We start from the raw sequence: 230,686 nt of genomic DNA on the forward strand, positions 1-230,686 counted from the left end.
AAGAAAAAAGTGTATAGAGAAGACACTATACACTTTCCCTTTATAATACAGCCCTTTTGGGTTCCATATAATCCAAACCAAAGTGCATGTGAAGAATTCTTGCGGCCTTTTCAACATCAAAGCGATCGACAAGGGCACTTAGACCAACCGATGATTCCCATACCGACACCTTTCCAATATGATAATCATGAAAAACATTCGTCACCTTTTCTTTTACTTCTCCCGAAGAAGGGATGCTTCCTATCACACATACTTTCGATAAGCCTTCCTTTATTTCAAAATGGGAGTAAGCTCCTTTATACCCACTGACGATTTTTTTCACTGAGTGAACAACCTGGTCTTTTATGATCAGGGCCAGGTCTTGATGATGCTTGATTCTTTCTGTTTCGATATGGTGAGAATCCAGATCGTATAGAATCAACGATTCCCCTCCTTCGCATCCATGGATGGTGAGGACCGAAATATCCTTCTGGAGCGCTACGCCGACTATATTTCCGTTCTTTTGGACTTTGTCACTGATGAGGGATCCCCGCCCCTCCTTTAAACTTGAACGAACAATCAAAGGTACATGGTGTTCCTTTGCGTGTTTAATCGCTCTTGGGTGCAGGACGTTTGCTCCCATCGTGGCAAACCGGAGCATGTCAGCATACGATAATCCCTCGATTTTGGCAGCACGGGGTACCACTCTTGGATCTGAGGTATACACTCCATCCACATCCGTGTAAATGTCACATCGATCTGCTTTCAAGGCGGAAGCGAGTGCTGCTGCCGTCGTATCTGAACCACCCCTCCCCAAGGTTGTGAGTTCACCATCTTCTGTAACTCCTTGAAAACCGGCAACCACTACGATCCGTCCTTCGGATAATTCTTTCTTAATCCTTCCGGTATCAATGGATGTAATTTTGGCATTTCCAAACACCGAGTCTGTTCGGATTCCCGCCTGCTTGCCGGTCAGGGACACTGCCTCCATCCCCTTATGTTGAAGGGCCATTGTCAGCAGAGAAATCGTGACCTGCTCTCCTGTTGCAAGCAGCATATCCATTTCCCTTTTTCGAGGAACATCCGATAGTTCACCCGCAAGCTTGACAAGGGTATCCGTCGTTCTAGCCATGGCCGATACGACAACCACAACGTCATTTCCCTTTTCCTTTTCTTTTATGACATAACCTGCCACCCGCTTAATTCGATCCGCAGAACCTACAGAGGTTCCACCAAATTTCTGAACGATGATACTCAAGTGATCCCCTACTTTCTTTCAGATCTATTTACTCCCAAAAGGTCTCAGTAAACGGCCACGCCTTCCTTCACTTCATTCTCAAGAGGAATTTCGTCCAGGATGGAAACCGCCTGAATCTGCTCCTGTGATTGAAGAAGCGCTTCTATGTCCTCTTTCTTTCCTTCCACAAATACGTACAGGTGACTGCCCAGCTGAATTCGGTCCTTTAATGTGAAGAGCGTAATCCAGCTTTGATATTCTTCATTTGCTCGGACACGCAAGACCCATTGCCCACTGCTACCTTCTCGAATCTCCTCATTGTGCACCGTGCTTTCAGGAGAATCCGTGTATTTCCCTTGTATCAACGAAAGAAAATCCTCCACCATGGCACTTCCCGTCGGACGTTTTCCCGCACCGGGCCCAAGCAGTGTGACTCTCCCCACCAGGCTTCCCTTCAGTGAAACCGCATTTTCCACATCCTCCACCCCGTAAAAAGGATGGGTGTCGTGGACCAGGATCGGCTTTACTTCACCCTTGATTCGATTGAATCCGTCGCGTTCCAAAGAACCTACATGTTTAAAGCGCAACCTGAAGGACTCGGCTGCCTGCAGCCATTCTGCCGTCAAGTGCGTGATCCCTTTACGCCTGACATCCTTCCACTCTGGCTGCCTGCCAAAAGCCGTCTGACTCAGAATGAGGAGTTTATAAAATGCATCGTACCCTTCAATATCGCTCGTTGGATCCGCCTCTGCATACCCCTTTTCTTGAGACTGCTTCAGGGCGGCTTCAAAGGAAAGTCCCTGCTTCCTCATTTGGGATAGAATAAAGTTGGATGTCCCGTTTAAGATTCCCTGGATACTTCTGATTTCATTTACCTTTAGAAGTTGACGGATGGTGCCGATGACCGGGATTCCTCCCGCTGTGGTCGCTTCGAAACCAACTGAAACCCCATGATTCAAAGCCTTTTCCAATAGATCAGGTCCATATTTGGCAAACATGGCTTTATTGGCCGTGACGATGTGGATCCCTTTCTCAATCGCTTCGGATAAATACGTATAACACGGCTCTTCTCCTACAATCGCTTCGAAAATCACATGAAGATCCGGGATCTCTAGTATGTCTTTAAACTCTGTGGTGACTTTAATTGAAGGGTTGATTTCCCTTTTCTTAGCGGGGTCCTTGATGAGGATCGCCCTCACTTTCACCTCTTTGCCGAGTGCTTCCTTCAATCTGTCCTGATGAGTTTCAATAGCCTCACAGACCCCTTGACCAACGGTCCCAAACCCCAGAATCGCCACATTTATCACTGACATCTTTCAGCCTCCTTATCCTTCTAAGATCATACATACAATTGATTCATTCCTGCCTGAAGATCCACTGGGCGTGGTGGAAAGAGGATATAAAGAAAAGCCCTCTTCTTGTAAGAAGAGGGCTTCATATACATGCTCCTCCCCTTATCTTCCAGATCCACATGGAATCTGTAGGAATTGGCACCTTTACAGACTAATCCTGCAGGTTGCCGGGCTTCATCGGGCCTATCCCTCCGCCGCTCTTGATAAGAGATATAACGTTATGTTTTCACTTGATATTTGAGTATGAATTGGATTATATAGGGGATTCATTCCATCGTCAATACCATTTTCATTATTTTTTAAAAATTCTTTCTACTGTCCCGAATGACATTATTTCCAATAGGTTTACTACGTTTTCATAAAAAACTACAGCCTCTATCAATCTATTTTTCATTAAGGAGGTTTTAACCGGTACAGGCAGGGAAAACTAACCCATATCCATTTACTAGAAAGGATTCGTTTTCATTATGTTAGAAAAAATACTCCCTTCATCCATCCGGAAATACTTGCTCATGTCAAAACGTCAGCGTATGCATGAGATTCGCCTGACCATTTGGTATATGCCTTTCTTGTACATATGTCTTTCCATACTGCTCGTCGTCATTACTCTTTATTTAGACCTTCAACTGGAAATCTCTCAGTATATGTCCGATTTTTTAAGTATGGATGCTTCTGTCACCAGAATTCTGGTGAGCACACTGATCGGCGGCGTTCTGACACTCAGTGCCTTCACACTTAACTCTCTGCTTGTCGTGTTGACGACGTTCAGCGGACAGTTTTCACCAAGAATGCTATTGAATTTTATATCGGACAAACAGACACAGCACGCCCTCGGTATTTTCAATGGCAGTTTTGTTTACGTGCTCCTTCTGTTTCTGTTTATCGGAAGTTCAAAGAAGGAAATGTTTGTCGCTGCACCCATGATCACGATTGGACTGGCCTTTCTATCAGCTATTACCTTCATCTTTTTTATTAACCATGTGTCTACATGGATGCAGGTCCATAATATTACGTACAATATGAAGCAGGTGTCTGAAGGGATGATCCACCAGACTCTGAAGAAAGATCTAGAAGCACATCGCACCACTGAAACTGGGGACATCATGGAAGAAGAAAAGAAAAACATCGTTCACGTGAAGGCTAAAAGTTCAGGATACATTCAATTAGTCGATTTTCAGGGAATGATCCAACTTGCACAGAGAGAGGATCTTGTCCTTCAACTTCATTACAAAGTGGGCGATTATGTTCTCGCCGGCAATGAGTTATTAAGCATATGGGGGCCTGAAACAGCCAACATCTCCATTGATTCTTATCTGCACTTTATTGAGATGGGGCATAAAGAAACAGAGATTCAAGACCTGCAGATGGGAATTCATAAACTCGCAGAGGTGGCGATTAAATCATTGGGAAATGATGATCCCAAAACGGCCTCCAACACCATTGACCAGATGGCCGATTTGATGCTAACGGTTGAGGATCAATTATCCTTCACTCCATATTTAATCGATCAACATGACAGGATCCGCGTCATTCTTCAATCAGAACCATTTAATTATTATTTATATCGTGGATTTGGATATATCCGTCACTATGCCAAAGACAACCACCTAATCATAACGGAAATTGTAAGGGCACTGGCCCTCTTGGCTGAATCCACTCAACCTTCAAAACATCATGACCTTTGGGAATTCGCCTGCAACACCATTGATCATATCGAAAGAGAAGTCATCTACGAATTAGACAAGACCTTTCTTCTCCAAGAAGTTCATAAGCTGGCACGGCTCACGGGCAATCTGAAGGAGTATAAAAAAATCGAAAGTAAATTCTATCCGAACGCGAATGAAAACACGTAAAAAGCTTCATTTCTCTTGTTGAGAAATGAAGCTTTTTATTAGGGATTATATCCACGTTTCGACAATGCTGGAATCTTCTCCTTGGGCTTTCGGTACACGTGAGAATCGATCTGGGATTTCACTTCTGACCGCTTCTAACGTAGGTCTCATCAAAATGGTGTGGGTCGGTTGATTCACTTCGAACAGTCTTGCGACATACATACCTTGATAATCTTTAGGACTACAGTAGATACAGATGATTGGCAGTTTGTAATTATTTAATTCCACCTCATCAAATGATGATATTAGACGATCTGGATTTTCCATCGACTCTCTCCTTTACTCGTTCTTTTGAATAATCAGCTTATGCACTCTTTTTTTCCATCCAGTTGATGATGGTTGTATAGCTTCTGGATATAGTAATTACACTGAGAATATTGTCTTTCTTCCTTCGACAGAGGAATAATAACATTCTCCATATATTGATAATACGCTTCCTCTCCCTCATGGACCCTGATACTAAGCATCGTAAATAGGTGCTCTTTGTAGGAAGCCTTCATGGTTCTCGAATAAAGAAGTCCTTCTTCTATTAAACTTTCAAATCTTTCATTATTTACAGGGCCGTCAACATTCAGGGAACTATCAATATAGCCAAAAAGAATACTGACATAGTCTTCGGTAGGAGACTCATGTTTCACTAAGCCAAAAGCTGATTGAAATGCTTCCTTTGCCTTTCCATCCTGCATGACCTCTCGATAGAGTCCTCCCAAATTCAAGTAAAGAATAGCTTTCCTTCTATGGTCATGTAGATTATCACAATGCTGTATCAGCTCATCATACTTCTCTACTAGTGTTTGGAGACTTCCCTCTACATTTTTGCCTTCCGCTGCCAACTGAATGGTAGCTGCGTCAATACATCTTGTAAAATTAAACGTTTCTTTGAAGTAATTCAGGGCAAGCTGACTATATCCCAGTGACTTGTCATACTGCCCTAACTTATGATAGCCCATCGACATATGGTAATAGGATTCAGGATTGGAGTAAATGTCCCGATCGATTTTCTCCAAATACGTAATGGCTTCTTGTGGATTACCTTTCTCAAGCTCGTACATCCCTTTAAAGTGATAGTATAATTGAAAGTCATAATCGTACATATGAAAAGAAAGACGCTTATTAGAAAATTGACCTAAATAGAATGCGGCTTCTTTCAGTTCACCTTTCATCATTAAGTACCTTGCTTTCAATAGCTTATAAGTACCATTCAACGTTTCGATTTTGATAAGGGGATTTTGTTCAATGGTTCCCTTCAATAACTCGATCTTTCCATTTACCTGCTTGATCATGACATCATGCCACAGTTCCAAATCCAGTCGTAATTTTTTAAAAACTTTTAACTCTTTCTCGATATTGATATGTAATCGTTGATTGAACAAATCAACTTTATCTTTCGTTACCTGTAAGTGCCCACTTTCAATTTTACTAATATGGCCTGGAGTACAAACCCCTGCCCCCATTTGTTTCTGAGTCATCCCTTTATAGATGCGAAAGTATTTAATAAATGCCCCAATATCCATTATCCAACCCCCATGATGACTTAGTAGAAATCTCGTTCCTCTCAAAAACAGGTTTACCGCTTTATCTTTTTTTATAGCGGAATACATTCTACTAATATTATACTAAGAAATAATCACGAAGAAATTGGGGTTTTCCACAGGCATAAGATTTCCCAAATAGAGACTTTATACCTATTTATTTTCTTTAGCATACTACTTCAATAAAAAGTTTTCATATCTTCTCCCTACTATTTCAACTATTTTTACAATCATTTGAAATCAAAAGAAAAACCAACTAGTCCTTTGTGCTTACTCCATTTTCCCAACTTGGGACACTCACGCTTACTATTTTGAGAAAATGTTTTTTATGGACTCCGTTTATACATATAGAAAGCCACACTTATGGTGGCTATTTTATTCCATTCGATTGGAAGGCTGGATTGGCGGTTCAAGCTGTAGTTCCTTATTTCGATAAATCTTGGAAATAACAGCAGATCCCATCAATCGCTTAATTTCATTCGCAGGCAATTCCATAGATACCCCGTTAAAAGCTGTTTTATAACGATGGAGGATGTGATACTCCACTTCATTTTTTTCTAAAAAGAGATAAAGTTCCTTCTCGAACTCCCTGTGACTTTTTTCAACTTCCTCTTTAGCTGATTCCAGTGTCAGCTCTACTCCTTGAGTTTTTGCTTCCAAGACGGCCACTTTTGCTGGTTTGGTCTTAAATTCTATGATGATAGATTTAGTCTCCCCACTCGACAGATCAAGTTCCGGATCCACTTTAATCGATGAATTCATTGTTTCTTCCACCACCTGTGTTTCTATTTTTTCACCCATGTCCCCTTCATTCATACAACCACTCACGAATATCAATGACAGTACGAATAAGGCCCTACAATACCACTTCTTCATGGATAATCAATCTCCTTTATCAAATAGTAAAAAAGACAATCCTTCGGAATGGGGATTGTCTTTTTAATCGTATGCGTATGTCCTGTGATCGTTCGTTTTGGAATCTGAACTCCCGCTTCTACTTGCAAAAAATATGTTTTCCGATTTGCTTGATCTGTGGACGACTCCAAATCCAGCTGCTTGTTGCTGTATCAGGATTGAAGTAATAAATCGCTCCATCACTTGGATCCCACCCATTGACTGCGTCAAGTACAGCTTTTTTCGCTGTTTCATTCGGAGTCAGGTTGATTTGTCCATCTGCCACAGCGGTAAATGCCCCCGGCTCATAGATCACTCCAGCAACGGTGTTAGGAAATGAGGAACTCCTCACTCGGTTAAGGATTACTGCAGCGACTGCTACTTGACCGGTGTATGATTCACCTCGTGATTCACCGTAAACGGCATTGGCCATTAATTGAATATCGTTTTGAGAGAATCCATTCGGAACATTTGAACTCCCCCCTGTTGATCCTCCCTTATCATAAACAGTGGCTTTGACTAATTTTTCTTTTGTTTTTGGGCCGACGACTCCATCAACCCGTAATCCGAATTCATCCTGGAAAATCCGCACAGCCCAATATGTATTGTATCCAAACACGCCATCCACTTTACTTGTGTAAAATCCGATGTACTTTAACCGTGATTGTAATTCTATGACATCTTCTCCCGTTGCTCCCCTTTGAAGAACTTGAGAGGAGAAAGCATTTACTTCTGCTTGTTGTCCGCTTCCGACAAAAAATAAGCCAGATATAAAGAGAATGGTTATGAAAAATTTGAGTTTTGACATAAGAACCTCCAAAGAAAGCTAGATGGGTTATATTGTCTTCTTTGAAGGACTAAATTATGTACGTAACTCGTTCAATCGGAAGAAAAGGTAGCCCGTATTGGACTACCCACTCTTCTGATTGATTATCATTTTATGCAAGCCAATAGGAACATGGACGGAGAGTGATTTTAGTAAACTTGTGCCACTTTCGGAGAAACTCGTGCCACTCTTACGAAAACTTGTGCCGGATTCCACTAAACTTGTGCCAAACTCTGAATATCAATTACGATTATCGCTACCACACTGACAAAAAGAAGGCAGCTACATCTCATCAGAACGGTTAAGGATTGATTCCCAATTCTTCTTTGATCGTATCAATCGTTTCACCATTCACTTCAGATTGAGGATCTGGAGTATTTACTACAAAATCATTTTCTGACAAGTAATACTTCACAAGGAGTGTAAAGTCTTTCTCGTCTGTCGTACCGTCGAAGTTAATATCTGTATTTCGATAGTCCGTTCCCCAATTATCTCGAAGCAATAATGCATCGTGAATATCAATCACATTGTCTTTATTGATATCCCCAGGCTTGGAAACGGCCATATAATACGTGACATATTCACCTATATCCACACCATTTTCCGTACGTCCCGCTTCAAGTGGTGTATACGTCGTGTAGTGTCCTGGTACATCCGTCACGACTGTGTACTTATGAACCGACGCCGGTAGTTGTTCGAAATTAATGACACCGTTTTTCGGTATGGTAACTGGATAGATGTTACCATCCTTATCCTCCAAGTGTATCGTGGCACCTATTTGTGTGTAATCACGGCTATAGTCAAAGCGGTTTGCATCTGTCAGGAGCCCTTCAGCGCCGATAAAGCCTGCATTGACCTTTGATACACTCGGATAAATTGGATGAGCTCCCAGTTTTGTTGGGATCCGTGGTCCGTTATTGATCTTCATCGTACTGACACTGCTGAACAATGGAGAATACGCATTGAAAAACTCCTTCTCATTCGTGTCCGCTACAATCTTAAATAATGCTACGTCCCCTGATACCCCTTCACCAGGAATTTTGATTTCAATATCATTCCTGACACTTGTAGTACCGGTTTTTGTCACATTTAATTCTGTTCCTTCCGGTAATCCATCAGCCAATTGGAATTCAACGGAATCCAAATACTTACTTGAGTTATAGTTATACATTGAAAAGTCATGAGCGTTCTCTAAATTTCTAGCGTAGAAAGTATACGTTACCTTGTCACCCATTTGGTAAGAATCTTTATCCGCTTTCGCAAAAATAAATTGAAATCCTTTTGGCACATAGTAGACCATTTTAGGAATGGCTGTGTTTCCAGCATAATCCGCTCCTAAGTACTGGATTTCTTTAATGTAAGATGTCTTCACGTTGATTTCTTGTGAAAACGTTCCATCTTCCTCTACTTGAAGTCGATAGTTTGGACCATTTGGACCGTACCATATATTATTACTGGCTTGAGTGAGTGGAATATCGGTCTTAGACGTCTCCTCTATTTCAGCATCCAATAAAGTTCCTGATAAAGTAACCGTTTCTTGACCTTCTTCCAGTTCTACAATCGGAAAATCACCGGTTGGGATTGCGTTCGTCTGATCGTACACAACGGTTGGCGCACCATTGTCTAAACTGATGGTTGACATTTTGGCGAACTGCTTTCCGTCTTTCGTCGTTCCGATCATCTTCACATCATAAATGCCATCTTCCACTCTCACTTTTGTATAGCTGAGTGGCTTTTTATCATTTCCTGTTAATGGATAATAATAACCATAGAACCCTTCTTCAATGTAATAGTCGACATCGATGGCTGCTCCTGCTGAATTCACCCCTGTAATCCACCCCAGGTCTGCCTTCGTATCATGATCAACCAATACCCAATCCAATCTTTCCATTGGAGAGTTCAATCTGAAATCAAGGTCCGTTTCTTTTCTGCTATAAGGATTATTGACACGATTCGTGGAAATGCTCTTCGTATACACATCAAAGTAGCCAATTCCTTCTTCCACGACTTTCGCTCCGAATGGGATGCGATAATGGTCTGCCGGGTCCTTTTCATTTTGAATCACGATATACCCTTCATAGGTTCCTTTTTGGGCCGTTTTCGGGATGGTGAGAACTGCGTTGAATGATTCCACTTCCCCTTTTTTCACTTTCAGGGAGCTTGGCACATCGAGCTTCACACCATTTTTCTCTGCATCCAGTGAATCAGAAGCTGCTGCACCTACATTGTATTCTATTGATATATCATATTTGTTATTTTTATGGCTATTATTTGTAATGGATAGATTCGTCGATCTTGTCAGTTGTTCTTCTCCCATTGGGATAAAACCGTAGCTTAAGCCACCGGTTTGTTCCGGGATGATGACTTCTTCCTGATTTTCAATAAATGGCGTTTCATCCAGAACCGAAATCATGGTCTCCGAATGGATGGCCTGCATCGGATCGACTCTTCCTGCTCCCACTTCAAATACGCTATATTGGTTTTTCAAAGGATCTGCCGTATTCATTAACACTGATTTAATGTCACTTGGCGTATAATCAGGATGTGCTTGAAGCAATAATGCAGCAATCCCGGCTACTTGAGGTGACGCCATTGATGTACCTGATAATCGTTGATAGGCATGTGAATAATCCGATGAATCTTCTTTATTTTGCATATAGGATGGAACAGTTGAGAGAATGTTGACACCAGGTGCTGTTACCTCCGGCTTGATATCATACAAGGTTCCTGAAGGTCCTTTTGAACTAAAGGATGCCAGCTCATCACCGCTAATAACAGATTCTCCTGCCTCTCCAAGGGTAATGGTAGGAGTTCCAGCTTTAAATAGTTCTTTCACGGATAGTCCATCTTGGTTGGTTAAAGAGAAGGTTGGAATATTGTTATCGCTTTCACCCAAATAGTGAGGAATATGCCCTTCATCTGGATTGATATTATAAATGATGACAGCTTTTGCTCCATGTTGTTTGGCGATTTCCATCTTTTCGATGAGTGCATAAGTGCCTCGTGCCACGAATGCCACTTTCCCGGTGACCTTTTTCCCGTTGTAATCGGCTTGTCCACCTTCACCTACATCGACCATTTCATAGTTTTGCCCTTCAAGCTTACTAAACTCATTTGTCCAGTTGTTGGTCATTAACTGTAGTTCTCCAGCAAGGTCCTTGTCTTCAACCGAGAATGCACCATCATACGTTGTAACATTGGATGGAGCCGAGCTTGCGCCTACTGTCAAAGCAAGTGCAGCGGCACCTGGAGATCCCAACGTATAATTTCCTTGGTCACCTGAATTTCCAGCGGCAACGACAGCCGTCACGCCACTTAATACGGCATGGTCAACGGCAATGCTTGTTGCATACAAAGGGTTATTCGTTGCTGCGCCAAGGGATAGATTGATAATATCCATTCCATCTGCCACGGCACGGTCAATCCCGGCAAGAATGTTACTGGTTGATCCGGATCCATAGGGCCCTAAAACACGGTATACATTCAATTCCGCATCGGGAGCTACCCCAATTACTTTATAATCGGAATCATTAGCCGCTTGACCTACGATGGTTCCTGAAACATGTGTGCCATGCTCTGTATAATAGTAGCTTCCTTGATTCGTTTCACGGTACCCAGAAGCTTTCCAGTCCTCATAAGTCGTTTCCATTGGATCGTCATCATTGTCTACAAAATCGTATCCACCTTTATAAGCAGCTTTTAAGTCTGGGTGATTATAATCAATTCCTGTATCGATAACCCCAACTTTTACCCCTTTACCTGTGAAACCTTCTTTATGTAGCTGGTCAATATTCATGAAAGGAATACTGTCCACTTTTGTTGTTGATCCTTCTTCTTCATCCGTTGCTTTAGGTGGAGGAGAGAGTTGGACTTCTTCCTCACTGTAAACAGCTTTTACTACTTCAGAATCTAATAGGCTTTCAACTTCATTGGCTGGTAGAGTCATCGCTACGCCGTTAAACGCATCTTTATACGTGTGCTTAATTTCGTAGGTGTCTTTGCCTGATTTCGCCTTTTTCACCTTTTCATTTAAGTCTTTCTTAAATGTTACGTGGGACTCTTCTACCTGTTTCTTTGCCTTTTCAAGAGAAACTTCCTTTCCCTTTAAAGATTGTTGAATTTGTTCTGACTTTGCAGGAAGCTGTTCAAATTCTACAATGACGGTCACTTCTTCTTCACTTTTCAAATCAATATCTCTCGATAATTGCAGGCCCCTCATTGAGCGATTGGCTTCTAGTTTGTCCAACGCCTCACGCTGCTCTGTCGACAAGCCTGCTAAGATTTTCATTGCATCCGACTGTGTTTCTGCATGTATCGCAGGTCCATGAGTTAATGGTGCAACTCCACCCATTAGAAGCCCTACACTTAATGCGATCTTTGGATATTTGCTGGCATTCATGACTTCAACCCCCTTTTTCTTTCTAATTCAATTATATTGTCGAAGGACCCATACGTCATTGGGGGGAATTTTATCAAATGAGGGGGAAGAAATATGGTGATTTTTGTGTAAACGAAAGGATAAAAGTCAGAAAAATCAACTATTTTAAACCGAAAGTGGAATTCTCACGCTTAAATTAGACTATTAGAACCATTTCTTTTGAACCGCTAAAATTGGGGGATAAAATAAATTTCACATAGAAAAGCCAAGAAAATCCTATTCAAAGGAAATTCTTGGCTTCGAATGTTAATGTTTCACTGTAATTTTCTTCTTCTCAGACGTCAACGATAATCCCGTTTCATCAGTACCTGTGACAGTCACATAATAGTCACCGTCCGGATATTCAGTACCAGCATACCATTTCAATCCATAAATCGAATGTTCATTTTCAATATCTGCATACTCGATCATTTCTCCTTCTGCATTTGAAATCTCAATATGCCAATCCAATCGTTTATATCCAAAAATTAAGATGGAAGCAGGCTTTGTTTCATTGACATTGGTTCCAGAAACGTTCAAATAATTGATAAATGGACCTGCATGAAGCAATTCTTCATTTCCAGTGTATCCAACACCGACATTCCGAAGACCATCTATTGCTGATATCATGACAATCTCAGGTTTCTCATCGCTAATATACTCATTTACATCCGCGCTTACTGACTTCTGATATCCATCATTGACCCAGATGAAATTTCCGATATGTTTCGTTCCTTCTTCCTGTACATCCCACGTGATCTTGTACTTCCCATCTGAAAGTTCCGCGATGTTGATATTTTTAACAACGGGAGCACCAGAATCAAGTTTAATCGGAATCTTCGTTTGTTGAGTCTTAGCTCCCTCATAATTCAGGGTACTTTCGTATATATACGTATAGTTGCCGTCAGGAAGTTTGTTCCCGTCATCATCTGTACCACTCCAGTACATCCCATCGAACTTATAGGAGTAATTTCCATAGCTCATGATGTTCTTCCTGAATGGATACGGACTACCATCTTCCGTGAACTCGCCAAAATTCGTAATATGTGCAACCGTTTTTCCATTCTCATCTTCCACCTTCAGAGACATTTCCTTCAGGTTACGAAATGCTGTGAAGGAAGGATACATACCTGTAGGGACTGCATTCTTGGAATAGCCGATCTCGTTCGGATCAAATGTTCCAGTAGAAGTGCTATATCCCATAGGTAAGGTCAGCATGTCATTCCAAAGAACAGTGTACCCTAAGAAAGGATCTCCATTAACCGGGCTCTCATCAATATTATCAATGGCATCCCAATCACCGTAGTATCCCATGAATGGCATTGTTAAAGTCGCTAAATCTTTGACAGAACTTCCCTTAGGAACAAAGCGAACAAACCCTTCAACAAAACGACATTCACTTAATTCTTCGGGTAGTGTGACAGAAATCTTCACTTCGCCATCACGACGTGGTTTGTATTGTATTTTCTCGTCACCCATCAGCTGTTTTCCGTTGATTTTCACAACTGCCCCATCAATCGGAACCGAATGTAAGGTTAGATAGTCTCTTTCTACTCCGTTATAGGTCTTCTTCTCTGTTTCATCCATTAGCACATCCACGACGATTTCATACTGATCATTCGCTTTTTCCAGCTTTTTTGAAAGCGGCTCGACATCCAACGTGAAATCGAATGTTCTGTCCACTTCTTTTAAGGCAACGGATGCAGCCTTTTCTAAAGGAGCCCCTACATGCTCTACAAGATAAGGAGATTTAATCGCTTGCTCAATCTTCATCAAGCCTGATCCTTGACGTCTTGGTGAGTAAAAGGAATTCTCATCATCCGGATTCGTTAACACCTCAGACGTATTCATTAAAGCATTCTTCGCTTTTAAGACTGTTTCTTCATTTTTTGGTAAACCTAACTCCTCATAATACTTCTCAAGTAGTAAAGCTGCTCCAGCTGCAACATGTGGAGTGGCCATGGACGTTCCACTCATCACTTCATATTCGTTGTTTAATACTGTTGAGCTGATCTTCCCCCCAGGAGCTGTGATTTCCGGTTTAAAGCTTAGATCTGTTGGAGAACCATAAGAAGAGAAATAGGACATTGGTTCCGTTGTCGGGTTTTGTACCCAAAGATTTTCATCTGACATTTGCACGGAGATCTTCTCACCGCTTTTTAATCGTTCGACCAATTGATCTCCTTCTGTATGTCCAGTCGTTACGGCTGGAATGGTGTATCTTGAGAAATTTAAATTTGCATACGATGGATAATGATCCGGTGGAATGACTATTAGTCCGACTGCCCCTTTTCTTGCTGAGTCATATTGAAGGGACGAATAAATAGAATACGACTTTGTAAGTTTTGCAACGACAATCTTCCCTTCTAAATCCAAGCCATCCAGATGGCTACCAAATCCCTCACCAGCGAAGATCAATTCGTATTCTTTACCGGCTTCGAGTTCATCACTGAACTTTTTAGAACTGTACTGTGTTTGGTACCCAAGCTTACTTCCATCATTCAAACTAAATGCATTGACACTCATCTGATCATTTTCAGACGATGCAACCTGGAGTGCGGATGGTGTTACACCAGGGTCGCCTACGAGACCGATATCTGGATTTTTAGCCAAAGGTAATTGAGATCTTTCCAGCAGGTTTTGTTTTGTACTATAGGAAGCATTACCTGCCGCGGCTACGACCAACACCCCATGCTCTGTTGCATATTGAATGGCACGTTGTACCGGATCATTGGAATCCACGCTTCCTGCGTCAGATCCCAAGCTTAAATTGATGACATCAGCCCCGAACTCCACCGCATGATAGATTCCCGCCGCAATATCATCATCATAGGCACCGCTTCTTTTATCAGAGAATACCTTTTCAGCTAAAAGCTGTACATCCGGTGCCACTCCCATCGCTTTTTTCTGGGATTCTTCGTATGCCCCGACAATGCCGGCTACATGGGTTCCATGGGCATTACTTGCCGGGATGACATTGGTATCATGGTCGGCCCAGTCATAGCCTGTTGGCACTTTGTCTGTGTACCACACATCATCTACTTCCGATTCGTCAAGCTTCTCTTGAATGTTATCTTCATTATACTTTGCTTTTTTCTTTCCTTTATCCGAAAGCGTCATGGCCTCATGGCGATAATCGATTCCAGAATCCACGATCGCTACGACCATCCCATCACCGCTATAATTATATTTCGTCCATACATTCATCGCTTCCACAAGTTCATTGCTCTTTACATCCATATGTTCATATGTCTTTGCGATACGAATATCCTTTACGCCTTTAATCTCTTTGATCTTCTCAGCGTCTTTCATCGTCGTTTCCATACTGAATCCATAGAAGCCTGTTGAATACGTATGTATGACTTTAGAAGAATCATCCCTCTTATTCATAAACGTGTTCTTGACCGCTTCCACCTGCTTTTCAGGTGTCGTTCTCAGTTTCTCATTTACGTCCACTTCTATGATCAATCGAACATTTTCATTTGGATTGAATGCTTTTAGGTCCTGTCCGTATAAAGGATCATCGGTCGCTTTCTTTTCCAAATCCAACATTGGAAGATTTACCTTTTGTGAAGCAGGTATCTGTCCCTCATTCGTCTGATAGAATGTTGCACTGGCTGGCGTAATCATACTGCTGCTTAGGAGAACGGACATTAAACCAATGGATAGCGTACTTTTCTTCGAAACCATCATGTATTCACCCTTTTTGATAGAATAGTATCTTTCTTTTTACGTATCTCATAGAAGAAACAGTACTCCCGTGTAATTATCCCCTTACACTTCTCCTCCTCCTTCAATCAATTTGAATACGGAGTACTATAATCTAACCATTTCTATTAAGTGATCTGGTATCCTGTTGGGGGAGTCCAAGTATGATAAGAAGGAAAGAATGGGTCGTTTCACCCTGAGATTGCCAACATTTTTTTGTATTCCTTTTGATATAGCCAAATCTGTTAGTATAAAAGAATGAATATTCAGTACATCTATTGGGGGAATGAGGTGGATTTCAGGAATATGAGGGTGGGAGGATTTCAAAAGAATTCATTTTATGAAAATAGACTCACCATCCTCTTTTAACCCTCCATTCGGAATAAGAAAAAGGGAAAGAAATGTCATGAACATTTCTTTCCCTTTTGTGGATTAATGCTACTTCTTATTCAGTTGGCTCCAATCCCATCATATTCAAATAATAGGCTAGATCTTTTTTACCGTTTGTTTCTTTAGGTGATTTCCCTTTAGGCGCATCCGGTCCTTTTGTTAAGAAGTTCTTTTCAATGAATCGAACGTCCGTCTCGTTTACTACTCCATCCTGATTCAGGTCATATGTTTGAATCTCAGGGTTTTCTTTACCGTAGTACTCAACGATATCCCGAACATCTTTGATGTCGATCAAGCTGTCACTATTCACATCTCCGGCAAGACTCATTTTGGTCCCTCCGGAAACGAACCTTCCATACTCTTCACCCTTCAATTCAAATCCAGGTACGAATTGAGTATAGGTCTTTAAATGTCCTGGGGTTTCCACTACGACATTGTATGTCTCAAGTGAAGCCGGAACACCATAGATGGTGTACTTCCCATTGGCAGCAATACTGCCTTCATATTTTTCACCATCCGGTGATAGGGCATATACCTCTGCTCCGATATTTTGAGCTACATTATTTGGTAATAGTAGATTGCCGCTATAACCTTTCTTTAAAAATGCTTCTGGTTTAATATTTCCTTCGATCCTTGAATGTTTGGACACGAAATCATAGGATGAAGTGCTGTAATATGGAAGAGTTACGGCAGCATCTTCACCGGCCTTTGTATAGCTTGACTTTGTGACATCCATTTTGTCAGCTCCATAAAACCAATCATCTTGAGTGACCTTGAACGTAACGTCCACAACAGGCATGTCACCACTCAAACCGGAATACCCTTCTCCATTCAATGCCGCTCCCAACGTAACGGTCTGGTAATATCCGGTACCGCTTACTACAGGATCCTGAAGGGATGCCTCAAGGCCATTTTCTTCTGCAAATGCTTTAAATTCATTATTTAGCTTTGCCGATTCGAATGAATACATTTCCCCTTTATACTGAATCGTGTACTCTCCGGAAATAAAATCTTTCACGTTATTCAAGCTCAGCGTCATGGTCACAGTATCGTCTAACCTGACTTCTTTCTTGTTGTAATCAGATGTTACATATTCAGTGCCCTCTTGTAAGAAGACATAATGTTGGTAATTGACATTCATTGCAATATCAGCACCGGCTAAACTTAATCTTAATGGTCCCTCTGCAATATCAGAAGGTTCGATTCCAAACTGAGTATCCCCTTCTGAATCCGCTGAAGGGAAACAACAATTGTAGTATGGACGGATGCCTGTTGCTATAAAGAATCTGTTTGATGATTGATCATAATTCATTCCTTTTGATTGCAAGACATCCACTGTTTCATCCTGCACATTTCCGTGGAGCCAGAATGCTGTCTTTCCAAACTCTTCTGTGTACATATCTTCACTGATTTCATACACATCTGGAGCTTTATCAAAAGTCACTTGTGGTTTTGAATTGTCGACGAAGACAGGAGTGTCGATCGTATACGTATTTCCTTCTTCATCATACCCAATGAACTCCATATCATAGTCCCCTTCAGGCAGATCAATGTATTGATCTGATATCGGGTTTTGTTCGTCATTTGTAAATGGATAAACGACTCCAGCAAAAACAGCAGGAATATAATACCTGAAGTCAGCCATTGCATTCGCTTGTCTGAGGGAAGCAATGAACCCAATAGCATCACCTGATTGTCCATCTTTTATTACTACATCTATCCTCGTCAGTGGATTTTTCATTTGAAATGCTGCTGAGATAAACGGATTGTAGTACTGCCACTTTGGTGTATTATTCGCAAGAGCAGGTCGGTCTGTTTCTAGATAGTCGAACCCTTTTCCGGTGACACGAATCGCAAATGGAACCTGATACGTTTCACCCGCATCACTTGCATTCGTCAGGTGAATATATCCTTCATATCGCCCTTCTTCTGCATCTTTCGGAACCGTGATCGTTGGTGAAATTCCTTTCGAACCGCTTGCGGCAACCGCTACACTCGTCGGAACATCTAACTGAATGCCATTTGCAGCTGAATCCTTGATTCCTGTGCGTTCATCATGATATTCGACTTCTACCGTGAAAGTCTTGTCTTCTTCACCATTATTCTCGAAAATCATGTTACTTTCTACTTTAATTCCATTATCATCTTTGTAGTGACTGCCGAATGAGATGGAAGCCGTCTCATCTTCAATCTCTACTTCTTCACCATTTCCGTCCAGATTTTTTGTTTTATCCATCACTTTGATGGATACATCGGCATGTACCGCATCATAGGCATCCACTCGTCCCGCTCCCTGCTCATATACGGATACGTCACCGTTCAAGTCTTCTGCTGTATTCATCAATGCTGCTTTTACATCAAATGGAGTATAATCAGGGTTTTCTGAAAGAATCAAGGCTGCTACACCTGCTACATGAGGGGTTGCCATGGATGTTCCCTGAAGGCGTGCATAGGCTGCAGAATAGTCTACCCCTTCTTCCGGGCTATTGATGTATTCAGGAATGGTTGAGAAAATCGCTACTCCAGGTGCCACAACATCCGGTTTAATATCATAGCTGCCACCTACAGGTCCTCTTGAACTGAAGCCAGCCAGATTGTCCCCTTCTGTTTTAACGCTTGCTAAATCCCCAAATGTGATGGAGACGTTATCTCCTAAACCTTTCAAACGCTCTCCATCTGCTTTTGTCATACGTAAGGTCGGGATAAATTCTGATCCCTCTCCTAAATAAGCAGGAATATTCCCGTCAACATTATTGTAGATGATGACAGCTTCTGCCCCTGCTTGTTTCGCGTGTTTCATTTTATCCACAAAGGTAATTTCACCACGTTGAATCAGGGCGATTTTGCCTGTTAAATCTTTTCCTTCGAAATCAGCTTCATAACCAAGTCCGGCAAAGACCACTGGTTTGGACTGATTTTCAAGAGAGGTTAAATCATCGGAAAAGTTCTTCCCCATTAATAAGACATTTTCAAATGTTTCTCCATTCACAGTCATGGATTGGAAGGTAGGGATATCCATGGCGAAATCACTTGCCCCAACCGTAATACCGAGGGCCGCTGCACCAGGGGATCCTAGTGTCCCTTCATCCGGACCGCTGTTTCCTGCCGCCACGACTGTCACCACTCCCGATAACATCGCGTTGTTCACTGCTACAGAGGTTGGATATAATGGATTGTTCGTAGACGCTCCTAATGAAAGATTGATGACATCCATTTCATCATCTATGGCTTTATCAATTCCTGCAAGGATCCCAGCTGTCGCTCCGGATCCATAGGGACCAAGAACACGATAGCCATAAAGGTCTACATTCGGTGCTACCCCTTTTACGGCGTAATCCACTGAATTTTGTTGGTCCCCGGCGATTGTTCCTGATACATGTGTTCCATGTTCCGTATAATAAGCAGAACCAGAATTTGGATTGATCTCAGGTAGACCGGAGTTCTTCCAATCTTCGTATGTGGTTTCCATCGGGTCATTATCGTTATCAACGAAATCATATCCACCTTGATATACATCTTTTAAATCAGGGTGATTATAATCAATTCCTGTGTCCAGTACTCCAACTTTAATTCCTTCACCCGTAATATGTTCATCATGAAGCTTGTCCACATTGATTTGAGGGATACTATCCATCATTTTAGATTCAGAAGCTCCAACTTCCGGAAGGTCAAGCTGAACGACTTCATCTTTCCATACCCGTTTCACGACACCAGAGTCCAGCAAACTCGCAATCTCATTTCCAGGAATGGACATCGCGACACCATTGATGGCTGAACGATATTCTTTTGTAATGTTCGCCTCTAGTAATCCAGGGCTTGCACTCTTTTTATTTTTCAAAGAGTTGAATGCTTGTTTAAAATCACTGTGAGATTTCTCTACTTTCAAAGCAGCTGCTTTCGTAGTCGTACGGACTCCTTTAGCCGCCTGCTTCATCACTTCCACTTTTGCAGGAGCCTGTTTGAATTCAACGATGACATCAACGAGCCCTTCACTTTCGGTATTGATATTCGGAGCGATTTCAAAATCCGGTTTCGCTTCGATCTGTTTGAGAGCATTTCTTTGCTCATCTGTTAGATTCATCAATGTTTTTTCTACATCTTTTACCTGTGTGAACTTAGATGTACCAGGCGCACTTTCTGCCATAACATTAAATGGAATTCCAGATGTTCCTAATAGACTTGTAGCCAGTGCAACCGTCAAGATCTTAGCTGAGCGCTTCTTATTCATACTCTTCCCCCTCTAATATTCATCCGTGGCACAGAAATGTTTACAACTTGTATTCTATCTCTCTCCCATTAGACTGTTAATTGGGAAAATTCTTTATATATTTCGACATTTCTCTCATGCTCTCAGCCACTTAAGGGATGAATTCTATTAACTTAAGACATCAGGACAGTTTGGATGTTGGGAAAGTTTTTCTTTAAGAAGTCATTGTGCCTATAAAGTTATATTCCTACTCCACTAAACAGGTATATCTTACTATTTATAGAGGGTGAATAATCCCAAATAAATTTCATGAAAACGTAAAAACAAGCAACCAATAACGGTTGCTTGTTTACATATTTCATTTATATTGGTTCATTGTGGTTAAAAATTAACTTTTTTAATAATTCATTGGATAATTGAAGATATTGATTGGAAGAAACTAAGTCTCCCTTTTCTTTAAAATATACTGCCAATCGTTCCGAGAAAGATGCGGACTTATATAGATCATATTGTTTCATAATTGGAAGACCACGGTCGATCAAGTAATCACTAAGACGTTTGTCATCCTTGATCGCATCTAAGTACAGCACCATCAATTCTATATATTTAACAGACTCTTGATCTTTAAAGTCTCTTAGATTCTCCTGTAAAAGAGTGATTGCGACCTCACTCTCTTCCAGGTCCAGCAATACTTGTACCATTTCTACCAATGTGCCGTAATAGCTCATTGTGTGTTTCTTTTTTAATTTTAGCGACTGGGAGAAATAGTCCAGCGATTCTTGTAGCCTTCCTTTCTTTCTGTTTAACAGACCGAAATTATGAAGAGCAGTAATTTTCGATTCGTTATCCTTTAACATCTCTGCATCGTTTAAGGCTGTATGTAGCAAATCTTCTGCACGTTCAAGATCGTTAATATAAATCAAGTTAGCCGATAACCCTATCTTTACATGAAGAATCCTTAATATGTTCCCTGTGTTCTGAAAGATTCTCAAAGCCTTATGCGAGTAATGAAGGGATAACGTGAAATGTTTCAATAACCCGTGATTGGCTGCTTTATAATAATGATAATCTGTCACTTTATCACTATATAGGTCGGCTTTATCCTCAATTTTATCAAAAATGGCAATCGCTTTGGAGTATTGTTGTTTTTGGCCATAATAGATTCCTTGAAAGAACTCCCATAAGTACTTTTCAAACGAAGAAAATTTGCTCATATTCTTTTTCAATCCAAGAGAGGCCTGTTCATATTCGGTTGGATTATGTGTGAATAATAAGTATCGAAGCATGTAAAGTTCATATAAGTAAACCATTTCCGTACATTGTATATAGTCTCTATGCCTTTCTAACTCCTGATACAGTCTTTCGGCATGATCTCGATGAAGTCTTTCAATCGCTTCAAAGAATTGAGCTAACTGACGTTTTAAATACAGTGTTTTAGCCGTTTCCTCTTCGATTGATACACCAAGTCGTTTACAAAGTAATTCTAACGTTTCCAGATTTCCTTCTTTCGAACTGTTCTCAATTTTACTTAAATGAGTGGTTGAACATATCCCCTTACAAAGCTGCTCTTGTGTTTTACTTTGTTTCTTTCGATGATAATAGATGATTCTGCCGATAGACATGGTTTCACTTCCCCCCTGTATATATCTATCATTATACATAGGAAATAGGTATCTTATAAGCTATTAACGATAAGTATTTATGCTTAAATAGGTGGATAAAAATATATAAATTATTAATAAATATACATTTTTACCTTATAAAGGTAAATACACTTAAGCATTGTTGCTCGTGGATATAGCGAGTGGTGGTTGATTTCCACTCCAATCAACTTTATAAGCGTAAGTGTTTCATTATAACCTTTCAAGAATACTTACACCAAATCTTTGCGAAAAGATACAACTAATAAGATAAATCCCTTCCAAAAATCGAAAGCTGACCAAGTATAGGAGCACGATTAGATTTCTCAAGTAAGGTTGATAAATAGAAAAAGAGAAACCCTCTTTAAAATAGAAAAGAAGGTTTCTCTACCTATCATCGATTTATTGTCGATCAAACAGCACACGACCAGCAATTCCCGGATTCGTCATTTCATAAGGATTCAGGATCAAATCAAGCTCTTCCTCTGTCAAAACATCATACTCAAGGCAAAGCTCTCTTACCGATTTCCCTTTTAAAATGGCTTCCCTTGCGATCCGGGAAACGACTTCATATCCTAAGTGGGGGTTCACCGCGGTGATGATTCCAACACTGTTTTCCACGTATTCTTTCATACGCGTTTCATTCGCTTCAATCCCGACAAGGCAGTTGTCCGTAAAGCTTCTGAACGCATTGTTCATAATGCTGATGGATTGAAGGAGATTGAATACGAGCACAGGCTCCATCACGTTTAACTCAAGCTGACCGGCTTCAGATGCCAAAGAGATGGTCTGATCATTCCCCATGACCTGGAAGGCTACTTGATTGATCAGTTCCGGCATGACCGGGTTCACTTTCCCAGGCATGATGGATGAACCCGGCTGTCTGGATGGAAGTGAAATTTCACCTAGCCCGGCACGCGGCCCAGAAGCCATCATCCGAAGGTCATTGGCAATCTTGGACATATTGACCATGCATACCTTCAATGCAGACGAAACTTCTGTGTAGGCATCTGTATTCTGAGTGGCATCGACGAGATGCTCAGCTCCAGTCAGTGGTAAGCCGCTGATTTCAGCCAGATGCTTCACAACACTCTTGATATATACAGGATCCGCGTTCAATCCGGTTCCTACCGCAGTGGCACCCATATTCACTTCATAAAGGTGATCCCGCGTTCGCGCGATGCGTTTGATATCACGTTCCACTACTCTGCTATACGCTTCAAACTCCTGTCCAAGCCGAATCGGAACAGCATCCTGCAGATGGGTACGGCCCATTTTAATGACGTGATCGAACTCCTGGGCCTTCTGCTTAAAGGCATTTAACATATGTTCCATGGTATCCAGAAGCTTCTCTAGTAATTTCAATGTGGAGATATGGATGACTGTCGGGAATACGTCATTGGTTGACTGTGACATATTGACATGACTGTTCGGGCTTACTTTCCCGTACTCCCCTTTGCGATGGGACATGAGCTCCAAAGCACGATTGGCAATGACCTCATTGGCATTCATATTGATAGATGTTCCTGCCCCACCTTGAATCGGGTCGACAATGAAGAATTCATGAAGCTTGCCTTCAAGAATCTCATCGGACGCCTGCACGATAGCTCTCCCGATTCCTTCGTATAAGCGTGTTGTTTCCATATTTGCAAGGGCAGCCGCTTTTTTTACGACCGCCAAGGCATCGATCATTTCTTTATGAATTTTATAACCAGTGATCGGGAAGTTCTCCACTGCCCTCAATGTTTGTATTCCATAGTATACATCTTCAGGTACTTCTTTTTCCCCGAGGAAATCTTTTTCTATTCTAAATCCACTCGCGACGTTTATCATTTCTCTACTCCCTGTATTCGGATTAGCTGTCTCTAATTGATGATTCTATCAATTAGAGACAGAGTAGGCAATGATTTAAGGGTAAAACCCATTAATTTCAAAGATTATGAAAAAAGCGCTTTCTCAGGATGGAAAGCGCTCTGTGTATTCAAAGTCAGTATGTTGATATGACCGCCCCATTTTTATGGATGAGAGTGACCAGTTGTCCGGATTTATTTTGATAATCCCCATATGTTCCATAGGGTACCTTTAAGACAAATTCTCCATTTTGATCTTTGAATTCAACAGAAAAGCTGTCGTCAGCACCTATGATTACAGCTTCTGTAACTTCGGCTTTCCCTGGGATGAAGAGATTCTGCCCTATCAGAACCATGTCCATTTTGAGCCCGTTTTCTCTTGATAATTCTTCAGCCTTTACACCATAGCGATGAGCTATTCCCCAAAGAGTGTCACCGGGAACAACGGTGTAATACTCACCGATTTGGGTTGAGCCTGCCGGTAAGGATAGCGTCTCACCCGTCTTGATCTCATATGAAGTCCTTTCATTGGTATGCATGATTTCTTCGACGGTTGTTTCATACTTCTTCGCCAAAGAGTATAGAGTATCTCCATTTTTAATCGTATATGGGTTATATTCTTTATGCTGTTTTCTATCAGGCACTAGAAGTTTTTGTCCTATGTAGATCTTATCCGATGATAGAATATTCGCTTCCATTAACTGCTCAACTGTCACCTCGTACTTCTTTGCAAGGCTATATAAAGTATCATTCTTCTTCACTGTATACTCAGTGCTGCATGCTCCTGCCTTCCCACCAGCCAATAGTAGTGCTGTTATCGTCCCTGCAGCAGTGGCAGCAGCAATCTTTTTATTTCTGGCTTTTGCCTTCTTTTTTCGTGCTTCAGCAATTCTTTGCTTTCTCTTGGTTGAAATCGTAGTCAATTTTACATCCCCCAATGTTCACTTTGTATGTAACCAACTCTATATCGTTCGAACAAATAGGGTATTTTTAAGGGTATAAAATAAAAATATTCCTATGTATCCATATATAACCAAACCTTTACTTAGTAAAGTCCCATCCCCATATTCCTAGAAGATGATCCCTTTATTTTATAGTTATTAGGATCTGACAGAACGTTCTACACAGGCCTAAATGCTCATATATTACCAGTGAAAAGGAGGAGGAATAAAATGGGTATCAAACTGATTAAAATTTCAGTCGTCTACTTTATGATCGGCGTCTGTATCGGACTATATATGTCCATGGTACATGACTACACCTTGGCCCCGGTTCATGTTCACATCAACTTATTAGGCTGGACCGCCCTGACGCTTGCAGGTCTTATTTATCACTTATTTCCGGCCGTATCTTCCACTAAATTGGCCAAAACTCATTTCTGGTTTCATAACGTTGGATTGCCCTTGATGATGATTGGATTATTCCTATTTGTACTTGGGAATGATGCTGTCGTCCCGGTCATTGCAACAGGCGGTGTATTGACAACAGTCGGTGTATTATTGTTTGGATATAATGTGTTAAAAGAATTAAAAGCCGCATAATCGGTTGGAGCAGACCCGAAGCCCCTACTTGAGGATTGGGGCTGCTCCATTATTTTTTAATTATTCTAAAATCACTCCTGCAGTATGTGTTGAAAGTGATACAATATAAGCGTATGACCATTTCAAATTTAGGAGTGATGTACATGTCGGTCAATGTTTATCTGAATTTTAATGGCAATTGCCGGGAAGCGGCTGAGTATTATGCAGAAGTGTTTGAAACGGAACCACCTCAAATCATGACGTTCGCTGAAGCACCACCACATCCTGACTATCCTCTCCCTGAAGAAGCCAAAAATCTGGTCCTACATACAAGACTCTCCATCGATGGCAGTAATGTGATGTTTTCAGATGTTTTTCCGAATATGCCTTTTGTGGAAGGTAACAACATCACGCTTGCCCTGGTAAGCGATGATACTGAAAAGCTGACGTCCCGCTTCCACAAGTTGAAAGAAGGCGGGAAGGTTGATATGGAGCTTCAAGAGACATTTTGGAGCAAGCTATACGGTCAAGTCACCGACAAGTTCGGTATACAGTGGCAATTCAATTATGAAGATAAAGAATAAACTGTAAGATTTATATGGGGGTTATAGAATTTTCCACGGAAAATGTCTATAACCTTCTTAATTTAGTAAATGTGTCGTTTAGCCTTTTTTCTCTTCCGTATGCATAAGATTATATAACCTTTCCGTTATCTCTTCTAACGCACATCTTGCTGACTCTACGGTACCAGCCATATTAACGAAACTATGGACCATATCTTCATAGTGTAGATGTTCAACATTTATCCCTGCCGTTCTTAATCTGTCGCCAAATACTATCGCTTCCTCCCTGAGGGGATCAAATTCAGCAGTAATTAGTAGTGTATCCGGCATTTTTTTCACGGATGGCGCTTTTAAAGGAGAAACATATACTTCCGACCCTTCACAAGGATCAGTCAAGTAATGCCCCCAGAACCATCTCATCTTTTCATTTGTGAGATTATATTGGTGATTCTCCCTGTAGGAGCGAGTATGAAAGTTATTGTCGAGTACTGGCGTAATAAGAAATTGCAGGTACAGATGATAGTCTTCACTATCCCTAAAATAAAGGGAAGCCGCTGCTGCCAGGTTCCCTCCCGAACTTTCTCCGCCAATCGCAATCCGCTTCAAATCCCCATTTAACCGTTCATGGTTCCGAAAGGTCCATTTTACGGATTCAATCACATCTTGAAAAGCTGAAGGATATTTATGTTCTGGTGCCAAGCGATAGCCGATCGATACGACAATGATAGAGGCATGCCGAGTGAAATACCTGCATAGATTGTCTGAGCTGTCCAAATCGCCAAAGACCCACCCACCCCCATGGCAATAAATAAGCACTGGAAAAGGTCCTTGACCACTTGGTGTATATACTCTTATTGGGATATCATGTCCTTCCCCTGAGAGAATGAAATCTTCTTCCACTTCACCCCCATCGACTGGAATCGAAATGAAAAATTCTCTTGCTATCTTATAATATTCCCTGGATTGTAAAGGGGTCAGTATATCCAACGGAGGGTGGCTAAGTTCCTTCATTTTCTCGCTGATTGTGTGTAGTAATTCTACTATTTGAGGATTGGGGGCTGCTGTCACTTTCATTTTATTAGTGCCCTCTTTACGTTCATAGACTTCAACCATTCCACCTGTACATCATCGGCCACTTTCTCCAAAACTGCTCCTCTTTCGCCCATTATTAATGAAGCTTTTTTATTATGTATATCAATCTCACCTACTACCTCTCCTCCCAATCTTTTTAGGATCGGAATAACAATTCGATTGCGTATATCAGGTTCTCCAATGATTCTGTTCATATCCTTATACTGATCAAATAAAAAAAGAATCATCGACCTGATAATCGAGAGGCCATCCTCTCTATTTAAATAATTTCTCGGCCCAATGAGTAAATGCATCCCAAGGTCCCCGATTTGATAATCATAAAGTTCTTTGACCGGATCCTTATCAACGGAATATGCAATCAAATAACAGACAGGTTCTCCATTCATCTCTCCAATAAATACTTCTTTATGCTCGGCATCAATAGACTTCCGGAGCCACTGTTCAAACTCGTGAAGTGGAAGATTCAGCTTCCAGAATGGAGCAATATGGGGTTGTTGCATCCACGTATACAATGTGGATAAATCTCGATCAAAATCAACATGACGATATAAAAAATTATCCGTTTTATTTCCCTTAATGATAAAAAATTCTGTTTCATCAACTTTCATCACTATCTACAACCCTTCTTCTACTAACTAAAACAACAATGATAGAGATAATTATAATGATAATGATTATCATTATCATTATAATATACAAGGATATTATATGGAAACTGCCATATACTTGTCAATCGATTCAACACCCTTCCAGATTCTTAATTTCATCATTAATTGGGTATTCCAACGCAAAAAAGAGGCTGCTGAACGATGTTCAACAGCCTCACATTATTAAATAAATATTTTAGTGCATATTGCTCAATACCCAGACAGATCCGGCGACGATGACGATCGCAATGAATGCCGCTGACATCATCTTCCCTACCTGCCATTTACCTTCACCTTCCGTTACGTGCATGAACATGAAGAGCTGGATAGCAGCCTGAATGAAGGCCAGAACGAATACAATCGATACAATAAGTCCATATGAAAGATTCGTATAAAGGCCAAACCATACGGCTAAGAACGTCAACGCAATCGATAAGATAAATCCAATGATCTGAGTCCAAGGAAGTCCACTATGATTCGTATTATGTGACATTATCCCACCATCCCTAATAAGTACACGCTTGTGAACACGAAGATCCAGACAAAGTCAAGAAAGTGCCAATACAAGCTTGATACAAATAGTTTTTTAGCGGTATCAGGATTCAATCCCCGTTTCTTCACTTGGAGCATCACAAGGATGATCCATAAGATCCCTACTGATACGTGTAGACCGTGCGTTCCTGTCAGTAAATAGAAGGATGACCAGAATGAGTTTGTCGTCATCGCTGCTCCTTCATGGATCAAATGGACGAATTCCGTGATTTCCATGTAGAGAAATCCTAATCCGAATAATAAAGTGATAATCAGCCAAACCATCATGGATTTGACGTTTCTTTTTCTTAATTCATTTATTGATAAACCAGACGTGAAACTACTGATCAACAGTAGTAATGTCATGATGATCGTATTCTTCATGTCAAACACTTCACTTGGAAGCGGGCCACCCATCGTACCGGTCTTCAGAGCAAAGAACGTTGCGAAAATAGTGGCGAATAATGCAATTTCCGCTCCAAGGAAAACCCAGAATCCGAAAATATTCAGTTTACCGATATCAGATTGATATTCAAGCGGCGCGTTTGGATCTATATTCGTACTATGTGCCATGCTCACGCCTCCCTCTTATACGGATTTTCCGTTTTTTCGATTTCTTCTACGCTGACATAATATCCTTCATCCTGCTTATGGGACATAAATGAACGGAATGCCATGCATCCGAAAATACCGACTAATGCCAGAATAGCCATCCAGAACAATTCGAACACTAAACCAAATCCTGCGACGAAGAAAAGCGCGGACATGATGAAAGGTGTCCCGGCATTGCTTGGCATATGGATCGGTTGGTATTCAAAGTTATCAGGAACCATCTTTCTTCCTTCTTGCTTCATATCATAAAATGCATCATGACTCTTCACTTCAGGAACATTTGCAAAGTTATAATGAGGCGGGATTGCTGAACTTGTTGCCCATTCAAGGGTACGTCCATCCCACGCGTCACCTGTTGTTTCTCTCTCAGCAAAACGGTAGCTGTAATAGATACCATAAACGAGTACCATGAATCCTACTCCCATTCCGAAAGCTCCGACAGAAGAGATTACATTCAATGCTGTCCAGCCATCTTCAGGACCGTACGTGTATACACGTCTTGGCATACCTGCAAATCCTAATACGAACTGAGGTAAGAAACAAAGATTGAATCCGATGGAGAATAACCAGAAAGCCCATCGTCCGATTCGTTCATTCATCTTATGACCAAACATTTTAGGATACCAGTAGGCAAGTCCCGCGAAGCAGGCAAATACAACACCGGCAATCAATGTGTAATGGAAGTGAGCAACCAGGAAGTAGTTATTGTGATATTGGAAGTCGGCCGCAGCCATCCCAAGCATAACCCCTGTCACCCCACCGATCAGAAATGTCGGGATGAACGCAACAGACCATAACATCGGTACAGTAAATTCGATCTTACCTTTAAATAGGGTACCTAACCAGTTGAATATCTTGATTCCCGTCGGAATGGCAATCGCCATCGTTGAAATCGAGAATACACTGTTCACTGCTGCACTTCCACCCATCGTAAAGAAGTGATGGACCCATACAACGAAGCTTAGTCCAGAAATGGCAACAAGTGAGATAATCATAGATTTATAGCCAAATAGTGTTTTTCTTGCAAATGTAGCAATGATCTCTGAGAAAATACCGAAGGCCGGCAATATAACAATATATACTTCCGGATGCCCCCATAGCCAGAAAAGGTTTGACCAAAGCATCGGGTTACCACCATCCGTCAGTGTGAAGAAGTGGGAACCGAAGATACGGTCAAATGTCATTAATGCTAATGTGACAGTCAAGATCGGGAATGCGAATACGATGATGAATGCCGTGATCAACGTTGTCCATGTGAACATAGGCATGCGAAGAAGCGTCATGCCAGGTGCACGCATCTTAATAATGGTAACGACAAAGTTAATACCGGTCAGTAACGTACCGATACCCGATATCTGTAATCCCAGAAGGTAATAGTTGATACCCGGTCCTGGGCTTCCTTCAATCGCAAGTGGTGCGTAGTTCGTCCAACCTGCATTCGGAGATCCACCGAATACGAAAGAAATATTGAAAAGGATTGCCCCGAACATGAATGACCAGAAACTCAAGTTATTCAAGTAAGGGAATGCTACGTCCCTTGCACCAATTTGCAAAGGAACGACAACGTTCATCAATCCAAGTAAGAACGGCATCGCCATGAATAAGATCATGATCGTACCGTGAGTCGTAAAGATTTCATTGTAGTGCTCAGATGTCAAAAATGAGTTATTCGGCACCGTCAATTGTGCCCTCATCAAGAGTGCATCGACTCCTCCACGGAAAAGCATGACAAGTGCTGCAAGGATATACATAATCCCGATTTTTTTATGATCAACGCTAGTGATCCAGTCGTTCCATAGCCATTTCCACTTTTTAAAGTAAGTGAGGACTGCAACGATTCCGATTACGGTGAAAACGATCGAAATGTTGGCTCCTATGATCAACGGATCGTTGAGGATAAGATTATCCTTTATAAAATCAAACATTTAAAGTCCTCCTTTCTTAGTGCTCATGACTGCCATGATCTTCATGGTCGTCTTCTTCTTTTTTCTTCATATCATCATGATCCATGTTTTCGTGATCTTCCATATCATCATGACCGTCCATATGCATATTACCGTGAACAGACATAGCATCCTTATCCGCTCCACCAACTGTGGTATCAAGTCCGAATTTCTGACGGATGGCCATGGCATACTCAGAGTTCTTCCCATGATCGACAAATGCCAAGTGAGTGGAAGAAAACGTCATCTTATCCACTGTTTCAGGAAGCATGAGTTTTTCATACGTTTCTTCCGTCAATTTCGGTTCATTCGATTGAGCATCTTTAACCCAATCTTCATATTTATCTTCTTTTAACGCAACGAAATCAAACGTTTGGTGCGTCATGCCTTCACCCGTGAAGTTTGAGTTTCTTCCATCGTACGTACCTGGTTCATCAGCCTGTAAATACAAGTCATTGACCATACCTGGCATTCCATAAATCTGTCCGCCTATTTGCGGTACCCAGAATGATGCCATGGAATCTGCTGCTGTTACTTTGAAGAGAATTGGATGATCCTCAGGAACGTTGACATAGTTCACCGTTTCGATTCCTTCTTCAGGGTAGCTGAAGATCCATTTCCAATCGACTGCCGTCGCATGAATCACAATCGGATCCTTATGGGCGGTCGCTTTCGGTGCCTCTCTTAATTCATAAAGGGCTTTTGTATTCGGAATGGATAATGCGATGACAATCAGGACGGGAATGAGTGTCCAAATGATCTCCAGGAATGTACTTCCGTGCATATCCGGCTTATAATCACTATTCTTTTTACTGCTTCGATACTTGAACAAGATGATCGTAAAGAAACCAAGAACAACAACCATAATCGCAATCATATAGTATATTGATAACATAATCAGATCTTTTTGGACGGCTCCAACCGGTCCTTTAGGATCTAGAAGGATTAATTCGCTATCCGTACTGAATATAATGATGAAAAATAACGAAATTAGACTTATTAAAACAATTAAATACGGTTTAAATTTATTAAACAAAAGAAATCACCTTCCTTTATGTAGAATTTACTCTCGTAGACCTATACTATCAAATTCTCTAAACAGGTACCCTTAATAACTGTACTTTTAAACAGATTTTCGAAATTTCGACGCATTTTATTCACAGAACGGTAACAATGTTGGAAAGAATTTCTCAAGGGACAAAAAAATAACTCTCAAAGTTATCTGAGAATAACGTTGAGAGCGTTTTATAGGTTGATTATTAAGAATATTACTAACCATTTTTCATGAAATGTGAACAGATATCGAAAAGCTTCCACCTTCATAGAACTATGTCAGAAAAACAAAATATGAATTTAATTCAACCTCAATAATTGATTGATTTCCTCTTTATTATTTTCAAATCCGATAAAATTCTTAACAAGCTTTTTCTTCCCGAACAGACCTTTCTCGTAAAAGGCAAAGGATGGGACGATCCTTGAACCCGAAATCTCTTTGAGTTCTCTTTCATACCCTTCCTCTTCCCCTACGTTCTTATGAACATAGTCGATCTTCTGTTCATTTAAATACTCTTTTGCCGCTTGGCAATCGGAACAGGTGGGCCGGGTATAAAGCTCTAATGTCAGATCATTACTCATCTTGTCGGTCAGCTCCTTTCGTAAAGAACTACACCCAAGAAGGTTTAAAACCTTTTAGGCGCAGGGCGTTCAAGAGGACGGATACGGAACTGAAGCTCATGGCGGCTCCGGCGATCATCGGGTTAAGCAACGGCCCGCCGAACAGGTGCAAGATTCCCATCGCAACGGGAATGCCAAGGATGTTATAACCAAACGCCCAGAAAAGGTTCTGTTTGATGTTCCGTATGGTTGCTTTGCTTAATTCGACGGCTGTCGGTACGTCCATAAGGTCACTTCTCATCAGGACGATGTCCGCCGACTCCATGGCCACATCCGTGCCGGAACCGATGGCAATCCCAATATCCGCTTGCGCAAGGGCCGGAGCGTCGTTGATTCCGTCTCCGACCATCGCCACTTTCCTGCCGCCTTCTTGAAGCTTCTTGACTTCATTTGCTTTATCTTCCGGCAGGACTTCACTGAGGACAGTGTCAATACCGACTTTTTTCGCGATGGCTTCTGCCGTCCGTTTATTATCTCCCGTGATCATGGCCACTTGGAGTCCCATTTTGTGAAGCTTTTCAATCGCTTGAAAACTTGTTTCTTTCACCGTATCGGCGACTGCAATGATGCCGGCGATTTTCTCTTCAATGGCGATGTACATCGGTGTTTTACCCTCGGCAGCCAACCGGTCCGATACTTCTGCCAATTCACCGATTTCGACGTCATTTTCATCCATCAACTTGCGGTTTCCAAGTAAAAGATCATCTCCATCGACCGTCACTTCGATTCCCTGGCCTGTAATGGCATCAAAGAAGTCCGTCTTACGGAGGGTGAGCCCTCTTTCCTCTGCTTCCCTGACAATCGCTTCTCCAAGGGGATGCTCTGATCCCTTTTCAGCTGAAGCGGCAAGTATCAGGAGTTCTTCTTCTGAAATGGATTCTGATGTTACGATATCCGTCACCACAGGCTTTCCTTCTGTGATGGTGCCTGTTTTATCAAACACGATGGTGTCTATTTTATGCGTTGTTTCAAGGGCGCCACCACTTTTTATGAGGACACCATTTTCTGCACCCTTCCCGGTACCGACCATGATGGCGGTAGGCGTCGCAAGCCCTAGCGCGCAAGGACAAGCAATGACGAGAATCGAAATGGCAATCGTAAAGGCAAAGAGCCCTGACTCCCCTGCAATATACCAGGCGACGCCAGATAGAATGGCAAGAACAATGACGATAGGAACAAAATACCCTGAAATGATATCCGCCATTTTGGCGATCGGGGCTTTTGAGCCTTGAGCCTCTTCCACCAACTTGATGATTTGCGATAATGCCGTATCCTTCCCAACTTTGGTTGCCTCGTATCGGATGGTACCATTTTTATTGATGCTTGCACCGATTACGTTCGACCCACTGGTTTTCTCAACCGGGATACTTTCCCCTGTCAGCATCGCCTCATCGACAGATGTCTTCCCTTCAGTCACCACACCGTCCACTGGGATTTTTTCACCAGGCTTTACGATGATGATGTCTCCGACTGCCACTTCTTCGACTGAAATCTCGACTTCTTCCCCATCTCTTACGACAGTCGCTGTTTTTGGGGCGAGCCCCATCAGCTTCTTGATGGCTTCAGACGTTTTCCCTTTCGAAAGAGCCTCAAAATATTTCCCCAAGGTAATAAGAGTGAGGATGACGGCTGCCGATTCGAAATAGAGGTTCTGCGCATACCCTTCACTGCCTGCTATGATCATGATGGTAGCGAATAAGCTGTAAAAAAAGGCCGCCCCGGTCCCCAATGCAACCAGTGAATCCATGTTGGGGTGGCGTTTGACAAGTGTCTTGAACCCTACGCTGAAGAAAGGTTTTCCCATCATCATGACAGGAATCGTAAGAACCAATTGAAGTAATGCAAATCCAGACGGGTTAATCATCGGATCGATGGCCTCTGGTAGAGGCATCCCGAACATATGCCCCATGGAAACCAGCAGCAGGGGCACTGTGAAGACTGCTGAAACCCAAAAGCGTTTCCACATCGTCTTGATGTGCAGCTCTTTCTTATCCCTGTCTTCATCCACTGTATCTTCTTCATCAGCGTCCTCGTGCGCTTCGTACCCGGCATCTGAGACCGCACCCTTGATATCGGACACGGTGACGACGGCAGGATCGTATTCAATCATCAGTTTCTCTGTTGCCATATTGACACTAGCTTCCTTGACTCCATCGAGCTTTCTTGTTGCCTTTTCCACCGATTGCACACAGGATGCACAGGTCATGCCCGTCACGCTGAATGTTTTCTTTTCCATTTCCGTGACTGCTTTATAGCCTGCGTCATCCACGGCTTTCTTGATCTCTTCAAGTGAGAGTTCATTTTCATCATAGGTAATATTCAGTTTCTCCGTTGCAAGGTTTACGCTTGCCTGCTGCACTCCATCCAACTTCTTTGTTGCTTTCTCTACAGCCTGAGAACATGACGCACAAGTCATCCCTTCAATACTTACTGTTTTTTCCGTCATTATGCTAACCACCTTTATTTCGCTGGTTCTGTTTCGTACCCCGCATCAGACACCGCTTTACTTAAGCTGTCTGGTGTTTGCTTCGTTTCGTCATACTTCACTTTTGCCGCTCCATTTTCCAAATCCACTTTCGCTTTTTCCACACCGTCCAGTTCATTCAATACGCCTTCTACCTTTTTCACACAGTTTCCACATGTCATTCCTGATACGTTCAATAATGTTTTTTCCATTGTTCAACACTCCTTGGTTTTTTTAATGTTGGCAGTTCATGTCGTGATCTTTTTTGCAGGTACACTGCCCGGGTACGCAATTGCATGCGATGTAGTCGACCGCATCCTGTTTCTTCTTCTTTAAAGCTGCTTCCAGCAATGTAATGTCATCATGACTCAGCGTTGCTTCTTCGATCAGATCGGCAATCGTCTTTCCGACTGCCCTGCTGCATAAATGAGTGAATAAACCTGACTTCAGTGTTTTTAGGCTTTCCTCCTCACTGACTCCTGCCCTGTAGATGAACCGGTTGCCGATTTTCTCGGTTGTCAGCATCCCTTTTTTGACCAGACGGCCAATAAAGGTTTTGGTTGTTGCAGGCTTCCACTCCCGCTTTTCCTGCAGCACGGAACTTATCTCCTTACTGGTCACTTCTTTAAGCGTCCAGACCACTCTCATGACTTCCCATTCAGAATCCGTGATTTCCGGTTTTTCTTCTTCAGGCAATGATATCCCTCCTTCCGTTTACAAATGTAATCGATTTATATTTATAGTTTACAACTGTAATCGATTTTGGTCAACTGATTGATTTGTACATATGTCTTAATGATTTTAGTCTGTACTACTTAGGATATGGTATAAATTTATTTCCCTTTTTAATGAATAAATGAAGAAAGAGATGGCCTTTGAAACAGGATCATCTCTTTCTTCATTTATTCAACATAATATCGTTCACTCAGGCGATTTTCTTACATTCTTCTGCACAATTGAAGCAAGCATCGGCACATTTCTGGCAGTGATCATGATCATGTTTCTTACATTCTTCCCCACATGTTTCACAAATCTTCGCACACACTTGGGCGAGTTCCGCTGCAAATGGTGTTCCCCTTACTAAAGATTGTTCTAAGTATGCACATATATCCGCACATTCGCGGTCCAAACGGATACACTCTTTCATCATATTGATGTCTTCTTCCTTTAGACAAGCATCATAACAGTGGTTACACGCTTCCATACATTCATGCAGTGCTTGGATGGCAGATTGGTACTTTTCATGTGACATATGATCTTCCTCCTTAAAATTGTTGGTTACTACAACATTACTATATCCAGTTCAAATGGCATTAAACGGAAAAATTACTATTTTTTCTTTTTTGTCAGGTTTATTTTGATTTGCATGGAATCTGCATAAACACAGGGATACATAGAGAATTTAACGTGAAGATAATGCTAGAGGAGGCTGTGACATTACTAATCACTCCTTGTATCACCGCTGTTGATTTCCGTGCAAGACTTCGCTTTCCTCGGGCGGAAGGCGAGCCTCCTCGTCGCTACCGCTCCTGCGGGGTCTCACCTATTCCGCTTTTCCCGCAGGAGTCTTCGTCTTGCACTCCAATAAACAGCTAGAACCTGCAAATTACCCTTTTGGTGTTTTTTGAAAAAAAAATAAAAAAATCCGAACGCATTCGTTTATCATCACAAATTTATGAATCATCGTTCGGATTTTGCATCGGCTAAAACACTTTTGTTCCAGCTTTTTTGTGGATTAATGTCCTATTAAAAAATGAATATGATGGTTCCTACTAGTAAATAGAGCATGCATATATACGTCACAATCGTCTTGAACTTCGAATCTCCCTCCATCATCATCATATGTGAGTGGGCATCGGATTCTTTGAATAATTTATTTAAGTAGATGGACACACCTGCCACCACCACAAAGACGATATTCAACCAGAACGTATAATCAATCTTAAACGGATCTTCGTTCATGACCTGCTTGGCATCTTCAGGAAGAAGTCCCATGGCTGTAAAGCCGTAGTGCATGCCAAGCGCTGTTAAAATAATGGATACGTAAAAAACTCCCGCAATATATAGGGCCGTTTTTAATCCGTAATATTTTTTATGAACCGCAATAATGGGTGGGACGACTAGATCTGAATAAATAAATGCCATGATTCCTGCGAAAGCTACCCCACTGGAAGCAAGTATCGTGGAAATCGGAATATTCCCCATCGATCCGATAAAGGTCAACATCGCTACCAACGGCCCTATGATGGCGTTCTCCAACACCTTTAAGAATGAGTCCGGCTGATCTGCCAGAAAGAAGCTTTTCCACGTGTCTTCCGATACAAAGGTTGCCATCATCCCGGCAATCGTAAAACCGATCGTGATTTCCTTCCACACCATCTTCCAGTTCATGACGAATTCATGACCCACCTGGAGCCAGCCTTCTTTAGACCTTATCTTCTCTTTCCAATCGAACTCCTCATTTTCATCATCTTCATCCTCAACACGTTCTCTCGCTTCTTCCACTAATTTTTCCGGGAAAGTGAGATTCACTAAAACCCACGTAACCAAAATCAGTGCAATACCTCCGACCATCTCGGCCACAACGAACTGCCAACCAAGGAAGATGTAAATAAGGATACCCAATTCAATCACCAGGTTGGTAGAAGCAAACAAAAAGGCAAGGGTCGGAATAAAATGAGCGCCCTTCTTAAATAAATTTCTCCCTGCCGCAAGTGCCGCAAACGAACAGGATGAACTAATCGCCCCAAACAGCGAGGATAAACCAACGGATTTCAAGCTGGCATTCCCCATATGCTTCACCATCTTATCCTTTTGGACAAATGCCTGGATCATGGAGCTGATCAAGTACCCCAGTACAAAGGCCCATCCTGATTTCCAAAAGTACCCCAGGGAGGTCTTGGCTGATTCGCCGATTAGATCTAACAAAGAATCATCTCCTTCAATTATGTATGTGTAAATACATTACCCGTTATATGTGCAAATATGATGCAAAAAGGAAATTTAAGAGGGTTAGAAATAAATTAAAAAGAGGAATAGTACAAATGGTATATAAATTATCATATAGGAGTTGTTTATTATGGAGGATTGGGAAGCAGCTTATTTAGCTGGGATTATTGACGGAGAGGGTTCTATTACACTAACACGCATGCATGACAAAGAACATAGACGACCCTGCATTACGGTCGCTTCTACTGATTATGAACTTTTAGAGTATCTTCAAATACTAACAAGCGGGCAAATCACTAAAAAGAAAAATTATCATCCCGATCGTCACCTTGATTCATACACACTTTCTGTTAAGGCAAAAAATCAAGTTCTATATATATTAAAATTAGTATTTCCTTTCCTAAGGGTTCAAAAAAAGAAGAAACGAGCCTCTTGGATTCTTGATCATTATGATCGAGTAACAGTTAGAAACGGAAAGTACACTCCGGGTAATTTAAAACAAAAGGTAACTTTTGAAGAGGAATTTTTCAAATTATAATTTTCATAAAGAATTCCTTTCCCACTATTGTTGAACTAAAAAAACCATGTTTATACTAAGTAGCATAAACATGGTTTCATTTGTATTACTAAGAGGATAACATTCAATTGTCCTCATATGATTGTATAAAATAAAAACCACCAAATATGTATTTGGTGGAGACGGTGGGACGTGCACTTCCATGCTTTCGACATGGCACTGACTATATCTTGAACCTTGTCGTTTCAGGTCCTTTGGCGTATTATGCGAAATATAAATTTATCTGTTGCCAGATAGAATTCCGCATCCTAGTACTACCGAACTTCGGCAGCCTATAAGTCGATACACGGCTGTTGGATTGCTCCACATACCGCTCGGCATTGCCTTATCACACGAATGTGACTTAGGTTTCACCGATAAAGCCAAATTTTCACTTATGTGTTACCACATAAGGCGACTATAAACTAATCGAACCCACGTCCAGAAACATCGCCACTTAAGCGTCTACGAGCGTAGTCGATATATTCGCAAGTTCGCTACAGCTTCTGCCTATCGACGGGCGTCCGTGCAGCTAGTCTGATTAGTCTCTTCCTTTGTCCTCAGACGGTGGACTCCGGCGTAGCCTACTAAGAGTGAGTCCCTTACCCTACCACATAGGCGATGGAGGGAGGAACAGCTAAAGTGCTATTACGCAGCTAAAGCTAGGTTATTGTTAGTTTTGCCAGTTATTATTGGCTTTGGCGTTTTAACGTAGACGACCCCTACGGCTCGCAACCCAAGCTCGAACTATCCCTGTCGAATCCGTAACGTCCCCATGATAAAAGGGAAGAACGGGAAAGAATAAGTTCAGCGTGTAAGTCACTTATTCAATTGTTCTTACTGCCGCTTGATTACCTCGCGACATCTATTAGTATAACAAATCCTGAAATAATTGCAAATGGCATATTCCGGAAAACTGTAGCGTTACATCCCTTTTTGGCGCTGAGCAAGCTCACGCTGGATGGAACGGTTTGCTTCTTTCCGTTTCAGATCTTCACGCTTATCATATTTCTTCTTACCACGGGCAAGTCCGATCAGAAGCTTTGCCACACCGTTTTTGATGTAAAGCTTCAATGGAACGATGGAATAACCTGCTTCTTTGGAATCTCCGATCAGTTTATTGATTTGCTTACGATGAAGAAGTAATTTACGCGTTCTGAGAGGTTCGTGATTAAATCGATTTCCCTGCTCATAAGGGCTGATATGCATATTGTGTATGAAAATTTCACCGTTTTGAACACGGGCAAACGAATCCTTTAGATTCACTCGGCCGCCACGAATCGATTTGATCTCTGTTCCCTGGAGTACTAGACCCGCCTCATATGTTTCTTCTACGGCATAGTCATGGCGTGCTTTTTTATTTTGGGCAATAAGCTTGCCTTCTCCCTTTGGCATTGGAATCCCCCTAGTCATTTCCGATAGTTTACTCATTATTATCTCATATTTTCGAGAAAAATTGTATCGATACACTTGGAAAAGAAAAGGAGCAAAGGGCGTCCCATTGCTCCTGATCCTGTTATTTCTTCTTTTTTCGTTTGCTTCTTGGTGCATTTTCAAAGTGCTTCTTATTTGTCTTTTTCTTTTTATTGTTTTTAGGTGGACGTGTTGACCATTCCCCGTCCTTTTTACGGGATGACGAACGATCGGATTTCCCACGGCTTGATTTCCCTTTATCCGACGAGAACGTGCGGACACTGCCATCGCGCTCCTTGCGCTTGCCTTTCATGCCGACGATTTCAAAGTCGATGGCGCGCTCATCTTTATTGACGCTCACGACACGGACGGTAATTTCGTCTCCGATACGGAATACATTCGCAGTCCTTTCACCAATCATGGCGAGGTGACGCTCATCAAACCGGTAGTAGTCATCTGTCATATAGCTCACATGGACAAGACCTTCAATGGTGTTCGGCAATTCGACGAACAAGCCGAAATTCGTCACGGAACTGATGATTCCGTCGTATTCCTCTCCTACCTTGTCTTCCATATACTCTGCTTTCTTCAGCTCATCGGTTTCACGCTCGGCATCCACTGCTCGTCGCTCGCGGCTTGATGTATGCTCAGCGATATGGCCCATTTGCGCGCCCCATTTTTCGCGGGTAGCCTGATCAAGTTTTCCTTCAATCAAATAGGTTCTGATCAATCGGTGAACGATCAAGTCAGGATAACGACGGATCGGTGACGTAAAGTGCGTATAGAACTCTGTCGCCAGTCCAAAGTGACCCAGGCTTTCAGGATCATATTTCGCCTGCTGCATGGAACGAAGCATCATCGTCGAAACGACCATCTCTTCCGGCTCTCCCTGTACGTCCTCTACAATTTCCTGAAGGGCACGAGGATGGATGCTGTTGGCCGTCCCTTTCACGATCAAGCCGAAATTGGTGATGAACTCGAAAAAGCGCTGCAACTTATCTTCTTTTGGATCTTCGTGGATTCGATAAATGAACGGGACGTCCATCCAATGGAAATGCTCGGCCACCGTTTCATTTGCTACCAGCATGAATTCTTCAATCAACTTCTCTGCAACAGAGCGCTCACGAAGGACGACATCCGTCGGTTCCCCTTCTTCATTCACAAGGACTTTTGCTTCTTTGAAATCGAAGTCAATGGCTCCTCGCTTCATCCGTTTCGTGCGAAGCACCTGCGCCAGGTCTTCCATCTCCTCGAACATAGGAACCAGTGGCTCATATTTCTTGCGAAGCTCTTCATCTTGATCAACAAGAATCTTATTTACATCCGAATATGTCATCCGTTCTGTTGTCTTAATGACACTTTGGAAAATTTCGTGTTTCACGACATCGCCTTCAGGAGAAATCTCCATATCACATGATAACGTTAAACGATCTACCTTAGGATTAAGGGAACAGATCCCGTTGGACAATCTATGAGGAATCATCGGGATGACCCGGTCTACAAGATAGACGGACGTTCCTCTATCAAAGGCTTCCTGATCGATGGGGGAACTTTCTTTCACATAGTATGTGACGTCTGCAATATGTACTCCGAGCTTGTAGTTCCCGTTGTCCAGCTTCGTTACCGTTACGGCGTCATCGAGATCCTTGGCGTCTGCCCCATCGATTGTGACGATCGTCTGATCACGAAGGTCTCTTCGGTTCGGGATTTCGGATTCATCGATTTCACTTGGCACTTTATTCGCCTGGTCCATGACCTCTTCTGGGAATTCAACATCAATTCCATGTTTATGGATAATGGAAAGGATATCGACTCCTGGATCATTTTTATGACCGAGGATTTCAACCACTTCTCCCTCGGCACTCTTTCTGCCTTCAGGATAGGAAGTCAATTTCACGACAACCTTATGTCCTTCGGTTGCTCCCATTTGAGCAGATTTCGGAATAAAGATATCACTGGCAAACTTCTTATCATCGGGAATAACGAACCCGAAATGCTTACTTTCCGTAAACGTTCCAACTATTTGGTCGACACCGCGTTCAACGATTCGAACGACGGTACCTTCTCTTCTAGAACCTGAAGATGACGTTGAAACCCTAACCAGTACAATATCACCATGCATGGCGTTATTCGTTTCGTTAGGAGGGATGAAGATATCGTCCATTCCGGATTCTTCCGGTATCACAAACGCAAACCCTTTTGCATGAGCGGATATTTTCCCTCTTACCAGATTCATTTTTTCAGGCAGACCGTAGCGGTTGCTTCTTGTACGTACGACAAGCCCTTTCTCTTCCATTACGACAAGAGCTTTGACAAAGTCCTTGAAGTTCGTGGACCCTTCAATTCCGAATGCTTCTTCAAGCTCCTGTACCGTCAATGGTTTGTAAGCTTCTTCCTTCATATAGGAAAGGAGCCTATCCACATGCTCTTTAATGTTTTCGTCCATGACAATCCCTCCTGATCATCGAATTCATCAAACCGTCCAGTCTAATTTCTCTAGGAAATGATAGACGTCTTCATGAAGCTGTTCTTTTTCTTTATCTAATGTAATGACATGACCGGACTCTTCATACCACTTGATTTCTTTCTCATCCGACTCCACGTTATCATAGATGATATTCGCAGAATCCGTATTGATCATATGGTCATGCCTTGCCTGTACCACAAACGTCGGCGAATAGATCATATCGACGTTTTCACGCACATCTGCAATCAAGTCCTGCAGGGCCTTCAATGTATTCATCGGCGTTTGCTTGAACTCTTCTATTTCTTTTTCAATTTGTTCTTCCGGTTTTCCTTCAAACTTTTTAAATTCCCGGGCGTAATCGACTACCCCCTGATACATGACTTCTTCACTTTTTATATACATTGGCGCACACATAGGGACAATACCCTTTACAGGTACAGTGTAACCTAATTTCAGAGAAAATACCCCTCCGAGCGATAGGCCGGCAACCGCTATCTCTTCGTATCCTTTGCTCTTTAAATGCTCATAGCCGTCCATGACATCCTTCCACCAATCTTCGGGGCCTGTATGAACTAATTCTTCCGGAGGAACACCGTGTCCTTTATAGTGAGGAGCGTGGGACGAATAGCCCTTCTTCTCTAAGTAGCGTCCTAGCATCCGGACATCAGCTGAATTCCCTGTGAATCCGTGAAGCAGTAATACAGCTCTCGGACCAGCTTCGAATGTAAACGGTTTTGGTAATACAGTTTTCATCTTTATGACTCCTTTATCTCATTTTAAACAAACGTTTGATTAAGGGGAAAAAACCTTGATATAACAGGCTTCATTCTATTAAACAGTTGTTTAAACGATTTTAGTATGTACGTTGATTTTCTGTGGATTTTTGTTAAACAAACGTTTGATTAGTCAGAGCGAAAGCTTGTTATTACAGGCTTCGTTAAGTTAAACGATCGTTTAATCCACTCTTCTTCTCTATTTTTAACAAACATTGTTCGGACAATCCAATATTTCGCTTGAAAATCTGTCTGTTTAAATAAAAAAACCTGACCTTAATGATCAGGTTTTTAGTCCGTATTAGATAGCTACGATAGCAATGGTTAGTACGAAGAATAGTACCGATAGTACGATCGTAATTCTGTGAAGTACTAAGTCAATACCACGTGCTTTTTGTTTTCCGAAAAGTTGTTCTGCACCACCAGAGATGGCCCCTGAAAGTCCAGCACTTTTACCTGACTGAAGTAATACAAGAGCAATAAGTGCAATTGATACGATAATAAGTAAAGTGACTAAAAAAGTGTGCATGAGTCCCACCTCCTGATACGAACATAACATTACTTTTAGTTTACCATAGGAAAGATGTAGGGGACAAGACAATATTGTTTGAATTGTGGAAAGAGTTGGGTTTGGGTTGTCGGTTATCGGTGTTTGGTGCTGGGATTAAATGTTAACCGGCTGGATTTCTGGAGATTTCGGCCGGATTGCACGCTGGATTGGCTCTATCTTCTCCTAAACCCGCTGGATTCTCCTCGAAAACGGACGGATTGCACCAAAACCGGAAGGTGACACCCTCCAAAAGCCCCCAAATCAACACCAAACGGCTGGACATCGATCACATTCCCCTCCTAAATACTCCACAAACCAAAAAAACAGCCCCGTCCAAAGACGGGGCCGCCTCTCCTCAACCACTATTAGCGATTAACGTTATAGAATGTTTTCGCTCCAAGATATTGAGCTGTGTGAGCCAATTGATCTTCGATACGAAGAAGTTGGTTGTATTTAGCAACGCGGTCTGTACGAGATGGAGCACCTGTTTTGATTTGACCAGCGTTTGTTGCTACAGCGATGTCAGCGATTGTGCTGTCTTCTGTTTCACCAGAACGGTGAGAGATAACCGCTGTGTAACCAGCGCGTTTCGCCATTTCGATCGCGTCGAATGTTTCAGTCAGTGTACCGATTTGGTTCACTTTGATTAGGATTGAGTTACCGATACCTTGTTCGATTCCTTGAGAAAGCTTAGTCGTGTTTGTAACGAATAAGTCATCCCCTACTAATTGAACTTTGTTACCGATGCGCTCAGTTAGAAGTTTGAAACCATCCCAGTCGTTTTCGTCAAGACCATCTTCGATCGAGATGATTGGGTATTTGTTGCACATTTCTTCGTACCAATCAACCATTTCAGCTGACGTACGAACCACGCCTTCACCAGAAAGATGGTATTTACCGTCTTCTTTGTTGTAGATTTCAGAAGCTGCTACGTCCATTGCAAGAAGAACTTCTTCACCTGGTTTGTAACCGGCTTTTTCGATAGCTTCGATGATTGTTGATAGTGCTTCTTCGTTAGACTTAAGGTTTGGAGCGAATCCACCTTCGTCACCTACTGCCGTGTTGTAGCCTTTAGATTTAAGAACTGATTTCAGGCTGTGGAAGATTTCAGCACCCATGCGAAGACCTTCTTTGAAAGTAGGAGCTCCTACAGGCATTACCATGAATTCTTGGATGTCTACGTTGTTATCAGCGTGCTCTCCACCGTTTACGATGTTCATCATTGGAACTGGAAGCTGCTTCGCGTTGAATCCGCCAAGGTATTGGTATAATTCCACTCCGAAGAAGTCAGCAGCTGCACGTGCAACAGCCATGGATACACCAAGGATTGCGTTGGCACCTAATTTACCTTTGTTTTCTGTACCGTCAAGTGCGATCATCGCTTGGTCGATCGCAACTTGTTCCGTTACGTCGTATCCGATGATTTCTTCAGCGATTTCGTTGTTTACGTTATCAACTGCTTTTTCTACCCCTTTACCAAGGTAGCGGCCTTTGTCACCGTCACGAAGTTCAACTGCTTCGTACTCACCAGTTGATGCTCCTGATGGAACAAGCGCGCGTCCGAAAGCACCTGATTGTGTGTAAACTTCTACTTCAATTGTTGGGTTACCGCGTGAGTCTAATACTTCGCGTGCGTATACGTCTGTAATGATTGGCATTTAGAATCTCTCCTTATTTTTTAATTAATGATGTTCCAGTCATTTCGTCTGGTTGTTTCACATTTAATAGGTCTAACATGGTCGGGGCAAGGTCTCCAAGAATCCCACCGTCACGAAGCTCCACGCCTTCTTTTGTCACGATGACAGGGACTGGGTTCGTCGTGTGGGCCGTCATTGGTTCGCCTTCTTCCGTGATCACTTCATCGGCATTCCCGTGGTCTGCCGTGATGATGGCGGTTCCGCCTTTTTCCGTGATAAGGTCGATGATCTTTCCAAGACACTCATCCACCGTTTCGATTGCTTTAATCGTCGGCTCAAGCATACCTGAGTGACCAACCATATCCGGGTTGGCAAAGTTCAGGATGATGGCATCCTGACGGTCTTCACGAATCTCTTCAAGTAAGGCATCCGTCACTTCGTAAGCACTCATTTCAGGCTTCAAGTCATACGTTGCCACTTTAGGGGAATCGATCAGAATCCGCTTTTCGCCCGGGAATTCCGCTTCACGCCCACCGCTCATAAAGAACGTGACATGAGGGTATTTCTCTGTTTCAGCGATACGCAATTGCTTTAATCCGTTTTGTGAAAGGACTTCACCAAGCGTGTTATCAAGGTTTGTCGGTTTGAATGCTACAAAACCATCAACCGTTTCACTGAATCGTGTCAGGCACACAAAGTGAAGATCTTTAGGGAACTTTTCCCCGCGATCGAACGAACGGAAATCTGCATTGGCAAATGTATTGGAAATCTGAATGGCACGATCCGGACGGAAATTGTAGAAGATGACGGCATCTTCATCTTTGATCGTCGCAACCGGCTCTCCATTTTCTTTTGTAATAACAGATGGAATGACGAATTCGTCGTAGATTCCATTTTCATACGAATCGTTCACCAATTCGATTGGATCCTGATAGCTTGGGCCTTCACCATATACCATGGCACGGTAGGATTTCTCAACCCGTTCCCAACGCTTATCGCGGTCCATCGAATAGTAACGACCTGAAATCGTCGCAAATTGACCCACGCCGATTTCTTTCATTTTCGCTTCTGCGTCTTCAATGTACTTTTTCGCCGTTTGAGGGCCGACGTCTCGACCGTCAAGGAAGGCATGGACATAGACATCTTTCATTCCTTCCTTGGCCGCTAAACCAAGAAGGGCATAAAGATGCTCGATATGGCTGTGCACTCCGCCATCCGAAAGCAGTCCGAAGATATGAAGATTCGTACCTTTTTCCTTCGCATGATTGATCGCATCAAGGAATGTGGTATTCTGTTCGAATTCCCCTTCACGGATCGCCAGGTTCACGCGTGTTAAGCTTTGGTACACGATACGTCCTGCACCGATATTCAAGTGACCTACTTCAGAATTCCCCATTTGACCTTCAGGGAGACCTACCGCTTCGCCACTTGCTGTCAGTTGATTGTGAGGGTACTGGTTCCACAGGCGATCAAAGTTCGGTTTGTTCGCTTGGGCAACAGCATTCCCTTCTTTCGTATTACGGCAAGCAAAACCATCTAGGATGATTAACGCTACTGGTGACTTACTCATTGTTACTTGCACCTTCTAACAATTGAAGGAAGTTTTGTGGTTCAAGGCTTGCTCCACCTACAAGGGCACCATCGATATCTGATTGAGCCATGTATTCTTTGATGTTAGCAGGCTTCACACTGCCGCCGTATTGGATGCGCACGGCATCTGCCGCAGATTGAGAAAATTCTCCTGCAACCACCTGGCGGATGTGGGCACATACTTCGTTCGCATCTTCCGCTGTAGAAGATTTTCCTGTTCCGATTGCCCAGATTGGCTCATAAGCAACGACCGTTTGTTTCACTTGATCTTCAGAAAGACCTGCAAGTGCTTGTTTCACTTGGTTTCCAACAAGATCTTTTGTTTCGTTGTTTTCGCGTTGCTCTAATGTCTCACCTACACATACGATCGGTGTTAATCCGTGTTTGAAAGCAGCAAGAGTCTTCTTGTTCACTGACTCGTCTGTTTCATTGAACATTTCACGACGCTCTGAATGTCCAAGGATGACATATTGAACGCCTAGGTCAGAAAGGGCTACAGGACTCACTTCTCCTGTGAATGCTCCGTTCTCTTCAAAGTGCATGTTTTGAGCACCAACAGCCACTTTTGAATCCTTTGTTAAGTTCACTAGGCTTTCTAAGAATAGGGCTGGTGAACAAATGACAGAATCAACGACTTCTTGATCCGGCACTAGTCCTTTTACTTCTTCAGTAAAGGATTTAGCTTCTCCAAGCGTTTTGTTCATTTTCCAGTTACCTGCAATAATCGGTTTACGCATTGTACTCATCCTTTCTGGTTTTCATATCGTTTCAGCAAAAATGTTGGTCTTTGAGAAGCGATTACTTATCGTTAAGAGCTACGACTCCCGGAAGTTCTTTTCCTTCCATGAACTCGAGTGATGCTCCACCACCTGTAGAAATATGACTCATCTTATCAGCATAGCCAAATTTTTCAACGGCTGCTGCAGAGTCTCCGCCACCGATAACAGAATATGTATCTGTTGCATCGGCTAACGCCTCCGCTACGGCTTTCGTTCCGTTTGCAAATGTTTCTAATTCGAATACACCCATCGGTCCGTTCCAAATCACAAGCTTAGAGCTTTTGATCGTATCTTGGAATAGAGCTCTCGTCTTCGGTCCGATATCAAGTGCTTCCCAATCAGAAGGAATCGAATCGATGTCCACTTCCTTGGTATTTGCATCATTTGAGAAGTCATCAGCAACGACTACATCAACAGGCATAAGGAATTTAACGCCTTTGTTTTCCGCTTTTTTCATGAATTGCTTAGCTAAATCAATTTTGTCTTCTTCAAGAAGGGATTTCCCAACTTCATGGCCTTGGGCTTTCACGAACGTGTAAGCAAGTCCTCCACCTATGATCAGGTTGTCCACTTTATCCAATAGGTTGTCAATGACACCGATTTTGTCTTTTACCTTGGCTCCACCAACGATGGCTGTGAATGGGCGTTCTGGGTTTGAAAGGGCTTTTCCTAATACATCAAGCTCCTTTTCCATCAGAAGGCCGGCTACAGCTGGAAGGTGCTTGGCAACTCCTTCGGTAGAAGCATGTGCACGGTGAGCCGCACCGAATGCATCATTCACATAAAGGTCTGCAAGCGCTGCAAATTCTTTCGCAAGTTCAGGATCATTTTTGGTTTCTCCAGGGTAGAATCGTACGTTTTCCAGTACAAGGACATCCCCTTCAGACATGTCACTGATCTTCGATTGAACAGCTTCACCATACGCTTCATCTGCTTTGGCTACATTTTTACCAAGAAGTTCAGAAAGTCTTTCAGCAACTGGTGTTAAACGCAGTTCTTCCACCACTTCACCTTTAGGACGGCCTAAGTGACTAGCGAGAATGACCTTCGCTCCGCCATCCACTAAATACTTAATAGTAGGAAGAGCAGCTTGAATACGGGTTTCGTCTGTAATCTTGCCTTCAGACATCGGTACGTTAAAGTCTACACGGCAAAATACGCGCTTCCCTCTTACATCGACATCTTTGATCGACTTTTTGTTCATCGTAAAGGCCTCCTTTGAATTTCAATTTCTACTCTTTTTTTCAAAAAAATAGAAACAACAATAAGAAAGGGGAGAGGGGAATCTTCCCCGCTCCCCTTCATCACATCTTCATTATAGATGGTGGGACAAAATTTATCCATCAATCACCATGCTAATGATGTCAATTTACAAAACTTTATCGATTAAAGTCCTTTAGAAGCGATATAACCAGCTAGGTCTACTACACGGTTAGAGTATCCGCTCTCGTTATCGTACCAAGAGATTACTTTCACCATGTTGTCTTCTAGAACCATTGTAGAAAGTGCATCGATTGTAGAAGAAGCCGGGCTACCGTTGTAGTCAGTTGATACTAAAGGCTCTTCGCTGTAAGCAAGGATTCCTTTAAGATCGCCTTCAGCAGCTTCTTTAAGAGCCGCATTCACATCTTCAGCTGTTACGTTCTTATCAAGTTCAGCAACTAAGTCTACTAGAGAAACGTTTGGAGTTGGAACACGAACCGCTCCACCGTTCAGTTTCCCTTTAAGCTCAGGAAGAACAAGAGATACAGCTTTCGCAGCACCTGTAGTTGTTGGAATCATGTTCTCAGCAGCTGCACGTGCACGACGGTAATCTTTATGTGGTAAGTCTAAGATTTGTTGGTCGTTTGTGTAAGAGTGGATCGTTGTCATCATTCCACGCTTGATTCCGAACTTATCGTTAAGAACTTTCGCGAAAGGCGCTAAGCAGTTTGTCGTACAAGATGCGTTAGAGATAACGTCGTGGCTAGCCGCGTCGTATTTATCTTCGTTAACACCCATAACCACTGTGATGTCTTCATCAGATGCAGGAGCAGAGATGATTACTTTCTTCGCACCAGCTTCGATGTGTTTCGCAGCGTCAGCACGCTTTGTGAAACGTCCAGTAGATTCAACAACGATATCTACACCAAGATCTCCCCAACCAAGTTGAGCTGGATCGCGCTCAGCCAATACTTTTACTTTCTTGCCGCCAACTACAAGGTAGTCACCGTCAACAGTTACTTTCTCTTGAAGAGTTCCGTGAACTGTATCATATTGTAAAAGGTGAGCAAGCATGTTTGCATCAGTTAAGTCATTAACCGCTACTACCTCTACGTCGTTATTTTTAAGTGCTGCACGGAATACATTACGTCCGATACGTCCAAATCCGTTAATACCAATTTTTGTTGCCATGAATAATTTCCTCCTTTAGATAGTTAAGGATGATTTTTTTATATTTCAAAAGGGCTTACCCTTTTAAAAGCTCTCTTGCCGCTCCTTCATCCGTGATGAGCACGGTTTTATGCGGAGCACTCTTCATATACGCCCGAATCGCTTTCGCCTTCGAGCTGCCGCCGGCGACGGCAATCACATGTTCGATGTGACTTAAATCCTCAAGTTGCAGGCCGATCGTTGGCACCTTATGTACCACTTCTCCCGCTTCGTCAAAATAATAACCAAATGCTTCACCGACGGCATGACCCTCGGTGATTCTCTCGAAATCTTCTTCCGTGGTCTTTCGTCTTTCAGCCATTGTGATAGCATCCCCAATTCCATGGAGAACCATGTTAGCCGATTTGATCAGGTTCAGGACTTCTTTGATCATCGGTTCTTTCAAGAAGGATTTGTATACTTCTTTACTAACCTGATCAGGCACATATAAAACACGATGACGTGTTCCCGTATGCTCTGCCATCTTGGCACAAATGGTGTTGGCCTGGTTCTTGACATCTTCCCCGATTCCACCTCGAGCAGGAACAAACAAGGTATCATCAGAGAAATCGGGTAGCCGTTCTGCTACGGCTGCCATCGTCGAACCTCCAGTCACAGCGATGATAGTATTTCCCTTAAGTCGGCGTTTCATACTAGAAGCTGTTGCACGCCCTAATTCTTCTTTTACCCAAGGTGACTCATCACTATTCCCCGGAACGATTACAATTTCATGAAGATTAAGTAACGATTCTAATTCCTGTTCCATAACGTTGATTCCTGAAATCTCTCTCATCATGCTTTCAAGGTTTTCTAAAAGCTGAATCCCTTCCTCCGTCATGATCATGCCAGAGGTTTTGATATCAATGAGATCTTGATTGTTCAGGAACTCCACTTCGCTTCTCAGTACACGTTCGGTCAGGCCCATATTCTGGGCAAGACTTCTGCGTCCGACAGGCTGCATGAACCGGATGGAACGAAGAATGTGATGCCTTTTTTGCATAACTTCAAGCAGGTCAGGTAATAATCGCTTTTGTATGTCAATTAATGTTTCCATAGTTAAAAGCCCCTTCAAATGGAGTATCCGAGTGAGTTGGACTATAAAAGTCCCACATAGACATATTGTGTCCCACTACCTCCAAAAAAAATTCATCCCTGCTTTCAAGACTTATTTTATCAGGGTATGAATTGTAATTCAACTAGAAACTATCGGGTTTTTTCATGTAAACGCTTGCTAAGCGTAAAATAATCAATCTGCCCATACTGAAGGATTTCCCCGTCCATTTCCACAACCGGGATCATCAGTCCGAAACGCTCTGTCAGATCATCGCTTTCCTCGATGTCCATTTCTATGATTTCAAATGCCAGCTCATCCTTGAGAAGCTTTAAGGTAATTTTTGCATCTTCACAAAGTCCGCATTGTGCACGTGTGTAGAAAATGACTTGTTTCATTTTGCTGCCTCGCTTTGTTTAGTCTTGGTTTGGTGGTCCGTCTGTAATTGTACCTGCTACATGAAAGTTTGATTGTACCAGGTACAAAACCTGCATCTTGTACCTGGTACAATCCACCATTCCCATCATCTATTCATACCTCTTCCTCATCGTTGAAGAAGTGATCCCTAATTGATCCCGGTATTTCGCAATCGTCCTTCTTGAAACATCGTACCCTTTATCCATAAGAAGATTGACTATTTTCTGATCCGATAACGGTTTTTTCTTATCTTCATCGTCAATCAGCTTTTGAAGTTCATTTTTCACCGTAGTGGCAGAAGCCGCTTCTGAATCTTCAAGCCTCACCGATTTAATCGCCGAGGTGAAGAAATACTTCAATTCGAAAATCCCAAACGGAGTTTGCATATACTTCCCCTTTACAGCGCGGCTGATGGTCGATTCATGAACATCGATTTCGTCTGCCACCTGCTTCAACGTGAGGGGCTGGATAGCGTATGGGCCTTTAAGAAAGAAGGCTTTCTGTTTTTCAGCAAGCATCTTCCCCACTTTCAGGATCGTTTGCTTCCGCTGCCGCAGGCTTTGTAGCAGCCACTGGAAGTCCTGCTCCTTCTCTTGAAGATAGGACTGAACCTCCTTATCCCCATGATGCTTCAGGAAATCTGTGTACTCTTCATTATAAGTGACATTGACGGTTGTACCATCATTTAAAGATACCGCTACCGTATGTCCGTCAATCACGTTCACAATCAGCTCGGGAATGATATACTCGGCGATTTGCTGGGAATATTTCGATCCGGGTCTTGGATTGCACTCACGGATAAAATCGGCAGCCTGCTGAAGGTCCTTCATTTCAACCGAAAGAATCTTCGCGATCGCCTTCCACTTCTTTTCGGCAAAAGCTTGAAAATGGTTGTCTACAATCATCGTAACCAAAGGAGGAACATCAAATCCCCTCTTAAGCTGAAGGGAAATGCACTCCTGCAAGGATCTCGCCCCGATGCCTGCCGGTTCTAATTCCTGAAGCCTATTAATATAGCTCTCTAGCTGATCCATTTCCAAACTATATTTATTTAGGAAGGATTCTTCCTCTATCCTTAAGTATCCATTGTCATCGAGGCTGTATATTAATTCTTCCATTACCTTTTTATCCACTGAAGTAAGCGATTTCAAATTCAGTTGAACAGATAACGCATCTGCAAGCGTTCTCTTCGGTACAGATACATATTCATACCAATCCACCGTATTTTCACTGCCGGCATTTCGTTTATTCGTATAAGGTTCTCGTTGATGGAGGGGGTCTTGTTTTGGTGGCTCTAATTGTATAAGAGGATTCTCTAATTGCTTAGCTTCTAAATAAGCATTCAGTTCCATCGTAGAATATTGGAGGATGGTGATGGCTTGAGAAAGCTGTTGAGTCATTTGAAGTTTCAATTGTTGATTTTGAAAAAGTCCTGCTTTCAAATTCATAATTACTAACCTCCCATTTATTTATTCTACAATAAAATTGGTTGTTCGTTAATGGGAATTCGTTGGTAGTTGGTGGGTTTGTGCAATATATATGATTCTAATCTCAAAAACTTTCATGGAGAGAGCGGTAGTTGATTTCCGCTGCAGGTGCTCGCTTTCCGCGGGGCGGGCGGTGAGCCTCCTCGGCTGCGCCTGTGGGGTCTCACCTGTCCCGCTATTCCCGCAGGAGTCGAGCACCTTCCGCTACAATCAACTAGAGTGGTGTGTGTTCTCCATCCATCACAACAACATTCTCTTAATATATTCAATAGATGAAAAAAACCTGAATGATGCCTCAATTGAACATCACTATAAGAGAGAACTTCTCGGAAAGTTGAGTTATTTAGCAGGTTTACTTACTAATGAAGAGCGATAGATGCCTTCGGATATTTCTCCAGGTTTAATTCGAGTTTTATTGTAGAGAGAATCAAAGTCCGTAATCTTGTACTCTTCTGCTAGCTTTAGCATTACTTGAGCGCATGCTTTAGCATCATCTGCAGCATGATGGTGATTATCTAATTGTATTCCAAAATATGTACAAAGAGGTGATAGCTGATAGGCAGGAAGACCCTTCACCATTTTTCTGGACATTTGATATGTGCAGAGAAATTGGTTGTATACGGGCTTCATTTCATAACGAGCTAAATTATCCCTCAAAGCGTATCCATCGAAGGAAAGATTATGAGCAATCATCAACTTATTATCTATTTTCCCCTTGATAGAATGATAGAAAGCATCGAACGTCATCGCGCCTTTAACATCTTGTGGTTGAATTCCATGTATTCTGATATTAAAATTATCAAATTTCTCTTCTGGATCGATTAATTGATAAATCGAATCGACAATTTCTCCATTTTCTACAAATACCATTCCGACTGAGCATATACTGTGTCTTGCACGATTAGCCGTTTCAAAATCAAAAGCTACAAAATCCTTCATACGAAGCCACCATCCCGGTTTAAGATTTGTTCTTCTTTGCTATATCAATTCCTCTTCTTTTCCTCATCTCTGACTATTCTTGTGCAGGGCGAAGTATCTTATTGCAAAACCATTAAATCTCAACAATTAAATCTTTTTTTGCGTGTCTTGTAACTTTCCTATGTATATTACTCAAAACTGATCCGGCACTTCTTCAAAATAGGAATAATATATAATTATACAATATAAAAAATTGCAAATAACTTTTTCTAGGGAATTTCTTCTGTATCTATATATAAGATAATCGTTTTTTACAAGGTTGAATTTTAAAGAGGAGAACTTTTATCCTCGAGATACCACATGAAAGTATTGAGAGTGTTTCCCGTGTATGTTGGAAACCTCCAATTACTATGAGAGCAAGGTGCTTTTAGTATACCAAGTATAACTCGAGGTATTTCCTTACCTAAAATACCCTTGATTCAGGCACAAAAAAAGTGCTCCCACAAATTTTAAAACTTGTAGAAACACCTTCATATCCGTATTACTGGTACGCCCTCGGAGGGAATCGAACCCCCATTTTAAGAACCGGAATCTTACGTGCTATCCGTTGCACCACGAGGGCATGTAATAATTAACCGTCACGAATATATATTATAAGGTAGAAATTGCTTGTTTGCAATAGATATTATGGTTTATGTCTTTTTTTGATTACCCATTAATATCTATTAAAAATTGAAATGGGAATTTGCAAAAAAGTTTTCTAGATCAGTATTCCTCACTCATATTCTATCCCTATTCAGAACTACAGAGTGGATTGAAGCGGAAGGCACTTGACTCCTGCGGGACTAGAGGAAAGCAAGTGCCTGCAGCGGAAAGAAACGGTCCATGATTCACTCTAAACTTTGTTAGGAGTAAATACCATTGAGCAAGACTCAACATCCTCGATTAAAAACAGTTATTCTTCAATCCAGTCTACCTACCTAAATAACAACAAACTTCCCAAAACACCCCGTTTAAAAAAGGAATGAATGGGTATCATGTAGAAAGGATTTATATACAGGGTCATAAAGGAATCGTTTAGTTTGACCTTTATTGACCATGGGTGTATGATAACAGTACAAAGTGAATAAGTAACTTAAAAAAATAAAAAAGGATTTCTAAGGAGGAACGAGGATGAATTTAATTCCTACAGTAATTGAACAAACAAACCGCGGTGAGCGTGCGTATGACATCTATTCACGTTTGTTAAAAGACCGTGTCATCATGCTTGGAAGCGGCATTGATGATAATGTGGCGAACTCCATCGTTGCACAGCTTCTTTTCCTTGAATCTGAAAACCCGGAGAAGGATATTTCCATCTACATAAACTCTCCTGGTGGAAGCATCACAGCGGGTATGGCCATCTATGATACGATCCAATACATCAAGCCTGATGTACAAACAATCTGTATCGGTATGGCGGCTTCAATGGGTGCGTTCCTTCTTGCAGCAGGCGCAAAAGGCAAGCGATTAGCCCTTCCAAATGCTGAAGTTATGATTCACCAACCACTTGGTGGAGCTCAAGGTCAGGCGACGGAAATTGAAATCGCTGCGAAGCGCATTCTATTCCTTCGTGAGAAATTAAATCAAATCCTGGCTGATCGTACTGGTCAACCACTTGAAGTAATTTCAAAAGATACGGATCGCGATAACTTCATGACAGCTGAAAGAGCGCTTGAATATGGATTGATCGATCGTATCATCACGCGTAACGAAATGAATAATAAGTAAAACATTCAAAGCCCTTCGCAACATTATGCGAAGGGCTTTTTATTTTATTCTTTTTTAGTCTTCTTATCACATACAGGCACCAGAATTTCACCGTTCATCCCTTTTTTCAATAAAAGGTGCAGGATGGTTTTAGATAACCTGCTGGGATGATAAGGTTTGACCAGATAGTCATTGGCTCCCAGTGTGAGTCCTTTTTCTTTCTCATCCAGTGCCGAAGATACGATGATCGGGACGTGAGAAAGGGCTTCATTCGATTTCATTTCTTCTAACACATCCCAACCCGACATACTTCCTTCAAGCATAATATCGAGGACGACGGCATCAGGCTTCTCCTCTTGCATTTTGGTTAAGGCTTCGCTTCCCGACGGGGTATGCTTCACTTTGAAGCCACTGTCGGATAGTTCGGCTTTGAGTAAAGATGCCAGATTGATATCATCTTCAATGACAATGATATTCATGCCATCCCCACCATGTTCATCCTCCTTAAAGGTTTCGATGGTGACAATCGGCAAGCGGATAGTGAACACACTGCCTTTCCCTTCTTGGGATGAAACCGTGATTTTCCCTTCATGGGTTTCGATGATTTCCTTCACGATGGTAAGCCCCAATCCGGTACCGCCAATTCTTCTCTGATCGGAATTATCGACCCGATAAAATTTGGTGAACAGGTTTGGAATTGCCTCCTGTGGTATGCCAAGTCCTTCATCCCGAATATCGATGATGATGCATTCTTCTCCTTCACGGAACATAACGGTAATGGTCCCACCATCAGGTGAATACTTGATGGCATTGCTGATCAGATTAGTGAACGCCTGGGACAACTTATCCCGATCTCCAAGGACGATCGTACAATCCGTCTCCCTTGCGATATTAAACGAATGCAGAGGTGCATTGACCTTTTGGGTATGGATCACATGTTGCATGATCGGGACAACATCCTCAAATTTACGCTCAAAGGTTTGGCGCCCCGACTCCATGCGCTGGACGTCAAGGAAGTCGTTGATGAGAGACGTCAATCTCTTCGCTTCTTGATAAATTGTCGTTAAATATTTCTTTGTTCTTTCCGGTTTTAACTCTTTTGTCAGCATCAATTCCGTAAAACCAAGCACGCTTGACAATGGAGTGCGAAGCTCATGACTGACCGTGCTCACGAACTCCGATTTCATTTGATCGACTTCGAATTCTTTCGTGATATTCCGATGGACGAATATGGTACCGATCTGCTCCTCCCCGCGATAGAGAGATTCCGAGTATACCTGGAAGACTTCTTTACTGTCCTCGAGGTGATAGGTTAAGAGATGTTTACCTGTCTTCCCTTGTTTCACGATCGATTCATAATACTCATCCAGTTTCTCTTTGTCTTCTACCCGATCAATCAGGGCCTGTTTCCAGGTTTGATAGCATGACTGTTTAAGAACATCAATTTCACTTTCGATTAGAGCTGACAATTTTTTATTCATCAATAAGTTGTTGCCATCTTTATCTATGAGTTGTATCCCCTCTTGAATATTGTCGAGAATATCCTGCGTTAATTGACGGTTCGCCTCAGTCTCTTCGAACAGGGTGATCTTCTGCAATGAAATAGAGATTTGCTTGGCAAGGCTCGTATACTCAGCCAATTCCTGCTTAGCGAAATCATGTCCAAAGCGACTGAATACCATGATCGCTTCCACTCGCTGGTCGGCTGACAGGACTGGTAAGAATAGGTCGTACGAGTAAAGCGTTTCTTCATGATACCCTTTCTCGGACGGCGTCATCTCCCGCTTGAGTGAGAAGGGTTCTTTCGAATCAAATAATCGTTGATGGATGCCGTTATAAATGTATGCCAAGAACTGTTCTGCACCTTTTTCGGAAATTCCAAACGACGCGTTGGACTTCTGATCATCCATAAGGACAATCATCCCCCGGGAAGCTCCCATCACTTGACTCATACTTTTCACAATGCTCACTAATACTTCTTGTTTATTCAGAGAACTCGAGATCCCATGGATGAACTCATTTCTCCGCTCCAGCTGCGATTCACGGTTCTTCGTCATATTCAATAAGTGCTCAAGCTCCGATTGCTGGGATTCCAGCTCATCCTGCTGAGCCTGCAATTCTTCATTCTGAGCCAGGAGATGCTCTTCCTTCTCCTGGATTTTATAAATCATCTTTTCAAATGCCCTGGACATTTTACCGATTTCATCTTTTCTTTTATTTTCAAAGTTCCATTGCTGGTATGCATCGTTTTCTGCAATTTGCTCTGCTGCTGAAGCTACTTGATTGAGAGGCTGACCAATTTGCTTCGCGATCATTCTCATCATCCTCATCAGAACAAGGAGCATCAGAAATATAAAGACAACAAAGGCTGTCTGACTTAAGGACTCTTTTCGTTTCAATTCGTCATAGGCGTGTCTCTTAGTTTGTTCAATGGAGTCTGCATACATATTGAGTTGGGTTTGAAAGGTTTCGATAGTGGCTGTTGCCCCACTGGCAGAAGCCTCTTTTACCGCTTCGAAATCCCCTTTTTCATAATTGCTGATAACAGGCGGAACCATATCCTTGAAATATAGATTAGAAAATTCCTCCGCATCTTTTACGAAGAGTTGATCATCAGGCTCTGTTTGAGATTCCTTTAACTTACTTAGCGTGTCAGCTACTTTTTTCTCCTGTATGAAAATACTTTCTTTAAACGTCTCTCTCCCAAATGCAAGATATCCCCTCGCATCAAAGAAAGCCCTTTGAAAGTCTCTGTCCAATTGCTCAGCCACATCTTCTTTTTGATTGAGCTGATCCCTTTTTACCTGATACGCATTTCCAATGGATTGATCGTACATGTACAAACACGCAGCTCCAATGAAGAAAATAATAATAAAACCGCTCATCAATCCAATAAATTGATTACGTAAACTTGTTTGAAATAAATCCCTAACTTTCTTCATTCAAGATATCCTCGATCCGCTGAACGAGCTCTGCCGGACTGTACGGTTTGGCAATGAAATAATCTGCTCCCGATTTCAATACGAGATCTTTATCGGTCTGTTGACTCTTGGCAGACACCATCATGATCTTCACCGTACTTTTTTCAGATGAGTTCCTCACCTTTTCGATCACTTCCAGGCCAGTCAACAGAGGCATCATATAGTCGAGGAGAATGAGGTCGTACTCATTCTCCATGATTTGATCAATCGCCTCCTGACCGTCAGCTGCTTCATCCAGCTCATGCCCTTCGTCTTCGAGTGTATCCACCATTAACATACGCAGGACTTCTTCATCTTCCGCTATTAGAATTCTTGCCATTTGTTATTCCCCTTCTTTCTCAAATGCCTTTTTCATTTCATAATAAGACTGTTTCAATCGTTCATGGGAAACTGGTTGGTCCCACGTATCCCAGGAGTATGGATAGAATTGTTGAGGGTCCATGAACCCGTCTTGATTTTGAGCAGGATAGGAGAATTCCTTTCCTCCACCTGTTTCATATACTCCGACCTTAATGGATTCCAGCGTGGTTGAACTTTGCAATCCTTTACCGGACCAGATATCCCCCACTGCTTCTTTCAAACTCGGATCCTTTATATTTAGTAACTGCCAAGGAATCCTGATCTCATATCGACCTTCAGAAGAATCGACACTGATGTCTGTTAAAGAATTATAGTCTTTATCCTGAGGGTTCGATGTTCCGAACTGAAGAACTCCTGTTTCATAGGACTGAAACGGGATTGTATCTCCTTCTACATCCAGAGATTTATTTAACGTCAATCGGATCGGATGATATGTCCCGTTATCTTTCACTTTCGCATAGGTCTCTTTTTTGATCATATTGAGGACATGACCATACTGATAGTGATGGGTATCATAATAGCTGTCGATCCATAAACGGGCTTTCTTTGTTCCTTTTATGTGAAGAGCAAAGTCCACTCCTTTGGTGGAAACAGCCGGCACATCCGGAATCGTGGATTGCCCCTGATCCCCAATCGTATCGAACAGAAGATAGGTGTCTTTCCCTTCAGAAATCTCTTCCGAATCGAGCCTTACATACACAAAGCGTTCATCGCTTGTCATATACATGCTGTGCCCTTCTTTGTTGTAAGCCGGTTTGATCCCATTATAGGTCCAGTCTTCCGATCTTCCATCCACATGGATCATATCGGTTTTACTTTGACCGGGGTCGAAGCTTAACATCCCGAACTGCTGCTCATTCGTTTGGGCATTCTGCCAGAACGGCCGCCTGTCCGGATTGTCATAGTCCATCGTATTCCATGTCCGTTTGAACCACTCATCCTGCCAGGCGAAGACCATTCCACCAGCCATTTTCTCTTCGACGATATCTTCGAATAATCGGCGATCGATTTCACCCTGCTCTTTTTCTGAATGATGTCCCTGATCCATACCGTAGACGTTTTTGTGAGTAAGTCCCCTTGATCCCGGGACACCGAACTCCGCCACTACCAACGGCATGGAATGGGCTTTTTTCATATCATTCAAATAGCCTGCATAGTTGTTCTTTTCTCCCCGTTGGTCGATATAGTCGATATACTTCGTCTCGTAATTCAGAAAATCCGGATAATATGGATAGATATGATAGGAAGCAAATAAACCGGTTCTCAATTTGTCGGTTCCCTTCATGACGTTCGGATTTACGGACACCATGTCTTCCTTCTCCAAAGGCTCACTCGGATGATCCAACAGATCAGTCGTGACCCAGTTAGTAAAACTTACAGGCCTTTGCCACTGATACGTATCGGTTTCATATTTAATTCCTTCGTTCATTCTTTCTGTCAGCCAGATTTCAAATGGCTGAGCCTTTTCCGTTTCAATGTACTCACCCTTGAAATCCTGGAGTCCTTGATGCTTATCATTTGTCGCAAGGACCACCTCGGGATCCCACTCCACCCCGAAAATCCAACCTAGGACGTAAGGGGAGATATCATAAGTGTAAGATCCGGACGCATGACCTTTCCGTTCGGGTATTTCTGCGTTCCCATGAACGAGATCGATGGTCTTTTTGATTTCCGATGCAAATTCGTCACTGTTCTCTTTTGCAAAGGCATCTTCAGACTTCAAGAAAATCTCTTCATTGACCCATACCCCGTGGAATAAATACAATGGCTTATCCGCCATCTGGTTATATTCATAAAAGGCTTCATAAAATTCGGGAGGGTGGATGGTGTAAATCCGGAGGGCATTTGCATTCATCGCTCCGATTTGCTTGAACCATCTCATGTATTCCTCTTTTGAGATCGCTGTTTCGCCTGGAAATGAACCCGGCCTTGCGATTCCCATATTCACCCCTTTAATAAGGAGGTCTTCCCATTTTCCGTCCTTCTTCACCTGAATGTAGTCAGTGCCTGTCTTTCCTGCAAGCTTCAGACCATTTTCATCCGTGATTTCGACGGTTTCCTTCTTCTTATTGCCACTTTCCTTTTGGATATCCTTAAGGATCGCCTTCATCATCGGAGTATAGGCCTTCCAGTAAAATTGGGATGTATCATCAGGTTTGGATGACCCCGTCCACTTTCTCCAAGAAGAGAATCCCACGGTTTGATAAAGGTCCGGCACATCTGCCTGATCCGCATAATCTCCGCTAAAGTAGTACGTGTCGTATTGACGGTTCTGTCCATGAACAACAGCTGGAAATGTCACCGGCAGATTCAAGGCTTTCATGGTGTCCTTCCCGCTCTTTGACAATGACAGCGTATAGTTTGCCATGACCTCATCCGAATTGATCGCTTCAACGATATCAAACCAGTAGGAATACGGGGTGCTGATTTCTTCGCCGATCAACTTCTCACCCTCTGAGGTAGTTGAAAATACAACACCCTTCTTTCCGATGTCTTTCTTGTCCAACACGACGAGACGATCATTTTCGTCCACCAGGACATACCCTGGACCATTGAAATTGTATGTCTCTTCATACTGCTTCTCGTAATTATCCCTAACCCATTGAGGCACTTCGCTATTTTCCAGTTCAGGAAAGTACCTGCCGATCCAGCCGGACCATTCCAAATTGAAAAGAGAGTAAAATTTATTCCTCGTTTCTTCTTCCGTAGGCTGTGCCATGGAATTGAACTCGGCGATCAAAGTCTTTCCATCCTTCATCGCCATGTCTTTTAATGCGTCCATATCCTGATCGGTCAATCCTCCGTAAAGTTTGGAGGACCGCTTACCGGAGACATTTTTATTATGGAACTCTTCTTCATACACGCCATACGTATCGGCTATGTAGACCGCATCATACCGGTCAGTGGATGAAGGGATATTTTTAATATCGAAGGTTTGGTCCTTTTTCGGAACAAATCCGATATAGTCTTTTTTTAAATCATATCGTTTCCCGTCTGTTTGAACATATTTCTGTTGATTCAGAAGCCACATAAGCCCTTTATGTTCCCTGTACGTGGTATCAGGCACCGTCTTATCAATGATCAACAGATCCAGATCCTTCTCACCCTTCACCTGCCATAGCCAAAAAGGGGCAGAAATCAGCAGCACGATGCCGACGATGAACAAGACAAATGAATAAGATTTCAGCTTTGTCATTTTGAAACTCCTTTTCTCGCCATTTCTCCCCAGCCTCTTTTTTTGCGTATCACGTCAAGGATTCCCTCACATCTCCAGAAAACGGTGAGAGGACGATACCATAACGTCTCGGTCAGTGAATAGGCAAATAGTCGGGCGATGTCAGATGCTTTCGGGAACTTTCTGACGGACCATTCTTCAAGGAGGACGGCTGCCATGGACAATACCGACCCATAAAGAATGGATAACAAGAATAATAGAATGGCAAACTCGAGATATACCCCGCCTAGAAAGATGGAGAGAATCATGATGATGTACCCCATCAATTCAACAACTGGTCCAAAGAATTCAATGATTAAAAAATAGGGCATGGACACCATCCCGATCGAACCGTACTTCGGATTGAACAGGAGCTTACGGTGTATCCAGAGGCTCTCAAATAATCCGCGATGCCATCTGCTCCGTTGACGCCTCAAGTATTTCAGGGATTCAGGCGCCTCCGTCCAGCTTACGGGGTCGGGAACATAAACGATTTTTTTATTTGCTTTTTGTTCCTTTACATATCGGTGAAGCCTGACAACTAGCTCCATGTCTTCCCCCACGGTATGGGAGTATCCACCGGCATCGACGACCCAACGCTTTGAGAAAACACCGAATGCCCCCGATACAATTAGGAGTAGATTGTGCCTACTTAAACCGATTCTACCCATCAGGAATGCTCTTAAATACTCAATCACCTGCATAACAACAAGCGGTGATCGGGAAAGCCCGACTTTGACGATTTCCCCGCTTTCAATTTCACATCCATTGGCAATACGGATGCTTCCACCGGATGCAATGACTTCCCCGTCGGATTCAACAATCGGTTTCATCACTTTCAGAAAAGCGGTCCTCTCAAGCACCGAGTCTCCATCGATAGAGCAGAAATAAGGAAAGTTTGATACGTTGATCCCGGCGTTCAAGGCATCAGCTTTCCCTCCATTTTCTTTGTCGATCACCAGGAGGTTTTTATATAGTTTCGATTGATAAACACCCCTCACCGGCTGTGTTTCCAATTGTTGACGGATGACCCACTTGATTTTCACCAATTGAAACGACTCTATGAGTTTTTCCAGAGAATCATCGGTGGAGCCGTCGTTAATGATGATGATTTCATATTCGGGGTACTCAATGCTTAGGAGAGATCTCACCGTTGCCATGATCCCCACTGATTCATTGTAAGCAGGTACGAGTATCGACACCGGCTTGGTCTGATGCAGATGCAGGAGCTCCTCGTACGGTTCCCATTCATCAAGACCATAGGTTTTCCTCAATTGAAAGAGGGATATCACGAGAAGAATCGTATAAAAAGAGATAACCAGTATCATATAAATCAAAACGAACCATCCGATGAACATCATGATATTTCCCCAGTCTGCAAAGATGTTCATGTAACCGCCCCCCTTTCAAGCCACTGTTCCGCCATATCCCTCGCATATTCATCTTCGGCATGGACAGCGATTTCCCCTAACACAACTTTACCGTCCGCAAGACGCAAGAGGGATTGAGCTGCCTGGGACCTAACATAAAATGACGGGTCGCTCATTAGTTCCTTCAAATAAGGAGTCAGTTTCGGAGAACGGATGTACTCACATGCTTTAAGGGCCATCAATCGTTCCTGCCAGGATTCAGCACGTAAATGAGAGGAAAGTTTCGGTACGTTCAGATAAAATTCCATACCCACCACTGCCTTTAATGCACGTACCCTCAATTCAGTAGAGTCCTCAGACAATAACCGCTCCAGGAAACCTACATGTTCCATTCGATTCATCACCCCGATCGAATCGATGAGGGCAAATTTCATCACTTCCGGTAATTCATCAAAAGCGTATACCAATGGTTGGAACTGATCTTTCCCGAAAGACTGAAACAGCAGACTGTACTCAAACTCCGTCAGCTCATGCTTCGTGTCCGTCAATCGCGGCAGCAGCTCCTGATCATCGAAGAGCACATCCAATTTCAATAATTGAATTTCTTCCGATTTGCTCATGTATCCAGATCCCCGGAGCTCCTTCAATGGTTCTTTCATACTTCTCATCTTGAAATCCTGAATCCAGTAAAGGGCATTCATCCGGATACTCCATCTTCTGTGCCGTAACTGAGACAAAATAAACGGTTGAAAATGGTTTTCTGCAAACCATTGCAACCGCTCCTGAATGCCGGGTGAAGAGATAACCTTTGAAAAGCCCGCCAATAATTCCACCAACGCCCTGGTTTGTAAGGGCGAGCTATTCTGGAAACCTTCGTCCCCAACACCCTCTTGTAAATATTGAAAAAGGGCTGATTGATACTCCTCTTTATATTTCTCAATCGTCACCCGCTTCTTATTATCCATCATCTTCTTTATTATTAAATACAGGCACAGTCCTGTTAACACCATCAGCAAACCGAGCAGTACTATTGAAAAATAAAAAAGTTCCTGAGAGTACACTTACCTCATCCTTTTCAGCATTTGACCCAAACGGGCTTCAAGCTCTAGTAGTTTAAACGGTTTCGTCATATAATCATCGGCTCCGAGCTGAAGGGATCTCGAAATGTCTTTTTCACTCTTCCGTGACGTCAGCATGAGCACCTTGTACCGGTCGGAATTACTTCTTGAACGAATGTTTTCTAATACTTCAAGACCATCCATCTTCGGCATCACCCCGTCTAAAATGACGAGGCAAGGATGTTTACCATGCCAGTCTGACCCCACAAAGGCCGCTCCATCTTGAAATGTCTGGATGTCATACTGAATATGAGGTTCACCCGGCAGCTTCGATACGATGTCCTTCATCACCGTCCGGATGATCGGATCATCATCGACGATGGCGATCTTCATCGTTTTGTGAGGAGAATGCTCGCTTGCCTTCCCATCCACCTTCACGACGTTTCTGCCACTGCTCTTCGCCTCATATAGAGCGTTATCGGCAAGCTTAAGCCAAGTATCGAAAGGCTTTGTCGGATCAGCAATCTCCGCCACCCCTGCAGAGAATGTGCAGGAGAAGTCCTCATCCCCTTGGAACACTACTTGACTGAACCCCTTACGAATAATATCGACAAACGTGTACGCTTCCTTTAACGAAGTATTAGGGAACAGGATAACAAATTCTTCTCCACCGAAGCGGAAGACGGTGTCCTGGATTCTCGTTTCCGTCTTCAGGTGTGAGGCAAACCCCTTTAAGACCCGATCCCCTACCAGATGTCCGTACCGGTCGTTCACTCCTTTAAAATGATCAATATCAAGGACGGCCACGCAATACGAATCACCGTTCCTTGCCGAGTTACTCTGCACCTGTGCGTACGCCTGTCCCAGATATTTACGGTTATACACCATGGTCAGCTCATCGATCAGCACAAGTTCTTCCATCTGTTTCTTTCGTTCCATCTGCCTTTTCACACGCACAATAAACTCTTCAAGGTCAAAGGGCTTGGCTATAAAATCGTCCGCCCCCATCTGATAGCTTTTGATACGGACTTCCTTACTGTTCTCCGCACTCACCATGACAGTGGGGATGAACTGCTGCTTCAATTTTTTCTTAAAAAAATCAAGCACTTCGAATCCATTCGTCCCATCCATATAAATATCGATGATGGCACAATCCGGCTTCACATCGTAGTAGGACATGATGGCCTTGTCAGGATTGGCAATGGGGACAACATACCATCCGATCTTTTCGAGCTCTTCCTTCATATACATGAGGAAAGACGTATCATCATCAATGATTAATACCACAGGCTCTTCCCCATCCCGACTCTGCTTGCCGGGGAATACTTCAATGGTTTCCTCTTCATAGTGATAACAGTACTGAATAATTTCGAACAGTTCTTCCTTTACTTCTGAAACCGTCCACATCCGCTCTTCCTTCTCATTATGCTGATCCAGCAATTCACGGGCCAGATCCCCGATTTTATGTAAGCCAAGTACCGAGGCGGATCCAGCCATGGAATGAATGAACCGGTATACCTCTTCATGAGGGACCGATCCCGCTGTTTCCCACTCTCCCAGTTTTTTTCGTACATTATTAAAGAAATGCTTTGTGTATTTTTCCATTCGGCATCGTCTTCCTTTATCGTAAACTTCATTTTAAATTGACCATAAGCAACGTAGTAATTGTATTCCAAACTTATTTCATTATACTCTCGGATTCGCTAGTTTAATAGGTTGGGGATGGAAATATTATGTGACTTTTTCTTCATTTATCCTGAAAAGTTCAATGTATCAAAAAAATGGGAAGACATCCATTCTGGATGTGAAATAATTGGGAAAAAGGTTCGAAAGGATTAGTTGGTTATTACTTTAAGTAAACTCTTTTCACCATGATTATCGGAGTCTTCACACGGACTATGATTTGCAATTGCTCTGTCATCTAGCATGTGCTGGAGGATGAGGGGAACTGCTTCGCTTCCCACGGACGTTCGGCCGAGCCTCCTCAGCAAAAAACGCTTCCGGGGTCTCGGCACGCCCGTTTTCCGTAGGAGTCTACGCATTTCCCCTCAACCTCTATACAGTTTTTGGTGACAGAGCTACATGATGTGGTGAAGAAAAAAACATTTTACTTTAGGTAATCATTTCAGCTATTAGAATGTGGTTAGAAGTGATGAAGACATAATGAAACCTTTCAGTCTGACTATAAAAAAACAACGCACTAAAAAAAAGCCGATGACCACTCCCTGGTCATCGGCTTTTTGTGAGGTTGATGTTATGCTTCTTTTTGGACGAATCCTTCTAGGGCGACCAAGGCTTCTTCTTCGTCGCTTCCGTCGGCCACAAGTTTGATATCTGAGCCTTTGGAGATGGCCAGGCTCATTAAGCCCATGATGCTTTTCGCATTAACTTTCTTCCCATCCTTTTCCAAGAAAATTTCAGATGAGAAACGGTTTGCCTCTTGTACGAATAATGCCGCCGGTCTTGCTTGAAGACCCGTCTTCAATTTCACTTCTACTTGTTTTTCCACCATAACTATTTCTCTCCCCTTTGTCCTTAATTAAGTATTCAGCTTTTCTCCCGCTCTTAACTTCTCTGCCAGCTGATCAATTTTCCGTAAGCGGTGATTGATTCCTGACTTACTGATGGTACCGCCTGACACCATTTCCCCAAGTTCCTTCAACGTGACATCTTGATAATTCACTCTAAGCTCGGCGATTTCTCTTAGTTTATCGGGTAAAACCTGTAATCCTACATGCTTTTCGATAAACTTGATGTTTTCAACCTGCCTTAAAGCTGCCCCGATGGTTTTATTTAAATTAGCCGTCTCGCAATTCACAAGACGATTAACGGAATTTCGCATATCACGGACAATCCGCACGTCTTCAAATCGAAGCAAGGCACTGTGAGCTCCTATTATATTCAGGAACTCCGTGATTTTTTCTGCTTCCTTCAAATACGTGATGAAGCCCTTTTTCCTTTCAAGGGTCTTACTGTTCAATCCGAAGGAATTCATCAGCTCGGACAACGCCTCGTTGTGTTCAGAATAAAGAGAAAAGATTTCTAAATGATACGATGACGTTTCCGGGTTATTCACTGAACCGCCTGCCAGAAACGCTCCCCGTAAATATGAACGTCTACAGCATTTCTTCTTGATCAGGTTTTCCGATATATTATGGATAAAGGTGAAATGTTCACCCAGTATATTCAAGTCTTCAAGGATCATCTTTGTATCTTCTTTGATTCGTACTATATAGACATTATTCTTCTTCAGCCGCATCTTCTTTCGCACCAGAAGCTCTACCGGGGTGTCGTACCCTTTTTTGATCAGTGTATAGATTCTTCTGGCAATGGCGGCGTTTTCGGTTTGAATATTGACGACGAGCATTTGATTCGAGAAGGATAATGAACCATTCATACGAATCAATGCGGACAGCTCTGCATTCGCACAGCAATCCTTCACTTCAATATTGGTCAGTTCTTTTTTTGTTTCGGACGCAAACGACATCCCCATCACCTCCTAGCAAACGCTTGCACAACCTTATACACAAGAAATTTTCGTTTGTGTATCAAGGGTTTGTATCTTTAAGATAAGAATAAATAATATCCGCGACTTTTTCTGTGTTATGACGAACGAGATGGTTGTCATAAGAGAGAATCTCTTCGGCAATCACTTCCAGCCCCATAGCCTTTAATTTATCCACATCAAAGTGAACGGGGCTCGCCTGTTCTTCATTATATCTTTCCTGCACCTCTTTGGGCACCTGCTTTTTGTTCACCAAGATATAATCGATGCTCGGCGTTTCCAAATGATCGTATAAAGCCTTCACGTGGTCGCTTGCTGAATAATCCAGGGTCTCCCCCGCCTGTGTCATGATGTTGCAAATATACATCTTCTTCGCTTCCGCCCTGCAGACGGCTTCGCCAATTCCAGGGACAAGAAGATTCGGTAAGATACTAGTATATAGGCTTCCCGGTCCCATCACAATTAAATCAGCTTCCTTGATGGCACGCAGGGTTTCCCCTAACGCCTTGATGCTGTCCGGCTTCAGGAAGACACGTTTGATTTTCTTCCCGGCTTTCGGGATAGCGGACTCTCCCGTCACAATCGTTCCATCTTCCATTTCAGCCTTCAAGATGACACTTTGATTCGCCGACGGCAGCACCTTGCCCTTCACATTCAACACCCTGCTCATTTCCTGGATCGCATGAACGAAGTCCCCAGTGATGGAGGCGAGTGCCGCAATGATCAGATTTCCCAGTGCATGGCCGGAAAGTTCATTCGTCGTTTCAAAACGATGCTGAAACATTTGTTCAACCAATGGCTCTACTTCTGAAAGAGCAGCAAGGACATTCCGTATATCCCCCGGTGGAGGTATATCCAAGCTGTCCCGCAAACGACCGGAACTGCCACCGTCATCAGCGACGGTGACGATGGCCGATATATCAATCGGGTGTCGTTTCAATCCCCTGAGAAGGACCGGTAAGCCCGTTCCTCCCCCGATTACGACGACCTTGGGTGTATGTGTCATGTTGTTAGACCCTTTCTCTTCTGAATGTCTCGATGAGAAATTTTCGTTTGATAGTCTTTTTCAAAATGATGTCCAAGATATTCTGCTAACGCAACCGAACGATGCTGCCCGCCTGTACAACCGATCGCAACGACAAGCTGACTCTTTCCTTCCCGCTTGTATTGGGGAAGCATGAACGATAGCAGGTCGGTTACTTTTTCAATGAATTTATTCGTTTCATTCCATTTCAGCACATACGTCGACACTTCTTCATCCAATCCCGTCTTCGGCCTCATATGATCGATGTAATGAGGATTCGGGAGGAATCGTACATCAAATACCAGGTCGGCATCGATGGGAATCCCGTGCTTAAATCCGAATGATACGACATTCACCGTGAAAATCGTCTTCTTATTCACCGAGAATTCCGTTAGAATTTTTTCCCGAAGCTCTCTTGGCTTCATAGTGGAAGTGGTATATATCAACTGCGCGCGCCCCTTCAACTCTTCAAGAAGCTCCCTTTCCTGACGGATCCCTTCAAGGGGCAGTCCCGAAGGAGCCAGCGGATGGGAACGGCGCGTTTCCTTGTATCGTCTGACAAGGGAAGAATCATCTGCATCGAGATAAAGGATCTGAGGGGATACCCATGAGGTTTCCGCCAGTTCGTCTAATGCTTTGAATAGATGATCGAAGAACTCTCTTCCTCTGAGGTCCATGACAAGGGCGACCTTATTCATTTTATTACCGGACTCTTTCATCAGTTCCAAGAATTTTGGAAGAAGAGTGGGTGGTAGATTGTCCACACAGAAGAATCCTAAATCCTCAAAGCTCTGAATGGCAACAGTCTTACCTGCCCCGGACATCCCCGTTATGATGACCAATTGAACGTCGTTTGTAGAACCTGTACTCATACTCTTCCCCACCTTAATCGTAATGATCTATATAAAAGTTCGTTGTTTAACTTGGATCCAGTCGATATGACAATAATTTAAAATCAGGAGTATAGGTAAACGTTCCATAAATCGTATTCTTTCCATGCAAGAGGTAGTCGAGAATATGATAATCTCCTTCAGCCATCGGCAAATTCTTGATCTCTTCGATTGGATGCCATTTGATCTTGCCTTCTTCTGATTCCTGCAGATTGACTCCATCTGCTTCTGTTGCAAAGAAGGAGAACATCATCCACTCCGATACGATTTGATCGCCATCTTTGATGATAAACGTAAAGACGCCTTTCAAATCAGGATTTTTCAAGTAAATACCCGTTTCCTCACGATATTCGCGAATCACGGCATCCCTGATCGATTCACCAGACTCCATCTTTCCACCAGGAGCGACCCACCAGTTCCTTCTTGGTTTTTGGAGAAGGAGCACCTTGTCCCCATCCAGATATAAACAATTTGTGACACGTTGCACTACCTTCACCTCAATCTTGATGATTCGGGAGTGATATATGCATCCATCCCATTTACAGTCAATCTCGTTGCTTACATTATACTATGATTGTAGACAAGCTACAATGTCTTGGCTTGCGGAGGAACATGTCGAATGGAATCGAAAGATAATAGGACAGGTTTTGACAGGATCAGTTGTTGTATATCATTGATACAGAGCACTGGAGTGACTATAACAGGTAAAAAAGAGCAAAAAAATAGACACAGGCGAGTCCTGTGTCGTCTACGGGATTTATTACTTAAAAGGGGGTCAATTTCTTATTTTCTATATTACCCGAAAATTGTTTCACTAGTGTTACAACAGATTTAAAACGGTATTACGGAATGTTAATGTTTCCAACGAGATTTTACAATTTCTCTCGAATCCTCGCGAATCCTGTCAAAACCAGGTTAAAAGTCATAGTTCTTCATAATCCGATCTGCAATTAATTCATACCCTTTCCCATTGGGATGCAGGGAGTCATGAAAATAGTTCTCTTTGGACTTCCCTTTAAACAATGGATTCGTAGAAACGTATTTCACATTTTCATGCTTTTTAACTTCTTTCATCATCGATTTATTCCAATCGTCCACGTATGCTTCGATCTTATCACTGTCCTTGTCCGGATATGGATTATATAAGCCCAAAACGATAATGTCCGCATCCTTATTCGCTGTCCCGACAATATTCAGGGTTTTATCCAGATGGTCGAGAAAATCCTTTTTTGCATCCATGATTTCGTCGTGATGTAAAGGAAACAGGTCTCCACCATTGTTTTTAATTAAATCATTGGTTCCGATATTGATGATAAATACATCCGCTTCACTTAAATCCTCGGCAACATCGGGCTTCACGATCTGAGCGAGTAACTGATCCGACTGCTGCCCGGGTATCCCAAGATTTTGAAAGTGATACGACCTCTTCGTATGTTGTTGATTTACTTTCTCTTCTAATCGGCCGATATAACCTTCTTCTTTCTTATCACCGTATCCATATGTGAGAGAATCGCCTAAAGCAATGACACGTTTCTTCGTAGATGACTCCGTCTCGTCGGCAAAAAAACTGAAATAGATGACGGGGATAAGGGCAAATAAGACAGCGATTGCTGCAAATTTCAGCACTTTCATAGTTGATCCAACCTTCCGCAATAAACTTTAGATGACGTTCATAATAGACGTTATTCCCTTTTGGAAGAGGTGTAATCTTGTTTATTTTTGGAAGTGTGGTGGTAGGATTGGTTATCATGTTTTTTCAGGTTAGAAATTGATATTTCTTTATGATTGTTGAGATGATTCTCGTTGAATTTTCGTGAGGAGCGGTATCTCCCACATGCTTAGCGGGGTATGATCGGGGAGGCGTTCAGAGAAATCCGGCCGATTCGGGCAAGAAACAAGCCGAAACGGACGAGAATTCAGCTGTTTTCGAGTTAGATCCAGCCGAAATCGGAAATAAACCAGCCGATTTACATTTTAGCAGCACATCCCCCCACGACCCCAGCCAGAGGTCCGTCCCTCTCATTCATTTCTTCTGTACCCCGAACCGCGCATTCAACTGTCCCTTGATCATTTTTTGCTTTGCTTCTTTTCTCTCTTTTCTCGTTAGTTCATATTTGATTTCCTTCGTCGTTACTCCTTCTTCACGCTGATCGGCGATATCCATCAATCGTTCCACATCAGAAAAGGAGTACTTCCGATAGCCCCTGTTGGAGCGATGTGGAAAGATCAGGTTTTTCTCTTCATAGTAGCGGATCTTCCTCTCGGTCAAACCGGTCAATTCGCTCACAACTCCGATGGATATCACTTTTTTATCCTTATAGGAAGGTTCATTGTCCACGTTGTCCTCATCCTCCTAAACAGGGAATATCTTGATTATACATGTCTCCTACTCCTCTTTGGACTATTATGTTAGAAAACTTGACAAAGAATTCTAAATTGGTAGAAAACTTTACAAGGTAGATGATTTATCATGAAAACCACCTTACACTACCAATAAGAATTCAAAAGGAGTGAACACGCATGCCCTTTTTACGTGAAGCCGTTGAACGACAGAGGCAGCAATTTATTCGTCGGTTAGTAGAAGCTGGTGTTTACAAGTCATGTGATAAAGGATTACAGAAGCTGACGCTTTCGGAGTTGGTGTATGTGTTTAATAAGCATAAGAAGAATTGACTTATAAAAAAAGCCTTACGAAAGGTGAATCCCTTTCGTAAGGCTTTTATAATTCATCCGTTTTTAACTTTTTCTTTCAGCTCTTCGATATAGTGCTGAGCTGTTTGAGCGGCAATACTGCCGTCACCTGTTGCTGTCACGATTTGACGGAGTTGTTTTTCACGGACATCACCGGCTGCAAAGATTCCAGGAACCTTTGTTTCCATTTGTTCGTTTGTTTCGATGTATCCTTCAGAGTTGATGATTCCAAGGTTGGCAAATGGCTTCGTCAACGGAAGCATTCCGATGTAAATGAAGACACCATCCGCTTGGAAGTCTTTTTCTTCTCCGTTTTCAGTGGACACAAGCGTCACACTTCCGACTTTTCCGTCTTTGTCATTGATTTCTTTCACGGTATGGTTCCAGATGAAATCAACTTTCTCGTTATCGAAGGCGCGCTGTTGCAGGATCTTTTGGGCACGCAGTTCGTCACGACGGTGAACGATCGTCACTTTGTTGGCGAATCTTGTCAGGTAAACTCCCTCTTCCACGGCAGAGTCCCCTCCACCGACTACGACAAGGTCTTTTCCTTTAAAGAATGCTCCGTCACATACGGCACAGTAAGATACTCCACGACCGCCCAGTTCTTTTTCACCAGGAACGCCGATTTTTTTGTACTCTGCACCTGTTGTGATGATCACGGCACGGGCCTTGAATTCCTTGGAACCGGTTTTAACGGTTTTAAAATCCTCGCCGTCCACGATTTCTTTGATGTCTCCGTAAGCGTATTCCGCACCGAATTTTTTCGCATGATCAAACATTTTATTAGAAAGATCAGGACCTAGAATATGGTCGAAGCCAGGATAGTTCTCCACTTCTTCCGTATTCGCCATTTGTCCGCCCGGTACTCCTCTTTCAAGCATAAGCGTTGAAAGGCTGGCACGTGACGTGTAAACAGCTGCAGTCATACCTGCAGGGCCTGCACCTACAATGATTACGTCATAAATTTTTTCTTCAGACATGATGACATTCTCCTTCCGAAACGTTCATAAACATATGCTTTATTTCAATCATATGGATAGGGCTCTTATGGTGCTTCAGGCTTCCATCCATAGTATTAACTTCCTACACCTATCCTATAAAAATTAGACACATATCGTCCAAAAATATGCTCAAGGAAGGTAACTTTCCACGACCTCTATATATTTTGTCAATGTACTTGTGGAGACATTGAACCGGTCGCAAATCTGTTTCTTCGTGACCTTCTCATTCCGCAGGCGATTCCAGACAAATTCCGTAGCCGCTGCGAAGGCTTTTGCATTCTTGAAGGTTTCCCGTTCTTTAATCCCCCGGTAAGCAATGGTGAACCACGTTAGGAATAAGCCGGATTCCACACTCGTAATCGGGCGATGATTACCATAAAGGTGCAGGGCGACCTCATGCATATTACGGATTTCCTGATTCACTTTGATCGAACTGTTCCCATGGCTATTTAACACCTGGGCTAAATAAACCTTTTCCACGATCGACAGGTCCTCCACTTCACAAAAGTCCGCATGAGTGAGGATGGCCCGTTGATTGTCAGAGATGGACGTCAGGAAAAGACCGAATAATTTCTCCTCGGTATAGTCACTTTGAAGCTTTTTTAAAATCGATGTTACATGATTTTCAAAGCCCTCCGCTTTCTTCTGATCGTTCCAGGGCTCGAGTCCTTCTTTTTCAGGATTGATTTCCAACACCTTTTTCCACGCTGTACGGGCAGTATCCCCGTGCCCCGTCTCATGCGCTGAATAAGACAACCAATAATAAAAGCTCGCATCCCCTTCAAATCCGATCTTCTGAAGATACTTCAACCATTCATAGGCCTTTTTCGAATGACCAATCAGGGCAAACGTGGCCCCGAGCTTATAACGGTGCTCATGAAGCAGGGGACGGACCTTCTCAAGACCTTGGATCAATTCATCCAGTTCATCATGGCGCTTTTGATAGAAATAAAAAACGGCCGTGTTGCACAGGGCATGAAGATTTCCAGGATTCTTTTCTAACACTTCTTCCAGGGTGGCAGACGCTTTATCCACTTCCCCTAAATAGAAATAAGCAAGTGCCAGATTGTTATAAGCCGACCAGAATTCCGGATAGTCCTTGATCACCTGCTGCAAGGTATCCACAGCTTTCTGGAAGTGACCGGATTCAAGGAGTTCCCTCGCTTTTTCCTGCTGCACGATGAGCTCATCATGCTCATAGAGATCATCCACGATCAAATCGGAATCAAGCTCTAAAAGCTCCAGCAGATCTTCGGCATCTTCGACAAATTCACCGTACTCTTCTTTTTCCAGATACGTGGAGACCTGTTCGTACGCCTCTTTAAATAAGCCTAAATGAGCATAATTGTTAGCCAGGAAATAGTGACATTCTGACATATGGGGATCAAGATCCTCTATTATGTTATGCAATAGGTCATTGGAACGCTTGTATTCACCAAGCTCTGTATACACAATCGATAATTGACAGGCAATCATCGGTTCGATCGGTTCTAATTGAAACGCTCTATTTAAATATTTTAACGATTTCTTAAGCTCTCGACGTTGATAAGCTTTCATCCCTTTGTTGTAGTAATACTCTCCAGTCGGGACAAAAGACAACACTTTCGCTTCTTCACTACTTAATTTTGACCCTTTTCTCATCAAAGTCCTCCGAAACGTTCATAGTATAACTACAGTAGTATATCATACAATACACCCGTACTAAACTACCATATTTTGAGGGACGGACCTTCGCGCATGCACGAAGGTCCGTCCCTCAAGGGTGTTATTTATTATGACGTTCCACTAGGACTCCCAGTACATCTTCGAGTGGAAGTTTTTGTTCTCTTAGAAGGACAAGTACGTGGTAAAAGAGGTCTGCGACTTCCCATTTCAGTTCCTCGCTGTCCCTGTTCTTCGCGGCAATGATCACTTCTGATGCTTCTTCGCCGACTTTTTTAAGGATCTTGTCTACCCCTTCTTCAAAAAGGTAGGTCGTGTAGGCTCCTTCCGGTCGCTCCATTTCACGATTTTCAATAAGTTTTTCAAGGGTGAGAAGGATATTTTCTGTTGATGACTTCTCTTCACCATACACATTTTCATGGAAGCAGCTTTCTTCCCCTTTATGGCAGGCAGGACCTTTCTTATCGACCAGGACAAGAAGGGCATCGCGATCACAATCCCACGTGATGTTCCTGACTCTTTGGGTATTCCCGCTCGTTTCGCCTTTATGCCACAACTCTTGTCGCGAACGGGAATAAAACCAAGTTTCTCCTGTCTCAACGGTTTTCTTTAGAGACGTTTCATTCATATATGCCAGTGTCAAAACATCCTTCGTATTGGCATCCTGAACGATGGCAGGCACCAATCCTTTATCATCGTACTTCACGGATGCAATCCAATCATTATTCGTCATCTTACGTGCACCTCCTGCTCTCTTAAGTAGCTTTTTACTTCTTCTACACTTGTTTCTTTATAGTGAAAAATGGAGGCTGCGAGGGCCGCATCCGCTTTGCCTTCAGTAAACACATCTTTGAAATGATCCGCATTCCCTGCTCCCCCTGAAGCGATCACAGGAATCGAGACGGCTTCGCTGACGGCCTTTGTAAGAGCCAGATTGAAGCCTTTTTTCTCCCCGTCACTGTCCATGCTCGTGAGTAAGATTTCCCCGGCACCGAGAGCTTCCACTTCTTTCGCCCATTCTACGGCATCAAGGTCCTTCAGCTTTCTTCCACCGTGGGTATACACCTTCCAACCCGTGCTATCTTCATCATACTTGGCATCAATCGCTACAACGATGCATTGAGATCCGAAATAATCGGCTCCTTCCCGTACAAGTTCCGGCCGAAGTACGGCAGCTGTGTTAAGGGAAACTTTATCTGCACCTGCCCGGAGGATTGCTTTCATATCTTCCACTGAATTGATTCCGCCGCCTACGGTGAAGGGAATCGCCAGCTCCGCAGCTACATGCTGAACGACTTCCACCATGGTTTTCCGCCCTTCGTGAGAAGCAGAGATATCAAGGAATACTAGCTCATCCGCCCCTTGCTCGTCATAGACCTTCGCAAGTTCAACGGGATCACCCGCATCGCGGAGTTCCACAAACTGAATTCCTTTTACCACTCTCCCGTCCTTCACATCCAGGCAGGGAACGATTCGTTTTGTTAACATGATTTCACCTCATTTACAGCCTCACTCACAGTGAATTTCCCTGTATAAATCGATTTCCCGCAAATAGCTCCTGATACGCCCCTGGATTCATTCTTTTTTAAATTCCTGAGGTCTTCCAATGAGCTTATGCCACCAGACGCAATCACTGATTTTCCCGTTTGTTCAGCCAGCTCCACAATCGCTACTACATTGGGACCAGATAGCATTCCGTCTGTAGCAATATCGGTGAAGATAAACGTTTCGGCTCCGGCATCGGCCAGTTCTTTTCCAAGATCGACTGCTTTAAGGCTCGACGTTTCAAGCCAACCATGGGTCGCCACATAGCCATCCTTCGCATCAAGCCCGATGGCGATACGATCACCATATTCAGACAGCCATTCCTTTACCAATTCTGTGTCCGAAACGGCGATACTGCCAATGATCACACGATCGACACCCCGGTTCAAATAATGCTCGATATCTTCTTTGGAACGGATGCCCCCACCGATCTGTACCTTAGCATCGAGTTTCTCTGCAACGGCAACCACGAATTCATCATTAATCCGGGAGCCTTCCTTCGCCCCATCAAGATCGACCATATGGATCCACTCTGCCCCTTCATCGGCGAATTTCTTCGCCATATCAAATGGAGAATCTCCATAAATCGTTTCCTGATTATAATCTCCCTGGACGAGACGAACACATTTCCCTCCCCGCATATCAATGGCTGGATAAATCGTAAAACTCATGAGACCGCCTCCTTCACCCGTTTTGTAAAGTTTTCTAACAGCTGCATGCCAAGTTCACCGCTTTTTTCAGGGTGAAACTGCATTCCGTATATATTGTCCCGACTCACGACGGCAGGGATCGTGACGCCCGCATAATCCGCGCTTGCCACAATGACGTCCTTTGATCCCTCATGCACATAATAAGAATGAACAAAGTACACATAGCCTTCTGTCAATCCTTCTAAAAGGGAAGAGTTTTTCTCATACCGAAGCAAATTCCACCCCATGTGAGGGACTTTGAAAGCATTCCCTGCACTGTCCTCCTTCGGAATGTGAATCACTTCTCCAGGAAGGAGAGCCAAACCCTTTGTCGCTCCATTTTCCTTACTTTCCTCAAACAACAGCTGCATGCCTAAACAAATGCCAAGGAGAGGCTTCCCGCTTTCGGCGAAGGTCAGGATCGTCTCTTTTAAATGGGTGGTTTCAAGAAGGTTCATGGCATCTTTAAATGCCCCTACCCCCGGTAAAATCAACCCATCCGCTTTTACTAATTCTTCTTGTACATCACTTATGAAGTAAGGGACGTTCAAGCGTTCAAGAGCCTTGCTGACGCTGAACAGATTCCCCATTCCATAATCCACAATTCCGATCATGAACTATAACATTCCCTTCGTAGACGGAACCCCTTTGACACGGGGATCGATCGTCGTAGCTTCATCGAGGGCACGGCCAAGCGCTTTAAAGATTGCTTCAATGATATGGTGCGTGTTGTGACCATAATGAACGATGACATGCAGATTCATCCGTGCTTCAAGTGCCAGCTTCCAAAGGAATTCATGAACGAGCTCCGTATCGAAGGTTCCGACTTTCTGACTTGGAAGTTCTGCGCGGAATTCCAGGTGCGGACGGTTACTCAGATCCACCACGACCTGTGCGAGCGCTTCATCCATTGGAACCATAGCAGATCCGTAACGTTTGATACCCTTTTTGTCTCCAAGGGATTCAAGTAGCGCCTGCCCCAAACAAATCCCGATATCCTCTGTCGTATGATGATCATCGACCTCAATATCACCATTAGCTTCTATCGTACAATTGAACTGTCCGTGCTTCGTGAACAAATCCAGCATATGACTCATAAACGGGACCCCCGTCTCGATCTTTGAGCTTCCTTCCCCATCGACCCCAAAACTCAACCGGATGTCAGTCTCATTGGTCTTACGCACAATCTCTGCACTTCTCACCATGTTGTCCTCCTTTTTGTAGGGACGGACCTTCCAAATGAAGGTCCGTCCCTCTTCCCTACTTTTTATCGAATCGAATTTCCACTGCCCTTGCATGGGCCTCGAGCCCTTCTAACCGGGCGAGCTTCGCGATTTTTTCATAGTTATTCTGCAGTGCTGTTTCACTGTAGGAAATGACACTTGTCTTTTTCATGAATTCATCCACGTTCAACGGGCTTGAGAAACGGGCTGTCCCGTTCGTCGGCAGGACGTGATTCGGTCCTGCGAAATAATCCCCGACAGGCTCCGAGCTGAAGCGTCCCAGGAAGATGGCTCCGGCGTGACGGATTTTGGCCATCGTTTCGAACGGCTTTTTCGTCAGGATTTCAACATGCTCTGCCGCAAGCTGGTTGACCAGCCCAATTCCTTCTTCCATATCTTCCGTTACATAGATGGCCCCGAAATCCACGATGGATTGACGCGCGATCTCTTCGCGGGGAAGAGTCGCTAGTTGGCGTTCAACCTGTGCTGATACTTCTTCGGCAAGGGTCGCTGAATTCGTCACCAGGACTGTAGACGCAAGCACATCATGCTCAGCCTGTGAAAGGAGATCCGCTGCAATTTCATCGGCCCGCTGATGTTCGTCTGCCAGGATGACGATTTCACTGGGGCCGGCGATCATATCGATATCCACATCACCGAATACTTCGCGTTTGGCCAGGGCAACGAAGATATTTCCTGGTCCCGTTATTTTATCCACAGGAGTGATCGATTCCGTTCCGTATGCCAGTGCCGCTACCGCTTGGGCACCACCGACCTTGAAGATTTCTTCCACTCCGGCGACTTTTGCTGCCACAAGTACTCCTGGAGACAGCTTTCCATCCTTCCCTGGAGGAGAAACCATGGTGATCCTTTTGACTCCGGCCACTTTTGCTGGAAGTACATTCATCAATACAGACGACGGATAGGCTGCTGTTCCACCCGGAACGTACACACCCACTGAATCAAGCGGTGTCAGCTTTTGACCTAGCATCGTTCCATTTTCATCTGTTGTGAACCATGACGACCTTTTTTGTTGTGAATGGAAATCACGAATATTATCCGCCGCTTCTTCAATGATCGAAATGAGTTCAGGATCGAGGGTTGAGAACGCTTCTTCTATCTCACTCTCAGAAACTTTGTAGTTTTCTAATTGGATACCATCAAATTTCTCAGTATAGTGACGGACCGCGTTATCTCCATCCTTCTGTACAGAAGAAATGATCCCCTGAACCGCTTTCCGCTGTTCCTCTGTGCCACTATCCACAGAGCGTTTAATCGACGCCACGCTGACATCCTTCATAATCTTCACAGAAATCACCAACCTTTTAGAGGGACGGACCTCCTATAAGGTACCGCCTTCTCTATGTATTCTCTATTCAGAGGGACGGACCTCGATATACACCGATTTACCGCCCCGAAATTTCCTCAAATGCTTGTCATTCCTCACTTTCGGACCCAATCGAGCAAGGTCCGTCCCTCTCACCCGATGATGCGGGTGAGGCGGGAGACGAGGTCTTCGATTTTTTCGTCTTTCATCCGGTAACTGACGGGATTCACGATTAGGCGTGAGGTGATGCCTACGATGGTTTCGTATTCGACGAGGCCGTTTTCTTTCAGGGTACGACCTGTAGAAACGATATCGACGATACGGTCAGCCAGCCCGATCAAGGGGGCAAGCTCGATGGAACCGTTAAGCTTGATGATCTCCACCTGTTCACCCTGCTCCCGGAAGTAGGATGAAGCGACATTCGGATATTTGGTTGCAATCTTCGGTGCCACATCACTCATTTTCGTATTGGGAAGTCCCGCAACAGCCAGGTAACATCCACTGATCCGCAGATCGAGAAGTTCATAGACGTCCCTCTCTTCTTCCAGCATGACGTCCTTTCCGGCAATCCCTAAATCTGCGACGCCATGCTCCACATATGTCGGAACATCCATCGGCTTTGCGAGGATGAACCGCAAGTCCTCCTCAGGCACTTCGATGATGAGCTTTCTTGAATCATCGAATTCGGGCGGCAGATTATAATCTGCCTTTCTTAGTAAATCCACCGCTTCCTCGAAGATCCTCCCTTTTGGCATCGCAATCGTTAACGCACTCATGATGTTTCACCACCTTTTCTATCCTGTCCGACTACGAAGTGAACATTGCTGAACCCCTTCGTAAACTCGTCCACATCTCCTACACCCTTCCAGTTCTGAAGGACGACCTCGACACCTTCATTCCTCAAGTCACGTGCCAGGCCGATGGCTTCTTTCCTGCGCTCATCGCTGAACAGTACACACTGTTGAAGGGAGGAAGATAGTTCAACCTGCATCGCTTCCAGTACGTAATCGAGGCGCAATCCGAAGCCTGTCGCCCCTGAGTTCTTTCCGAATTTTTCAAGAAGCTTATTGTAGCGTCCGCCATTTCCGATGGCAAACCCGACATTGTCACCGTACACTTCAAATAAAATGCCTGAGTAATAGCTCATGTGGCTGACAAGGCTCAAGTCGAACTTGACATACTGCTCTACTTCATAATCCTTCAGAATATTCCACAGATCCTTCAGCTGTTCCAATGCCCGGAGCCCTCTCTCACCTTCAAGAAGGCTATGGGCTTCACCGAGCACGTTTTCTGAACCCCGTAATTGCAGGAACCGGAAAAGACGCTCTTTATCAATAGATGACAGGGCAAGGTCATTAACATGCTGACGATACCCGACATAGTTCTTCTCATATAGATATCTTCTTAACGTATCCGCCCGTTCTTCCGTCCCCACGATCTGTGTGAACAACTCCTGGACAAACCCGATATGGCCGATGGAAATTTTGAAGTGTTCCAGTCCGGCTTCTTTCAATACGGATACCATCAGGGCGATCACTTCAGCATCGGCACTGACGGAATCGTCGCCGATGCACTCAATGCCCACCTGCTCAAATTCAGCAGGACGTCCACCTTCCCGCTGCTGTGCCCGGAATACGGAATTAGAATAGGCGAGTCTCAATGGTGCTTCATCTTTCAATAATTTTGACGCAGCGATCCTCGCGATTGGTGCAGTCATATCAGGTCTCAACACCAGAGTATGTCCCTGCTGATCCAATAGCTTGAAAAGCTGCTGATCGAGGATGGCTGACGCTTCCCCGACGGTTTCGTAATATTCAAGGCTCGGGGTTTCAATAAACTTGTATCCCCAAAGCTTCATAGTTTGTTCCATTTTCTTCTTTGTCTGGTCTTTGATTTCATATAAATCAGGAAATGTATCTCTCATTCCCAATGGCTTCTCGAACATAAACAACTTAGTCATAAGAACCACCTTTGAAGTATTAATTCATCTATTTTTCCCCGATAGAGGGATTGCTACTAATTCTCGATTATTCAGAAATCCTTTAATTCGCTAATGTGCTAATAAAATAAAGTTAAATGTAGTGTAGCGTTTCTTTTTTTATTCGTCAACCGTTTGACGGGATGATTTTCTGGGAGATTGCGGAAGCGTGCGGGGTAGTACTGTTGTGGGATATCTGCCATATTTTATTTTTATCTGCCGTTTTCATCATATATCTGCCGAAAATTGAATTTATCTACCGATTATCCGATATATCTGCCATTCGACAAATTCCGCCATCCACCCACCCTCCTCCATCTTTTACAAACAAAAAAAAGGCAAAGATAGAATTCAATCTATCTTTGCCTTTTCCCTTATTTTTCTCTATTCAATCCATAAATGGCATCTTCCCGCCATCGTTCTGCCAATTCATCTTTTGTATAAATGACTCTCATCGGATTTCCCCCGACGAACGCACCTTCGGGAACGTCTTTATGCACGAGGGTGCCGGCTGAGACGATGGCCCCGTCACCAATTTTCACTCCCGGCAACACCGTGGTGTTGGCACCGATCATCACTTCCGATCCAATTTCCACATCACCTAACCGGTATTCCTTAATCAAGTATTCATGGGCAAGGATTGTCGTGTTATAACCGATGACCGTGTTCCGCCCCACGGAAATCTTCTCAGGAAACATCACATCGAGCATCACCATCAAGGCGAATGAGGTGTGCTCACCGATTTTCATCCGAAGAAACGTCTTATACAGCCAATTCTTCATTCCCAGAAATGGTGTGTAGCGGGCGAGCTGGATGACGATGAAATTTTTGACGACCTTCCCGAATGGAACGGTTTTATACACATGCCAGAGGGAATTTGCTCCTTCTACAGGATAGCGGGTCGTCCGTCTCATGCAGTCGGGGCTCCCACGATGGATAATAAGTCCTTCATGTTATCAAGCATGAAATCCGGCTCATAGTGGGCCAGATGCTCTCTGCCTTTTGCACTCCAGGCAACTCCTGCCGACAGGACTCCTGCATTTTTCCCTGCTAAAATATCGTGGTGATTGTCACCGATCATGATCGCTTCATCCGGCGAAGATCCCAATGCGATCAACGCCTTCTCGATCGGTTCCGGATGGGGCTTCGCGTTTTCCACCTCATCCAGCGTGATGATGACTTCAAAGAACTGTCTTAGATTCATCAGGTCCAGTCCTTTTAACACCACGTCTCGTACCTTCGTCGATACGATGGCTAATTTGTATCCATGCTGGTGAAGCGTCTGAACGGTTTCATACACTCCCTCAAACTCCGTCACAAGGGAATCATGATGTTCATGATTGTATGCCCGGTAATGGGCACACATTTCTTCCATTTTCTCAGGGTTCAACTCCCCGAACGATTCTTCCAAAGGCGGACCCATGAATGGATGAACATCCTTTTCTTCATATTGTCCTGGATAATAGTGATTCAATGTATGCAAGAAGGATGAAATGATCAGATCATTCGTATTGATCAACGTTCCATCCAAGTCAAATAAGATTGTTGTAATCCTGCTCATAATGCAGCTCCTTTTCTTTCTTAGCATCGACTTTGTTCCAGAAATACGCAATGACCATCGTCAGCACGATCGCCGTCACCAGCCTGATCAATAGCAATGGAAGGACGGGTATGCCAAGCGGAAGGAAGATTAATGTATCCTCGACCACCGCGTGACACGCCACCAAAAAGATGAAGGCGATGGTGACATCTTTCCTGCTGACCCCGTCTTCCTTGACCGCCTGGATCATGACGCCAGCCCCGTAGGCAAGACCGATGACGAGTCCAGCCACCATTGTGGAAGACGTATTCTCATTCATCCCGAGTGCCCGTGTTGCAGGCGACATCCAGCGGGAAAACACGTCCATCCATTTCAAGTCTCTCATCACCTGAATGACCATCATAAGGGGGATGACGATCAGTGCCAATTGTAAGACCCCGAATCCCGCTTTCTCAAGTCCAAGCAGGAAGATCTCTCCCCATCCATTTGGTTCTGCTTGTTGAGGAGGCATCATCCCATATTTCGCAATCTCCGAGCCGCCGCTCCATACTAGATTAATGACAATAGCAGATAGGAGAGCAAGGCTGACCCTCACGGTAACAATCAGCCAGATTTTCACACCGACTTTTGAAGCAACTGTCGATTCAATGAAAAGATTATGGCAAAAAGAGAGCATCACCGCGATGATGAAAACTTCTTTCACCGTTAAATCCAGGGACAAAATCCCACCTATTCCCGCATAAAGATTTAGGGAATTTCCCAGAACAAGGGGAATAGCCGCATCACCTGACAGACCGAGAAGTTTCATGAGAGGTGAAATCTTTTCCATGATCCACGGAAGGACCGGTGTGTATTGCAGTAGAAAGACGATGAGTGTGATCGGAAAAATGACTTTCCCCAACGACCACGTTGTTTTCAATCCTGTGAGTCCGCCATTTTTCAAAGATGACATCCACATAGTTCTTACTCCCCTTTTGTTAAGCGTTCAAGCTATCTGACTTCTCTTCATAAGCCTTTTGGGCAAGACCTGTTTTTCTTCTATAAATAAACACAGCGATCGCGGCAATGATCAGGAAGATGGAAATCACTTGAGCGAACCGCAAGGACCCCAGCATCAGACTATCCGTCCTGAGCCCTTCAACAAAGAAACGACCAATGGAATACCAGATCACATATGTCAGGAACAATTCTCCCCTTCGCAGCCAGCCGGCCTTTCTTCTCAACACAAGAAGCAGGATCAGTCCGGCAAAGCTCCAAAGTGATTCGTATAGGAACGTAGGATGATAATACGCACCATCGATGTACATCTGGTTGATGATAAAATCAGGAAGCATCAGATTTTCAAGAAAGGCACGTGATACTTCCCCACCATGTGCCTCCTGGTTCACAAAGTTGCCCCAGCGACCGATTGCCTGGCCGAGGATGATGCTAGGCGCTGCGATATCCGTCAATTTCCAGAAGGACAATCCTTTCACTTTGGCAAAAACGACCGTTGTCAGGACCGAACCGATCAAGGCACCATGAATGGCGATTCCTCCATTCCATACTTTGATGATATCCCCCGGATGATCGGCATAATAATTATCCCATTCGAAAATGACGTAATAAGCACGGGCACAAATGATGGCGATGGGGATCGCCCACACGAGTAAATCAATGAATGTATCGGGATGAAGGCCTAAGCGTTTGCTTTCACGAATGACTAAATAAAGTCCCAGTGCAATCCCAAGTCCGATGATGACTCCATACCAGTGTACCTGGATTGGCCCGAGTGAAATGGCAATAGGATCGATTGGCGTAATGTTCTCGTTCATTTTGTCTCTCCTTTATGAATATGGGCTATTTGGTTTATGTAAAGCTTAAATATCCTCGTTTTCACCGTCTTCGATTACATCTGCCAAACGGTTCGTAAATTGTTCTGCAGCATTCACTCCCATGCGCTTAAGACGGAAGTTCATAGCAGCCACTTCGATGATGACGGCAAGATTTCGTCCCGGACGTACCGGTACAGTATATTTCGTAATATCCGTATCGATAATTCTCATTTTCTCTTCTTCCAGTCCAAGGCGATCATACTGTTTCGTTTTATCCCATAGCTCAAGATTGATGCAAAGGGTAATACGTTTATAGCTGCGGACCGCTCCGGCACCAAACAATGTCATCACATTGATGATTCCCAAGCCTCGGATTTCCAGAAGATGCTCAATTAACTCAGGGGAGCTACCAATCAGTGTATCCATATCTTCCTGGCGAATTTCCACACAATCATCGGCTACCAGACGATGCCCTCTCTTCACAAGTTCAAGGGCGGTTTCACTTTTCCCGACGCCGCTCTTACCCGTGATCAATACTCCAACTCCATAGATATCGACCAGAACACCATGGATTGCCGTTGTAGGAGCAAGCTTACTTTCTAAGTAATTCGTCAGCCTTGAAGAAAACCGTGTCGTTTTCATGGATGAGCGCATGACAGGAACATCATACCGATTCGCCGCTTCCACAAGCTCATCAGGGATCACCAGGTCTCTTGAGATAATGATACCTGGAGTGATATCTGTACAAAGTGCTTCCATTCTCCGTTTGCGTTCTGCTTCATCCAATAACTCCAGGAAGGAAAGCTCAGTTTTCCCCAGTAACTGGATGCGTTCTGCAGGATAGTAGTTGAAATACCCGGCCATCTCCAACCCCGGACGGGAAATATCGCTCGTTGTAATGGGTCTATGTAAACCTTCTTCTCCCCCGACAAGCTCCAAATTGAACTTCTCGACGATATCTTTAGTGCGAACTTTTGCCACAAGTAGCTCCTCCTTCACGTTACACTCGCTTTGTCATAATAAGCGTACTCTAACCTATTTTAGCAATTATGGAGAAAAGCGCAAGGAGACCTGCTCAACCGCCCAAATGATGAAAAGCGCAGCCACGGCTACGCTTCAATGAATGCTTTTATCACTGAGAGAATCTCTCTATGAGTGGAAATCGAATCAATGACCTGAAAATCATGCTCCAGGCTGTGATTGACATCCTTGACTACATGCACATGCATGCGCTTATTCCCTTTTAGTCGGTTGAATCGCTCCTCATCAAAATGTGGGTCACGGTCCCCTGCGATGCATATCCCTTCCTGCTCACTATCCATCACAGCTTGAAAGACCTCATCCTCTTTCAATAGAGGGGTTAACCAGACAAACTTAGAATCCTGTAGTCTTTCATTATGTATTTCATTGCCAAGGGCAAGTGTGCCAAGGGACTTGGCTACTACGTGTATATGAGAATAGCTTTTTTCAGTCAGAATCTGCTCCATTATCTTCTTCACATCATGCTTTAAAGCATCATCCTTTTCTTCTATAGAAAACCCCTTATAGTCTGATGAGGAATACTGATAATTGATATGGAGGACATCATATCCTTTATTCAAGTACAGCCCCGTTGAATAGTGCAGCAAAGGCGCCTGCACCGTGTAACCCATACCCGGCAGGAAAATAGCGATACCACCTGGTTCTTTTATTGGGGATAAAAGAGTATACGGGACCTCGATGTGACGATATCCTCTCATTACATCCGATGTGACTTTCATGAATTTCTCCTCCTTTTTCCATCTATTTCTATTTCGAAGGGGAAATCTCCTTTTTTGACCACAAAAAAACTCCGGATGAGCCCGGAGTCCTTCCTGTTTACTTTTCTTTCATTGGTTCGAGCACCGCTTTTTGAATCACCAAATTGGCAAGTGACAAAATGATGGATGCCAAAAATGCCATCCCGAAACCAGAAAGTTCGAAACTGCTTCCCATCAGTCCATCCGTCAATAACAGCGTAATGGCATTGATGACAAAAAGAAACAGTCCCAATGATAAAATCGTGACCGGCAGTGTCAGGATGATTAAAATCGGTTTTACGAGCACATTCAGGATCGACAGAATAAAGCTCGCTCCGATGGCCGCCCCGATCCCCGACACTTCAAATCCTTCAAAAAAACCGGCTAATGCAATAAAGATTACTGCATTGATTAAAATCCCAATAATCCATCTCATTATCTGATGGCTTCCTCCTCATGTGGCAGCACGAAGGCCAGTAAAGCATAAATGACACCCAGCGGGAAAAACCCCGTTGGAATGAGCAGGATGATGAAGATCACCCTTAGGATCGTGGAATCGATCCCTACATAACGGGACAATCCACCGATCACTCCAGCCAGCTTTCGGTCTGACCTTGATCGTGCTAATCGTTTTTTCATTATGATTCCTTCTTTCTCATCTTATGCGTTGTCCTTATTAACATTCTTCTGTTCATGCTTTTTTATGAGGACAGATCCTGCTTTTGTTTCCGCAAAAAGATGAAGCTTATCGGGTGAATCCGTTTTACGACTGAAACGGATCGATTTCTGCACCACTTCATTTTTTTCCTCTAGTACATCCATACCCTGCAATTCAACCTTGAAACTGCCGAAATTCGATTTGGCTTCTCCGGAAATATTGATGTTTTCAGGAACAAATAAATCAATATTCCCTGTCACCGTTTTGGCATGCACAGTGTCGGCTTTTTCGCCGGTTAGGTCACATATGATGTTTCCGTTCAAGGACTGCACATCAGAATATAAGATATCTCCTTCAACATGGACCTTTCCATTAATGGATTCTGCTTCGACATGATCCGCTTTGGCATTCAGGATAGAAATCGCACCGTTTGACGTCTCGACTTCCGTTTTCTTCGATGTCAGACGATCAATATGAATCTTCCCATTTGCCGCCTTTGCGCGAAGGTCCTCCACTTCTAAATTCTCGGCACTTAACCCGCCATTGAATAAACGGACCGAAATCCTTTTATATTGATGTTTCGGAATGTAGAGCTTAGCATCCACTTTCATCCACTTTAATTGTGTCGAGTAATAGAGTGTATCTCCATCAACGGCAAAAGACGTATTCTCCATAAACTGCTTTCGTGCTTCTTCCTGATCCTCCGTACGGTAAACCTTCGCTTCACATTCCACACGAACCTCTTCTCCATCCCATGGGATCAGTTCCACTTTCCCATTCGCCACATCTACGTCGATCTTCTCGAAATTGGTATTGGGCTGTTGGAAAACATGGGACAATTCAACCGATTGGTTCCATTGAAAATCAAAGTCGAAATTCTTGATTTTGGTTAAAGCCGAATTCATGAAATCGAGAAGCTTATCTTTCGGATTCCCTGTTTGAGTCGAATCATCCTTTGAACCCTTTTTGTCATCTTGAAAAATGGAAACAATATCATCAAGGAAATCCTTTTCTTTTTTCTTGGATGTGTGTGATTTTTTATCGAGTGCTTCCAGCAATGCCAGTGCTTCCTGTGCCGAAATCGTTCCATTTTCCAACATATCCAAAATGCGTTTGCGTTCTTCATTCATACTCTTTCATCCCCTTTATTGATTATAAAAGTACTTTGATTCCCTTATACACATTCCAAATGACCACAACAACACTGATTAATATAGATAAACCGATCATGATCAGAGTATAAATCGGCAGCCCCGCACCACTTGCAAAAACACCCATATCGAAAACCAAGCCAGCAAGTACGAGGGGAAGTGCAATGACCGGTAATAAGTGAGATAAAAAGGCCGATTTTGCATCCTTTTTCACAAATGGATCATTTGAAACAAAATAGACAATCAAAGGGAAAAGGAAGCCGGCAAAAAAGATACTAAAATAGCATAGGGCAGATAATACCTTATTGGTCTCCATCTTCATCATCTCCTCTACTACTATTTACGATACGCTGGGCAAAAAGTTTCAATGCATTTGTTACTAATCTTATTTTCACATAAGAAGATTGTGCTTCACTCCATCTGGAGGCTGAATTTGGGTAGGTATGGGGTTGTGGTTTACAGTGGTGAATGGAACACAAAATGGCTTTTTGAAAATAAAATCTTGATTTTAAAAATAAAGAGATGAGATTTGAAAATAAAAGCTGACTTTTTGAAAATAAGTTTAACGGAACGAACATCTAATCAAGAAAAAAGAGAGATGCCCCATGCACCTCCCTCCATTATCAATTCGTCACTTCTTCTTTTTCCCGAACCTTCTTTTTCATGCGCTCACGATCGCGTTCAAGTACAGGCTTCAAGTATTTACCCGTATAGGATCCTTGTACCTCGGCCACTTTTTCAGGTGTCCCGCTAGCGACGATCGTTCCGCCTTTGTCTCCGCCTTCCGGACCTAGATCCACCAGGTAGTCGGCTGCCTTGATGACGTCAAGGTTGTGTTCGATGACAAGAACCGTATCGCCATTTTCAACGAGTCGTTGAAGAACGACGAGGAGACGGGCGATGTCATCTACATGAAGTCCTGTCGTTGGCTCATCAAGGATATAGAGAGAGCGGCCAGTCGAACGGCGATGCAGTTCGGATGCCAGCTTAACCCGCTGGGCTTCCCCACCTGAAAGGGTAGTCGCCGGCTGTCCCAAAGTAATGTAGCCAAGTCCCACATCAAAAATAGTCTGAAGCTTACGCTTGATCTTAGGGATGTTTTCAAAGAATTTCACCGCATCTTCAACCGTCATCTCCAGAACGTCTGAAATATTTTTATCTTTGTATTTCACTTCAAGAGTTTCACGGTTGTATCGTTTCCCGTGACACACTTCACACGGAACGTATACATCCGGAAGGAAGTGCATTTCTATCTTGATGATTCCATCTCCGCGACATGCCTCACAGCGGCCGCCTTTCACGTTAAAGCTGAAACGGCCCTTTTTGTAGCCGCGAACTTTCGCCTCGTTGGTCGTGGCAAACACATCTCGGATATCATCGAATACCCCGGTATACGTAGCGGGATTCGACCTTGGCGTACGGCCGATCGGGGATTGATCGATATCAATGACTTTATCAAGATGCTCGATCCCCTTCACTTCTTTATGCTCACCAGGCTTCGATTTCGCATTATGAAGCTTTTGAGCCAGTGATTTATGGAGAATTTCGTTGATCAGGGTACTTTTACCCGATCCCGACACTCCAGTGACAGCAGTGAAGATTCCTAGAGGCAGCTTCACTTTGACGTTGTTCAGATTATTTTCCTTTGCACCTACAACCTCCAAGTAACGGCCGTCTGGTTTACGTCTTTCCTGAGGAAGGGGAATGAATTTCTTCCCAGACAGATACTGACCCGTCAACGAGTTCGGATCATCCATTACTTCCTGAGGTGTTCCTGCCGATACGACCTCACCTCCGTGGACACCCGCTCCCGGTCCGATATCGATCAGATAATCGGCAGCCACCATCGTATCTTCGTCATGCTCCACAACAATCAGCGTATTCCCGATTTCGCGCATATTCTTCAGCGTATCGATCAGACGGTCATTATCCCGCTGGTGCAATCCGATGGACGGTTCGTCGAGAATGTAAAGGACCCCAGTAAGACGGGAACCGATTTGAGTGGCGAGGCGAATTCGCTGAGCCTCTCCTCCAGAGAGCGTTCCTGCAGCACGGCTCAGAGTAAGATATTCCAACCCCACATTCACAAGGAAGCCGAGACGTTCACGGATCTCCCTCAGGATAAGATTAGCGATCTTCATATCTTTTTCAGAGAGTTCGAGTTTTTGGAAGAACTGCTCTGCCTCTTCAATCGAAAAGGCCGTTACTTCCCCTATATGAAGAGAATCCACCTTTACGGCAAGGCTCTCCTCTTTTAAGCGGTGACCATGACAGGTCGGGCAGTCCTGCTGAGCCATATACTTTTCCATCTGCTCGCGGATATAATCCGAGCTTGTTTCCCGGTAACGACGTTCCACATTCGGGATGACCCCTTCAAAACGAAGATAGTTTTCCCTCACCTGACCGAAATCGTTCTCGTAGCGGAAGTAGATTTCATCTTTTCCCGATCCATACAGAACTTTATCCATCTGGTGTTTCGGAAGGTCCTTTACGGGAATGTCCATGGGAATTTCATAATGGTCGCACACAGCCTTCAATAAAGAAGGATAGTATTGAGAACTTGTCGGTTCCCATGGAGCAATCGCATGCTCATCAAGGGTACGGTCCCAATTGGGGATGACAAGCTCCTTATCCACCTCAAGCTTCGTCCCCAAACCATCACAACTTACACATGCACCATATGGACTATTGAAAGAGAACATCCTAGGTTCAAGCTCACTGATGGAGAAACCACAATATGGACATGCATGATGCTCACTGAATAAAAGCTCGTCTTCTCCGATGACATCGATGATCACTTGTCCATCCGCCAGTCTAAGGGCCGTTTCAAGTGAGTCCGAGAGACGGGCAGCCACTCCTTCTTTCACGACAATCCGGTCGATGATCACTTCAATGGAGTGTTTCTTATTTTTTTCTAACGATATTTCTTCCCCAAGATCCTGCACTTCCCCATTAATTCTGACCCTCACAAATCCCTGTTTCTTGATGTCTTCAAGGGTCTTCACGTGGGTCCCTTTACGACCCGACACCACGGGTGCCAGGACTTGAAGCTTAGTTCTCTCAGGGTATTCAAGGATCCTGTCCACCATCTGTTCGATCGTTTGGGACGTGATCTCAATCCCATGATTCGGACAGATCGGTTTTCCTACCCTGGCAAACAGCAGTCGGAGGTAATCATAAATTTCCGTTACCGTCCCCACTGTTGAACGGGGATTACGGCTCGTCGTCTTTTGATCGATGGAAATCGCCGGGGATAGCCCTTCGATGGCGTCGACATCCGGCTTATCCATCTGTCCCAGGAATTGACGGGCATAAGCGGAAAGGGATTCCACATAACGTCTCTGGCCTTCCGCATAAATGGTATCGAAGGCAAGGGAAGATTTCCCCGACCCAGATAGTCCTGTTAATACAACCAGTTTATCCCGTGGGATTTTTATATCTATATTCTTTAAATTATGAGCTCTAGCTCCTTGTACGATTATTTGATCCTGCGCCATGATTCGTTCATCCTTCCGCCTTGAGCTCAAGAATGGTATCACGAAGCTGGGCGGCACGTTCGAAGTCGAGTGCCTTGGCCGCCTCCTTCATTTCCACTTCCAGGCTAGCAATAAGTTTTTGTCGCTCCGGTTTAGACATTTTCGAAACCTTTGTCTGTTCTCCTTCATAAACCCCTGCTTCTTCAGCGGCATGAGTAGCCCTGATGACATCCCGGATCTCTTTTTGTATCGTTGTCGGGGTCACGCCGTGTTTTGCATTATACTCTTGTTGTATCGTGCGGCGGCGCTCGGTTTCATCGAGTGCCTTCTGCATGGAATCCGTGATCTTATCTGCGTACATGATGACTCTTCCGTTACTGTTACGGGCTGCACGGCCGATCGTTTGGATCAGGGACCGTTCTGAACGCAGGAAGCCTTCCTTGTCAGCATCAAGTATGGTGACAAGTGACACTTCCGGTATATCCAGTCCTTCACGGAGCAGGTTGATTCCGACCAGTACATCGAATTTACCCAGTCGGAGATCCCTGATAATCTCAATACGCTCAAGTGTCTTGATTTCCGAGTGGAGGTATTGGACCTTGATTCCAATTTCCTTTAAGTAAGCAGATAGATCCTCCGACATTTTCTTCGTCAATGTCGTGACAAGGACCCGTTCATTTTTCTCGATCCGTTCATTGATTTCACCCAGGAGGTCATCGATTTGTCCTTCGATTGGACGTACCTCGATGATAGGATCCAGTAGTCCCGTCGGTCGAATGATCTGCTCGACCATTTCAGGGGTATGCTCCAGCTCATATGGTCCCGGGGTCGCCGAAACATAGAGAAACTGCTGGGTTTTCTTCTCGAACTCCTCAAAGCGCAGGGGACGATTGTCCATGGCTGAAGGCAGACGGAACCCGTGATCCACGAGCACTTTTTTACGTGCCTGGTCACCGTTGAACATCCCCCTGATTTGGGGCAGGGTCACATGGGACTCATCTACCACGATCAAGAAATCATCCGGAAAATAATCCAGAAGTGTATACGGAGTCGATCCCGAAGGACGTAATGTAAGGTGTCGGGAATAGTTCTCGATTCCTGAGCAAAAGCCCATTTCCCTCATCATTTCAAGGTCATAACGTGTCCTCTGCTCAAGACGCTGGGCCTCAAGCAGTTTATTTTCTTCTTTCATGATTGCCAGCTGTTCTTCCAGTTCTTTCTCAATGTTCTTGATGGCCACCTGCATTTTTTCCTCACGGGTTACGAAGTGGGAAGCCGGGAAGATGGCAATATGGTCACGATCTCCCATGATTTCCCCTGTTAGGGCATCCACTTCACGAATCCGGTCGATTTCATCTCCGAAGAATTCCACACGCATGCAGTGTTCATCACGGGATGCAGGGAAAATCTCCACGACGTCTCCCCGCACACGGAATGTCCCGCGCTGGAAGTCGATGTCATTACGCTCGTATTGGATATCCACAAGCTTCCGGAGCAATTGATTCCGTTCGATCTCCATCCCCGTTCTCAGGGAAAGGACTAGCTCACGATACTCTTCCGGATTACCCAAACCGTAAATACACGATACGCTGGCGATGATGATGACATCCTTCCTCTCGAACAATGACGATGTGGCGGAATGTCTTAATTTATCGATTTCATCATTGATGCTTGCATCCTTTTCAATGAAGGTATCGGTCTGTGGGACATATGCTTCTGGCTGATAGTAATCATAGTAACTTACAAAATATTCAACGGCATTATCAGGAAAGAACTCCTTAAACTCACTGTAGAGCTGTCCTGCCAATGTTTTATTATGAGCAATGATAAGGGTCGGCTTTTCAACCTTCTGGATCACATTGGAGACAGTGAAGGTCTTTCCGGTCCCTGTTGCTCCGAGTAGGGTTTGATGGCGCTTCCCTTCATTGATACCCTGCACAAGTTTCTCTATGGCCAGGGGCTGGTCACCCTCTGGTTTATATTTAGACTTGAGTTCAAATTGATCTTTCACCGTGAAACCTCCTATAATAAAGGACTGCTACCTTGTATTTATCTACTTATACCCATCTTTAGCACTGCAAATTCTTTTATACACATTCTACCACATTTCCTTCAGGATTAACCAACAATAAGCGAACAAAAGTTCGTTTATTTTTTTAGGATCGAACCTCTTATTCAACTTCCCCCAATTTTGTGGATAAGTTTTATGATCAGACTTTAGTACAGCGTGTATTAGATTTTTCGACACAACCGCGGTGGATAAACGGCCGCTTTCGACAAAATCCGAGCTTTTCTATACACAACCTGTGTATAAACATGTGTATAAGTCAATTCCCCTTGTGGAAAATCCTTGATTTTATTCACAATTCGTCAATTTTCTTGTGAACAATCCTTATGTATTCGATTTCAACCTGTGTATAACGTATTGGATATGGATGTTATTCACACTATTCACTCTTTATCCACAATTCAATCTTCTCTATTCTAGTTTCCTCCTAAATATTCATCTAGGCATATATCTAATAATTGATTGACTATTCAGTCTATTTTTCTATAAGCTTTTTTATGTGTTCTACTAAAATACTTCACAACAGGAGGAATGTATGAAAAAGTCGAAATGGATGAAAGTTGCAGGCAGTTTGAGTATGACAGGGTTCCTATTAGGATCTGCGATATCCCCGGTGTCTCCTTCGAGTTCTTCTCATGGAATCGCCAGGGCAGCTATGGTGGACAAGCTCGCGCTTGAGTCAGCCTTTCAAGAAGCCGCTCAGGAGTTTAATGTACCGGTCGAAATTCTGCTTTCAGTCGGTTATAACATGTCCTTATGGGAGCATCATGACGGCAAGCCAAGTGCTTCCGGCGGCTATGGACTGATGCATTTGACGGATGTCGACCTTGATACACTCGAAGAAGCGCACTCGGATGACCCCCTTCACATGTTTCTATCAGGGAAGGAAGATTCGCACGTGCAAGAAACCATGACGGCTGAAAGAGTATCAGATCTATCCATTACCGATCCCAATCTCCACACCTTAAATACGGCAGCAGACTTACTATCCCTACCAAAAGAAACGTTGAAAAAAGATAAAAAACAGAACATCCGTGGAGCTGCCGCACTACTTGCCAAATATGCAAAACAAACGGTGGGACAAACCCCTTCGGACCTCAATGAATGGTATGGGGCCGTGGCAAAATACAGTGGTACTTCTGATGAGACAGGGGCAAGGGATTTTGCCGATCGTGTGTACGAAACGATTAACAAAGGGGTAACAAAACAAACTGAAGACGGATATTCTTTGGAACTTACTTCGAAACAAACAGAACCTAATAAAGAAACCATCAACTCCTTACACTTAAAATCTGACGACGGAGAAGTGAAGGCAGATTGTCCGAACGGCCTTGCCTGCCACTACGTTCCGGCTGCCTACAAACAAATTGATCATGACGGGACAGTCTATGAATGGTCTTACGGCAACTACGATAAAGCCAACCGACCATATGATAATCAGGAGATCAAATACATCGTCCTTCACGACACGGAAATCAGCTATAATTTAACAAAAACGGTGTTTCAAAGGGAAACGACCCAGGCTTCCGCACACTATGTCATCCGCTCTTCAGATGGTGATATCACCCAGATGATCAACAACAAAGATGTTGCCTGGCATGCCGGTAACTGGTATTTCAACTCCAAAAGCATCGGGATCGAACATGAAGGAATCGCCATTGAAGGGGCTGCCTGGTATAACGAACAGCTCTATCATGCATCTGCGCGATTAGTAAAGCATCTGGCAAGGGAATATAATATCCCGCTGGACCGCGATCACATCATCGCCCATGATGAAGTGCCGGGAACATCAGCAGCACGACAGCCCGCCATGCACTGGGATCCAGGACCGTTCTGGGATTGGGCACATTATATGCAAATTTTAGGTGCTCCTCTTGAATCAGGTAAGAAACAAAAAGACGTTGTACAAATCCGTCCAAATTTCAATACCAACATGCCGGATCTACAGACACCGACTGGCGAACCTGTACCGAAACAATCGGCCAACTTTGTGTATTTATATACGGCTCCAAGCTTTGATGCTCCCCTTATCAAAGATGCAGCCCTACCGAATGCACATCCTTTAGACGCTTCTAACTGGGGAAATAAAGCCGTAACAGGTCAAACCTTTTATAAGGCAGAAGGAGAAGGAGACTGGACGGCGATTTGGTATGCAGGACAAAAAGCGTGGTTTTATAATCCGAAAGGAACGAATACCACGAAAGGTTCAGGAATTGTCGTTACGCCGAAAGAAGGAAAAACAGGCATTCCTGTCTACGGTGTGGCTTATCCCGAAGCAGATGCATTCCCGGAAGGCATTCCGGTGAGGGGAATGACTAAACTGCAATATACCCTTTCTTCCGGACAGAAATATGTCGCTTCTGAACAAGTGAAAGGAAGCTATTACAGTGCACCTGTCTACACGTATAATTCTGAAACGACCCATAAAATTGTGTGGGGAGATGATGAATTTTATCTCATTCATCTGAATCACCGCCTTGCGTTTGTGAGAGCGAGCGATGTAGATGTAGTGGCTGCCCCATAACCGAAGACATTAACAATGAAAAAAACCAGGTCCCTCTCTAAAGAGGGACCTGGTTTTTTGCTTTCTCATGCACTTCTTTTCGCTTTTTTCATCATCCGGTCACTATACCAGAATCCGGCGGTCAGCGATGCCGCGTCTATGACGATGAGTAACCAAGAATCCGTATATCCTTTTGACACCGAAGCTGCAATGAGGGCAACGGTCAGGGCCAAGCCGACATAATGATTATACGTCACCCTTGTGAACAGAACGACAAGCAATCCTGGTAAAAACAAGCCTAAAATTATTTTGGACACGTTCAACTCTCCTTGAAAGATAAGGGAATACAACATATTCTACCGAAGTTTCCCCTATCTGGAAAGGGAATTCTTACTTCTCACCATCCTGGATCAGTTTCCGGGTCCGTTCTTTCAGCTCACTGTGGGGAATGAATTTTTCCGACAGCATATCAGGAAGGACGTATTCCAGGAAATATTGAACGCAGTCCAGGTCCTTGAATTTCACGATGGTTGATAGTGCTTCCTGATAAATTTCAATGAACAACGGTTCTGGATTTCCTTTTTGGATTTCCCCAAAGGATTCGTAGAGCAAATCGATTTTATCCGCGACGGATAAAATCCTTCCTTCAAGGGACTCGTCCTTTCCTTCTTTGAATCGTTCCCGATACACTTCCTGGAATTGAGGTGGAAATTCCGTTGTGATGAATTTATTCACCATCTGGTCCTCCACCTGGCTGAAGAGCTCACGCAGCTTTCCTGAAGCATATTTCACTGGTGTTTTGATATCGCCGGTGAACAGTTCGGCATAGTCATGGTTCAGTGCTTTTTCATAGAGGGACTTCCAATCAAGTTCTTTTCCGTTTTGCTCCTCCACCGTTCCAAGGAATTGAGCGATTTTGGTCACTTTAAAGGAATGACTGGCTACATTATGCTCATGATATTTGAATCGACCCGGACAGCGGATGAGGGTCTCAAGATCTGATAAGCTTTTGAAATAGTGATGAATTCCCATTTTATTCTCCTCTCACTCATGTTCTTTGCTTTATGAAAATAGTATCAAGGAGAGTAAGCCGATGCAAAGATTCGTGGCTTTTCCCTTGGCTCTTCTATTGAACACTATTACTTTTAACGAAGCGAGTAGTGGTTGATAGTGTATTGCGATTTTTCATAAACCTTACAATCACCTTATTCTCTAGTGAAGGGAACTGCGTAGACTCCTACAGATAACGGGCAAGAGAAAACACGGGAAGCGAATTTTAAAAAAGGCTTGTCCGAACGTCCTTAGCAAGCAGAGCAGTTTACCTCACCCTCCAGTAAACACTCATTAAGTGCATTGATGAGATAAAGTCTGCTAAATAATCACAACAATCTTTATTAATATGGTATTTTACGAAGGAATGATGCGTGTTGCCTGTCCATATTTTTTCTGGATGGCAAGAAGGGATAAAAATAACCCCCTCACTGTACGAGGGAGTTTTGTTTCATCAAATGAGGCGCACGGAAACGACGCCGGTGATGTTTTTTAATTTTTGTTTGACATCGGCTTGTTCTTCTTCGTTTAATTTTTGATCAAGGTCAATCATAGTGTACGCCCACGTATGTTTACTTCGATTGATCATATCGGCGATGTTGACGGCGTATCCGGAAAGGACCGTGGCGATTTGGCCCACCATGTTCGGGATATTCTGATGCATGACGGTCACCCTCATTTTCCCGCTATAAGGGAGCTCCACGTCCGGCAGGTTGACGGCGTGCTTGATATTGCCCGTTTCAAGATAGGTTTTCAGCTGCTTGGTGGCCATGATGGCACAGTTCTCTTCCGATTCGACAGTGGAAGCGCCCAAATGAGGAACAGGCACGACATTTTTCATGGCGAGGACCTTTTTATTCGGAAAGTCCGTTACGTATTTTCTTACAACCCCTGAGTTCAACGCCACTTCCATGGCCCCTTCTTCCACAAGCTCACCTCTTGAAAAGTTCAGGATGGTCATTCCCTTCTTCATTTTCGCAAAGGCTTCCGGGCTCACGAAGCTTTCTGTTTTATCCGTCAGAGGGATGTGCAGTGTGACAAAATCACACTCTGTCCAAACTTCTTCAATTTGATGGGCACGCTTCACATCTTGTGATAAGCGCCACGCAGCATCCACGGAGATAAATGGATCATAGGCCACGACATCCATCCCGAGGGCAAGAGCATCGTTGGCAACGAGGACACCGATTGCTCCCAAACCGACAACCCCAAGCTTCTTCCCTTTGATTTCACTTCCTACGAATTCTTTTTTCTTCGCTTCCACGACACCAGGAACATCCTCTTCTGTCCCCTTTAACGAGTTTGTCCATCCAACGGCAGAGTACAGATTTCGGGATGAAGCAATTAGATTGGCGAGGACGAGCTCTTTGACTGCGTTCGCATTGGCACCGGGTGTATTGAAGACGACGATTCCCTTTTCCGTACAGAGATCGAGGGGAATATTATTCACCCCTGCTCCTGCACGTGCAATGGCTTTGACGGATGCAGGAAAATCATAATCGTGAAGGTTTTTCGATCTAACGAGAATTCCATCGGGATCGCCTTTTCCATTTAAATGATAGTTGATATCATCTTCGATCAGGGATAATCCGCTTTGGCTGATGGCGTTGTACGTATTGATTGAAATCATGTTCATTCTCCTCCTTGCTTCGCTTCAAATTTTTTCATGAAATCTACAAGTGCTTCTACTCCTTCACGGGGCATGGCATTGTATAAACTCGCCCTCATTCCTCCTACCGAACGATGTCCTTTTAGGAACTCGAATCCTTCCGCTTTGGCTTCTTTTAAAAACTGGGCGTTAAGATCTTCATTACCTGTCGAGAAAGGAATGTTCATCAGAGAACGATTTTTCTCTGGAACAGGGTTATGGAAAAGTGATGATTCATCGATACAGTTATATAGAAGCGCTGCCTTCTCCTCGTTATGAGTCTGCATCCCTTCCACTCCACCGTTCTCCTTCACCCATTCGAGTACAAGCTTTAGAACATAAATGGAAAAGGTAGGCGGCGTATTAAAGAGGGAATCATGTTTCACATACGTGTCGTAATTCAACATGGTCGGGCATGTGTCCGTTGCCCCTCCGATCATGCTGTCGTGGATAATGGCCACTGTCACGCCGGATGGGCCTAAATTCTTTTGGGCCCCGGCATAAATGAGACCGAAAGATGATACATCTATTTTCTCCGAAAGAATATGAGAAGACATATCTGCCACAAGGGGGATGCCTCCTGTATCAGGATACTCATGGAACCGGGTCCCCTCGATTGTGTTATTCGATGTGATATGTACATAGCTTGATTGAGGTGAGAAATCTTCTGGTGAATAAACAGGAATCTCAAAGGGCTCTGCTAGTGATAGTGTATGGACTTTTCCGACTTTCACCGCCTCTTTAATGGCTTTCTTCGACCAGCTTCCGGTCTCGATGTAATCCGCTTCCTGCCCCTTACCGAGCAGGTTCAAGGGGATCATGGAGAATTGCATGGAGGCTCCCCCCTGCATGAAAACAACCTGATAATCGTCCGGGATCGACAGCAATTCACGCAGTAAGTTTTGTGCTTCTTCTATTATATTTTGAAAAGGGGCCGACCGATGACTTAATTCCATGACCGACATCCCACTTTCACCATAATTCAATAACTCCTCCTGAACCTTCTTCAATACAGGCTCAGGCAACACAGCAGGACCAGCAGAAAAGTTATACACTCGCTTCAACAACAGCACCACCAAAGTCAGAATTTTTCAACAGTATAATCCCGTGCACCACTTTAGTCAATAACAAAAACACATGATGAAAACGCTTAACTGTGGTGTTTTTAGCCTCATGCGCAGACATGGATTGATTCTTGCTTGATTGATAAAAAAATCGGCCTTCCCACATGCCCTGGATAGGCAAAGGAGGAAAGCCGATGATCAACCCGTCAGGATATCTTCTTTCGGATAGCGGATCTTTTCTTTATCAGGACGTGACAATGAGAATGCCAGGGTGAGGGGACCGAGTTTCCCGACGAACATCACGATGATAATGATCCATTTTCCAGCAACGGAAAGGGAGCCCGTAATCCCCATGGACAACCCTACCGTCCCAAATGCAGACACCACTTCAAACACAATGGACAGGAACGAGACATGTTTTTCCGTCATTTCAAGGAAAAACAGCGCGGTGAAAACCAGGAGTACGCTGATCATCGATAAGGCCAATGCTTTAAAAATGTGCATTTGATCAATTGTACGTCTGAAAATACGAATCTCTTTCTTCTCTCTTAAGAAGGCAAACACACTTAACGAGATAACAACAAAGGTTGTTAACTTAATCCCTCCGCCAGTGGAAGCACTACCAGCACCGATAAACATCAGTAAAATGGTAAAAAGCAGAGTGGATCGCTCCATGCTTCCATAATCGAGTGAGTTGAACCCAGCTGTGCGGGGAGTGACTGCTTGAAAATAAGAAGCAAAAATCTTATCCGAAAACGACAGATGGGCCAGTGTATTCGGATTATTATATTCCAGTACGAAGATCAACAAAAAGGCGATGACGTTGATTGCGAAGGTACCCAATACCATGATCTTCGTATGCAGGGATAGTTGACGAATCGTCTTAGATTTCCACATATCCACAAGAACCGTGAAACCGATCCCCCCTACTATGAACAGGAATGAAATCGTTAAGTTGATGACAGGACTTCCCACGTATCCCATCAAACTGTCAGACCACAGGGAAAAGCCTGCATTGTTAAACGCGGAGATGGAATGAAAGACACTCACATATAAGCCCCTTTTCCATCCAAACTCCGGTACCCATTCCGTCGCTAATAAAAGGACTGCCAAACCCTCTACTATAAAAGAAAAGATAAATAAGTATTTTACAAGCTTGATGACACCTCCCACAGACGTTTGATTCAGTGCCTGCTGCAGGAGCAATCGTTCTTTAAATCCGATTTTCTTCCCAAGCATCATAAAGATTAAAACGGCAAAGGACATGATCCCGAGTCCTCCGATTTGGATCAGGCTCATGACGACAACTTCCCCGAATAAGGTGTAGACGCTACCCGTATCTACCACAGCGAGACCCGTCACGGTCATGGCAGACGTCGTCGTGAACAGGGCCTCCAACCACGTAATCGGTTCAGTGGTGGCGAATGGAAGCTTTAAGAGCACCATTCCCAATAGGATAAAAAATAGAAAGGTCACCACAAGTAGTTGCGGCGGACTTAACTGAATGACCTTCTGCTTCATTCTTTTATACACCTTCTTTTTCAAACCGGTTAATATCCCGATTATGTCCTATGACAATCAGAAGATCCTCTATTTCAACCACCTCATCGGCAGAAGGGGATACAATGACCTCTTCTCCTCGGTGGATAGCGATGATATTACATCCGAATTTTGCACGGACATCCAGATCATTCAACGTTTTATTGGCTACCTTCTTAGAGGCGCATACCTCTACAATGCTGTGCTCTTTTGATAGCTCAATGTAATCGATGATCTTTTCAGATGTGATATGGTGGGCGATCCTTCTTGCCATATCACGTTCAGGATGGATGACTTTATCCGCCCCGATCCGGTCTAGTACCTTCTGATGATAGGCATTCGACGCTTTTACCCACACTTCCTTCACCCCTAATTCCTTGAGAAGGAGCGTCGTGAGGATACTGGCTTCGATATTATCCCCAAAGGAAACAATCACGTGATCGAAATTCCGCAAACCAAGTGATCTGAGAACCGACTCATCCATGGCATTCGCCTGCACCGCATGGGTCGCAATATCGATATATTTCTGAACCACATCATGATGAATATCGATCGCCAGCACTTCTACATCCAGATCTGCCAACTCCTGGACCAAATTCCCTCCAAATCTCCCTAATCCAATAACGGCAAACTGCTTTTTCATGGTGAAATCCTCCAAAACCTTTTTTATAGCTTAACCATCTACTAGCTGTTCATGACTATATTCTCATACTGAACAACGCAAAAAGACCACCAGGAACTAAGCCTGTGGTCATTATCCAAAAAAGATCACAAGTATCATCCTCTCCCACTACGCTTACGAGGTTAGCTGACGGATTCGGGACATGGAAGTAGCCCTACCTTTCATATGAAAGGATTCACCCCTATAGTACTAATGGTTCCCCCGCTTCAATTCATGAATTAAGCGATAAAGAATATTCATTTGATGATAGATATATTACTCCTCTCCACAAGGGATGTAAATAGATTCTTTGTAAAAATTTCTTGAAGAAAAACAGGCAAAATTGTCTCAATACATCCAACATTTACTGTTCGTTAAAAAGGTTTGTATTTACCTGATGCGGGGAATAGCATACATAAGTCTTACGAAATTTGAATCAGAAAGGAAGAAATGTTTATGGCAGGAGTTTCATCCCTTCCTTCTTCAAGTGGGAGCAAAAACGTTTCATCTAATGATATAAAGCCCTGGATTAAAGGATTTGCACGAATTGGATATATTTCAAGAGGCATCGTGTATATGCTCATCGGGGCTTTATCCGTCATGGCTGCACTCGGTATAGGGGGAAGTACGTCCGATTCCAGTGGTGCCTTTTCCGCTGTTGCCAGCAAGCCTTTTGGTGAAGTCCTTCTTTGGATACTCGGGGTGGGACTGATCGGGATCGTCCTTTGGCGCATCATCCAGGTGATCAAAGATCCGGAGCATGTCAACAATGACGGGAAGTCCATCTTCAGAAGACTGGCCAGTCTCATCAGCGGCATTGCCTATGGTTCCTTAACGTATAACGCATTTGCCATCGCCTTGCACGCCAAAAGCTCCGGATCCGGTTCGGGTTCTAAGCAGACACTGTCAGCCAAACTATTGGCCCAGCCTTTCGGACAATGGATCGTCGGGATTGTCGGAATAGTCATCATCGGATTTGCACTCTATGAAATTCATAAAGCTTATACGGAAAAATACACCGACAAATTCAAGCGACATGAAATGACCGAGAAAGAATGGGAACTTGGACGAAAAACAGGAAAACTCGGACTGTATTCGCGCGGGGTCGTCTTTTTACTGATCGGATATTTCTTTATCCAAACAGCCATCACGGCCGACCCGGATAAGACGAAGGGACTGGACGGCGCATTATCCAAACTCGCCCAACAGCCTTTCGGACAATGGCTACTCGGAATAGTCGCCGTTGGATTATTTCTATATGGCGTCTTTCAGATCCTGAAAGGAAAGAACCGTCATTTGTCGATTTATTAAATCGTCAAAAGGAGCTGTCAAATCGGCAGCTTCTTTTTTTTGGCAAAAAACCCCGGCATTAAACATGGACTTTGACACTATTTGTGATCTGTTGTATCTTATGACAATGAAATCCTCACTAAACCTATCAGATTTATATAAATGTTATGTTTTAGCACTTTGGGGAAATCTACTATTTATAAAAAGGAGGCATTAAATCATGAAAGCTCTTTGGAGAGGTTATCTTCATACATCCCTTATTATGAAAATAACCGTGGCTCTTATACTCGGAATTGCTGTCGGTTTCATATTCGGAAAGGATGCATCCGTCCTTTCACCTCTTGGCGACATCCTGATTCGGTTGCTTAAGTTCCTGATCATCCCCCTCATCCTGTTCACACTGATGGTCGGAGTGAACCAGACGAACGTAAGCAAACTCAGCAGGATGGGTGGAAAAACGTTCTTATATTATTTATTTTCATCAGCTTTAGCCATCATCGTTGGTATTTCCGTCGCAAGTATCTTCAAACCGGGAACTGGCATGACTCTTGATACGACGGAAAAATTCAAAGTACCGGAGAATCCGGGTGTGACCAGCGTACTCCTGAATATCATCCCGGACAATATCGTTACGGCATTTACTGAAATGAACCTTTTGGGGATCATATTCACCGCCATCGTGTTCGGGATTGCGATTTCGTATTTACGGTCATCAACGGAGTATCACGACCTTGGAGAACAGGTCTATAAAGTGGTAAACGGCCTGAATGAAGCCACCATGGTCATCATGAATGTGATTCTCCAATATGTTCCCATCGGAATCTTTGCCATCATGGCCAATACGGTCGGCAATCAGGGACTCGGCACATTACAATCCCTGGGGAATATGATACTCGTTCTATATATTGCGTTGATTGTTCAGATCGTCATCTACATGGTCGCACTGGCAGGTTTTAAGATCAGTCCCCGCAGATTCTTTGCACAAGCCCGTACACCAATGTTGACGGCATTTGTTACTCAAAGCAGCTCGGGAACGCTGCCGCTGACATTAAATGCAGCCAAAAATCTCGGCTTGCCGAAAAGCTTGTACGGCTTCAGCTTACCTCTGGGTGCGACGATCAATATGGACGGCGCTGCAATCCGAATCGCCGTGTCTGCCGTATTCGCTGCCAATGTCGTTGGCGATCCGTTATCTCTGACGGATATGCTGGTCGTTGTCCTTGTAGGAACATTGGCTTCAATCGGAACAGCAGGTGTTCCCGGTGCAGGTATCATCATGATTGCAACGGTATTCGCCCAGCTCGGCTTGCCGATGGAAACCGTCGCTCTATTGACAGCGATTGATGCACTTGTCGGTATGGGATGCACGGCGCTGAATGTGACCGGGGATTTGGTTGGTACGTCAATCATTGATAAGACAGAGAAGAATGGCGAAGAAACACCTTCCCTTTCATAAATCCATTAAAAAAAGGATAGCCGCGGCTATCCTTTTTCTTATTATGACACCTGATGATGCTCCCAACCCGAAGCTTCATCGGCAAAGATGATTCCCAGTTCGTGATGATCCCCTTCATATAAAGCCCCTTGAGTGAAACGGTTCTCTCCGTTTGTCCCAAGTACCTCGAGCTTGCAATAGGCTCCATTCTTTTGAAGTGCTTCGTAAAACGCTCTTTCCGTATTCACGTCGACCCCATTCACCTTCAGGACGATTTCACCTACTTCAAGCGTCAGCTTTCTCGCAGGCGATCCCGGAAGGATTCCGAGAATCATGACTCCCTTAGGCTGACGTTTGAAGAAATAAGGTTTTGAATTCTCAGTTCTTCTGTATCGATAAGCGATCCACGCACGCCCAATGATGGCCATGGCAGCTGCACCGACAGAAAACATCGGGGCAAATAATCCGGTTACGGCTAACGTTAATACGAATGCACCCAGCCAGAAAACACTGGACCCGGTTTGTTTGATCGCAATTTCCGGCAACGTACTTTTCACCAGCTGCTGAAACCCGAGTAGAAACGGTACACACAATAAGGAATACGTTTCAGTACCCATCGTAAACACTGGCCACCAGTCAAATGGAAGGGTCAATGCCCCGTTTGGTACCAATATGAACATCGGCACAAGCCATAATTTCTTCCCGAGATGGGCTCCTACCTTCAGACCACGAGAACTTTTGAACAAACGAGGCGAAGTATGCTTCCAGCCGTTCAACCTGATCAACATTCCTTCTACTATCGTCAACACTCCGAGTAAAACGACAATGGAACTCAACAGCCCCATGTTCAAGTTTTCCACATATGTATTCACGTAAGGTATGTTCCACTGAAAATAATCCACCAAAACCAAGAGGAAATAGGAAAAACCTACCGTCATGGTCGCTGACATAAGCTGAAAACGCCCCGTCAACGCAAACAGAATCGACACCGCCCCAAAAAGGAGGATTCCAGCGACAGGAATGACCATTCCAGCTCCTACCGTTACCAAAGAGAACAGCAATCCAAGGACAATTCCGTAAGAAAATAACACCCTCAAATCATGATATCCATCCAGCAGTCTCGAATTGAAATCTTTCCGCTCCCTCTTCACTCGATAATAGCCCGTCATGATAGAGAAAAACACAGATAAATATAAAACAGGATGTAGAAATAATTTCCCGAATCCTTTAAGGGTCTCCAGCAGCCAAAGTTCAACCAATGATCCATCACCACCTTTTGCAAGAAAATTTGCATTATCTACTATTTTATCAAAAGACTCTCCTAAAACCTATTGCAATTTTATTGGTTCATTTTACGTTTCGATGTCATTTCCGACACCATTCTGCATATTTTCCCGGGAAATGATGTCGATTAGAAGAAAGAAAGATCATTATTTGAAGAAAAAGCGACGGCTGGTATCTAGTACCAACCGTCACTTTCTTTAATGGAAATAGGACATAATGAAATCCTTAAAAACGTAGAAGGCAAAACTTAAATATTCCAAAGGGGTTTCGAATTCCGAATCCAGCATCTTATGAATCCCTCCTCTTATTTGGAATGTCCGTGTAACCACTGTATAAGTTCAGTTGATATTCCATATTTAATGAGACTTGCATGCCCTCCTGCTACCTCTGATACTTGCTTATTTTCACTTGAAACCAGCTCCAAAAGAGGTGTACTGATCGCAGGAGTGACCAAATGATCATATTGAGAGGTAATCAGGTAGAGGTTTGATTGAATATTTTGAAGATCTACCTCTTCTTCTGATAGCGTAAATCTTCCCTTCATTAATAGATTCTCTTTAAGGAAATAAGTCAGGATATCCCTTCCCATCGCACCAGTAAGGGAAAGATGATCATTTGTCCACTGATTGAAGCGTAGCCAATACTGGGTATAATCCTTATCATAGGCTTTATTCAGGAGTGATAAATAAGGAGAAAAGTAAATAGGAGAGGTCAAGGCCCTCATTCCATAACGGACAAAGGGTGCGGGTATGATATTCATTTCTTCCAGGATAGCTGAAACATCTAATTCATCCTTTTTCAAGGACTCAACCCAATTGTGATAATCAGGAATGTGATCAAAGTCGAATGGGGTCACAAACAGCATGAGGTTCCTTATGAGGTCAGGATGTAACGCTGCATAGATGATCGCCATTGTTCCACCTAAACAAAAACCAGAAAGGGAGAGCTGCTCTTTCCCGCTATGTTGAAGTGCTTTTTTTATACATGGGTCAACATATTGAGAAAGATACTCCGCCAAACCGATTCCTCTTTCCTCCATAACAGGTTCACCAAACTCGAGAAGATAGACATCATAGCCTTCCTTCAAGAATTTCCCGATCAGACTATGTTCTTTTGTCAAATCGAGAATGGTCGGTTTGTTGATGTGGGAATAGAGTAAAAATACAGGGATATGTCGTTTGTACTCCTCTGAAGGATAGAACCATAGTTTACTATTGTATTGTTTCCAGATTGTTTTTCTGGAAAAGTTCGGATGCCACTCGCTGTCATCTTGTAAAGTATCGATAAAACCTTTCCACCTTGCGAGTTCTTTTTGATTGTACTCTTCTTTCATCGTTTCACCTCCATTCTTTATTCTTTACTTGTCGACATTAAGTGTGTGAGGAGCAGGTATTCGATAAAACTGGTTACCACCTGGATTAGTTGCAGCCAAAACTTGACGGCCTCGACCAGTTCCGGTTCATCCAATTTCTCTTTAATGACTTTATTCAATTCATACTCTACACCCATCCCGAATTGTTTCAGGTCTTCATAAAATTGATCCATTCTTTCGCCTCCTTATACCTGTGCACGGATGCCGCCATCCACGACCAGAATATGACCGTTGATATAGTCCGAGGCCGGTGAGGAAAGAAAGATGACTGCCCCATTCAGATCTTTCGCCTGGCCAAACCGCCCTGCAGGTATATGCTACTTGATCACGGCTCCTTGCTTTTCGAATAATTCCTTTGTAATCTTGGTAGGAAAGAATCCTGGCGCTATCGCGTTCACCTGAATACGATGAGGTGCAAGTTTCACGGAAAGATCCTTCGTAAAGGTCATAAGAGCTCCCTTGCTTGTATTATAGGGAACGGTATCCATCAACATCGGATTCGTCCCGCCAAATCCCGTCACGGAAGCAATGTTAATGATTTTCCCGCTTTTCTGTTTGACCATGATCCGGGACACGTCCTGTGAAAACAAAAAAGCTCCCTTTACATTCACATCCATCACCTTGTCCCACTTATCTTCAGGGATGTCTGCAAAAGGACCTGCCCAGGATGTCCCGCTATTATTGATCAGGATATCGATTCTTCCAAACTCATTCATGACCGTTTCCACTACGTTGATCACATCTGATTTCTGTGTAACATCGCAAGGGATGGCAAGCGATCGTACACCTAAACCAATCAGCATCTTTTTCACTTCTTCACATGCCGGGAGGTTCCTCGAACAAACCACCACATGCGCTCCCGCTTCACCCAATGCAAGGGCCATCTCTTTCCCGAGACCCCGTCCACCACCTGTGACGATGGCCACTTTGTCTTTTACAGAGAACATTCTATCAATCTCCTTTCTATTAAAATGAGGGTCATTATTATAATAGATAGATTTGGGGAATGAGTGCACAATCTCCGCCAGGATAAGCAGAAATAAAGCAAATATCACATAAAAAAGAGACCTCTCATGTGAGAGATCTCCATTTATTACTGTTCCTTTTTCGCTGTCCGCTCAATGTACTCCAACGCTGCCTGCAGCTGCAAATCGTTCTTTTCATTCTGAACCGCTTCAAGTATTTCCTTCTGCAATCTTTCTCCGGTTTTCGCATCAATGACGCCCGTGACGTCCAGACTTGCTTGGATTTGGAAATCCTTTACCGCCTTTGCAGTCTTCTTACTGAAGTATCCATCGGTCCGATCAGGAGTGAATCCCAATCCTTGGAGCATCTCCTGTGCGTTTTTCACCTGTTCGTTGTTTGCGCCTTCTTCCAGAGGTTTCTCTACCTGAAGAGGATGGGCATAGAAGTAGGATGGTTGTCTGACCGGTATATCCGGTTTGATCCCCTTCTTATGAATCCAGTTCCCATTCGGGGTAAGCCATTTAAACATCGTCAGCTTGATGTTGCTGCCGTCCCCCATCGGTACTGCCTGCTGAACGGTCCCTTTTCCAAAGCTCTTTGTTCCGATCAGTGGGTATCCTTCCGCTTCCTTCAACGCCCCTGCAAGGATTTCGGATGCGGACGCGCTTCCCTCATCGATGAGGACCACCACTGGATATGCTTTTCTTTCCTTGCTGTTGGAGAAGGATTTCAGCACCTCACCGCTTCGTTCCTGAATTTGGACATACGGTTTTTTCTCTGTAACGAACTGTTTGAGGATCTCTTCCACGCTTGATAGGAGACCACCCGGGTTGCCCCTTACATCAAGGACCAGCCCTTCTACCTTTTTCTTCTCAAGTTCTTCCAGCTGCTTTTTAAAATCAACGGCCGTATTTTCTGAGAATGTTGTAATTTGAATATAACCCGTTTTCTTACCATTGACTTCTTTCACATCCGACATTACCGTCTCAACCGGAATATCGTCCCGTTTTACGGACACTTCGATTGGATCCGAGAGTCCTTCCCTCGTAATCTCCAATTTCACCTCTGTCCCTTTCTTCCCTCTGATTTTCAACGTTGCTTCATAAAGATCAAGGCCATCGATGCTGTTCCCATCCACCTTGATGATACGGTCATTCGGCTTCAACCCGGCTTTTTCAGCAGGTGAATTTTTAAACGGCGCCACGATGATGAGCTTTCCGTCCATGATGGTGACCTCTGCCCCGATCCCTTCAAAGGAAGAATCCAATGCGTCATTAAATTGCGAAGCCGTCTCAGCATTCATGTAAACAGAGTACGGATCATCCAGGGTTTTCAGCATCCCCTGAATCGCTCCTTCCACGAGCTGTCCCTTATCTACATCTTGAAAGAACTTATCGCTGATGAGATCATAAGCGACTTCCACCTTGTGGAGCTTGTCATTTAGCTCACCTTTTCCATTAAACTGAGCAGGCTCGTCCCCTGCCAAGTCCGTCCATTCCAAGCCGCCATACATTCCTCCTGCACCGATCAGCATACTAATGATGATGGTGATGATGAGCTTTCTGCCCGTCCACTCCATATATTCCCCTCCAACTACTCGTTTGATTATGGTCAGGATGACAAAAGCCTGATGAAGAAGCACGCTTTCCACCCAACGAAAAAAGACACCACACAAAAACGCGCTAAGGCGGTGCGATGTCTTTGCTTATCTAACTATATGCCTGAGGGGGACGAGTTATGAATGACAGGAAATTATTTAATGCCCGTCACCACTTTCTGGACTTGATGGTTATGGAGATGGGAAGAAATGATTCCTCCCCACTTCTCAAACTCTACTAGAAACCCATCATGGCCGAATGACGTTGGGATAAAGTAGTGTTTTCCTAGTGGGACCTGGTTTGTGAAGTCCTTTAAGTATTGAGGGGAATAGATCAAATCACCCTCGTAGCTGATGGAGATCAGCTGGCATTGATACGATTCAGCGACTTTTTCCACGCCTTCCCTTTCTCTACCGATATCATGGGTATTCATGGCATTCAGAAGGGTAAGATAGCTGTTCGCATCAAAACGCTTCCCGAGTTTCTTTCCTTGATAATCCAGATAACTTTGGATGTTAAATTGCTCATTGGTCTTCTCCCGCTTGAAACGCTGATCGAACAACTCCTGCGTTCGATAGGTCACCATGCCTACCATTCTGGCAATCTCTAATCCTTTTAAACTGGCACCGTGTGGATAGTGTCCATCCTGAAAATCTGGATCTCCTTCAATCGCTGTGATCCCGATATGATTAAAAGCGATGCCGTAATCATTTAAAGCGGGCGAGACGGCAAGGGCGAATACTTTATTAATATAAGAAGGATACAGGACTCCCCACTCAAGCGCCTGCATTCCTCCCAGTGATCCTCCGATCACCGCTTCGATATGGTCAATGGAAAGCCGCTTCAAACCTTCAAATTGGGCATGGACCATATCCCTTATCGTAATGTGCGGAAAACCGGGACCGTAACGCTCTCCGGATTCGGCATTGAGAGACGTCGGCCCCGTGCTTCCTTCACACCCTCCCAGTACATTAAAGGCAATTACATTGAAGCTGTCAGTATCAATATACGACCCGGGACCGATCAGTCCATCCCACCAACCACGGTCTTCCCTCGTCCCTGTCACTATATGGGTACCGGTAAGGGCGTGGCACACAAGGATGACGGGCCCATCTTTATTTCCTGTACGTTCATATGCCAGATTTACATTTTTCAACGTGATGCCTGACTCTAATGTGAGGGATGGGATGGTAATGGAGCTGACTTCGTACGAATATGAGCTCTCCATTCCTCCACCTCCTTTTTGGTGTTGTTTGGGGTGATGAGGGCACCCCGGTTTTCGTTAAGGTGAGCTGATTGGCGTCTTCGATTCCATTGAAACGGCCAGCGTGAAAAGGTTTCGCTGATATATTTGACATTTCGCTGATAAATGGCCCGATTTCGCTGATATATTGAAAATATCGCTGATAAAATCAGATTTTCGCTGATATCTTTCATACCCAGGCCCAGTATGCCCTGTCATTAGCGTCCATCCCCTGATTTTCGTGATATTACACCCTTGACGCTTCCAACGCCACTTCAATCGCATGATCCAGATCCTCGATCAGGTCCTTCGCAGATTCCAACCCGACGGAAAGCCTCACCAGATCCTCCGTGACACCCGTAGCACGGATCTCCTGATCATTTAATTGCTGATGCGTTGTGGAAGCAGGATGGATGATCAGTGATTTCGCATCCCCTACGTTGGCCACATGGGACCAGAGGGAGATGTTATCAACCACTTTCCGTCCTGAATCCCTGCCCCCTTTGATTCCGAATACAACAATGGAACCCGATCCATTTTTCAAGTATTTTTGCGCCAGTGCGTAGGAAGGATGTTGCGGAAGTCCGGGATAGGATACCCATGCGACACCGCTATGCTGATCCAGGTGCTCTGCAATCTTCAAGGCATTTTCTGTATGACGCTCAATGCGGAGGTGCAGGGTTTCCAGTCCTTGCAGTAACAGGAACGCGTTCTGAGGACTTAAACATGCCCCGAGATCACGGAGAAGCTGCACTCTCAGTTTGGTGATGAACGCCGCCGGTCCTACATCTTGGGCGTAGCGTAGCCCGTTGTAGCTTCTGTCCTCTTCTGTGAATCCAGGGAATTTTTCATGATTCCAGTCAAACTTACCACCGTCTATGACCACACCACCTATCGCCGTACCGTGACCGCCGATCCACTTTGTAGCCGAGTGGATGACGATATCCGCTCCCCACTCAATTGGCTTGCATATATAAGGAGTGGCAAATGTGTTATCGATGATGAGCGGAATATGGTTATCATGAGCCACTTTCGCGACCGCCTCGATGTCCAGGACATGGAGACTTGGATTCCCGATCGTCTCAGCGAATATGGCTTTCGTTTTCGGCGTAATCGCTTTACGGAAGTTCTCCGGATCAGTTGGATCTACGAAATGGACTTTGATGCCGTATTTCGGTAGAGTCGTAGAGAATAAATTATACGTACCGCCGTAGAGATTCGTGGCTGCCACGATTTCATCCCCGGCACCGGCGATATTCAGAATAGATAGGGAGATAGCCGCCATTCCAGATGAAACCCCAAGGGCTCCGATGCCCCCTTCTAATAGGGCAAGGCGTTTCTCGAGCACATCAACGGTCGGATTCATGATGCGGGTATAGATATTACCTGGCTCTTCCAGAGCAAATAGTTTGGCTGCATGGTCGCTGTTGTCGAAAACATAGGAAGTGGTTTGATAGATAGGTACCGCTCTTGAGCCTGTGGCTGGGTCCGGCTCTTGGCCGCCGTGAAGAAGCAGAGTGTCGAAATCGAATGATTTGGTCATTTGGAATTCCTCCTAGAGTTTTTTGGATTTGGCGTAAGGTTTCTTTTGTTCACCTGTTGAAATGGATGGTTTTTTCAGCTGCTGAAAATCGGGTCGAGTTCACCTGCTGAACATTTGCAGAAAATCAGCAGCTGAACATCTTCAAACATTCTCCTGCTGAGCACAAATACTGAAGAAGATAGAAGAGGAAAAAACAAAAAACCCTCTTCCTAAGAAGAGGGTCTAATTTAATAGGGTCCTCCTCTTATCTTTCAGGCAGATCGCCTGCAGGAATTAGCACCTTTTCATGTGACGCCTTTCGCGTACATGAAGGTTGCCGGGTTTCATCGGGCCTAGTCCCTCCACCTCTCTGGATAAGAGCATATAGTTGTCAATGTGAAAATTCTTGCGTTGAGATGAATTATAAAGGGTAACCAGCATCAACGTCAAGGGTATTTTCAGAATTTTTTATTTTTTCACCGAAACTGCGATCGCTTCGGTAAATTGAGCTACGATGTCTTCACTATCCTCGATGCCCAACGATATTCGCACCACATGGGTGTTGATGCCAAGTTTCTCCTGTGCCTCTTTCGGGAGAGCACGGTGCGACGTTCCAAGCGGATACGATACCGTGGTTTCCACGCCTGCCAGAGACGGGATGATCTTGATCCAGCCAATTGATTTGAAGAATGTGCTGATGTCACATGTTTGCTCAAGTTCAATCGTCACAATCGCCCCATTTCCTTTTTCTGATAGGTTCGTTGGATAATAGACCGATTTCACTTGTTCATTTTTACGTAGCTCTTCAGCGAGAGTCCCGGCATTATGTGCCTGGGTGCCGACTCTCAGTGCCAGCGTCTTGGCTCCGCGACATGTCAACCAGGCTTCGAATGGGCTTAGGTTTGATCCAATGTTGACCACCTTTTCTTTTGCCTTTTGGACGAGTTCTTCGTGACCTACGACTACCCCTGCTGTGATATCGCTGTGTCCCCCGATATATTTCGTAGCGCTGTGAGCGATCAGGTCAATACCCTCAAGGAAAGGTTGACGCAGATATGGGGTGGCAAACGTATTGTCGATCATCGTTTTCAAGTCATGTCTTTCCGCCAAAGCTACCATGCCGGGAATATCTTCTACACGCATAAAAGGATTCGTAACGGTCTCACTGTATAGCAACTTGGTTTGCGGTGTGATTGCTGCCTCTATTTCGTTCACACTTGTAAAATCTACGAAAGATGTGGAAATACCGAATGAATTTAATTCTTCTTTCAGCATATGGAACGTGCCGCCATATAAATCCTCCGCTGCCACGATATGATCTCCAGACTGAACCACTGCGAGGATTCCCACAAGGATGGCTGACAGTCCCGAGGACGTAGCGACTCCTGCAGGCGCTCCTTCCAGGTCCGCCACCATCTTTCCAAGTTCATCAGTGTTGGGGTTTCCCGTTCTTGTATAGAGGTAGGGAGACTTCCCTTCATAAAAACCCTCCAGCTCTTCAAGTGATGTAAAAGAAAAAGCTGAGGTCTGATAGATTGGCGTTGTCTTACTGCGGATTTCCTGCGTTCCTTTCAATTGGCTATGTACGACTTTGGTGGTGAACTTCATATCCCTGTCATCCTTCCTGAATCTATGTATTTTAAAAAAGTGTACCATATTCAGAAGATTGTGAGGAGTGAGAGGATTCCGGTTCTATAAAAAAGGACCCGTTACTTAACTGCAACAGGCCCCTGTGGATCAAACGTTTTCTAAACAGCCGATCAGACGATTTTCGATGTCCAATGCCAGACGTTTCAGTTCATCATTGTCCACCATTTCAATCAGCTTGCTCGGTTTCGCCATACCGATCTTGGTTGCTCCGCCTTCTGTGTATACCGTCACTTTACAAGGCAGGAAGTAACTTACGAGCATGCTTTCTTCCAGCACTTTTTTGGCTTCGTGTGGATTGCATACTTCGAGCACGACCACTTCCTCGTTGAAGTCCATCCCCTTATCCTGGAGCTTCCCGGCAAGGTCAAGATTCCACAGAACACCGAAACTCTCTTCTTTAAGTGCGCTCTCGACAGCTGTCACCGCTTCTTTCACATTCATTGAAACTTCTTTAGTGTAATGGAACATATTGATCCTCCTTTATATGTCATGGTTACTTATACCTCACAGCGTATGTAACGAAACCAGGTCCGTCCCTTCCATTATTCCATCTGTTCGACCATTTTACCCATCATTTCTTCGTTCATGGGTCCGATAATTTTATGTTGAATGATGCCGCCCGTGTCGATCATATAGGTGGTCGGGATTGTAAAGGCACGGTATTCGTCCCCGATATCACCCTTTTCATCCATGAGGATCGGGAAGGTGAGTTCATAGCCGTCGACAAATTGCTGGACCGCCTTCTTTCCGTCATCCTGAGAAGTCAGATTGACAGCCAGGATTTCGACATTTTCTTTTTTCGCATGTTTTTCATAGTACTGCTGCATATGGGGCATTTCAGCTTTACATGGCGGACACCATGTGGCCCAGAAATTCAGGATTACTTTTTTGCCCTGATAGTCCGACAGCTTGACCTTTTCACCATCTAAAGTGGTCAAGGTGAAATCGGGGGCTCGGTCACCCTTTGTCAGCCCTTGCTGCGCATTGGATAAATCCATCGATTCTTTCGCTAATTGCGCCGCTTCTTCCTTTGCTTTCTTTTCCTGCTGATCCTGGAACAGGTTCACCAGAAAAATCCCAATGAGCAGGGCAACGATCACCAGGGCAAAATTCCGTTTATTCAATATGCTTCCTCCTTCCATATAGTAAGATGAGATAGATCATGACCGCAAGATACGTCCAGGTAACGGTAGTAAAAGCAAATCCTTCAAGAATCGATTGAAAAAAGAATTGAAGGAGTGTAAAGACAATAACAAATTGCACTGCCCACAGATCCCATTTTGGGCCATTTGATTTTTTAAATAAAAATATAAAGAGTGTACCGTTGATGATAAATTGGATTACCGCTAAAAGAAAATCCAGCTCCAATAAATGATATACCAATTCAAAGAAAACAACCGTACTTATCCAGGAAGTGATTACGTTTGTCGAGCTAACTGTCCTTTTTAAAAAAGTATATATAAGTGCCGCCAGTAGCCCCAGCCAATATCCAACCTTTCCTCCATGAAAATAAAGGATCGTCAGGGGATGTTCGATGACCATCTGATAATTTACGACTATGACGCTCAGCTTCCAGACGATAACAAAGGTAAAGACAGCACTTGAATACCAGTCGCTTGCTTCTCTATTCCAGAAATAAAGGAACAGATACGTCAGAACGAAGGAGGCGAGGATGCCTCCCCAGGAGGAAGGAAAGGTGAAGGAGCCTATGGTGTACCATGTTTCAGCCATCAACCCTTACTCCCTTCAACGATAAGCGTTTTTTCTGACGACAATATAATAGACCGATGGATCCAGATGCCCAACCGTTGTCGTGAAGCCCGCTGAATTGAGCTGGCGTTCTAGTTTCTCAGAAGCAATTCTTTCATTTAGGGGCGGTCCCATTTCTGATTCAACCGCTTCCCAATCAAGGATCAGCCAGGTCCCGTCGTCTTTCAACATATCCTGGAGATCCTGAAAGACTTTGATCAAATCGGGCACTTCGTGTAGAACGAAAGCAGATACAACCTTATCTAACGTTTTCTTGTTGAAGCTAAGATACTCAAGTGACGATTTCACATAAACGATATTGTCAATCTGTTCTTCCGTTGCACGATGTTTCAGATACTCAAGCATTTCTTGCTGCAAATCTACTGCCTGTACCTTCGTTTCCACCCTCTTTGCAATCGGAAGGGTTAAATAGCCATTGCCGCAGCCCAGGTCTGCAACAATATCATCAGATTTTAATTGAAGAAGTTCTAAAACTTTGTCCAGTGGCACAAGTTCTTGTCGTTTGGGATCAAGAAGTTTTGAAGCTTTGTGATGTTCAAATAAATGTCCCGTCATTGAAAATCCTCCGTTCCATTAAATACCCTACTATGTATTAGTATCTTAAAACTCAAACTTACAATCAAGTTATTTACTCATAGTCTGCCCTTTAATTGAATTATTACAGAAATGGTGGTGGAGTGTGTGTCTAAAAGTTGAATTTATCTAATGAAAAAGGACCCTTCTTGTAGAGAAGAATCCTTTCATATAGATTGACGATTTTTTATGTAATTTTTATATTCCATTTCCGAAGAAGAGAAGATCTTATGCTGCTTTTATACCTTCCAGGATCAGCATGAAATATTTCACGCTGTCCCCGCCACGCTGGTTGATAATTTCAATGTCCTGTAAAACCTTTTCAACTTCTTCAGCACCGACAGATTTGAGTAATATGTCACTGACTTCTTCCGCTGTATACCGGCCAATCTGGGTATACTTTAATGCTGTACGGTTTCTTCTGCAAAAACTTCTTAATTGTCTTTTTATATCAGCTAACTCCAATACCATCATCCTTCTTGCAGGTTCAACTCATACCATCACGAGCCTCAAAGATAAAAATAACCTACCAAAAGGCAGGCTAAATCATACTGGAATAATGCTCGAATGAGTATTCATTGCTTCCATTATTTCGGTAACCCGGCGATCATTATTTTAATAAAATGGCAGACCCGTGGCTTTGCGTCCTAATTTTTCAATTAGTTTGCCTTTTTCGAAAATCATATAAATATATTGTCATTATACTAGAAGAATTATGAAATGAAAACAGTATAACGTAATATGCTGATGATTTCTTCCTAATATAGGGTTTAAGCAGCGTATAAAAAACCCCCGTTCTGCTAGAGAACGGGGGTTCAAAACTTAAAAATTAATATATTGGCGTGGATCTACAGCATTTGCATGTGATGCACTCCAAGAACCTCTGTAAAGTTCAAAGTGTAAATGCTGACCGAACGAGTATCCTGTGTTACCCATGTAACCAATTTGGTCACCTTTATTCACAGCTTGTCCAGTACTCACCAACGATGAAGACATGTGAGCATAAACAGTTGTGAACGTTTGGCCGTTAATTGAGTGTGTGATGTATACGACATTACCGTAGCTTGAGCTGTAATGGCTTTTAATAACGTATCCATCTGCCGCTGCAGAGATTGGAACACTTCCGTGTGCCGCAATGTCTGTACCATAGTGGAAGCGTTGTTTACCGTTTAAGGTATCCCAACCGAAATTAGTAGTGATGGTTCCATGAGCAGGCGCTGTCCATGTACCTGAACTTACAGGTGTAGTTACTGTAGGTGTTGAAGAAGAGCCGCCTGATGTCGCCTGTTCCTGTGCTGTTGCACGCTTAGCCGCCTCAGCTTCCGCCTGACGCTTACGCTCTTGTTCACGTTTACGGGCAAGTTCAGCTAAACGAGCCTGTTCAGCTTGAATTTCACCTTCAAGCTGGTGTTCCATTTTAGAAAGCTCTTCAGATTCTTTTTCAAGATCAGCTTTTTCTACTTTCAATGTAGCCTGTTGAGCTTCCAATTGCTTAAATAATTCTGCTTTTTTAGCCTTTTGGCTATCAAGATCTTTTTTCAGGGATTCAAGATTCGCTTTAGAAGCTTCAAGATCAGCAAGCTCTTTTTCTACTTCCGCTTGTTTCTTCTCTAACTCAGCTTGATCACGTTTCTGTTCGTCCATGATTTTTTTATCAGCACTTACGATTGTATTTACTGCTGTTACACGGTTAATGAAGTCCCCGAAGCTGTTCGCTCCAAGAAGTACGTCAAGATAATTAGCTGATCCGCCTTTTTCCTGGATGGCACGAGCGCGTTCTTTCAAAAGTTCGTTACGCTCTTCAATTTTTTTCTCTAATTCTTCAATATCGGCTTTAAGCTTATTGATTTTGGCTGTCGTTTCATCAATTTCTTTTGTTTTTTCTGTGATTTTTGTTTCAGTATCTTTTAACTGTGTACTGATTTCAGCAATCTGAGATTGAATATCTTTTTGTTTGTTAATATTTTGGTCAATCTGTGATTTTTTCTCATTAATCTTCCCATTGACTTCTTCCTTTTTAGAAGAAACATCGCCCTGCTGTTTCTTTAAGTCCTCTACGGAGGAGTTAGCGCTAGCAGTGGTAGCTAACGTTGGTAGACTTCCGATTGTTAATGCTGCTGCAATTGATAATGATATGAAATACTTCTTGTTCAAGCGGCATGCTCCTTTCAGCTTCTATCAACCTATCAAATTTTACACTTTTAAGAATTTACGAACAGACATAAAGCTTCCCCAAGCCCCAATCAGGCAACCCATTAATAGAATTAATCCGTTTACTTGATAGATAAAGGGGGTAAAATCTAATATCTGAATAAAATTGTTTTGTAGTTTTGGTTTAATAAATCCATAAGCATAGTAATAACCTGTAGTGACAAGAGCGATCGGGATAATAGAACCTAAAATTCCGAGCCATAACCCTTCAAGGATGAATGGCCAGCGTACAAACCAGTTGGTTGCACCCACGAGTTTCATTATCTCGATTTCCCTTCTTCTAGCGACAATGGTGATTTTGATTGTATTTGAGATGAGGAACATGGCAGTAAACAATAGACCAATGATCAGTACAAGGCCAACATTTCGACTCATTTCCAGTACATTGAATAGCTTTTCAATCTTTGCTTCACCATAAAGTGCTTCGTTCACACCTTCATACTCTCTTACTTGACCGGCAATCTTTCCAGTATCACGTGGATTCTTGGCTTTAACGATAAACACGTCATACAGTGGATTATCCTGTTCAAATAATCTGAAATCGTCTCCCAAGTCCTTTACAAGGTTCTGTAGTTCTTCTTCTTTTGAAGAATACTCAACGGATTCGACTCCATTTAAGTTTTGAATCTTTTTTTCTATTTGATCGATTTGAGATTGTTCTGTACCGATTTCAAGTAAAACCCGTACTTCAACGTCTTTCTCAATATCGGTTGCTACTTTGTTCATGTTTAGCATCAATACGATAAACACACCAACAAGAAGTAATGTTACGGTAACCGCACTCACTGATGCGAATGTCATCCAGCCGTTACGGCCAATGCTCTTGAAGCTCTCTCTAAAATGTCTGCCATACGTTCTAGCTTTCATAACCGTAATCACCTCGCTGTTCATCCCGGACAATGCGGCCATTTTCAATGGCGATTACCCTGTGCTTGATTGTGTTTACGATTTCACGGTTATGCGTAGCCATTATGACCGTAGTGCCACGGTTGCTGATTTCTTCAAAGATGTTCATAATGTCCCAGGAAGTTTCAGGATCAAGATTCCCTGTAGGCTCGTCAGCAATCACAAGCTTCGGCGTATTCACGATGGAACGTGCAATCGATACACGTTGCTGTTCCCCGCCTGATAATTCATTCGGCAACATTCTTGCCTTATGCTTTAATCCGACTAGGTCAAGTACTTCCATGACCCTCTTCTTAATCTGTTTTGGATGTTCTTCTATTACTTCAAGTGCGAAGGCTATGTTTTCATAGATTGTCAGCGATGGTAGCAGTTTGAAATCCTGAAACACGACTCCAACATTTCTTCGTAAGTATGGAACTCTACTATTCTTCAGTTTTGCGAGATTGATACCATTAACGATGATATCTCCTTTGGAAGGACGTTCTTCGCGATACATCATTTTGATGAACGTAGATTTCCCGGCGCCACTTGGACCCACAACATACACAAACTCGCCTTGCTTAATGTGGACGTTAAAGCCATTAGCAGCCATGACACCGTTGCTGTACTGCTTGTAGACGTCTTTCATTTCTATCATATTAAAATCACCTAATTTGTATTTATGTAGTTACCCTCTTGGCTGTTATCGACATATGTACACGGTGCGTAACCAAAGTCGTCTTTACCAACGTTAGACAAAAATTGGTGAAAAAACTCGAATTACGCTTCCGAAAATAATTATAACATCACTTTATAGTAAGTTAAGGAAAAAAATTATTACATTTTTATTTCAGAACGTGAAAAAATGTGAATTTTTTACCTGTTTTGTTGTCGATTTTACCTATATTAAGTTTAATTTATAGTTCTTTTTATCTATTACTAGGTACTAAAACTACATCCTTAAGTTTGAGGAGTATACATTAAAGAACGTTATCCTGATGCTATTCTGCTTAAGTTACTAGGTTATAATCAAGAACCTAATAAAGTATATGAGTGTAAGAATACCTTCTGTAACAAAGACTTAAAGAGGGACGAAATTAACGTTGTGGGTAAAGAAAATTAATAGATATTATTGCTTGTGAATAATGAGGTAAGTCAAAAACGCTCAAACAAATATAAAAAAGAAGAATCCAAAGTTGGACTCTTCTAGCGAAATTATTTCTTATTCGATAACCACTCAGCCACAGCCTCTGCTTCATCACCTTCAATGAGTCCAGGAGGCATTTGACCTTTACCATTTTTGATGGTTTCAAGGATTTGATCTTTGCTTAATTCAGCACCAATATTTTTCAGGGCCGGTCCCATTCCGCCTTCAAGGTTCCCCCCATGGCAGCTGGTGCATTTATTGTTGACGATTTTTTCAGGGTCCACTCCACCGGAGCTTGTTTCTGTACTGTCGCCGCCGTCACCGCCACATGCGGCAAGTACCAATGAAGCGCCAAATAGAACACCAAGTAGCTTTTTCTTCATTTATTATCCCCCTCGGAAAACATTTATCAGAGTCGCGGATGTGATGATAAGTCCGTTCCTCTCTTACATAATTATACCAAGTTTAAACCCGTTTGAAACCTTCCCCCAATACTTCAGAAGCGTCCATAGTGACGACAAAGGCAGAGGAATCAATGGTTTTAACCAGTTGTTTCAGTTTTGTGAATTCTGTTTGATCGACAACACACATGAGGATTGGACGCTCATCATCTGTATAACCACCGTATGCAGATAGTTTTGTCACCCCGCGGTCGATTTTATTCAAAATTCCTTCGCGAACTTCTTCCTGTCGGTTGGTGATGATCAGTGCCATTTTGGACCTGCTTATTCCAACCTGGACGAGATCGATCGTTTTACTTGTGACATATAAACCGATAAGGGCGTATAACCCACGCTCGATATCATAGACGATAGCGGCCGAAAGAACGATCATTCCATCGATGAGGGCTACACAAGTTCCAAGTGACAGTCCCGTGAACTTGTTGACAATCTGCGCGGCAAGGTCCGTCCCTCCCGTTGAAGCTCTTCCCCGGAACACAATCCCTAAACCAAGTCCTACACCGATCCCTCCAAAAAGGGCACCAAGTAGCGGGTCTTCCGTCCATGGTTTCCAGTCTTCAGTCAAGAATACAACAAGTGGTAAAAACACCGTACCGATGGCTGTTTTGACACCGAATTGCAACCCTAGAAAGATCAGGCCTGCTATAAATAACGGAATGTTAAATGCCCATTGGACATAAGCGGGCTTCCAGTCAAAAAGTCCATTTAGGATGGTCGATATCCCGCTCACCCCTCCGGAGGCCACCTCATTCGGAAGTAAGAACACATTAAACGCAATCGCTACAATCGTCGACCCAAACACAACAAACAAATACTCTAACAACTTCTCTTTCCGTGGATTAAATACCTGCTCACGACGCCTTTCCTTCAAACCCATCCAGTACGACTCCTTTAACCTATGTATTAATAGTATGAGTACAAACCCTTCCTTTGATGCAACGCTCTTCAGTGACGGACCTCTCAATCAGGACTCCGTTATTGTGAAGAAATATACAATCAATGATGGATCTGCACACTCAATTTGAATGACTACAAGTAAATAAAGTGATGCATATCGAGGAAATTAATTGCTCTCATCCCCTCTACATCAACCTTTGAGAGTATAGCATGGGCATACAAAGGTGTAAATAACAGTCCAATAACGTATTAAAGCATTAATGGGATGACGTTGATGAAATGGTGTTTGGTTGAGGGACGGACCTCGGTGAAGGGTGCAAAACAGAGAAAATTAAGACCTCTAGAGGTCCGTCCCTCTAAAAGAAAAACCGACCTTCGTATTTGGAAGGTCGGTTTCGGGTTACTTATTTTATTTTGGATCTCAGGTAGGCGTTGATGAATGGATCGATGTCGCCGTCCATGACACCTTGTACGTTGCCTGATTCTGTGTTGGTTCTGTGGTCTTTGACCATGGAATATGGGTGAAAGACGTAGGAACGGATTTGGCTTCCCCATCCGATTTCCTTTTGCTCTCCACGAATCTCAGCAAGCTCCTGCTCTTGTTCTTCGATTCGCTTTTGGTAGAGCTTCGCTTTCAGCATTTTCATGGCTGACTCACGGTTTTTGATTTGGGAACGCTCTGATTGGCACGTTACCACGACGTTAGTTGGTAGGTGAGTGATACGAACAGCTGAGTCGGTTGTATTGATGTGCTGTCCACCGGCTCCACTAGCACGGTACGTATCGATTTTAAGATCTTCCGTACGGATGTCGATTTCAATTTCTTCATTGAATTCCGGCATAACTTCACAAGACACGAATGAAGTGTGACGACGGCCCGAGGAATCGAATGGTGAAATACGCACAAGACGGTGTACGCCTTTTTCAGCTTTTAAGTAACCATATGCGTTGTGGCCCTTAATCGCTAACGTTACACTCTTGATTCCCGCTTCATCCCCCGGAAGATAATCGAGTGTTTCCACCTTGAATCCACGCTTCTCACCCCAACGAGTGTACATGCGTAGAAGCATGGAACCCCAGTCCTGTGACTCGGTCCCACCTGCACCTGGATGCAGTTCAAGGATGGCGTTATTTTTATCATGTTCTTCACTTAGGAGAAGCTGAAGCTCGTAGTCGTTTAATCGTTTAATTAGATCTGCAAGCTCTTCTTCCAGGTCCTTTTGAAGTTCTTCGTCCGGTTCTTCCTTGACGAGTTCAAGGGTCAGTTCAAGGTTTTCCTGCGATTCAAGCAATGATTTGTATTCATTGACGAGATCCTTCAGGCCATTTCCTTCGTTGATGAGTCCCTGTGCTTTTTGCTGATCATCCCAGAAGTCGGGTTGGACCATGATTTCGTCCAGCTCCTGGATTCTTGCCTCTTTGTTTTCTAAGTCAAAGAGACCCCCTGAAGTCCGCTAATGTCTTAGCTGATTTTTCTAACTCTGCTCTGATTTCTGATAGTTCCATGTGTGGTCACCTCTATAGTTATTTGGGTTGTTAATGCTTTGTAAAAGTCATTTTGGAGTTTATATTAGCCAGTGGTGTGATTTCCGCTGCAGGTGCTCGCTTTCCGCGGGGCGTGGGTTGAGCCTCCTCGGGCTAAAGCCCTGTGGGGTCTCAACTTCCACGCGTTTCCCGCAGGAGTCGAGCACCTTCCGCTCCAATCAATAGTGTTTTACCACTTGCCATTTTACTAGTACATTCACTATTAATGCCTTCTATTTTATCTAACCTATAAAAACGGAAAAGTACCTGGAACTCATTTTAGCAAAATAAGTCCCAGGTATCATCTCATTTCTTTTATTTATCCAGTTATGCCGTGGCAGTGTTTGTACTTTTTGCCACTTCCACATGGGCATGGGTCATTGCGTCCAACGTCTTCCTGTTTGCGGACTGGTTGTTTCTTGGCTTTTCCGCCTTCTTCTTTAGGGTTCACCGCTTGACCTTTGGCCACTTCCTGACGCTCCAGGTTGTTGCGGATTTCCGCTTTCATGACGTATTTAGCAACGTCTTCTTCAATGGCAAGTACCATGCTTTCGAACATCGCGAATCCTTCATGCTGGTATTCACGCAGTGGATCGTTTTGTCCGTATGCACGGAGGTGGATACCTTGACGAAGTTGATCCATGGCATCGATGTGATCGATCCATTTCGTATCAACCGCGCGAAGCAAGATGACTTTTTCAAACTCACGCATTTGCTCAGGCGTCAGCTGCTCTTCTTTTTCATTATAGCGGTGCTGCACGTCTTCAAAAATGAGTGCCGTCATTTCATCCGCTTCTTTTCCGCGAAGATCATCGACTGTTACGTCATGCTCGGGTAAAAGATTGGCATTCACGTAATCGACAATGCCTTGAAGGTTCCAATTCTCCATCTCTTCTTCTGCTGTATGTGCCGCTACCTGGCGTTCGATGGCTGATTTGATCATGCCTTCTACGATTTCACGAAGGTTTTCGGAATCGATGACTTCGTTACGCTGTTTGTAAATGATTTCACGTTGTTGACGCAATACATCATCATATTGAAGAAGCTGTTTACGAGCATCAAAGTTGTTTCCTTCCACTCGTTTTTGAGCTGATTCTACAGCACGGCTGACCATTTTACTTTGGATCGGCTGTGAATCGTCCATTCCAAGACGTTCCATCATGCTCTTCATATTGTCAGAGCCGAAACGGCGCATCAATTCATCTTCCATTGAAAGATAGAACTGAGTCACCCCGGGATCCCCTTGACGACCTGCACGTCCACGAAGCTGGTTATCGATACGGCGCGATTCGTGACGCTCAGTACCAATAACTGCAAGACCACCAAGATCGAGAACTCCGTCACCTAGTTTGATATCCGTACCACGACCGGCCATGTTCGTCGCAATCGTGACAGCACCAGGCTGACCGGCTTCTAAGATGATTTCCGCTTCACGGCCATGATTTTTCGCATTCAGTACATTATGGCGTACGCCTTTTTTCGTTAAAAGTTTAGAGATAAGCTCTGACGTTTCAACGGCAACTGTACCGACCAGTACAGGTTGTCCTTTATCGTTTCGCTCTTTAATGTCTTCCACTACCGCGTTGAATTTCCCTTCGATGGAAGCATAAATCAAATCGGCGCGGTCATCACGAACGATTGGTTTGTTTGTAGGGATGACGATAACGTTCATGTTGTAAATGTTACGGAACTCTTCTTCCTCCGTCTTCGCTGTACCTGTCATACCGGACAGCTTTTCATACATACGGAAGTAGTTCTGGAACGTGATCGTTGCCATCGTCATACTTTCGTTTTGAATTTCGAGTCCTTCTTTAGCTTCGATCGATTGGTGAAGACCGTCACTGTAACGGCGGCCCTTCATCAGACGACCCGTGAAGGAGTCAACGATGACAATTTCGCCTTCCTGAACCACATAATCGACATCACGATGCATACTGACGTGGGCTTTCAGCGCCTGGTTGATATGGTGATTGAGAGTTACATGTGAAATATCGAACAGGTTATCAATATGGAAGGCTCTTTCTACCTTGCTGATTCCTTCTTCAGTTAATTGAACACCTTTCGTTTTTTCATCGTACGTGTAATCCTCTTCTTTTTTCAGTGTACGCACAACCGCATTCGCCTGGATATAAAGCTGAGGCGTGCGCTGAGCATTACCGGAAATGATCAAAGGTGTACGTGCTTCATCGATCAGGATGGAGTCGACCTCATCGATTACGGCAAAATGAAGGCTGCGCTGTACCATTTGATCTTTATAAAGGACCATATTGTCGCGCAGGTAATCGAACCCAAATTCATTGTTCGTACCATATGTGATATCCGCTTTATAAGCATCGCGTTTTTCTTCTTTAGACATAGAGTTAAGGTTCAAGCCGACCGTCAGTCCTAAGAAATTATACAGCTTACCCATTTCCTCGGCATCACGGCTCGCAAGATATTCATTGACCGTGATAACGTGAACGCCTTTTCCAGTGATGGCATTCAAGTAAACAGGCATTGTCGCCGTCAGGGTTTTACCTTCACCGGTTTTCATCTCGGAGATGTTCCCGCCATGGAGGGAAACACCACCCATCAGCTGTACACGGTATGGATATAGTCCAAGTACACGGCGAGCCGCTTCCCGCACGACAGCAAAGGCTTCAACGAGCATGTCCTCTAAATCTTCACCTTTTTGATAGCGTTCCTTGAATCGCTCTGTTCTTTCACGGATTTCATCATCCGTCAGGCGTTCCATATCGGGGCCTAATTCTTCTATTTGATCGGCCAGTTTCTCCAGCCTCTTAATTTCTCTTTTATTTGCATCGAACACTTTGTTTAATAGACCAAGCATGTGTAAACGCTCCTTTATCTGTGTTGGAATGAGAGCCAAACGTCACAAGTATAACGAATGAAAATGAGATTCCGATGAGAAATATGTGAAACCCCTGTAAAATCCCAGGAAATCCATCCCCATCACTCTTCTTTACATTCGCTACAAAACGCAATATTCCTCCCACCAAAACACGATATATTCCCTATCAATCTTACCACTATCCCATATCGGTTACAACTTAGGCTTTGAGGGACGGACCTCCCTTTTTCAGACTTTTGAAGGAATGAATGTTATTATACCAAGCTTTCTATTTCACATGAGCATAATATGGGAGGTCCGTCCCTCAAAAAAAAGCCGCCTATGATAGGCGACTTTTGTAGGGTTGTGTATATAGTTCGCGTTATGCGTTTGTTACTTTCAGCAATTCGTAAACGGTGTCTTGATAGCTTTCCCAGATTTGTTTGCTTCGTCTGGAGATGCTGTTGGCTGAGACATCGAAGTATTCGGCCAGTTCTTTTTGAACGTGGCGTATACTGATTTCTTCGATGTTTTTCGCCATGTCCACCATTGCTCCCGAGTAAATTTTCGGATTTCGGATCGTTGGGCGTTCAGTGTAGAAGTATTTCTCCAGCACGGCTACGAGGAGCTCACTTTCTTTTTTATCTTCCCCTTTTTCAGAAAGGAAGGTTTGAAGGGATGTGATAGCTTCCGTGTATTCCGGCGTCTTCCAAATTTCTACTCCTTCAATGGAGTTTTCGGATTTGTCTTCTGAATCCTGCTCTGCTTCAGCAGGTTTAGATGATGCTTTTCCTGCCTTCTTCTTCTCCGCACTATAAAGAACAAAACCGACATCCGCTATTTCCAGGTACTGACCTGATAGATAATCATGCAGTTTTTCAAACTCGCCCTGTTCAAAGCGGATCTTCACTAATTCCATCGCCGCTTTTTCAATGGTTGGATAAATGAAGTATTGGGCAAATGGAAGGTACTTCTCTCCATTCGGTAATAGTAAACCTAAGAAGAAGCTGTTCTCCTCAAGTTTTCCGAATTTTTCTGTCACGACCAGGGTGTCTCCCGTGATGGCTTCCTCGACACGAAGCGTATTGTCATCAAGCTTCTCAACCGTACCGGCTGTCACTCGGATGTTCTTCCATGATTCCAATACTGCTGCTGTCTGAGGGCGAGTCACCGTACTCAGCTGTTTATCGACGAACCGTTCAATCAAACGAACACCATCCACGTCCTTTTGAGTCGCTCCATACCAGCTGACAAACGCCATTTCATAAATATCAGGATCAGCCTGCATCAAATCCATCTTGGACAGGTAATGATGGTAGGATTCTTCCATCTCTGCAGACTGCGCCGAAGCGATAAAATCATAAAGCTGTGCCTGAAGCACATCCAACTCCTGACTCACCAGTGTATCTATATTCACAACGTTTTCACAGCATTTCTTATATTTCTTTCCACTGCCACATGGGCATGGTTCATTTCTACCGACTGTACTCATGTTTGTATTTACCTCCAACTTCTCTGAGTCCCGTACACAAATGTTCATTATATAACATTTCAGGCATTCCTTAAACTGTTTTAAAACAAGAAAAAAGAACCAATCCCTTTTGACTGGTTCTTTTCCCTACTATTTGCCTTGGTTTTTCATATGTTCCAAAACATCTAAATCGATATAATTCTCTTCCTGCTCACGCATTTCAAAGTTTTCCGTATGGAGGTAGTCTTTCAGATTTTGATAGAGGGAATGGTTTTCTTTAGCATAACCGAGTCGCGTCAATTCACTTTCCACTTGGTCATGAATATCTCCCTCCAACAATACCACTCTACCGGCATCCGATTCCTTGAAATAAAGCTGGTGAAGTTGATAGATTCGCTTCAGTTCTTTAATAGGGGAGGAGTGATCGTCCACCCTTAAATCAATATATCGATCACTGAACCCACCATATCCACCGTTTTCTTTCACGACTACCAGAGCTGCAGACTGCATGCCGCGGGAATCGCCGCCTGCTTCCTGGCCGGCATCCAGTGCATGGAGCAACCTCTCAGCCAAGGACCCAGTGGTCGCCTCAAAGGTTTCCGCCATTGCTTTCACGGTGTTCCTATCGACTAAAATGTTTCCCTGAGCTGCAAAATGCTTCCCCGTTTGTCCACCTGCCCAGTTGTAGCACCCCTCACCGGTGAACGTGGCTGCATTTCCACCCGCATCAATCAATCCCACCTGGCGTAACGGTCGCTCCGGATCGTCCTTTGTGATGATGTCAAGAGCCTCTTCCGCCGTCTTTCCTTCCGACATCAGTTGAAGCGCGTGTGGTCCGTAAGAAGTATTCGCATAAGACTGAGTCGCGACTGCGCCGACTCCCGCTTTTGCAAAAGGCACCACCGATCCAACACCGAGGAATTTCGATTGGACCGCAATCCCCCACTCTTTCTCTTCCGGGTCATAACCTACAATGGAATACGTCATGATGTAGTCCTCCTTTAGATTAAAGCGTCTGGATTCAATCCTTTTAGCTCTTCTACTACAAATAACCCATCTTTCCGAATTAACACATCATCGAAGTAAATTTCTCCACCGCCGTATTCGGGACGCTGGATGCAGACCATGTCCCAATGGACGCTTGAGCGGTTTCCGTTGTCGGCCTGTTCATACGCCTGTCCCGGGGTGAAATGAAAGCTTCCGTTAATTTTTTCATCAAATAAAATATCCAGCATCGGCTCATTGATCTTCGGATTCACCCCAAGGGCAAACTCACCGATAAAACGGGCACCTTCATCGGTATCCAGAATATCGTTCAATTCTTTCGTTTTATCAGCTGTGGCTTTCACGATCTTTCCGTCTTCAAACGTCAGCGAGACATTATTAAACGTGAATCCACGATAAAGTGTCGGAGTGTTATATGTAATCGTTCCATTCACGCTGTCCTTCACGGGAGCTGTATACACTTCTCCGTCTGGAATATTCCGCTCACCAAAACACATAACAGACGGAATATCCTTGATTGAGAATGTAAGGTCCGTCCCTTCACCTGTTATACGTACCTTATCTGTGCTGTCCAATAGCTCTTTAAGCGGTTTCTGAGCTTCTTCCATCTGTTTGTAGTCGACAGTGCAGACCTCCAAAAGATAATCAAAGAACGTGTCATAGCTCATCTTTGCTTTTTGGGCAAGTGAAAAGTTTGGATAGTTTAAAAGAACCCATTTTTTGTTTTGGATAAGATAGTCGTTGGATTCTTTCATATGAGGCATAAGCTCCTGCCATTGTTCTGCAGGGACCTCACTCATCTCCGCGTCGTTCGCTTCACTGGCAATATGGATAAAGGCATCCAAATCTTCGTACTGCTGCATATTCCATTTATTCCGAATAATCATCTGCTCAGCCTTTGCATTCGTAGCCAATATCCGGTTTAACTCAAGATCTCCCAATTCAAAATAAGGGATGACCCCCATCTTATATGCCTTTTTAAGAATCTCTTTAATCAGGGGTTTAGTTGAATGCTCGCCCGCAATCAACAGCTTCTCCCCTTCTTTTAGTTTTAATGAATGCGTCAGTAGTACGTCCGCTAATTTCTCTAATCGTGGATCTCTCATTTCATTTCCCCCTTTTTTGTCTACCTTCAAACTTCGACAAAAAATGGTAAAATCCTCCTATCATTAAAAAAATCCTGCGATCAAAGTGACCGCAGGATTTTCTAATTATGAGTTTAGTTTGTTTCAATCAAACCGTATTTACCGTCACGACGCTTGTACACAATATTTGTTGCGTTTGTCTCAGCGTCCGTGAAGATGAAGAATGTGTGACCGAGCATGTTCATCTGCAGGATGGCTTCTTCACTATCCATCGGTTTCAGATTGAACTGTTTCGTTCTTACTACTTCCGTATCGTCTTCTTCCTCCAGCTCAATGGCAGCTGCACCATTTGGAGAAACATGATTCAGATCTTCCTGAGCGGCGAAGAACTCCTTCGGGCTGCCCTTTTCACGCATCTTGCGGTTCACTCTTGTCTTATGTTTGCGAATTTGACGCTCCAATTTATCTACTATTAGATCAATGGCCGCATACATATCTGTGTTGCGTTCCTCTGCTCGTAGCACTAAATGCGGCATTGGAATAGTCACTTCAGTTTTCGTATTTTTATCAGGATACACTTTTAAATTAACATGTACATTTGCATCAGGAGTTTCATTAAAGTAACGATCTAACTTACCAATCTTCTTCTCCACGTGTTCGCGAATCGCTGGAGTTACCTCAATGTTCTCGCCTCGAATGTTGTAGTTCAACATGTAAACTCCTCCTTTTAAAAATAAAGCTATGTTTATATATTCTCCATTCCCTTAAATAATCCTCCTTAAACTTTCTTAATTTTTTGTCAATTTTTCGTAAAGTTTGTAATGTAGTGTCGAAAGTGTTAGTGGATCAGGGGTTGGAGAATGATTAGAGTGAGGTGAGGGTTGCGAGTGTTTTGGGTTCACCTTGCACTCTTTATAGTATTAGTATCTCACTTTTTCGAGGGATTAGACGGTGGGGATGTGGAGGTTTTGTGGAGAGATTGGGGCGGATTTGTGAAGGTTGTGAAAATAGGTTGTGTACCAGGTACAGATGGAGTGGAATGTACCTGGTACACAAAATCAAGTTACTAAACATCCACATCCCGCCTACCAAAACTCCACCAAGCCAATCCACCAAACCCAACCAAATACACCACAATCACCCCTACCGAAAACCAAAACGTCATCCCTTCAAACGGCGGAGTCCCGAAAAAATACTGCTGCAAATCGGTATTCGCAAACAGCAGATACCTCCCCCAATCCAGGCCACGCTCGTTCATCAAAATCAAGAACGTCCCTGTTGAAAAGGTAAGAAAGATTGTAGAACCAATCGCAAACGAACTGCTTCTCGTTACGACAGAAAAGGTAAAAGCGAAGGAACAAACTACCATCATTTCTATGAATCTCAGTACGTAAGCACCTGCCACAATAAAAAAGTTCTCGTTCAAATCAAAAAAACTATCATAAAACCACAGTGAGCCGAGTACGGCCGAAAATAAGAAATGAGAGGCTGTTAAAACAGTCACGATGACTATCACTGTTATGTATTTGGATAGCAAAATCTTCACACGGTTAATGGGTCGGATGAGCAACAGCTTGATGGTACCCGACGAGAATTCACTCGATACGATATCCCCGGCTATGATCAAACTAAAGAGTTGAATGATTATTAGTAGATTCGAGCTGATCCGCATATATTCCCAGAATGAAAATTGGATGCCATCGAAGAGCATGTAGACAAAAATGGATGCGATGGCATCCACGAACACAATGAGTGCAAGGGAAATCCACATCCGTGAGTGAGAGGTTTGCTTTATAAGTTCATTAGTAATTAAATTCATCATGTTCCATTACCCTTTTTGAACAGTATTTACAAGTCTCTTCGGAGCCACAATCAAATAGCCATTGCGAATCAGCCCTTCAATGGTCCGCCAGCCTACTTCTTCTATCTCAACTAACACCCATCCATGCCTTCCGATGTATGGAGCTTTGGTATAGCCTGGCTGTTCGAGGAGGATTTCCTGAGTAGCAGGGAGCGTTTTTATCGACAGGGTCTCCCCGATGATGACAAATGGTTTGTCCTTCACGCGGAAAGAAATATGTCCGAAACCATCTACATGTTCATGGACTTCTGGATAGAGAAGGCTGAATTTTCTAATCTCATCTATTATAATATTATTCATACCGGCGTCCTCCAGCATTTTTCTATTATTATAGCATGTGAGGATTTGGAAAAGAAAAAAGCCCCGAAGATTAGAGGCTTAGTGTGCTAGGTATGGGTTTAGTTAACTCTCAATCGTAGCTTTCCATGCAGAAAACGCCGGTGACAGGTTTTCCTGAACGATACTTTGTTTGACTACATTGTTGTCTAACTGTCCGTCCAGCTTTCATGCCTGGTCCGTCACCCTATCAAACTCCGTGAAAGCTTTCTGAATTTCTTCCCGACCTTCAAACATATCTTTTAACTAGGAATTGCTTTCCGAAATCTGCTCAATAGCCATGAAGACATCGGAAAGGACCCGATCCCCTTCTGTTTTGCTTAAATCCGTGAAGCTTGCTTCCACATAATTCAGTGCTTCTTTGATTGTTTCGAGCATCGCGACGTATTGGCTGACCAATTCGTACTGTATTTCGTCTAGTTTCATTGTTGACAAAGAATCACCTATTTCTTTTTATCGTAGAACATTCCGTCATATTGTAGTGATTCATATGGGTTTGAATATTTTTGGACTGACGTTTTTTTCTTGGTTAAACCATTCATGTCACGTTTAATCTCCAAACGCAATTGAGCCAGCTGCCGATCGATTTGCTGATTCCAGACAATCATCTTCTTGCCAAGCTCCTGCTCATCCTGAGTATATGGAGGCTTGATAGTGCCAAGAACGCTCTGTCTTTTTTCTAAAAGAGATTCCACTTCCTCAATGGTTAGTTCCCTGATTTCATCATTCACCTGTTCCAATGCTTCTTTCAATTGCTTCGTGATGGTATAGCACAGAAGGACCGAGCTCATTACGCCTGACCACCTTGACCGGCATGCTGCTTCTGGCGGTTCAGGTGAATGACTTCTTTCCATGTATCACGGAAATCTGTGATAAGCCCCTCGACTTCTTCTAAAATCGTCATATCACTCTTGATATTAGCCTCTGTTAAGCGACGGTTGATGTAGTCGTAAAGGGATATAAGGTTCTTTGAGACTTCAAGATTTGTATTCAATGTCACCATCAGCTCATTGATGATGGCTTGGGTCTTTTGGATATTCGTATTTTTCAGTTCAATATTTTTCTCTTCAATGGCTTTTTTTGCGATATGAATAAATTTCAGGCTTCCGTTATAGAGCATAAGGGTGAGTTCACCTGGTGATGCGGTGTTGACCGAGTTGTTCTGGTATGCTGCATACGGGTTGTTGATGGCCATATTAACACTCCTTTAGTTATATTACATGCCTCCACCGAATTGGTTCATGAGGAACATAGATTGTTCGTTGGAACGCTGGATGGCTTTTTCCATGGCGGTGAATTGGCGCCAGTAGCGATCCTCGACTTGCGTTAACCGGTCTTCGAAACGGTCCATTTGGCTTTCCATATTGTTTAATAAACGACCCAGGGTAAACGTGTTGTTTGTACTCGAAGCTTTACCTGCCTTTTTCTCGATACTGTCCATGGTGGTCTTTAACGTATCACGTAAACGCCGGGCGATACCCTGTTCATTTGATGTCGCACCATCTTTGGCAAAAATTTCGTAGATTGCATTCGGATCTTTGGAAATAGCTTCTTTCAGCTTACTTTCATCAATAATCAGCTTTCCACGATCAAGGTAGTTACTTGATGTTTTGATACCGATTTGGGCTAATTGGTCAAGACCTGATGTTCCTCCAGAGATGGGCGAGTACATGTCTGTTCTCATTTTGTTGAGACCAGATGTCAGAACGGAATCGTTTCTGAGAGTACCACTTCGTGACTTTTCTTCCCATAATTCAATTTCTTTTTCTTCCATCGACTCTTTTTGTTCAGCCGTTAAGGGCTGGAAGTCACGATATTTTTTTTCGTTTACTTCACCGTTTACTTTTTCGATGAGCTTGTTATATTCGTCGACAAATTTGACGATTTTTTCTAAGATTTTATCGGTGTCAGGTTTAGAAGCAAACGTTACATTCGTATTGGATGCATTTTTAAGGGAAATCTCAAATCCATTGATATTGAAAGTGTTTGATGAACGCTCAGTAGCCATACCGTTGTATGTAAACTTGGCATTTTCTCCTATCGAACCTCGAGCATTCGTTACAGCTGCATCATTATCTGCATCCAATTTCAAATGAGTAGTAAATAGAGCTCCCTGCAACTCAATTTCAGGACCGCTGGCATTGCTCCCCGTGTTCTTACTCATGACAGACATTTGCTTAGTTTGCTGATCATAGAACATGGTCACGCCTGTTTGAGCATTGATCTTGGAGATTAAACTGTCCAGAGTTTCGTCTTCGGCATTAAATTTGATTTCTGTAAAATCCGCCGCCATCGTCCCATCCGATTTAATCGCTTTGACCTTAATGCTTTGCTCACCAGTCAGTCCAAAGGATTCACTCAATTTTTTTTTAGAGTATAATACCCCGCCATCGGACTGAGTAATTGGCGTGCTATACATCGAAGCAGCAGTGGCTAATTTTTCTACCTTTAGTGTACCTGTAAAATCTGTTGTAGAGTTAATGTTCTTAATCGATACTTCATTCGGATTTGAAACTGAGACGGTCTTCTGGGTATACGTCCCCTGCTTCATCACCCCGTCAAAAATAAGATTACTAAAATCAAACATCATCTTATTCATATCCCGGTAATCATCACGTTGCCACTCAAGGTATTGCTTTTTTTGACCTAGTTTATCTAAAGGAATTCGTTCCGCCTTCATTAAATCTTTGATGATTTGATCCGTGTCCATACCACTGGCAAGCCCACCAATTCGCATATCAGCCATATGTATCTCCTTCCGTTAAATCTTCTTATCTACCAGCAAACCAACAAATTCCGTCATTGCTGCATGCATATCAAGCATTTTCTTTGCTGGTATTTCCTTCACTATCTCCTGCGTCCGATCATCCACAATCGTCACATAGTATTCTTTTAATTTATCATGAAATTCAAATTTGAGATGTGTATTTGAAGTGGACATAAACTCATTCATTCCATGAACGACTTCTTCCATTTTTTCTTTGGTGACAGGTTCTCTCGATCTAGTTTCTTCATGATGTCGTTCCTGCGCTTGAATTTGTTTCACTTCTTCACTCGTTTGGTTCTCTAATCTAGTAAATGATTGTATCCCATGTGCTCCACCTGTCACTTTATCAATCATCATTTAATCCTCCTGAAGGTTATATGGATTATATCGGATACTGATTGAAAAGTTTTATAATTTCATTAAAAAAGCACTACTGATTTCAGTAGTGCTTATTTATCTTTAAGATACTTAAAATGTTATATTTTTTGCTTACTTTTAATTTGATAATGTACATTTTTTTTTAGCTCGTAATATAAAGGAAGAATAAACTCAAGATGCTCCATACAGTCCTTTAAAAACATACCAAAAGACTGAATAACCAACATCCCCTTTTTATCCAGTTTACTTTCAAAACGAATAAACTTACTATCATTTGCAAGCCGCTTATTTTGCACTCTAAGCATCGGCTCAATAAATGACTGATAGAATTGATTATTTTTAAGCTTATTAAATTCTTTATCAAATTTAACAAATTTACTTTCTAAACCTTGAAGCTGATTTTTGTTAACACAAAAGTCGATTACTTTCAATTCTTTTATTGAATTATTTATTTGTTTATTTAATCTAGTTATATGCCTTTCCATACTATCTAATTGATTAACAATGTAACTATGATCATACTCATTTTTTGTTTCATACCAAGAACTAGTGACAATATTCGATCTTCTTAAATTCTTTAAGATAACCTCTGTAAGAGACATGAAAACTGTCCCCTCTATATGTGCTCCTCCCTTTGAAGTGTTAATAGTTAGGACATTAGGTGCATTCTTAATATACAACTCAAGTTGTTTCTGCATACGAACGAATGTTTCGTTTGTTTGTACAAAATTTCCATCAACACCTCTAACTGAGATTGATTCTTTAACTTCCTGGTCAGTAAGATCGCTAGATATATGATTATATTGAATTCCAGTTGAATAACGCTTGTTCTCTTTATAACTTAAATTCTGACCAACTAAAATGATTGTGCTAAAACCAAGAGACATTAAGAGTTGATATGTCACGACTGCAATTGATGGAGCGTCTAATACGATATCAATATCCTGTGAAGTATCTATTAATTTAGGGCTTATAGTGTCTTGATTGGTCATCATATGTAGCAGAGGACCTGGATATCCTTCTAATGTTTCATATCCAACTGTACTACCAAAAACTAAAGGTATATTAGAAATATTAAGGTCTTTTACAGATTTCATTACTACCTGGTTCTTTTCTGAGGGGTCATATGTACAAGCAGCATCAGGATGAATTCCATGATTAATTAATGTGTTGATAGCTGAGCCCACGGAAAATATGTAAGCTAATCCATATTTTTTTATATATTTTAAATTTTCAATTTCGTCATCTAATGACGGACCAGCAGCTACTATAATAGCTGGCTTACCTATAAAAATGTTTTTATCAATATGGTGAAGAATGTTTGGAGTTTTAGATACACATGGAAAATTTTTAATAGCATTTATAGTCCATCTTTTCTGAAAAGCCTTATTTGTTGATATTTCACTCTTCTTCTCTTTTAATATATTAGTAAAGCAAGTTGATATTATCTCCAATTCTTTAGAATACACTTTCTCGTAAACTGGTAGTGTGTACACATATGTACTCATTTTCAAATGTTCATCTAAAAGATTCAATTCATGCTGTAATTGATTTTCTTCTCCTGAAGTTAATAATTTTTCTAGGTTTTTTATAGGTAATTCATTTATCTCCCGATTAGAAAAATAATGTAACAAAATTTCTTTATTTGGCTCATAGATTGAAAACTTCATTTCAGGATATTGACTCAATAATTTTTCTATATGATATCCCATTCCAATTCCGACAAACAATACATGTTTATAGGCACTTAAATCTTTAACTCTAGATAATAATTTTTCCACCTCAGCTTTGGGATTATATTTACTATGTAGGTAAAGAAACTTACCATTATAATTTAATTTCAATGTTTTAACATTCGATTTCGTATGCTCTATTTGAACATTGCTGCTTCCTTCTAAATTCTGTTCTAATTTGGATAACGTATCTAACAGGAAACGATTATGCTTATTTAGGTATTTACGGTTTTCTATTAGTATCATGGAGGCACCCCTCAAAATCTAATGTGCTTTTAATCAATTGATGTAAATCTTCATATATTGGTAAAATTTCATATTGGATTATATCACCTATTAAAACATTATCTGAACTCTCCATTGCATTATGAAGCTCTTCTATTCCCATTTTAAGTTTATTTGTTAGTTCAGAGTAATCATTCCAGTAATTCAAACCATTGTTAGTACGAACAATGGTTACGAACAGTTGATCTAACCATTGTAAACCCTCTAAAAAGTGATTAAATTTCCCCCACGTTTTCTCTGTAGGATTATGATAATAATCATTTGCTAACAATAATACTTCTGGTATAGCTCTTGAAAGATACTCTTCAGAAGTTTTAAGAGAATCTTCTATAAATTCTTGCAAAGTTTTAGCATGTATCTTTAAGTTTTTAATCCGATCCATATTATCTAAAAGAAACTGCTCTGGTTCTGAATACACCTCTACGCCATCTACTTCTAAATGACTAAAGTAATAATTATCTGCGAGAAATAATTTTATATTTTCAATAACTTCATGAATAGATATATTGTTTTTAATATGGACAACTTGATCTTTAAATATCAGATTCATTAAATGCGCCTCCAATCAATAACCTAAACTTCCTCTTCTAATTAGTAATATCGGTTAGATAATAAAATTATTAAGTTACAAACTATATAAAACTAGGCTAAAAATAAAAACGGCAATCTAATTTTAGATTGCCGTTTTTATTTAAATAATTTAACGAAGAAGTTGTAGTACACCTTGGGGTTGTTGGTTTGCTTGTGCAAGCATCGCTTGAGCAGCTTGGGAAAGTATAGAATTTTTCGTTTGATTCATCATTTCTTTAGCCATATCAACATCGCGTATACGTGACTCTGCAGCAGTCAAGTTTTCAGAAGAAGTATTTAGATTGTTGATAGTGTGCTCTAAGCGATTTTGGTGAGCACCTAACTTAGAACGCTCAGCTGAAACTGTTTCAATAGCATTATTAATAGATGTTATAGCTGCATTTGCACCAGATTGAGTTAAAAGGCCACCAATTGTAACTGCACCCGAACCTGAGCCTGAAGTAGTAGTTTTTAAGCTTTGAATTGTCGATCCGCTACCACCCATTCTAGCACTGTCCATTGAGTTGATGTTTAGAGTAAGATTTTGATCTTGATTTGCACCGATATGGAAAGTAAATGCTTGTCCAGAGCCAGTAAAATTACCAGAAGCATTAGTTTTACCAAGTAAGTTTTGAGTATTAAATTCAGTAGTTCCTGCAATACGGTCAATTTCATCAACCAATTGATCTAACTCTTTTTGTAATTCTCCCCGGTCAGTTGCGGTGTTAGTATCATTCGATGCTTGAACTCCAAGCTCACGCATACGTTGTAAAATATCATGTGTTTCGTTTAATGCTCCTTCAGCAGTTTGAATTAATGAAATCCCATCTTGAGCATTACGAGAGGCTTGATCCAAACCACGAATTTGTCCACGCATTTTTTCTGAGATTGCTAATCCCGCAGCATCATCCCCCGCACGGTTTATACGAAGACCTGATGATAACTTCTCCATAGATTTCCCTTGAGCAGTAGAAGCACTGTTTAATTGACGGTAAGTGTTAAGCGCCGCAATATTATGATTAATTCTCATAACAATAATTTCCTCCTTGAAAGTAAGCCCACATCCATGTGAACTATCTATTTTTTAGTTTGCAACAAGTCACAAAGGTCGGCCGCCCTTCCCCTCATTGCTTACAATATTATTATCGGTCGTTTCGACTGGTGTTTAATAGTTTGAGAAAAATAATTAATCATTTTTTTGGCAAAAGATTAAACAGATTGTTGATTCCTTTCGAAGCTTTAGTGTTTTCTTCCTGGATTGAGAGATAGACTTCCTTCCGATGGATGTCAACATTCTTTGGTGCGTTGATGCCTAATTTCACCTGGTCCCCTTTTACAGCAATCACCGTTAGCTCAATGTCATCCCCAACCTTAATGCTTTCTCCCGTCTTCCTTGTCAGTACTAGCATCCCCTCACCCCTTCTTTCCTGCATGCTGAGCAAAAATTAGGTGCTTGGTTTGGTAGTCTGAGCTAGTTAAGATGACTTGTTTTCCTTTACGATTTGCTAGATTTACAATAATTGGTGCCTGTAGATTTGCAGTTGATTCATGTAGTGCCTCTCTAACAGTCAAAATAGAAAGCACCTGCACTTCTTTTTCGGAAGGATTCCCTAGAAACTCCACACTAGACTGATCTAATTCAAAATCATATTCCTTAAAGAACATAAACGGATCTGTCACAACAAATCCAAGCTGAGAGGTCTTAACCGATTGCAATATATAAAACCACTCGTTCTCCGGAAGTTGCAATAATACAAACTGCTTCTCCTCCCCAAAACCGGGGATCCCGTGTTCAAATGTCAAAATGTCTTCAGACGGAACTTCTATTTCTCCATGATATTTCGTATCGATTTTCATCCACTTCATTCCTTCATTCTATATTTCTTGTTCGTAGTTGATCCCAACATGTTTTAAGTTCGCAAAATCAATTTGCAAGTCTGCATACCGTTTCAAGCTGACGTCCACCTGGGCTTGAGTATACTGTATATCGGGCTTTTGAGGACGAGAGTGATTCACCACTTTTTGCGGTTCAATATTAACCTTCACACTTCCGGGGTAGTAACTAATTTTGACGCTACCAGCAGAAGGAATCCATCCAATGTTGAAATCATACATCGGATTCTCACTGTTCCGTTTAGCCTGAGCCGCAATCGCACCTCCGCTATTCTCGATCATCATCAGTTCATCCCCGTCTTGGGCGACACGGGCAAGTCCCGCCAGCCAATCTTCATATCCCTGCTGGGAATAGTCTTCTATCCTGCGACGGACGGATTTTAAGTCCATATCGGCCCGTGCCTCGGTTTGGTCAATGGTCAATTTGGAAGGCGTACGCTCAATCTCCATCTTCGCCTGGGGCTGCTGGATATCCATTTCTGCTGGTGGCTGTTCAATGTCCATACGACCTGGAGTCGTCCGAATGCTCAGAGCTGCTGACGTGGACTGCAACCTTATCTGTGGAACGTTCACGCATATTCACCTCCATCTAAAAAGGGACTTGACCATAAGGTGACAAAACACCTTAAAGGGTCAGTCCCCTTGCTTTTATCTTAGAAAATCCATTAATGTCGGTTGAATGATTCTTGCGCCAACTCCGAGGGCTGCACGATGTACGCTTTCCTGGGTTTTCAAATCCGTGATAACGCGTTCGATATCAGCATCCTCGTTGTCTGAAAGAATCCTATTCGCTGTCACTTCCTGCTGAGCCAGTCGGTCGTCTACCATTTCCAGTCGATTGTAGCGAGCACCGAGTTCAGAACGTTCTGCTGATAACGTGTTCATTACACTGTCCAGATTCTCAAGCTCTGTATCAAGGGCAGAATCATCGCCAGATTCTAATGCCTTTTGAATGTTGTGCACTGTATCAAATAGTTTCTGATTAAAAACATTATTCGGATTAACGTTTGCTTTAAGGGAAACGCCCTGTGAAACTTCAATCGGATAAGCATCTATAGAACCGCTACCCAAATTATCAGCAACTTTAGGAGCACTTCCATCCGCAGGAGAACCATCCTTAATAGGAGATTTTCCAACGTCCGTTCCATGAAAAATATATCTTCCCGCTACTTTCGTTTCAGCAACACTGACAAGGTCATTTTTAATCTGTTCGATTTCAACCGCTACCGCTTTTCGATCTTCCGGACTTAACGTTCCATTTTGACCTTGAAGCGTCAATTCACGAACACGCTGCAACCCCTGATTCGCTTGATCGATTCCCGACTCCGAGTTCTCCATCCATAAATAAAGCTCCGATAAATTTCGTTTATACTGCTCAATCCCAGTCAGATTCGAACGATAAAACATCCCCTTCATTGCCACAACCGGGTCATCCGAAGGCTTCGTAATCTTCTTTCCTGTCGCCAGCTGATCCTGCAGCTGACCCATTCGTCCATATGAAGAACTTAAATTTCTCATCGAATTGGCTATCAACATACTTTGAGTAACACGCATATTATTTCACCTACCTATCTATCTTCCAACGGTACCCATGCCGTTGATGATTTTATCAAGCATTTCGTCCTGTAATGTGATCATTCTGGCAGAGGCGTTGTAGGCATGCTGGAATTTGATCATGTCGGTCATTTCTTCATCCAGTGAGACTCCGCTTACAGACATTCGGCGTTCGTCCACTGCTCCTCTTAGTACGCCAGAGTTGCTTGCTAGTCGAACGGATTCTTGTGATTCTACTGCCATTTTTCCGATAACGGATTCAAGGTGTCCTTGGAATGAGGCATCTTTATCACCATAAGGAAGTTTAGTTGTTGTGATGATGTCGGCCAATGCCAGAACATTAGATGCATCTCCTAGTGTAGGGTTATCTGCACCTGCAGTCGCGATCTTATCCAGATTGCTCAGTTCATAGGCAATTTGAATTCGTTGAGCGAAGCCTTCTTTCGACACACCATCCAAATCTGCTGAAGCATTCTTTGCATCCTGGAAAAACTTCGGTGTATCTGGAGTGTCGTTCTCGGGATCAAAGTTTGGGTCGTTCATCTGTTCAGGTGTGAACCCTTGCTGGTGCTGGGCATTGAAAGCTTTGGCGAATTCATACGCCATGCTGTCGAGTTCATCTAGCATGCTGATATAGGACCCTTCTGCTTCACCGTCTTTATTTTTAAAGCCGTAAGTATCAACAAGGGCTCTTAGTTTCCCTTCACCTTGTGATAAGAAGTCATTTATATCGAGTGTTTGCTTCCCAATCGTTACAGAATCCACTGTGTTTTGAGGTCCCTGATAGGAAAGCTTGAGTTCGTTCGCTCCGCTTTTACTGACGAGATTCACGGCGAGGTTTCCGTCTTTCCCGACCAACGTGACAGTAACTGCACCTTCTGCAACAGGAGAAGAAGCTCCTCCATTGGATTGGTAGCTCGTTTGAATGGAAACATGCTTTGAAAGCTCGTCAATTAAACGATCCCGCTCATCATATAAATCATTCGGAAGATAGCCATGAGGCTCTACATCCGCAATTTGTTTATTGATATTATCGATTTGTCTCGTCAAGGAATTGATTTGCTCTTCACTGACAGACAATTCATTTTTCAAGTCGTTCCTCACACTTGTTAAGGACGAAGACAAATAATTAAATGTTTCAGCAACAGCAATTCCACGTTGACGGACAACAGAGCGGGCACCTGAATTCGACGGGTTCACCGCTAAATCCTGAAGGGACTGCCAGAACATATCCATCGTTTTAGACAATCCGGAATCGGACGGTTCGTTCATGACTTCTTCCATCTTCTTCATCGCTTCCATTTTGGTTTCCCAGTAGCCAAGCTTTTGGTTTTCGCCTCTGTACTGCATGTCCAGGAAAGAGTCGCGGACACGCTGAATTGAACCGGCGTCGACTCCCGTTCCGATTTGGCCGGGGATTTGAGGACGGTTCATGGCTGGGGCAGGATAGGGTTCTGTTTGTTCAAAGTTAACCCGTTGACGTGTGTATCCAGGAGTATTCGCATTGGAGATGTTGTGGCCGGTCGTATAAAGGGCGCCTTGCTGGGTGTACATGCCTCGTTTTGCCGTTTCAAGGCCCATAAAAGTGGATCGCATGGTGTTGCCTCCGTTTCAATTAGTAAGTGCTATGCTTTCGAATCAAAGATGGATCGACTTGCCGTCGATTTTTTCTCGCCGTTCGGACGTGAATAGGTTGACTGATCCGGCTGCGGCTGCATCATGGATAGATTCATATTTACGAATTGAAGAGATTGATAGACAAGCTTTTGATTCAGCTCGTTTCGTCCTCTCAATTCTTCAATGATCTTGACCAATTTTCGCTGCCAATGGGTTAGCGCTCCCCTCTCTTCAGAAGATCCATGTTCAATACACTGAGATATTGTAGGAGCTTCGTTAACAGGAACTCCCCTTGATTGAAGATAATGACTGGATTCTCTCTGCCGCTCAGCCTCCATAGTATTGATGGCGGCCAAATGCTTCTGCTCATCCTTCAGAACCCGATCGAGTTCACTCATATCGCCTTTTTTGATCACATCCGTTTTATTCACAGAAAGGTCGAACAAACTTTTGTGCAGCTTATATAGTTTTTCAAGAGTTGTGAATAGATTGTTGGCTGACATGTTTGTTCTCTCCCTTTTTATTGTCCGTTATAGAAATTCCTTAATCCTTTGGCAATGGCTTTCGGATCGATGGTGTAATTTCCGCTCTGAACCTGATCTTTTAAAGCTTCTACTCTTGCCTGGCGCTCTTTGCCGAGTTTGGAAACCTCCTGCATCTCTTTGGCTGCAGACGAGATTTCAATTTTGTCTGATGCCGGCTTACCCGCTTTTCCGACCTGATCCATTTTGTTTAAGTTGCGCTTATAAGGATTGATGTTCTGATTTCCGATATTGTTAATCTTCATCATTTTCCCTCGCTTTCTTCACGTACATGGTTTCTACCTAGTATATCGGATAAAAACGTGTTTTGTTTAGAGTTAGGAACTGGTTAGTTCTTCCTGAATTATTTTAGTAAGATGTAGTTCTAATCTCTCATGGTGTAATATGTTCTCTGACCGGACTCCTTAGATTTTCTCTTCCATTCCTGCTCAGTTTCAAACTGTTTCAGATCATTCACAATCTCCGAAGAACAATCACTACAGATCCGTCCTGTCACAATAATCTTCCCACATTTATCACATGGATAACCCATATTCGGAAACTGCCTCGTCTGGATTCGGCCTTTTTTCACCCATTTATATAGTAGTTCCTCGTTTACCCCTGTAACCTCGATGACGCGATCCATGGTGGCAGCACGATTTTCCCGCTTTTTTAAAAATTGATAAACGGTTTCATACATAGTTTCTTCTTCTTTATAACATTTGTCGCATACATCGCGGAATTTATTTTTCATAAAAATGGCATTGCAGCGTGGACAATTGATGATTTCTGACATAGTATGTTCCTCCCGGTAAAGCTTCTCTTACCCAATATATCGGCAGGATAGAGGATTGCTTTAACCCCTTGCAAGAGTCAGGGAAGAAACTGCGTCCGCACCCGCTTCCCTCAATAGCTTGGCCGCCTGCCTCAAGGTCGTTCCCGTCGTATAAATATCATCAAACAGTAGAATGGTCTTTCCTCTCACGTCAGATTCCGCTAATCGAAAAACCTGCTCCTGCAGAAGACGTTCACTACGCGTCTTCTTAGACTGCTTTTCAGAGTGCAATCGGGTGAGAATAGTGGAGGGACGGACCTCTGCTTCTTCAAGTAATACGGTGGATTGATTGAACCCCCGTTCATAGAGCCGTTCATCGCTCAGGGGGATGGGGATAATTAAGTCATACTCTACTTCGGCAAGATATGTTTTGATTGTTTGGGAGAATGCATGTGCCAAGGCATAGTCTCCCCGGTATTTATATCTGGCCAGGTAGTCTTTAAGAAAATCATTATAATGATAAAAGGAGTGATTATATTCGAGAATCCCCCTCCATCCAGAATCCCTTTCCCATCTAAAGCAGTCCAAACAAACATCTTCCTTTATCAGGTTCGAAGGCAGGTCGAGCATAGATCGGGAGCACCCGCTGCATCGCTCTCCTTCTATAAATTCTAACTGCCTCTCACACTCCTGACACAAAAATTGAGGTTCTCTATGAAATAACCCCCTCCACGACAGCACCTCCACCAACTCTCCTTCACAATTCAAACAGTTATTTACCATGAATCAAGCCTCTCTTTCCCGCTTCCTTATTCATAGAATCGATATGAAGAAGAGCCTTGATCATTTCCCTGGTCCGGCCGTAATGAAAATAAACGGTGTCCCCCGTTGGATAATCAGAGCTCCTCCCTACCCTGCCGGCAATCTGTACAAGTGCGCTTTCGATGAATATCTTTTCTTCCGCCCCGAGGACCGCGACATCGATGTTGGGAATGGTCACCCCCCGTTCTAATATCGTTGTCGTTAATAAAATAGGAATCTCATTCTTTCTCATTTTCATCACTTTTTCTTTTCGATCGGGGTCTTCAGCATGAACAGACTCAATGAGAGGATTCATTTCTTGAAACAGAGGAAGTGCTTTTTCCATCAAGTCGACTGTTGGAAAAAATATCAGCGCTTGCTTGGATTGATGGAGTTTCAATAAAGTCCATTTCTTTAAAGCAAGGGGAATTCTATTTTTCATCAAAGCTTTTTTCCATAGTCCACACCACATAAATCTGGGAAGTGGGATCGGATGCCGGTGGAAACGGGCAGGAATTTGGATAAAGTTTCTTTCCCCTTTGATGCATTCCTTCTGTGTTTTTGAATCCGGAGTTGCTGTTAGATAAATGATAGATGAACGGGGTTTACGGGCTTTTCCCACAGCCCATTGCAAGGAGGAATCGAATGAATAAGGGAACGCATCGACTTCGTCAATGATCATGACATCAAAGGCTTCTTTGTAACGATAAAGTTGGTGGGTAGTAGAGAGTACAAGTTGTCCAAAACGATGCCGGTCCTCTGAGCCTCCATATAAAGTAGTAATCGGCGTATCAGGAAAAACCTTTTTAAGTCGGGGAGACAGTTCCAGAATGACATCGGTGCGGGGTGCGGCAATGCAGACACGTTTATTTTGCTGAAGAGCTTCAAATATCCCGTCAAAAAGAATTTCTGTCTTGCCGGCTCCACATACCGCCCAGACGAGAAGATCGTTTTGATTCTGAATGGCGGAAATCATTTGTTGGGACGCTTCATTTTGAACTTCTGAAAGGAAACCGGACCATTCGAACGCAGGCATAGGTGATTCCGGCGTAGGCCCTTTCCACTCCAAGAGCGGAGTACACTCAGACACTCTCCCCATCATGATACAATTCCGGCAGTATGTACATGACGTATGGCACCTGGCGCAGTGGAAGACAGAAAACAAATGTGACCGGTTATTTCCACAGCGGCGGCATTGACCATCAATGACTCCTTTTTCATATGAAACATAGCCATTCATATAGTGCTCGTGAAGAATATTGATTTGAAATGGGATTTCATCTAACAATAATGCTCGTCCACTTAAGTAGGATTGTAAATCTGTTGAAAAGCGATAGAGGGGGTTAAGAGGTTGATGGGGCAGTGTAGGAAAGTCTGAGATTCGTTGGAGATTTGCTGAATCTTTTACAAATGACTCGGGGATTAATACTTTGTCCATTAAAGCAAAACGCAATGACATCACTCCTTATTTGGATAATAATGTATTCTACACAAATTTTAAAAAATCCTGCTCAGTAAAAACAGGTGCCAGGCACGAAAACTGGTTTCGCGACTGGCACCTCGGGATACACTCTTTAAGAAATTCCTACTTGCTCATCTTCCTGGCCCATCCCATCCCCATCGAACCCTCACCTAAATGAGTCCCGATGACCGGACCGAAATAGCTTACATTGAATTCCACATTCGGATATTTCTCTTGAAGCTCATTCTTCCACTCAATCGCTTCTTCTTCTCGATTGGCATGAATGATGGAAGCCTGATAGGCTTCACCGGACTGAACCGCTTCTTCAAGAATTCCTTCCACCCGCTTCAATGCTTTCTTCTTGGTGCGGATTTTTTCAAACGGAACAATCACTTTGTCCACGAAGTGCAGCAATGGCTTGACCTGCAACAAGCTCCCGATGATCGCCTGAGCTTGTGATAACCGTCCACCGCGCTGCAGGTGGGCAAGATCGTCCACCATGAAGTAAGCCTGAACCGACTCCTTCATTTCATCCAATAATGCCACGATTTCTTCAGCCGTTTTCCCTTCACGTTCAAGCTTCGCACCTTCAACGGCATAGAAGCCCTGGATCATGCAGCTGATTTCCGAGTCATAGGGATACACTTTAATACCCTCGACCATCTCACCTGCTTGGACGGCACCCTGGTATGTCCCGCTGATCCCACTGGATAAATGAATGGAGATAACGGCATCGTAGTCTTTGGAAAGTTTTTCGAAAAGCTCCACGAACTGTCCAACAGGAGGCTGTGATGTGGTCGGTAGCTTCTCCTGGACGCTGACCTCTTCATAAAACTCCTCAGCTGTAATATCAACTTCTTCTTGATACGTTTCTCCTCCGAAAATAACACTGAGAGGAATCATATGTATGTTGAGTCGATCACGCAATTCTTTCGGGATGTAGGCGGTACTATCCGTTACAATTGCCGTTTTCATATCGAATTACCATCCTTATTATTTATTTTATCGAGATCTTGAATCAGACCTGTTTATACAAAGCTATGTATCCTAACCATTTTATATGAATATGTATTCTTTTGCATTAAATTCATCAGAAAAACTCTTTCCAGGGATCCAGAGGAAGTATAGACCCCTCTTAGCGTCATCATCTTTTAACATATTTCTTCAGTTCATCGGTTATGCTCGCTTTAAGACCGGCGTCTTTTGGAAACTTCACCCCATATTGATAATGGGAAAGACCTTTCTTTTTTTTCCACTGGATGACTCCTACTGCCGTGATTTCAGTAAAGTCTTCATCCAACTTGAATGTCACCTTCAACCTGACTTCCTTTTCCAAATGAATATCCAATAAAGATTGAAGTCTGCAACCTTGAGGACTCAGGTCAATCATCTCCCCTTTGGCTGTCTTGGATTGAATCGTTTGATCTCCTATTCCGACGATGGTAAACGAACAGGGAATGGGTTGGGAGAAAGTAAAGCGATAGGCTTCATCTCTTTTATATTTCATTGCAAATCTCCTCCGATCAGGTTGGTTTGATATCTAGGGAACATTCTCATTACCGATATTATAGCAAATAGTAGGAAATGAAATGATTCTATTTGCAAAAATTAAACAAACGTTTGATTAGTAGTCTCATCCCTTAAAATAAAAGGGTTTCGACATGTTAATCAAACGTTTGTTTAAAGGTCTTACCTTGTCCCAGCAGGTAGAGATGAAATGATTTTCTTGGACTTTCTTGATGACAGGAATACTCCTGCAAAGATAATCAGCAACCCTAAAATGAGATTATGTGTCACTGGCTCCCTTAATAACACGAACCCCCAGATCATCGCAGTACCCGGTATTAAATACGTCACGGTCGACGCAAATTCCGGACTTCCATTGGTCATGATGTAGAAGTAAAGTAACGTGGCGACACCTGATCCAAGACAACCCAGTCCTAAAATGCCCAAAATGACCTCACCTGACGCTAAATCCCCGACAGAGATTGGATTGGTGATCATCATGCCAATAAACCCCACTGCTGCTCCGATTAACAGCTGGAACGTGGAAATCACGACTACACTTGTTCCAGCCAAATGCTTTTTCGTAAACTGGGAAGCAAACGCATAGCTCATCGTCGCGAGTACCATCGTTCCCACTCCTACAAAGTCAGATGAAAAGATTCCGCTCACTTCAAAGTTCATCAGAACGAGTATCCCGATAAACCCGACCCCGATTCCAACCCACTGATATCCTGTCAACACCACGGCAAAGAATAAAAATCCGATCAGCCCCGTCCAGATCGGCGTAGTCGCATTCAGGATGGAAGCGGTATTGCTATTGATTTGAGTCTCACTCAAGGCGATCAGTGTCCAGGGCAGTGCAGCGTTCCCAATCCCCACCACAAAAAGTTTCCATATAGGAAGTGGCTTTTTGCCTTCTTTCTTCCTCTGCATGAAGAAAATCGGAAGAAGTATGAGGGCTCCTGCCAGGCACCTTAAGAATACCGTCCCCCATACTCCTGCAGGTTCCACCAGCCATTTGATGAAAACGAATGACATTCCCCAAATCATGCTTAAACCGATCAATGCAGTATATAATCGGGCCAATTCGCTTCCTCCTTCCTTTTTAAGACAATATGTTTATGTTTATTTTAATATATGAATAGATGTTATAGCATACTTTTCTAAGTTCAATCCTATCCTACTCAACCATTAAAAGTAAATATTCAATTCCTGGTCTCACACGGAACTTTTACATTCTTCTAACAAATCATACTTTTTAACCATTATTCTTTTACATAGTTGTGCTAGCATGTAATTGTTTGGAATTAAATACATAAATAGGAGAGATACCGTTGAAAAACACTTCTAATAAGAAAAAAATGATTACCGGTACTGCTTTAGCCCTAGGCCTTATGATTCCGCAGGCTGCTCCCTCTATTACGTATGCCGATGTGATGGACAAAGATATAGTAAAATTGCGCATCCTTGAAACGACAGATATCCACGTTAATCTCGCAAACTATGATTATTACCAAGATACAGAAACAAATAAATATGGACTCGTAAAAACCGCTTCACTTATTAAACAAGCACGATCTGAATCAAAGAACAGCCTTCTTTTTGATAATGGTGATTTACTGCAGGGAAATCCACTGGGAGATTATGTAGCTAAAGTTGATCCACTGCAACCAGGGGAAACCCACCCTGCGTATAAAGCCATGAACCTGCTAGATTATGATGCTGGAAACGTAGGGAACCATGAGTTTAATTATGGCCTTGATTTCCTTCAAACTTCTTTGGCTGGTTCTAATTTTCCTTACGTCAATGCCAATGTATATAAGAATGATGGAAACAACGATCCTTCCGACGATCAAAACTATTTTGATCCTTACCAGATTCTCGATCGTGAAGTCGTAGATGAAGACGGCGACAAGCATTCCATTAAGGTCGGTGTGATTGGCTTCGTCCCTCCTCAAATCATGCAGTGGGACAAGGCAAACCTTGAAGGGAATGTCATGACAAAAGACATAGTTGAAACGGCAAAGAAATTTATACCTCAGATGAAAGCAGAAGGTGCGGACATCATTGTAGCCATCCCTCATTCAGGAATCGGCACGGTTACCGATGATGGGATGGAAGAGAACGCAACGTATGACCTTTCGAAAGTGGACGGTATCGACGCCATTCTTTTCGGCCATTCACACGGTACCTTCCCTTCTTCTTCATATGACGGCATTGCAGGGGTCGATACAAAGAAAGGTACGATCAACGGTGTTCCTTCTGTCATGCCTGGTTATTGGGGAAGTCATCTAGGTCTGGTCGATCTCGAATTAGAATTGAAGGATGGGAATTGGACGGTTACCAACGGCCAGACCTCTCTCCGCGGAATTGCTGATAAAGATGGTAACCCTTTAGTATCACGTGATGAAGAAATCTTCGGGGCAATCGAAGAAGACCACAACCATACAATTGATTGGGTAAGGAGTGCAGTAGGTGAAACCACAGCTCCAATCAATAGCTACTTTGCACAAGTAAAGGATGATCCGTCGATTCAAGTCGTGACAAACGCACAAAAATGGTATGTAGAGAAGTATATTCAAGGAACGGAATATGAAGGGATTCCCGTATTATCGGCAGGTGCGCCGTTTAAAGCCGGTACCCGCGGAGATGCCACTTATTACACGGATATTCCAGCAGGTGAAATCGCCATTAAGAACGTAGCCGATCTTTATTTATATCCAAATACATTACAAGCCGTTTTAATTGATGGGACACAGGTAAAAGAATGGCTCGAGATGTCTGCAGGACAATTCAATCAGATCGACACAAGCAAATCAGAAGAGCAATCTTTAGTCAATGGAGAGTTCCGCTCTTACAATTATGACGTTATTGATGGTGTCACTTATGAAATCGATGTAACACAGCCTGCAAGATACAACACGGACGGGAAATTGGCAAACGAGGACTCTCACCGCATCAAGAACCTTCAGTTCAATGGTCAACCGATTGACCCGGCACAAAAATTCATTGTCGCTACAAATAATTATCGTGCTAGTGGTGGTGGCCATTTCCCTGGTATTGACGGTTCCAATATCATCATTCAGGCTCCTGACGAAAATCGGAATGTCATCATAAATTACATCATGGAAAAAGGAAGCATCAACCCTGAAGCAGACGGAAACTGGAACTTCACACCAATTCATGGAAACGTGAATGTTGTATTTGAGACTTCTCCTAAAGCACAGGAATATATCAAAGATGCCAGAACCTATAAATATATCGAAACACTGGATTCAGGATTTGCGAAATACTCGATTAAATTCAAGCAAAGCGATGCGACGAATCCAGGGCAGGAAAAGAAACATGGTTTCATGACAAACCTTATTTCAAATGTCGCGAAATCATTTCATTTCTTAAAATAAACAGCATACTCTGGGAACCTCCAATTCGGGGGTTCTTTTTCTTATGGTTCGAAGTCAACATCCTCCATTAGAAGGATATTGACTTCTCCCAACTGAAACCATTTAACTTTCATGGGTTTTCGTCATATAATGGTTGGGTAGGATTGATTAATGAGAGACGAAAATTACTATTTAGGACTGATATAGAATGTACAATAAAGAAACAGTGTTTGAAGAATTGTCAAAAGTCATGCACTCGGACAATATCAAGCGTGATGAATTATTAAGAGATCACCTATATACAAAGTTGGGCGGGAAAGCGGATTTCTTCCTGACGCCCACAACGTATGAAGAAGTGCAAAATATTGTAAAGCTGGCGAATAAAGTGGATGTACCGTTCACCTTACTCGGAAATGGGTCGAACTTGATTGTGAAAGATGGAGGAATCCGCGGAATTGTCCTTCATTTAAAGAATTTCAAGGATATAAAAACAACCGACCAGCTGATTGTTGCTCAAAGTGGTGCAGCCATCATTGATGTATCCAGACGTGCGCTTGCTGAGAAGCTGTCAGGACTTGAGTTTGCCTGCGGGATTCCAGGAACGGTTGGCGGTGCCCTGTTCATGAACGCTGGTGCCTACGGAGGAGAGATCAAGGATGTACTTGATTACTGCCACGTCGTGGATCGAGAAGGGAATCTGGTGAAGCGAACAGCTGCAGATTTAGAGCTTGATTATCGTCACAGCAACATTTCTGAAAAAGGGGATATCGTATTGGAAGCCACATTCAGCTTACAACCGGGTGTCTATGAAGACATCAAGGCCATCATGGATGACTTGACGGACAAACGTGAATCCAAGCAGCCCCTTGAATATCCATCATGTGGAAGTGTGTTCAAGCGTCCTCCAGGCTACTTTGCCGGAAAGCTTATACAGGACAGCGAGCTTCAAGGAACAAACTTTGGTGGTGCAGAAGTATCCACGAAACATGCTGGTTTTATCGTGAATAAAGACAATGCAACGGCAACGGATTATATTTCACTGATCGAACATGTGCAAAAAACAGTGAAGGAAAAGTTTGATGTAGAACTTGAACGCGAAGTACGCATCATCGGGGAAGATCTCGAGTGAAAAAGTCAGGAATCGTTAGATTCCTGACTTTTTCATTCCAATTTTCGAAGTTCATAAAGTTGGGCATGAAAGATATATAACTCGCCCCTAAACAAACAATTTCCTCATTATGTATTCCCCTTTGATTTCAGCGCTACCAACAAAAAAAACAGCCTAAATAGGTTTAGACTGAGTAGGTCCCATCACTTAAAGGGATAAAGAATCCGACAGCTATTTCTTTTTGACAACAGGGGCGGGCTTGGTTCTTCGGAATTCTCTCATTCTCGTCACGGCGGTTTGAGATACCTTTGCATCGAGTTCATACGCCTCGCGGGCTTTAAAATAGAGCAGAGTCACCTTCATATGCCCTCCTTTGTTAAAAAATCTAGTTTCTTTTTACCCGAAAAATACCTGATAAAACCAAATCACAAAATTTTTTCAGAAATTATAATTCCATAAAATTCGCCATTCACCTTCTTCCATCGCTGCATAACAGGTTTGAGAGATCGTCAACTCCCCGAATTGGCTGTCGAAATACAAATTCACTTTTGCTTTTCTGACATTCTCAAACTGAAGGCCCTCATGATTAAAGGTAAATTCCTTCTCCTTTTCAATACTGCCGATTTCAACATCAAACTCCTCCACCCCCATATGTCCCATAAATACATGATTCTTGGTTTGGATGTAAGATGCTTTCGGGAATTTATTTTTCATCTCTGAGTGAAAGAGTTCCCAGGCGTTACCGAAATCACCGTCTTTTTCAAAGTTATAAAACTCCTTTATCACTTCTTCAGGTGTCTGAGGTTCCTGGCTTTTTCCGATAAACATAAATAAAGTCACCAAAAACATTATCCCTATGACTACTCCAATTATTAAAGGGACAGGACTCTTCCTTCTCATACATCAAACACTCCTCACTTACCACCATTCTTATGAAGGACATGTAGAATATATGAAACTGAAAATATCAAGACAACATTTTTCGATATAATTCTTCTTTTTTATTTACTAAAAATGCTCTGTGCTCTTCATTTCCGAGCGCTTCAAACATCAATATGGATTTTTCTATATACGATAGTGCTGGTTTAACTTTCTCTTCCAGTTCGAAATTATATCCAATATGGTAATGCAGTTGTGCTAAACCATATAAGTGCTCCTCTTCGATACACCACTTGATTCCTTCCTTGCAATGATCGATAGAATCACTGTACTTCCCTAATCTTGTTAACACCCTTGCTTTATTATAAAGTAATCGTGTTTTAATGGATTTATCGCTCAGCTGCAAGGTTCCTGTTGTATGTATTGCTTCTCTAACCTGATCATAATAATTGAGCGCTTTCGAGTAGTCTTCCATCCCTACATAAAAACCTCCAATTGTTAATAGAATCTCCATTTCCCTTTCCGAGAAAGCCTTTTTACTGTCTGTTGTAATGTAAAGGGCCTTGTTCAAAAGAGCTAAGGCAAATTCCCAATTTTTCTGAACCTCAAACTCGTATATTGCTTTGTGCCAATAAAGGAGTTGGAGATTTTCATTTTCTTTAAAAAGGGGATTCTTTTCTTCTACTCTAACCATGTCTATCATTTCTTTGTATCTATGCTTTTTTCTCAGTTGACGCAATTGGCGTTCAACTTCTTTTAAATAATCAAGACGGGGGGTTGTCCCTATCTCAAAGAAATAGTTCACATCCACTCCGAGCTTCTTGGAAATCTGATAAAGTGAGGTAGCACTGGGATAGATATCTCCCTTTTCAATCCTGCTAATAAGTGCCTGTGTACATATCCCTTCTGCTAATTCTCCTTGAGTGATACCAACAACCTGACGTAATTCCTTTATCTTTTTACCAATGATGGAGTAATCCACGAACCCGCCCCCTTGAATTGTATTATTTCATTTATCTATCTTTGCTTTAAGTTCTTCTATCTTCCTTTCGATAAAAGTTGATAATTTCGTGTTATATTGAATGTCAAATAGCATTGCTGCTTTAACCAGATAAGGTAATGCTTCCTGATACTTCCCCTCAAGCTCTAAGTTATACCCGATATGATAGTTTAATTGAGCAAAGCCATATAAGTTTTCTTCTTCTGTGATCCATCGAATGCCTTCTTCACAATACCTCGTGGACTCCTTGTAATCACCAAGTCTCGTCAGCACCCTGGCAATATTATATAGGAGCCTGGTTTTGATAGATTTATCGCCAAGTTGGTCATTGTATGAAAAAGCGTCATTCACCTTTTGATAAATGGCCAGCGCTCGTTCATAGTTACCACGGCTGAATTCCAGAATTCCCATACTGATCATAATATTCATTTCACGCTCTGACATGGCCTTTTTCTTATTATAAGTAAGGGAGAGTGCCATTTCTAAAATGGCCAGTGCTTCCTCTTTGTTTTGCTCGACCTCATTTATATAAATTCCTTTATGCCAATAAAGAAGCTGAAGGTTCGTTTCATCTTTTAAAAATAAAGGATTCTTTTCTTCGGCTTTGACAATCTCGAGAATTTCATCGTATTTTAATTTCACTCTCAGTTTCTTTAGTTGACGTTCAACCTCTTTCACATAATCCAATCGGGGTGTCATCCCGATTTCAAAAAAATAGTTAACATCGACGCCTAACTTCTTTGAAATTTGATAAAGGGATGTGGCACTGGGATAAATATCCCCTTTTTCTATTCGACTGATCAGGGCCTGAGTACAAATTCCATCTGCCAGTTCACCCTGAGTCAAACCAACGACTTTCCTTAGTTCTTTGATTTTATTCCCAATGACTGAAAAGTCCACAAACCCACCCCCTTACAAATCTTACAAATATTAATATTTTAATATCCTATCAGAAAATAAGCAATTTTATTAGGAATATCCTCATACATCCTCTCTCAAGGACATAAACCGAGATTACATACATTTCGAATCTATGTTTTAATTGTCTTAACGACAAATTACAATACCTTTTGACGGCACTTCTCCTAGTGGGAAGTGCTCTTTTTTATTTTATTTACTCACTATCAGATGTTAATGTATATAAATTTTTTATAAAAAGAATAAATTCTTGAGGAACCCTTTCATTTTCTATCGAAAACTATCCTATACCCATAATCCAATTTAAATCCATTTGTGATTATAAAAAGTGAACGACAAATCACAATACCCTTGGCCAGCACTTCTCTTTTTTCGAAAGTGTTTTTCGTGCGTATTAACAGCTTCCTCAATTATTAATATATTTATAAATCTATAGAAACTGAAGAGATTCTAAGCTAAAGACCTAAGAACTATTCTCTTAATCGCCCCAGAACGACATTACATAACATTTTCATCTATGTTTTAATAAACCTAACGACAAATTACAATACCTTTAGACAGCACTTCTCTTTATGGGAAGTGCTCTTTTTTTGAGGGACGGACCTCTCCTAGCTTTCATATATCTCCAATGGCAGCCCATCCGGATCTTCAAAGAAAGTGAATTTTTTATGGGTAAAAGGGTCTATTCTAATTTCTTCTGCTTTAATATTCTTCTGACGAAGCTCCTCTATGGCCTCTTTTATATCTTCCACCTCAAATGCTAAATGACGCAGCCCTTGCGCTTCGGGATAACTCAGACGTGCCAAAGCTTCTGGGAACGAAAAGAGTTCGATGATATATTCACCATTTAAGGTAAGGTCGAGCTTATAGGAATCCCTTTCTTCCCTATAAACCTCCTGCTTTACTCCAAACCCGAGTTTATTCACATAAAAGTCTTTAGATCTGGCATAGTCCGAGCAAATGATGGCGATATGGTGGATTTTTTTGAATTTCATGATGTCTCTCTCCTCCCTCCTCATATATATATCATACCATTATGCTATAAACCGACATTTCGGAAAGCTGCTGCACCCCTTAAATGATCCTGTCCCATCTTTACGGTTTCGGGTCACTAATGAATTTCCACACTTAGGGCATACACCTGAATTCACCCTCATCTTCTTTTCCTGCTGATCTGCCCTGACTTGTTTTATATGTGCCTTCACTGCTTTATTTTCTACTATATTCCTTAATTTGAGCCGTTCAGAGATTCCCTTTATTTGAAAGCGACTAAGGACTGATTCATCATGCTTCTTAATAAGTTCTACCAGTTGATTGGAATGGATAACGAATGATCGACGAGAAGTGATATCCATTTTCTTAATAGTGGATCTGGGATCGAAGGCAATCACTGAATAATAAGGAGGTTGAATTTGGCTGCCAATCAAATTTTCAATGGCCTTAATATGGCCATAGTTTTGGTGAAGCGGATTATGAAAGGATTGCTTACGCTTATAAATGACCTGGGTCCACTTTTTACTTCTTTCGCTCCCGTATATCCAGCCTTGATAATTTTTTGTTTCGATCACAAAGATTCCGGCTCCCGAAAGAACCACATGATCAATCTGAGTGGTTTTACCATTTTGTGAAGGGAGCAAAACATCGTGTAAAACAACATAACGATCCGGGTTCAGTTTACTTAGGTAGTACTTCACTTTTCTTTCTCCAATCTTTCCTTTAAATGATGGAGATGAAGCAAGAATCACCATCACTATGAATAGCAATAAAAGATAGCTCATTAGAAGAAGCCTCCCTATGGAATAATTATACAAATTACATATTATCACAAAATGCAGGACTTATTACCCTCTTTCATTCAAAAAAAAGAAGCAGCCTAAGGCTACTTCTCTCACCATATTATTTCATCGCATCCGTCAACACAGGTACGATCTGCTTCTTACGGGATACCACGCCTTTTAATAACGCCGTGTTGTTTTCAAGCGTTACATTAAACGCTTTTTCAACATCTCCTGCTTTGCTACCAAGTGCAAGTGCCGTAGAGTCATTTTCCAGAATGTCAGTGACAACAAGAAGGAACAGGTCCAGTCCTTTTTCCTTGATCATGGTTTCCATGGCTGCTTCGACTTCCGCTTGGCGTCCGAATACATCATTCGTATCGACAACGTTGATTTGAGCCACTTCCACTTTCGCTGTACCCATTGAGAATTCCTTCGCGTCAAGCGTCACAAGTTCAGCGACTGATTTCGTGCTCATGTTCGCGCCGGCTTTCAGCATTTCCAATCCGTACACTTCAGGATCGACTCCTGCGATTTCAGCCAGTTCTTTCGCTGCCTCTACGTCTTCGTCTGTGCATGTAGGAGATTTGAATAGAAGGGAATCCGAGATAATCGCTGAAAGCATCAATCCAGCCATTTCCTTCGTCACTTCCACGCCTTTTTCCTTATAGATCTTGTTTAAGATCGTTGCTGTGCATCCAACCGGCTCAGCACGATAGTACAGGGGATCTGCCGTTTCAAAGTTCGCGATACGGTGGTGATCGATGACTTCAAGAACGCGTACTTCCTCGATATCCTCAGCACTTTGCTGACGCTCGTTGTGATCAACAAGGATGACCGTATCGGTTTCACCGGCAACCTTCTCTACTAAACGAGGTGCATCTACGTTGAAGTAATCAAGGGCATATTGCGTTTCGCCGTTCACTTCACCTAAACGTACAGGCTCGACGTCCATGCCGATCTTTGTTTTTAAATCGGCATAAACCAGTGCAGATGTAATCGTATCCGTGTCAGGATTTTTGTGGCCGAAAATTAGTGTTTTACTCATTGATCAATCTCCTAACTCTATGTAATGTGGTTCGTTAATCTTCTCTCTTTACATTTTCTTATATTACCATATATAGAAGCAAAACCGTATCTGTTGGGTAAGATTTTTTCCATTGATGATGGAGGTAATATTTCCAAATTTTGCGTTATAAAAGAGTACAGGAATAAACGTGGACTTTAAAAACCCTGTTGTCCGGTGCTGCCGTTGATTTCTCTCAACTCTCTCATTAAATCCTTCCCAAACACATTTTCATATTCTTCATACAAAGGTGCCAGCGTCTCTTTCCACTCTTTTTTCTCTCCATTCAACAGAATATGAACATCCAGATCAGTGTTTCGCTTTAATTCCCTCATTTGACTATCATTCATTTCGATGGAATGCCTGCGGATCCAGTCTGTTGTTTGTACCATCGCACTGTCTATTTCTTCCTGGTACTCCTCAGGTAACCCATCCCAAAACTCTTCGTTCATCAACACCACGTATCCAAGATAGGAATGATTGCTGACCGTCAAATACGATTGATGGCCATAAAGCTTTTTAGAGTAAATATTAGTGATCGTATTCTCCTGTCCGTCAATAAAACCGACCTCAAGGTTCTCATACGTTTTATTAAATGGCAGATCACTTACTGCTGCCCCCATGGCTTGGTATTGATCTTTAATGACTTCACCCGGCATCGTGCGGAAATGTAGTCGATTGAAGTCAGCCGGAGTAATTAAAGGACGCTCATTATTCGTGATTTGTTTAAATCCGTTATACCAGAAGGAAACACCCTTCACGCCTTCACGTTTTTCTACTTTCTCTAGTAATCGTTTCCCTATCTCCCCTTCAAACGCCTGTTGAACTTGATCATAACTATTAAAGGCAAAAGGTAAATCAAATAGACCATACTCAGGTACGTATTGTGAAACTTTGGATGTAGCAGGAATGATCATTTGCACATTATTATTCTTAAGGGCATCCCATTCACTGATATCTGAATAAAGAGATCCATTCGGGTAGATCTCCACCTTTACTTTTCCTTTTGTACTCTCTTCTACCAGATCTTTAAAGCGCCTGACCGCTTTTCCTTTTGGTGTGTTTTCTGACACGACATGACTCACCTTAATGACGATTTGATCCCTCATTTTTTCTTGATCATCGTCATATTCAGCGGAAAATCCATCACGGGTTTGAAATCCAACCACATAGGCAGTCACAATCCCTGTCAATATAAAGAAACCTATAAATAAAAAGGTCCTCACAAGCGGAATCCTCCTCTTTCAGATTCTATTAGAAATGGTACAATAACTTTGAACAAAGAGGAAGGAATATTCAGAATGAACCGAAAACAAATGCCTATTCGCTGGAAAATGACGATTTTATCCTTCGGGGTTGTCTTATTTGCCCTTATCATTGGATTCATTATTTTTGTCGGAAAAGCGATCGAGATGAAGAAAGAAGAATTAGGAAACCAGGCACTAATTACGGCCAGAACTGTGGCAAATCTTCCTACCGTTCAAAGTCATCTGGAAGAGCCTCAAGGCTTTAAGGAAATTCAGCCGATGGTCGAGAACATCAGAACCGTCAATGGATCAGACTATATCGTTGTGCTCAATATGAATCGCATTCGTTACTCCCACCCATCCAATGAGCAGCTTGGGACAATATCGGCTGGGAAAGATGAAGGACCGGCTTTTGCTGAGCACAGTTATGTTTCAACTGCCAAAGGCGAGCTCGGCATGGCGGTAAGAGGGTTTGTGCCCGTTATGAACACCGATCACAAGCAAATCGGTGTCGTAGTCGTCGGAATTCTTCTCCCTTCCACCCTTGATATTATGAGGAATCTACAAAATGAACTAATGATCATAGGGGCAATCACCCTTTTATTCGGAATGATGGGTTCATGGTTGTTAGCAAGACAGATCAAGAAAGATACCTTTGAGCTTGAGCCCTATGAAATCGGGAAGCTCCTGGTGGAACGGACGGCTGCGTTTCAAGCGATGAATGAAGGGATCATCGCCATCGATAATCAACAAAGAATCACCGTATTTAACGAAAAGGCCAAAGATATTGTACAGGTAACCGGAAATCTAACCGGAAAACCCATTCAGGAGATCCTGTCTTCTTCTAAACTGCCGGAAATCATGACAACAAAAGAACCTATTTATCGTGAGGAAATGAAATTAGGGAGCAAAATTGTATTAAGCTCGAGGGTTCCCATCTTGGTAAACGAACAGATCGTTGGAGCTGTCGCCGTGTTCCAGGACCGAACAGAAATGACAGCGCTAGCGGAAGAGCTGACTGGGGTGAAAGAATTCGTTGAGGCATTAAGGGTTCAGACTCATGAACACCAGAATACATTACATACTGTTGCCGGACTGATTCAACTGGAAGAAAACGAGAAAGCACTCGAATATATCTTTCAATCTTCTCAGGAAAAGGACGACCTTTCTGCTTTTCTGGCCCAGCGAATCAAGCTTGAACGGTTGAAAGGTTTACTATTGGGCAAAATCATGCGCGGAAAGGAAATGGGAATTGAGGTGAAGGTTGATCCCGATAGCTATCTTTCCTCCCCTCCTCCTCTGTTGGATGAACATGATTTGGTGATTCTACTTGGAAACTTTATTGAAAATAGTTTTTATGCTTTAAAAGAGATGAATGATGAATCAAAGTTCATTCATCTTTATCTAAAAGAAGAGACGGATACGTTTCATATCGAAATAGAGGATAATGGCATCGGTATGTCAAACGAACAGATTCCACAGTTATTCCAGAAAGGATATACGACCAAAGGAAAGAACGGGTCTGGAATCGGACTCTACTTAATTCATAGCATCGTTGAGAAAGCGAATGGCCACATCAACGTAGAATCAACACCGCTTGAAGGAACGCTTTTCCAACTTACTTTTCCCATGAATGGAGGGAAGACTCATGACGAAACTGATTAACGTCTTGCTTATAGAAGATGATCCGATGGTTCAGGAGGTCAATCGGATGTTTATCGAACGGGTGCAGGGCTTTACAGTCTGCGCCATTGCAGGCAATGGCACAGAGGGTGCTGAAAAGGTAGCCTCTTTCCAACCGGACCTTGTGCTCCTGGACAATTTCATGCCGAAACAAAGTGGTCTTGAAACCTTACAAGCCTTCCGGCAACAAGACACAGACGTGGATGTGATTGTGATATCGGCTGCACAGGATAAAGAAACCATCAGGGCGATGATGCGATTAGGCGTTGTCGATTACATCATCAAACCTTTCAAATTTGAGCGGTTAAAGCAGGCACTTGAAAAATATCAATCTTTCAAACAACACATGATGGGGGACGGTACAATTGGCCAGGAAGAAATTGATCGACTGCAAGGAGGCCCCTCCCCTGCCCGAACTGACAAACAAAGAGTAGACTTACCAAAAGGATTGAACCAACAAACTCTTGAACAAATTGTTCAGTTTCTCTCTGGACAATCTCTCCCCCTTTCAGCAGAAGAAACGGCGGAAGGAATCGGGATTGCCCGCGTCACTGCCCGGAGATACTTAGATTACCTGCTTAAATCAGACCAGGTTCAAATGGTCATCGAGTATGGCAGTATTGGAAGACCCGTCAATCGTTATCAGTGGAAAGAGAAAGGATGAGGCCGTTATTGCCTCATCCTTTTTTTATCCAACCTAAGACCAAAAAGACCAAAACGTCCTTTAAGTTCTAAATATTCTAATATCTTACTGAAAGCGTTACCATTCTATATAGGTAATAAAAAGGAGGACGAAACGATGAAAAAATTCAAATGGATTTCAATCATAGCTCTTGTCTCACTCTTGTTGGCTGCCTGCGGAAGCGACGGTGCAAGTGGAGGAGAATCCGGAAGCGGTAGTGATTCATCCAGTCAATCCATCGTATTTGGTACAGGTGGCACGTCAGGAGCATATTATGCAATCGGTGGTTCATTAAAGCCGATTTTCGAAGAAAGTGATTCAATCGGAAACGTGACAGTGGAATCGACAGGTGCTTCTGTTGCCAACATCCAAAACATCACCGATGGGTTAAACCAAATGGCCATCGTAATGAGTGATGTGGCGTATGACGCTGTAGAAGGAAAAGGACAATTCGAAGGGAACAAGGTCGATGTTCAGCCTATTGCAGGTATGTATCAAAACGTGGTGCAAGTTGTGGCCATGTCAGATAGCGGAATTAAGAGTATTGAAGATTTAAAGGGTAAGAAAGTCGGCGTCGGACAGGTTGGATCGGGTGTGGAACAGAGCGCTAAAAAGGTGTTGGAAGCTGCCAGTTTAACGTATGACGACCTGGAAAAAGTGACTCATACAGGCTACGCAGATTCTGTTCAGGAAATGAAGAACGGAACGCTGGATGCTGCTTTCTTCACATCAGGAGTACCGAACAGCAATATCACCGATCTGATGCAACAAAACGATGTGTCGTTTGTTGAAATCAATGGAGATCTCGCTGATAAGCTAATGGAGAAATACCCATTTTATAAAACGTTCACAATCGAATCCGGTGACAAAGCGAAATACAACCTCGATAAAAAAGTTGAAACCGTTGGAATCCAAAACATGCTCATTGTTTCTAAGGATCTAAGCGAAGATACGGTCTATGACTTAACTAAGAGATATTATGACTACTTAGGAACAGACGCCGTAGCGGTTGCACCGCTTAAGGAAGTGGACCGGGACGAAATGGCGAAGGGACTCATTGCGCCTCTTCACCCAGGGGCAAAGAAGTTTTATGAAGAAAAAGGATTACTGGAATAATCGAAAAAGGGCATCAATCCTGGTGCCCTCTTCTTTCTATCTATGAAAAAAAGAATACTGGTTATTCTTCTCCTTCTCTCTCTTTCCGCCTTTGTCCCAATGAATACATTGATTTTATCCTATGAAAATAAAATAAAAATCGTTCAGCCGTTTTTAGAAGAGAAAGACGTTTCCATACGCTGGACCCATTCTGTTGAAAAAGAAGATTGGGAAGAATTCTTTCATATTCAGGATCAAACCATTCTATTGACTTCAACCCGGTTCAAAACGTTCGGAGCTGGCGTCCCTGATCACGTAGGAGATGATACATATATAAAAGATGGCTGGGTCTATATGATGGGCATCCATCAAGTGATCGGAAGCACCTTACGCTTTCAAACAGGTAAGGAAACAAATCATCGCATCCTATTGAACGGACGGACCATCGCCCTTGATCCTCAAGTGAACTACCAATTATCGGCAAGGTCCGTCCCTCTGTATAAAGTGTTATCTATGATGGTTAAAGATTAAGCGAGGTGACTCATAATGAAAAATCAGAAGAATACATCGGTGGAAGAGTTGGACCGGGAGGGGAATACGAGGAGTAAGTATCCTAAGATGATCGGTCTCTTCCTGTTGGTACTTGCAGCCGGGATTGCCCTCTTTCATTTATATACGTCTTACGCTGGAGCATTGGTTGATGTAAAGCAGCGAAGCATTCACTTATATGGACTGATGGCGATCGGCTTTATCCTCTACCCTATGGTGAGTAAAAAGAAAGGTCATTCTGTTCCTTTCTATGATTATATTTTCAGCGGATTATCGTTATTTGTTGGCATTTATATGTTATCCAGTGCAGAACGGATCATCCGGACAGGCGGACAAATCAACGATATGGATTTCTATGTTGGGATTCTCGTCATCATCCTTCTTCTCGAATTAACCAGACGTGTGACTGGTTGGGGGCTGACCCTTCTTGCCTTGGGGTTCTTGATCTATGGATTCTATGTAAAGCTGTCCATTTATCCGGAATTGAATTCACAGATCACACTAACTGTAACGAAGAAAATGATTTCTCAGCTGGTCTACATTACAGAAGGAATTCTTGGTACAGCGATTGGCGTATCCGCAAGCTACATCATTCTATTCATCTTGTTTGGAGCATTCCTTAGCCGCTCCGGAATGGGAAAATTATTTAATGATTTAGCTCTGGCTGTTGCAGGTCATACAAAGGGCGGTCCCGCCAAAGTGGCGGTCATTGCCAGTGGATTCCTTGGTTCCATTAATGGATCGGCCGTTGCCAATGTCGTGACGACCGGTGCCTTCACCATCCCATTGATGAAAAAAATCGGATATAAGAAAGAGTTTGCAGGCGCAGTCGAATCGGCAGCAAGTGTTGGTGGGCAAATCCTTCCTCCAATCATGGGAGCAGCGGCCTTCATTATGGCTGAGAATCTTAATATCCCTTATACCAAGGTGATCTTGGCAGGAATCATCCCTGCCCTGCTATTTTACATCGGCATTCTGCTTCAGGTGCACTTTAGAGCTTCCAAGCGCGGATTACACGGAGTACCGAAATCAGAACTTCCTTCCGTAAAAGCTGTGCTCGCAGAGCGTGGACACCTGATCATTCCGATGGTGATTCTTCTTTACTTATTATTCTCGGGAAAAACACCATTCTACGCCGCCTTTTGGTCTATTTTAGCTACGGTGATCATTTCAGGATCAAAGCAGGTCCTGACTTTATCCACTCTGCTGGGATTATTCTTTGTTTTTCAACCACAAGTGAACGGGATTATTTCCGGTCACGGGATTCCCCCACTGAAAAGCAGCTGGTGGGAACTGCTGTTGGTCATTGTGATCCCATTGGTCATTAACCTGTTTAGAAAGACGAAGAATCTCGAAGCAGAAGAAATCGGCTTGAAGGATTGTGTACAGGCGTTGGAAGAAGGGACGAAAACGACAATCCCTGTTGCTGTTGCCTGTGGTGCCGTGGGGATTGTGGTAGGTGTCGCTTCTCTGACGGGAGTGGCCCTTGAATTAGCGAACAGCATTGTCGGCATTGGTGAAATGATCGACAGTCCGCTACTTCAGTTGGTGATTACGTTACTTCTGACGATGGTGACGTCCATCGTGTTGGGAATGGGACTACCAAGTATTCCAACCTATATCATCACAAGTACCATGGCTGCTCCGATTCTATTACAACTGCCACTGTTCCGTGAACTGGCAGGATCGACGGAAACAGCTGTGTTTGTCGCTCATATGTTTGTGTTCTACTTTGGAATCTTTGCCAATATCACTCCGCCTGTCGCATTGGCAGCCTTTGCCGGAGCAGGAATCAGCGGCGGTGATCCGACGAAGACGGGATTCCAGGCGATGAGGCTTGCCATAGCTGGATTCATTGTTCCGTTTATGTTCGTGTTTTCCCATGAGATGTTGATGGTAGATGCCACGGTTACGAGCATCATCACTCTCACTATCACCTCTGTCATCGGCGTATTTCTTTTATCTGTATCCATTGAGGGCTATTTCAAGAAGAAATTCCCTGTCAGCCTGCGTCTCATCAGCACGATTGCAGCTTTTCTCTTGATTTACCCTGGCTGGATCACAGATATCATCGGGTTCACCGTGTTTGTCTTCGTACTGTTTTGGAACTACCAGGGAAAGGGTAAAACGATAAATAAAGAGATTAATATAACTCATTAAATGAGGTGGATATAAATGAATTTTGGTTTAAAAGATAAAGCAGTGATTGTGACCGCATCAAGTAAAGGCTTAGGAAAAGCAACGGCACTGGAGCTGGCCAAAGAAGGTGCACGCGTGCTTATTTCAAGCAGAAATGAAGAAGAGCTTCAAAATACAGCAAGTGAAATCATAAAACTGACTGACAACCAGCACATTCATTACAAAACAAGTGACATGACGAGACCTGAAGATATCCGATCACTCGTTGAAACAGCGGTTACGAAACTGGGTGGTGTTGACATTCTCGTCAATAACACCGGCGGTCCACCAGCGGGAGGATTCCAGGAATTCGATGATGACGACTGGCAATATGCCTTTGAATTGAACCTGCTCAGTTATATCCGAACGATCAGAGAGGTAATCCCTCATATGAAAAAGAAGAATGGTGGACGAATCGTGAATATCGCTTCTTCATCCACGAAGCAATCCATCGACGGCCTGATTCTATCCAACACCTTTAGAACAGGAATGGTTGGATTGTCTAAGAGCTTATCAAGGGAACTCGCACAAGATCAGATCCTCATCAACACGGTCGGTCCTGGAAGAATCGCAACAGATCGGGTCGCAGAGCTCGATCAGCTAAACGCTGAAAAGCGAAATATATCCGTGGACGAGTTAAAGAGTATGAGCGAAAAAGCGATTCCTATAGGACGCTATGGTGAGCCCGAGGAGTTTGCCAAAGTGATCGCTTTCTTAGTCTCTAACGCCAACACCTATTTAACGGGGCAATCCCTTGTGGTGGACGGTGGAATGGTGACCGCATTATAACTAGAAAACCCAAAAGGTTAATGTCCTTTTGGGTTTTCTTCAATTATACATTTAGTTTCCCACTATTCTCTCCATATCCGGCACGAATGATCATCTCGATCGTCTCTTCCGACATCTCTAGATGAGATACATCCGTCCCTTCGATCAGCTCTTGGGTATTTCGGTCATCAAATGTTAACGCACCAGCCAGGTATACCTTGAACACGTCAATCAAGCTGTTAAGCTTTACCTCTTCTTCATCCAATTCATACTCACCTGTATTCTCAACCACAGATAAGTTTTGAAATTGAAGGGCATCTTTCAACATGTTGAGCAGATCAATGTTTTCAGGTGGATTCGGATTGGTGATATGATAGATTTTGTCCGGCTGTGCTTTGTCAGGAGCCAGGCTTAAAAGATCTGCCACATAGTCCACCGGTACGAGATTGGATGTACCGTTCTTGGCGGCTACCAGTCTGTACGTCCGCTCTTCCCCGTTTCGTCTCGCAGTCTTACGCTTGAAAACGGCGAGAGCACGCATAAAACCATACAGGGTAAACTGCGAATCGGCTTCACCGGTTTTCGAATCTCCCACAATGATGGCCGGACGGAAGATGGATACGTCCATTTTATCGCGGTATGAAAACACAAGATGCTCGGATTTCACTTTACTCTCTTCGTATGGATTGTTAAACCTTCCGTCTTGAGGATAAAGCTCCTCCACACCTTCCGATAACTTCCCAACCGTGTAAGCCGTACTCACATAATAGAATTTCTTCACTTGAAGACGTGCTGCAAGTTCCAGTATATGCTTCGTTCCATGATAATTGGCGGAAAAGAGTTCATTACGCAGATCTTGATCAAATTTCACAAGGGCTGCCAGATGATAAACGGCATCGATCTTACCTGTCAACCATTCCTGATCATCCGTGCTCAGTCCGGCATTTGGAACAGTGATATCCCCTTGAAAAATATGAATTCTCCTCTGATCTTTTTCTGGAAACGAATCTCTTAACCTTTCGGCCTTCCCAACATTCCTTACTAATATATACACTTCGTTCCGTTTATTTTGTAAAAGGTTCTTAATCAGCTTTCCTCCAAGAAAACCTGTCGATCCCGTTAAAAATATATTCACATTGATCACCCCTGTTGAATTTCAACCACGTCGGTCATTCTGTCTATCATATCACAGATTGAAAGCGGAATCGTCGGGAAAAGCGTCATGGAACATAGTGACAAAAAGAGAGGGGCATCCGCCCCTCTCTTCCATTATTTCCAGCTATCATAAAACTTCTTTGCCACCTGGACTGTATGGGTACTACCGCCTGCGTCTTGCACATCTTCAAGGAGCATGGCCAGAACCATGGACGGGTCATTCTGGTCATACGAAACGAACAGTCCATTTTCCGTTCCGGTTGTTCCCTGCTCTGACTTGATTTCTGCTGTCCCGGTCTTACCGGCGATGGCTTTCCCCTCTACGCTTGCCTTACCGGCAATTCCTTCTGTGACGACTTTTCGCAAATTCGTCTTCATCATATCTGCTTGTTCTTTCGATAGCAAATCTTTCTTCCACACCTTCTGCTCTTCGTCCTTCAGAAGTCGCGGTTCCATCATAGTCCCATCATGGATGATGCTGCCGTAAGCACTTGCCAGATGAACGATGCTCATCAGCACCTCACCCTGACCGAAGGCAGAATCAGCCAACTGAACTTCTTTGGAGATACTGCCGTCGTTCGAGACTTGTGATTTGTAGATCGGATAAGACATGGGGATCTCTTCGCCAAAGCCGAAATCCTTCAAACCGGCAATAAAGGTGTCGGCACCCATCTCTAATCCGACACGGGCGAAATAGATGTTATCCGAGAATTTAAGGGCGCTTTCTAAATCCACCTTACTATCATTATCAAAGACTCGGACGACTTTGTAATTCCCCCACGATTCATCCTTTTTCCACGTCTTCCCTTTGATGTCATAGATTTTGTCAGGGTCCAGCTTGCCGGATTTTAGTCCGACGGATGCTGTAATGCCCTTCATGGTCGATCCTGGTGAATAGGCAAGGGGGAATCGGTTCCGTAGCGGCTTCTTCGGATCGTCGGCCAATTTTTTATATGCCTCAGAAGACATCCCTAATACGAATTCATTCGGATCATAAGCCGGTGTGCTCACAAGAGCCAACGCCTCTCCCGTTTGAGGATTGAGAGCTACTGCGGTCCCTGCCTCATCCTTCATCTGAGCGTATATTTTCTTTTGCATCTCGGCATCGATGGTCAACGTAATGTTCTTCCCATCCTGAACAGGTTGCTCGACGACGGTGGCAGCTTCTTCTGAATCCTGTTTCTTTAGATAAATCCGCTGTCCGTCCTCGCCTCGCAGCTGATCTTCATATACTTCCTCTGCACCGCTCAAGCCCATCAAGGACTGAGCGGTATACCCTTTGTCTTTCAGTTTTTCCAATTTCTCTGCCGTCAGCTTTCCGATATAACCGGTGAGATGAGCGGTGGCTTCTCCATATGGATATTCCCTTGCCGGCACCCTTTTGGAGTAGAGACCGTCCAATTCGATTACTTCTAGTGCGAGTGGACGCTCTTTCAAGGCGATTTTTTTAATAGGAACAAAATAGTCAGGCTTCACCCAGCTTGCATCCAACTTACTCTTTATTTGTTCTGGTGATAAATCGAGTAAGGATGACAGCTTACTCATGTCATTTTCATTAAACTCTTTCGGCACAATCCCAAGCTCAAATGCTTCGCCGTTGACCGCAAGAGGCTTCTGATTCCGGTCCAGGATTTCCCCACGCTTGGCCGAAATACTCTCAACACCGACCTTATCGCCCTTTTCCATTTCAGGCAGGATATACGAAGGATCCCAATTCACGAACCAGTTTTCATCGTCATCCTTCTTTTCTTTGGTCAACGTGACATCTTTTTTATACGACACTTCACCGGCCAGAGTTTTAAACGAAATGGTCATGGGGAATTTCGCTTTCGTTTCTTTATCCCAGTCCACATCTTGATCCGGCTTTTTGAAGGATATTTTCACATCCTTTACTTCCAGATCTTTATAGATGTCTTTATATCTCGTGACGAAATCTTCTTTTTTGTAGGTATCTTTGGTTGAGGAGGTTATGTAGTCCTTAAACATCTCATCAAATTTCTCTTTGTTCCAAAGATCAACGTATTTCTGCAGGCGGTCATCAGGCTGAGGTTTCTCCTGACAACCGGCGACCATTAGACTGAGAGCGACAAAGAGACAAAGCAGCATGACTTTTTTGACCATATGTAATGACAGCTCCTTATTATTTGGTATATTCATTGTTTCAAATACTATCCATATTTACAAATTTAATGAATTTATATTCTTTACCTGATCGAAGTATGTCCTTCTTCAACACAGGCGAATTTTGTCGAGGATTAAGTCCATATAATTGTGTAAAAAGAAAGAGTCATTTTATTCCTTCTTGTCAACACTGTTTTCAACCACGATAAACAATGAGAAGAGGAATAAAATGACTCAATTACAGTTTACCCTAGATTTGGATTCTTTAAAAGAAGCAGTGATTAACTCTAATATCGAAACCGTTGTAAGATCTGCGATCGTTCTTGTTTTAAATGAATACATGGAAAGGGAGAGAGACCAATACCTTAAAGCAGCCTCTTACGAACGATCTACTGATCGTTTAGATTATCGTAATGGCTACTATGAAAGAGACTTTACAATGAGTGTTGGAAAAGTCAAATTGAAGATGCCACGAACCCGTAATGGAGATTTTTCTCCTTCCGTATTTGAAAAATACTCACGGTGTGATCAAGCGTTTGTCCTTTCTATGATTGAAATGGTAATCAATGGTGTTTCGACTCGTAAGGTTATTCATATTGTGGAACAGCTTTGTGGAGAAACAGTTTCTAAATCATTCGTTTCTTCCCTGACTCAAAAGTTAGATCCTATCATTAATGATTGGGCAAAGCGACCTTTGAACGGAACTTATTTTCCATATATATTTGTAGATGCCATGTATGTAAAAGTCCGCGAACACCATCGTGTCGTTTCAAAAGCCGTCTACATTGCGACAGCTTTATCAGAAAAAAATAATCGTGAGATTTAAGGCTTAATGGTCGATCATGCCGAGAGCTACGAGAGTTGGAGTAGGTTCTTTCAACAGCTTAAATCCCGCGGTCAACAATCTCCTAAGCTTGTGATTTCAGATGCCCATAAGGGCCTTCAAAAGGCGGTCCTACGTGAGTTTATCGGGACCAGTTGGCAGAGGTGTAATGTACATTTTAAACGAAACATCATCCAACACCTCCCAAAGAAAGATTCTAAAGAAATTAGAACCATGATAAAGAGGGTGTTTGAAGCTGTCAAAATTGAAGATATGAGGAACTTTAAAGAAGAGCTGATGAGTCAGTATAGCGAGGATACCAAATATGAAAAAGCGCTGGCCATCTTTGATGAAGGCTTTGAAGATACCATTCAGTACATGGACCACTTTGATGAAATTCGCCCACATATTCGCAGTACTAACTGTTTGGAACGATTGAACCAAGAGGTTCGAAGAAGAGAAAAGGTCATACGGATCTTTCCGAACACCCAGTCAGCCTTTCGATTAATCGGGGCAGTGTTGTTTCATTATCAACAAACCAATTATTCAAAAAGGAAATCCTTTTAAAAAGCCCTAAGCATTTTTGAATGAAACTTCCCATTCAAATGGTTTCACATCCAGGACAGGCTGTCCTGGATATGAAGGAATAACTTCAGGGAAGTTTCGCAAAAAAATGTTGAATTGAATAGCTACAGCCGATTAATAGTTGAAAAAGACAAGTAAGGAATTTACACAATATTAAGGACTTGACTTTTGTCTCGAGTCTTAGCGAATGGCCTATATATTGGATTTTCGGCAGATAAATCCTGAATACGGCTTATATCCCGCAACTACCGCCACAACCATCCCCCACAAAACCCAATATCCACCACCTTTTCCTCACAATCCCCAGATTTTCTCCCCAACACATGATGCAATTTCAAAAAAATTTGTTATAATAGTACATCGTAAGAGTAATAAGGAACAGAATCCTAAGATTATATCTTGCAAATATATATCGATAGGTGGAAATAAACATGAAAGATTATCGAGTACTACTGTATTACAACTATGTAGACATTGAGAATCCAGAGGAAGTCACTGCCCAGCACAAACAATTGTGTTCGGACCTTGGCTTGATGGGACGTATCCTGATTTCATCTGAAGGAATCAACGGGACTTGTTCCGGAACGATTGAGCAGACGGATGCGTATATGGAAGCGATGAGACAGGATCCTCATTTCAAGGACACTGTGTTCAAGATCGACGAAGCTGACGAGCATGCGTTCAAGAAATTGAAAGTAAAGCACCGTCCAGAGCTTGTGACTCTTCGTCTTGAAGATGACGTAAATCCTAACGAACTCACTGGTGAATACCTTGAGCCAAAGGATTTCTTTGAACAAATCCAGCAGGAAGATACAATTCTTCTGGATGCTCGTAATGACTATGAGTATGAATTGGGTCACTTCAGAGGAGCTGTGAAGCCGGATATCAAGAACTTCCGCGATCTTCCGAACTGGGTCCGTGATAACAAAGATAAATTAGAAGGCAAGAAGATCATCACGTATTGTACTGGTGGTATCCGCTGTGAAAAATTCTCAGGCTGGTTAGTGAAAGAAGGCTTTGAGAATGTTGCACAACTGCACGGAGGTATCGCAACTTACGGTAAAGATCCTGAAGTAAAAGGTCAACTGTGGGACGGTCAGCTTTATGTATTTGACGAGCGTATCGGTGTTCCTGTCAATCAGACCGAACACGTTGTCGTAGGGAAAGACTACTACACAGGTGAACCTTGTGAGCGCTATGTAAACTGCGCCCACCCGCCTTGTAACCGTAAAATTCTTTGCTCAGAAGAAAATGAGCATAAATATATGAGAAGCTGCTCGGATGAGTGCCGTAAGAGCCCTGAGAACCGCTACATTGTGGAGCATGGTTTAACAGAGGAAGAAGTGGCAGAGCGTTTGGCAGTGATTGAGCGTGAGAAGGAAACCGCGACGATTAACTAATATGCAAACTTCTATAAAAAAGAGCATTCAGCTTTCATTGAATGCTCTTTTCTTATTACATTAAGGACCATCTATTTTAGTTCCCCTATCGGAAGTAGATTCAAATGAATGCCCAATTCATCCATTTTCTGTTGATATCTATCATGCTTTAGAGGTCCCCATGTTATAAGAGAACTCTTATCGATGACCCAATATTTCACGTCAGTCTCATCTGGGACTTTAACAGTAGAAACGGTGTTGATATCATCTTTAAGTTCTAGTTGTTTAGCTTCTATGTACTCCTGGTTATAATTTACTTCTGTTATTTTTCCAAGAGTAATTATATGACTGGAGTCACCATTAGGGTTATAGGTAATCTGCACACTAGCCCTAAATACTTGAAAGCCATCCCAATAGATACCGGCTAGAACTACATGCAATCCTAATCACTCCTTTTGTGATTAGGGTTGACAGTTTTGAACGATTTTAAAATATATTCAGGGCAAGAAAAAGCTATCGAATAGAATCGATAGCTTTTACCTTTTTTACTTTTTCATTTTTCCAACTACTTCTTCACTGACAGCATTTTCACCACCGAGAATGTTAAATTCATTAGCATGAATGGCTTGTAATGCTTTTGCAGTTTCTGCAGGGAGCATGTCAGGCTGTACTAATACCATTGAGGCATTATTCTTGGCAGCTAGTACCGCTCCAGCAAGTGCGTCCGGGAAGTTTTTACCGTTCGCTACATAAACACGATAAGAAGGATTTAGATCAGTAGCAATGGCTGCTGATGTACCATATCGGTCCATCCCTGAATAACGAGTTGCGTCTGGTAACATATTAAATACCTTCGTGTTAACTGCAGCTTCACCACCTGGTACGATAGTATTTTCAATACCAGTTAGTGCGTTTTTAGTAGCCATTGGAAGTTCATTTGAATCCGTTAACAGGATTGGGTACCCATTACGAGCTGCATAAGAAGCTACTGCAAGAGCATCTGGGAAGTTCTTACCGTTCGCAACTACTGCTTGTTCAGGAGATCCACCTAGGCTTGCAGCGATATTAGCCGCAGTTTCCCAACGATCATCCCCACCAATACGTTCCACATCAAGCCCCATACCTTCTAGTTGATACATTACATAATTACTAACAGCTTCAGAGCCGCCAAGAATAATAACATTCTTCGCGCCAAGACGCTTGATCTCTTCTTTTACGACCCCTGTTAATGAGCTTTTATCTGTCAATAAGATTGGCGCGTTATGCTTGTATGCAAGGGGAGCTCCTGCTAATGCATCAGGGAAAGAATCTCCACGAGCAATTACAACTGTATCAGCCGAGTCCCAACCTTTTTTTGAAATCTCAACGGCTGTCTTATAGCGATCTTCACCCATTATACGATCCATACCAGACTCAACCACACGGGATTCCATCTTTGGCATTACGTTCTTATGATTTTCAAGATACTCTAAGAATACTTCATAATCAACGAAGTATAATTCTTTCATTCGCCCATCTTCTTTGGCTTTACCGAAGGCTTCAAACCCATCTCCGCCTCCAGCAACATAATTATTAGTTGCTACAGTATACATAGCGTCTTCATCGATATTTTCATATCCATTTTCTGTTTTCACTTGCACATTAAGAACACGTTTACCTGCTTCTAAGCTTGCATCATATGAGAATTTCATACCTGCCACATGAGGGAAGCGACCAGCTCCGTTTTCAACATCACTCACCCCATGTTCTAGTGATGAGATGATTTCTCTACCTGATAAATCAAGGGTAACAAGCGTATTCCCAAACGGCATGGTAGTCAGTACTTCACCAAGTGTAATAGGTCCCTGATTAATAGAAGCACGGATCCCACCACCATTCTGAATAGCAATCGTTGCTTTTCCATTTGCCTTTGCTTTTTCAAGCATAGAGTCAGCGATCATGTTTCCTAAGTTTGTTTCCTGAGTACGGACACTTCCACGTTCACCATTCAAGAATACATCTGATGACCCAACAACCGTCGTCTTCATCTCCTCCAATGGAGCTGATAGCTCATCAAGTAGAGCTTTTGCTTCAGGGTCTTCAGAAATAACGTAGTCACCATTTCCATCTTTTTCGTTAAGATCGATCAGAGTTTCATCCCAGTCAGTTAATACTCCGTCTGAATCAAATGTTACTTGAAGGTCACCAAGGAAGTTGCTGTATTCTTCAGCTTGAACAACAATGGTAGGTTCTGCATCTTCATTTAACACCGTCCCATTATCGACTTCTGTATGGCTATGCCCGCCAACGATGACATCGATTCCTTTAACAGCAGTTCCCAGCTTCAGATCATAATTGTAACCAAGATGAGTAAGAGCAACGATTTTGTTTACTCCTGCGTCCGTTAACATTTTTACCGTTTCTTCCGCTTTTTTCTTATGGTCTTCAAACATGATGTCTTTTCCAGGGCTGGATAGGAAAGCAGTTTCTTCGGTAGTTAATCCAAAGATTCCAATTTTCTCACCATCCACTTCCATAATAGATGCAGGATAAATATTGCCCCCATCCCCAGGCATCCCGATACTGCCTTTTACAAGAGGATTTAAATTGGCATCTTTGCTGAAATCAATATTGGAGCTGACGATTGGAAAGTTCGCTTCTTTAATGAATTTAGCCAATGCACTAGGGCCATCGTCAAATTCATGATTTCCGATGTTCATGGCATCATAACCAACCATATTCATAAACTTGACATCGGCAAGTCCTTTGTACTGGTTATAAAATAAAGTTCCGGAAAAAACATCTCCTGAATCTAGTAGAAGTGAATTGTCACGGCCTGCTCTAATATCCTTGATCGCAGAAATACGACGAGCGACATTATCAAGATGAGCATGGGTATCATTGGTGTGCATGATTGTCAGGTCAAAATCGCCTCCGGCTGCGTCAACAGATGTTGCAGGGGTAACAGCATAAAGTCCGGCAGCCAATGCTGCTGTTGATAGGACACCATAAAGTGGTTTTTTAATTTCCATTTGATTAATCCCTTCCTTTTACAAATGTAGATTTTTGTCGGATATTTCTATCTCAAAGCCCATTATATAGTAGATTAGTAGGTTATTGTTAGAAATTTACCAAAAAACAAAAAATTAATAGTCCTTTTTACATAAACTTTATTTCTATAAGGTTGTGAATGAAACAAGAGGAAAAGTCTGAATGCTTCTCCTGAAAGGATGCTGGACGAGTAAACCTTCCAGATCTGTCAAAAGAATAGACCGGATTTCCTCTTATTTATTCAATAAAATGGACAGATGTATTCCTTACTATTACTTAAGCTTATTTAAAACATCTTCACTAACTGCATTCTTTCCACCGACAACATGGAAGTTAAGAATCGTATCCATTTTAATTGCTTCCATGATATCTTCAGGAACTTCATCCTTCTTGACAAGTAGGATTTCCGCTCCTTCTTTGGCTGCAAGAACTGATCCTGCTAACGCGTCAGCAAAATTGGCTCCTGTTGCGACGATCGCATTGTTTGTTTGCGGAGTTAAATGCTTCGCAATTTCAGCTGATGTTGCATAACGATCCACTCCACTATAACGTGTCGCCTCTTCAAAGCTTTCAAAAATATCTGTGCTGATCGCATTTTTTCCACCAACGACGATTTTTTCATCAATGTCCTTCAAGACCTTTTGAGAAGCATCAGAAAGTTTGTCTTGAGCAGATAGGATGATAGGATACCCATTTTGAGCTGCATAGGATGCAACAGAAAGGGCATCTGCAAATTGGTAAGCATTTGCTACAATCGCTTTTTCAGGATTTCCATCCAATTTAGCCGCAATATTTGCCGCCGTTTCGAATCGATCATCTCCAGAAATACGATCGGTCTTCAATCCTAAACCTTTTAGTTGATACTGAACATATTTGGATACTGCTGCTTCTCCTCCAAGGATGATCGCTTTCTTTGCACCCAAGCGCTTGATTTCCGCTTGTACTTCAGAATTCAAACTGTTTTGCTGCGTTAATAAAATCGGGGCGTCATGTTTGTAAGCAAGTGGAGCTCCTGCAAGTGCATCCGGGAACTTATCTCCTCTTGCAATCACAACTGTGTCAGCAGATTCCCAGCCCTTTTTAGATACTTCAATGGCTGTCTCGTAACGATCGTCACCTGAAATACGTTCCACTGTATTTTTGAACTGAATCTTGGCTAAAACCGGATCGTGGTCACTCGCGCGTCCATCTTCCTCGCTGAAATCAGAATTAATATTGACACTGTCTATGTCAGTACGATTAGATAAATTGTTAGTGACTAAAATGTGATCAAGGACTTGAGAGTTTCCTTGATAAATATAAGAATAGCGCTGCTCAGCAGGAAGCTTTTCCATCATATCTGTTAAAACGTCACCTTTAAGCGTCTTAAGCGGATTGGAGAATTCAAAGTCGTTCAGATCACCCAGAACGACAACATTGGCATCTTCAACTTTCGCGTTTACATCTTTCACAAAATGATTGATGATCTCTGCCTGTTTAATACGCTGTACTTCACTACCAAGGACAACTGGATGTTCCGCACCAAATAAAGCCCCATCGCCCCCCTTAGAGTTAAAGTGGTTCGCCACAACGATGACTTTCTCATCATTGAACATGAATTCGGCAGCGAGTGGCTTACGGGAATCATCGAATGCCTCGTTCATCGGTTCAACACGTCCAGGATTCTGAGTAAGTCCATTTTCATCGACACTAACAGCTGTTACGGCATCTCCTGCCTCTTTATCTGTCATTTGCACGCGTTCAGGGTTGTAAATGAATCCGACACGAATATTTCCACCAGGTTGGCCACCGTCTGTATTATCAGAAGGTGCAATGTCAGTAAACTTGTAAGTCGGTCCACCAGCTTCTTCTATTGCTTTGATGATTGTTTCATAGGAAGAACTTGCATCGGTCGTCCCATCGTCTTCAGGACCGTTATTATCCTGGACTTCGACAAGCCCGATAATGTCAGGAGTTTTCAAATTCTTGACGATTGATTCGGCAATCTTGTCTACTTTACTTTGATCAATGCCAGCGTGGAAGTTCTCAATATTATAAGAAGCAATGGTTAAGTCTTCTTTTACTGGATTTATTGACGTAACTTCGCGAACAGTCCCACCATCAACAACCTCAGGGAAAGCTCCTGTTGGGCGGATTTTAAAGTTACTATAGTCGTAGCTCACGTTCCCAATAACAGAACCATCAAGCATATCACCTGTTTTCGCATTGATATTCATTCCATCAACGTCAATCATCATACGCTCTGGATTATAATCTTCAGGTGAAATCAACACGCCTCCTGATCTTGTACGAAGCTGGTCGTCGCTTGTATTGACGACTACAGGCAATTCATCATACTTTACAGGACCCGTGATGGTCGCATCTGGAATTTCAATCAGCATTCCTTCAAGACTTTCATAAAAGTCCAGTCCATCTGTTTCCGGATCGAAAGTCTTCATTTCATCATCTTCCACTACTTCAGTAGGAGGAACACGATCCTCTCCCATTATAATAGCTGCAGGGACAGTATTGTCTGAAGAATCTACTGTAACGGAAGAAGCGGTAATTTGAGTCGTAAGAAGATCTTTCGCATCATCATATCCACCTTCTCTCCACTCTTTTACTTGTCCATTCACATTTACTTTGTCTCCTGCTTTGACAGAATTTCCTTTTGCATAAACGTAGATTCCTTCAGAAGTCGCCACATCATCATCCGGCGTCTCTTCCTGCATATAAAATGCATTGGAACCGGCTTTCGCTGTCACAATTCCTTCTACGTTTGAAACGGTCATGTTTTCGTAAGGAGATGTATGGGCGTCTCCTTGGATATCGTGAATGCTTAAACCGTCTGCAGATTTAAGGATCTTGTAAGTGTAGGTAGATACCTCACTTGTCTTTCCGTCTTTTATCACCACTGCTTTAATGGTCACATCTGAAGTAAGCTCTAGAGGTGCAATATATTCTGTACTGTCGGATGTAGGATCAGTTCCATCTGTTGTATAGTGAATAGATCCACCCTCAGTTGCCGTTTGAAGTGTAATCTTCGTCCCTTCAACAACAGAACCCGAACCAGTACTAGCCGCCACAGAGAATGCTTTTTCAATGATATCTAAAGAATTTCGAGGCACTAACTTGTATTCATTGAAATTATAATCTACTACCCCGCGTAAAATTTCGTAGGTTTTGCCAATTTCAAGAGTTGATGGATCACTTGGTTTAATGACAAATTCACCTTTATTATCTTTTGCAGTGAAATTACCTTTTTCGTCTACAGATTCAACTGTTACATCAGTAAATTCCACAAACATTCCTTCATGCTCTTCACCATTTTCAGCTGAGAGATCTGTAGAGATTAGAGAGGCTGGTGAAGGAACTCCCTTGTCTTCTTCTGTAATTTCAACATTTGAAGCAGTTGCTTCAATTTGCTGCATTCCATAGTAATCTCCCAGTTTACCTTCAGCGATTACTTCATCACCCGGCTCGGCAGTGAGTCCACTTGCCCGGATAATAACGCCGGCTGTACCATCCTGGATGAATAGATTCGTTTGTCCACCTGCTTCAAACGCTGCTGTTGCAACACCCTGGACTTTGACTACCGTTCCTTTCGACGCTGTACGTGCGTCTGCAATGGTGGAGAGTTCAATTGGAGCAGGGTCTGGAGTTGGAGCATCTGAAAGATGTGAGCCAAGGTTTGTGAAGATATCCTTGCCAAGATTTGTCCATTGTGCGGTCGGATCAAAAGCATCTGTGACGTCAGCATCACCTGTCATTATTGAATCTTTACGGACAATTGTGACATCCTTGGCGAAATTCACATCTTGTCCTACTTGCCCTATTGAATCAATGATCGTTCCGTTTTTCTTTAATGTAATTGGGTCATTACCGTTGAAGCTGATAACAGCATTGTCTTGTATATCTGCCTGTGCAAGAATCTCTTGGGCCGCTTGGGTATTGGAAATAACAAACACTTCTCCTGGACTCAAGGACCCCGTTAAATCTAAAGTAGCCCCTGCTTCTACTGCACCATTAAAATGTAATTCTAAGGAGTACTTAGATAAATCAATTGTTTCACCAGTGCCATTATAAAGTTCAAGTGCTTTATTATAACTGGTTCCTTCAATATATTCAGAAATGATCAAGTCCTGAAATGCCTCACCTGCAGCGGATACATGCTGAGATAGAGGAGGCGCAAACAAGCTTAAAGCCATACTGGAAGCAACTGTTACACTTAACAACTGACGCTTCATTGTTTTTCCGTTCATATTCTTCCCCCTGTTCATAGATTAATAAAGTAGTAAATTCGCCACCATCTACCAGTATACAACAGGATTTGTCATAATAGTGTAAAAATAGGGTAAATTAGCGCATTTTTTGTGAACGCTTTCATTTATAATAAGTAGATTAGGACGAGGGAAAATGAAAAAAGCCCATTGGGGAGCCACTTATGTGATCCACCAATGGGCAAAGTATTTTTTTCTAGCAAAATAGTAGTGACTGGGGTCCTACATATAAACCCCTACACCAGGTCCAAACGGTATTCCTAACAAAGCAAACGCCAATAGCAATACGATCCAGACCGACAAGAAAGCAATCGTATAAGGAAGCATAAGCGAAATCAACGTTCCGAGACCGGCTTTCTTATCGTATTCCCGCATGAAGGCGAGGATGACGATGATGTACGGATTCATCGGTGTGATGATGTTGGTGGATGAATCTGCGATCCGGTAAGCGGCTTGAACGAACGCCGGATTATATCCTAGAGTTGCAAACATCGGGATGAAAATCGGCGCCTCCAGTGCCCATTGTGCCGATCCACTGAAGATCAGCAGGTTCAATAGTGCTGTTAACAGGACAAACCCGATGATGCCTGCGAGCCCTGTCATATTGATTGATTCTAGGAAGTTCGCCCCGCTGACCGCTACCCATGTTCCGAGATTGGTCCAGTCGAAATAAGCGATGAATTGAGCTGCCGCGAAAATCAGAACGATATAACCGCCCATGTCCTTCATGGCTTCCGTCATGTATTTCGGTACATCTCTTGTTGATTGGATCTTCTTTACTGTCACTCCATATGCGACACCGATAATGATGAAGAATAATAGAGTGATAGGGATGATGCCTGATAGGAAGGTGGACGGTATGAGGCCGCCATCTTCATTTCGCATCGGTGAGTTTGGCCATACAATGGACACGACCAGAAGCAGCACAAATGCCAATCCTGCTAACGTTGCATTCCGTAACGCTTTTCCTTCTAAAGGACTCTCTTCTTCCAGCACTTTATCGACTTTTCCTTTATACGTTCCAAGTCGTGGCTCCACGATCTTTTCCGTCACAAATGCCCCGACGACCGTCAGGAATACGACGGAGGTGATCATGAAGTACCAGTTGTCCACAGGTGTAACCCCTACATCGAATGCTTTAGCCGCTTCTGTTGAGATTCCGGCAAGCAGGGCATCGGTACCCGTGATGATGAAGTTTGCCGTAAATCCTGCCCCTACTCCGGAGAAGCCTGCGGCAAGACCTGCTAACGGATGTCTGCCTACTGTATAGAAAATCATAGCGGCGAGTGGCGGGATGATGACAAACGCAGCATCTGATGCCAGATTCCCCATGATCCCGACCATAATGACCGCGTACGTAATCAATCCTCTTGGAGCATTTAATACCGTTTTCTTGATCGCCGTTTCAAGCAACCCTACTTTTTCCGCGAGCCCAATACCGAGCATCATCGCAAGCACCAGGCCGAGTGGCGCGAAGCCGGTAAAGTTATCAAGCATGGAGGTTAGGATATATTGAAGCCCCTCACCTGAAACAAGACTCTTGATGGGAAGTACTTCCCCATTTTTCGGATGAACGACTGTAACACCCAAGCTGGAAATAAACCATGAAAAAAGGACAATAAAAACAGATAAATACACAAATAACATAAATGGGTCGGGAAGTTTATTCCCTACCTTCTCAATGCCACCCAGAAAGCGAAGAAATCCTTTCTCCTTTTGGGGTGGATTCGTTTCTACATTAGGATTTGTCATGAGGTCACTCCTTCATATAATGTTTTAAGGAATAATTCCTTTTTACTTCCGTTAATAAGTATTTCGATACAAAACGCTCAATTCCTTTTAAAAATCGAAAATTTATTAGAAAATTTTTAATTTACGGATTACGGTAGGTTTTCTTTACAAAAAAAGGTCTCATTCTAAATTAGAATGAGACCTTTCCTTACAGTTGAAAACGATATAATTTTCTAGGTCTTCCCCTGCCCCCGCTTTGTTCTTCACCGCTGATTTTCACAATACCGATCCGTTCCATTTCAGTCAGGATCCTCCGGCCGTTCCGCTCTGTGCTTTTTAGCCAGCGGGAAAGGTCCTGGGAGGTTATCTCCTCTTTATCATAGTGACGCGAAAGGGATAGTATTTTGGAAACGATGGCCGAACTGACCGTTGCGTCCTTGAAGGCTTTCTTCCATTCATCCCCCAGGTTGTTCAGTGAGTAGGTAATGGATGTTGTGGATGGAAGGATTTCCGTCACCGTCTTATCTTCATTGACACTGACGACGATGGACGATTCGTGCTTTCTCGCATGCTGAAACGCAAGACGGACATGGTGCTCTGCTTCCAACACGGTGACTCCGAATCCTAATCCCACCCGGATATCCAAATCTGTATGAACCTTCACCTCCTGAGTCAGGGTGGAGAAAATCGATTCCTTTTCATGAAGGTCCAGTTCCCCACGCGTGGTATATACAAAGAATAATCCATCTCCAAGCTGAACCATGGATCCGTTGATTTTTTGGGCGATATCTAGGAGGTTCCGTTTCAAATCCAGCTCCTGATGCTTCATTTTATACGAAAAATGGGACTCGTCCAGTGTTTGCGTGGAGTAGATCACTTCGATCCCGACGATGGCAATCTGTGATTTCTGATACTTTCTGGACTGGGCCCTTTCTAGTAAATATTGTAGGATCATCCGGATGGATAAATTCGTCGGCACGACACGGTAGCATGGGATGCCCATTTCGGTCAGGCTCTTTTGCACACTTTGGATACATGTAATGGCGGTTTCAATTTCACCTTTTTCGTAAAGGGTACGGTGATGGTCGATAAGTTCAGCGGCACTGCGATATCCTTCATACGGATAGCTTGCGATATGGAGCTGATCAAAGGAATGAAACGCCAAAGCCGTTTCAATTTCCTCTTTTGAAATCGTATCAATACTGATTTTATGTAGTAGACGTTGTTCTTTCAGCTGCGCCTCTAATAATGCCCCGAAGAAGCTTGATCCGTGTAGGGGAGGATAGCTCCCTTCCTTTTCCGAGATCCAACCTTTTTCAAGAGCATAGTAAAAAGGAGACTGCCCTGAGAAGAACCATTGATCAACAAGACCTCGGTTACTCTCTAAGATGTGCTCGATTTCATCCACTTGATCGTAGGGAAAGTTCACAAGTTCAATACTTTCAAAATACGTTGCTACATGAGTTATCCGTTTGATCGAATCATCAGGACCGATGACACCAATTTTCACTAACAATGATTATTCACCTGCTTCTTGCTGTAATACTTCAGCTAGAATCTCGACTCCTGCATGTAAGTCTTCGGGCGTGCTATGCTCCTTCGGATGGTGGCTGATCCCTTTTTCACAAGAGATGAACACTAATGCAGACGGCCATTTTGCCGCCATGTTCATGACATCATGTCCCGCTCCGCTGTCCATTACCAAGGTTTTGTAACCGAGATTTTCTCCGGCAAACTTCGCCCTGGAGGTCAGCTCTTCATCTAAAAGAACAGAAGGATTATCTACAAGAGTTTCTACTTTGATTGTAACATTAAATGCTTTCTCGACGCTTCGGCATTTTTCAATGATGTGATCTGCCATTTCTCGTTTCAAGTGATCGTCGACGGAGCGGATATCGATTCCCGCTTCTGCGTAACCGGGGATGACATTCATGACGTTCGGTTTTACGTCTAGAGTGCTGACGGTTGCCACGAGGGGTTTCGAGGATCGATTGGACAGTTTTTCAGCCTCTTCGGAAACGAATGTAATGAGTGGGGCAAGGGCCACAAGGGCATCGTTTCTTTTTCCCATCGGAGTCGTACCTGTATGCCCGGCCATGCCTTCTACTTTCACTTTCAACCGGATCGGGCAGGCCACGCCACGGACGATTCCGAACTGAGCCCCATGATCTTCAATTTGAGTTCCTTGTTCGATATGGATTTCAATGAAAGAAAGGATTTCATCTAGGGGTCGTTCCGCTTTTTCTATGGACGACCAGTCTAAGCCTGTAGATTCCACAGCGTCCTTAATACTTGTCCCGTGCCGGTCTTTAACGTTTTCTACCGATTTATCGAGGATTCCTGCCACACTCTTACTCCCAATGGTCGAAACACCGAAACGAGCTGATTCCTCAGAGGCAAAGCAGACTACTTCTATGGAGTGGTGAGGTTTGAATCCCCGGTCCTTCAGTACTTTTACGGCACCAAGACCACAGAGGACACCGGCTGCACCGTCATAACCGCCTCCATTTTCGACCGTATCGAGATGAGACCCTGTCAGAACGGCTTGTGGATTTACTCCTTCCCATCTGGCAAAAAGGTTTCCTGCATCGTCTTTGCGCACAGATAATCCCAGATTTTCTGCCACTTCACGAAAGACATCCATTGAAGCCAGCTCTTCCTTTGAATATCCTAATCTCGTAAATCCATCGGGCTGGTCCATGGTATCGACCAGGTTTAATGCTTTTAACGTTGTATCCAACCATCCCTTCAATTTATAGCCTCCTCAGTTTGTTGTGATCTTTTAAAAATCAAGCGGGCAAAGGCATCTACAGCGACCTGCAGGACATTTTCTTCAAAATCGAATTCGTGATGGTGATGTCCGTTTTTCAATGGTGTGCCAAAGACCATGAACGTTGCGCTTCCGCCCTGCCTTTGCACTTCATTGATCATATAGGTTACATCCTCAGATGCCTTTAACGGGAAGTCGTTAAGAACTTCTGATAGATAGGGGCTTTCTTCCTTTACTTCTTTTAACCACCGAATCCATTCTTCGTCGCACTGCGCTTCCACTGTTTCCCCTACCAGATTAATTTCCGTTTCCACACCATAGAGATCTCCTGATGCCTGGAGAATTCGGTGGGCCTCTTTTAGCATATACTGATTGATTTTGGTCGTTTCTCCCCTTGTTTCCACTTCGAGATGCGCTTCATCCGCAATGATGTTTCGTCCTGTTCCTGCTTGAAGCTTTCCAACATTGATTCTGGTCGCCCCATCCGAATGACGTGGAATAGTATAGAGGTGCAGGCTGGCAGCAGCCGCAGCGAGGAGAGCATTCTTCCCTTTCTCGGGCTCGAGGCCTGCGTGTGCGGATTTCCCTTTATACGTGACGTTGATTTTGGAAGACGCGAGGAAAGAATGAGTCGTAGCATAGACCCTTCCGACCTTTGTGTCCCGGATTCCGATATGACCGCTTGCAAAGTAATCGACATCCTTAAGCCAACCTTTTTCCACCATGGCCTTCGATCCCCTGCCACCTTCCTCAGCCGGTTGAAAAAGGATCGTGAACCTGCCTTCAAGTTCCTCTTTATATGCTGATAAGAAGCTTGCCACACCGATCCCGATGGTAGCGTGGCCGTCATGTCCGCAGGCATGCATGACGTCTTGGTTGCGTGAGTTGAATTTCTCACTTGTAGGAAAGTGCTCTGGGTTTTGCGACTCATTGATAGGCAAGGCATCAATGTCAAAACGAAACGCCATATGCGGCCCGGGCTTCCCTGTGTCTAAAGTGGCTGCCAGACCTGTGTGTCCACCTTTCATTTGATTCAACCAGCTCTTCTCCACCCCTTCTTTCAGGGCACGTTCTTCTTGAAGAGATAAATAGTCTTCAACGGGAACCCCCATCCGGACTTCAGATTCCAAAGCATCTTGTCCAAGATGAACCTTGAAACCGAGATCGACCAGTTCCTTGCCAATAAGATAGGTGGTCACATACTCAGTAAATCCGAGTTCAGGGTTTTGATGAAAAGTACGCCTGAAAGTAGTGAGAGTCGGCTTTAGTGCTTTAATAAACTGTTCGAGTGGAGTCATTTGCGAGTCTCCTCTTTATTAAGGTTCTTTAATGTATCAAGTGCCAACTTGGACATCACTTCTACGCCTTTACTTAGAGCACGTTCATCCAACTTAAACCGGGGATCATGAAGGGGATATTGAGGTTCTGAATCCTTCACAGACGTTCCCAACCAGTAGAAGGCTCCGGGATATTTCTGAAGGAAACGGGAAAAATCTTCCCCTCCAAGAGATGGCGATACGGTTGGGGTCGCGTCTTCCCCAAGAACCTTCCGGGCAGCATTCCGTACTTCATCTGCCCATTGAGGTGAATTGATCGTCGCCGGATAGCCGTCCAAGTATTCAATGGTCATCTGGGCATCAAAACTCTTCCCTATCCCTTCTACAATGGAATAGAAACGGTTCTTCACCATCTCTTTCACTTCCGGTTTAAACGTACGAATCGTTCCTTCAAGGTTCACTTCATCCGCGATGACATTGTATCGATAGCCTCCCTCAATTTTCCCAATAGTAAGGACCGCGGAATCAATGGGATCGGTGTTCCTGCTTACGATCGTTTGAAGCTGGGTGATGAGGTTATTCGCGATGATGATGGCGTCATTAGACTGATGGGGCATGCTCGCATGTCCACCGGAACCCTTGACCGTAATCTTAAAGCGGTCTGACGCACCCATGATCTCGTTGTGTACAACCCCAACTTCCCCGACAGGCAGATCCGGCCACACATGCTGTCCGAAAATGACGTCAGGTGTATATTCATCAAACACCCCATCGTCCATCATCTGCTGCGATCCCCCGACAGGTGCATTTTCCTCTGCAGGTTGAAAGACAAGGAGGATGGTACCCGCTATTTCCGACTTCAATTGATGGAGCACTTTCCCTGTTCCGATGAGCATAGACGTATGGGCGTCGTGGCCGCAGGCATGCATCTTATTCTGGATGGTGGATTTGTAGGGAAGATCGTTTTCTTCCTGGATGGGAAGGGCATCAATATCGGCTCTAAGGGCGATCGTTCCGCCTGGCTTTTCACCTTGTATGATACCGAGGACACCTGTCTTTGCATAACCGGTTTTAAATGGGATGCCTGCTTCGGACAATTTCTTCTGAATCGTTTTAGATGTTTCATACTCTTCCCCACTCACCTCCGGATACTGGTGAAGATGTCTGCGCATATCAATGACTTCATTCTCTACTGATTGGACAAGCTGCTTTAATTCCATGAAAAATCTCCTTTTTCCGTCGATTGATTATTTAAGGAAAAGTTCCTTAATAATACCGTTAATATATACATTCGCTAACCAATTTGGAAATCCCTCTTTCAGTGGAAAAGTTTTTTGAGCCCAGTACTTTTTGAGGGACGGACCTCACGATTTTTTCAGGGAATCCTGTTCTTATCACAAATAACACTCCTGGAGTTGACATAACAGAGGTCCGTCCCTCTTTCCTTTTCCCCTCCCACCCATTACACTGAAGGAAATACTATGATAAAGGATGGTTGGATGAACCGTTTTGTTGAGAGAGTCGAGCTTTATTTTTTGAGTGAGAATCCGTTTGTGCAGAGGTATGCGATTGAGATGTTGGAGGATACGTATTTACCTTGTGGGAAGACATTATTGACCGGGTTAAGGGCCGTTGACCGCGGTCTAGTTTCGGAGTATCCTTCTTCTGTGCTCCCAAACCTGATGTACCTGCCACTAAATGAGGAAGGGGTCATGGAGGTCATTAATCGATTAAAGAGTCTTGGCAATGAGGACGACGATCGGTTTTTTTATATTCAATTACTGCTAAATGCTGATACTGATTTGTTAATTGCATACAAAAATGAAGTCAAAAGCTTTGTGGGTGATGGTCAATTAGCAGACATTGTAAAACTTCCTTCTTTGACGGCTGAGGAGCTCTACAAGGATCTTGCTGACATTAGCGTTTACTTAGATAATGAAAGATTTAATCAATCCCTTTATGACCATGGTAAAAGAATCATAAAAGAGTTGATCAATAAAAACGAGATCGAAAGTTGGGAAATACAAGCGGGACTGCAAGATAGCGTGGAGAATATTGATGGGTTTGATTTTAACGGGATCTTCATCGTTTATTCTTCAGGTGAACTTCGTGAAGAAAACGTGGTCCCACAGTTAGTTAATCTCTTCAAAGATGAAGACGAAAGTGATACGTTATTCGAGGAAGTAGCCAATGCCCTTGTAAAAATTGGGACGGACCAAGTGGTACGCGAGGTTGAAAAAGTAGCCCTCTTTGGAAATACCTATTTCTACACGCTGGATGTTCTTGGCAGAATAAAAACCAAAGAAGCAGAACAAGCTCTGTTAAGATTATTTGACCGAACGAACGATGTGACCGCTAAAACACTGATTGCAGATTATTTATGCCAGCAGCTGTCAACAGATGCGATTCCAAAAATTGAAGCGCTCATCGATGAAGGCTATGATGAAAACATGCTTTGTCTAGAAGAATCCCTTTACGTCAACTGCATCATGAACGAGATCAAGCATCCAAAACTCCCTATGTGGAGAAAAGTGATGGAAGAAGTCGAATACCCATCAATGAATGAGCCGCCGCTTATCGCTCCTCAACCTGCACAAACCGGAGACAAAGTTGGACGCAACGACCCCTGTCCATGTGGAAGCGGAAAAAAACACAAAAAGTGCTGCCTATAACAGATTAGGGACGGACCTCCGCATTTTCATGCGGAAGCCCGTCCCTTTAACGTTTATTCACTTAAATTGGGTGCTTTTTGAGGTCCGTCCCTCTATTTCATCCACTCCGGCTTGCCGAAGCCTTTGAATTCTTTGTCGATGACTTTTTCGAATTCTTCCGCTTCTACAACTGCTTTGATGTCTTTGGCGAGTTGGGAGTCGACGTCTTTTGCGTTCACTACTACACGGTTACGGTATTGGTCGGGCATATCTTCAAGCTGAAGGGCATCCAGCAAGTCCATGTCAGCCGCAAGTGCGTAGTTGCCTGGTACTGCTGACAGGTCCACACTGTCGACGGCTCTTGGAAGCTGTGCTGCTTCGATTGGCTTGAACTGCAGGTTTTTCACATTTTCATCAATGTCTTTCTCTGATACCGTCAGTGGATTCGTGTCCGGTTTTAACGTGATCAACTTGGCATCCTCAAGAATCTGAAACGCTCTTGCCGCGTTCGTCGGATCGTTCGGGATTGCGATGGCACTGCCTTCCTTGATGTCTTCAATCGACTTGAACTTCTGAGAGTAGATTCCCATCGGAGCCGTCGGAACGACAATCACTTCGGATAGATCCATGTTATGCTCCTTCGCGAAGGTCTCCATGTAGATTTTATGCTGGAACAGATTCGCATCAAGGTCTCCCTGGGCCAGCGCGTTATTGGGCTGGATATAATCACTGAATTCCTTCACTTCCACCGTGTATCCTTTTTCTTCAAGACCGGGCTTGATCGCCTTGGTCACCATATCACTGTATGGACCGGATGTCGCTCCGATCGTCACTTCTTTTTTATCTTCCGAGCTTGCCTCTTCTCCTCCACAAGCCGCTAATACGCTCACTGTTAGTGCGAATGCTGCTACTAGTATCCACTTTTTCACTCGTTGTTCCTCCTAAAGTCGTTATCGTTTATCAACCAATCTAGCAAACACATCACCCGTATATTGGATGAGTTGAACCAAACAAATCAGAATCACGACGGTAGTGATCATCACCGTGTTGTCATATCGGTAATATCCGAAGCGGATAGCCAGGTCCCCGACCCCACCTCCACCGACGATGCCGGCCATAGCGGAATAGGCGACTAAACTGATCGTTGTAATCGTAATGGCCTGTATGACGGCCGGTCGTGCTTCAGGTAACAGCACATCTTTAATGATCATCCAAGGACTTGCCCCGACGGAAACCGAGGCTTCAATGACTCCCTTATCAATTTCCCTTAAAGACGTTTCTACCATTCTCGCAAAAAATGGAATGCCTGCTACCGAAAGGGATACGGAAGCGGCCGTCGGTCCAATCGTCGTCCCTGTCAAAAATTTCGTCAAAGGTAAAAGGGCCACTAGTAATATGATGAACGGAACTGAACGGACCATATTTACAACGAATCCGACCACCTTTTTTATAAAACTATTTTGTAAAAACAACCCTTTATCTGTCACAAATAGCAATATCCCCAGTGGTAAGCCAAGCACAATCGCTACAGCCAGTGAGATCCCCACCATATACACCGTTTCAAAAAAGGCTTTATTCAATTCTGGTAAAATAGCAGTCAATGAATCAGGCAGCATCCGCTAGCACCTCCAGACTTTGTGTCTTCGCTGTGATATAGTGAATCGCCGCATCGATCTCACTCGACGGACCAATCAGCTCCATGATGAAGATCCCGAGTGGAACGTCCTGAATATATTCAATCTTGCCATGAAGGATATTCCCCCTTACCTTGTACCGCTGAAACACCTCTGACACTACGCTTTCCTCAGCGATGGATCCTTTGAATTGGATTTTGATAAGCTTCCCCGTTCGTGATTCCACCAGATGAGGCGGCAGTTCGAATTGGAGAATCGTTTCGATAAACTGCTTCGTCAAAGGCTGTTTCGGATTGGCAAACAGGTCATATACCGGTCCTTCCTCCACAATCTTCCCGTCCTGCATCACAGCCATCCGGTCGCAGATTTCCTTCACCACTTCCATTTCGTGGGTGATGAGGACGATCGTCAATCCCAGTTCTTTGTTGATCTTCTTCAACAGCCTTAAAATCGATTTCGTCGTATTCGGATCGAGAGCCGATGTCGCTTCGTCACAAAGTAATACGGATGGATTGTTTGCGAGGGCCCTTGCTATCCCTACTCTCTGCTTCTGTCCGCCGCTGAGCTGGGCAGGATAGGCATCCGCTTTGTCGGATAGACCGACCATCTCGAGAAGTTCAACGACTCTTGGTTTGATCTCAGCTTTTGGAACATGTGCCGCTTTCAAAGCAAAGGCCAGATTGTCAAAAACCGTTTTGGATTTAATGAGATGAAAATGCTGAAAGATCATACTCGTTTTCTGACGGGCGAGTCGAAGACCTTTTGGCGTGAGCTTCGTAAAATCCTGCCCATCAATGATGATCTCCCCTGATGTAGGGGTTTCCAATAGATTCAGACAGCGGATGAGAGAACTCTTCCCGGCTCCGCTGTATCCGACGATCCCGAAGATCTCTCCCTTTTGGATGGTGACAGAGACGTTATCAACACCAACCACCGTCTGCTTTTTTGTTTTGTATGTTTTCACTAGATTCCGGATCTCGATCAATGTGCACACCCCTTTTTCTCCAATAAAAAAATGCCTCTTTCAACTGAAAGAAGCATCGCTTGTCTATCTCGACTTATCTTTCAGAATGAAATCATTCTGCAGGAATTAGCACCGTTCCAATACTGGAGGTTGCCGGACGTCATAGGGCCTGATCCCTCGGTCACTCTGGATAATTGAATGTATGTAATTTTCAAAATTTTATCTTATTGAGGATAATACTGGGTATTGGTAGGGAAGTCAATAGATAATTTTTCATAGAGTTTTATGTAAGCGCTATCTTTGTTGTCTTATTAACATAAACTTTTAGTAATAAAAACCTGGCCTCTCCCATCCATCCAGGAAAGACCAGGTTCCTTATTTTATCGTTTCTTCACCGATTCCCTTTCAACAAGCTCCGTAGTCAATTTATAATACGAATCGACTTCTTCCTTCATGAGCATTTGAAAGATGAGGTGAACGGCCAGTGCACCGGCTTCGTACTTCGGCTGTCTCATGGTCGTCAATGGTGGAGACACGTATTCTGACAGTTGGATATCATCAAAACCCATGACAGAAATATCCCCTGGAACCGAAATGTTTTTTTCGTTCAATGCCTGTAAGCCGCCGATCGCCATTTCATCGTTTGCGTAGAAGATGGCCTCGGGGACATCTCTCTGAGCAATCAGCATTTTGGTAGCCTGATAGCCACCTTCACGCGTGAAGCCCCCAGATACTTTCCACTTTGATTTATATTCGATACCGTTTTTATTCAGTGCTTCCCGGAAACCCTGGAAACGCCGGTCATTGTCATGAGAGTTGTATGGTCCGCTGATATAGGCAATATCACGGTTCCCCCTCTCAATCAAATGTTCCGTCGCCACGAAGGCTCCGTGCACATTGTCGACTTCGATCTGGGTGACGTGATCGCTTTTGATGCTCCGGTCGAGAACCACGATCGGAAAGCCTTCTCTTGCTGATTCAAGGATCGTCTCGTCGCTTATGTTATGAGCAAGGATAATAACACCGTCGACCCGTTTTTCCTTCAGGAATTTAACAGCCGTCGACTGCACTCCCCCGATGGAACTGCACGCAATTAAATCATATCCATTCGTGGAGGTGACATCCTGTACGCCCTTGATCAGTTCAGAATAATAAGGACCTGAGAGGTCGCTCAATATCAAGGCGATTGTATTGGTACTTGTCCTTTTCAAATCGGAAGCAAGCCCGTTTTTTTGGTAATTCAATTGTTTGGCTGCCGCTAATACCTTTTGTCTTGTTTCTTCGCTCACTTTTTTACTGTTGTTCAGTGCATAAGAAGCGGTCGAAACAGCGACTCCGGAAAGCTTGGCCACATCTTTGATGGTTGCCATAAGTTCACATCCTATTGCTTCTAAAAATGAAGGCATCCTTCTTTACTAGATTCTTCTATCCATTATACATGAAAGCGTTTCAATTAATTGGTTGTTTTTCAAGTGACATTCACTACGATGTTAATTGAAACGAGCATTTTAGTGGTTCATTCGATAGAAATAACCTCTTAACATACCCGTTTTGATCAAAACTTTTTTAAAATGGCCCTAATGAGGTCTTATTTTAGATCTGCATCCTCTTAAACCTATATCTCGAGCCTTATATGAGCCGGTTTTCAGACTTTATGAGCCGGATTCTAGATATATGAGCCACTTGCAAGACTTTATGATCCGTCTCACAAATATATGAGCTTCTTGTCGAAAAATCCACATATTTCAAACCAGACCCTACCTATCCTCACTCTTCCCTACCATTCAATAAATACACAACGGCTTCATAAGGACGAAGACGCCCAATTCCTGACGGTTTTTCACTCGTATCGGAGTAATTACTGATGATCATTTCTCCATGAGCATCATCCAGTCCTTCAGGCAAATGAAAGTCAGGAGTTCCTCCGTAAAAATTCGCGACGACGACCAGGGTTTGACCTTCCCATTTTCTCGTGTAGGACATGATCTCCGGATGATCTTCCAATAATAATTCATACTCTCCATAAATGAGGATATCCAATCGTTTCCTCAGGGCGATGAGTTTTTGATAATGATAAAAGATAGAGTTTTGATTTTCCATTGCCTCTAGAGCATTGATTTCTTTATAGTTTTCATTCACTTCAATCCAAGGAACACTATTCGTAAAGCCGGCATGAACCTCATCATTCCACTGAAAAGGGGTCCTGGCATTGTCTCTGCCCTTCGCACGGATTGATTGGATGATTTCCTTCTCCGGCACACCCTCTGATCTTTTTTCATGAAAATAGTTGATCGTTTCTATGTCGCGATAGCGGTTGATATTGTCCCAGTCGATATTCGTCATCCCGATTTCTTCACCTTGATAGATGAAAGGAGTCCCCTGCATCATATGAAGGACGGTTGCGAGCATTTTGGCGGATTCGATCCGGTATTCTTGGTCGTTCCCCCACCTCGATACGATACGCGGCTGGTCGTGATTATTCCAGTATAAACTGTTCCATCCCTTCTGAAACAGGGATGTCTGCCAGGTGCTCAGCACTTTTTTCAGCTCGACGAAATCCAGTTCCTTTAATGCCCATTTCCCTTCGCCGGCTCTTTCGTCCAGGGACATATGCTGAAAGGTGAACACCATGTCGAGTTCATTCCGTCCTTTCCCTGTGTAAAGCTGAGCGGTTTCCGGCGTAGCGGAAGGGGTCTCTCCCACCGTGACCGTTGGATATTGAGAGAGGACCCGTTCGTTCATTTCCCGTAAATACTCATGAAGCTTCGGCCCGTCGGTAAGTACTTTCTCATCTATTGCCTTCCCGATCAGATCGATCACATCCATGCGGAACCCGCTGACTCCTTTACTGAGCCAGAAGTTCATCATGTTGTACAAATGCTCACGGACTTCCGGGTTATGGAGGTTGAGGTCCGGCTGTTTTTTACTGAAAAGATGAAAGTAATATTCGCCTGATTGTTCATCCCTTTCCCAGGCAGGTCCGCTGAAAACGGATTGGATGTCACTTGGGGGACCGTCCTGACTGTCCCTCCAAATATAGTAATCCCGGTAAGGATTGTCCTTGGATTTCCTGGACTCCATGAACCATGGGTGCTCATCAGAAGTATGGTTGATGACGAGATCCATCATGATGTGGATGTCCCGTTTCTTCGCTTCCTCAATCAATCTTTCCATGTCTTCCATCGTACCGAAATCATCCATGATGTCATAATAATTGCTGATATCATAGCCGTTATCATCGTTCGGGGATTGATAGACCGGGCTTAACCAGATAATATCGATCCCGAGAAGCTGGAGGTAATCGAGCTTTTCGATGATGCCTTGAAGATCTCCGATACCGTCTCCGTTCGTATCATTGAAGCTTCTTGGGTATATTTGATATATTGTGGACTGCTGCCACCATGCTTTTTCCATCGTTTCACCTCAATAATATAGTGTTGATTTCCGCTCCAGGTGCTCGCTTTCCGCGGGGCGTGAGTTGAGCCTACTCGGGCTAAAGCCCTGTGGGGTCTCAACTTTCCCGCGTTTCCCGCAGGAGTCGAGCACCTTCCGCTTCAATCTTTTAGTATAGATTCCTTAAACACTTGCTAAAATAGTTCCTATTAAAAGGAACTATGAAGATCTGTGGAGCAAATATCCTTTGGTAGTAAGATGTAGCTGGTTTGTATACAGAAAAACAGGTAAATCGAGGCACTGAATGCTCGGTCAACACCTAGCTCCATGCAAAGAAAATTCCGCTCACTACTCTAAAAATACTGGTTAGGTAAAGAATTAGAGGTTCTTGGTTTTTACCACTGAAGATAAAAGAAATGTACCAGGTACATTGATCACACTTTGTACCTGGTACACGTCACTCACTTAATACCCGACATCGTAAACCCTTCCACGATATATTTCTGGAAGAAGGAGAAGATGATGATGATCGGGACCACCATGAAGGCTGCTCCCGCCATCTGCAGGCCGAAATTATTGGCGTATTGCCCTTGCAGCAATGAAAGTCCGACAGATAATGTGTAGAGACTTTCATCGTTGGCGATGATCAGCGGCCATAGGAAGCTGTTCCATGCCCCGATAAACGTCAGGATTCCCTGTACTGCGAAGATCGGCTTCGCAATCGGAACGATCAATCGGAAGAAAATATAGAACTCCCCTGCTCCGTCAAGCCTTGCCGCTTCGATCAAGTCAGTTGGAATTGTCGTCATGAACTGCCTGAATAAGAAAATACTGAAGGCTGCGGCGAGACCAGGCAGCACGATTCCCGTCATCGTATTCGTCAGTCCCATTTCATTCAGGATCAAATAAACCGGGATCATGGTAACCTGTGCAGGGATCATCATCGTGGCCAGCACGATATAGAAGATTTTCTCCCTGCCTTTAAACTGATACTTTGCAAACCCATACCCGGCCATGGCATTAAAGAATAAGCCGACAAAAGAGAATAACACGATGATCAACGTATTTCGTAAATACACACCGAAATTCATGCTTTCAAATAAATTTACGTAATTTTCGAGCGTCGGATTTTCCGGAATCAGGCTTGGCGGTATTTGTAGCACTTCACTTTCAGGCTTGAATGAGCTTGAGATCATCCATATAAAAGGAACGGAAACAATGATTCCTCCTAGAGCAAGCAACAGGATGATAAAGAGCTTTTCCACCTTTGTTTTCGTTGTTTTGGTTTTCATATATTCAGCCCCGATACTGTATAGTTTCGTTCTTAATATTCTGTATCAGATTTTCTCATCTTAAATTGAAGAAGCGTGATGATAATGATGATGATGAACAGGATGAATGATCCTGCTGCCGCATAGCCGAATTCACTGAACTGGAACCCTTTTTGATAGATGAATAAGGCCATTGAGATTGTTCCGTCAAGGGGACCGCCATTCGTCATGACAAATGGCTCCTCGAAGAACTGCAGCCATCCGATCAACGTGGTGACCGTGACGAAGAAAGTGGCATAGCGGAGTAACGGGATCGTGACATTCCACAATACCTGCCAACGGTTCGCTCCATCCATTTCCGCCGCTTCGTAGTACGACTTCGGAATTCCCTGCAGGGCAGCGAGAAAGATGATCATATTGATCCCGATCCCTTTCCATACGGCTAACACAATCAACGATAGCTTGGCGATCGTTGGCTCTCCTAACCAAGGAATCTTATCGACATCCAGCAGTGATAAAATATAGTTAAACAATCCGTATTCCGTGTTGTACAGGAACCCCCAGATGACCGCTACGGCGATGATATTCGTAATCGACGGCATGTAGTACACACCGCGGAATACAGTAAACAACTTACTTGTCCCGTAATTCAGCAGCAAGGCGATGCCTAGTGAGAATATGATAACTAGAGGCACACCTATGATGACATAGAACAGGGTGTTGAATATCGATTTGTGAAACAATTCGTCTGTGAGTAATGCCGAGTAGTTGTCCATACCGATGAAGCTGACATTCGACCAGTCGGCGAGCCCTTTTAAATCAAGGTCTGTGAAACTGATCAAAAAAGCGACAATAATGGGCACAATGCTGAAAACGGTCAATATGATCACTGCAGGAGCAATAAACACATAGGGATGCTTATTTTTGTTAATGCTGTTTTTCCATCCATTGCTCATGATATCCCACCTATCTAAACGTACGCACAATGATTCTAAAAATGGAGTTCAGGCAGCACACCTGTAACTCCATTTTATGTTTATGACAGCGTCCATTTTGTTTATTGGTCTTGCTTACTATTCTACGATTTCATTTGCTTTCTTGTTGAAGTTCTCAAGCTCTTTGTCCACATCGGCCCCACCGACCGTAATCTTTTCAATGGTAGAAAGGAACTCCTGTGCAATCACTTCAAATTCTTTGATTTGCGGTGATGCTTTCGTATCTTCTAATTGTTGTCCGAAAACAGACAGCATCGGATCTTCTTTCAACTTAGGCTCTTCCCATGCATCAACACGTGAAGGAAGCGTATTTGATACGTCCAGCCATTCCATTTGCGTGTCCACTTTATTCATATACGAAATGAATTTCAGCGACTCGTCCACATTCTCAGAATTATGGAAGACAGATAAATTGGATCCACCCATGCTGGATGTGTTCGTTTCTTTCTTAGGCATCACGGCTACTGCCCATTTATCCTTTAAGTCAGGTGCTTGATCGTTGATGATGTTGATCATCCAAGGACCACTGAAGAACATTGGCTTCATGCCGTCTTTAAATGCTTGTACGATATCGATTCCTTCTGTCGTAGGACTGATTCCTTCTTTAAAGTAGTCCGTGTAATACTGTATTGCTTCTTTGAATTCAGGAGAATCAAAGTTCATTTTGTCCTTCCCTTCGAATTCGTAACCATTTTGCCATGCAAAGATGAATGGAGTGATCTGGTCATTACGGTCGATATCCAGACCATATACATCGTCACCACGAGCATTCAGCTTTCCTGCGGCATCCTTCAGTTCATCCCATGTAGCAGGAGCCTTGTCGTATCCGACTTCCTTCAATAAATCTGTACGATAGTATAATACGCGTGTATCGATGTACCAAGGGACCCCGATGACTTTATCATCATACTTCATAGAAGTGACAGACCCTTCGAAGTAATTTTCAGGTTTGAATTCAGGGTAGTCTTCCAAGTAAGGAGTCAAGTCGAGCAGCGCCCCTGCATCTGCAAATTCCGGAACCCAAGTCGTTCCTAATTGAAGGACATCCGGGCCATTTCCGGAAGCGACTGCCGTAAGCAATTTATCATGTGCATTCCCCCAAGGAATTGCTTGGATTTTCACTGAGATGTCTTTGTTTTCTTCTTCAAACTTTGTAGCCATCTCCTTTAACTTCTTACCTTCCTCACCCATCGCCCAAACGGTGATTTCTTTCTTTCCATCCTTCGATCCACCGTTGCCTCCGCAAGCTGTAAGAATCGTAGATAAAGCGAGAATACCGATTAGCAGTAAAGACCACATTTTCTTTCTCATTTTTCCCCATCTCCATTTCCATTGGTTTTGAAACTAGTAAAAATGGTAAAGCGTCATTGAATGAGACTTCATAGATTAGAAGGGTTCATCCTATCATGAAAAGTCATCCAAGTCATTGAAACGTTTCGATGACTATATTATAATCAAACGTGTATCCGCTTTCAACTCTTTTTTAGAAATTACTGAATTGAAAATGAATTAAGCCTACACCAATCCTCTATATCAGTACTAAAACACTGATATGCGAAGGTGAAAGGTAGTTATTGGATGTCAATAGACGGGTTGACTATCATGTGAAACCCGCTTATAATTCAACTCAATTGTTAATCGAAACGTTTCACTAATGCTGATAAATTTGAACTATGGAGGCTCTATCAATGAGGGAGAATAAGCTGCTATCATTATTGAATCAAATGACATTGGACGAAAAAATCGCTCAGCTCATGCAGTTGGCCACACCTTTTTTCAAAGGGGCGAAAGAGCAGGGTCAAATCACCGGACCGATGGCTGAAATGGGAGTCACCGATGATACCATCCAAAACAGCGGGTCTGTCCTCGGGGCATCCGGAGCACAGGAAATCATCAATATTCAACGCACTCACATGGAAGAAAACCGATTGGGCATCCCTCTCCTATTCATGTCCGATATCGTTCACGGTTTTAAAACCATCTTCCCGGTCCCACTGGCGATTGGCTGTTCATGGGATCTCGAACTGACGGAGAAAAGCGCAGAGATTGCAGCAAGGGAAGCTTCCGTTTCCGGCGTTCATGTCACGTTCGCTCCGATGGTCGATCTTGTCCGTGACCCCCGCTGGGGAAGAGTGATGGAATCGACAGGTGAAGACCCTTATCTGAATAGCGAATTTGCTCGTGCGTTCGTCCGTGGCTTTCAAGGGGAAGAATTGACGACGGATGTGGAACGGGTGGCAGCATGCGTGAAGCACTTTGCCGCTTACGGGGCAGCAGAAGGCGGACGTGATTATAATACCGTCGACATGTCTGAAAGAGAGCTTCGCGAGAATTACCTTCCAGCCTATCAAGCCGCCCTCGAAGAAGGCTGCGAAATGGTCATGACCGCTTTCAACACCGTTTTCGGTATTCCGGCTACAGGGAATAAACGGTTGATGAGACAGCTGCTGCGGGAAGAAATGGAATTTGATGGCGTCCTCATTTCCGATTGGGGAGCTGTGAAGGAAATGATTCCCCATGGCGTGGCAGAGAACGAAAAAGAAGCAGCGTATAAAGCGATCAGTGCTGGTGTGGATATTGAAATGATGACCACTGGCTATGTGAACCATTTAAAAGAGCTTGTAGAGGAAAAAATGGTGGATGAATCTATCATTGATGAAGCCGTATTGCGAATCCTACAGTTAAAAGAAAAGCTGGGCTTGTTTGAAAATCCGTATCGGGGTGCGAACGTGGAGCTTGAACCTGAAGTGATCATGAGCGCGGCACACCGTAAGGCCGCACGTGAACTGGCCACGAAATCCTCCGTATTATTGAAAAACGAATCCATCCTTCCCTTAAAAAAGGAAAAAAAAGTAGCGCTGATCGGTCCTTTCGCCGAAAGCGGAGACATTTTGGGACCTTGGTCGTGGCTGGGATCTAGGGATGAAGCCGTCACAATGAAGGAAGGAATTCTTTCAAAAACCAGCCGTTTGACCGTCGCCAAAGGCTGTGACATTGAAAGTATCACAGATGCTCAAACAGAAGAAGCACTAAAGGCTGCCAGCGACGCGGATGTCATTCTCCTGGCACTGGGTGAAGACTCCGACATGAGCGGTGAAGCCGGGTGCAGAGCGAATATACAGCTCCCTTCTGCTCAATTACAGCTCATCAACTATTTGCAATCATTGAATAAGCCGATGGTGGCTGTCCTGTTTAATGGACGCCCACTCGACTTGCACGGAGTTTTGGACCAAACCGACGCAGTACTTGAAGCGTGGTATCCAGGCACTGAGGGCGGAAATGCCGTTGCCGATTTACTTTATGGAGACGTAAACCCGTCCGGCCGGTTAACCATGTCCTTCCCTTATCACGTCGGTCAGGTTCCCGTTTATTACAACCATTTCAATACAGGGAGACCTCAAGGGGCACCCGATGCACAGGAACGATATGTCTCACAATATCTGGACATCCCGAACGAACCCCTGCTTCCATTCGGATTCGGCTTGAGCTACACGACCTTTACGTATTCTGACTTGAAGCTGTCCAGTGCAACGATGACTGAAGAGCAGACGTTGGACATATCGATTACTGTTACAAATGACGGTCCGGTGGCAGGCGAAGAAGTCGTACAGCTCTATATCCACGATCACAGCGGCGAAGTGATCCGCCCAGTAAAGGAATTGAAGGATTTCCAGAAAATCAGCTTAGATGCGGGCGAAACGGCAGACATCACGTTTACGTTATCAGAGAATCAATTAAGGTATCACCATTCAGACCTTCAATATAAAAGCGATCCAGGGACGTTTACAGTATTTATAGGAAGAAACAGCCAAGACACCATGGAACAAACGTTTAGGTTGGAAAAATAAAAGAATCGAGGGGAAAACGATGCAATCATATGTTCAGTTAACATCAGGAGAGCTTGTATTCGAATTTTTAAAAAGCGGTGATCTTTTCGCCGTCACACATAAACAGAATATGATCAATCAGTTAGTGACGAATCCCATCGACGGCTCACTCAATAATCTGTATTTGCGGGTTCACAAGCCTTCCGGGATCAACTTTATCCCTCTTATTGGAGTGAAATCATCAAGCACCGTTCAATTCTCTGAATCACAAGTCAGATGGACGGGAACATTCGAACATCTTTCATACGAAGTCACATTTACCTTAACAGAAAAAGGCATATGGTTCTGGGATGTGACGCTTGATGGGACGAATGCTGAAGTGGACGTCATTTACGGACAGGACCTCGGCCTTGCAGATTCGGGAGCCGTCCGTTCCAACGAAGCCTATATGTCACAATACATCGATCACAAAGTGTTCCAGGATGAAGAGTACGGATACGTTCTTTGTTCCAGGCAAAATCAGCCGCAATCAAGCGGATTCCCGTACATCCAACAGGGCTCCCTCAACAAGACAATCGGCTACTCGACCGATGGATTTCAGTTTTTCGGATTAGCCTATAAAGACACCAATGTACCCGAAGGCTTAAAAAAGGACTCCCTGGCAAACGAAGTCTACCAATACGAATTCGCTTATTCCGCACTACAATCAGAAAAAGTGCAACTTAACGGGACACAGCGCTTTGTTTTCTACGGGGTATTCAAAGAAAATCACGAAACGGCCATCACTTCACTGGAATCCCAGGAAGAAATACAAGCTGCCTGGGAAGAAGCAGTGCACTGCCAATCGGATTTTCAAGAATCAAAAGAGACTGTACGGATCCTTCCGGAAATCGGACAGCCCCTTCCTTCCCTATCGATGACGGAGGAAGAGATCGGCACTTATTTTCCAACCAAACATAATGAAGAACGCGAGGGAGACTCCCTTCTTTCCTTCTTCACCGATACCCATGAACATGTCGTATTGAAAGAAAAGGAACTGATGACTGAAAGACCCCATGGACATATCCTGATGTCAGGGAACAATCATCAACTGAAAGAAGATACCATCACGACGACTTCATTCATGTATGGGTTATTCAATTCACAGCTCGTGGTCGGCAACACGTCTTTCAATAAAATGCTGACCAATCAACGAAATCATTTGAACGTCATGAAAACGTCCGGTCAGCGGATTTACGTTGAAATGGATGGTGAGTACCGTTTACTGACCATGCCTTCAATGTTTGAGATCGGCTTCAACTACGCCCGATGGTACTACAAAACAGCCGATGATACGCTGATCATCACGAATTACACAGTCGTCGATTCACCTGAAGTGCGCCTTCATGTTGAGTCAAAAAACCAAAAGCACTACCGCTACCTCGTGACGAATCAAGTGTCAATGAACAACAATGAATATGAAGTCGGGTACCACGTAGAGCAAGAGGACAATAGGTTAATCATTACGGCTGATCGTCAGTCTGAGAGCAGCAAGGTTTTCCCGAAATTGACGTATCGAATCCAAGTCGATGGAGCCTCCATTGCAACAGGGAACGAAGAAAGAATCGCTCACCATGTTGAAAAAGATTCTGCTTCCCTGATCGTGATGGATGTAAGTGAAACGGCTGAATGGAAGATGACGATACAAGGTTCGATTCATGGGGAAGAACAACCGATGAAGGAACGGGACTTATCAGAAGAAATCGAAACATATCGTGCCTACTACCACCAGGTTATGAACGGATTCAAACTCTCTTTAGGAGAGAATGTACCCACGGAATTGAAAAAAGTGAATGCCCTTGCCTGGTGGTATACCCATAATATGCTCGTCCATTATTCGGTTCCACACGGACTGGAGCAATACGGCGGTGCAGCATGGGGAACCCGTGATGTATGTCAGGGGCCGACAGAATACTTCATGGCCACCCAAAACTATCAATCTGTTAAAGAAATCATCAAAACCGTCTACTCCCATCAATATGAAGATGACGGGAATTGGCCGCAATGGTTCATGTTTGACCGGTACTACAAGTTCCAACAGGATGATAGTCACGGGGATATCATCGTCTGGCCGTTGAAAGTCGTGGGCGACTACATCGCGGCGACGAACGATCATGACATTCTGCATGAGAAAATCCCTTACACAGAACGGGATGGATTTGGTTTTACAGAGGAAAAGGAAACGTTGCTTCATCATATTCAAAAAGAAATCTCCTACATCAAGGAGAACTTCCTCCATGACACCTTCCTCTCTTCTTATGGGGATGGAGACTGGGATGACACCCTGCAGCCTGCCAACGCTCAGTTGAAGAAATACATGGCAAGCAGCTGGACCGTCGCCCTTACGTATCAGGTGCTTGTGAAGCTGGGAACGGTCCTTGAGGGAGCATTCGATCAGGAAGCACAGGAAATCAGTGCATTGGCACGGGGAATACAGGAGGATTTCAATACGTATATCCTGAAGGATGACGTCATTCCTGGATTTGTATATATGGAAGAGCCGGGGAACCCAGAGTTCATGGTTCATCCTAGCGATACAAAGACCGGTATTCATTACCGTCTGCTGCCAATGAACCGAAGCATCATTTCCGAGTTATTCACACCGGAACAAGCTGACTCTCATTATCAGTTGGTGAAGGAGCATCTGTACTGTCCAGACGGCGTGCGCTTGATGAACCGCCCGGCCAAATACGAAGGCGGTGTAAGCACCCATTTCAAACGGGCCGAACAGGCTTCGAATTTCGGTCGTGAAATCGGACTTCAATACGTCCATGCTCACATTCGGTATGTGGAAGCGATGGCAAAGCTGGGGAAAACCGATGAAGTTTGGAACGGGCTGCAAATCATCAATCCGATTGGTCTAAAAGACGTCGTGCCAAACGCCGAAAGAAGACAAAGCAATGCCTATTTCAGCAGCTCCGACGGCAAATTCAATACCCGCTACGAAGCACAGGAACGTTTCAACGAACTGCGTGACGGAAGCGTGCCCGTGAAAGGCGGATGGAGAATTTACTCCAGCGGACCGGGAATCTATATGAATCAATTGATTTCAAACTGCCTGGGCATTCGTCAGGAAGGGGAAAATCTGATCATCGACCCGGTACTTCCGGACAACCTCGACGGATTGAAGATGGACTTTCAGATGATGAACCGGCCTGTCACGTTTGTCTATCACCTTGGGCAGCCTGATTCAAAACGGGTCGTGGTGAACGGGCAGGAGGTACAAGGTGAACCATTGACCAACCGTTATCGTCAAGGCGGGGTTAAAGTGAAACAGCAGGAAATGGAAAAAATGCTTCACGAGGAATCAAATACGATTGAGATATTCATCTAGTCACAAAAAGAGTGAGGGGATTCCCCCTCACTCTTACTATTTGTTATAACAAATTCACATTCATCAACACATCCAACTCTCTCAACCGTTCCTCACAATAAGAAGAATTCTCCTTCAAAAAGGAATCAATATAAGCAGGATGACACATAATCTCAAGCGTCTCTCCGGCACGCCTACTCTTCAAGATTCCTTTTAATCCTTCAACCGACACACCCTCCCCGTAAAAATCCATGGAAAACTGATCGGTCAGTAGATTTATTCCTTCTACATCTTCTTCAAACACATTCCGGACAGGCACCCCATACCGCTCCGACAGCCTTTTCACTATTGGGATCAAGGGGCGGAAGCTATGTACATGATGATGACTGTCAATATGGGAAAGGGGCAAACCGAAGGATAAAAATCGATCAATCTGCGTTTCCCATTCCATTTCAACCTCATTCACATTGATTTCTTTCTCTTCGAAAATTCTGCTCGTATATCGAAAATACCCCTTCTCATTCACTAGCGAAGGAACGCCTCCTGAAACCGGCCTGCCACATGTCAACGATAGGTGGATACCTACCTGTAATTCCGGATGAATCCGCGCCAGTTCCACCGCATGCTCTGTTCCCGGCATATTGACGAGCATCGTCGTAGAGTTGACAATGCCAAACCGGTGACTGTCCAAGATCCCGTAATTCACCCCCCGGCATAAACCAAAATCATCTGCGTTGATGATCACATTTCTCATAATCCCCCATCCCCTTTTTCTCTAATAGGTTCGTTCTACAAGAAAACTGGCTTTATCTCCTCTAAAGACCGCCTTGGAAAATTCGATGACCGATCCATCCTCAAGAAAAGCGGTGGTTTCAATCATGAAGCAAGGCGTTCCTTCTGGTACTTCAAGCTTCTCAGAGACTCGTTCATCAGCTAAAAACAACTCGATTGATTCCACTGTTTTTTTGATTTCCAATTCAAACTGCGTCTCAAGAAGTTTGTAGAGAGATTTTTCACACTCGTCTTTGTCGAGACCAGGTGTCTTGTACCAAGGCAGGTACGCAACCTCATACTGCAGGGGTAAGCCGTCCGAATAACGAATCCTTTCCAACCGATTAACGGGATCTCCATTCTTCAGCTCGAGTGCTTTTTCCACTGCGGATTCTGCCGGGATCACATTCAGGCTGAGAACCTTGATCTTCGGCTTTTTCCCTTGTAAACGTAATTGTTCCGTATAATTGTCGATCGTCGAGGAGAGGATCTGACTGACCTTCTCTTCGGCTACAAAGGTTCCCCTTCCTTGTTCCCGGTAGACATAGCCTTCAAGGGTCAGCTGCTGGAGAGCTGTCCGGATTGTTGTCCGGCTGACATTAAACGTGTCACAAAACTCGGCTTCTGTGGGCAGTTTACTATTCGGTTCGTACTCTTTATTTTTAATCATCTCAATGATTTTTTCCTTCACATGTGAATGCAGGGCCTTTGGTTCTTGTATGTCTTTCATTTTGTTTCTCCCTTCCACTTTCTTCCTACATTTGTTATAACACATTCACGTTCATTTCTCTATCCATACTTCATCTTATCACAAAACTAATACGTTATTACAAATAAATCTAAAAGACACATATTTTCATAATTTGTTATTACAATATATAGACTAGCGAAAATTTGTATGATACATTATAAAAAATAGAAATCGCTTTCATCGTGAAAGGAGATTGACAGAATGTCATTAAAGGTTGTCATAATCGGAGGCGGATCAAGCTATACACCCGAAATCATCGAAGGATTCATCAAGAGACACCGCCATTTTCCGGTGTCGACGATTACGCTGGTTGACATCGATGCGGGAAAAGAAAAGCTTGAAATCGTTGGGCAATTTGCTCGTCGCATGATCAAGAAAGCTGGTGTTCCTATTGAGTTGGAATGGACGATCGACCGGAAGGAAGCCCTGATCGGTGCTGACTTTGTCACGACACAAATCAGGGTGGGCGGTCTCTCCGCCAGGGAGAAAGATGAACGAATCCCCTTGAGTCACGGAGTCATCGGGCAGGAAACCAACGGGGCTGGCGGGATTTTCAAAGCTCTCCGTACCATACCGGTCCTGATGGACATTTGTCATGACATCCAGAATATTTGTCCTGACGCATGGCTCATTAATTTTACCAACCCGGCAGGCATCGTCACGGAAGCATTGCTGAAATACAGTCCTCATAGGAAAGTGATCGGGGTATGCAATATCCCTTTCAACATGAAGAACAGCGTAGCCGAGATGATGAATTGTAAGGCAGAGGAAGTACAAATTGAATTTGTAGGGATGAACCATTTTGTGTTTGGAAAAAGGGTTTGGATCAAGGGTGAAGATATGACGGACCTTGTCCTCGATAAGTTGATCCATCAAAAAGTAGACTATTCACCAGCCAATATCGTCTCACTGGGATGGTCAAAGGAATTTTTACAGGCACTGGGGATGCTTCCGAATCCTTATCACCAATATTACTTCCAAAGGGACACTGTATTGGTGAAGGATCTTCAAGCCTTCGAAGAAAATGGTACACGGGCAGAGGTTGTTCGAAAAGTTGAAAAAGAACTTTTCATACAATATAGGAAAGAAGAGTTGAACGAAAAACCAAAAGAATTGGAAAATCGGGGAGGTGCCTATTACAGTGACGCTGCCTGCAGCCTGATGGAAAGCATCTACAACAACAGGGGGGACATCCAGACCGTCAACACGCTGAACAACGGATCCATCCCGGACCTTCCACACGACGCCGTCATAGAAGTGAACGCCGTCATTACGAGGGACGGACCTCAACCGCTGACGGTCGGACCGCTTCCTCCATCTGTCAAAGGAATCATCCTGCAGATGAAAGCGTTCGAGGAACTCGTCATCCGAGCTGCCAGGTCCGGGGAGTACACTCATCTCTATCAGGCCATGGTGATGAATCCATTAGTACAGAACGAAGGGGTAGCAAGACAGCTGGTCGATGAATTATTGGAAGCTCACAAAGAGTTTCTGCCGCAATTCAATTAATCTAGCAAATGGGGGAAAGAAAAATGAGTAAAGTAATGGGGTTTATGGAAAGTAAGTTTATGCCTGTTGCAGGTCGGATCGGCTCACAAAGGCATCTGGTCGCCATCCGAGATGGATTCGTTTCGATTATGCCGTTGATTATCGTCGGATCCCTGGCCGTGTTATTGAATAACCTGCCGATTGATGCCTTTCAAAATTTCATGGTGTCTGTATTCGGTGAAAGCTGGAAATCCGTCGGCGGAAATATGTGGAATGGTTCCTTTGCGATTCTTGGATTGCTTGTCGCCGCATCCATCAGTTATCACTTAGCGAAATCCTATGATATCGATGGGCTGTCAGCGGCATTAGTGTCGATCGCTTCCCTTATCATCCTCACGCCGGTAACAGAAGATTGGGGCATTTCCTACGCCTGGACCGGAGCACAAGGGATATTCGTCGCCGTCATTACGTCCCTCCTTGTAACGGAATTATTCAAAGTGTTGATTCGCTCGAAGTTTACGATCAGTATGCCGGACGGGGTGCCGGAAGGTGTTGTAAAGTCTTTCAAAGCGCTGATTCCAGCCACGATTATCTTGATTCTTGTTGGTCTTATTCAAGCTCTCTTAACTTCTTTTGCAGAGAAAAGCATATTTGAAATTGTATTTACGTTAATCCAGGAACCATTGCAAGCCGTATCGAACTCACTGCCATCCGCCATTGTTGTTGCTTTCTTAAATCATTTCTTATGGTTCTTCGGGTTACACGGCACGAACATTTTAGGTCCGATCATAGAACCGATCTACCTACCTTTAATCGAAAAAAATCAGCAGCTGTTCGCAGCAGGCACAAGTGCTTTCGACGTTCCGTACATCGTCACCAAGCCTTTCTTTGACGCGTATGTGTACATGGGTGGTTCCGGTACGACCATCGCCCTGATCATCGCCATCTTCCTTGTGGTGAAAACAAAACATTACCGTACTGTCGGAAAACTGTCAGCCGCACCTGGAATTTTCAATATTAACGAACCGGTCATCTTTGGATTACCGATCGTGTTGAACCCGCTGATGTTCATTCCATTTTTACTGGCGCCTGTTGTCCTGACGGTTACGTCTTATCTGGCTTTAAGCCTGGGGATCGTACCTAAAACCGTGGCGATCGTTCCTTGGACGACACCGCCGATCATCAGTGGATACCTGGTGACAGGGGGATCCTGGACGGGAATTGCCCTTCAACTTGTGAATCTGACCATCGCAACACTCATGTACATTCCATTCCTGCTCGCATCTGAACGTGCTCAATTGAAGAAAAACAATGAAACGAGTGATAAAATCGCATGACTTTAACGTTGGAAGAAATCTCATTTCATATCATTTTGCATGCTGGCAACGCCCGCTCTTCTGCCATGGAGGCCCTGCAAGCCGCTAAGAATAAACAATTCGAAACGGCAGAGGAAAAGATGGCCGAGGCAGCGAAAGAAGTCCATCAGGCCCATCACTATCAAACTCAATTACTTCAAAAAGAAGCGAGTGGTGCTGGAGAGAACCCTACGATTCTATTGATTCACGCACAGGATCATCTAATGAACGCTATCACCGTCAAAGAACTCGCTCAGGAAATCATTGAAATCCATCAATCCCGTTAAGGAGTGTTTTATATGAATATCATGCTGGTCTGTTCAGCAGGAATGTCAACAAGTATGCTGGTGCAGAAAATGCGTAAAGCGGCAGAAGAAAAAGGCCTCGAGGCCACAATCAATGCCACTTCCGAAGCTGACCTAAGCAATCATTTAGATAAACTGGACGTGATCCTGATCGGACCTCAAGTCCGCTATCTATCTTCTAAAATCACCGAAAAAGCTGCACCCCATCATATTAAAGTCGATGTCATCGACGGGATGCACTATGGAATGATGAATGGTGCGAAGGTGTTGGAGCAGGCTGAGGGATTGTTGGAGAAATAAAGCTTCATAGAGAGTAGCCCTTTTAGGGGTTACTCTTTTCTTACGAAAAAAGTGTCCCCATTAAGAGAGGACACTTCTACTTCATTACATCACATCATAATCCGTCACATTACGCTCCACCACACGGGCTCCTTCCACACTGACAAACGCACCCGTCGCACTTCCAAATACATTGGTTGCAACCAGATTGTCCATCGCCGCTTTCACGGCCACTGTGTCAATCGGCTCAATGGGGTCATTGATGGATAATTTCGCTGACTTCCCCGCTTCCGTTTTGAATTCAAGTTCCAATACTTTCGCCATAAGTTATTCCTCCTTTCCGAAAAATTTCACCTGGGCTTACTCGTTAATGTCGAAGTTCTGCAGCTTCTCAACGTTGAAAAGCGCTTTGGATGACAGACTGGCGATGGATAAAGCTGCGCTGTTCATGTCATCTGCCGAAGCAAGGGCATTGATGTAGCTGTACGATTTGTACGCGAATGTAGGTTTCCCTTTCTCGTCCTGGCCATCATTGTAAGCCAAACGAATTCTCGTCGATTTCAGATCCGCTGTTGCCATGTGCCTCACCTCCTTTCACCCTTTATATAGGGACTTGAAAGAAGAAAGGGCACCTCGAACGAAAAAAACCGGAGAACAAAATCTCCGGTTTTCCATTATGCTTCTATTTCTCTGTAATGCTTCCTGCGAAGAATACGAAATCTGAATGTGAGATAAAGGATGGTTCCTCCTGTTGCCACAAATAAGAAGATCAGGGTGAACATCACATTATGCCACATGAACGCATAATCCCCTGTGGAGATAATGGCCCTGAAAGCAGATATCGTATACGTCATCGGTAAAAAGTTCGAGAAGTGCTGCAGGAATTCAGGGACCAATTCAATTGGGTAAGTTCCTGCACTGCTCGTCAATTGTAAAATTAAGATAAGAATCCCAAGGAACCTGCCTGGATTATCTAGGGATGTCACAAGGAATTGGACGATCGATAAGAACGTCCAGCTCGCCAGGATGCTCATCATGATAAAGAGCGGAATACTCGTCACTTCAAGGTCGAGTCCAAATAATAGGATGGAATCCGCAAGAAGAGCCTGGAACAGCCCTGCAAACATCAGGACCCCAAACTTCCCTATAAACCATCCGAATCCGCTTCGCGGAGTGACAGCCGGTTCCCTCATTGGGAAGATGATCGAAATCACGAGCGCTCCGACAAACAAGCTGAGTGACAGGAAGTATGGAGTGAAGCCCGTTCCATAGTTCGGTACATCATGAATCGGCTTGTCGGTTAGGGTGACTGGTTTTGCGAACATGTCATAAATGTCGTCATTGGCGTTGACGTCATTCGAATCCTTAGCACCATCTGCAAGCTTATCTTTCAGCTCGGATGATCCATCTGTTAGTTTATTTAGACCATCTGTCAGGTCGGTTGACCCGTCTGATAGTTTATTCAGACCAGCTGTCAGATCGGTTGAACCACCTGAAAGTTTATTCAGACCAGCTGTCAGGTCAGTTGAACCGGCTGAAAGTTTATTCAGACCAACTGTCAGATCGGTTGAACCACCTGAAAGTTTTCCGAGGCCCGAGGAAAGATCCATCGATCCGTTCCTCAATTCTCCCAGTCCACTCATAAGATCCTTGAATTTGGAAGAGAACATCCCCAGTCCTTCCGTTAGATCATTCGATCCACCCGAAAGCTCTCCAAGTCCGTTGTACAGTTTATCAGATCCTGCATACAGACCGCCAAGGCCGTTGACCAGTTGATCAGAACCCGTTGATAAGCGGCTTGTTCCATCGGCTAACTCCGACGAACCTTTTGCCAGTTTTTCAGATCCTTTTTGAAGGGCATCGGTTCCAGAGTCGAGTTTTCCTAGGCCTGTTGTTAAGTCGGCGCTTCCGTTTTCAAGTTGCTGAATTCCTTTTTGGGCTTCAGTTAGTTTTCCTCCAAATTGTGATAGACCGGTAACGAGTTGATTATGCCCATCAGCCAGTCGATCCGCTCCGTCTGCCAGTTGTTGTTGACCTTCTGTGATTTGACCGAATCCGTTTAAAATCTTAGACTGGCCATCAGATACTTCTTTCGCACTCGATGAGAGTTCTTCCGATTTGGACTGGAGCAGAGTTGCATTGTCAGAAAGCTGTTGCAATCCTCCACTTACCCTCTGACTTCCGCCAGTCAATTCACCAAGAGATGATTTTAATTCTTGCAAGCGTTGCTTTTGAGCAGGATCCTGCTCCTGTTCGATCAGTGCATCGACATTTGCCGTTGCTTCCTGCAAGCCTTGACTGACCTGGTCTGATCCTGCTTTCGTCTCGCTTGCACCATTTTTGAAATCAGTTACTTTGCCAGATAACAATGCGGCTCCATCTGCGACCTTCTGTGAACCTTCTGCCAAGACAGGCAAGTTATCATTCATCTCATCTAAACCTTCTAATGACTGATGAAGACCACCCGCAAGATCCTTGGAGCCTTTTTGCGATTCCTTCGCCCCGTCCAGGAGCTTCTGATTTCCTTCTGTCATTTGCATGAGGGCTGCATCAAAGGATTGAAGGCCATCTGTTACCTTTTTAGAGCCTGTATATGCTCGATCGACACCTGTGGAAAAGGAAAGAGACTTCCCTGAGAGCTCCTGAAGCTTTTCATTTAGCGTTTGAGCCCCATCATTCACGCTATTAATCCCACCGTTCAGGTCTTTTGCGCCGCTTTGAGCTTTCCCGATATTTTCTTTCAGTGCACCTGCTCCGCTCTGGGCTGAATTGACTCCATTTTCAAGCTTATTTGCACCCGTTGCAACAGATCCGACGCCGTCATAAAGTTTATTTGCACCCAATTCGGCATCGTCAAGACCGTCGGAAAGCTTATTTGCACCCGATTCGGCATCGCCAAGACCGTCGGAAAGCCTATTTGCACCCGATTCGGCATCGCCAAGACCGTCGGAAAGCTTATTTGCACCCGATTCGGCATCACCAAGCCCGTCGGAAAGCTTATTTGCGCCTTCATGAGCAGAATCGATTCCGTCATGAATGTCAGCTGAACCTGAGGTGGCATCGCCAAGCTTATCATTCAGCTCTCCGGCTCCATCACTGGCTTCATTCAGTCCGTCCCCGACCTCCTTGATTTTATCGAACATCGATTCGGCATAGGTTTTGGTAACCGCTCCCGATACCTCTTCCTTAATTTTCTCAATCGCGGAGTCTCCTATTTTAGAAGAAAGATAGTTTGAACCTTGATTGGCCGTATAGACCAATTCCAATTTCTCAGGATGAACATCCTCGAGGGTAGTCGCGTTTTCCGAGAAGTTTTCCGGGATTTCGATTTTCAAATAATAATCCCGGTTCTCAAGACCCTTATCGGCTTTCTCCTCATCTACGAATCTCCAATCGAATGTGTCGTTTTCTTTCAGGTCTTCTACAAAGTCTTTTCCAATTGTTAGTTCTTCACCGTTGAAATCGGCACCCTTATCATTGTTGACGACGGCGACAGGGAGCTGATCCACCTGTCCGTACGGATCCCAGAATGCCCAAAGAAACGTACCGCTGTATAACACAGGGATAAACAATACGGCTAAGACGGCAATCAGCAGGGTCTTATTCGTGAAAATGTTACGAAATTCACCCTTGAGTGAATGCAATCCTTTCATTTTATCAATCCTTTCGAATATATGACTATTTTCACCATTTGGTCATAGGACTCTAAAAAAAGGAAGGACCATTTACGTGGATAATCCTTTCAGTAAATAATCCTCCATGATTGCGGCGATTTTTCCAGACGATAGGGGTGGATGATTCCGTTCCCAATCAGATACAAGTGAAATGTAAACCTTCAACAAGATAAATGAAACGATTTCCGTATCGCACGGCTTGATCTGCCCACTCTCCATAGCCCGATCAATCTTGCTTTTCACATACGCTATCAATTCATTCTCAATATGATGAAGCATTTCCTGTACGGCACGGGTACCGATTTGCTTTTCTTCCTCGATAAGCTTCAGCATCAATTGATGATCTGTCCGGTACTCAAGCAGCGTAGTCAATGCCTGGTGGACATTTTCATAAAAGCTGTTGTCAGGATGAATAGCAAGATCTGCTGACGATTTCATTTCCCTTACCATTGTATAAACGATTTCCTCAAATAATTCATCTTTGTTTTTAAAGAACGTGTAAATTGTTCCTTTCCCGACATTTGCAAGCTTCGCTACTTGATCCATCGTCGTCGCCTTATATCCAAACAGCGAAAAAGACTTCGTCGCCGCTTCCACAATCAATTCTCTTCGATCAATAGACATCCTCGATTTCAAACCCCCTGACCAAATCAGTGTTTTGTTCAATTCCCATTCTAAAATCCACTATAACACCTTCCTGTTTTAATTTCAAAGAGGAAAGAGGGACGGACCTTCATTCCTAGGACCAAGTCCTAGGAATGAAGGTCCGTCCCTCAAATATTAATACAGTTTCCCTTGGCGATATAGGACCGTCGATAGTTTCATAACGGAGTGGATGTAGCAGTTCTGCCGGAGTGGGAATGGGTCTCCGAAGAAGAGTGGCAACACGGTGTCCATGGTGGTTTTCATTTTGTCGTAGAGGAGGTTGAATACTTCTTCCTCGGTGTAAAACTGGGTTTCCCTTCCCTGCAGCCATTCGAAGTAGGAGACGATGACCCCTCCGGCATTGGCAAGGATATCCGGGATGATGATGACACCCTTTTCGCTTAAGTATGAATCCGCTTCTGTGGTGATTGGCGCATTCGCCCCTTCGACGATGATCCTCGCTTTCACTTTCCCAACATTATCTTTATGAACCTGATCTTCAAGGGCTGCAAGCATCAGGACATCCACATCCAGAAAGAGAACTTCATCACGGTCTCGAATATCAGCCTTTACGCTGATTTCATTCAGCTGATCCTCCTTGGTCGGCAGATCCCCTTTATTCTTCATCGTAAATTCAACCAAAGCAGGAATATCCAAGCCATCTGCATTGAATAGCGTCACATTCCGGTCACTCACTGCCACCACTTTGTTTTGCAAATGAGTGGATTGATGGGCTTCAAGGGCTGCCACCGATCCGACGTTCCCAAACCCCTGGACAGCAATCGTCAATGGTCGATCCTCATAATCAAGAGCCGTTTTCGCGAAAATATTATCCGTCTTCGTCAGCAGGCTCTTCTGCTCCCTAACAAAATCATGAACGAGATAACGGAAGGTAAAGAACACTCCTTTTCCGGTTGCTTCCCGTCTGCCAAGAGAACCTCCGTTCACGATGCTTTTCCCTGTAAAGCTCCCTCTATAAGGCATCCCGGGACGAATGCTCTTATACTCTGCCATCATCCAATCCATCTCCCGCTCTCCCGATCCCATGTCAGGGGCCGGGATATCCTTATCAGGACCGAGGATATCACTGAAGTACTGCACATATTTCCTTGAAATCAAGTGAAGGTCTTTCTCGGAGTACTCACGGGGATTCAGGATGATTCCTCCTTTCCCGCCTCCGAAAGGTACATCGTGCAAGGCATTCTTCAAGGTCATCAATGATGCTAGGTTCACGACTTCTTCCTCATTCACCGACTCATGGAACCGGATCCCTCCCTTATACGGTCCGAGGGCATTGTTATGCTGGACACGAAATGCAGGAATCCGTACAACCTTCTCATCTCCCAGCGGAATCCTCAGATACGATTTATGTACGTGATTCGGCGTCGATAAAATTGACGTTAGCGACGTAAACGCTTTCTTTCTTGTCTCTCCTTTGACATCCGGTAAAAAAGAATGATCCTCTAGTAACGCATCCAATGATTTCTGGACAATATCTCTCGTTTGGCTGATCAAATCGAGTCCCTCCTATTGATTGATAAAAATGATGTTATTTAGTATAGGGTTACCCTTTTTGGCATGGTTAAAAACGACTAATAAATCTGAAATAAAAAATCGACGATCCTCCAATGGAAGATCGTCGATTTTTTTCTTTTTTATTTACCATACATCATAGATCAAGCGTCCATTTTCCATACGAAGCTCCTGCCCGCCTTTGCCTTTTTCTATTTTGTATGGTTCTCCCGTCTTGATTACAGTATTGACGATGTTAGAGAATTTAGATTTTGTGTAGTTACTTCTATAGCTGTTTATTTCTATGAAAAGCTCTTTATATTCAAGTGGTGAAGTGGAAAACCTTCCACAACCGTTGAGCCCATACGATAGACCAAAAACGTATAAATTGAATCACTGTAAAGCTGAAACCAATCTGCTACCACCCTATTGTTGAACATCCCATTCCCCCGCTTTTTTTCTTTGAATATATTAGACGAAAGTGACCCTTCATATATTTCACTTATTTGTATATTTTTTCATTTTATTTACAAATACCTTTAATGGGTAGACATGATGAGTGAGAACCCCAGAGGAAGTAGTATTGAAGAAATACCCAAATAGTTCGGGGAAATTTTAATGGAATGGCGAATTCGGAGGAATCGTACCAACTGTCGAAAAACATTTATTTCAACTCAAGAACCGTCACTACTAAACCATTAAAATATTACATAAAAAGAAAATTCTGTCGAAATACATGATATAATGTTGGAAATAGGTATTTAGGCGGAGGTACTAATGGCTGATTTCCTGGTGATATCCATCAATATCATAATGAGCATCCTCTTATCGGCTAGCTGCAGCTATCTTTCACTGAAGGAAGCTTTTAAACGAAATGGTCAAAAGCAAGCGTTAAGAAAGAAGGAGCTTTTGCTTCCTTCATTTACTTATACGTTGTTTTATTGTCTGCTTCATGCTTCTGTGACGTTGATGGTTTCTTACGAGATCTTCATCCAGCGCTTTTTCTATTTCGCTCCGATTTTTTTAGTGATATGTTTTTTCAGTATTTATCTATCTCTTCGTCTGTTTGAGGACGTGAATACGGATAAAGTGAATTTCTTAAAAGGCGGGTTCATCTTTTCCCTGATCATGATGGCGGGAAACTTCGCCACGTATAGTGGATTGATCTATCCTCATATCGTTTTCAAACCCATGTATATCTGTTTAACGATTCTGATGACACTCGGTGTGACCTTTCCCTTTTTCCGGATGCTCTTACAGCTTAATAATCAGGAGAGCAGCTCCTATCAAGGAAAGCAGATTGCTTTTTGGAGCATTGTGATGGGTCTCGGGTTCTCCGGTATTACCTATCTGACGGCTTATTCCCTCCTTTCTCCTTTGAAATATGGGTCGTATCTTTCCCTTGTGGAAAATAATCATATGATCCCCTTCATTATTGAAATGGCCATCCTTTTGATTCTTTGGTTCATCCCGGACCACTTAGCCAATGATTTGCATAAAAAGCAAATGAAGGAGATTTACGAGAAAGAGCAGGAATACAAATCATTATATGAGAATAATCTTTCTGCCATCTTCACCTATAACCGGGATGCGGTCATTGTGGAAGCAAATGAACGGGCTGCAGACATGACAGGTTACTCTATAGATGAAATGGTGGGCAAGGGGTTCCGCAACTATGTAATGGAGAAAGATTTGGACCAGATTCAGAAGGCGTTTCAACAATCCTTGATCGGAAAACCTTCAAAATTCGAAATGGAGTTCCCTCACCGAAAAGGGCATATCATGTCCATTCAAGTAATCGTAGTCCCCATTCATCTCGATGGAGAAGTGACGGGAGCACACGTACTTACGACGGATATTACGGAAGCAATTCGTGACAAGAAAAAAATTCAGTATCTCGCTTTTCATGATGAACTGACCGGATTACCGAACAGACGGCATTTTAATGAAGAGTTTGAGCAAAGGGTTCTGGAGGGGAATAAGCAGATGGCCATCCTTCTCCTCGACCTGAACCGATTTAAAATCGTCAATGACACATTGGGACACGGTTATGGAGATGAACTCATCTCCCGGGTAGGAAAAAGATGCGTGAGGGTATTGGGAACGAAGGGGTTCATTGCACGGATGAGTGGGGACGAGTTCATCGTCCTTATCCCGTCCATCAATAATAGGGGTGACGTCCATAAGATGGCAGCAGCGATTCACGAAAGCCTGAAGACTCCTTTTGACATTGGCGGGCATGAAATTATGACAAGCACTTCCATGGGGATCTCCCTTTATCCCCATGATGGCCATGACCTTTCCACTCTTTTGAAAAAAGCGGATATCGCAATGTATACAATGAAAAAGAGTGAAGGAGCCTATCAGCTTCTCTTTTCCGATCAGCTTGAAGAGAAAGGGATCAATCCGATTGAACTGGAAGAAAACCTTAGAAAAGCGCTAATCAACGAAGAATTTGAGTTGTATTATCAGCCACAACTCTCTTTGACAACGAACAGAGTCGTCGGAGTCGAGGCATTGATCAGATGGAATCACCCGGTAAAAGGACTGATACCACCTGCGGATTTCATTCCCCTGGCAGAAGAAACGGGGTTGATCATTCCACTCGGGGAGCGAATTCTGATTGAAGCCTGCAAGCAGCTTACAGTTTGGAAGAATGAAGGCTATGAGTTCAAGATATCCATCAATGTTTCATCCCGGCAGTTTCATGATGTCACTTTTGTGGAAATGGTGAGGAACGTGGTAACAACATACGATGTCCCTCCGTCCCTCATCGAGCTAGAGGTCACTGAAAGCACAACCATGCATCATGTCGAAGAAGCACTGGCAAAATTGAATGCCTTGCGGGAGATCGGCGTTTCTATCGCCATCGATGATTTCGGCATTGAATACAGTTCGTTAAGCTATCTGCAGAAATTCTCGATTCAAACGTTGAAGATCGACAGAAGCTTCATTATGGGACTGAACGAACATGAATCCAATAAAGCGATCGTTTCAGCCATTCATGCCATGGCAAAACATTTGAAGCTAACCATAGTGGCTGAAGGTGTAGAGACCGAGTCCCAACTGGAGTGGCTGAAGGAAATAAAATGTGAGTATGCTCAAGGGTATTATTTCAGCAGGCCGGTACCTGCTGGGGAGCTGGAAGATTACATAAGTGGCAGAGAATCCGCTTCTGTCATGGGATAAAGATGCTTACCAGATTTCTCTAACGTGGACCCTCTTCCACTATGCTAAAAAACACCTCATTCCAAATGAATGAGGTGTTTTCATTACTGAGCTACATTCGATTCCACAGGAATACCAATCGTAAAGGTCGTCCATTCCTCATTTGACTGACATAGTATTTCTCCACCATGTTTTTCAATCAGCTTCTTACAAATATAAAGACCGATTCCCGTTCCAAGGTCCTTAGTTGTATAAAAAGGTTCAAAAATGGCTCCGATGGTCTCTTCTTTAATCCGTGGTCCATTGTTCGAAATCTCCAGATTGGTCCGTCCCTCTCTTACCTTGCAGCACACATGGATCTGCCTATCTCCTTCCACTTCTTGAAGGGCATCAATGGAGTTCATAATCAAATTAAGAAATACCTGCCTTAACTCATCCCTGTTTCCAAGTACCCTGATGTCACCTTCACAGTTGAAATCAATGGATACATCCCCATCAAGCAGGCTCGGGTACAGGAACTCGATTGTCTCTTCCAAGTGCTCAGTCAGAATAATTTCTTCCCTCGTGCTATCGATTAAGTCTTTCCTCGATACATGGAGGAATTGAGAGATGCGATAATTCAATTGTTCAAGTTCATGCTGCATGATATCCAAATAAGGAAGGTTGGGATGATCGTTCTGTAAGAGTTTGGTGAAACCGATGATGGACGTCAACGGGTTCCTGAATTCATGTACAAAGCTCGAGCTCATCTGGCCGAGGATCGTCAACCGTTCTTTATGAGTCTGGTCGATATACAGCTCTTTCTCCTGAAGCTGCTGCTCTTTGATTTCCGTATATTTTCGAACGGCAAGGTAAGAAAATCGATCAAACAGAGCATTAATATCTTCGAATATGGGCTGTAATTGCCGAAGCTCTATGCCAGAATTGCTCACCCACTTAATAATGATACTCTTCCCTATGTTTACATTGTAAACAAACTCGCTAATATTCACGTTGGCATTGACTCGTTCCAAAGCCGTCTTGTGGGCAAGGATGGTGATCTCTTCTTCACTGAGGGGCTTCACAATCGCACGCTTCACCAATTGGAACATCTTCATGCCATTGTTCAACACTTCTTCTTTATAAATATCGTTTTCTGAAATCACGATTCTCTTAAGCCAATTATGTAAAAATTCATCCGAATGGTTTTCCAGGTATTGTATCAGCATGGTTGAAGCACTAGTCATTGATCGGCATTCCCTTCATTCCGGTTATTGTCGAAATATTCACTGATATTATCATAACAGAAATTAAAGAGAATTCGGTTACAATATTTAAAATGTCATGAAAACGTTCGTGGTTTATACCGTTCGAATGAGAAAAGAGCATGATTTGAATTCTCATGCTCTTTCCACACTATTCAATAAGGTCCGTCCCTCTTACGAGTTGAATCTTTTGACCTGGTTGAAGAGATTCTAATAGAGGAAAATCGGATTGACAGATCCTCCCCATCACATTGACAGCAGGATCACGATCCAGATCATGCCTGATAATCTGCATCTCTCCTCTGTACCGTCCATAGAAATCATTATCCCTGGTAATCGTGCCCCGTGGCCTTTCAACCGAATTATATGGAGGAATTGCATCATTCGTCCTTGTATCCAGCAATCGCAACACATCCCGCCCTGGATCAGGACGAAGCTGATACGCTCCTTCTATTTCCCCGCTACCATTGTAAGAAAGTTCGAAGACATCTTCCCGATCAAAGCGTTCGAGCTTTTGCAGGAGCTTGGTGGAACAACCGGGATCTCCAACAAACAAACCTTTCACGCCCCACCGCTTCAATTGTACGGCACTCACATATGGACTTTGTTGACGGTGATCTTCCAAAGTGGGCAGCCCCAGATGCAGTGGCCCCCGCATTTTTTCATCTCCTGGGATAAACGCATACACGGGTATGCCTAACGAATCATAGAGGTTCTGCTGTTCGAGGAAATACGTTTCATCCAACCCCGTTCCCGGCTTTGGATAAAAATTATGCCAGGCAATCATATTCCCCGTTTCCAGTCCACTTTCAATCCATTTCTGCAATTCTATTTCCCCCACCGTACTGGCATTGATAGCAATTCGAAACTTAAGGGACAACTCCAGCATTTCTTCCGTCGTAAATCCATCATCCAGCCTCAAGGAGGTGACGCCCAGTTCTTTCAGCTCTTCAAAACCACTGAGTCCAAGCATGTCGGGTGTTTTCTTCGATACATCCGCGAACACCTCAAACCCTTCCTTTTTAAATAGGGATAAGAGATTTCCGACGCGTTCAGAAGTCACATCCGATTCTTCCGGTATATGAAGAGAGGTAAAGGCAAGCTTGATACCCGATGAAGAAGCTCGAAGAATCCGCTCTTCAGCATCTTCATCAGACAGATAAACGGAGATCCCGATCATTCAAATTCACTCGCCATTTCATCCTTGAACCCGAACAGATACGTTAAAGCGAAACCTGCTGCATAGGCAATCAATAGTCCAAGAGTATAGTAGAGGATTTCTCCGGCGTTAACTAAGAAAATCAAAGGAAGTCCCGATACCCCTATCGCGAAGGTTGCGACATCGAAGTAAGCCTGGAATGCCCCACCGAACCCCGCTCCTAAACACGCTGTCAAAAACGGTCGCCCTAAAGGCAGAGTCACACCAAAGATCAAAGGCTCACCAATACCGAGCATCCCGGCAGGAAGCGCCCCGCCGATCGCTCTCTTCAGCTTCTTCCTTTTCGTTTTCATGAAGATGGCAAACGCCGCTCCAACCTGACCTGCTCCACCCATGGCAAGGATTGGCAAGAGGGGATCGTCACCGATCGTATTGATCAATTCCAAATGGACTGGCGTCAACCCTTGATGCAGTCCCGTCACCACGAGTGGTAGGAAGGTGGCACCAAGAACGAATCCGGCAACAATGCCTCCCATATCAATAAGTGAAAGTAGACCATTGGTAATCAAATCTGAAATAAAACCGCCGACCGGCATAAATACGGTGTACGTCAATAAACCTGTAACAAGTAGCGCTATCGTAGACGTCACAATGATATCGACCGCCTGCGGGATGACCTTTCGAACATTTTTTTCAACAAAAGCCATGAAAATGGCGGCAATCAAGACTCCGATCAACCCGCCCCGCCCTGGAAGAAGATTCTCCCCAAACAGCGTTACGTCACCGATCGCCGGATTGATGATCAAGATACCCGCCAAACCACCGAGTGCCGCCGATCCACCGAATTCCTTCGCCGCATTCATCCCGACAAGGATACCAAGGTAACCGAATAATCCGCTACCGATGATGGAAAGCATCATGACAAGCTGTGATTCACCGTTCAGCCAACCAGCCTGTACGAAGAACTTCGTGAACCCTGTAATCAAACCGGATGCAATCAGCGCAGGAATCAGGGGAATGAAGATATTCGCAACGCGACGCAGGAGAAGCTTGAACGGTGTCGCATTCTTCTTCTTAAGATCAGCCTTTTGGTCTGCTGCCCTTGCCTTTAAGTCAAGCTCTCCTTTCTTGTCCGCAACCAGCTTCCCGAATTCTTCCGTCACTTTATTGACCTTCCCGGGTCCAAGGATGACCTGATACGTTTCATCCTCCACACATCCGAGCACACCTTCGATTTTCTTGATTTCTGCTTTCTCTATGAGCTCTTCGTTATATACCTTTACTCTTAATCTCGTCATGCAATGTTCATAGCTTGCGATATTATCAGCACCGCCAAACCGTTCCAATAGGACTCCAGCCAGTTCTTTGTTTGTCAATTTCACCTTCCCCTTTCATTTCTTGATTGTCCCTCCGCTCTATCTCTATGAATGCGAGTGGACGGGTACCCCTATACGAATAGACTATTTTTCAATGGCCAGCCGGACATATCCGTTCGCATCTTCCAACCTGCTCTTCGCTTCCTCATATCCGCAGCCAAGAATGATCATCACAATCGAGGGTTTCACTTCGTTATTCGCCTTCTTCAACGTCGCTGTTGCCGTATCTTTATCTGCTCCCGTGATGCTTTCGATGATCCCGATCGCCCGCTGTTCAAGCTTGTAGTTGCTGATGTTCACATCCACCATCAGGTTTCCATATGCCTTTCCGAGCTTGATCATGGCTGCTGTCGAGATCATGTTCAGAACCATTTTCTGCGCCGTACCTGCTTTTAACCGGGTGGATCCCGTCAATGCTTCTGGTCCTGCATCGACTTCAATCGCATGTTCTGCTTCAGCAGAGATTTTGGACCCCGTATTACAAGATAGAGCCACCGTTGTCGCCCCTAACCCCCTTGCATATTTCAGTCCGCCGATCACATATGGGGTACGGCCGCTCGCAGCAATGCCGACTACCGTGTCCGCTTTCGTCAATCCGATTTCCTTCAAGTCAGATACACCGAGCCCCTCGTCATCCTCGGCTCCTTCAACCGCCTTTACAAATGCCTTTTCTCCACCCGCGATCAAACCGACTACCACGTCACTGTCCACACTGAACGTCGGTGGACATTCCACGGCATCCAGGACACCAAGCCTCCCGCTCGTACCTGCCCCCATATAAATCAGCCTTCCACCTTGAGAAATAGACGTCACGACCTTGTCGACCACTTCTTCTATTTGTGGAATCACCAGCTTAACAGCCGAAGCCACCTTCTGATCTTCCTCATTCATCATTCGAAGAATCTCACCGGTACCCGCCGTATCGATTCCCAGCGTATTCCGGTTCACTTTCTCTGTTGATAATTCGAAAACATTATCCTCTTTCACACGTCATTCCTCCCACAAAGTTGTATGCGTTTTCATTAACTCTATTATACTCACGTTTAAAATATTATTTCAATTGAATTTTATATTATATGAAATTTAATTTTAGATTAGACCTATGTTTTATGTGGGAATAAAGGAGGATTTTACTAGAAATGTAGAACAACCACAAATAGGAGTTGGAACAAGTTTCCTACTTCTGTTTTGGTTATTTTTTTAGAGGTTCGTCCCTCAGTGATGCGCGCCGAATCCGTCCGGGTTGGGAAGGTTTGATTGAAAGCCCGGGAGATAAAGTTCGGTTTCGTTCCGGTTCAGGGATGAGATTGTCGGGATGGTGGAGAAATGGGTCATGGTGACAGCCGCCCGCTCCCGCTGTTTCATGATGACGCTCTCGGAGCAATTGATGGCAAGCTTCTCTCCGTTGGTAAAATGAACATAGGTTTTTCCTTCTGAGGTGGAGGTCGATTCAATATGCTGACAGAACAGCCAGATGCAGTCATAATCGGTTGGGGCCTTGGTGGGTATCGCATAAATGTACTGCTGCGGGCAAATCATAAGAGGTGTCTTTCTAGGGTAGCGGAATGCGTGCCGGACGGCTTTGATCCTGCCATCATACGTCGACCTGTACGTAAGACACGATTCATCCAGTATGTCCATTGCCGATTTCTTACTCGACGTCTTCGTCCTTCCAAAATCATGGACGACTGTTTGATGAATCCCATCATAAGCAGGACTGATCGCCGTCGTCAATCGAGTAACCATCTCTTTTAAACCTTTCAAACCCAACACCATCCTTTTTCCTTTTTATATAAGCCTCTATTATCTGATTTTTTGAAGAAATGAGACTTTATTACTATTATATACCATTTCCAGAATATTTCCATTTATATTTGTGTTTTTTGAGAAAAACCTCATAATTTGAGGAAATGGATTATTTCCTGGGAGATAGTGTCGAAGAAAACGGATGAAGGATAGAGGATGTTTCTTGTGCGAAGAGGGGACATGATATTTGTAAAGAAACCTCTATAATATGGATGTCCATATTATAGAGGTTTCTATGTGGTATTGTTTTACTCTACCAAAGATTTCACGACTGTTTCTGAAATAGCTGATTCTCCTCCGAGGATATAATACTTATCAGTAACTGGAGCAAAGGCAGCAAGGGTATCTAACGTTGTATACTGGACTTCATTAGGGTGTGTCAGGACGACTGGGCTTCCTTGTTTAGCAGCAAGTACGGAGCCAGCAAGAGCATCAGGATAATTTTTTCCCGTTGCGATGAGTGGTGTTGAGAAATTTAATTCCCCTGCAAAATAGTCAATGATGCTGCTATTTGTCTCATAGCGATCATTACCACTCAAACGCTCATAGTTCATGAACTCTTCAGCAACCATATCAGGTACCGCTGATTCTCCTCCAATCACATAAAATTGTTCAAACATGGTCTCTTCTATATAGCTTCTTACCGAATCTGGAGTCCCATCTTTCTTAGTTAAAAGGATCGGCATTTCAAGGGAGGCAGCAATCGGCGCAATGGATAAAGCATCTGCAAAGCTTTGTCCCGTTGCCACAACTGCACGGTCTGTATAGCCTAACTCCTGGGCTATTTTCACAGATGTTTCATAGCGATCACTGCCGCTTATTCTTGAAACGGTTTTAATTCCAAGGTCTTTCAATTCTTTATCTACATTAGAAGAAATGACCGATTGACCTCCTATAAGAATGACCTTTTTCACTTTAAGACGTTTCAATTCTTCTTTTACAGATTGAGGAATGGCTGCGTTATTTGTTAAAAGCAAAGGTGCGCTGTAATGATAAGCAAGCGGTGTTGCACTTAACGCGTCAGGATAGTTTTGGCCTGTCGCAATAACCGCTACATCCGATGTCTCCCAACCTTTTCTTGAAATTTCAACGGCCGTTTGATAACGATCACTGCCAAAAATTCTTTCAGTACCAATTGTCGCTTGATCGATACCAGTCACTGCAGCGAGAGCATCCAAACGCCCCCATCCAGAAACCGTATCATATCCTGGTAAAACCATTTCGGCAGGGTACGGATACTCATCTTCATAATAATAGCCTGTACCTGGATTATCTTCTTCATCGAAAGTAATATCTACCGCGGTTCTTGTCAGGACCCTCTCCACTTGTTCAGGTGTCAGATTTGAATCTTTAGACAGCACCAATCCGGCAACGGCTGCCACGTGAGGAGTAGCCATTGATGTACCGCTCATATACGTCACATTTCCATCTGGCACTATACTTGGAATATTTGTCCCTGGAGCTACCAAATCAATTCCATTACCGAAGTTTGAGTAATCTGAAACAAGGTCAAGGTTATTTGTTGCTCCGACAGATACCACATATTTCGAAGAACCGGGATAAGAAATCTCTTCCATTCCATCATTACCTGTAGCAGCAACGACAGTGACTCCATGGTCATGAGCATACTTCAATGCGTACTCGATAACACGGCTGTAGGAACCACCAAGGCTTAGGTTAATGACCTGTGCCCCATGATCGACGGCATATTTGATTCCATATGCTATCTGTTCAGTATCCCCGCTTCCTGATGCGTCTAGGACTTTAACAGGAAGAATCTTCGCGTGAAGATTGATTCCTGCCATTGAATAGTGGTTATTTGATTCCGCAGCGATGATGCCAGATACATGGGTTCCATGTCCGTGATCATCCATGGCATCTGAATTTCGATTGACAAAATTATAGCCTTCATTTTTTAGTACACGACTGCTTAGATCTGCAAGAGTATAGTCTACCCCAGTATCTACGACAGCTATGACCGAATCTTGAAGATCCTGATCTTTGAGCAACTCTTGAAGTGCTTCATATTGGATATCCGCATCTGGTACCCCACCGTTATCACCATTATTCTTAAGTGACCATTGGTATGGATATTGAGAATCTAAGGATAGGGCTTTATAGTACTGGACAGGTTCGACAAACTCCACCTCAGGAAGGTTCTCAATCTCTTTTGATGTTTTTGTAAGAGAAGTGGTACTCATTTTCTTTGATCCACTTTTCTCTACTTCCATGACATACATATTATCGAAGAAAGAATCTTTCACCTTTAATGGAGTAATGGATTCAACACCTAATGAACCAGCTTTCCCCTGTATGGTTGCCACATTCTTCTTATCTTTTAATTTAACGATTAATCGATCACCGGCAGCTTTTGTCGGTGAAAGCCCTGCTTTCGCTAAAACCGAGGAAACGGTTGAATTTGTAAGGTTTGAAATCCCCACACTTTTACCAGTAGCTTCTATTTGCTCTTGTAAGAAAACAGGAGTCGAGTCAAGAGCATTGGTGTACAAATCGTTAATCGCCTGTTGATCGTCTTTTGTAATTTTATAAGAACTTGAAGAACCATTAGCTGCAACATCAGCAAACAGACCTTTTAATTGTACGAGATCCTGATAAACACTATCACGCAATGTTTTACTGAACACCATTTTCGAACTGATAAAAGGTGCCGCTTTGTAGTAAAGGGTGGACAAGTCCTTTCCTTTTTCCGTTTTAGCCAGTACGCTTTCACGGATAGTACGTAAATCTCTTAATATATTTTTACCATTTTCTCTTTCTTTTGTACTTAACTCCGCTGGACATTCCTCAGCGATGGCTTCATCAGAAGGAGGCAATGTTACGCCATCATAGCTGATTGTATATGGAATGACCATATCTTCGAAGTCTTCTTCGGATTCTACAAACTCTTCTTCCACTCCATAGGATTCCACCTTAATGTAATAGGGTCCTACCCAGGAAATCGGGAAGTCGATGATTGCCGGTTCGTTATCATAAGAATATCCCATATAACGGTCAAATGCTTTATTATCGATTGCATTTTCAAGACTTGAATATACCGTTACATTTAACTCTGATTCTGATTGAAGCTTCATGCGTAAATGGGTATAATCGGATATTTGATCTGAAGGATCAACTTTATACCAATGCACATGCTCGTCCATATCAAATTCGCCATCGACGGGAGTCCCTATTACCAAAGTCTCCTCCTCATTCGGAATGCCTGAATCCTCTGCCTTGGTTTCCGTTATGGTAAACTGGCTGAAAATCAATGAAAAAACAAAAACCAAAGCTACTAAACTACGAATCCTCTTTTTCATCTAGAACCTCCACTAATGATAAAATAAACTACAAAATCTATTAAACCACAGAAATGTAAAAATGGAAATATTTTGTATCTTAAGGTTTATTAATCCAAAATTTGTAAAATAATTGAGGTGTAGTATATATTTCACTGGACGATATTCTAATGAATCATGTACAGGATTCACTATGAATGTAGGGCAGGACGTGACTCAACCAATTTAGGTAAGAGAATGTCTAATGCAGAGATACTATTACTTAGAAAATAAATAAAGGATTGTGCCTAAGGGATGAAAAATGAAGAATAGTAATAGAAACAGAAAGGAAAATATAGTTGGCTCGCTTAAAACGGTTAGCCCATAAATACGAGGAAGATGTTGTTATTCAGATACCACTATCTTCTGATAAATTTCAGATAGAACCAAACAATATACTGAGCTAGACCCAAGCAAGTTTTCAAAAAGATATAATGACCTTCTCTTCTCTTTCGTCCTGTATCTTTTATATTGAAGGGATAAAGAGGAGAATTCTATCCTCTTTATCCCTTATTTTCCATAATCGTCTCGTTTGGCAAATGATTTGTTAGCATTTCTATTGTTGAATATCGGGGGTCATTTGTATAAAGGTTACACCCTTGTCCATCGTGCCATAACTTAAGGATGGTAGTAGTATTTTTCATATTAAAGCACGGAAACATATATGACTTTTTGCCACCAAATACGCCTTCTTTAATCTCCAATTTGTAACTGATAATATCAGAGAAGGAAATTGAATAAAATTGATTGGACGAAGCAATCCAAAAAGTTTCTTCTAAAATAAGCTTTAATGTATGTGCGTCATTTATGATAACCTTGAAAACTGGGAAGCTATTCTTTTTTGTACTTTCAAATTTTAAAAAGTATTGAATACACTCTTTTTGGAACGCGAATTCGATTTCTTCAGTTAAATCATTGTAGGGTTCAAATGTAAGAAAAACTGGAAATAAAGCTTGTTTGCAAATAAAATCATATAAAAATTGTCTTGTTTCATCATCGTAATCATCATATTCTGAAGGTCCAATATATAATTTAGAAACTTTTTGTACGTTTTCAAATAAAATATATTCTTCGTCCAAATTAAATTCCTCTTGAGTAATATATATTTTAGTCAAAATCCCCCCACCTTTATTGAAAAGTTTCAAGACTTGGTTTCTTAATTTTCTCATTGTATACAGAAACAAGCTTTTCAAAAATAAAATAGCATCGGCAAATAACGATGCTGTTTCGCAGTTGAATTTACTTGCTAAATCTTATTCTATTTTGGTAGCTTTTTTAGTAGAAAAATTAAATTCCCCTCCCATAACGGAACCCTCTAAAAAAAGCCCAACGTTTTTATTTTATACAACGTTTGGGCTTTTTCCGTATGTAATAATTTTGGCACAATGATCCGGTGCTAGACCAATTAATTATCAGAAAGTCTTATTCAAGAATGGTCATTTCTTTCAAATACTTTATATCGCTTATTTTTAAATTTTTCCCTGTAATGAAGGATAAGAAATACATGATAATAAATAACAGCGGCAGGAATACAATAAATGAAAAATATCCACGTCCACATAATATCTCCAGCTGCCAGCCCAAGAAATAAAGCGGGCATTAAGCCACTAAGAATATACAAGAATAGTTGAAAAAAATACCTGAAACGCTTAATACTATAGAATTCCGATATCCGATCAATCAAATAGGCAGCTAAGAGACCAAATACAAGATAAAGAGGTATGGAAGGCATGATAGACATGAGGAATCCATCGAGAAAATCCATATAACAACAATCATATTCTCTTTGTTCGATTGGGGTATGCATCATCCACCCCATAAACAGTGAAAAAATTATAGGAGAGAATATAACCGCCAATGCTTTGTTGTATAAATCAATCATATAAAATCACCTTAAATTGTGTAGATGTAATCTATCCTATTTAGGAGGGGCATTAAAGCATTCTCCAACTCAATAGTTGAATGTGCTCCATTCGCTCTCTCTGAAAATGCCCCCATCCCTAATCAAGATCAATTTCTCTTCTTTCACTGCTCAATAACTCTTGCTCTTCTTCCACCACAGGTCTTGCATTTCCCTTCGAGAACAATATCATGATTATTAGAATCCACTGTGTAATCCACAATGGTCTTTTCGCCACATACCCGACAATAGACGTTATCCTCTAATTTTTTTCGTATCTTCCCGTATTGCCATCCACCTTTTATTTTCCAATTCATCTTTCACATCTGTCACCCTAACTATTTAACACTCATTTGAAAACGTTCGACGAATCGCATTTTCAAATTCAGTTTCAGGTATACGTGATTTCGCATATCGCTTTGTCACATTGATATCCCGATGTCCCGCAAGCTTAGAAACCACTTCAAGTCCAACACCCTTATTTATCATATGCTGACAGAAAGTATGGCGCAGCTTTTGGGCATGTATATTAAACTTTTTCAACATATACTGAACAGATCGCTCTGTTAACCTATCATTTGTTTTTGAAATGAATAAAGGTTTCTCGGGTTCAACCGCTCCCAAGTAATCAGAAAGATGCTTTATTAATTCATTTGATAACGGAATGATCCGTTTATCTTCATAGTTATCTTTAACAGTTACCTGCTTCGTCAAAAAATTTATATCCGACACATTAAGTGCACATAACTCTGAAACACGTATGCCAGTGTGCAGCAACATATATACAATCGCTATATTTCTCTCACTTTCGCTCTCTTTCACTTCTGATAGAAGTGCTTCACACTCTTCTATGGTTAATGTTTCAATTTCATCCTTTTTATTTCCTTGATTGATCTTTATATC

193 protein-coding genes, 1 tRNA gene, 1 other RNA gene, 3 pseudogenes and 5 riboswitches (2 of these 203 running past the window's edge) are annotated in these 230,686 nt (G+C 43.3%); of the genes and pseudogenes, 28 read left to right on the forward strand and 170 right to left on the reverse strand.

Annotation, left to right across the window (positions count from 1 at the left end):
• Position 1 carries a 1-nt sliver of a L,D-transpeptidase family protein gene (locus tag LCL96_RS20255; protein ID WP_224944744.1) on the forward strand. Its footprint begins 494 nt before the window's first position, so only 1 of the gene's 495 nt is visible here; its start codon lies off the left edge, out of view; only part of the stop codon is in view: it crosses the left edge, with 1 base visible at position 1.
• Between the two features lie 39 nt (positions 2–40).
• On the opposite strand, the gene LCL96_RS20260 is transcribed toward LCL96_RS20255, so the two are convergent.
• Together LCL96_RS20260 and LCL96_RS20265 are read right to left on the reverse strand one after the other, a co-directional pair.
• Positions 41–1,237, reverse strand: a complete 1,197-nt coding sequence (locus tag LCL96_RS20260) for an aspartate kinase (RefSeq protein WP_224944746.1) — start codon at positions 1,235–1,237, stop codon at positions 41–43.
• A gap of 44 nt (positions 1,238–1,281) precedes the next feature.
• Complete coding sequence (locus tag LCL96_RS20265) at positions 1,282–2,529, reverse strand: homoserine dehydrogenase (protein WP_224944748.1); 1,248 nt, start codon at positions 2,527–2,529, stop codon at positions 1,282–1,284.
• Between the two features lie 138 nt (positions 2,530–2,667).
• Positions 2,668–2,778, reverse strand: a riboswitch (SAM riboswitch).
• Positions 2,779–3,035: 257 nt separating this feature from the next.
• Here LCL96_RS20265 and LCL96_RS20270 point away from each other — a divergent pair.
• A complete protein-coding gene (locus tag LCL96_RS20270; RefSeq protein WP_224944754.1) occupies positions 3,036–4,421 on the forward strand; it encodes a DUF2254 domain-containing protein in 1,386 nt (461 codons plus the stop codon).
• A gap of 45 nt (positions 4,422–4,466) precedes the next feature.
• Here the strand turns inward: LCL96_RS20270 and LCL96_RS20275 are convergent, their stop codons facing one another.
• The 10 genes from LCL96_RS20275 to LCL96_RS20330 all read right to left on the reverse strand — a co-directional run bounded on the left by LCL96_RS20275 (position 4,467) and on the right by LCL96_RS20330 (position 24,847).
• Positions 4,467–4,727: a hypothetical protein gene (locus LCL96_RS20275; protein WP_224944756.1), complete on the reverse strand. Its 261-nt coding sequence runs from the start codon at positions 4,725–4,727 to the stop codon at positions 4,467–4,469.
• A gap of 32 nt (positions 4,728–4,759) precedes the next feature.
• Positions 4,760–5,974 carry a helix-turn-helix domain-containing protein gene (locus LCL96_RS20280; protein ID WP_224944758.1) on the reverse strand — a complete coding sequence of 405 codons (1,215 nt, stop codon included), beginning with the start codon at positions 5,972–5,974 and terminating at the stop codon, positions 4,760–4,762.
• Positions 5,975–6,367: 393 nt separating this feature from the next.
• Positions 6,368–6,868, reverse strand: a complete 501-nt coding sequence (locus LCL96_RS20285) for a protease inhibitor I9 family protein (protein WP_224944760.1) — start codon at positions 6,866–6,868, stop codon at positions 6,368–6,370.
• Positions 6,869–6,986: 118 nt separating this feature from the next.
• Positions 6,987–7,694 (reverse strand): spore cortex-lytic enzyme, encoded by a 708-nt coding sequence (gene sleB / locus LCL96_RS20290; RefSeq protein WP_224944762.1) that lies wholly within the window; start codon positions 7,692–7,694, stop codon positions 6,987–6,989.
• 319 nt (positions 7,695–8,013) lie between these two features.
• On the reverse strand, positions 8,014–12,111 hold the full coding sequence (locus LCL96_RS23650) for a S8 family serine peptidase (RefSeq protein WP_318246447.1): 4,098 nt from the start codon (positions 12,109–12,111) through the stop codon (positions 8,014–8,016).
• A gap of 285 nt (positions 12,112–12,396) precedes the next feature.
• Positions 12,397–15,822: a S8 family serine peptidase gene (locus tag LCL96_RS20310; RefSeq protein WP_224944763.1), complete on the reverse strand. Its 3,426-nt coding sequence runs from the start codon at positions 15,820–15,822 to the stop codon at positions 12,397–12,399.
• Between the two features lie 460 nt (positions 15,823–16,282).
• The gene (locus tag LCL96_RS20315) at positions 16,283–20,455 is read right to left on the reverse strand and encodes a S8 family serine peptidase (RefSeq protein ID WP_224944765.1); all 4,173 of its coding nucleotides are present in this window, start codon (positions 20,453–20,455) and stop codon (positions 16,283–16,285) included.
• A gap of 341 nt (positions 20,456–20,796) precedes the next feature.
• Positions 20,797–22,056: a helix-turn-helix transcriptional regulator gene (locus LCL96_RS20320; protein WP_224944766.1), complete on the reverse strand. Its 1,260-nt coding sequence runs from the start codon at positions 22,054–22,056 to the stop codon at positions 20,797–20,799.
• 420 nt (positions 22,057–22,476) lie between these two features.
• The gene (gene aspA / locus LCL96_RS20325) at positions 22,477–23,907 is read right to left on the reverse strand and encodes an aspartate ammonia-lyase (RefSeq protein ID WP_224944767.1); all 1,431 of its coding nucleotides are present in this window, start codon (positions 23,905–23,907) and stop codon (positions 22,477–22,479) included.
• A 154-nt stretch (positions 23,908–24,061) separates the two neighbouring features.
• Entirely contained in the window at positions 24,062–24,847 is a 786-nt protein-coding gene (locus tag LCL96_RS20330; RefSeq protein ID WP_224944769.1) for a LysM peptidoglycan-binding domain-containing protein, read from the reverse strand.
• Positions 24,848–25,096: 249 nt separating this feature from the next.
• On the opposite strand from LCL96_RS20330, the gene LCL96_RS20335 reads away from it, so the two are divergent.
• Both LCL96_RS20335 and LCL96_RS20340 read left to right on the forward strand, forming a co-directional pair.
• Entirely contained in the window at positions 25,097–25,465 is a 369-nt protein-coding gene (locus tag LCL96_RS20335) for a cytochrome-c oxidase (protein ID WP_224944770.1), read from the forward strand.
• Positions 25,466–25,608: 143 nt separating this feature from the next.
• Positions 25,609–26,028: a VOC family protein gene (locus tag LCL96_RS20340; protein ID WP_224944771.1), complete on the forward strand. Its 420-nt coding sequence runs from the start codon at positions 25,609–25,611 to the stop codon at positions 26,026–26,028.
• Between the two features lie 78 nt (positions 26,029–26,106).
• On the opposite strand, the gene LCL96_RS20345 is transcribed toward LCL96_RS20340, so the two are convergent.
• The 13 genes and pseudogenes from LCL96_RS20345 to LCL96_RS20405 all read right to left on the reverse strand — a co-directional run bounded on the left by LCL96_RS20345 (position 26,107) and on the right by LCL96_RS20405 (position 37,898).
• The gene (locus LCL96_RS20345; protein WP_224944772.1) at positions 26,107–27,120 is read right to left on the reverse strand and encodes an alpha/beta hydrolase; all 1,014 of its coding nucleotides are present in this window, start codon (positions 27,118–27,120) and stop codon (positions 26,107–26,109) included.
• Positions 27,078–27,707, reverse strand: coding sequence for a GNAT family N-acetyltransferase (locus LCL96_RS20350; RefSeq protein WP_224945085.1), 630 nt, complete (start codon positions 27,705–27,707; stop codon positions 27,078–27,080). Before LCL96_RS20350 ends, LCL96_RS20345 begins: the two co-directional genes overlap by 43 nt.
• A gap of 235 nt (positions 27,708–27,942) precedes the next feature.
• Complete coding sequence (gene qoxD, locus LCL96_RS20355) at positions 27,943–28,239, reverse strand: cytochrome aa3 quinol oxidase subunit IV (protein ID WP_224944773.1); 297 nt, start codon at positions 28,237–28,239, stop codon at positions 27,943–27,945.
• On the reverse strand, positions 28,239–28,850 hold the full coding sequence (gene qoxC / locus LCL96_RS20360; RefSeq protein ID WP_224944774.1) for a cytochrome aa3 quinol oxidase subunit III: 612 nt from the start codon (positions 28,848–28,850) through the stop codon (positions 28,239–28,241). Before qoxC ends, qoxD begins: the two co-directional genes overlap by 1 nt.
• Before the next feature lie 2 nt (positions 28,851–28,852).
• Entirely contained in the window at positions 28,853–30,814 is a 1,962-nt protein-coding gene (gene qoxB, locus LCL96_RS20365; RefSeq protein ID WP_224944775.1) for a cytochrome aa3 quinol oxidase subunit I, read from the reverse strand.
• 16 nt (positions 30,815–30,830) lie between these two features.
• The gene (qoxA, locus tag LCL96_RS20370; RefSeq protein ID WP_224944776.1) at positions 30,831–31,868 is read right to left on the reverse strand and encodes a cytochrome aa3 quinol oxidase subunit II; all 1,038 of its coding nucleotides are present in this window, start codon (positions 31,866–31,868) and stop codon (positions 30,831–30,833) included.
• A 317-nt stretch (positions 31,869–32,185) separates the two neighbouring features.
• Positions 32,186–32,467: a glutaredoxin family protein gene (locus tag LCL96_RS20375; protein WP_224944778.1), complete on the reverse strand. Its 282-nt coding sequence runs from the start codon at positions 32,465–32,467 to the stop codon at positions 32,186–32,188.
• A gap of 28 nt (positions 32,468–32,495) precedes the next feature.
• Positions 32,496–34,952: a heavy metal translocating P-type ATPase gene (locus LCL96_RS20380; RefSeq protein ID WP_224944780.1), complete on the reverse strand. Its 2,457-nt coding sequence runs from the start codon at positions 34,950–34,952 to the stop codon at positions 32,496–32,498.
• Positions 34,953–34,966: 14 nt separating this feature from the next.
• A complete protein-coding gene (locus tag LCL96_RS20385; RefSeq protein WP_219166046.1) occupies positions 34,967–35,182 on the reverse strand; it encodes a heavy-metal-associated domain-containing protein in 216 nt (71 codons plus the stop codon).
• A gap of 22 nt (positions 35,183–35,204) precedes the next feature.
• A complete protein-coding gene (locus LCL96_RS20390; protein ID WP_224944782.1) occupies positions 35,205–35,666 on the reverse strand; it encodes a CopY/TcrY family copper transport repressor in 462 nt (153 codons plus the stop codon).
• 229 nt (positions 35,667–35,895) lie between these two features.
• The gene (locus LCL96_RS20395; RefSeq protein ID WP_224944784.1) at positions 35,896–36,222 is read right to left on the reverse strand and encodes a four-helix bundle copper-binding protein; all 327 of its coding nucleotides are present in this window, start codon (positions 36,220–36,222) and stop codon (positions 35,896–35,898) included.
• 100 nt (positions 36,223–36,322) lie between these two features.
• Positions 36,323–36,556 (reverse strand): annotated as a pseudogene (locus tag LCL96_RS20400) (hypothetical protein).
• A 160-nt stretch (positions 36,557–36,716) separates the two neighbouring features.
• On the reverse strand, positions 36,717–37,898 hold the full coding sequence (locus LCL96_RS20405) for a permease (protein WP_224944785.1): 1,182 nt from the start codon (positions 37,896–37,898) through the stop codon (positions 36,717–36,719).
• 151 nt (positions 37,899–38,049) lie between these two features.
• Here LCL96_RS20405 and LCL96_RS20410 point away from each other — a divergent pair, with 151 nt between their 5' ends.
• Positions 38,050–38,457, forward strand: a complete 408-nt coding sequence (locus LCL96_RS20410; RefSeq protein ID WP_224944787.1) for an LAGLIDADG family homing endonuclease — start codon at positions 38,050–38,052, stop codon at positions 38,455–38,457.
• 444 nt (positions 38,458–38,901) lie between these two features.
• Here LCL96_RS20410 and ssrA read toward each other — a convergent pair.
• From ssrA to LCL96_RS20485, 15 genes are all read right to left on the reverse strand, one after another.
• Positions 38,902–39,242: a transfer-messenger RNA gene (ssrA, locus tag LCL96_RS20415) on the reverse strand.
• 157 nt (positions 39,243–39,399) lie between these two features.
• Complete coding sequence (smpB, locus tag LCL96_RS20420) at positions 39,400–39,870, reverse strand: SsrA-binding protein SmpB (protein WP_173107530.1); 471 nt, start codon at positions 39,868–39,870, stop codon at positions 39,400–39,402.
• 121 nt (positions 39,871–39,991) lie between these two features.
• Complete coding sequence (rnr, locus tag LCL96_RS20425; RefSeq protein ID WP_224944789.1) at positions 39,992–42,334, reverse strand: ribonuclease R; 2,343 nt, start codon at positions 42,332–42,334, stop codon at positions 39,992–39,994.
• A gap of 27 nt (positions 42,335–42,361) precedes the next feature.
• Positions 42,362–43,108 (reverse strand): alpha/beta hydrolase, encoded by a 747-nt coding sequence (locus tag LCL96_RS20430; protein WP_224944791.1) that lies wholly within the window; start codon positions 43,106–43,108, stop codon positions 42,362–42,364.
• A 321-nt stretch (positions 43,109–43,429) separates the two neighbouring features.
• On the reverse strand, positions 43,430–43,657 hold the full coding sequence (gene secG, locus LCL96_RS20435) for a preprotein translocase subunit SecG (RefSeq protein ID WP_206857361.1): 228 nt from the start codon (positions 43,655–43,657) through the stop codon (positions 43,430–43,432).
• Between the two features lie 386 nt (positions 43,658–44,043).
• Entirely contained in the window at positions 44,044–45,336 is a 1,293-nt protein-coding gene (eno, locus tag LCL96_RS20440) for a phosphopyruvate hydratase (RefSeq protein WP_224944792.1), read from the reverse strand.
• A gap of 13 nt (positions 45,337–45,349) precedes the next feature.
• Positions 45,350–46,885, reverse strand: coding sequence for a 2,3-bisphosphoglycerate-independent phosphoglycerate mutase (gene gpmI / locus LCL96_RS20445; protein WP_224944794.1), 1,536 nt, complete (start codon positions 46,883–46,885; stop codon positions 45,350–45,352).
• Positions 46,878–47,642, reverse strand: a complete 765-nt coding sequence (tpiA, locus tag LCL96_RS20450) for a triose-phosphate isomerase (RefSeq protein WP_224944796.1) — start codon at positions 47,640–47,642, stop codon at positions 46,878–46,880. Before tpiA ends, gpmI begins: the two co-directional genes overlap by 8 nt.
• 61 nt (positions 47,643–47,703) lie before the next feature.
• A complete protein-coding gene (locus LCL96_RS20455; RefSeq protein WP_224944798.1) occupies positions 47,704–48,888 on the reverse strand; it encodes a phosphoglycerate kinase in 1,185 nt (394 codons plus the stop codon).
• A gap of 182 nt (positions 48,889–49,070) precedes the next feature.
• Positions 49,071–50,078 carry a type I glyceraldehyde-3-phosphate dehydrogenase gene (gap, locus tag LCL96_RS20460; RefSeq protein ID WP_044338275.1) on the reverse strand — a complete coding sequence of 336 codons (1,008 nt, stop codon included), beginning with the start codon at positions 50,076–50,078 and terminating at the stop codon, positions 49,071–49,073.
• A 55-nt stretch (positions 50,079–50,133) separates the two neighbouring features.
• Positions 50,134–51,150, reverse strand: a complete 1,017-nt coding sequence (locus tag LCL96_RS20465; RefSeq protein WP_224944804.1) for a sugar-binding transcriptional regulator — start codon at positions 51,148–51,150, stop codon at positions 50,134–50,136.
• A 149-nt stretch (positions 51,151–51,299) separates the two neighbouring features.
• Entirely contained in the window at positions 51,300–51,545 is a 246-nt protein-coding gene (locus tag LCL96_RS20470) for a glutaredoxin family protein (RefSeq protein ID WP_224944805.1), read from the reverse strand.
• 129 nt (positions 51,546–51,674) lie between these two features.
• Positions 51,675–53,012, reverse strand: a complete 1,338-nt coding sequence (gene rpoN / locus LCL96_RS20475) for an RNA polymerase factor sigma-54 (RefSeq protein WP_224944806.1) — start codon at positions 53,010–53,012, stop codon at positions 51,675–51,677.
• A gap of 378 nt (positions 53,013–53,390) precedes the next feature.
• A complete protein-coding gene (locus tag LCL96_RS20480) occupies positions 53,391–53,990 on the reverse strand; it encodes a 3'-5' exonuclease (protein ID WP_224944807.1) in 600 nt (199 codons plus the stop codon).
• A 529-nt stretch (positions 53,991–54,519) separates the two neighbouring features.
• Positions 54,520–54,591: transfer RNA gene (locus LCL96_RS20485), tRNA-Arg, on the reverse strand.
• Positions 54,592–55,142: 551 nt separating this feature from the next.
• Between LCL96_RS20485 and clpP the strand changes: the two genes are divergently transcribed.
• Positions 55,143–55,739 carry an ATP-dependent Clp endopeptidase proteolytic subunit ClpP gene (gene clpP / locus LCL96_RS20490; RefSeq protein ID WP_044338279.1) on the forward strand — a complete coding sequence of 199 codons (597 nt, stop codon included), beginning with the start codon at positions 55,143–55,145 and terminating at the stop codon, positions 55,737–55,739.
• 44 nt (positions 55,740–55,783) lie between these two features.
• Here clpP and LCL96_RS20495 read toward each other — a convergent pair whose 3' ends face one another.
• From LCL96_RS20495 to LCL96_RS20555, 13 genes are all read right to left on the reverse strand, one after another.
• Positions 55,784–58,660 carry an ATP-binding protein gene (locus LCL96_RS20495; protein WP_224944808.1) on the reverse strand — a complete coding sequence of 959 codons (2,877 nt, stop codon included), beginning with the start codon at positions 58,658–58,660 and terminating at the stop codon, positions 55,784–55,786.
• Positions 58,647–59,018: a response regulator transcription factor gene (locus tag LCL96_RS20500; RefSeq protein ID WP_224944809.1), complete on the reverse strand. Its 372-nt coding sequence runs from the start codon at positions 59,016–59,018 to the stop codon at positions 58,647–58,649. The genes LCL96_RS20495 and LCL96_RS20500 overlap by 14 nt, the downstream gene beginning before the upstream one ends.
• Positions 59,019–59,021: 3 nt before the next feature.
• Positions 59,022–62,255, reverse strand: a complete 3,234-nt coding sequence (locus LCL96_RS20505; RefSeq protein ID WP_224944811.1) for a hypothetical protein — start codon at positions 62,253–62,255, stop codon at positions 59,022–59,024.
• The gene (locus tag LCL96_RS20510) at positions 62,252–63,664 is read right to left on the reverse strand and encodes a glycosyltransferase family 2 protein (protein ID WP_224944813.1); all 1,413 of its coding nucleotides are present in this window, start codon (positions 63,662–63,664) and stop codon (positions 62,252–62,254) included. Before LCL96_RS20510 ends, LCL96_RS20505 begins: the two co-directional genes overlap by 4 nt.
• Complete coding sequence (locus LCL96_RS23655; protein WP_224944815.1) at positions 63,661–64,704, reverse strand: HEAT repeat domain-containing protein; 1,044 nt, start codon at positions 64,702–64,704, stop codon at positions 63,661–63,663. Before LCL96_RS23655 ends, LCL96_RS20510 begins: the two co-directional genes overlap by 4 nt.
• Positions 64,705–66,306, reverse strand: a complete 1,602-nt coding sequence (locus LCL96_RS20520) for a diguanylate cyclase (protein WP_224944817.1) — start codon at positions 66,304–66,306, stop codon at positions 64,705–64,707. It lies immediately after the preceding gene.
• A 649-nt stretch (positions 66,307–66,955) separates the two neighbouring features.
• Positions 66,956–67,213 (reverse strand): HPr family phosphocarrier protein, encoded by a 258-nt coding sequence (locus LCL96_RS20525; RefSeq protein WP_224944819.1) that lies wholly within the window; start codon positions 67,211–67,213, stop codon positions 66,956–66,958.
• Between the two features lie 27 nt (positions 67,214–67,240).
• The gene (gene whiA, locus LCL96_RS20530) at positions 67,241–68,188 is read right to left on the reverse strand and encodes a DNA-binding protein WhiA (RefSeq protein ID WP_224944821.1); all 948 of its coding nucleotides are present in this window, start codon (positions 68,186–68,188) and stop codon (positions 67,241–67,243) included.
• A gap of 61 nt (positions 68,189–68,249) precedes the next feature.
• Positions 68,250–69,212 (reverse strand): gluconeogenesis factor YvcK family protein, encoded by a 963-nt coding sequence (locus LCL96_RS20535; protein WP_224944823.1) that lies wholly within the window; start codon positions 69,210–69,212, stop codon positions 68,250–68,252.
• Positions 69,209–70,102: an RNase adapter RapZ gene (rapZ, locus tag LCL96_RS20540; protein WP_098352017.1), complete on the reverse strand. Its 894-nt coding sequence runs from the start codon at positions 70,100–70,102 to the stop codon at positions 69,209–69,211. Before rapZ ends, LCL96_RS20535 begins: the two co-directional genes overlap by 4 nt.
• A gap of 46 nt (positions 70,103–70,148) precedes the next feature.
• Positions 70,149–70,607 carry an 8-oxo-dGTP diphosphatase gene (locus LCL96_RS20545; protein ID WP_206857391.1) on the reverse strand — a complete coding sequence of 153 codons (459 nt, stop codon included), beginning with the start codon at positions 70,605–70,607 and terminating at the stop codon, positions 70,149–70,151.
• 428 nt (positions 70,608–71,035) lie between these two features.
• The gene (locus LCL96_RS20550) at positions 71,036–71,752 is read right to left on the reverse strand and encodes a GDSL-type esterase/lipase family protein (RefSeq protein ID WP_224944825.1); all 717 of its coding nucleotides are present in this window, start codon (positions 71,750–71,752) and stop codon (positions 71,036–71,038) included.
• A 391-nt stretch (positions 71,753–72,143) separates the two neighbouring features.
• Positions 72,144–72,458 (reverse strand): MerR family transcriptional regulator, encoded by a 315-nt coding sequence (locus LCL96_RS20555; RefSeq protein WP_224944827.1) that lies wholly within the window; start codon positions 72,456–72,458, stop codon positions 72,144–72,146.
• Positions 72,459–72,640: 182 nt separating this feature from the next.
• Here LCL96_RS20555 and LCL96_RS20560 point away from each other — a divergent pair, with 182 nt between their 5' ends.
• The gene (locus tag LCL96_RS20560; protein ID WP_224944828.1) at positions 72,641–72,793 is read left to right on the forward strand and encodes a Fur-regulated basic protein FbpA; all 153 of its coding nucleotides are present in this window, start codon (positions 72,641–72,643) and stop codon (positions 72,791–72,793) included.
• Positions 72,794–72,846: 53 nt separating this feature from the next.
• On the opposite strand, the gene trxB is transcribed toward LCL96_RS20560, so the two are convergent.
• The 22 genes from trxB to uvrB form a co-directional block, all read right to left on the reverse strand.
• The gene (trxB, locus tag LCL96_RS20565; RefSeq protein ID WP_224944830.1) at positions 72,847–73,794 is read right to left on the reverse strand and encodes a thioredoxin-disulfide reductase; all 948 of its coding nucleotides are present in this window, start codon (positions 73,792–73,794) and stop codon (positions 72,847–72,849) included.
• A 150-nt stretch (positions 73,795–73,944) separates the two neighbouring features.
• Positions 73,945–75,456 (reverse strand): tetratricopeptide repeat protein, encoded by a 1,512-nt coding sequence (locus tag LCL96_RS20570; protein ID WP_224944832.1) that lies wholly within the window; start codon positions 75,454–75,456, stop codon positions 73,945–73,947.
• A 124-nt stretch (positions 75,457–75,580) separates the two neighbouring features.
• On the reverse strand, positions 75,581–76,210 hold the full coding sequence (gene hisIE, locus LCL96_RS20575; RefSeq protein ID WP_224944834.1) for a bifunctional phosphoribosyl-AMP cyclohydrolase/phosphoribosyl-ATP diphosphatase HisIE: 630 nt from the start codon (positions 76,208–76,210) through the stop codon (positions 75,581–75,583).
• Entirely contained in the window at positions 76,207–76,965 is a 759-nt protein-coding gene (gene hisF / locus LCL96_RS20580) for an imidazole glycerol phosphate synthase subunit HisF (RefSeq protein ID WP_224944836.1), read from the reverse strand. The genes hisIE and hisF overlap by 4 nt, the downstream gene beginning before the upstream one ends.
• On the reverse strand, positions 76,959–77,693 hold the full coding sequence (gene hisA / locus LCL96_RS20585; RefSeq protein WP_224944838.1) for a 1-(5-phosphoribosyl)-5-[(5-phosphoribosylamino)methylideneamino]imidazole-4-carboxamide isomerase: 735 nt from the start codon (positions 77,691–77,693) through the stop codon (positions 76,959–76,961). Before hisA ends, hisF begins: the two co-directional genes overlap by 7 nt.
• Positions 77,690–78,325 carry an imidazole glycerol phosphate synthase subunit HisH gene (hisH, locus tag LCL96_RS20590; RefSeq protein WP_224944840.1) on the reverse strand — a complete coding sequence of 212 codons (636 nt, stop codon included), beginning with the start codon at positions 78,323–78,325 and terminating at the stop codon, positions 77,690–77,692. Before hisH ends, hisA begins: the two co-directional genes overlap by 4 nt.
• Before the next feature lie 3 nt (positions 78,326–78,328).
• Positions 78,329–78,916, reverse strand: a complete 588-nt coding sequence (hisB, locus tag LCL96_RS20595) for an imidazoleglycerol-phosphate dehydratase HisB (protein ID WP_224944842.1) — start codon at positions 78,914–78,916, stop codon at positions 78,329–78,331.
• Between the two features lie 55 nt (positions 78,917–78,971).
• Positions 78,972–80,243 (reverse strand): histidinol dehydrogenase, encoded by a 1,272-nt coding sequence (gene hisD, locus LCL96_RS20600; RefSeq protein WP_224944844.1) that lies wholly within the window; start codon positions 80,241–80,243, stop codon positions 78,972–78,974.
• A 170-nt stretch (positions 80,244–80,413) separates the two neighbouring features.
• Entirely contained in the window at positions 80,414–81,037 is a 624-nt protein-coding gene (hisG, locus tag LCL96_RS20605; protein ID WP_224944846.1) for an ATP phosphoribosyltransferase, read from the reverse strand.
• Positions 81,034–82,221, reverse strand: a complete 1,188-nt coding sequence (locus LCL96_RS20610; RefSeq protein WP_224944847.1) for an ATP phosphoribosyltransferase regulatory subunit — start codon at positions 82,219–82,221, stop codon at positions 81,034–81,036. The genes hisG and LCL96_RS20610 overlap by 4 nt, the downstream gene beginning before the upstream one ends.
• A 392-nt stretch (positions 82,222–82,613) precedes the next feature.
• Positions 82,614–83,153, reverse strand: coding sequence for an acyltransferase (locus tag LCL96_RS20615; RefSeq protein ID WP_224944849.1), 540 nt, complete (start codon positions 83,151–83,153; stop codon positions 82,614–82,616).
• Entirely contained in the window at positions 83,150–83,800 is a 651-nt protein-coding gene (gene ppaX, locus LCL96_RS20620) for a pyrophosphatase PpaX (RefSeq protein ID WP_224944851.1), read from the reverse strand. Before ppaX ends, LCL96_RS20615 begins: the two co-directional genes overlap by 4 nt.
• A complete protein-coding gene (locus LCL96_RS20625; protein ID WP_224944852.1) occupies positions 83,772–84,737 on the reverse strand; it encodes a nucleoside recognition domain-containing protein in 966 nt (321 codons plus the stop codon). The genes ppaX and LCL96_RS20625 overlap by 29 nt, the downstream gene beginning before the upstream one ends.
• 19 nt (positions 84,738–84,756) lie before the next feature.
• The gene (gene lgt, locus LCL96_RS20630) at positions 84,757–85,593 is read right to left on the reverse strand and encodes a prolipoprotein diacylglyceryl transferase (protein WP_224944854.1); all 837 of its coding nucleotides are present in this window, start codon (positions 85,591–85,593) and stop codon (positions 84,757–84,759) included.
• Between the two features lie 45 nt (positions 85,594–85,638).
• Positions 85,639–86,574 carry an HPr(Ser) kinase/phosphatase gene (gene hprK / locus LCL96_RS20635; protein WP_224944860.1) on the reverse strand — a complete coding sequence of 312 codons (936 nt, stop codon included), beginning with the start codon at positions 86,572–86,574 and terminating at the stop codon, positions 85,639–85,641.
• 128 nt (positions 86,575–86,702) lie between these two features.
• Positions 86,703–87,353, reverse strand: a complete 651-nt coding sequence (locus LCL96_RS20640) for an alpha/beta family hydrolase (RefSeq protein WP_224944861.1) — start codon at positions 87,351–87,353, stop codon at positions 86,703–86,705.
• A gap of 97 nt (positions 87,354–87,450) precedes the next feature.
• On the reverse strand, positions 87,451–87,807 hold the full coding sequence (locus tag LCL96_RS20645; protein ID WP_098351986.1) for a phage holin family protein: 357 nt from the start codon (positions 87,805–87,807) through the stop codon (positions 87,451–87,453).
• The gene (locus LCL96_RS20650) at positions 87,807–88,010 is read right to left on the reverse strand and encodes a PspC domain-containing protein (RefSeq protein WP_224944862.1); all 204 of its coding nucleotides are present in this window, start codon (positions 88,008–88,010) and stop codon (positions 87,807–87,809) included. Before LCL96_RS20650 ends, LCL96_RS20645 begins: the two co-directional genes overlap by 1 nt.
• 21 nt (positions 88,011–88,031) lie before the next feature.
• Entirely contained in the window at positions 88,032–89,159 is a 1,128-nt protein-coding gene (locus LCL96_RS20655; protein WP_224944863.1) for a DUF4097 family beta strand repeat-containing protein, read from the reverse strand.
• Positions 89,160–89,181: 22 nt separating this feature from the next.
• The gene (locus LCL96_RS20660; RefSeq protein ID WP_224944864.1) at positions 89,182–89,496 is read right to left on the reverse strand and encodes a DUF4870 domain-containing protein; all 315 of its coding nucleotides are present in this window, start codon (positions 89,494–89,496) and stop codon (positions 89,182–89,184) included.
• Between the two features lie 307 nt (positions 89,497–89,803).
• The gene (uvrA, locus tag LCL96_RS20665) at positions 89,804–92,677 is read right to left on the reverse strand and encodes an excinuclease ABC subunit UvrA (protein WP_224944865.1); all 2,874 of its coding nucleotides are present in this window, start codon (positions 92,675–92,677) and stop codon (positions 89,804–89,806) included.
• Positions 92,678–92,684: 7 nt separating this feature from the next.
• Positions 92,685–94,667 carry an excinuclease ABC subunit UvrB gene (uvrB, locus tag LCL96_RS20670; protein WP_224944866.1) on the reverse strand — a complete coding sequence of 661 codons (1,983 nt, stop codon included), beginning with the start codon at positions 94,665–94,667 and terminating at the stop codon, positions 92,685–92,687.
• Positions 94,668–95,259: 592 nt separating this feature from the next.
• Here uvrB and LCL96_RS20675 point away from each other — a divergent pair.
• Positions 95,260–97,248, forward strand: a complete 1,989-nt coding sequence (locus tag LCL96_RS20675) for an N-acetylmuramoyl-L-alanine amidase (RefSeq protein WP_224944867.1) — start codon at positions 95,260–95,262, stop codon at positions 97,246–97,248.
• Between the two features lie 65 nt (positions 97,249–97,313).
• Here the strand turns inward: LCL96_RS20675 and LCL96_RS20680 are convergent, their stop codons facing one another.
• The 6 genes from LCL96_RS20680 to LCL96_RS20705 form a co-directional block, all read right to left on the reverse strand.
• A complete protein-coding gene (locus LCL96_RS20680) occupies positions 97,314–97,580 on the reverse strand; it encodes a CsbA family protein (RefSeq protein ID WP_397550708.1) in 267 nt (88 codons plus the stop codon).
• Between the two features lie 37 nt (positions 97,581–97,617).
• Positions 97,618–98,259, reverse strand: a complete 642-nt coding sequence (locus LCL96_RS20685; RefSeq protein ID WP_224944871.1) for an HD domain-containing protein — start codon at positions 98,257–98,259, stop codon at positions 97,618–97,620.
• Positions 98,260–98,731: 472 nt separating this feature from the next.
• A complete protein-coding gene (locus tag LCL96_RS20690; protein ID WP_224944873.1) occupies positions 98,732–99,907 on the reverse strand; it encodes a phosphoglycerate dehydrogenase in 1,176 nt (391 codons plus the stop codon).
• Between the two features lie 2 nt (positions 99,908–99,909).
• The gene (gene serC / locus LCL96_RS20695; protein WP_224944874.1) at positions 99,910–100,989 is read right to left on the reverse strand and encodes a 3-phosphoserine/phosphohydroxythreonine transaminase; all 1,080 of its coding nucleotides are present in this window, start codon (positions 100,987–100,989) and stop codon (positions 99,910–99,912) included.
• A gap of 198 nt (positions 100,990–101,187) precedes the next feature.
• The gene (locus tag LCL96_RS20700) at positions 101,188–102,510 is read right to left on the reverse strand and encodes a TrkH family potassium uptake protein (RefSeq protein ID WP_224944876.1); all 1,323 of its coding nucleotides are present in this window, start codon (positions 102,508–102,510) and stop codon (positions 101,188–101,190) included.
• Between the two features lie 4 nt (positions 102,511–102,514).
• Complete coding sequence (locus LCL96_RS20705) at positions 102,515–103,171, reverse strand: potassium channel family protein (protein ID WP_206857447.1); 657 nt, start codon at positions 103,169–103,171, stop codon at positions 102,515–102,517.
• 134 nt (positions 103,172–103,305) lie between these two features.
• A riboswitch (cyclic di-AMP (ydaO/yuaA leader) is annotated at positions 103,306–103,445 on the reverse strand.
• A gap of 200 nt (positions 103,446–103,645) precedes the next feature.
• Between LCL96_RS20705 and LCL96_RS20710 the strand changes: the two genes are divergently transcribed.
• On the forward strand, positions 103,646–104,500 hold the full coding sequence (locus LCL96_RS20710; protein WP_224944878.1) for a DUF1206 domain-containing protein: 855 nt from the start codon (positions 103,646–103,648) through the stop codon (positions 104,498–104,500).
• Between the two features lie 199 nt (positions 104,501–104,699).
• The gene (locus LCL96_RS20715) at positions 104,700–105,935 is read left to right on the forward strand and encodes a dicarboxylate/amino acid:cation symporter (protein WP_224944880.1); all 1,236 of its coding nucleotides are present in this window, start codon (positions 104,700–104,702) and stop codon (positions 105,933–105,935) included.
• A 41-nt stretch (positions 105,936–105,976) separates the two neighbouring features.
• On the opposite strand, the gene LCL96_RS20720 is transcribed toward LCL96_RS20715, so the two are convergent.
• The 47 genes and pseudogenes from LCL96_RS20720 to LCL96_RS20950 form a co-directional block, all read right to left on the reverse strand.
• Positions 105,977–107,173: a PDZ domain-containing protein gene (locus LCL96_RS20720; protein WP_224944882.1), complete on the reverse strand. Its 1,197-nt coding sequence runs from the start codon at positions 107,171–107,173 to the stop codon at positions 105,977–105,979.
• Between the two features lie 329 nt (positions 107,174–107,502).
• Positions 107,503–108,531, reverse strand: a complete 1,029-nt coding sequence (locus LCL96_RS20725; RefSeq protein ID WP_224944884.1) for an alpha/beta fold hydrolase — start codon at positions 108,529–108,531, stop codon at positions 107,503–107,505.
• Positions 108,532–108,548: 17 nt separating this feature from the next.
• Positions 108,549–108,743 (reverse strand): hypothetical protein, encoded by a 195-nt coding sequence (locus LCL96_RS20730; RefSeq protein WP_224944885.1) that lies wholly within the window; start codon positions 108,741–108,743, stop codon positions 108,549–108,551.
• Positions 108,744–108,755: 12 nt separating this feature from the next.
• Positions 108,756–109,517 (reverse strand): annotated as a pseudogene (locus LCL96_RS20735) (glucose 1-dehydrogenase).
• 146 nt (positions 109,518–109,663) lie between these two features.
• Entirely contained in the window at positions 109,664–111,115 is a 1,452-nt protein-coding gene (locus tag LCL96_RS20740; RefSeq protein ID WP_224945087.1) for a S41 family peptidase, read from the reverse strand.
• Positions 111,116–111,288: 173 nt separating this feature from the next.
• The gene (gene metX / locus LCL96_RS20745; protein WP_224944886.1) at positions 111,289–112,362 is read right to left on the reverse strand and encodes a homoserine O-acetyltransferase MetX; all 1,074 of its coding nucleotides are present in this window, start codon (positions 112,360–112,362) and stop codon (positions 111,289–111,291) included.
• A gap of 262 nt (positions 112,363–112,624) precedes the next feature.
• Positions 112,625–113,920 (reverse strand): O-acetylhomoserine aminocarboxypropyltransferase/cysteine synthase family protein, encoded by a 1,296-nt coding sequence (locus LCL96_RS20750; RefSeq protein ID WP_224944890.1) that lies wholly within the window; start codon positions 113,918–113,920, stop codon positions 112,625–112,627.
• A 241-nt stretch (positions 113,921–114,161) separates the two neighbouring features.
• A riboswitch (SAM riboswitch) is annotated at positions 114,162–114,280 on the reverse strand.
• A gap of 87 nt (positions 114,281–114,367) precedes the next feature.
• A complete protein-coding gene (locus LCL96_RS20755; protein ID WP_224944892.1) occupies positions 114,368–115,507 on the reverse strand; it encodes a trans-sulfuration enzyme family protein in 1,140 nt (379 codons plus the stop codon).
• Positions 115,508–115,636: 129 nt separating this feature from the next.
• Positions 115,637–116,017: a DUF302 domain-containing protein gene (locus LCL96_RS20760; RefSeq protein ID WP_224944894.1), complete on the reverse strand. Its 381-nt coding sequence runs from the start codon at positions 116,015–116,017 to the stop codon at positions 115,637–115,639.
• Between the two features lie 74 nt (positions 116,018–116,091).
• Entirely contained in the window at positions 116,092–116,673 is a 582-nt protein-coding gene (locus tag LCL96_RS20765; RefSeq protein ID WP_224944896.1) for a peroxiredoxin family protein, read from the reverse strand.
• Positions 116,666–117,280 carry a hypothetical protein gene (locus tag LCL96_RS20770; RefSeq protein WP_224944898.1) on the reverse strand — a complete coding sequence of 205 codons (615 nt, stop codon included), beginning with the start codon at positions 117,278–117,280 and terminating at the stop codon, positions 116,666–116,668. Before LCL96_RS20770 ends, LCL96_RS20765 begins: the two co-directional genes overlap by 8 nt.
• Before the next feature lie 15 nt (positions 117,281–117,295).
• The gene (locus LCL96_RS20775) at positions 117,296–117,874 is read right to left on the reverse strand and encodes a class I SAM-dependent methyltransferase (RefSeq protein ID WP_224944905.1); all 579 of its coding nucleotides are present in this window, start codon (positions 117,872–117,874) and stop codon (positions 117,296–117,298) included.
• Between the two features lie 246 nt (positions 117,875–118,120).
• Positions 118,121–118,357: a hypothetical protein gene (locus LCL96_RS20780; protein WP_224944906.1), complete on the reverse strand. Its 237-nt coding sequence runs from the start codon at positions 118,355–118,357 to the stop codon at positions 118,121–118,123.
• Between the two features lie 126 nt (positions 118,358–118,483).
• Positions 118,484–118,571: riboswitch (cyclic di-GMP riboswitch) on the reverse strand.
• Between the two features lie 143 nt (positions 118,572–118,714).
• Positions 118,715–120,046 (reverse strand): murein hydrolase activator EnvC family protein, encoded by a 1,332-nt coding sequence (locus LCL96_RS20785; RefSeq protein WP_224944907.1) that lies wholly within the window; start codon positions 120,044–120,046, stop codon positions 118,715–118,717.
• Positions 120,047–120,085: 39 nt separating this feature from the next.
• Positions 120,086–120,970: a permease-like cell division protein FtsX gene (gene ftsX, locus LCL96_RS20790; RefSeq protein ID WP_224944908.1), complete on the reverse strand. Its 885-nt coding sequence runs from the start codon at positions 120,968–120,970 to the stop codon at positions 120,086–120,088.
• The gene (gene ftsE / locus LCL96_RS20795; RefSeq protein WP_098351957.1) at positions 120,960–121,646 is read right to left on the reverse strand and encodes a cell division ATP-binding protein FtsE; all 687 of its coding nucleotides are present in this window, start codon (positions 121,644–121,646) and stop codon (positions 120,960–120,962) included. Before ftsE ends, ftsX begins: the two co-directional genes overlap by 11 nt.
• 557 nt (positions 121,647–122,203) lie before the next feature.
• A complete protein-coding gene (gene cccB / locus LCL96_RS20800; protein WP_224944909.1) occupies positions 122,204–122,518 on the reverse strand; it encodes a cytochrome c551 in 315 nt (104 codons plus the stop codon).
• 82 nt (positions 122,519–122,600) lie between these two features.
• Positions 122,601–123,473, reverse strand: coding sequence for a YitT family protein (locus LCL96_RS20805; protein WP_224944910.1), 873 nt, complete (start codon positions 123,471–123,473; stop codon positions 122,601–122,603).
• Between the two features lie 424 nt (positions 123,474–123,897).
• Positions 123,898–124,999, reverse strand: a protein-coding gene (gene prfB, locus LCL96_RS20810) for a peptide chain release factor 2 (RefSeq protein ID WP_224944911.1) whose coding sequence is annotated in 2 segments (ribosomal slippage) — positions 123,898–124,926 and positions 124,928–124,999 — 1,101 coding nt in all. Because the reading frame shifts where the segments join, the coding sequence is not laid out codon by codon here.
• Positions 125,000–125,336: 337 nt separating this feature from the next.
• Positions 125,337–127,847 carry a preprotein translocase subunit SecA gene (secA, locus tag LCL96_RS20815; RefSeq protein WP_224944913.1) on the reverse strand — a complete coding sequence of 837 codons (2,511 nt, stop codon included), beginning with the start codon at positions 127,845–127,847 and terminating at the stop codon, positions 125,337–125,339.
• Positions 127,848–128,229: 382 nt separating this feature from the next.
• Positions 128,230–129,339, reverse strand: a complete 1,110-nt coding sequence (locus LCL96_RS20820; RefSeq protein WP_224944915.1) for a YecA family protein — start codon at positions 129,337–129,339, stop codon at positions 128,230–128,232.
• Positions 129,340–129,468: 129 nt separating this feature from the next.
• On the reverse strand, positions 129,469–130,305 hold the full coding sequence (locus LCL96_RS20825; protein WP_224944917.1) for a DUF1028 domain-containing protein: 837 nt from the start codon (positions 130,303–130,305) through the stop codon (positions 129,469–129,471).
• Between the two features lie 14 nt (positions 130,306–130,319).
• Entirely contained in the window at positions 130,320–131,429 is a 1,110-nt protein-coding gene (locus LCL96_RS20830; RefSeq protein WP_224944919.1) for an aminopeptidase, read from the reverse strand.
• Between the two features lie 113 nt (positions 131,430–131,542).
• A complete protein-coding gene (hpf, locus tag LCL96_RS20835; protein ID WP_224944921.1) occupies positions 131,543–132,121 on the reverse strand; it encodes a ribosome hibernation-promoting factor, HPF/YfiA family in 579 nt (192 codons plus the stop codon).
• A gap of 353 nt (positions 132,122–132,474) precedes the next feature.
• Positions 132,475–133,230 (reverse strand): ABC transporter permease, encoded by a 756-nt coding sequence (locus LCL96_RS20840; protein ID WP_224944923.1) that lies wholly within the window; start codon positions 133,228–133,230, stop codon positions 132,475–132,477.
• A gap of 6 nt (positions 133,231–133,236) precedes the next feature.
• Positions 133,237–133,569: an MmcQ/YjbR family DNA-binding protein gene (locus LCL96_RS20845; protein WP_224944925.1), complete on the reverse strand. Its 333-nt coding sequence runs from the start codon at positions 133,567–133,569 to the stop codon at positions 133,237–133,239.
• Between the two features lie 282 nt (positions 133,570–133,851).
• Positions 133,852–134,040 (reverse strand): hypothetical protein, encoded by a 189-nt coding sequence (locus LCL96_RS20850; protein ID WP_224944927.1) that lies wholly within the window; start codon positions 134,038–134,040, stop codon positions 133,852–133,854.
• 8 nt (positions 134,041–134,048) lie between these two features.
• Complete coding sequence (locus LCL96_RS20855; RefSeq protein WP_224944929.1) at positions 134,049–134,396, reverse strand: flagellar protein FliT; 348 nt, start codon at positions 134,394–134,396, stop codon at positions 134,049–134,051.
• Entirely contained in the window at positions 134,396–134,800 is a 405-nt protein-coding gene (gene fliS, locus LCL96_RS20860; RefSeq protein WP_224944930.1) for a flagellar export chaperone FliS, read from the reverse strand. The genes LCL96_RS20855 and fliS overlap by 1 nt, the downstream gene beginning before the upstream one ends.
• 21 nt (positions 134,801–134,821) lie before the next feature.
• The gene (locus LCL96_RS20865; protein ID WP_224944931.1) at positions 134,822–136,351 is read right to left on the reverse strand and encodes a flagellar hook-associated protein 2; all 1,530 of its coding nucleotides are present in this window, start codon (positions 136,349–136,351) and stop codon (positions 134,822–134,824) included.
• 15 nt (positions 136,352–136,366) lie between these two features.
• On the reverse strand, positions 136,367–136,726 hold the full coding sequence (gene flaG, locus LCL96_RS20870; RefSeq protein ID WP_224945088.1) for a flagellar protein FlaG: 360 nt from the start codon (positions 136,724–136,726) through the stop codon (positions 136,367–136,369).
• Between the two features lie 122 nt (positions 136,727–136,848).
• Positions 136,849–138,729, reverse strand: coding sequence for a motility associated factor glycosyltransferase family protein (locus LCL96_RS20875; protein ID WP_224944932.1), 1,881 nt, complete (start codon positions 138,727–138,729; stop codon positions 136,849–136,851).
• Entirely contained in the window at positions 138,707–139,318 is a 612-nt protein-coding gene (locus tag LCL96_RS20880) for a hypothetical protein (RefSeq protein WP_224944933.1), read from the reverse strand. The genes LCL96_RS20875 and LCL96_RS20880 overlap by 23 nt, the downstream gene beginning before the upstream one ends.
• Before the next feature lie 150 nt (positions 139,319–139,468).
• A complete protein-coding gene (gene hag, locus LCL96_RS20885) occupies positions 139,469–140,368 on the reverse strand; it encodes a flagellin Hag (RefSeq protein WP_224944939.1) in 900 nt (299 codons plus the stop codon).
• A 160-nt stretch (positions 140,369–140,528) separates the two neighbouring features.
• Positions 140,529–140,747: a carbon storage regulator CsrA gene (gene csrA, locus LCL96_RS20890; protein WP_224944940.1), complete on the reverse strand. Its 219-nt coding sequence runs from the start codon at positions 140,745–140,747 to the stop codon at positions 140,529–140,531.
• 4 nt (positions 140,748–140,751) lie between these two features.
• A complete protein-coding gene (gene fliW / locus LCL96_RS20895; RefSeq protein ID WP_224944941.1) occupies positions 140,752–141,195 on the reverse strand; it encodes a flagellar assembly protein FliW in 444 nt (147 codons plus the stop codon).
• Between the two features lie 18 nt (positions 141,196–141,213).
• Positions 141,214–141,804: a DUF6470 family protein gene (locus LCL96_RS20900; protein ID WP_224944942.1), complete on the reverse strand. Its 591-nt coding sequence runs from the start codon at positions 141,802–141,804 to the stop codon at positions 141,214–141,216.
• Positions 141,805–141,879: 75 nt separating this feature from the next.
• Positions 141,880–142,785 carry a flagellar hook-associated protein FlgL gene (flgL, locus tag LCL96_RS20905; protein WP_224944943.1) on the reverse strand — a complete coding sequence of 302 codons (906 nt, stop codon included), beginning with the start codon at positions 142,783–142,785 and terminating at the stop codon, positions 141,880–141,882.
• Positions 142,786–142,803: 18 nt separating this feature from the next.
• On the reverse strand, positions 142,804–144,381 hold the full coding sequence (gene flgK / locus LCL96_RS20910; RefSeq protein ID WP_224944944.1) for a flagellar hook-associated protein FlgK: 1,578 nt from the start codon (positions 144,379–144,381) through the stop codon (positions 142,804–142,806).
• A gap of 29 nt (positions 144,382–144,410) precedes the next feature.
• Entirely contained in the window at positions 144,411–144,905 is a 495-nt protein-coding gene (locus LCL96_RS20915) for a flagellar protein FlgN (protein WP_224944945.1), read from the reverse strand.
• Between the two features lie 17 nt (positions 144,906–144,922).
• The gene (gene flgM, locus LCL96_RS20920) at positions 144,923–145,192 is read right to left on the reverse strand and encodes a flagellar biosynthesis anti-sigma factor FlgM (protein ID WP_318246449.1); all 270 of its coding nucleotides are present in this window, start codon (positions 145,190–145,192) and stop codon (positions 144,923–144,925) included.
• Positions 145,193–145,308: 116 nt separating this feature from the next.
• Positions 145,309–145,719 (reverse strand): TIGR03826 family flagellar region protein, encoded by a 411-nt coding sequence (locus LCL96_RS20925; protein ID WP_224944946.1) that lies wholly within the window; start codon positions 145,717–145,719, stop codon positions 145,309–145,311.
• 60 nt (positions 145,720–145,779) lie between these two features.
• A complete protein-coding gene (locus LCL96_RS23660; protein ID WP_318246450.1) occupies positions 145,780–146,157 on the reverse strand; it encodes a ComF family protein in 378 nt (125 codons plus the stop codon).
• Positions 146,158–146,470: 313 nt separating this feature from the next.
• Positions 146,471–147,958 carry a DEAD/DEAH box helicase gene (locus LCL96_RS20935; RefSeq protein WP_412103622.1) on the reverse strand — a complete coding sequence of 496 codons (1,488 nt, stop codon included), beginning with the start codon at positions 147,956–147,958 and terminating at the stop codon, positions 146,471–146,473.
• Positions 147,959–148,084: 126 nt separating this feature from the next.
• Positions 148,085–148,936, reverse strand: a complete 852-nt coding sequence (locus LCL96_RS20940) for a DegV family protein (RefSeq protein ID WP_224944952.1) — start codon at positions 148,934–148,936, stop codon at positions 148,085–148,087.
• A gap of 169 nt (positions 148,937–149,105) precedes the next feature.
• Positions 149,106–149,468, reverse strand: a complete 363-nt coding sequence (locus tag LCL96_RS20945; protein WP_224944953.1) for a PilZ domain-containing protein — start codon at positions 149,466–149,468, stop codon at positions 149,106–149,108.
• A gap of 182 nt (positions 149,469–149,650) precedes the next feature.
• Positions 149,651–150,553, reverse strand: a complete 903-nt coding sequence (locus LCL96_RS20950; protein WP_224944954.1) for a DMT family transporter — start codon at positions 150,551–150,553, stop codon at positions 149,651–149,653.
• A 308-nt stretch (positions 150,554–150,861) separates the two neighbouring features.
• On the opposite strand from LCL96_RS20950, the gene LCL96_RS20955 reads away from it, so the two are divergent.
• Positions 150,862–152,871: a bifunctional 2',3'-cyclic-nucleotide 2'-phosphodiesterase/3'-nucleotidase gene (locus LCL96_RS20955; protein WP_412103626.1), complete on the forward strand. Its 2,010-nt coding sequence runs from the start codon at positions 150,862–150,864 to the stop codon at positions 152,869–152,871.
• 187 nt (positions 152,872–153,058) lie between these two features.
• Positions 153,059–153,979 (forward strand): UDP-N-acetylmuramate dehydrogenase, encoded by a 921-nt coding sequence (gene murB, locus LCL96_RS20960; protein ID WP_224944956.1) that lies wholly within the window; start codon positions 153,059–153,061, stop codon positions 153,977–153,979.
• 210 nt (positions 153,980–154,189) lie between these two features.
• Here murB and LCL96_RS23535 read toward each other — a convergent pair whose 3' ends face one another.
• The 8 genes from LCL96_RS23535 to LCL96_RS20995 form a co-directional block, all read right to left on the reverse strand.
• Positions 154,190–154,321, reverse strand: coding sequence for a hypothetical protein (locus LCL96_RS23535; RefSeq protein ID WP_263628269.1), 132 nt, complete (start codon positions 154,319–154,321; stop codon positions 154,190–154,192).
• Between the two features lie 75 nt (positions 154,322–154,396).
• The gene (locus tag LCL96_RS20965; RefSeq protein ID WP_224944957.1) at positions 154,397–154,786 is read right to left on the reverse strand and encodes a hypothetical protein; all 390 of its coding nucleotides are present in this window, start codon (positions 154,784–154,786) and stop codon (positions 154,397–154,399) included.
• Between the two features lie 139 nt (positions 154,787–154,925).
• On the reverse strand, positions 154,926–155,819 hold the full coding sequence (locus tag LCL96_RS20970) for a helix-turn-helix domain-containing protein (RefSeq protein WP_224944958.1): 894 nt from the start codon (positions 155,817–155,819) through the stop codon (positions 154,926–154,928).
• A 27-nt stretch (positions 155,820–155,846) separates the two neighbouring features.
• Positions 155,847–156,737 carry a helix-turn-helix domain-containing protein gene (locus LCL96_RS20975; protein WP_224944959.1) on the reverse strand — a complete coding sequence of 297 codons (891 nt, stop codon included), beginning with the start codon at positions 156,735–156,737 and terminating at the stop codon, positions 155,847–155,849.
• A 626-nt stretch (positions 156,738–157,363) separates the two neighbouring features.
• Complete coding sequence (locus LCL96_RS20980) at positions 157,364–157,750, reverse strand: VOC family protein (RefSeq protein ID WP_224944960.1); 387 nt, start codon at positions 157,748–157,750, stop codon at positions 157,364–157,366.
• A 39-nt stretch (positions 157,751–157,789) separates the two neighbouring features.
• Complete coding sequence (locus LCL96_RS20985) at positions 157,790–158,533, reverse strand: NERD domain-containing protein (RefSeq protein WP_224944961.1); 744 nt, start codon at positions 158,531–158,533, stop codon at positions 157,790–157,792.
• A 118-nt stretch (positions 158,534–158,651) separates the two neighbouring features.
• On the reverse strand, positions 158,652–159,578 hold the full coding sequence (locus tag LCL96_RS20990; protein WP_224944962.1) for a manganese-dependent inorganic pyrophosphatase: 927 nt from the start codon (positions 159,576–159,578) through the stop codon (positions 158,652–158,654).
• Between the two features lie 176 nt (positions 159,579–159,754).
• Positions 159,755–160,822, reverse strand: coding sequence for a DctP family TRAP transporter solute-binding subunit (locus tag LCL96_RS20995; protein WP_224944963.1), 1,068 nt, complete (start codon positions 160,820–160,822; stop codon positions 159,755–159,757).
• A gap of 75 nt (positions 160,823–160,897) precedes the next feature.
• On the opposite strand from LCL96_RS20995, the gene LCL96_RS21000 reads away from it, so the two are divergent.
• The 6 genes from LCL96_RS21000 to LCL96_RS21025 all read left to right on the forward strand — a co-directional run bounded on the left by LCL96_RS21000 (position 160,898) and on the right by LCL96_RS21025 (position 167,819).
• Positions 160,898–162,508 carry a sensor histidine kinase gene (locus tag LCL96_RS21000; protein WP_224944964.1) on the forward strand — a complete coding sequence of 537 codons (1,611 nt, stop codon included), beginning with the start codon at positions 160,898–160,900 and terminating at the stop codon, positions 162,506–162,508.
• A complete protein-coding gene (locus LCL96_RS21005; protein WP_224944965.1) occupies positions 162,492–163,190 on the forward strand; it encodes a response regulator in 699 nt (232 codons plus the stop codon). The genes LCL96_RS21000 and LCL96_RS21005 overlap by 17 nt, the downstream gene beginning before the upstream one ends.
• 135 nt (positions 163,191–163,325) lie before the next feature.
• On the forward strand, positions 163,326–164,324 hold the full coding sequence (locus LCL96_RS21010; protein ID WP_224944966.1) for a TAXI family TRAP transporter solute-binding subunit: 999 nt from the start codon (positions 163,326–163,328) through the stop codon (positions 164,322–164,324).
• A gap of 99 nt (positions 164,325–164,423) precedes the next feature.
• The gene (locus tag LCL96_RS21015; RefSeq protein ID WP_224944967.1) at positions 164,424–164,834 is read left to right on the forward strand and encodes a DUF1850 domain-containing protein; all 411 of its coding nucleotides are present in this window, start codon (positions 164,424–164,426) and stop codon (positions 164,832–164,834) included.
• 15 nt (positions 164,835–164,849) lie between these two features.
• Positions 164,850–167,012, forward strand: coding sequence for a TRAP transporter permease (locus LCL96_RS21020; protein WP_224944968.1), 2,163 nt, complete (start codon positions 164,850–164,852; stop codon positions 167,010–167,012).
• Between the two features lie 15 nt (positions 167,013–167,027).
• A complete protein-coding gene (locus tag LCL96_RS21025; protein WP_224944970.1) occupies positions 167,028–167,819 on the forward strand; it encodes an SDR family oxidoreductase in 792 nt (263 codons plus the stop codon).
• A gap of 43 nt (positions 167,820–167,862) precedes the next feature.
• On the opposite strand, the gene LCL96_RS21030 is transcribed toward LCL96_RS21025, so the two are convergent.
• Both LCL96_RS21030 and LCL96_RS21035 read right to left on the reverse strand, forming a co-directional pair.
• Complete coding sequence (locus LCL96_RS21030; RefSeq protein ID WP_224944972.1) at positions 167,863–168,933, reverse strand: SDR family oxidoreductase; 1,071 nt, start codon at positions 168,931–168,933, stop codon at positions 167,863–167,865.
• A 134-nt stretch (positions 168,934–169,067) separates the two neighbouring features.
• Positions 169,068–171,074, reverse strand: a complete 2,007-nt coding sequence (locus LCL96_RS21035) for a penicillin-binding transpeptidase domain-containing protein (RefSeq protein WP_224944975.1) — start codon at positions 171,072–171,074, stop codon at positions 169,068–169,070.
• Positions 171,075–171,303: 229 nt separating this feature from the next.
• On the opposite strand from LCL96_RS21035, the pseudogene LCL96_RS21040 reads away from it, so the two are divergent.
• Positions 171,304–172,464: pseudogene (locus LCL96_RS21040) on the forward strand (IS256 family transposase).
• Between the two features lie 449 nt (positions 172,465–172,913).
• Complete coding sequence (locus tag LCL96_RS21045) at positions 172,914–173,882, forward strand: rhodanese-related sulfurtransferase (RefSeq protein WP_224944977.1); 969 nt, start codon at positions 172,914–172,916, stop codon at positions 173,880–173,882.
• Positions 173,883–173,953: 71 nt separating this feature from the next.
• Here the strand turns inward: LCL96_RS21045 and LCL96_RS21050 are convergent, their stop codons facing one another.
• The 8 genes from LCL96_RS21050 to LCL96_RS21085 form a co-directional block, all read right to left on the reverse strand.
• On the reverse strand, positions 173,954–174,301 hold the full coding sequence (locus tag LCL96_RS21050; protein WP_224944979.1) for a DUF3997 domain-containing protein: 348 nt from the start codon (positions 174,299–174,301) through the stop codon (positions 173,954–173,956).
• Positions 174,302–174,406: 105 nt separating this feature from the next.
• Positions 174,407–176,872 carry a cell wall-binding repeat-containing protein gene (locus tag LCL96_RS21055; protein ID WP_224944980.1) on the reverse strand — a complete coding sequence of 822 codons (2,466 nt, stop codon included), beginning with the start codon at positions 176,870–176,872 and terminating at the stop codon, positions 174,407–174,409.
• Positions 176,873–177,163: 291 nt separating this feature from the next.
• Positions 177,164–181,132, reverse strand: a complete 3,969-nt coding sequence (locus tag LCL96_RS21060) for a cell wall-binding repeat-containing protein (RefSeq protein WP_224944982.1) — start codon at positions 181,130–181,132, stop codon at positions 177,164–177,166.
• A 240-nt stretch (positions 181,133–181,372) separates the two neighbouring features.
• Positions 181,373–182,902 carry an AbgT family transporter gene (locus LCL96_RS21065; protein WP_224944984.1) on the reverse strand — a complete coding sequence of 510 codons (1,530 nt, stop codon included), beginning with the start codon at positions 182,900–182,902 and terminating at the stop codon, positions 181,373–181,375.
• 187 nt (positions 182,903–183,089) lie between these two features.
• Positions 183,090–184,391, reverse strand: coding sequence for a hypothetical protein (locus tag LCL96_RS21070; RefSeq protein ID WP_224945091.1), 1,302 nt, complete (start codon positions 184,389–184,391; stop codon positions 183,090–183,092).
• 9 nt (positions 184,392–184,400) lie between these two features.
• Complete coding sequence (locus LCL96_RS21075; protein WP_224944986.1) at positions 184,401–185,633, reverse strand: M20 family metallo-hydrolase; 1,233 nt, start codon at positions 185,631–185,633, stop codon at positions 184,401–184,403.
• Positions 185,630–186,949 carry an amidohydrolase gene (locus LCL96_RS21080; protein ID WP_224944988.1) on the reverse strand — a complete coding sequence of 440 codons (1,320 nt, stop codon included), beginning with the start codon at positions 186,947–186,949 and terminating at the stop codon, positions 185,630–185,632. Before LCL96_RS21080 ends, LCL96_RS21075 begins: the two co-directional genes overlap by 4 nt.
• On the reverse strand, positions 186,946–188,148 hold the full coding sequence (locus LCL96_RS21085) for a M20 metallopeptidase family protein (protein ID WP_224944990.1): 1,203 nt from the start codon (positions 188,146–188,148) through the stop codon (positions 186,946–186,948). Before LCL96_RS21085 ends, LCL96_RS21080 begins: the two co-directional genes overlap by 4 nt.
• A gap of 279 nt (positions 188,149–188,427) precedes the next feature.
• Between LCL96_RS21085 and LCL96_RS23665 the strand changes: the two genes are divergently transcribed.
• Positions 188,428–189,600 (forward strand): SEC-C metal-binding domain-containing protein, encoded by a 1,173-nt coding sequence (locus LCL96_RS23665; RefSeq protein ID WP_318246451.1) that lies wholly within the window; start codon positions 188,428–188,430, stop codon positions 189,598–189,600.
• A 92-nt stretch (positions 189,601–189,692) separates the two neighbouring features.
• Here LCL96_RS23665 and LCL96_RS21095 read toward each other — a convergent pair whose 3' ends face one another.
• The 8 genes from LCL96_RS21095 to LCL96_RS21130 form a co-directional block, all read right to left on the reverse strand.
• Positions 189,693–190,508 (reverse strand): MetQ/NlpA family ABC transporter substrate-binding protein, encoded by an 816-nt coding sequence (locus LCL96_RS21095; protein ID WP_224944992.1) that lies wholly within the window; start codon positions 190,506–190,508, stop codon positions 189,693–189,695.
• 21 nt (positions 190,509–190,529) lie between these two features.
• On the reverse strand, positions 190,530–191,195 hold the full coding sequence (locus tag LCL96_RS21100; RefSeq protein WP_224944994.1) for a methionine ABC transporter permease: 666 nt from the start codon (positions 191,193–191,195) through the stop codon (positions 190,530–190,532).
• Positions 191,185–192,198 carry a methionine ABC transporter ATP-binding protein gene (locus LCL96_RS21105; RefSeq protein ID WP_224945093.1) on the reverse strand — a complete coding sequence of 338 codons (1,014 nt, stop codon included), beginning with the start codon at positions 192,196–192,198 and terminating at the stop codon, positions 191,185–191,187. Before LCL96_RS21105 ends, LCL96_RS21100 begins: the two co-directional genes overlap by 11 nt.
• A 70-nt stretch (positions 192,199–192,268) precedes the next feature.
• Positions 192,269–192,374: riboswitch (SAM riboswitch) on the reverse strand.
• Between the two features lie 183 nt (positions 192,375–192,557).
• The gene (locus tag LCL96_RS21110) at positions 192,558–193,547 is read right to left on the reverse strand and encodes a LacI family DNA-binding transcriptional regulator (RefSeq protein ID WP_224944996.1); all 990 of its coding nucleotides are present in this window, start codon (positions 193,545–193,547) and stop codon (positions 192,558–192,560) included.
• Between the two features lie 397 nt (positions 193,548–193,944).
• Positions 193,945–195,591 (reverse strand): alpha,alpha-phosphotrehalase, encoded by a 1,647-nt coding sequence (locus tag LCL96_RS21115; RefSeq protein ID WP_224944997.1) that lies wholly within the window; start codon positions 195,589–195,591, stop codon positions 193,945–193,947.
• A 440-nt stretch (positions 195,592–196,031) separates the two neighbouring features.
• A complete protein-coding gene (locus LCL96_RS21120; RefSeq protein ID WP_219166455.1) occupies positions 196,032–196,862 on the reverse strand; it encodes a carbohydrate ABC transporter permease in 831 nt (276 codons plus the stop codon).
• Between the two features lie 32 nt (positions 196,863–196,894).
• Complete coding sequence (locus tag LCL96_RS21125) at positions 196,895–197,797, reverse strand: carbohydrate ABC transporter permease (RefSeq protein ID WP_224944999.1); 903 nt, start codon at positions 197,795–197,797, stop codon at positions 196,895–196,897.
• A 117-nt stretch (positions 197,798–197,914) separates the two neighbouring features.
• Positions 197,915–199,147, reverse strand: a complete 1,233-nt coding sequence (locus LCL96_RS21130; protein ID WP_224945002.1) for a sugar ABC transporter substrate-binding protein — start codon at positions 199,145–199,147, stop codon at positions 197,915–197,917.
• A 377-nt stretch (positions 199,148–199,524) separates the two neighbouring features.
• Between LCL96_RS21130 and bglX the strand changes: the two genes are divergently transcribed.
• Both bglX and LCL96_RS21140 read left to right on the forward strand, forming a co-directional pair.
• On the forward strand, positions 199,525–201,684 hold the full coding sequence (gene bglX / locus LCL96_RS21135; RefSeq protein WP_224945004.1) for a beta-glucosidase BglX: 2,160 nt from the start codon (positions 199,525–199,527) through the stop codon (positions 201,682–201,684).
• 19 nt (positions 201,685–201,703) lie between these two features.
• The gene (locus tag LCL96_RS21140; RefSeq protein WP_224945006.1) at positions 201,704–205,036 is read left to right on the forward strand and encodes a GH36-type glycosyl hydrolase domain-containing protein; all 3,333 of its coding nucleotides are present in this window, start codon (positions 201,704–201,706) and stop codon (positions 205,034–205,036) included.
• A 43-nt stretch (positions 205,037–205,079) separates the two neighbouring features.
• Here the strand turns inward: LCL96_RS21140 and chbG are convergent, their stop codons facing one another.
• Positions 205,080–205,769, reverse strand: coding sequence for a chitin disaccharide deacetylase (gene chbG, locus LCL96_RS21145; RefSeq protein ID WP_224945008.1), 690 nt, complete (start codon positions 205,767–205,769; stop codon positions 205,080–205,082).
• A gap of 21 nt (positions 205,770–205,790) precedes the next feature.
• Positions 205,791–206,516, reverse strand: coding sequence for a GntR family transcriptional regulator (locus LCL96_RS21150; RefSeq protein ID WP_224945009.1), 726 nt, complete (start codon positions 206,514–206,516; stop codon positions 205,791–205,793).
• Positions 206,517–206,738: 222 nt separating this feature from the next.
• Here LCL96_RS21150 and LCL96_RS21155 point away from each other — a divergent pair, with 222 nt between their 5' ends.
• The 4 genes from LCL96_RS21155 to LCL96_RS21170 are packed head-to-tail and all read left to right on the forward strand — an operon-like array spanning position 206,739 to position 209,985.
• Positions 206,739–208,046 (forward strand): 6-phospho-beta-glucosidase, encoded by a 1,308-nt coding sequence (locus LCL96_RS21155; RefSeq protein WP_224945011.1) that lies wholly within the window; start codon positions 206,739–206,741, stop codon positions 208,044–208,046.
• Between the two features lie 23 nt (positions 208,047–208,069).
• Positions 208,070–209,362 carry a PTS cellobiose transporter subunit IIC gene (celB, locus tag LCL96_RS21160; protein WP_224945013.1) on the forward strand — a complete coding sequence of 431 codons (1,293 nt, stop codon included), beginning with the start codon at positions 208,070–208,072 and terminating at the stop codon, positions 209,360–209,362.
• Positions 209,359–209,667 (forward strand): PTS lactose/cellobiose transporter subunit IIA, encoded by a 309-nt coding sequence (locus tag LCL96_RS21165; RefSeq protein WP_224945015.1) that lies wholly within the window; start codon positions 209,359–209,361, stop codon positions 209,665–209,667. Before celB ends, LCL96_RS21165 begins: the two co-directional genes overlap by 4 nt.
• 12 nt (positions 209,668–209,679) lie before the next feature.
• Positions 209,680–209,985, forward strand: coding sequence for a PTS sugar transporter subunit IIB (locus LCL96_RS21170; RefSeq protein WP_224945017.1), 306 nt, complete (start codon positions 209,680–209,682; stop codon positions 209,983–209,985).
• 84 nt (positions 209,986–210,069) lie between these two features.
• Here the strand turns inward: LCL96_RS21170 and LCL96_RS21175 are convergent, their stop codons facing one another.
• The 5 genes from LCL96_RS21175 to LCL96_RS21195 form a co-directional block, all read right to left on the reverse strand.
• On the reverse strand, positions 210,070–210,288 hold the full coding sequence (locus LCL96_RS21175) for a DUF2922 domain-containing protein (protein ID WP_224945019.1): 219 nt from the start codon (positions 210,286–210,288) through the stop codon (positions 210,070–210,072).
• A 36-nt stretch (positions 210,289–210,324) separates the two neighbouring features.
• On the reverse strand, positions 210,325–210,543 hold the full coding sequence (locus LCL96_RS21180) for a DUF1659 domain-containing protein (RefSeq protein WP_224945020.1): 219 nt from the start codon (positions 210,541–210,543) through the stop codon (positions 210,325–210,327).
• A 95-nt stretch (positions 210,544–210,638) separates the two neighbouring features.
• Positions 210,639–213,617: a YhgE/Pip domain-containing protein gene (locus LCL96_RS21185; RefSeq protein WP_224945022.1), complete on the reverse strand. Its 2,979-nt coding sequence runs from the start codon at positions 213,615–213,617 to the stop codon at positions 210,639–210,641.
• Positions 213,618–213,689: 72 nt separating this feature from the next.
• Positions 213,690–214,262 carry a TetR/AcrR family transcriptional regulator gene (locus tag LCL96_RS21190; RefSeq protein WP_224945024.1) on the reverse strand — a complete coding sequence of 191 codons (573 nt, stop codon included), beginning with the start codon at positions 214,260–214,262 and terminating at the stop codon, positions 213,690–213,692.
• A gap of 156 nt (positions 214,263–214,418) precedes the next feature.
• On the reverse strand, positions 214,419–215,798 hold the full coding sequence (locus LCL96_RS21195) for a Glu/Leu/Phe/Val family dehydrogenase (RefSeq protein ID WP_224945026.1): 1,380 nt from the start codon (positions 215,796–215,798) through the stop codon (positions 214,419–214,421).
• Between the two features lie 774 nt (positions 215,799–216,572).
• On the opposite strand from LCL96_RS21195, the gene LCL96_RS21200 reads away from it, so the two are divergent.
• Positions 216,573–218,984 (forward strand): putative bifunctional diguanylate cyclase/phosphodiesterase, encoded by a 2,412-nt coding sequence (locus tag LCL96_RS21200; protein WP_224945028.1) that lies wholly within the window; start codon positions 216,573–216,575, stop codon positions 218,982–218,984.
• Positions 218,985–219,067: 83 nt separating this feature from the next.
• Here the strand turns inward: LCL96_RS21200 and LCL96_RS21205 are convergent, their stop codons facing one another.
• From LCL96_RS21205 to LCL96_RS21245, 9 genes are all read right to left on the reverse strand, one after another.
• Positions 219,068–220,189, reverse strand: coding sequence for a sensor histidine kinase (locus LCL96_RS21205; protein ID WP_224945029.1), 1,122 nt, complete (start codon positions 220,187–220,189; stop codon positions 219,068–219,070).
• A gap of 169 nt (positions 220,190–220,358) precedes the next feature.
• Complete coding sequence (locus LCL96_RS21210) at positions 220,359–221,387, reverse strand: MupG family TIM beta-alpha barrel fold protein (protein WP_224945038.1); 1,029 nt, start codon at positions 221,385–221,387, stop codon at positions 220,359–220,361.
• Positions 221,384–222,742, reverse strand: coding sequence for a PTS transporter subunit EIIC (locus LCL96_RS21215; protein WP_263628271.1), 1,359 nt, complete (start codon positions 222,740–222,742; stop codon positions 221,384–221,386). Before LCL96_RS21215 ends, LCL96_RS21210 begins: the two co-directional genes overlap by 4 nt.
• An 84-nt stretch (positions 222,743–222,826) precedes the next feature.
• Positions 222,827–223,729, reverse strand: a complete 903-nt coding sequence (gene murQ / locus LCL96_RS21220; protein ID WP_224945047.1) for an N-acetylmuramic acid 6-phosphate etherase — start codon at positions 223,727–223,729, stop codon at positions 222,827–222,829.
• 228 nt (positions 223,730–223,957) lie between these two features.
• Positions 223,958–224,506 (reverse strand): competence protein ComK, encoded by a 549-nt coding sequence (locus tag LCL96_RS21225; protein ID WP_224945048.1) that lies wholly within the window; start codon positions 224,504–224,506, stop codon positions 223,958–223,960.
• A gap of 290 nt (positions 224,507–224,796) precedes the next feature.
• The gene (locus LCL96_RS21230; protein WP_224945049.1) at positions 224,797–227,865 is read right to left on the reverse strand and encodes a cell wall-binding repeat-containing protein; all 3,069 of its coding nucleotides are present in this window, start codon (positions 227,863–227,865) and stop codon (positions 224,797–224,799) included.
• Between the two features lie 521 nt (positions 227,866–228,386).
• Positions 228,387–228,998: a hypothetical protein gene (locus LCL96_RS21235; protein ID WP_224945054.1), complete on the reverse strand. Its 612-nt coding sequence runs from the start codon at positions 228,996–228,998 to the stop codon at positions 228,387–228,389.
• 311 nt (positions 228,999–229,309) lie between these two features.
• A complete protein-coding gene (locus tag LCL96_RS21240) occupies positions 229,310–229,765 on the reverse strand; it encodes a hypothetical protein (protein WP_224945058.1) in 456 nt (151 codons plus the stop codon).
• A gap of 360 nt (positions 229,766–230,125) precedes the next feature.
• On the reverse strand, positions 230,126–230,686 hold the 3' portion of the coding sequence (locus tag LCL96_RS21245) for a tyrosine-type recombinase/integrase (protein WP_224945059.1). The gene runs 279 nt beyond the window's last position; the window shows 561 of its 840 coding nt (coding positions 280–840); its start codon lies beyond the right edge, outside the window; its stop codon occupies positions 230,126–230,128.

The organism is Rossellomorea aquimaris (assembly GCF_020172085.1).
Classification (GTDB): Bacteria; Bacillota; Bacilli; order Bacillales; family Bacillaceae_B; genus Rossellomorea; species Rossellomorea aquimaris_E.

Excerpts from the sequence above, each read along its gene's own strand:
- LCL96_RS20470 (WP_224944805.1), bottom strand. The coding sequence starts at position 51,545 with ATGAAACAAGTCATTTTCTACACACGTGCACAATGCGGACTTTGTGAA.
- LCL96_RS20275 (WP_224944756.1), bottom strand. The coding sequence starts at position 4,727 with ATGGAAAATCCAGATCGTCTAATATCATCATTTGATGAGGTGGAATTA.
- LCL96_RS20315 (WP_224944765.1), bottom strand. The coding sequence starts at position 20,455 with ATGAATAAGAAGCGCTCAGCTAAGATCTTGACGGTTGCACTGGCTACA.
- rpoN (WP_224944806.1), bottom strand. The coding sequence starts at position 53,012 with ATGAATTTGAAAGCAGGACTTTTTCAAAATCAACAATTGAAACTTCAA.
- LCL96_RS21035 (WP_224944975.1), bottom strand. The coding sequence starts at position 171,074 with ATGGTCAAAAAAGTCATGCTGCTTTGTCTCTTTGTCGCTCTCAGTCTA.
- LCL96_RS20750 (WP_224944890.1), bottom strand. The coding sequence starts at position 113,920 with ATGACCAAATCATTCGATTTCGACACTCTGCTTCTTCACGGCGGCCAA.
- bglX (WP_224945004.1), top strand. The coding sequence starts at position 199,525 with ATGAGGGAGAATAAGCTGCTATCATTATTGAATCAAATGACATTGGAC.
- LCL96_RS20980 (WP_224944960.1), bottom strand. The coding sequence starts at position 157,750 with ATGAAATTCAAAAAAATCCACCATATCGCCATCATTTGCTCGGACTAT.
- LCL96_RS21025 (WP_224944970.1), top strand. The coding sequence starts at position 167,028 with ATGAATTTTGGTTTAAAAGATAAAGCAGTGATTGTGACCGCATCAAGT.
- LCL96_RS21015 (WP_224944967.1), top strand. The coding sequence starts at position 164,424 with ATGAATACATTGATTTTATCCTATGAAAATAAAATAAAAATCGTTCAG.
- flgM (WP_318246449.1), bottom strand. The coding sequence starts at position 145,192 with ATGATGAAGATTAACAATATCGGAAATCAGAACATCAATCCTTATAAG.
- LCL96_RS23665 (WP_318246451.1), top strand. The coding sequence starts at position 188,428 with ATGAACCGTTTTGTTGAGAGAGTCGAGCTTTATTTTTTGAGTGAGAAT.
- flgK (WP_224944944.1), bottom strand. The coding sequence starts at position 144,381 with ATGCGATCCACTTTTATGGGCCTTGAAACGGCAAAACGAGGCATGTAC.
- LCL96_RS20510 (WP_224944813.1), bottom strand. The coding sequence starts at position 63,664 with ATGAACATCTTTGCAGACTGGGGAAATATCATGATGTTCATCGGATGG.
- hisB (WP_224944842.1), bottom strand. The coding sequence starts at position 78,916 with ATGGTGAGAAGTGCAGAGATTGTGCGTAAGACCAATGAGACTGACATC.
- LCL96_RS20500 (WP_224944809.1), bottom strand. The coding sequence starts at position 59,018 with ATGGCAAGAATTCTAATAGCGGAAGATGAAGAAGTCCTGCGTATGTTA.
- LCL96_RS20265 (WP_224944748.1), bottom strand. The coding sequence starts at position 2,529 with ATGTCAGTGATAAATGTGGCGATTCTGGGGTTTGGGACCGTTGGTCAA.
- LCL96_RS21185 (WP_224945022.1), bottom strand. The coding sequence starts at position 213,617 with ATGAAAGGATTGCATTCACTCAAGGGTGAATTTCGTAACATTTTCACG.
- LCL96_RS20935 (WP_412103622.1), bottom strand. The coding sequence starts at position 147,958 with ATGTCATTGCGTTTTGCTTTAATGGACAAAGTATTAATCCCCGAGTCA.
- LCL96_RS20560 (WP_224944828.1), top strand. The coding sequence starts at position 72,641 with ATGCCCTTTTTACGTGAAGCCGTTGAACGACAGAGGCAGCAATTTATT.
- LCL96_RS20270 (WP_224944754.1), top strand. The coding sequence starts at position 3,036 with ATGTTAGAAAAAATACTCCCTTCATCCATCCGGAAATACTTGCTCATG.
- LCL96_RS20760 (WP_224944894.1), bottom strand. The coding sequence starts at position 116,017 with ATGTTCCATTACACTAAAGAAGTTTCAATGAATGTGAAAGAAGCGGTG.
- ppaX (WP_224944851.1), bottom strand. The coding sequence starts at position 83,800 with ATGAGCAGGATTACAACAATCTTATTTGACTTGGATGGAACGTTGATC.
- LCL96_RS20660 (WP_224944864.1), bottom strand. The coding sequence starts at position 89,496 with ATGGAGACCAATAAGGTATTATCTGCCCTATGCTATTTTAGTATCTTT.
- LCL96_RS20285 (WP_224944760.1), bottom strand. The coding sequence starts at position 6,868 with ATGAAGAAGTGGTATTGTAGGGCCTTATTCGTACTGTCATTGATATTC.
- LCL96_RS21000 (WP_224944964.1), top strand. The coding sequence starts at position 160,898 with ATGAACCGAAAACAAATGCCTATTCGCTGGAAAATGACGATTTTATCC.
- LCL96_RS20380 (WP_224944780.1), bottom strand. The coding sequence starts at position 34,952 with ATGACGGAAAAAACAGTAAGTATTGAAGGGATGACTTGTGCGTCATGT.
- LCL96_RS21230 (WP_224945049.1), bottom strand. The coding sequence starts at position 227,865 with ATGAAAAAGAGGATTCGTAGTTTAGTAGCTTTGGTTTTTGTTTTTTCA.
- ftsE (WP_098351957.1), bottom strand. The coding sequence starts at position 121,646 with ATGATAGAAATGAAAGACGTCTACAAGCAGTACAGCAACGGTGTCATG.
- flgL (WP_224944943.1), bottom strand. The coding sequence starts at position 142,785 with ATGCGTGTTACTCAAAGTATGTTGATAGCCAATTCGATGAGAAATTTA.
- lgt (WP_224944854.1), bottom strand. The coding sequence starts at position 85,593 with ATGAACGAGAACATTACGCCAATCGATCCTATTGCCATTTCACTCGGG.
- clpP (WP_044338279.1), top strand. The coding sequence starts at position 55,143 with ATGAATTTAATTCCTACAGTAATTGAACAAACAAACCGCGGTGAGCGT.
- LCL96_RS21005 (WP_224944965.1), top strand. The coding sequence starts at position 162,492 with ATGACGAAACTGATTAACGTCTTGCTTATAGAAGATGATCCGATGGTT.
- LCL96_RS20865 (WP_224944931.1), bottom strand. The coding sequence starts at position 136,351 with ATGGCTGATATGCGAATTGGTGGGCTTGCCAGTGGTATGGACACGGAT.
- LCL96_RS21060 (WP_224944982.1), bottom strand. The coding sequence starts at position 181,132 with ATGAACGGAAAAACAATGAAGCGTCAGTTGTTAAGTGTAACAGTTGCT.
- LCL96_RS21065 (WP_224944984.1), bottom strand. The coding sequence starts at position 182,902 with ATGACAAATCCTAATGTAGAAACGAATCCACCCCAAAAGGAGAAAGGA.
- LCL96_RS20925 (WP_224944946.1), bottom strand. The coding sequence starts at position 145,719 with ATGTCAGAAATCATCAATTGTCCACGCTGCAATGCCATTTTTATGAAA.
- LCL96_RS20685 (WP_224944871.1), bottom strand. The coding sequence starts at position 98,259 with ATGGGAATTCATCACTATTTCAAAAGCTTATCAGATCTTGAGACCCTC.
- LCL96_RS20610 (WP_224944847.1), bottom strand. The coding sequence starts at position 82,221 with ATGACTAAGTTGTTTATGTTCGAGAAGCCATTGGGAATGAGAGATACA.
- LCL96_RS21010 (WP_224944966.1), top strand. The coding sequence starts at position 163,326 with ATGAAAAAATTCAAATGGATTTCAATCATAGCTCTTGTCTCACTCTTG.
- LCL96_RS20310 (WP_224944763.1), bottom strand. The coding sequence starts at position 15,822 with ATGATGGTTTCGAAGAAAAGTACGCTATCCATTGGTTTAATGTCCGTT.
- LCL96_RS23535 (WP_263628269.1), bottom strand. The coding sequence starts at position 154,321 with ATGAAGGTGACTCTGCTCTATTTTAAAGCCCGCGAGGCGTATGAACTC.
- LCL96_RS20830 (WP_224944919.1), bottom strand. The coding sequence starts at position 131,429 with ATGAGAGATCCACGATTAGAGAAATTAGCGGACGTACTACTGACGCAT.
- LCL96_RS20335 (WP_224944770.1), top strand. The coding sequence starts at position 25,097 with ATGGGTATCAAACTGATTAAAATTTCAGTCGTCTACTTTATGATCGGC.
- LCL96_RS21150 (WP_224945009.1), bottom strand. The coding sequence starts at position 206,516 with ATGAAAGACATACAAGAACCAAAGGCCCTGCATTCACATGTGAAGGAA.
- LCL96_RS20375 (WP_224944778.1), bottom strand. The coding sequence starts at position 32,467 with ATGAGTAATGATCTGACATTAGAGCTTTATACCCGGCCCACCTGTTCC.
- LCL96_RS20340 (WP_224944771.1), top strand. The coding sequence starts at position 25,609 with ATGTCGGTCAATGTTTATCTGAATTTTAATGGCAATTGCCGGGAAGCG.
- eno (WP_224944792.1), bottom strand. The coding sequence starts at position 45,336 with ATGCCAATCATTACAGACGTATACGCACGCGAAGTATTAGACTCACGC.
- LCL96_RS21020 (WP_224944968.1), top strand. The coding sequence starts at position 164,850 with ATGAAAAATCAGAAGAATACATCGGTGGAAGAGTTGGACCGGGAGGGG.
- hpf (WP_224944921.1), bottom strand. The coding sequence starts at position 132,121 with ATGTTGAACTACAACATTCGAGGCGAGAACATTGAGGTAACTCCAGCG.
- LCL96_RS20955 (WP_412103626.1), top strand. The coding sequence starts at position 150,862 with ATGATTCCGCAGGCTGCTCCCTCTATTACGTATGCCGATGTGATGGAC.
- uvrA (WP_224944865.1), bottom strand. The coding sequence starts at position 92,677 with ATGGCGCAGGATCAAATAATCGTACAAGGAGCTAGAGCTCATAATTTA.
- gpmI (WP_224944794.1), bottom strand. The coding sequence starts at position 46,885 with ATGAGTAAGTCACCAGTAGCGTTAATCATCCTAGATGGTTTTGCTTGC.
- LCL96_RS21180 (WP_224945020.1), bottom strand. The coding sequence starts at position 210,543 with ATGGCAACAGCGGATCTGAAATCGACGAGAATTCGTTTGGCTTACAAT.
- LCL96_RS20690 (WP_224944873.1), bottom strand. The coding sequence starts at position 99,907 with ATGATTTCAATCAATACGTACAACGCCATCAGCCAAAGCGGATTATCC.
- LCL96_RS20945 (WP_224944953.1), bottom strand. The coding sequence starts at position 149,468 with ATGAAATATAAAAGAGATGAAGCCTATCGCTTTACTTTCTCCCAACCC.
- whiA (WP_224944821.1), bottom strand. The coding sequence starts at position 68,188 with ATGTCGTTTGCGTCCGAAACAAAAAAAGAACTGACCAATATTGAAGTG.
- hisG (WP_224944846.1), bottom strand. The coding sequence starts at position 81,037 with ATGAGTGCGTTAACGATTGCGATGCCAAAAGGGAGGATCTTCGAGGAA.
- LCL96_RS20730 (WP_224944885.1), bottom strand. The coding sequence starts at position 108,743 with ATGGATCAATTTTATGAAGACCTGAAACAATTCGGGATGGGTGTAGAG.
- LCL96_RS20570 (WP_224944832.1), bottom strand. The coding sequence starts at position 75,456 with ATGAGAAAAGGGTCAAAATTAAGTAGTGAAGAAGCGAAAGTGTTGTCT.
- LCL96_RS20430 (WP_224944791.1), bottom strand. The coding sequence starts at position 43,108 with ATGAAAACTGTATTACCAAAACCGTTTACATTCGAAGCTGGTCCGAGA.
- LCL96_RS20520 (WP_224944817.1), bottom strand. The coding sequence starts at position 66,306 with ATGGAAAAATACACAAAGCATTTCTTTAATAATGTACGAAAAAAACTG.
- ftsX (WP_224944908.1), bottom strand. The coding sequence starts at position 120,970 with ATGAAAGCTAGAACGTATGGCAGACATTTTAGAGAGAGCTTCAAGAGC.
- LCL96_RS20535 (WP_224944823.1), bottom strand. The coding sequence starts at position 69,212 with ATGACACATACACCCAAGGTCGTCGTAATCGGGGGAGGAACGGGCTTA.
- LCL96_RS20855 (WP_224944929.1), bottom strand. The coding sequence starts at position 134,396 with ATGAGCTCGGTCCTTCTGTGCTATACCATCACGAAGCAATTGAAAGAA.
- LCL96_RS20740 (WP_224945087.1), bottom strand. The coding sequence starts at position 111,115 with ATGGAGTGGACGGGCAGAAAGCTCATCATCACCATCATCATTAGTATG.
- LCL96_RS20990 (WP_224944962.1), bottom strand. The coding sequence starts at position 159,578 with ATGAGTAAAACACTAATTTTCGGCCACAAAAATCCTGACACGGATACG.
- LCL96_RS20915 (WP_224944945.1), bottom strand. The coding sequence starts at position 144,905 with ATGTCAGCCAACAATCTATTCACAACTCTTGAAAAACTATATAAGCTG.
- hisA (WP_224944838.1), bottom strand. The coding sequence starts at position 77,693 with ATGAGTTTTACGATTTATCCAGCCATTGATATGCGGGGAGGGAAATGT.
- rapZ (WP_098352017.1), bottom strand. The coding sequence starts at position 70,102 with ATGAGTACAGGTTCTACAAACGACGTTCAATTGGTCATCATAACGGGG.
- LCL96_RS21190 (WP_224945024.1), bottom strand. The coding sequence starts at position 214,262 with ATGTCTATTGATCGAAGAGAATTGATTGTGGAAGCGGCGACGAAGTCT.
- fliS (WP_224944930.1), bottom strand. The coding sequence starts at position 134,800 with ATGGCCATCAACAACCCGTATGCAGCATACCAGAACAACTCGGTCAAC.
- trxB (WP_224944830.1), bottom strand. The coding sequence starts at position 73,794 with ATGTCTGAAGAAAAAATTTATGACGTAATCATTGTAGGTGCAGGCCCT.
- LCL96_RS20825 (WP_224944917.1), bottom strand. The coding sequence starts at position 130,305 with ATGACGTATTCCATTGTAGGTTATGACCCGGAAGAGAAAGAGTGGGGG.
- murB (WP_224944956.1), top strand. The coding sequence starts at position 153,059 with ATGTACAATAAAGAAACAGTGTTTGAAGAATTGTCAAAAGTCATGCAC.
- LCL96_RS20645 (WP_098351986.1), bottom strand. The coding sequence starts at position 87,807 with ATGAGATGGATTATTGGGATTTTAATCAATGCAGTAATCTTTATTGCA.
- tpiA (WP_224944796.1), bottom strand. The coding sequence starts at position 47,642 with ATGCGTAAACCGATTATTGCAGGTAACTGGAAAATGAACAAAACGCTT.
- LCL96_RS21205 (WP_224945029.1), bottom strand. The coding sequence starts at position 220,189 with ATGACTAGTGCTTCAACCATGCTGATACAATACCTGGAAAACCATTCG.
- LCL96_RS20385 (WP_219166046.1), bottom strand. The coding sequence starts at position 35,182 with ATGGAAAAAACATTATTGAACGTATCAGGAATGACATGTGGAAACTGT.
- LCL96_RS21165 (WP_224945015.1), top strand. The coding sequence starts at position 209,359 with ATGACTTTAACGTTGGAAGAAATCTCATTTCATATCATTTTGCATGCT.
- LCL96_RS20350 (WP_224945085.1), bottom strand. The coding sequence starts at position 27,707 with ATGAAAGTTGATGAAACAGAATTTTTTATCATTAAGGGAAATAAAACG.
- LCL96_RS20525 (WP_224944819.1), bottom strand. The coding sequence starts at position 67,213 with ATGGTGGAAAAACAAGTAGAAGTGAAATTGAAGACGGGTCTTCAAGCA.
- LCL96_RS20395 (WP_224944784.1), bottom strand. The coding sequence starts at position 36,222 with ATGTCACATGAAAAGTACCAATCTGCCATCCAAGCACTGCATGAATGT.
- LCL96_RS20650 (WP_224944862.1), bottom strand. The coding sequence starts at position 88,010 with ATGAAAAAACGATTAGCACGATCAAGGTCAGACCGAAAGCTGGCTGGA.
- LCL96_RS20940 (WP_224944952.1), bottom strand. The coding sequence starts at position 148,936 with ATGAAAACGGCAATTGTAACGGATAGTACCGCCTACATCCCGAAAGAA.
- LCL96_RS20875 (WP_224944932.1), bottom strand. The coding sequence starts at position 138,729 with ATGATACTAATAGAAAACCGTAAATACCTAAATAAGCATAATCGTTTC.
- LCL96_RS21210 (WP_224945038.1), bottom strand. The coding sequence starts at position 221,387 with ATGATCGGGATCTCCGTTTATCTGTCTGATGAAGATGCTGAAGAGCGG.
- LCL96_RS20775 (WP_224944905.1), bottom strand. The coding sequence starts at position 117,874 with ATGACGGGACATTTATTTGAACATCACAAAGCTTCAAAACTTCTTGAT.
- LCL96_RS21110 (WP_224944996.1), bottom strand. The coding sequence starts at position 193,547 with ATGGCAACCATCAAAGATGTGGCCAAGCTTTCCGGAGTCGCTGTTTCG.
- metX (WP_224944886.1), bottom strand. The coding sequence starts at position 112,362 with ATGGAGAGCTCATATTCGTACGAAGTCAGCTCCATTACCATCCCATCC.
- LCL96_RS20675 (WP_224944867.1), top strand. The coding sequence starts at position 95,260 with ATGAAAAAGTCGAAATGGATGAAAGTTGCAGGCAGTTTGAGTATGACA.
- LCL96_RS21175 (WP_224945019.1), bottom strand. The coding sequence starts at position 210,288 with ATGGCGAAAGTATTGGAACTTGAATTCAAAACGGAAGCGGGGAAGTCA.
- hag (WP_224944939.1), bottom strand. The coding sequence starts at position 140,368 with ATGAGAATTAATCATAATATTGCGGCGCTTAACACTTACCGTCAATTA.
- LCL96_RS21170 (WP_224945017.1), top strand. The coding sequence starts at position 209,680 with ATGAATATCATGCTGGTCTGTTCAGCAGGAATGTCAACAAGTATGCTG.
- aspA (WP_224944767.1), bottom strand. The coding sequence starts at position 23,907 with ATGATAAACGTCGCGAGTGGATTTAGAATAGAAAAAGATTTCCTCGGG.
- LCL96_RS21045 (WP_224944977.1), top strand. The coding sequence starts at position 172,914 with ATGAAAGATTATCGAGTACTACTGTATTACAACTATGTAGACATTGAG.
- LCL96_RS20755 (WP_224944892.1), bottom strand. The coding sequence starts at position 115,507 with ATGAAGTTCACCACCAAAGTCGTACATAGCCAATTGAAAGGAACGCAG.
- LCL96_RS20700 (WP_224944876.1), bottom strand. The coding sequence starts at position 102,510 with ATGAAGCAGAAGGTCATTCAGTTAAGTCCGCCGCAACTACTTGTGGTG.
- hisH (WP_224944840.1), bottom strand. The coding sequence starts at position 78,325 with ATGATCGGAATTGTGGATTATGGAATGGGGAATCTGTTCAGCGTCAGC.
- LCL96_RS20615 (WP_224944849.1), bottom strand. The coding sequence starts at position 83,153 with ATGAGACGGACGACCCGCTATCCTGTAGAAGGAGCAAATTCCCTCTGG.
- LCL96_RS21155 (WP_224945011.1), top strand. The coding sequence starts at position 206,739 with ATGTCATTAAAGGTTGTCATAATCGGAGGCGGATCAAGCTATACACCC.
- secG (WP_206857361.1), bottom strand. The coding sequence starts at position 43,657 with ATGCACACTTTTTTAGTCACTTTACTTATTATCGTATCAATTGCACTT.
- rnr (WP_224944789.1), bottom strand. The coding sequence starts at position 42,334 with ATGGACGAAAACATTAAAGAGCATGTGGATAGGCTCCTTTCCTATATG.
- cccB (WP_224944909.1), bottom strand. The coding sequence starts at position 122,518 with ATGAAGAAAAAGCTACTTGGTGTTCTATTTGGCGCTTCATTGGTACTT.
- LCL96_RS20715 (WP_224944880.1), top strand. The coding sequence starts at position 104,700 with ATGAAAGCTCTTTGGAGAGGTTATCTTCATACATCCCTTATTATGAAA.
- LCL96_RS20495 (WP_224944808.1), bottom strand. The coding sequence starts at position 58,660 with ATGAAGAAAGTTAGGGATTTATTTCAAACAAGTTTACGTAATCAATTT.
- LCL96_RS21055 (WP_224944980.1), bottom strand. The coding sequence starts at position 176,872 with ATGGAAATTAAAAAACCACTTTATGGTGTCCTATCAACAGCAGCATTG.
- LCL96_RS20455 (WP_224944798.1), bottom strand. The coding sequence starts at position 48,888 with ATGAACAAAAAGTCGATCAAAGATGTCGATGTAAGAGGGAAGCGCGTA.
- LCL96_RS20820 (WP_224944915.1), bottom strand. The coding sequence starts at position 129,339 with ATGAGTACAGTCGGTAGAAATGAACCATGCCCATGTGGCAGTGGAAAG.
- LCL96_RS23650 (WP_318246447.1), bottom strand. The coding sequence starts at position 12,111 with ATGAATGCCAGCAAATATCCAAAGATCGCATTAAGTGTAGGGCTTCTA.
- LCL96_RS21140 (WP_224945006.1), top strand. The coding sequence starts at position 201,704 with ATGCAATCATATGTTCAGTTAACATCAGGAGAGCTTGTATTCGAATTT.
- LCL96_RS21120 (WP_219166455.1), bottom strand. The coding sequence starts at position 196,862 with ATGAAAACCAAAACAACGAAAACAAAGGTGGAAAAGCTCTTTATCATC.
- LCL96_RS20985 (WP_224944961.1), bottom strand. The coding sequence starts at position 158,533 with ATGAGCTATCTTTTATTGCTATTCATAGTGATGGTGATTCTTGCTTCA.
- hisIE (WP_224944834.1), bottom strand. The coding sequence starts at position 76,210 with ATGACGAATAATGATTGGATTGCATCCGTGAAGTACGATGATAAAGGA.
- LCL96_RS20465 (WP_224944804.1), bottom strand. The coding sequence starts at position 51,150 with ATGGAAACATTAATTGACATACAAAAGCGATTATTACCTGACCTGCTT.
- qoxC (WP_224944774.1), bottom strand. The coding sequence starts at position 28,850 with ATGGCACATAGTACGAATATAGATCCAAACGCGCCGCTTGAATATCAA.
- hisF (WP_224944836.1), bottom strand. The coding sequence starts at position 76,965 with ATGTTAACAAAACGAATCGTTCCCTGCCTGGATGTGAAGGACGGGAGA.
- celB (WP_224945013.1), top strand. The coding sequence starts at position 208,070 with ATGAGTAAAGTAATGGGGTTTATGGAAAGTAAGTTTATGCCTGTTGCA.
- LCL96_RS20410 (WP_224944787.1), top strand. The coding sequence starts at position 38,050 with ATGGAGGATTGGGAAGCAGCTTATTTAGCTGGGATTATTGACGGAGAG.
- LCL96_RS20640 (WP_224944861.1), bottom strand. The coding sequence starts at position 87,353 with ATGAAAGTCACATCGGATGTAATGAGAGGATATCGTCACATCGAGGTC.
- LCL96_RS20655 (WP_224944863.1), bottom strand. The coding sequence starts at position 89,159 with ATGAATGAAGAACGCAAACGCATTTTGGATATGTTGGAAAATGGAACG.
- LCL96_RS20505 (WP_224944811.1), bottom strand. The coding sequence starts at position 62,255 with ATGACAAAGCTGAAATCTTATTCATTTGTCTTGTTCATCGTCGGCATC.
- LCL96_RS20965 (WP_224944957.1), bottom strand. The coding sequence starts at position 154,786 with ATGTTTATCGGAAAAAGCCAGGAACCTCAGACACCTGAAGAAGTGATA.
- LCL96_RS20680 (WP_397550708.1), bottom strand. The coding sequence starts at position 97,580 with ATGTTGTATTCCCTTATCTTTCAAGGAGAGTTGAACGTGTCCAAAATA.
- LCL96_RS21085 (WP_224944990.1), bottom strand. The coding sequence starts at position 188,148 with ATGGAATTAAAGCAGCTTGTCCAATCAGTAGAGAATGAAGTCATTGAT.
- csrA (WP_224944940.1), bottom strand. The coding sequence starts at position 140,747 with ATGCTAGTACTGACAAGGAAGACGGGAGAAAGCATTAAGGTTGGGGAT.
- qoxD (WP_224944773.1), bottom strand. The coding sequence starts at position 28,239 with ATGTCACATAATACGAATCATAGTGGACTTCCTTGGACTCAGATCATT.
- LCL96_RS21240 (WP_224945058.1), bottom strand. The coding sequence starts at position 229,765 with ATGATTGATTTATACAACAAAGCATTGGCGGTTATATTCTCTCCTATA.
- smpB (WP_173107530.1), bottom strand. The coding sequence starts at position 39,870 with ATGCCAAAGGGAGAAGGCAAGCTTATTGCCCAAAATAAAAAAGCACGC.
- LCL96_RS21125 (WP_224944999.1), bottom strand. The coding sequence starts at position 197,797 with ATGAGCAATGGATGGAAAAACAGCATTAACAAAAATAAGCATCCCTAT.
- LCL96_RS20805 (WP_224944910.1), bottom strand. The coding sequence starts at position 123,473 with ATGGGTTTGAAGGAAAGGCGTCGTGAGCAGGTATTTAATCCACGGAAA.
- LCL96_RS20725 (WP_224944884.1), bottom strand. The coding sequence starts at position 108,531 with ATGAAAGAAGAGTACAATCAAAAAGAACTCGCAAGGTGGAAAGGTTTT.
- LCL96_RS20625 (WP_224944852.1), bottom strand. The coding sequence starts at position 84,737 with ATGTGGATGTCATCTTTGAAAAATGGCGGACTCACAGGATTGAAAACA.
- LCL96_RS20845 (WP_224944925.1), bottom strand. The coding sequence starts at position 133,569 with ATGAATAATATTATAATAGATGAGATTAGAAAATTCAGCCTTCTCTAT.
- LCL96_RS20550 (WP_224944825.1), bottom strand. The coding sequence starts at position 71,752 with ATGAAAGTGCTGAAATTTGCAGCAATCGCTGTCTTATTTGCCCTTATC.
- fliW (WP_224944941.1), bottom strand. The coding sequence starts at position 141,195 with ATGAAAATCGATACGAAATATCATGGAGAAATAGAAGTTCCGTCTGAA.
- gap (WP_044338275.1), bottom strand. The coding sequence starts at position 50,078 with ATGGCAACAAAAATTGGTATTAACGGATTTGGACGTATCGGACGTAAT.
- LCL96_RS20840 (WP_224944923.1), bottom strand. The coding sequence starts at position 133,230 with ATGATGAATTTAATTACTAATGAACTTATAAAGCAAACCTCTCACTCA.
- LCL96_RS21100 (WP_224944994.1), bottom strand. The coding sequence starts at position 191,195 with ATGCTGCCTGATTCATTGACTGCTATTTTACCAGAATTGAATAAAGCC.
- secA (WP_224944913.1), bottom strand. The coding sequence starts at position 127,847 with ATGCTTGGTCTATTAAACAAAGTGTTCGATGCAAATAAAAGAGAAATT.
- LCL96_RS20880 (WP_224944933.1), bottom strand. The coding sequence starts at position 139,318 with ATGAATCTGATATTTAAAGATCAAGTTGTCCATATTAAAAACAATATA.
- LCL96_RS21200 (WP_224945028.1), top strand. The coding sequence starts at position 216,573 with ATGGCTGATTTCCTGGTGATATCCATCAATATCATAATGAGCATCCTC.
- LCL96_RS21130 (WP_224945002.1), bottom strand. The coding sequence starts at position 199,147 with ATGAGAAAGAAAATGTGGTCTTTACTGCTAATCGGTATTCTCGCTTTA.
- chbG (WP_224945008.1), bottom strand. The coding sequence starts at position 205,769 with ATGAGAAATGTGATCATCAACGCAGATGATTTTGGTTTATGCCGGGGG.
- LCL96_RS20710 (WP_224944878.1), top strand. The coding sequence starts at position 103,646 with ATGGCAGGAGTTTCATCCCTTCCTTCTTCAAGTGGGAGCAAAAACGTT.
- sleB (WP_224944762.1), bottom strand. The coding sequence starts at position 7,694 with ATGTCAAAACTCAAATTTTTCATAACCATTCTCTTTATATCTGGCTTA.
- LCL96_RS21115 (WP_224944997.1), bottom strand. The coding sequence starts at position 195,591 with ATGGAAAAAGCATGGTGGCAGCAGTCCACAATATATCAAATATACCCA.
- flaG (WP_224945088.1), bottom strand. The coding sequence starts at position 136,726 with ATGATTGATAAAGTGACAGGTGGAGCACATGGGATACAATCATTTACT.
- LCL96_RS20320 (WP_224944766.1), bottom strand. The coding sequence starts at position 22,056 with ATGTCTATCGGCAGAATCATCTATTATCATCGAAAGAAACAAAGTAAA.
- qoxB (WP_224944775.1), bottom strand. The coding sequence starts at position 30,814 with ATGTTTGATTTTATAAAGGATAATCTTATCCTCAACGATCCGTTGATC.
- LCL96_RS20280 (WP_224944758.1), bottom strand. The coding sequence starts at position 5,974 with ATGGATATTGGGGCATTTATTAAATACTTTCGCATCTATAAAGGGATG.
- LCL96_RS20770 (WP_224944898.1), bottom strand. The coding sequence starts at position 117,280 with ATGGCTGAAACATGGTACACCATAGGCTCCTTCACCTTTCCTTCCTCC.
- LCL96_RS20480 (WP_224944807.1), bottom strand. The coding sequence starts at position 53,990 with ATGAAGGATTTTGTAGCTTTTGATTTTGAAACGGCTAATCGTGCAAGA.
- LCL96_RS20345 (WP_224944772.1), bottom strand. The coding sequence starts at position 27,120 with ATGGTTGAAGTCTATGAACGTAAAGAGGGCACTAATAAAATGAAAGTG.
- LCL96_RS20705 (WP_206857447.1), bottom strand. The coding sequence starts at position 103,171 with ATGAAAAAGCAGTTTGCCGTTATTGGATTAGGGAGATTTGGAGGGAAT.
- LCL96_RS21080 (WP_224944988.1), bottom strand. The coding sequence starts at position 186,949 with ATGACTCCACTCGAACAGTTTATTAAAGCACTAAAGCCGACTCTCACT.